210 protein-coding genes, 3 tRNA genes, 2 other RNA genes and 2 pseudogenes (1 of these 217 only partly in view) are annotated in these 216,478 nt (G+C 65.3%); 131 read left to right on the forward strand and 86 right to left on the reverse strand.

Features of this window, described 5'->3' with window-relative positions:
* Positions 1–1,110, forward strand: partial view of a long-chain fatty acid--CoA ligase gene (locus tag DDE75_RS04285; protein WP_108501147.1) — the 3' portion only. 519 nt of this gene lie to the left of the window's left edge; the window shows 1,110 of its 1,629 coding nt (coding positions 520–1,629); the start codon falls outside the window, past its left edge; it ends in the stop codon at positions 1,108–1,110.
* Here the strand turns inward: DDE75_RS04285 and DDE75_RS04290 are convergent.
* The 11 genes from DDE75_RS04290 to ectA form a co-directional block, all read right to left on the reverse strand.
* Complete coding sequence (locus tag DDE75_RS04290; protein WP_108501148.1) at positions 1,107–1,541, reverse strand: acyl-CoA thioesterase; 435 nt, start codon at positions 1,539–1,541, stop codon at positions 1,107–1,109. The genes DDE75_RS04285 and DDE75_RS04290 overlap by 4 nt on opposite strands.
* 4 nt (positions 1,542–1,545) lie before the next feature.
* A complete protein-coding gene (locus tag DDE75_RS04295; RefSeq protein WP_211659296.1) occupies positions 1,546–1,782 on the reverse strand; it encodes a ribbon-helix-helix domain-containing protein in 237 nt (78 codons plus the stop codon).
* Complete coding sequence (locus tag DDE75_RS04300) at positions 1,775–1,951, reverse strand: DUF4169 family protein (protein WP_108501149.1); 177 nt, start codon at positions 1,949–1,951, stop codon at positions 1,775–1,777. The genes DDE75_RS04295 and DDE75_RS04300 overlap by 8 nt, the downstream gene beginning before the upstream one ends.
* A 57-nt stretch (positions 1,952–2,008) precedes the next feature.
* Positions 2,009–3,403 carry a class II fumarate hydratase gene (fumC, locus tag DDE75_RS04305; RefSeq protein WP_108501150.1) on the reverse strand — a complete coding sequence of 465 codons (1,395 nt, stop codon included), beginning with the start codon at positions 3,401–3,403 and terminating at the stop codon, positions 2,009–2,011.
* Positions 3,404–3,488: 85 nt separating this feature from the next.
* On the reverse strand, positions 3,489–4,364 hold the full coding sequence (locus DDE75_RS04310; RefSeq protein ID WP_108501151.1) for a dihydrodipicolinate synthase family protein: 876 nt from the start codon (positions 4,362–4,364) through the stop codon (positions 3,489–3,491).
* Positions 4,365–4,386: 22 nt separating this feature from the next.
* Complete coding sequence (locus DDE75_RS04315; protein WP_108501152.1) at positions 4,387–4,869, reverse strand: SspB family protein; 483 nt, start codon at positions 4,867–4,869, stop codon at positions 4,387–4,389.
* 75 nt (positions 4,870–4,944) lie between these two features.
* Positions 4,945–5,300: a transfer-messenger RNA gene (ssrA, locus tag DDE75_RS04320) on the reverse strand.
* Positions 5,301–5,377: 77 nt separating this feature from the next.
* Positions 5,378–6,817, reverse strand: coding sequence for an aspartate kinase (locus tag DDE75_RS04325; RefSeq protein WP_108501153.1), 1,440 nt, complete (start codon positions 6,815–6,817; stop codon positions 5,378–5,380).
* 3 nt (positions 6,818–6,820) lie between these two features.
* A complete protein-coding gene (locus DDE75_RS04330; RefSeq protein ID WP_108501154.1) occupies positions 6,821–7,213 on the reverse strand; it encodes an ectoine synthase in 393 nt (130 codons plus the stop codon).
* A 4-nt stretch (positions 7,214–7,217) separates the two neighbouring features.
* Positions 7,218–8,513 carry a diaminobutyrate--2-oxoglutarate transaminase gene (gene ectB, locus DDE75_RS04335; RefSeq protein WP_170310920.1) on the reverse strand — a complete coding sequence of 432 codons (1,296 nt, stop codon included), beginning with the start codon at positions 8,511–8,513 and terminating at the stop codon, positions 7,218–7,220.
* A gap of 55 nt (positions 8,514–8,568) precedes the next feature.
* The gene (ectA, locus tag DDE75_RS04340; RefSeq protein WP_108501340.1) at positions 8,569–9,105 is read right to left on the reverse strand and encodes a diaminobutyrate acetyltransferase; all 537 of its coding nucleotides are present in this window, start codon (positions 9,103–9,105) and stop codon (positions 8,569–8,571) included.
* A 215-nt stretch (positions 9,106–9,320) separates the two neighbouring features.
* On the opposite strand from ectA, the gene DDE75_RS04345 reads away from it, so the two are divergent.
* A complete protein-coding gene (locus tag DDE75_RS04345) occupies positions 9,321–9,836 on the forward strand; it encodes a MarR family winged helix-turn-helix transcriptional regulator (RefSeq protein ID WP_418304171.1) in 516 nt (171 codons plus the stop codon).
* A gap of 15 nt (positions 9,837–9,851) precedes the next feature.
* On the opposite strand, the gene gndA is transcribed toward DDE75_RS04345, so the two are convergent.
* The 3 genes from gndA to DDE75_RS04360 all read right to left on the reverse strand — a co-directional run bounded on the left by gndA (position 9,852) and on the right by DDE75_RS04360 (position 12,485).
* Entirely contained in the window at positions 9,852–11,252 is a 1,401-nt protein-coding gene (gene gndA / locus DDE75_RS04350) for an NADP-dependent phosphogluconate dehydrogenase (RefSeq protein ID WP_108501342.1), read from the reverse strand.
* 39 nt (positions 11,253–11,291) lie between these two features.
* Positions 11,292–11,774 (reverse strand): PaaI family thioesterase, encoded by a 483-nt coding sequence (locus tag DDE75_RS04355; protein ID WP_245894614.1) that lies wholly within the window; start codon positions 11,772–11,774, stop codon positions 11,292–11,294.
* Positions 11,775–11,939: 165 nt separating this feature from the next.
* A complete protein-coding gene (locus DDE75_RS04360) occupies positions 11,940–12,485 on the reverse strand; it encodes a biotin transporter BioY (RefSeq protein ID WP_108501344.1) in 546 nt (181 codons plus the stop codon).
* A 248-nt stretch (positions 12,486–12,733) separates the two neighbouring features.
* Between DDE75_RS04360 and DDE75_RS04365 the strand changes: the two genes are divergently transcribed.
* The 8 genes from DDE75_RS04365 (at position 12,734) to rnd (ending at position 19,719) form a co-directional block, all read left to right on the forward strand.
* Positions 12,734–15,022, forward strand: a complete 2,289-nt coding sequence (locus DDE75_RS04365) for a putative monovalent cation/H+ antiporter subunit A (protein ID WP_108501155.1) — start codon at positions 12,734–12,736, stop codon at positions 15,020–15,022.
* 1 nt (position 15,023) lies between these two features.
* Positions 15,024–15,443, forward strand: a complete 420-nt coding sequence (locus DDE75_RS04370; RefSeq protein ID WP_108501156.1) for an MnhB domain-containing protein — start codon at positions 15,024–15,026, stop codon at positions 15,441–15,443.
* Positions 15,444–15,445: 2 nt separating this feature from the next.
* Positions 15,446–15,808 (forward strand): Na+/H+ antiporter subunit C, encoded by a 363-nt coding sequence (locus tag DDE75_RS04375; protein ID WP_108501157.1) that lies wholly within the window; start codon positions 15,446–15,448, stop codon positions 15,806–15,808.
* Positions 15,805–17,304: a Na+/H+ antiporter subunit D gene (locus DDE75_RS04380; protein WP_108501158.1), complete on the forward strand. Its 1,500-nt coding sequence runs from the start codon at positions 15,805–15,807 to the stop codon at positions 17,302–17,304. Before DDE75_RS04375 ends, DDE75_RS04380 begins: the two co-directional genes overlap by 4 nt.
* Complete coding sequence (locus tag DDE75_RS04385; RefSeq protein ID WP_108501159.1) at positions 17,301–17,777, forward strand: Na+/H+ antiporter subunit E; 477 nt, start codon at positions 17,301–17,303, stop codon at positions 17,775–17,777. Before DDE75_RS04380 ends, DDE75_RS04385 begins: the two co-directional genes overlap by 4 nt.
* A gap of 5 nt (positions 17,778–17,782) precedes the next feature.
* Positions 17,783–18,097: a cation:proton antiporter gene (locus DDE75_RS04390; protein WP_108501160.1), complete on the forward strand. Its 315-nt coding sequence runs from the start codon at positions 17,783–17,785 to the stop codon at positions 18,095–18,097.
* Positions 18,094–18,450, forward strand: coding sequence for a monovalent cation/H(+) antiporter subunit G (mnhG, locus tag DDE75_RS04395; protein ID WP_108501161.1), 357 nt, complete (start codon positions 18,094–18,096; stop codon positions 18,448–18,450). The genes DDE75_RS04390 and mnhG overlap by 4 nt, the downstream gene beginning before the upstream one ends.
* 102 nt (positions 18,451–18,552) lie before the next feature.
* Positions 18,553–19,719 (forward strand): ribonuclease D, encoded by a 1,167-nt coding sequence (rnd, locus tag DDE75_RS04400; protein WP_108501345.1) that lies wholly within the window; start codon positions 18,553–18,555, stop codon positions 19,717–19,719.
* A 6-nt stretch (positions 19,720–19,725) separates the two neighbouring features.
* Here the strand turns inward: rnd and DDE75_RS04405 are convergent, their stop codons facing one another.
* On the reverse strand, positions 19,726–20,472 hold the full coding sequence (locus tag DDE75_RS04405) for a PAS domain-containing protein (RefSeq protein ID WP_245894615.1): 747 nt from the start codon (positions 20,470–20,472) through the stop codon (positions 19,726–19,728).
* Positions 20,473–20,732: 260 nt separating this feature from the next.
* On the opposite strand from DDE75_RS04405, the gene gmk reads away from it, so the two are divergent.
* The 10 genes from gmk to DDE75_RS04455 all read left to right on the forward strand — a co-directional run bounded on the left by gmk (position 20,733) and on the right by DDE75_RS04455 (position 31,035).
* Positions 20,733–21,362 (forward strand): guanylate kinase, encoded by a 630-nt coding sequence (gmk, locus tag DDE75_RS04410; protein ID WP_162798912.1) that lies wholly within the window; start codon positions 20,733–20,735, stop codon positions 21,360–21,362.
* Positions 21,362–21,883, forward strand: coding sequence for a gamma carbonic anhydrase family protein (locus DDE75_RS04415; protein ID WP_108501163.1), 522 nt, complete (start codon positions 21,362–21,364; stop codon positions 21,881–21,883). Before gmk ends, DDE75_RS04415 begins: the two co-directional genes overlap by 1 nt.
* Positions 21,883–22,986 (forward strand): sensor histidine kinase, encoded by a 1,104-nt coding sequence (locus DDE75_RS04420; RefSeq protein WP_108501164.1) that lies wholly within the window; start codon positions 21,883–21,885, stop codon positions 22,984–22,986. Before DDE75_RS04415 ends, DDE75_RS04420 begins: the two co-directional genes overlap by 1 nt.
* A gap of 67 nt (positions 22,987–23,053) precedes the next feature.
* The gene (gene rpiA / locus DDE75_RS04425; RefSeq protein WP_108501165.1) at positions 23,054–23,809 is read left to right on the forward strand and encodes a ribose-5-phosphate isomerase RpiA; all 756 of its coding nucleotides are present in this window, start codon (positions 23,054–23,056) and stop codon (positions 23,807–23,809) included.
* 4 nt (positions 23,810–23,813) lie between these two features.
* Entirely contained in the window at positions 23,814–25,193 is a 1,380-nt protein-coding gene (gene gorA / locus DDE75_RS04430; protein WP_108501347.1) for a glutathione-disulfide reductase, read from the forward strand.
* Positions 25,194–25,301: 108 nt separating this feature from the next.
* Positions 25,302–26,492 carry an FtsH protease activity modulator HflK gene (hflK, locus tag DDE75_RS04435; protein WP_108501166.1) on the forward strand — a complete coding sequence of 397 codons (1,191 nt, stop codon included), beginning with the start codon at positions 25,302–25,304 and terminating at the stop codon, positions 26,490–26,492.
* On the forward strand, positions 26,492–27,721 hold the full coding sequence (gene hflC, locus DDE75_RS04440; RefSeq protein ID WP_108501167.1) for an SPFH domain-containing protein: 1,230 nt from the start codon (positions 26,492–26,494) through the stop codon (positions 27,719–27,721). Before hflK ends, hflC begins: the two co-directional genes overlap by 1 nt.
* Positions 27,722–28,064: 343 nt before the next feature.
* Entirely contained in the window at positions 28,065–29,480 is a 1,416-nt protein-coding gene (locus DDE75_RS04445; RefSeq protein WP_245894630.1) for a DegQ family serine endoprotease, read from the forward strand.
* Between the two features lie 100 nt (positions 29,481–29,580).
* Positions 29,581–29,904, forward strand: a complete 324-nt coding sequence (locus DDE75_RS04450; RefSeq protein WP_108501168.1) for a 2Fe-2S iron-sulfur cluster-binding protein — start codon at positions 29,581–29,583, stop codon at positions 29,902–29,904.
* 57 nt (positions 29,905–29,961) lie between these two features.
* Positions 29,962–31,035 (forward strand): bile acid:sodium symporter family protein, encoded by a 1,074-nt coding sequence (locus DDE75_RS04455; RefSeq protein ID WP_335672032.1) that lies wholly within the window; start codon positions 29,962–29,964, stop codon positions 31,033–31,035.
* 7 nt (positions 31,036–31,042) lie between these two features.
* Here DDE75_RS04455 and DDE75_RS04460 read toward each other — a convergent pair whose 3' ends face one another.
* The 7 genes from DDE75_RS04460 to DDE75_RS04490 form a co-directional block, all read right to left on the reverse strand.
* On the reverse strand, positions 31,043–31,867 hold the full coding sequence (locus DDE75_RS04460) for a RibD family protein (RefSeq protein WP_108501170.1): 825 nt from the start codon (positions 31,865–31,867) through the stop codon (positions 31,043–31,045).
* Between the two features lie 2 nt (positions 31,868–31,869).
* The gene (locus DDE75_RS04465; RefSeq protein WP_108501171.1) at positions 31,870–32,640 is read right to left on the reverse strand and encodes a class I SAM-dependent methyltransferase; all 771 of its coding nucleotides are present in this window, start codon (positions 32,638–32,640) and stop codon (positions 31,870–31,872) included.
* A 1-nt stretch (position 32,641) separates the two neighbouring features.
* Positions 32,642–33,034 (reverse strand): 6-pyruvoyl trahydropterin synthase family protein, encoded by a 393-nt coding sequence (locus DDE75_RS04470; protein ID WP_108501172.1) that lies wholly within the window; start codon positions 33,032–33,034, stop codon positions 32,642–32,644.
* 15 nt (positions 33,035–33,049) lie between these two features.
* Positions 33,050–33,997 carry a zinc-dependent alcohol dehydrogenase gene (locus DDE75_RS04475; protein ID WP_245894617.1) on the reverse strand — a complete coding sequence of 316 codons (948 nt, stop codon included), beginning with the start codon at positions 33,995–33,997 and terminating at the stop codon, positions 33,050–33,052.
* Positions 33,994–35,118, reverse strand: coding sequence for a GTP cyclohydrolase II (gene ribA, locus DDE75_RS04480; RefSeq protein ID WP_108501173.1), 1,125 nt, complete (start codon positions 35,116–35,118; stop codon positions 33,994–33,996). The genes DDE75_RS04475 and ribA overlap by 4 nt, the downstream gene beginning before the upstream one ends.
* A 109-nt stretch (positions 35,119–35,227) precedes the next feature.
* Positions 35,228–36,004, reverse strand: coding sequence for an inositol monophosphatase family protein (locus tag DDE75_RS04485; protein ID WP_245894618.1), 777 nt, complete (start codon positions 36,002–36,004; stop codon positions 35,228–35,230).
* Positions 36,005–36,057: 53 nt separating this feature from the next.
* Entirely contained in the window at positions 36,058–36,693 is a 636-nt protein-coding gene (locus DDE75_RS04490) for a GntR family transcriptional regulator (protein ID WP_108501174.1), read from the reverse strand.
* A 75-nt stretch (positions 36,694–36,768) separates the two neighbouring features.
* Here DDE75_RS04490 and ggt point away from each other — a divergent pair, with 75 nt between their 5' ends.
* The 9 genes from ggt (at position 36,769) to DDE75_RS04535 (ending at position 48,725) form a co-directional block, all read left to right on the forward strand.
* The gene (gene ggt / locus DDE75_RS04495; protein WP_211659297.1) at positions 36,769–38,361 is read left to right on the forward strand and encodes a gamma-glutamyltransferase; all 1,593 of its coding nucleotides are present in this window, start codon (positions 36,769–36,771) and stop codon (positions 38,359–38,361) included.
* Positions 38,362–38,376: 15 nt separating this feature from the next.
* Complete coding sequence (locus DDE75_RS04500) at positions 38,377–39,363, forward strand: bile acid:sodium symporter family protein (RefSeq protein ID WP_108501175.1); 987 nt, start codon at positions 38,377–38,379, stop codon at positions 39,361–39,363.
* 117 nt (positions 39,364–39,480) lie between these two features.
* Positions 39,481–39,939: a MarR family winged helix-turn-helix transcriptional regulator gene (locus DDE75_RS04505; protein WP_245894619.1), complete on the forward strand. Its 459-nt coding sequence runs from the start codon at positions 39,481–39,483 to the stop codon at positions 39,937–39,939.
* Entirely contained in the window at positions 39,936–41,582 is a 1,647-nt protein-coding gene (locus tag DDE75_RS04510; RefSeq protein ID WP_108501176.1) for an efflux MFS transporter permease, read from the forward strand. Before DDE75_RS04505 ends, DDE75_RS04510 begins: the two co-directional genes overlap by 4 nt.
* On the forward strand, positions 41,579–42,619 hold the full coding sequence (locus tag DDE75_RS04515) for an HlyD family secretion protein (RefSeq protein ID WP_108501177.1): 1,041 nt from the start codon (positions 41,579–41,581) through the stop codon (positions 42,617–42,619). Before DDE75_RS04510 ends, DDE75_RS04515 begins: the two co-directional genes overlap by 4 nt.
* Before the next feature lie 74 nt (positions 42,620–42,693).
* Positions 42,694–43,218 (forward strand): 2Fe-2S iron-sulfur cluster-binding protein, encoded by a 525-nt coding sequence (locus DDE75_RS04520; RefSeq protein ID WP_108501178.1) that lies wholly within the window; start codon positions 42,694–42,696, stop codon positions 43,216–43,218.
* Positions 43,215–44,177 carry an FAD binding domain-containing protein gene (locus tag DDE75_RS04525; RefSeq protein ID WP_108501179.1) on the forward strand — a complete coding sequence of 321 codons (963 nt, stop codon included), beginning with the start codon at positions 43,215–43,217 and terminating at the stop codon, positions 44,175–44,177. The genes DDE75_RS04520 and DDE75_RS04525 overlap by 4 nt, the downstream gene beginning before the upstream one ends.
* Positions 44,178–44,180: 3 nt before the next feature.
* Positions 44,181–46,382 carry a xanthine dehydrogenase family protein molybdopterin-binding subunit gene (locus DDE75_RS04530; protein ID WP_108501180.1) on the forward strand — a complete coding sequence of 734 codons (2,202 nt, stop codon included), beginning with the start codon at positions 44,181–44,183 and terminating at the stop codon, positions 46,380–46,382.
* Positions 46,383–46,460: 78 nt separating this feature from the next.
* Positions 46,461–48,725 carry an FdhF/YdeP family oxidoreductase gene (locus DDE75_RS04535; protein WP_108501181.1) on the forward strand — a complete coding sequence of 755 codons (2,265 nt, stop codon included), beginning with the start codon at positions 46,461–46,463 and terminating at the stop codon, positions 48,723–48,725.
* Here the strand turns inward: DDE75_RS04535 and DDE75_RS04540 are convergent.
* The 3 genes from DDE75_RS04540 to DDE75_RS04550 all read right to left on the reverse strand — a co-directional run bounded on the left by DDE75_RS04540 (position 48,722) and on the right by DDE75_RS04550 (position 50,480).
* A complete protein-coding gene (locus DDE75_RS04540; RefSeq protein WP_108501182.1) occupies positions 48,722–49,207 on the reverse strand; it encodes a MarR family winged helix-turn-helix transcriptional regulator in 486 nt (161 codons plus the stop codon). The genes DDE75_RS04535 and DDE75_RS04540 overlap by 4 nt on opposite strands.
* Before the next feature lie 71 nt (positions 49,208–49,278).
* Positions 49,279–49,851, reverse strand: coding sequence for a retropepsin-like aspartic protease family protein (locus DDE75_RS04545; protein ID WP_108501183.1), 573 nt, complete (start codon positions 49,849–49,851; stop codon positions 49,279–49,281).
* Positions 49,848–50,480 carry a MarC family protein gene (locus DDE75_RS04550; RefSeq protein ID WP_108501184.1) on the reverse strand — a complete coding sequence of 211 codons (633 nt, stop codon included), beginning with the start codon at positions 50,478–50,480 and terminating at the stop codon, positions 49,848–49,850. Before DDE75_RS04550 ends, DDE75_RS04545 begins: the two co-directional genes overlap by 4 nt.
* A 159-nt stretch (positions 50,481–50,639) precedes the next feature.
* Here DDE75_RS04550 and DDE75_RS17590 point away from each other — a divergent pair, with 159 nt between their 5' ends.
* From DDE75_RS17590 to DDE75_RS04625, 15 genes are all read left to right on the forward strand, one after another.
* Positions 50,640–50,909: a twin-arginine translocase TatA/TatE family subunit gene (locus tag DDE75_RS17590; RefSeq protein ID WP_245894620.1), complete on the forward strand. Its 270-nt coding sequence runs from the start codon at positions 50,640–50,642 to the stop codon at positions 50,907–50,909.
* A gap of 21 nt (positions 50,910–50,930) precedes the next feature.
* The gene (gene tatB / locus DDE75_RS04560; RefSeq protein WP_108501185.1) at positions 50,931–51,398 is read left to right on the forward strand and encodes a Sec-independent protein translocase protein TatB; all 468 of its coding nucleotides are present in this window, start codon (positions 50,931–50,933) and stop codon (positions 51,396–51,398) included.
* Position 51,399: 1 nt separating this feature from the next.
* On the forward strand, positions 51,400–52,275 hold the full coding sequence (tatC, locus tag DDE75_RS04565; protein ID WP_108501186.1) for a twin-arginine translocase subunit TatC: 876 nt from the start codon (positions 51,400–51,402) through the stop codon (positions 52,273–52,275).
* Entirely contained in the window at positions 52,272–53,114 is an 843-nt protein-coding gene (locus DDE75_RS04570; protein WP_108501187.1) for an ATP-binding protein, read from the forward strand. The genes tatC and DDE75_RS04570 overlap by 4 nt, the downstream gene beginning before the upstream one ends.
* Positions 53,115–53,141: 27 nt before the next feature.
* Positions 53,142–54,440 (forward strand): XRE family transcriptional regulator, encoded by a 1,299-nt coding sequence (locus tag DDE75_RS04575; protein ID WP_108501188.1) that lies wholly within the window; start codon positions 53,142–53,144, stop codon positions 54,438–54,440.
* A gap of 60 nt (positions 54,441–54,500) precedes the next feature.
* Positions 54,501–54,857, forward strand: coding sequence for a response regulator transcription factor (locus DDE75_RS04580; RefSeq protein ID WP_108501189.1), 357 nt, complete (start codon positions 54,501–54,503; stop codon positions 54,855–54,857).
* Complete coding sequence (locus DDE75_RS04585; protein ID WP_108501190.1) at positions 54,857–55,150, forward strand: hypothetical protein; 294 nt, start codon at positions 54,857–54,859, stop codon at positions 55,148–55,150. The genes DDE75_RS04580 and DDE75_RS04585 overlap by 1 nt, the downstream gene beginning before the upstream one ends.
* Positions 55,140–57,791 carry a sensor histidine kinase gene (locus tag DDE75_RS04590; protein WP_108501191.1) on the forward strand — a complete coding sequence of 884 codons (2,652 nt, stop codon included), beginning with the start codon at positions 55,140–55,142 and terminating at the stop codon, positions 57,789–57,791. Before DDE75_RS04585 ends, DDE75_RS04590 begins: the two co-directional genes overlap by 11 nt.
* 67 nt (positions 57,792–57,858) lie before the next feature.
* Complete coding sequence (locus DDE75_RS17740) at positions 57,859–58,956, forward strand: FliM/FliN family flagellar motor switch protein (RefSeq protein WP_162798895.1); 1,098 nt, start codon at positions 57,859–57,861, stop codon at positions 58,954–58,956.
* Positions 58,957–59,043: 87 nt separating this feature from the next.
* A complete protein-coding gene (infA, locus tag DDE75_RS04600; RefSeq protein WP_010397442.1) occupies positions 59,044–59,262 on the forward strand; it encodes a translation initiation factor IF-1 in 219 nt (72 codons plus the stop codon).
* A 43-nt stretch (positions 59,263–59,305) separates the two neighbouring features.
* Complete coding sequence (locus DDE75_RS04605) at positions 59,306–59,908, forward strand: Maf family protein (RefSeq protein WP_108501193.1); 603 nt, start codon at positions 59,306–59,308, stop codon at positions 59,906–59,908.
* A complete protein-coding gene (locus tag DDE75_RS04610) occupies positions 59,905–60,960 on the forward strand; it encodes a ribonuclease E/G (protein ID WP_108501194.1) in 1,056 nt (351 codons plus the stop codon). Before DDE75_RS04605 ends, DDE75_RS04610 begins: the two co-directional genes overlap by 4 nt.
* Positions 60,960–61,121, forward strand: a complete 162-nt coding sequence (locus tag DDE75_RS04615) for a DNA gyrase inhibitor YacG (RefSeq protein WP_108501195.1) — start codon at positions 60,960–60,962, stop codon at positions 61,119–61,121. Before DDE75_RS04610 ends, DDE75_RS04615 begins: the two co-directional genes overlap by 1 nt.
* Before the next feature lie 83 nt (positions 61,122–61,204).
* Positions 61,205–61,280, forward strand: a tRNA-Phe gene (locus tag DDE75_RS04620).
* Positions 61,281–61,437: 157 nt separating this feature from the next.
* Positions 61,438–63,060 (forward strand): Na/Pi cotransporter family protein, encoded by a 1,623-nt coding sequence (locus tag DDE75_RS04625; RefSeq protein ID WP_245894621.1) that lies wholly within the window; start codon positions 61,438–61,440, stop codon positions 63,058–63,060.
* A 16-nt stretch (positions 63,061–63,076) separates the two neighbouring features.
* On the opposite strand, the gene DDE75_RS04630 is transcribed toward DDE75_RS04625, so the two are convergent.
* Positions 63,077–63,679 (reverse strand): thiamine phosphate synthase, encoded by a 603-nt coding sequence (locus DDE75_RS04630; protein ID WP_108501197.1) that lies wholly within the window; start codon positions 63,677–63,679, stop codon positions 63,077–63,079.
* 69 nt (positions 63,680–63,748) lie between these two features.
* Here DDE75_RS04630 and DDE75_RS04635 point away from each other — a divergent pair, with 69 nt between their 5' ends.
* From DDE75_RS04635 to DDE75_RS04645, 3 genes are read left to right on the forward strand one after another with little or no spacing between them, the layout of a single operon-like run.
* A complete protein-coding gene (locus DDE75_RS04635) occupies positions 63,749–64,477 on the forward strand; it encodes an RNA methyltransferase (RefSeq protein ID WP_108501198.1) in 729 nt (242 codons plus the stop codon).
* Positions 64,478–64,515: 38 nt separating this feature from the next.
* Entirely contained in the window at positions 64,516–65,661 is a 1,146-nt protein-coding gene (gene ctaA / locus DDE75_RS04640) for a heme A synthase (RefSeq protein WP_108501199.1), read from the forward strand.
* Entirely contained in the window at positions 65,658–67,130 is a 1,473-nt protein-coding gene (locus tag DDE75_RS04645; protein WP_108501200.1) for a carboxypeptidase M32, read from the forward strand. The genes ctaA and DDE75_RS04645 overlap by 4 nt, the downstream gene beginning before the upstream one ends.
* Positions 67,131–67,157: 27 nt before the next feature.
* On the opposite strand, the gene preA is transcribed toward DDE75_RS04645, so the two are convergent.
* From preA to DDE75_RS04670, 5 genes are all read right to left on the reverse strand, one after another.
* On the reverse strand, positions 67,158–68,459 hold the full coding sequence (preA, locus tag DDE75_RS04650) for an NAD-dependent dihydropyrimidine dehydrogenase subunit PreA (RefSeq protein ID WP_108501201.1): 1,302 nt from the start codon (positions 68,457–68,459) through the stop codon (positions 67,158–67,160).
* Between the two features lie 37 nt (positions 68,460–68,496).
* Positions 68,497–69,852 carry an NAD(P)-dependent oxidoreductase gene (locus DDE75_RS04655; protein WP_108501202.1) on the reverse strand — a complete coding sequence of 452 codons (1,356 nt, stop codon included), beginning with the start codon at positions 69,850–69,852 and terminating at the stop codon, positions 68,497–68,499.
* A 97-nt stretch (positions 69,853–69,949) separates the two neighbouring features.
* Complete coding sequence (locus tag DDE75_RS04660; RefSeq protein ID WP_108501203.1) at positions 69,950–71,245, reverse strand: sensor histidine kinase; 1,296 nt, start codon at positions 71,243–71,245, stop codon at positions 69,950–69,952.
* Entirely contained in the window at positions 71,242–71,904 is a 663-nt protein-coding gene (locus DDE75_RS04665; protein ID WP_108501204.1) for a response regulator transcription factor, read from the reverse strand. The genes DDE75_RS04660 and DDE75_RS04665 overlap by 4 nt, the downstream gene beginning before the upstream one ends.
* Positions 71,905–71,915: 11 nt before the next feature.
* The gene (locus DDE75_RS04670) at positions 71,916–72,278 is read right to left on the reverse strand and encodes a PepSY domain-containing protein (protein WP_162798896.1); all 363 of its coding nucleotides are present in this window, start codon (positions 72,276–72,278) and stop codon (positions 71,916–71,918) included.
* 135 nt (positions 72,279–72,413) lie between these two features.
* On the opposite strand from DDE75_RS04670, the gene DDE75_RS04675 reads away from it, so the two are divergent.
* Positions 72,414–73,454, forward strand: a complete 1,041-nt coding sequence (locus DDE75_RS04675; protein ID WP_162798882.1) for a PepSY-like domain-containing protein — start codon at positions 72,414–72,416, stop codon at positions 73,452–73,454.
* A gap of 48 nt (positions 73,455–73,502) precedes the next feature.
* Here the strand turns inward: DDE75_RS04675 and DDE75_RS04680 are convergent, their stop codons facing one another.
* Positions 73,503–74,135 carry a nucleoside/nucleotide kinase family protein gene (locus DDE75_RS04680; RefSeq protein WP_108501207.1) on the reverse strand — a complete coding sequence of 211 codons (633 nt, stop codon included), beginning with the start codon at positions 74,133–74,135 and terminating at the stop codon, positions 73,503–73,505.
* Between the two features lie 147 nt (positions 74,136–74,282).
* On the opposite strand from DDE75_RS04680, the gene DDE75_RS04685 reads away from it, so the two are divergent.
* The 7 genes from DDE75_RS04685 (at position 74,283) to DDE75_RS04715 (ending at position 87,559) form a co-directional block, all read left to right on the forward strand.
* Positions 74,283–76,118, forward strand: a complete 1,836-nt coding sequence (locus DDE75_RS04685) for a sensor histidine kinase (RefSeq protein WP_108501353.1) — start codon at positions 74,283–74,285, stop codon at positions 76,116–76,118.
* Entirely contained in the window at positions 76,115–77,458 is a 1,344-nt protein-coding gene (locus tag DDE75_RS04690) for a sigma-54-dependent transcriptional regulator (RefSeq protein ID WP_108501208.1), read from the forward strand. Before DDE75_RS04685 ends, DDE75_RS04690 begins: the two co-directional genes overlap by 4 nt.
* Positions 77,459–77,645: 187 nt before the next feature.
* Positions 77,646–78,623 carry a TAXI family TRAP transporter solute-binding subunit gene (locus DDE75_RS04695; protein ID WP_108501209.1) on the forward strand — a complete coding sequence of 326 codons (978 nt, stop codon included), beginning with the start codon at positions 77,646–77,648 and terminating at the stop codon, positions 78,621–78,623.
* A 120-nt stretch (positions 78,624–78,743) separates the two neighbouring features.
* On the forward strand, positions 78,744–80,921 hold the full coding sequence (locus DDE75_RS04700; RefSeq protein WP_108501210.1) for a TRAP transporter permease: 2,178 nt from the start codon (positions 78,744–78,746) through the stop codon (positions 80,919–80,921).
* A gap of 294 nt (positions 80,922–81,215) precedes the next feature.
* A complete protein-coding gene (locus DDE75_RS04705) occupies positions 81,216–84,734 on the forward strand; it encodes a class I SAM-dependent DNA methyltransferase (protein WP_245894622.1) in 3,519 nt (1,172 codons plus the stop codon).
* A gap of 1,468 nt (positions 84,735–86,202) precedes the next feature.
* The gene (locus DDE75_RS17210; protein ID WP_162798897.1) at positions 86,203–86,376 is read left to right on the forward strand and encodes a hypothetical protein; all 174 of its coding nucleotides are present in this window, start codon (positions 86,203–86,205) and stop codon (positions 86,374–86,376) included.
* 634 nt (positions 86,377–87,010) lie between these two features.
* Complete coding sequence (locus DDE75_RS04715; RefSeq protein WP_108501355.1) at positions 87,011–87,559, forward strand: recombinase family protein; 549 nt, start codon at positions 87,011–87,013, stop codon at positions 87,557–87,559.
* 82 nt (positions 87,560–87,641) lie between these two features.
* Here DDE75_RS04715 and DDE75_RS04720 read toward each other — a convergent pair whose 3' ends face one another.
* The 3 genes from DDE75_RS04720 to DDE75_RS04730 form a co-directional block, all read right to left on the reverse strand.
* On the reverse strand, positions 87,642–88,460 hold the full coding sequence (locus DDE75_RS04720) for a site-specific integrase (RefSeq protein WP_245894623.1): 819 nt from the start codon (positions 88,458–88,460) through the stop codon (positions 87,642–87,644).
* A 231-nt stretch (positions 88,461–88,691) separates the two neighbouring features.
* Positions 88,692–89,165 carry a DUF6538 domain-containing protein gene (locus tag DDE75_RS04725; protein WP_162798898.1) on the reverse strand — a complete coding sequence of 158 codons (474 nt, stop codon included), beginning with the start codon at positions 89,163–89,165 and terminating at the stop codon, positions 88,692–88,694.
* Positions 89,166–89,244: 79 nt separating this feature from the next.
* Positions 89,245–89,319: transfer RNA gene (locus DDE75_RS04730), tRNA-Thr, on the reverse strand.
* Positions 89,320–89,457: 138 nt separating this feature from the next.
* On the opposite strand from DDE75_RS04730, the gene DDE75_RS04735 reads away from it, so the two are divergent.
* Genes DDE75_RS04735 through DDE75_RS04760 form a run of 6 tightly spaced genes read left to right on the forward strand, consistent with a single transcriptional unit; the run spans position 89,458 to position 93,684 of the window.
* Positions 89,458–89,637, forward strand: coding sequence for a hypothetical protein (locus DDE75_RS04735; RefSeq protein WP_108501214.1), 180 nt, complete (start codon positions 89,458–89,460; stop codon positions 89,635–89,637).
* The gene (gene murA / locus DDE75_RS04740) at positions 89,637–90,908 is read left to right on the forward strand and encodes a UDP-N-acetylglucosamine 1-carboxyvinyltransferase (protein ID WP_108501215.1); all 1,272 of its coding nucleotides are present in this window, start codon (positions 89,637–89,639) and stop codon (positions 90,906–90,908) included. Before DDE75_RS04735 ends, murA begins: the two co-directional genes overlap by 1 nt.
* 2 nt (positions 90,909–90,910) lie before the next feature.
* Positions 90,911–91,387 (forward strand): DUF2948 family protein, encoded by a 477-nt coding sequence (locus tag DDE75_RS04745; RefSeq protein ID WP_108501216.1) that lies wholly within the window; start codon positions 90,911–90,913, stop codon positions 91,385–91,387.
* Positions 91,388–91,428: 41 nt separating this feature from the next.
* Positions 91,429–92,742, forward strand: a complete 1,314-nt coding sequence (hisD, locus tag DDE75_RS04750; protein WP_108501217.1) for a histidinol dehydrogenase — start codon at positions 91,429–91,431, stop codon at positions 92,740–92,742.
* Positions 92,739–93,218, forward strand: coding sequence for a UPF0262 family protein (locus DDE75_RS04755; protein ID WP_108501218.1), 480 nt, complete (start codon positions 92,739–92,741; stop codon positions 93,216–93,218). The genes hisD and DDE75_RS04755 overlap by 4 nt, the downstream gene beginning before the upstream one ends.
* A gap of 4 nt (positions 93,219–93,222) precedes the next feature.
* Positions 93,223–93,684, forward strand: coding sequence for an arsenate-mycothiol transferase ArsC (locus DDE75_RS04760; protein ID WP_108501219.1), 462 nt, complete (start codon positions 93,223–93,225; stop codon positions 93,682–93,684).
* On the opposite strand, the gene DDE75_RS04765 is transcribed toward DDE75_RS04760, so the two are convergent.
* Positions 93,681–93,908 carry a DUF1127 domain-containing protein gene (locus DDE75_RS04765; RefSeq protein WP_108501220.1) on the reverse strand — a complete coding sequence of 76 codons (228 nt, stop codon included), beginning with the start codon at positions 93,906–93,908 and terminating at the stop codon, positions 93,681–93,683. The genes DDE75_RS04760 and DDE75_RS04765 overlap by 4 nt on opposite strands.
* Before the next feature lie 149 nt (positions 93,909–94,057).
* Here DDE75_RS04765 and DDE75_RS04770 point away from each other — a divergent pair, with 149 nt between their 5' ends.
* Entirely contained in the window at positions 94,058–94,921 is an 864-nt protein-coding gene (locus DDE75_RS04770; protein WP_108501221.1) for a LysR family transcriptional regulator, read from the forward strand.
* Positions 94,922–94,965: 44 nt separating this feature from the next.
* On the opposite strand, the gene edd is transcribed toward DDE75_RS04770, so the two are convergent.
* Positions 94,966–96,768, reverse strand: a complete 1,803-nt coding sequence (gene edd / locus DDE75_RS04775) for a phosphogluconate dehydratase (RefSeq protein WP_108501222.1) — start codon at positions 96,766–96,768, stop codon at positions 94,966–94,968.
* A 180-nt stretch (positions 96,769–96,948) separates the two neighbouring features.
* On the opposite strand from edd, the gene DDE75_RS04780 reads away from it, so the two are divergent.
* From DDE75_RS04780 to ftsY, 6 genes are all read left to right on the forward strand, one after another.
* Positions 96,949–98,142 carry an RSP_2647 family RNA methyltransferase gene (locus tag DDE75_RS04780; RefSeq protein WP_108501223.1) on the forward strand — a complete coding sequence of 398 codons (1,194 nt, stop codon included), beginning with the start codon at positions 96,949–96,951 and terminating at the stop codon, positions 98,140–98,142.
* The gene (locus tag DDE75_RS04785; RefSeq protein WP_108501224.1) at positions 98,142–98,681 is read left to right on the forward strand and encodes an RSP_2648 family PIN domain-containing protein; all 540 of its coding nucleotides are present in this window, start codon (positions 98,142–98,144) and stop codon (positions 98,679–98,681) included. Before DDE75_RS04780 ends, DDE75_RS04785 begins: the two co-directional genes overlap by 1 nt.
* 60 nt (positions 98,682–98,741) lie before the next feature.
* Positions 98,742–100,193: a glucose-6-phosphate dehydrogenase gene (gene zwf / locus DDE75_RS04790; protein WP_108501356.1), complete on the forward strand. Its 1,452-nt coding sequence runs from the start codon at positions 98,742–98,744 to the stop codon at positions 100,191–100,193.
* 2 nt (positions 100,194–100,195) lie between these two features.
* Positions 100,196–100,867, forward strand: coding sequence for a 6-phosphogluconolactonase (gene pgl, locus DDE75_RS04795; protein ID WP_170310925.1), 672 nt, complete (start codon positions 100,196–100,198; stop codon positions 100,865–100,867).
* A 16-nt stretch (positions 100,868–100,883) separates the two neighbouring features.
* Positions 100,884–102,494 carry a glucose-6-phosphate isomerase gene (gene pgi / locus DDE75_RS04800; protein ID WP_108501357.1) on the forward strand — a complete coding sequence of 537 codons (1,611 nt, stop codon included), beginning with the start codon at positions 100,884–100,886 and terminating at the stop codon, positions 102,492–102,494.
* Between the two features lie 80 nt (positions 102,495–102,574).
* On the forward strand, positions 102,575–103,627 hold the full coding sequence (gene ftsY / locus DDE75_RS04805) for a signal recognition particle-docking protein FtsY (protein WP_108501226.1): 1,053 nt from the start codon (positions 102,575–102,577) through the stop codon (positions 103,625–103,627).
* Here the strand turns inward: ftsY and DDE75_RS04810 are convergent.
* Complete coding sequence (locus tag DDE75_RS04810; RefSeq protein WP_108501358.1) at positions 103,624–104,604, reverse strand: GlxA family transcriptional regulator; 981 nt, start codon at positions 104,602–104,604, stop codon at positions 103,624–103,626. The two genes, ftsY and DDE75_RS04810, sit on opposite strands and share 4 nt — an antisense overlap.
* 169 nt (positions 104,605–104,773) lie before the next feature.
* Here DDE75_RS04810 and DDE75_RS04815 point away from each other — a divergent pair, with 169 nt between their 5' ends.
* A complete protein-coding gene (locus tag DDE75_RS04815; RefSeq protein ID WP_108501227.1) occupies positions 104,774–106,183 on the forward strand; it encodes a class II 3-deoxy-7-phosphoheptulonate synthase in 1,410 nt (469 codons plus the stop codon).
* A 54-nt stretch (positions 106,184–106,237) separates the two neighbouring features.
* Here DDE75_RS04815 and DDE75_RS04820 read toward each other — a convergent pair whose 3' ends face one another.
* The 7 genes from DDE75_RS04820 to DDE75_RS04850 all read right to left on the reverse strand — a co-directional run bounded on the left by DDE75_RS04820 (position 106,238) and on the right by DDE75_RS04850 (position 114,210).
* Positions 106,238–107,110: a lysophospholipid acyltransferase family protein gene (locus DDE75_RS04820; RefSeq protein ID WP_108501228.1), complete on the reverse strand. Its 873-nt coding sequence runs from the start codon at positions 107,108–107,110 to the stop codon at positions 106,238–106,240.
* Positions 107,110–108,000, reverse strand: coding sequence for a DMT family transporter (locus DDE75_RS04825; protein ID WP_108501359.1), 891 nt, complete (start codon positions 107,998–108,000; stop codon positions 107,110–107,112). Before DDE75_RS04825 ends, DDE75_RS04820 begins: the two co-directional genes overlap by 1 nt.
* Before the next feature lie 118 nt (positions 108,001–108,118).
* Complete coding sequence (gene tkt, locus DDE75_RS04830) at positions 108,119–110,140, reverse strand: transketolase (protein ID WP_108501229.1); 2,022 nt, start codon at positions 110,138–110,140, stop codon at positions 108,119–108,121.
* Positions 110,141–110,223: 83 nt separating this feature from the next.
* Positions 110,224–111,552 carry an HlyC/CorC family transporter gene (locus DDE75_RS04835; protein ID WP_108501230.1) on the reverse strand — a complete coding sequence of 443 codons (1,329 nt, stop codon included), beginning with the start codon at positions 111,550–111,552 and terminating at the stop codon, positions 110,224–110,226.
* A gap of 9 nt (positions 111,553–111,561) precedes the next feature.
* The gene (locus DDE75_RS04840; protein ID WP_108501231.1) at positions 111,562–112,533 is read right to left on the reverse strand and encodes a tyrosine recombinase; all 972 of its coding nucleotides are present in this window, start codon (positions 112,531–112,533) and stop codon (positions 111,562–111,564) included.
* A complete protein-coding gene (locus tag DDE75_RS04845; protein WP_108501232.1) occupies positions 112,530–113,975 on the reverse strand; it encodes a hypothetical protein in 1,446 nt (481 codons plus the stop codon). Before DDE75_RS04845 ends, DDE75_RS04840 begins: the two co-directional genes overlap by 4 nt.
* A gap of 52 nt (positions 113,976–114,027) precedes the next feature.
* Positions 114,028–114,210 (reverse strand): hypothetical protein, encoded by a 183-nt coding sequence (locus tag DDE75_RS04850; RefSeq protein ID WP_108501233.1) that lies wholly within the window; start codon positions 114,208–114,210, stop codon positions 114,028–114,030.
* Between the two features lie 71 nt (positions 114,211–114,281).
* On the opposite strand from DDE75_RS04850, the gene DDE75_RS04855 reads away from it, so the two are divergent.
* Positions 114,282–114,887, forward strand: coding sequence for a shikimate kinase (locus DDE75_RS04855; protein ID WP_108501234.1), 606 nt, complete (start codon positions 114,282–114,284; stop codon positions 114,885–114,887).
* Positions 114,884–115,990, forward strand: a complete 1,107-nt coding sequence (gene aroB / locus DDE75_RS04860) for a 3-dehydroquinate synthase (RefSeq protein ID WP_108501235.1) — start codon at positions 114,884–114,886, stop codon at positions 115,988–115,990. The genes DDE75_RS04855 and aroB overlap by 4 nt, the downstream gene beginning before the upstream one ends.
* Before the next feature lie 87 nt (positions 115,991–116,077).
* On the opposite strand, the gene DDE75_RS04865 is transcribed toward aroB, so the two are convergent.
* The gene (locus DDE75_RS04865; RefSeq protein WP_108501236.1) at positions 116,078–117,124 is read right to left on the reverse strand and encodes a Glu/Leu/Phe/Val dehydrogenase dimerization domain-containing protein; all 1,047 of its coding nucleotides are present in this window, start codon (positions 117,122–117,124) and stop codon (positions 116,078–116,080) included.
* Between the two features lie 221 nt (positions 117,125–117,345).
* Positions 117,346–117,852 carry a single-stranded DNA-binding protein gene (gene ssb / locus DDE75_RS04870; protein WP_108501237.1) on the reverse strand — a complete coding sequence of 169 codons (507 nt, stop codon included), beginning with the start codon at positions 117,850–117,852 and terminating at the stop codon, positions 117,346–117,348.
* 213 nt (positions 117,853–118,065) lie between these two features.
* Between ssb and DDE75_RS04875 the strand changes: the two genes are divergently transcribed.
* Positions 118,066–118,689, forward strand: coding sequence for a lytic transglycosylase domain-containing protein (locus DDE75_RS04875; RefSeq protein WP_108501238.1), 624 nt, complete (start codon positions 118,066–118,068; stop codon positions 118,687–118,689).
* Positions 118,690–118,728: 39 nt separating this feature from the next.
* Here the strand turns inward: DDE75_RS04875 and DDE75_RS04880 are convergent, their stop codons facing one another.
* The 11 genes from DDE75_RS04880 to mdh form a co-directional block, all read right to left on the reverse strand.
* Positions 118,729–119,238: a lytic transglycosylase domain-containing protein gene (locus DDE75_RS04880; protein ID WP_245894625.1), complete on the reverse strand. Its 510-nt coding sequence runs from the start codon at positions 119,236–119,238 to the stop codon at positions 118,729–118,731.
* Positions 119,231–120,625, reverse strand: a complete 1,395-nt coding sequence (gene lpdA / locus DDE75_RS04885; protein ID WP_108501360.1) for a dihydrolipoyl dehydrogenase — start codon at positions 120,623–120,625, stop codon at positions 119,231–119,233. The genes DDE75_RS04880 and lpdA overlap by 8 nt, the downstream gene beginning before the upstream one ends.
* 61 nt (positions 120,626–120,686) lie before the next feature.
* The gene (locus tag DDE75_RS04890; RefSeq protein ID WP_108501240.1) at positions 120,687–121,091 is read right to left on the reverse strand and encodes an MAPEG family protein; all 405 of its coding nucleotides are present in this window, start codon (positions 121,089–121,091) and stop codon (positions 120,687–120,689) included.
* 2 nt (positions 121,092–121,093) lie between these two features.
* Positions 121,094–121,348 (reverse strand): hypothetical protein, encoded by a 255-nt coding sequence (locus tag DDE75_RS04895; protein WP_108501241.1) that lies wholly within the window; start codon positions 121,346–121,348, stop codon positions 121,094–121,096.
* 159 nt (positions 121,349–121,507) lie between these two features.
* On the reverse strand, positions 121,508–123,028 hold the full coding sequence (gene odhB / locus DDE75_RS04900; protein ID WP_108501242.1) for a 2-oxoglutarate dehydrogenase complex dihydrolipoyllysine-residue succinyltransferase: 1,521 nt from the start codon (positions 123,026–123,028) through the stop codon (positions 121,508–121,510).
* A 4-nt stretch (positions 123,029–123,032) separates the two neighbouring features.
* Positions 123,033–125,999, reverse strand: a complete 2,967-nt coding sequence (locus tag DDE75_RS04905) for a 2-oxoglutarate dehydrogenase E1 component (RefSeq protein ID WP_108501243.1) — start codon at positions 125,997–125,999, stop codon at positions 123,033–123,035.
* A 53-nt stretch (positions 126,000–126,052) separates the two neighbouring features.
* A complete protein-coding gene (locus DDE75_RS04910; RefSeq protein ID WP_162798899.1) occupies positions 126,053–126,442 on the reverse strand; it encodes a hypothetical protein in 390 nt (129 codons plus the stop codon).
* Between the two features lie 69 nt (positions 126,443–126,511).
* Positions 126,512–127,396 (reverse strand): succinate--CoA ligase subunit alpha, encoded by an 885-nt coding sequence (sucD, locus tag DDE75_RS04915; RefSeq protein ID WP_108501361.1) that lies wholly within the window; start codon positions 127,394–127,396, stop codon positions 126,512–126,514.
* A gap of 87 nt (positions 127,397–127,483) precedes the next feature.
* On the reverse strand, positions 127,484–128,677 hold the full coding sequence (sucC, locus tag DDE75_RS04920; RefSeq protein WP_108501245.1) for an ADP-forming succinate--CoA ligase subunit beta: 1,194 nt from the start codon (positions 128,675–128,677) through the stop codon (positions 127,484–127,486).
* A gap of 193 nt (positions 128,678–128,870) precedes the next feature.
* Positions 128,871–130,025, reverse strand: coding sequence for a hypothetical protein (locus tag DDE75_RS04925; protein ID WP_162798900.1), 1,155 nt, complete (start codon positions 130,023–130,025; stop codon positions 128,871–128,873).
* A 93-nt stretch (positions 130,026–130,118) separates the two neighbouring features.
* The gene (mdh, locus tag DDE75_RS04930; RefSeq protein ID WP_108501247.1) at positions 130,119–131,081 is read right to left on the reverse strand and encodes a malate dehydrogenase; all 963 of its coding nucleotides are present in this window, start codon (positions 131,079–131,081) and stop codon (positions 130,119–130,121) included.
* Positions 131,082–131,241: 160 nt separating this feature from the next.
* Between mdh and DDE75_RS04935 the strand changes: the two genes are divergently transcribed.
* From DDE75_RS04935 to DDE75_RS04990, 12 genes are all read left to right on the forward strand, one after another.
* On the forward strand, positions 131,242–131,991 hold the full coding sequence (locus DDE75_RS04935; RefSeq protein WP_162798901.1) for a sulfite exporter TauE/SafE family protein: 750 nt from the start codon (positions 131,242–131,244) through the stop codon (positions 131,989–131,991).
* Positions 131,992–132,072: 81 nt separating this feature from the next.
* Complete coding sequence (locus DDE75_RS04940) at positions 132,073–132,924, forward strand: HpcH/HpaI aldolase/citrate lyase family protein (protein WP_108501248.1); 852 nt, start codon at positions 132,073–132,075, stop codon at positions 132,922–132,924.
* 42 nt (positions 132,925–132,966) lie between these two features.
* Positions 132,967–133,518 (forward strand): NnrU family protein, encoded by a 552-nt coding sequence (locus DDE75_RS04945; protein WP_108501249.1) that lies wholly within the window; start codon positions 132,967–132,969, stop codon positions 133,516–133,518.
* Positions 133,518–133,724: a DUF1737 domain-containing protein gene (locus DDE75_RS04950; protein ID WP_108501363.1), complete on the forward strand. Its 207-nt coding sequence runs from the start codon at positions 133,518–133,520 to the stop codon at positions 133,722–133,724. The genes DDE75_RS04945 and DDE75_RS04950 overlap by 1 nt, the downstream gene beginning before the upstream one ends.
* Complete coding sequence (locus DDE75_RS04955) at positions 133,721–134,773, forward strand: MaoC family dehydratase (RefSeq protein ID WP_108501250.1); 1,053 nt, start codon at positions 133,721–133,723, stop codon at positions 134,771–134,773. The genes DDE75_RS04950 and DDE75_RS04955 overlap by 4 nt, the downstream gene beginning before the upstream one ends.
* 209 nt (positions 134,774–134,982) lie before the next feature.
* A complete protein-coding gene (gene sdhC / locus DDE75_RS04960; RefSeq protein ID WP_108501251.1) occupies positions 134,983–135,375 on the forward strand; it encodes a succinate dehydrogenase, cytochrome b556 subunit in 393 nt (130 codons plus the stop codon).
* Positions 135,376–135,388: 13 nt separating this feature from the next.
* Positions 135,389–135,775, forward strand: coding sequence for a succinate dehydrogenase, hydrophobic membrane anchor protein (locus tag DDE75_RS04965; RefSeq protein ID WP_108501252.1), 387 nt, complete (start codon positions 135,389–135,391; stop codon positions 135,773–135,775).
* Between the two features lie 7 nt (positions 135,776–135,782).
* The gene (sdhA, locus tag DDE75_RS04970) at positions 135,783–137,585 is read left to right on the forward strand and encodes a succinate dehydrogenase flavoprotein subunit (protein ID WP_108501253.1); all 1,803 of its coding nucleotides are present in this window, start codon (positions 135,783–135,785) and stop codon (positions 137,583–137,585) included.
* Positions 137,585–137,956 (forward strand): hypothetical protein, encoded by a 372-nt coding sequence (locus DDE75_RS04975; RefSeq protein WP_108501254.1) that lies wholly within the window; start codon positions 137,585–137,587, stop codon positions 137,954–137,956. Before sdhA ends, DDE75_RS04975 begins: the two co-directional genes overlap by 1 nt.
* A gap of 4 nt (positions 137,957–137,960) precedes the next feature.
* Positions 137,961–138,284, forward strand: a complete 324-nt coding sequence (locus DDE75_RS04980; protein ID WP_245894626.1) for a hypothetical protein — start codon at positions 137,961–137,963, stop codon at positions 138,282–138,284.
* Entirely contained in the window at positions 138,284–139,123 is an 840-nt protein-coding gene (locus tag DDE75_RS04985; RefSeq protein ID WP_108501255.1) for a hypothetical protein, read from the forward strand. Before DDE75_RS04980 ends, DDE75_RS04985 begins: the two co-directional genes overlap by 1 nt.
* A gap of 12 nt (positions 139,124–139,135) precedes the next feature.
* Positions 139,136–139,915 carry a succinate dehydrogenase iron-sulfur subunit gene (locus DDE75_RS04990; protein WP_108501256.1) on the forward strand — a complete coding sequence of 260 codons (780 nt, stop codon included), beginning with the start codon at positions 139,136–139,138 and terminating at the stop codon, positions 139,913–139,915.
* A gap of 108 nt (positions 139,916–140,023) precedes the next feature.
* On the opposite strand, the gene glyS is transcribed toward DDE75_RS04990, so the two are convergent.
* The 3 genes from glyS to DDE75_RS05005 are packed head-to-tail and all read right to left on the reverse strand — an operon-like array spanning position 140,024 to position 143,533.
* Complete coding sequence (gene glyS, locus DDE75_RS04995) at positions 140,024–142,135, reverse strand: glycine--tRNA ligase subunit beta (RefSeq protein ID WP_108501257.1); 2,112 nt, start codon at positions 142,133–142,135, stop codon at positions 140,024–140,026.
* A gap of 1 nt (position 142,136) precedes the next feature.
* Positions 142,137–142,613, reverse strand: coding sequence for a DUF6446 family protein (locus DDE75_RS05000; RefSeq protein ID WP_108501258.1), 477 nt, complete (start codon positions 142,611–142,613; stop codon positions 142,137–142,139).
* Entirely contained in the window at positions 142,610–143,533 is a 924-nt protein-coding gene (locus tag DDE75_RS05005; RefSeq protein ID WP_108501259.1) for a glycine--tRNA ligase subunit alpha, read from the reverse strand. Before DDE75_RS05005 ends, DDE75_RS05000 begins: the two co-directional genes overlap by 4 nt.
* Before the next feature lie 126 nt (positions 143,534–143,659).
* Between DDE75_RS05005 and DDE75_RS05010 the strand changes: the two genes are divergently transcribed.
* A complete protein-coding gene (locus DDE75_RS05010; protein ID WP_211659298.1) occupies positions 143,660–145,009 on the forward strand; it encodes a peptidoglycan-binding protein in 1,350 nt (449 codons plus the stop codon).
* 9 nt (positions 145,010–145,018) lie between these two features.
* Here DDE75_RS05010 and DDE75_RS05015 read toward each other — a convergent pair whose 3' ends face one another.
* Positions 145,019–146,470, reverse strand: coding sequence for a TrkH family potassium uptake protein (locus tag DDE75_RS05015; RefSeq protein WP_108501260.1), 1,452 nt, complete (start codon positions 146,468–146,470; stop codon positions 145,019–145,021).
* A gap of 209 nt (positions 146,471–146,679) precedes the next feature.
* On the opposite strand from DDE75_RS05015, the gene DDE75_RS05020 reads away from it, so the two are divergent.
* Both DDE75_RS05020 and DDE75_RS05025 read left to right on the forward strand, forming a co-directional pair.
* Positions 146,680–147,801: a Ppx/GppA phosphatase family protein gene (locus DDE75_RS05020; protein ID WP_108501261.1), complete on the forward strand. Its 1,122-nt coding sequence runs from the start codon at positions 146,680–146,682 to the stop codon at positions 147,799–147,801.
* The gene (locus DDE75_RS05025; protein ID WP_108501262.1) at positions 147,801–148,562 is read left to right on the forward strand and encodes an RlmE family RNA methyltransferase; all 762 of its coding nucleotides are present in this window, start codon (positions 147,801–147,803) and stop codon (positions 148,560–148,562) included. Before DDE75_RS05020 ends, DDE75_RS05025 begins: the two co-directional genes overlap by 1 nt.
* On the opposite strand, the gene DDE75_RS05030 is transcribed toward DDE75_RS05025, so the two are convergent.
* The gene (locus DDE75_RS05030) at positions 148,529–149,524 is read right to left on the reverse strand and encodes a helix-turn-helix domain-containing protein (RefSeq protein ID WP_162798902.1); all 996 of its coding nucleotides are present in this window, start codon (positions 149,522–149,524) and stop codon (positions 148,529–148,531) included. The two genes, DDE75_RS05025 and DDE75_RS05030, sit on opposite strands and share 34 nt — an antisense overlap.
* 141 nt (positions 149,525–149,665) lie before the next feature.
* Positions 149,666–150,574, reverse strand: coding sequence for a tRNA (adenosine(37)-N6)-dimethylallyltransferase MiaA (gene miaA / locus DDE75_RS05035; RefSeq protein ID WP_108501264.1), 909 nt, complete (start codon positions 150,572–150,574; stop codon positions 149,666–149,668).
* A gap of 82 nt (positions 150,575–150,656) precedes the next feature.
* Here miaA and pyrH point away from each other — a divergent pair, with 82 nt between their 5' ends.
* The 9 genes from pyrH to DDE75_RS05080 all read left to right on the forward strand — a co-directional run bounded on the left by pyrH (position 150,657) and on the right by DDE75_RS05080 (position 160,023).
* Positions 150,657–151,382: a UMP kinase gene (gene pyrH, locus DDE75_RS05040; protein ID WP_108501265.1), complete on the forward strand. Its 726-nt coding sequence runs from the start codon at positions 150,657–150,659 to the stop codon at positions 151,380–151,382.
* A gap of 4 nt (positions 151,383–151,386) precedes the next feature.
* Positions 151,387–152,184, forward strand: a complete 798-nt coding sequence (locus DDE75_RS05045; protein ID WP_108501266.1) for an ion transporter — start codon at positions 151,387–151,389, stop codon at positions 152,182–152,184.
* 98 nt (positions 152,185–152,282) lie between these two features.
* Entirely contained in the window at positions 152,283–152,846 is a 564-nt protein-coding gene (gene frr, locus DDE75_RS05050) for a ribosome recycling factor (protein ID WP_108501267.1), read from the forward strand.
* Positions 152,847–152,851: 5 nt separating this feature from the next.
* The gene (gene uppS, locus DDE75_RS05055) at positions 152,852–153,583 is read left to right on the forward strand and encodes a polyprenyl diphosphate synthase (RefSeq protein ID WP_108501268.1); all 732 of its coding nucleotides are present in this window, start codon (positions 152,852–152,854) and stop codon (positions 153,581–153,583) included.
* On the forward strand, positions 153,580–154,416 hold the full coding sequence (locus DDE75_RS05060; RefSeq protein WP_108501269.1) for a phosphatidate cytidylyltransferase: 837 nt from the start codon (positions 153,580–153,582) through the stop codon (positions 154,414–154,416). The genes uppS and DDE75_RS05060 overlap by 4 nt, the downstream gene beginning before the upstream one ends.
* A 3-nt stretch (positions 154,417–154,419) precedes the next feature.
* Positions 154,420–155,577 carry a 1-deoxy-D-xylulose-5-phosphate reductoisomerase gene (gene dxr / locus DDE75_RS05065; protein WP_108501270.1) on the forward strand — a complete coding sequence of 386 codons (1,158 nt, stop codon included), beginning with the start codon at positions 154,420–154,422 and terminating at the stop codon, positions 155,575–155,577.
* Positions 155,574–156,905: an RIP metalloprotease RseP gene (gene rseP / locus DDE75_RS05070; RefSeq protein ID WP_108501271.1), complete on the forward strand. Its 1,332-nt coding sequence runs from the start codon at positions 155,574–155,576 to the stop codon at positions 156,903–156,905. Before dxr ends, rseP begins: the two co-directional genes overlap by 4 nt.
* Positions 156,906–157,006: 101 nt before the next feature.
* Positions 157,007–159,301: an outer membrane protein assembly factor BamA gene (bamA, locus tag DDE75_RS05075; RefSeq protein WP_108501272.1), complete on the forward strand. Its 2,295-nt coding sequence runs from the start codon at positions 157,007–157,009 to the stop codon at positions 159,299–159,301.
* Positions 159,301–160,023, forward strand: coding sequence for an OmpH/Skp family outer membrane protein (locus tag DDE75_RS05080; protein ID WP_108501273.1), 723 nt, complete (start codon positions 159,301–159,303; stop codon positions 160,021–160,023). Before bamA ends, DDE75_RS05080 begins: the two co-directional genes overlap by 1 nt.
* Here DDE75_RS05080 and DDE75_RS05085 read toward each other — a convergent pair.
* Positions 159,982–160,920, reverse strand: a complete 939-nt coding sequence (locus DDE75_RS05085) for a nucleoside hydrolase (RefSeq protein ID WP_245894627.1) — start codon at positions 160,918–160,920, stop codon at positions 159,982–159,984. The two genes, DDE75_RS05080 and DDE75_RS05085, sit on opposite strands and share 42 nt — an antisense overlap.
* Before the next feature lie 104 nt (positions 160,921–161,024).
* Positions 161,025–162,023, reverse strand: a complete 999-nt coding sequence (locus DDE75_RS05090) for a Fe(3+) ABC transporter substrate-binding protein (RefSeq protein ID WP_108501275.1) — start codon at positions 162,021–162,023, stop codon at positions 161,025–161,027.
* 145 nt (positions 162,024–162,168) lie between these two features.
* On the opposite strand from DDE75_RS05090, the gene DDE75_RS05095 reads away from it, so the two are divergent.
* The gene (locus DDE75_RS05095) at positions 162,169–163,980 is read left to right on the forward strand and encodes an ABC-F family ATP-binding cassette domain-containing protein (protein WP_108501276.1); all 1,812 of its coding nucleotides are present in this window, start codon (positions 162,169–162,171) and stop codon (positions 163,978–163,980) included.
* On the opposite strand, the gene DDE75_RS05100 is transcribed toward DDE75_RS05095, so the two are convergent.
* The gene (locus DDE75_RS05100; RefSeq protein ID WP_108501277.1) at positions 163,977–164,948 is read right to left on the reverse strand and encodes a zinc-binding metallopeptidase family protein; all 972 of its coding nucleotides are present in this window, start codon (positions 164,946–164,948) and stop codon (positions 163,977–163,979) included. The genes DDE75_RS05095 and DDE75_RS05100 overlap by 4 nt on opposite strands.
* 268 nt (positions 164,949–165,216) lie before the next feature.
* Here DDE75_RS05100 and rplU point away from each other — a divergent pair, with 268 nt between their 5' ends.
* The 4 genes from rplU (at position 165,217) to DDE75_RS05120 (ending at position 167,686) form a co-directional block, all read left to right on the forward strand.
* A complete protein-coding gene (gene rplU / locus DDE75_RS05105; protein ID WP_072297697.1) occupies positions 165,217–165,591 on the forward strand; it encodes a 50S ribosomal protein L21 in 375 nt (124 codons plus the stop codon).
* Between the two features lie 12 nt (positions 165,592–165,603).
* Positions 165,604–165,876, forward strand: a complete 273-nt coding sequence (gene rpmA / locus DDE75_RS05110) for a 50S ribosomal protein L27 (RefSeq protein WP_108501278.1) — start codon at positions 165,604–165,606, stop codon at positions 165,874–165,876.
* Between the two features lie 121 nt (positions 165,877–165,997).
* Positions 165,998–166,570 carry a GNAT family N-acetyltransferase gene (locus tag DDE75_RS05115; protein ID WP_162798904.1) on the forward strand — a complete coding sequence of 191 codons (573 nt, stop codon included), beginning with the start codon at positions 165,998–166,000 and terminating at the stop codon, positions 166,568–166,570.
* 117 nt (positions 166,571–166,687) lie between these two features.
* Positions 166,688–167,686 carry an LLM class flavin-dependent oxidoreductase gene (locus DDE75_RS05120; protein ID WP_108501366.1) on the forward strand — a complete coding sequence of 333 codons (999 nt, stop codon included), beginning with the start codon at positions 166,688–166,690 and terminating at the stop codon, positions 167,684–167,686.
* A 65-nt stretch (positions 167,687–167,751) separates the two neighbouring features.
* Here the strand turns inward: DDE75_RS05120 and DDE75_RS05125 are convergent, their stop codons facing one another.
* Both DDE75_RS05125 and DDE75_RS05130 read right to left on the reverse strand, forming a co-directional pair.
* The gene (locus tag DDE75_RS05125) at positions 167,752–168,501 is read right to left on the reverse strand and encodes a Bax inhibitor-1/YccA family protein (RefSeq protein ID WP_108501279.1); all 750 of its coding nucleotides are present in this window, start codon (positions 168,499–168,501) and stop codon (positions 167,752–167,754) included.
* A gap of 105 nt (positions 168,502–168,606) precedes the next feature.
* Positions 168,607–169,566 (reverse strand): NADPH:quinone oxidoreductase family protein, encoded by a 960-nt coding sequence (locus DDE75_RS05130; RefSeq protein ID WP_108501280.1) that lies wholly within the window; start codon positions 169,564–169,566, stop codon positions 168,607–168,609.
* Between the two features lie 188 nt (positions 169,567–169,754).
* On the opposite strand from DDE75_RS05130, the gene DDE75_RS05135 reads away from it, so the two are divergent.
* The 6 genes from DDE75_RS05135 to DDE75_RS05160 all read left to right on the forward strand — a co-directional run bounded on the left by DDE75_RS05135 (position 169,755) and on the right by DDE75_RS05160 (position 178,520).
* Positions 169,755–170,114: a helix-turn-helix domain-containing protein gene (locus DDE75_RS05135; protein WP_072297702.1), complete on the forward strand. Its 360-nt coding sequence runs from the start codon at positions 169,755–169,757 to the stop codon at positions 170,112–170,114.
* Positions 170,115–170,231: 117 nt separating this feature from the next.
* Positions 170,232–171,017: an inositol monophosphatase family protein gene (locus DDE75_RS05140; protein WP_108501281.1), complete on the forward strand. Its 786-nt coding sequence runs from the start codon at positions 170,232–170,234 to the stop codon at positions 171,015–171,017.
* 40 nt (positions 171,018–171,057) lie between these two features.
* Positions 171,058–172,461: a magnesium transporter gene (mgtE, locus tag DDE75_RS05145; protein ID WP_108501282.1), complete on the forward strand. Its 1,404-nt coding sequence runs from the start codon at positions 171,058–171,060 to the stop codon at positions 172,459–172,461.
* 23 nt (positions 172,462–172,484) lie between these two features.
* Positions 172,485–172,997, forward strand: a complete 513-nt coding sequence (locus DDE75_RS05150) for a 5-formyltetrahydrofolate cyclo-ligase (RefSeq protein ID WP_108501367.1) — start codon at positions 172,485–172,487, stop codon at positions 172,995–172,997.
* A gap of 409 nt (positions 172,998–173,406) precedes the next feature.
* Entirely contained in the window at positions 173,407–176,907 is a 3,501-nt protein-coding gene (locus tag DDE75_RS05155; protein WP_108501283.1) for a TSCPD domain-containing protein, read from the forward strand.
* 179 nt (positions 176,908–177,086) lie between these two features.
* Positions 177,087–178,520, forward strand: a complete 1,434-nt coding sequence (locus tag DDE75_RS05160; RefSeq protein WP_108501284.1) for a mannose-1-phosphate guanylyltransferase/mannose-6-phosphate isomerase — start codon at positions 177,087–177,089, stop codon at positions 178,518–178,520.
* Between the two features lie 39 nt (positions 178,521–178,559).
* Here the strand turns inward: DDE75_RS05160 and DDE75_RS05165 are convergent, their stop codons facing one another.
* Positions 178,560–179,312, reverse strand: coding sequence for a DsbA family protein (locus tag DDE75_RS05165; RefSeq protein WP_108501368.1), 753 nt, complete (start codon positions 179,310–179,312; stop codon positions 178,560–178,562).
* 172 nt (positions 179,313–179,484) lie between these two features.
* Between DDE75_RS05165 and DDE75_RS05170 the strand changes: the two genes are divergently transcribed.
* The 6 genes from DDE75_RS05170 (at position 179,485) to DDE75_RS05195 (ending at position 187,784) form a co-directional block, all read left to right on the forward strand.
* Positions 179,485–180,621, forward strand: a complete 1,137-nt coding sequence (locus tag DDE75_RS05170; protein WP_108501285.1) for a pyridoxal phosphate-dependent aminotransferase — start codon at positions 179,485–179,487, stop codon at positions 180,619–180,621.
* On the forward strand, positions 180,618–181,838 hold the full coding sequence (locus tag DDE75_RS05175; RefSeq protein WP_108501286.1) for an N-acetylmuramoyl-L-alanine amidase: 1,221 nt from the start codon (positions 180,618–180,620) through the stop codon (positions 181,836–181,838). Before DDE75_RS05170 ends, DDE75_RS05175 begins: the two co-directional genes overlap by 4 nt.
* 77 nt (positions 181,839–181,915) lie before the next feature.
* The gene (locus tag DDE75_RS05180; protein WP_108501287.1) at positions 181,916–184,459 is read left to right on the forward strand and encodes a penicillin-binding protein 1A; all 2,544 of its coding nucleotides are present in this window, start codon (positions 181,916–181,918) and stop codon (positions 184,457–184,459) included.
* Between the two features lie 82 nt (positions 184,460–184,541).
* Positions 184,542–185,669, forward strand: coding sequence for a peptide chain release factor 2 (gene prfB, locus DDE75_RS05185; protein WP_108501288.1), 1,128 nt, complete (start codon positions 184,542–184,544; stop codon positions 185,667–185,669).
* A 47-nt stretch (positions 185,670–185,716) separates the two neighbouring features.
* The gene (locus DDE75_RS05190; protein ID WP_108501369.1) at positions 185,717–186,703 is read left to right on the forward strand and encodes an aldo/keto reductase; all 987 of its coding nucleotides are present in this window, start codon (positions 185,717–185,719) and stop codon (positions 186,701–186,703) included.
* A 16-nt stretch (positions 186,704–186,719) separates the two neighbouring features.
* The gene (locus DDE75_RS05195; RefSeq protein ID WP_108501289.1) at positions 186,720–187,784 is read left to right on the forward strand and encodes a patatin-like phospholipase family protein; all 1,065 of its coding nucleotides are present in this window, start codon (positions 186,720–186,722) and stop codon (positions 187,782–187,784) included.
* Here DDE75_RS05195 and DDE75_RS05200 read toward each other — a convergent pair.
* Genes DDE75_RS05200 through DDE75_RS05210 form a run of 3 tightly spaced genes read right to left on the reverse strand, consistent with a single transcriptional unit; the run spans position 187,781 to position 189,925 of the window.
* Positions 187,781–188,695, reverse strand: a complete 915-nt coding sequence (locus DDE75_RS05200) for a pseudouridine-5'-phosphate glycosidase (RefSeq protein ID WP_108501370.1) — start codon at positions 188,693–188,695, stop codon at positions 187,781–187,783. The two genes, DDE75_RS05195 and DDE75_RS05200, sit on opposite strands and share 4 nt — an antisense overlap.
* A 5-nt stretch (positions 188,696–188,700) precedes the next feature.
* A complete protein-coding gene (locus DDE75_RS05205) occupies positions 188,701–189,585 on the reverse strand; it encodes a PfkB family carbohydrate kinase (protein WP_108501372.1) in 885 nt (294 codons plus the stop codon).
* Positions 189,566–189,925, reverse strand: coding sequence for an ArsR/SmtB family transcription factor (locus tag DDE75_RS05210; protein ID WP_108501371.1), 360 nt, complete (start codon positions 189,923–189,925; stop codon positions 189,566–189,568). The genes DDE75_RS05205 and DDE75_RS05210 overlap by 20 nt, the downstream gene beginning before the upstream one ends.
* Before the next feature lie 214 nt (positions 189,926–190,139).
* Between DDE75_RS05210 and DDE75_RS05215 the strand changes: the two genes are divergently transcribed.
* The 5 genes from DDE75_RS05215 (at position 190,140) to DDE75_RS05235 (ending at position 192,830) form a co-directional block, all read left to right on the forward strand.
* A complete protein-coding gene (locus DDE75_RS05215; RefSeq protein WP_108501290.1) occupies positions 190,140–190,487 on the forward strand; it encodes an AtpZ/AtpI family protein in 348 nt (115 codons plus the stop codon).
* Positions 190,488–190,489: 2 nt separating this feature from the next.
* Positions 190,490–191,239 (forward strand): F0F1 ATP synthase subunit A, encoded by a 750-nt coding sequence (locus DDE75_RS05220; protein WP_245894629.1) that lies wholly within the window; start codon positions 190,490–190,492, stop codon positions 191,237–191,239.
* Between the two features lie 88 nt (positions 191,240–191,327).
* Positions 191,328–191,564: a F0F1 ATP synthase subunit C gene (locus DDE75_RS05225; protein WP_042244507.1), complete on the forward strand. Its 237-nt coding sequence runs from the start codon at positions 191,328–191,330 to the stop codon at positions 191,562–191,564.
* A gap of 73 nt (positions 191,565–191,637) precedes the next feature.
* Positions 191,638–192,270, forward strand: a complete 633-nt coding sequence (locus DDE75_RS05230) for a F0F1 ATP synthase subunit B' (RefSeq protein ID WP_108501292.1) — start codon at positions 191,638–191,640, stop codon at positions 192,268–192,270.
* Positions 192,267–192,830, forward strand: a complete 564-nt coding sequence (locus DDE75_RS05235) for a F0F1 ATP synthase subunit B (RefSeq protein WP_108501293.1) — start codon at positions 192,267–192,269, stop codon at positions 192,828–192,830. The genes DDE75_RS05230 and DDE75_RS05235 overlap by 4 nt, the downstream gene beginning before the upstream one ends.
* Positions 192,831–192,962: 132 nt before the next feature.
* On the opposite strand, the gene DDE75_RS05240 is transcribed toward DDE75_RS05235, so the two are convergent.
* Positions 192,963–193,631, reverse strand: a complete 669-nt coding sequence (locus DDE75_RS05240; RefSeq protein WP_108501294.1) for a YiaD family glycine zipper/OmpA-like lipoprotein — start codon at positions 193,629–193,631, stop codon at positions 192,963–192,965.
* Between the two features lie 236 nt (positions 193,632–193,867).
* Between DDE75_RS05240 and nth the strand changes: the two genes are divergently transcribed.
* The 5 genes from nth to DDE75_RS05265 all read left to right on the forward strand — a co-directional run bounded on the left by nth (position 193,868) and on the right by DDE75_RS05265 (position 198,678).
* Positions 193,868–194,530 (forward strand): endonuclease III, encoded by a 663-nt coding sequence (gene nth / locus DDE75_RS05245; protein ID WP_108501295.1) that lies wholly within the window; start codon positions 193,868–193,870, stop codon positions 194,528–194,530.
* A complete protein-coding gene (locus tag DDE75_RS05250; RefSeq protein ID WP_108501296.1) occupies positions 194,527–195,534 on the forward strand; it encodes an adenosine kinase in 1,008 nt (335 codons plus the stop codon). Before nth ends, DDE75_RS05250 begins: the two co-directional genes overlap by 4 nt.
* A 165-nt stretch (positions 195,535–195,699) precedes the next feature.
* Positions 195,700–196,962 carry a beta-ketoacyl-ACP synthase II gene (fabF, locus tag DDE75_RS05255; protein WP_108501373.1) on the forward strand — a complete coding sequence of 421 codons (1,263 nt, stop codon included), beginning with the start codon at positions 195,700–195,702 and terminating at the stop codon, positions 196,960–196,962.
* Positions 196,962–198,143 (forward strand): endolytic transglycosylase MltG, encoded by a 1,182-nt coding sequence (mltG, locus tag DDE75_RS05260; protein WP_170310926.1) that lies wholly within the window; start codon positions 196,962–196,964, stop codon positions 198,141–198,143. Before fabF ends, mltG begins: the two co-directional genes overlap by 1 nt.
* Before the next feature lie 91 nt (positions 198,144–198,234).
* Entirely contained in the window at positions 198,235–198,678 is a 444-nt protein-coding gene (locus DDE75_RS05265) for a hypothetical protein (protein WP_108501298.1), read from the forward strand.
* Positions 198,679–198,682: 4 nt separating this feature from the next.
* On the opposite strand, the gene rnpB is transcribed toward DDE75_RS05265, so the two are convergent.
* The 5 genes from rnpB to gatC all read right to left on the reverse strand — a co-directional run bounded on the left by rnpB (position 198,683) and on the right by gatC (position 201,894).
* Positions 198,683–199,056: RNase P RNA component class A (gene rnpB, locus DDE75_RS05270), an RNA gene on the reverse strand.
* Positions 199,057–199,100: 44 nt separating this feature from the next.
* Complete coding sequence (locus tag DDE75_RS05275) at positions 199,101–199,736, reverse strand: N-acetylmuramoyl-L-alanine amidase (protein WP_108501299.1); 636 nt, start codon at positions 199,734–199,736, stop codon at positions 199,101–199,103.
* A gap of 4 nt (positions 199,737–199,740) precedes the next feature.
* Positions 199,741–200,082, reverse strand: coding sequence for a hypothetical protein (locus DDE75_RS05280; protein WP_162798905.1), 342 nt, complete (start codon positions 200,080–200,082; stop codon positions 199,741–199,743).
* Between the two features lie 43 nt (positions 200,083–200,125).
* Positions 200,126–201,610: an Asp-tRNA(Asn)/Glu-tRNA(Gln) amidotransferase subunit GatA gene (gene gatA, locus DDE75_RS05285; protein WP_108501301.1), complete on the reverse strand. Its 1,485-nt coding sequence runs from the start codon at positions 201,608–201,610 to the stop codon at positions 200,126–200,128.
* Positions 201,607–201,894 (reverse strand): Asp-tRNA(Asn)/Glu-tRNA(Gln) amidotransferase subunit GatC, encoded by a 288-nt coding sequence (gene gatC, locus DDE75_RS05290; protein ID WP_108501302.1) that lies wholly within the window; start codon positions 201,892–201,894, stop codon positions 201,607–201,609. The genes gatA and gatC overlap by 4 nt, the downstream gene beginning before the upstream one ends.
* A 302-nt stretch (positions 201,895–202,196) precedes the next feature.
* On the opposite strand from gatC, the gene DDE75_RS05295 reads away from it, so the two are divergent.
* Positions 202,197–202,271 (forward strand) — tRNA-Glu (locus DDE75_RS05295).
* A gap of 126 nt (positions 202,272–202,397) precedes the next feature.
* Here DDE75_RS05295 and eutC read toward each other — a convergent pair.
* The 3 genes from eutC to eat are packed head-to-tail and all read right to left on the reverse strand — an operon-like array spanning position 202,398 to position 205,998.
* Positions 202,398–203,180, reverse strand: a complete 783-nt coding sequence (gene eutC, locus DDE75_RS05300; protein WP_108501303.1) for an ethanolamine ammonia-lyase subunit EutC — start codon at positions 203,178–203,180, stop codon at positions 202,398–202,400.
* Positions 203,177–204,562 carry an ethanolamine ammonia-lyase subunit EutB gene (locus DDE75_RS05305; RefSeq protein WP_108501304.1) on the reverse strand — a complete coding sequence of 462 codons (1,386 nt, stop codon included), beginning with the start codon at positions 204,560–204,562 and terminating at the stop codon, positions 203,177–203,179. The genes eutC and DDE75_RS05305 overlap by 4 nt, the downstream gene beginning before the upstream one ends.
* Before the next feature lie 56 nt (positions 204,563–204,618).
* The gene (gene eat, locus DDE75_RS05310) at positions 204,619–205,998 is read right to left on the reverse strand and encodes an ethanolamine permease (protein ID WP_108501374.1); all 1,380 of its coding nucleotides are present in this window, start codon (positions 205,996–205,998) and stop codon (positions 204,619–204,621) included.
* 272 nt (positions 205,999–206,270) lie between these two features.
* On the opposite strand from eat, the gene DDE75_RS17745 reads away from it, so the two are divergent.
* Complete coding sequence (locus DDE75_RS17745) at positions 206,271–207,170, forward strand: helix-turn-helix domain-containing protein (protein WP_108501305.1); 900 nt, start codon at positions 206,271–206,273, stop codon at positions 207,168–207,170.
* On the opposite strand, the gene DDE75_RS05320 is transcribed toward DDE75_RS17745, so the two are convergent.
* The gene (locus DDE75_RS05320) at positions 207,167–207,430 is read right to left on the reverse strand and encodes a hypothetical protein (protein ID WP_162798906.1); all 264 of its coding nucleotides are present in this window, start codon (positions 207,428–207,430) and stop codon (positions 207,167–207,169) included. The genes DDE75_RS17745 and DDE75_RS05320 overlap by 4 nt on opposite strands.
* Positions 207,427–207,993, reverse strand: a complete 567-nt coding sequence (locus DDE75_RS05325; RefSeq protein WP_108501307.1) for a hypothetical protein — start codon at positions 207,991–207,993, stop codon at positions 207,427–207,429. The genes DDE75_RS05320 and DDE75_RS05325 overlap by 4 nt, the downstream gene beginning before the upstream one ends.
* A gap of 386 nt (positions 207,994–208,379) precedes the next feature.
* Between DDE75_RS05325 and DDE75_RS05330 the strand changes: the two genes are divergently transcribed.
* From DDE75_RS05330 to DDE75_RS05340, 4 genes are all read left to right on the forward strand, one after another.
* Positions 208,380–209,546, forward strand: coding sequence for a nucleotide sugar dehydrogenase (locus DDE75_RS05330; protein WP_108501308.1), 1,167 nt, complete (start codon positions 208,380–208,382; stop codon positions 209,544–209,546).
* Between the two features lie 91 nt (positions 209,547–209,637).
* Entirely contained in the window at positions 209,638–210,174 is a 537-nt protein-coding gene (locus DDE75_RS17215) for a hypothetical protein (RefSeq protein WP_162798907.1), read from the forward strand.
* An 8-nt stretch (positions 210,175–210,182) separates the two neighbouring features.
* Positions 210,183–211,163, forward strand: a complete 981-nt coding sequence (locus DDE75_RS05335; protein ID WP_162798908.1) for a glycosyltransferase family 2 protein — start codon at positions 210,183–210,185, stop codon at positions 211,161–211,163.
* Between the two features lies 1 nt (position 211,164).
* Positions 211,165–212,301, forward strand: coding sequence for a glycosyltransferase family 2 protein (locus DDE75_RS05340; RefSeq protein ID WP_108501310.1), 1,137 nt, complete (start codon positions 211,165–211,167; stop codon positions 212,299–212,301).
* Here DDE75_RS05340 and DDE75_RS05345 read toward each other — a convergent pair.
* Positions 212,298–212,702, reverse strand: a complete 405-nt coding sequence (locus DDE75_RS05345; RefSeq protein WP_162798909.1) for a CatB-related O-acetyltransferase — start codon at positions 212,700–212,702, stop codon at positions 212,298–212,300. The two genes, DDE75_RS05340 and DDE75_RS05345, sit on opposite strands and share 4 nt — an antisense overlap.
* Positions 212,703–213,088: 386 nt before the next feature.
* Positions 213,089–214,153, reverse strand: a complete 1,065-nt coding sequence (locus DDE75_RS05350) for a hypothetical protein (protein WP_162798910.1) — start codon at positions 214,151–214,153, stop codon at positions 213,089–213,091.
* Between the two features lie 584 nt (positions 214,154–214,737).
* Between DDE75_RS05350 and DDE75_RS17605 the strand changes: the two are divergent.
* Together DDE75_RS17605 and DDE75_RS05360 are read left to right on the forward strand one after the other, a co-directional pair.
* A pseudogene (locus tag DDE75_RS17605) lies at positions 214,738–215,335 on the forward strand (transposase); the annotation flags it as partial.
* A gap of 68 nt (positions 215,336–215,403) precedes the next feature.
* Positions 215,404–216,478 (forward strand): annotated as a pseudogene (locus tag DDE75_RS05360) (IS3 family transposase); the annotation flags it as partial.

Consider the following 216,478-nt stretch of genomic DNA (forward strand, 5'->3'; position numbering starts at 1 on the left):
GAAACCACCGCCTCGGGGCTGTGCTATACCTCGGGGACGACGGGCGATCCCAAGGGGACGCTTTACAGCCATCGTTCCAACATGCTGCATTCGCTGGCGACGGCGGCGGTTCTGGGCCCCGATCTGGGCATCCAGCCGCGCATCCTGCCCGTGGTGCCGCTGTTTCATGTCAACGCCTGGGGGCTGCCCTTCACCGCGCCCCTGATCGGGGCCAGCCTGATCATGCCGGGGCCGAACCTCGACGGGGCCAGCCTGTGGGACCTGTGCCAAGCCGAGGGCGTGCAAAGCGCATGGGGCGTGCCGACCATCTGGCAGGGGCTCTATGCCGAGATGAAGGCCCGCGGCGCCAAGCCCGATGCCCTGCGCCACATCGTCGTCGGCGGCAGCGCCATGCCTCGCAGCCTGACCGAGGGCTTCGAGAAGCTGGGCATCGACGTGAACCACGCCTGGGGCATGACCGAGACCTCGCCCCTTGGCAGCCAGGGGTCGCTGACGGCCCAGCAGCGCGAATTGCCCTTCGATCAGCGCATGGACCTGAAGCAGACCCAAGGCCGCCGCGTCTTCGGAGTCGAGATGAAGATCATCGGCGACGACGGCAGCCGCCAGCCCCATGACGGCAAGGCGATGGGTGAGCTTTACGTCCGCGGGAATACCGTCGCCGGCGGCTATTACAACAACCCGCAGGCGGGGGCGAAGGTCATCGACAAGGACGGTTGGTTCGGGACGGGCGACATCGCCTCGATCGCGCCGGACAGCAGGCTGACCCTGCACGACCGCGCCAAGGACCTGATCAAGTCGGGCGGCGAGTGGATCAGCTCGATCGACGTGGAAAACCTGGCGCTGGCGCATCCGGGTGTGGCCCAATGCGCAGTGATCGCCATGTCGCATCCGAAATGGGATGAACGTCCGCTGATGGTGGTGAAATGCGCGGGCGATGCGCGCCCCACGTTGGAGGAGATCTGCACCACGCTGGAACGGCATCTGGCCAAATGGCAGTTCCCCGACGACCTGGTCTATGTCGACGACATGCCGATGACCGCCACCGGCAAGATCAGCAAGCTGACCCTGCGCCAGCAGTTCAAGGACCACGTGCTGCCCGACCTGCGTTAGGGGGCGCGCATGGCCTCCAGCGCGGCGCGCTGTTCGTCCGGGATGGGGACGGGACGGCGCGTCGTGTTGTCGACGGTCACCATCACGAAGTGCGACCGCGCCGATTCCGTCGGGTCATCGGCGCGGAACATCCCCATCTCGAACCGGGTCGAGGTTCGCCCGATATGGGCCACGCGCAGCCCGATGGTCAGGCGGTCGGGATAGGCGACCTCGCGCAGGAACTGGCAGCCGTTCTCGACCACCACCATGATCGGTGCGTCCGAGGCGTGGTCCAGAAAGCCCTTGTCGATCAGCGACATGTTCATCGCCTCGTCGAACAGCTCAAGGTAGGTGGCGTTGTACATATGGCCGAACTGGTCGTTGTCGCGCCAGCGTGTCTGCATGGGCTGAAAGACGGCATAGGCGTCGCGGTGGCGGGCGGGTTCGGACATCGTGTCAATCCTTGGTCATCAGGCCGTGCAGCACGAATAGCCGCAGCGCCGTCGCCAACCCCACATCGGGCGGGCGGGCATGGTCGATATGGCCGATCAGGGCGGCGCGGGTCATGTCGCGGGCACCGGCCTCGACGGTCAGCAGCCGCCAGAACGGATCCTCCAGCGAGACCGAGGTTCGGTGCCCGTCGATCGTCACCGAGCGCTTGGCTGGCGGCGACATGGGGGGCAGGTCAATCATCGGTGCGATGCCTGTCCAGCCTGCGTGCGTCCTGTTCGGCCAAGGCCTTGCGCAGATCGGAAACAGGCTTTGCCTCGCCGTGCTTTGCGGCGCTGGCATCGGCTTCGGACCGCTTGTGGTCGCGGTCACGCTGCTTGCGGGCGGTGCGCAGGTTGATGACGCGGGCCATGGCGGTGCCTTTGTTGGAAAAGGGGCGGGACCATGATGGCCCCGCCCTGATCGGTGATCAACCCTTGGGGCTGATCATCTCCTCGGGGCGGACGACGCGGTCGAAGGTCTCGCCGTCGACGAAGCCCAGGTTGATCGCCTCTTCGCGCAGGGTGGTGCCGTTCTTATGCGCGGTCTTGGCGACCTTGGTGGCGTTGTCATAGCCGATGGTGGGGGCCAGCGCCGTGACCAGCATCAGCGATTCCTTCATCAGCTTCTCGATGCGTTCGACGTTGGCCTTCGTGCCCACGACCATGTTGTCGGTGAAGCTGCCCGCCGCATCGCCCAGAAGCTGCATCGACTGCATCAGGTTGTAGGACATCATCGGGTTGTAGACGTTCAGCTCGAAATGTCCCTGCGACCCGGCGAAACCGATGGCCGCGTCATTGCCCATGACATGGGCGCAGACCATGGTCAGCGCCTCGGCCTGGGTCGGGTTCACCTTGCCCGGCATGATCGAGGAACCGGGTTCGTTTTCCGGCAGGATCAATTCGCCCAGACCCGAACGCGGACCGGACCCCAGCAGGCGCATGTCGTTGGCGATCTTGAACAGCGATGCCGCCACCGTCTTCAGCGCGCCCGAGAACATGACCATCGCGTCATGAGCGGCCAGCGCCTCGAACTTGTTGGGGGCGGTGACGAAGGGCAGGTCGGTGATCTTGGCGATCTCGGCCGCGATGGCGGTGTCCCAGCCCTTCTTGGTGTTCAGGCCCGTGCCGACGGCGGTGCCACCCTGCGCCAGCTCATAGATGTCGGGCAGGCAGGCCTTCACCCTCTCGATCCCCTTGCGGACCTGATGGGCATAGCCGCCGAATTCCTGGCCAAGCGTCAGCGGCGTCGCATCCTGGGTGTGGGTGCGGCCGATCTTGATGATGTCCTTGAATTCGTCCGACTTGGCCTCCAGCGCGGATGCCAGCTTTTCCAGACCCGGCAGCAGCACGTCGCGCGCCATCATGCCGATGCCGACATGCATGGCCGTCGGGAAGGTGTCGTTCGACGACTGGCCCATGTTGCAGTGGTCGTTGGGGTGGACGGGCTTCTTGGAGCCCATCTCGCCGCCCATGATTTCGATCGCGCGGTTGCTGATCACCTCGTTGGCGTTCATGTTCGATTGGGTGCCCGACCCCGTCTGCCAAACGACCAGCGGGAAGTTGTCGTCGAACTTGCCCTCGAAGACCTCGGTCGCGGCCTGTTCCATCGCATCGGCCAGATCGGCGGGCAGATCGCCATTGGTGCGGTTCACGCGGGCGGCGGCCAGCTTGATGGCACCAAGCGCGCGGATGATGGCGACGGGCTGGCGTTCCCAACCGATGGGGAAGTTGATGATGGACCGCTGCGTCTGAGCGCCCCAGTATTTCGACGCATCGACGTCCAGCGGGCCAAAGCTGTCGGTTTCGGTACGGGTCTTGGTCATCGGGTCGCTCCCTTGCGGTTTTCACGCGGGTTGTAGCGGCGCAGGGCCGGATTCGCAATTGGTATGCAACGGTATGCGGGCGGCGTCAGCCCTGCAGTGCGTCGATGGCAGAACCCAAGCGTGGCATCGCATCATCGGGCAGGGGCAGCAGCGGACGCGGGGGCAGGGCCGTCGTCAGCCCCATGATACGGGCCGCTGCATGGACCACACGCAGGCTGCCATGGGCGATGAACAGATCCCAGAGCGTTTGGAACCGCGCCTGCCATTCCTGCGTCGGATTGTGATCGCCCGACATGGCCGCGCGTGTTAACGCCAGCGATTGCTCCGGCCACAAACCCGCCGCGACGCTGAACCAGGCATCCGCGCCTGCCAGCAGGGCATCCGCGCAGCCCCAGTCACCGCTGTAGCCGATGGCGAAACCCGATGGCAGCAGGCTGCGCAGCTCTGCGATGCGTCCCGTAAAATCATCATCGGCGGGCAGGGGCATCTTGACGGCGCTCACCTGCGGCAGCTGCGCCAGCCGGGCCAGCAGTTCCGGGCTGAAGGAGAAATGCGTGGTCGATGGGTTGTTGTAGATGCAGATCGGCAGATCCGAGGCCCCTGCGACGGTCCTGAAATGCTGAAAGACCTCATCCTCGGTCAAAGGGGTATAGGACATGGGCGCCAGCAGCAGCCCCGCCGCGCCCGCATCGGCGGCATGACGGGCCAGCCGCGCCGAGACGTCGCTGCGCAGCGCCCCGACGCCTACGATGACCGGCGCTTGCGCCGCGTCCAAGGCGATCTGGGTCGCCCGCATCCGTTGATCCGGCGTCAGATAGGCATAGCCCCCGGTCGAACCCAGGATCCCGATGCTGTCGACGCCGGCCTGCCCGAGGCGGTCGATCAGGCCCGCCAGTTCCGCAGCGATCGGATTGCCGTCATCATCAGTGGGGGTGATGGGGAAGGCGGACAATCCATGCATCGCAGTCGTCCCCGTCGCCAGTTTACTTGCGCCAGCGATCCAGGCTGACGACCTCTCCGCCGCCCGAAGGGGGGGTGTCGTCGCCGTCATCCTCGGCGTTGAGGTCGAAATCGGCGTCGACCTCGGCATCCTCATCCTCGTCCTCGCCGTCCTGCGTCTCGAAGCGCAGGCCGAATTCGACCGAGGGGTCGACGAAGGTGCGCAGCGCATCGAAGGGGATGTGCAGCGGTTCGGGGGAATTGCCGAAATTCAATGTGATGGTGAAATGGTCGTCCGCCACGGTCAGGTTGTCGAACCAGTTCTGCACGACGATGGTCATTTCCTCGGGATAGCGTTCGCGCAGCCAATCGGCCATCTCGACGCCATCGTCGCGAGTATCGAAGGTGATGAAGAAATGGTGTTCGCCCGGCAGGCCGTCGCGCGCGACCTTGCGCAGCACTTCGGCAATCAGCCCCTGCATCGCGCGATGCATCATTCCGCCGTAATCCAATTCAGACCGCGCCATGGTTCAACCTTTCATCTTGCGCGCCAAGCATAGGGATATGGGCGTCGAAGAAAAGGGGGGCATGTGGGGAAATGAGGTGCAGGATTCTGTTGCCAGGCTCCTGCGGGCCCCGCCTTACGCTGCTAGGCGCAAGGGCTTAGGTTTCGATCTTTCGGACTGCTTACGCAGCCAGAGCGACCGGAGCACGGTTGTCATTGGCAACTGTACGTTTTGCACCGATAACGGTAGTAGCTCACCGAGACAAAGCTTACCCCTTTAGACGTTCGTCGATCCTGTTTCGGCCCCATTCGCCCCCAATGAAGGGTTGTCTGGTGGAGCCGCCGGGTACCGCCCCCGGGTCCGATCCGCTTATTACGAGCGCGTTTATGTCCATAGTCCGAATTGCTTCGAACAGATCTGATATAGGACGGTGGTCCTGTGGCTGCAAGGGGGCAGGGGCTTCACCCGGAACAGGAAAAGGGGGCGAACCTTGCGGAACGCCCCCTTGGGGTTTCTTGGCTTATAGGCCTCAGGCGGCCTTGCTGATCAGCTGCGCCTGATCTTCGACCAAGGCGCGGTGCAGGGCCTTGATGACACCTGCCAGCGAGTCGCGTTCGACGATGAACTGCACATCGACGGGACGGGGGCCCTGCGTCGCGCCGATCGCCTCCAGATCGGCCGCAGCCAGCGCGTTCAAGCCGCGGCTGAGGACTGCCAGACCGTCCAGATCACGTCCCACGGCCGAGGCCATGGCCACCGCGCGCGAGGAGACATCGGCCGAGGGGTAACGCTCGGTCAGGTCCTTTTCAACGCGGCGCAGCACCTTGAGGCTGCTGTCGACGTAATGCGTGATCGTATTGGCGTTAGACACCTTGCTGACAATGCGCACCTTGTGACGGGTCAGCACCTCGAGGATGAAGGCGTCATAGCCCTTGGCCCCGACCATGTCCTGCTCGAACAGTTCCAGCGCCAAGACGTCCAGACCGGTGACGATCTCGACCCCCGGCTCGGAGGCGGGCTGATCGTCGATCAGGGTGCCGGGATCATGCGGTTCGAAGGCATTGGTCACGCGCAGGGGAACGCCCGATTGGCGCAGCGTCTTGGCGGCCTTGGGGTGGATCGCCTCCATTCCCAGGTTCGACAGCTGGTCGGCCACGTCGTAATTGGTGCGCCCCAGCTTGCGGACGGCATCCGCGCCGACAAGGTTCGGGTCCGCCGAGGACAGGTGGAACTCCTTGTGGATGATCGCCTCGCGTGCGCCGGTCAGGGCGGCAAGCCGCGAGAAGGTCACCTCGGAATAGCCGCGGTCGAATTCGCGCATCAGGCCTTCGCGGCACTGGGCATAGCCGGTGACGATCGGGATCTCGGAATGCGGATCGACGCCTTCCATTGCACCGGTGATGCGTTCGTCCAGGCTGACCTCGCCCTCGTCGCGCCAACCCGACAGGTCGACGAAACGCGCCTGAACACCGGCCCGCTGGATCATCAGCGTGGTGACGAAGGCGGAATGCGCCTCGCCCAGGCCCGAGAGCAATTCGCGGGTCTGCAGCATGTGTTCGGAGAGGCGGAAATGGCCATAGGAGCACAGGCGCTGCAGGTCGATCAGGCAGTTGCGGGCGCCAAGGATGCGGTCACGCACGAAGTCGTCGGCACGTTCCAGATCACCGGGATGTTCCAGGATACCGCGATGCGCCTCGATCATGGCGTCCGAGACGCGGTCCAACGCCTCGAGCCAGCCATGGTCGCCGCCGCCGTTGGCGAAGGCCGCATAGACGCCGGGCTTGCCCGACTTCTTGTGCTCCAGCAGCAGGTTGGTGATGCCGCCGAAGGCCGAGACCACGAAGATCCGACCGTATAGGTCGGTCCCCGTGCGGTCCCCGATCAGCAGGGTGTCGCGCAACTCATGGACCCGCGACATCGACGTGCCACCGATCTTTTCGACCGTGTGTGTGTTGTTCGGGTCTGCCATGACTTACGCCGTTTCTTCGGCAGGGGCATAGCTGCCGTCTTCGCGGTGAACTTCGGTCCCGGTCACGGGCGGGTTGAAGCAGCAGGCCATGACCAGCGTCTCTTCCGCGCGCAGGATGTGCTTGTCGTGAAGGTTCAGTGCATACATCACGCCGGGCGTGATCTCATGCGTTTCACCGGTACCCAGATCGGTGATCGAGCCTTTGCCCTGCATGCAGAACACGCTTTCGAAGTGATGCTTATAGTGGAACTGGTGTTCCGACCCCGCATGAAGTGTCGTGATGTGGAACGAGAACCCCATTCCGTCGTCGGCCAACAGCATGCGGACCGAGTTCCACTGGGCGTCCGAAACCGAACGGTCGGTGTCTTTGAGCTTGTTGAAATCGCGTACAATCATGATGTTACTCCGCTGCAATCTTGGTCGTGGAAAGGACGTCGCGGGCTGCATCCAGCAGGATGTCGAAGCCCTTGTTGAAAACTTCGATGGGCGTCGTCAGCGCGGCCAGTACCTTGACCACCTGATCCTCGTTCCCCGAGGTTTCGATGATCAGGCCGTTCTCAAAGGCGCGGGCGCAAATGGCGGCGGCCAGTTCGCCGGTGCCGACATCGACGCCGCGCATCAGGCCGCGGCCCTTCAGGTAGGCGCCGGGGATCATTTCGGCCAGTTCGGTCAGGCGCTTTTCGATCAGCGCGGCCTTTTCGGCCAGTTCGGCCTCGAAAGCCTTGTCGGACCAGAACTTCTCGATGGCGACGCGGGCGGTCACGAAGGCATGGGTGTTGCCCCGGAAGGTGCCGTTGTGTTCGGCAGGTCCGAAAACGTCATGTTCGGGGCGCACCAGAACCATCGCCAGCGGCAGGCCGAAGCCCGAGATCGACTTGGCCATCGGCACCAGGTCCGGCACGACGCCCATGTCCTCGAACGAGAAGAACTTGCCGCTGCGACCGCAACCGGCCTGGATGTCATCCAAGATCAGCAGCGCGCCGTGGCGCTTGGCGATATCGGCCAGCTTGCAGACGAATTCACCCGAGGCTGCGTTCAGGCCGCCCTCGCCTTGGATCGTCTCCAGCATGATCGCCGCCGGTGCGTCGATGCCGCCCGAGGCGTCCGACAGCATCTGATCCAGCAGAGCCGCGCTGTCCACGCCATCGGCGTAATCGTCATAGGGCATGCGCGTCACGCCAGTCGCATCCATGCCGGCACCGCCGCGGTGATACCCGTTGCCGGTCGCGGCCAAGGCACCCATGGTCACGCCGTGGAAGCCGTTGGTGAAGGCGATGATATTGGTGCGACCTGTCGATTTGCGGGCGATCTTCATGGCAGCCTCGACGGCATTCGCGCCGGTCGGACCCATGAACATTACGCGATGATCCATGCCACGGGGCTTCAGGATGTGTTTTTCGAAGGCACCCAGGAAGTCGGCCTTGGTGGTGGTGTGCAGGTCCAGACCATGGGCGATGCCGTCATTGGTGATGTGATCGACCAGCGCGGCCTTCATGTCCGGGTCGTTGTGGCCATAGTTCAGCGACGAACAGCCGGCCAGAAAATCGATGTATTCGGTGCCATCCTCGGCGCGCATGATCGAACCGCTGGCCGAGGTGAAGACATTCGGGATGCCCCGGCAATAGGATCGAGCCTCGCTTTCGCGGCGGGTGAAGATGGTCTTGTCGGTGTCAGTCGTCATCATGTCGTTGGGCATAGGATATCCTTTCGCATCAGGATGCGTTCTGAATTGCTTAGATAGCTGAATGAATTTAAGCGGCTTTCGCCTGCGCCGCATCCGACGGCAGGGTGATGGTCACCATATGCTCGGTCGCGTGATGGCCCGCAAAATGCCGATGGCGCATGAAGTGGGGGTCATCGCTCAGCTTGCCGCCCATGTGGCGGGCAAAGCTGCGGAACAGGCCCCAGGATGCGTCGTTGTCCAGCGTGATCGTGGTGTTGATCCGGGTCGCATCGGCGCATTCGTCGCGTCCGACCAGATGCGTCAGCATCTTGCGTCCCAGCCCCAAACCACGGGCTTCCTTGCCAACTGCGACCTGCCAGACGAACAATGCGTCCTGGTTCGGGATCATGTGACCCGAAATCCAGCCGACCACTTCACCGTCCAGCTCTGCGACGACGCAGGTGTCGCGGAAGTGTTCAGCCTGCACCAGATTGCAGTACATCGAGTTCTCGTCCAACGGCTTGCAGCTGCGCACCAGCTCCCAGATGGCGGCGCCATCGGTTGCGTCTGGCTTGCGCAGAGTCAGCTGCTGGGGGCGTTCGATGTCTTGCATGTCTTTGGGCATGTGCGGCTGGTCCTCAATTGCTTCGACCATCTAACTAGTAAACTTGCCCTATGGTTGCAAGGGAATCGCAAATATTTGGGCCTTTTCAGCTAAGTAACTTAGATTTAAAGGCTTATTCGCGCTTTTCGACACGGGTCCGTGATGAAACCCGTTCGTCAAGCAAATTATTTACCCGATGAAGCACCCGGCATTGCCTTGCCGCCCACCCGAATGGCATGATGGACACCATGACGCAGCCCGCCCCATATCCCCGCACGGATGACGCTCTGATCGCGCTGCGGCGCATCCTGAGGGCCACCGAACAATACGAACGCGAACTGGCGCAATCGGCGCGGCTGACGCCTGCCAAGCTGCGGGTGTTGCAGATCCTTGCCGCGGCCGAGGGGCAGCGTGCGACACCGACGACGCTGGCGGGCCGCATGGGGGTCAGCCAGGCGACCGTGACGGCCTTGGTCGATCAGCTGAACAAGCTGGGTCTGACGTCGCGCGAAAGATCGGTGACTGACCGGCGACAGCTGCATGTGATCCTGACCGAAGGGGGCGCGCAGGCGTTGCGCGATGCACCCGACGCGCTGCAGCAGCATTTCGTCAAGGGCTTCCAGAGCATGCAGGATTGGGAACAGTCGATGCTGGTCGCGGCGCTGGAACGCGTGGCCGCCATGCTGAACGCACAGGGCATCGATGCCTCGCCCGTACTGACCTTGGGTGAGATCAGCCGCCCGCGCGGCTGATCCCGGTATCCTCGATCAGGCGTTGCTGCCCCAGGGGCCGTGGCTGTCCTGAACTTCGTCCAGACGTTCGAACCCGTGGGCGCCGAAGAAGTCGCGCTGTGCCTGCAGCATGTTTGCCGTGCCGCGTGCCGTGCGCATCATGTCGAACCACATCAACCCCGAGGCAAGCGCCGGCAGCGCGTGACCGGCGGCAATGCCCTGCGACACGACCTGGCGCAGGGCGGGGACGCCCTTTTCGATCAGATCGGCAAAGAAGGGCGCCATGATCAGGTTGCGGTCGGGGTTTTCGCCCAAGGCTTCGGCCATGTCGTTCAGCATCGAGGACCGGATGATGCAGCCCGCGCGCCAGACCTTGGCGATCTCGGGCAGGTTCAGGGTCCAGCCGAAGCGCTCGGACGCGCCCGAGATCATCGTGAAGCCCTGCGCATAGCACATGATCTTGCCGACGATCAGCGCCTGCTCCAGCGCCTTCGGGTCCATGTCGCAAGGCTGGGGGGCGGCGCCGAAGCGATCCTGACCGGCCTTGCGTTCATCCAGACGGGCCGAGACGTTGCGCGCCATCACGGCAGCCTCGATCACGGGGATGGGGGCGGAGAGGTGCTGCGCCTCGATGGCGGTCCAGCGGCCCGTGCCTTTCTGGCCTGCACGGTCCAGGATGACATCGGGCATGGGCTTGCCGGTATGCTTGTCGGCGGCTGCCGTGACCTTGGCCGAGATCTCGATCAGATAGCTGGACAGCACGCCCTCGTTCCAGCCCGCGAAGACGTCCGAGATGGCGCCCGCATCCATGCCCATGCCGTCGCGCATCAGGCCATAGACCTCGGCGATCATTTGCATGTCGGCGTATTCGATGCCGTTGTGGACCATCTTGACGAAGTGACCGGCACCCGCGTCACCCATGCGCGCCGCGCAGGGTTCACCATCGTCCGCCTTGGCCGAGATCGCGTTCATCACCTTGGACACACGGTCCCAATCGGCCGCATCGCCGCCGCCCATGATGGCCGGACCGTGACGCGCGCCCTCTTCACCACCCGAGACGCCCATGCCCAGGAAGTGGAAGGGCAGGCCCGCGTCGCTGCGGCGGTTGGTATCGTGGAAATCGGCGTTGCCCGCATCGATCACCAGATCGTCCGCATCCAGCAGCGGGGTCAGCGCCTCGAGCTGCGCATCGACGGCGGGACCTGCGGGCACCATCAGGACGATGGCGCGGGGGGGCGTGATGGCGGCGACGAAATCGGCCAGGGTCTCGGTCGGGATGACGCTGTCGGCCAGATCGCCCGCGGTTGCGTGGAACTTGCGCGTCACCTCGGTCGTGCGGTTCCAGACGGCGATGGGAAAGCCCTTCTCGGCGATGTTCAGCGCCAGCGCCGCCCCCATGGTCCCCAATCCGATCAGCCCGATATTTGCCTGTGCCATCATTCCACCCTTTGCGGTTCACATCAGTTTTGCGGCTGTCTACGACAAGCCGGGGGTGGTGTCACGTGGGGGGCTTTCCGGAGCGCTGGCTGGCAGGCAGATCAGTGTCTGCAGTCCCGTGGCGACATGGGTCCGGTCGTCGCCCTGCTGAGCATGCACGTCCAGCTGACAGACGGTCAGCGTCCGGCCCGACCGGATCACCCGCCCCACGGCGATCAGGCATTCGCCACGGGCGGGGGCCAGCAGGTTCATCTTGAATTCCGTGGTCAGCACGCTGCTGTCGGGCGGAAATTGCGTGAAGCCGGCAAAGCCCCCGGCCGTATCCGCCAGCGCCGAGGTCGCGCCCGCATGGAAAAAGCCGTGGTGCTGGGTCAGCCGAGCGTCATAGGGCAGGCGCAGCGTCACCTCTCCGGGTCGAATGCAGGCGATTTCGACGCCCAGATGCTGCATCAGGCCCTGTGCTGCAAAGCTCTCCTCGACCCGACGGATGATGTCGCCGTGCAGCGGTTCGTCATGGGGCATGTCGGTCGCGTCCTTTTATGGGAACGGTTGCGTGACGCGGGCCATCTTGCACGTCGTGCAGTCAGGGCGATAGCGCAAAAGCCTGTGATGACGCAGGGGCAGAACGCAGGGACGGGGCCGATGGCGGCCCCGTTCGCTTTTCTTACCCGAGGACGTGTGCCGGTATCAGCCGCGCAGGCGACGACCGGCCTGCAGCAGCATGGTACCGATGACGATCTTGACCATATCGCCCAGGATGAAGGGTGCCACGCCCACCGCCAGCAGCTTGTCCGACGGCACGAAGCCCGACAGCCAGATCAGCCCCGGAACATAGATGGCGACGGTCCCGGCGATCAGCGCCACGGCCTTCATCCCAGGGCCCCGACCGCGTGCCAGAACGCCGGTCACGACCATGGCCAGCGCCATGCCGATCAGGAAGCCGGTCGTTGGCCCCGCCAGATAGGCCAGCCCCAGCCCGCGTTCCGGCGATCCGGCAAAGACCGGCAGGCCCGCGATGCCCGCCGCCATGTAGGCGCCCATGGCCGCCAGCCCCAAGCGCGGCCCAAGCCCCGCCGCGATGACCAGCACGGCCAGCGTCTGCAGGGTCATCGGAACCGGCCAGAAGGGAACCTGCACCTTGGCGCCAAGTGCGATCAGCGCCGCCGCCGCCAGGGTCAGGCCGATCTGCATGGCCGGGTTCCGGGTGTCGATAAGCGTCTTGGCGTGCTGCATGGGATATCCTTTTCCTGTCTGTCGAATCGCGATGGACGGGCCGTCGCGCTTGCGCGCCATACTGAAACCAAGCCTGCCCTGCGGCAAGACCGGCCCTGCCGACATCGGCGCATTTCATCCCCGACCCCGCCTGCCGGCATGTCATTTTCGTGACTTGTGCGACGATTAGCGCCCGCGGGCGTCTGTTTTCCCCCCGGAAAGGGTGCTAGACCCTGCGCCAAACGCATGCCGCGACAGAGGTTCGAGACATGGCTGACGACTATATCAAGGTGCCACGCTTCATGGGCGGGCCTGCCGGGTGGATATCGATCCTGTTTCCGGCGGCACTCTTCATCTATTTCGCAGGTCTGCTGCCGCAGATCGCCCAAACACCGGTCATGCGGGGCATCGACTGGGTGCCGTCGCTGGGCATCCGGCTGTCGGTGATTCTGGACGGGCTCAGCATGACCTTCGCGCTGCTGATCACCGGGATCGGGACGGCGGTGACGCTGTATTCGTCGCGCTATCTGGGCGATCACCCGCATTATCCGCGCTTCGTCAGCTATCTGCTGATCTTCATGGTGGGGATGCTGGGCCTTGTGCTGGCCGACAACCTGATCTCGGTCTTCGTCTTCTGGGAGGTCACGACGATCTCCTCCTACCTGCTGATCGGATTCAATGCCGACAAGGCGGCGTCGCGGCGTTCGGCGCTTCAGGCGCTGCTGGTCACCGGGGCAGGGGGGCTGATCCTGCTGGCGGGCATCATCGTTCTTGGCAACATCGCCGGCAGCTATGAGCTATCGGAGATCCTGCCCCAGGGCGACATGATCCGCGCCCATCCCTGGTACCTGGCGATCCTGCTGATGTTCCTGGCAGGGGCCTTCACCAAATCGGCGCAGGTGCCGTTCCATTTCTGGCTGCCCAATGCCATGGCCGCGCCGACGCCGGTTTCGGCCTATCTGCACAGCGCCACCATGGTGAAGGCGGGCGTCTTCCTGATGGCGCGGATGAACCCGGCGTTGGGCGGCACCGATGTCTGGTTCTGGGTGCTGACCATCTTTGGCGGCGTGACGGCGGTCTTCGCCTCGGTCATGGCGCTGCGCCAGACGGACATCAAGCAGGTGCTGGCCTATACCACGCTGATGGCGCTGGGCACGCTGACCATGTTCATCGGCGCGGGCACGCATTACGCCATCTCGGCGGCGATGCTGTTCCTGGTGGTGCACTCGCTCTACAAGGCGGCGCTGTTCCTGATGATCGGCATCGTGGACCATTCGACGGGCACGCGCGACGCGACGGTGCTGCGTGGCCTTGGCCGCGCCATGCCGCTGACCGCGCTTGCCGCCGCATTGGCGGCGCTGAGTATGGCGGGCATCCCGCCGCTGGTGGGCTTTGTCGGCAAGGAATACATGTACAAGGCCAGCCTGGGCCTGGATCAGGGCATGATCTGGGTGACGGCGATGACCTTCGCCGCCAGCGCGCTGATGTTCGTGGCGGGCGGGATCGTCGCGCTGAAGCCCTTCCGCGGGCAGCTGGCCGAGACGCCCCACAAGGCGCATGAAGGCCCGTGGCAGATGCTGGCGGGACCGCTGGTTCTGGGCGCGCTGTCGCTGACCTTCGGCCTGATGCCGGACCTGCTGGGCGAATATATCGTCGGTCCCGGCGCCCGCGCCGTCTATGGCCCGCATGAGGATCTGCACCTGCACCTGTGGGGCGGCTTGAACGCGGCGCTGTACCTGTCGCTGGCGACCTTCGCAGCCGGTCTGCTGCTGTATCTGGTTCACACTCGCATCCGCAGCGCCCTGACCCGCATCGAGAACCGAAACCCGATCGATTTCGACGCCGGATGGGACCGCCTGCTGGACGGCTTCAAGGCTTTTGCCGCATGGCAGACGGGGCTGATCCAGACGGGCAGCCTGCAGCGCTATATGGCGGTGATCTTCGGCGCCTTCATCGTGATGGTCGGGGGCACCTATCTGGTCAAGGGCGCCTTCAGCGGCCTGCCAGGCCTGTCGCAGGCCGAGGCGCATCCCGTGCAATGGACCGTTCTGGCGCTGATCGCGGTCGGATCCATTCTGGTGGTCTGGACGCACAGCCGGATGACCGCGGTGGCGGGCATGGGCGTGGTGGGGATCGGCGTGTCGCTGATCTTCATCATCTTCAGCGCCCCCGATGTCGCCATCACCCAGCTGCTGGTCGAGGTTCTGGTCGTCGTGCTGGTCAGCCTTGTGATGCTGCGGCTGCCCTATCTGCCGCGCCGGTCGTCCAAGAATTTCCGCACCGGACATGCGATCATCGCAGGCGGGGTGGGGGTCGTGACGACCTTCCTGATGATCTCGGTCCTGGGCAGCGATTTCGATCCGCGGCTGACCGAGTTCTTCGAAAAGGCGTCCTATCCCGATGCCCATGGCCGCAACATCGTGAACGTGATCCTGGTCGATTTCCGTGCCCTGGACACCTTCGGCGAGATCACCGTGGTCACCATGGCGGCCATCGCGGCCTATGCCCTGCTGCGCGGCGTCAAGAAGGCCGTGCCGGACGACGAGAGGGAGGCATAAGATGCAGTCGCTGATCCTGACCACCACCACGCGCCTGCTGGTCGCCCTGCTGCTTGTGTTTTCGGTCTATGCGCTGCTGCGCGGCCACAACCTGCCGGGCGGCGGCTTCATCGGCGGGCTGATCGGGGCCACGGCCTTCATTCTCTATGCCATCGCGGCCTCGGTCGAGGATGCGGCGCGTGCGCTGAAGGTCGATCCCGCCAATATCGCCATGCTTGGCGTCGGCGTCGCAGGCCTTTCCGGTCTGTCCGCGGGGCTTGCGAACCAGCCCTTCTTCACCGGCCAATGGCTGTTTCTTTTCGCCGAGGATGGCGGCAAGGGCATCCCGATCTCATCGGTGCTGTTCTTCGACATCGGCGTCTACATGGCGGTTTTCGGCGGCATCCTGACGCTTGTCTTCGCCCTTGAACGGGAGATCTGATCGTGGAGCTGCTGCTTGCAATCACCATCGGCATCGTCGTGGCCACATCCGTCTACCTGATGCTGGACCGCAACGTGCTGCGTTTCCTGTTCGGACTGGTGCTGCTGTCGAATGCGGTCAACCTGGTGATCTTCGCCGCCGGTCGGTTGACTGCCGGTGCGCCGCCGCTGATCGCGGATGGCGCCTATGCCCCCGACGGGCAGATCGCCAATGCCCTGCCGCAGGCGCTGGTGCTGACGGCCATCGTCATCGGCTTCGGCCTTCTGGCCTTCACGCTGGCGCTGGTCTATCGCACCTACAAGTCCCTCGGCACCGTCAACAGCGACGAAATGCGCCTGGCCGAGCCCGAGGATACCCATAAATGAGCTGGCTTCTTGTCTATCCGATCATCATTCCGATGATGACCGCCGTTGCCTCCTATCTGTTCCGCCGTTCGCCCGCCGGGCGCTGGATCTCGCTTGCCGGGACGGGCGCGCTGCTGCTGGCCAGCGGTCTGTTGATGGCGAACGTGTTGCAGCAGGGCGTGATCGCGGCGCAGATGTCGAATTGGGACGCGCCCTTCGGGATCACGCTGGTGGCCGATTACCTCAGCGCGGTGATGGTGGTCATCACCGCCATCACCGGTTTTGCCACCGTGGTCTATTCGCTGGCCGAGATCCCGCGCCGTCTGGAACAGCTGGGCTTTCACGCGCTGTTGCAGGTGCTGCTGGTCGGCGTCTGCGGCGCCTTCCTGACGGGCGATCTGTTCAACCTCTATGTCTGGTTCGAGGTGATGCTGATCGCCAGCTTCGGCCTGCTGGTTCTGGGCGGATCGCGCGAGCAGCTGGACGGCGGCATCAAGTATGTGACGCTGAACTTGATCTCGACCATCATGTTCCTGACCGGCATCGGCCTGCTCTACGGCATCACCGGCACGCTGAACATGGCCGACCTGCATCTGGCCGTCCGCGAGGTCGAAAACACCGGCCTGCTGACCACCATCGCCGTGATGTTCATGGTGGCCTTCGGGGTCAAGGCCGCGATGTTCCCGCTGTTTTTCTGGTTGCCCGCATCCTATCACACGCCGCCTGTCGCGGTCTCGGCGATCTTTGCGGGCCTGCTGACCAAGGTGGGCGTCTATGCGCTGATCCGCGCCTTCACGCTGATCTTCGATCAGGACATCGGTTTCACCCATACGATCCTTCTGTGGCTGTCGGTCATCACCATGGTGACGGGCGTTCTGGGCGCCGCCGCGATGAATGATTTCCGCCGCATCCTGTCGTTCCACATCATCAGCCAGATCGGCTACATGATCCTGGGGCTGGCGCTTTACACGCCGCTTGGCCTGATGGGGGCGGTCTTCTACCTGGTGCACCACATCATCGTGAAGGCGAACCTCTTCTTCGTGGCGGGTGTCGCCAAGCGCATCGCCGGCTCGACCGAGCTGTCGCGCATCGGCGGTCTTTACGCCCATGCGCCGCTGCTGGCCTTCCTGTTCCTGATCCCGGCATTCTCGCTGGCAGGCTTCCCGCCGCTCTCGGGCTTCTGGGCCAAGTTCATCGTCGTCAAGGCGGCGCTAGATCTGGATATGTGGGTGGTCGCGGGGCTGGGGCTGGCGGTCGGCCTGCTGACGATCTTCTCGATGACCAAGATCTGGGGTGCGGCCTTCTGGCCCGACCACCCCGACGGGATCAAGCCGCGGCTGTCGGATATTCCGGTGGGGCACCGGCTGGCGCTGATGTTGCCCATCGCGACGCTGGCCGCCATGACCTGCGTCATCGGCATCTTCCCCGAACCCTTCGTGCAGTTCGCGGAAACCGCTGCCGGGCAGCTGTTGAACCCGAGTGCCTATCTTGAGACCGTTCTGGGGGTGCAGCCGTGAACCTCTTTGCCATCAACATGTTCCTGGCCTTTGCATGGGTCGCCCTGACGGGCGGGGTCACGCTGTCGGGTCTGATCACCGGCTTCCTGATCGGCCTGGCCGCGATGTGGCTGGTCCGCCCGCTGTTCCCCTCGTCGCGCGGCTATTTCATGCGGCTCTATTACTGGGCGCGGTTGGTCGTGATGTTCATCTATGAGCTGGTCGTCAGCTCGTTCTCGGTCGTCAGCGACGTCTTCACGCCGGGGCAGGACAGCAAGCCCGCGCTGATCGCCATTCCGCTGAACGTGACCACGGACCTGCAGATCACCATGCTGGCGAACTTCATCTCGTTGACGCCGGGCACCCTCAGCCTGGACGTTTCGGACGACCGCAAGACGCTGTATATCCACGCGATGTTCGGCGACGACCCCGACGCGATCCGCGCACAGATCCGCGACCACTTCGAGGTCTGGGTCCGCGAGGCAACGGAGTGAGCATCATGAGCCTTCTGAACGACGCAATCCTTCTGGGCTTCGCCCTTGTCATCCTGGGCGTGACCCTGGCCGCGATCCGGCTGATCAAGGGGCCGACGCTGGCCGACCGGATCGTGGCGCTGGACCTGATGACGATCCAACTGGTGGCCTTCGGCGGTTTGGCGGCTTTGCAGGCCGACAGCGCGGCCTTCCTGGACGTGGCCGTGGTGCTGGCGCTGGTCGGCTTTCTGGCGACCGTCTGCCTTGCACGCTATCTGGAGCGGCGGATCAAGCTGAAGTCCATCGACCTGCAGAAAGCCAAGGAAAGGGAACAGGCATGATCATGGATCTGATCATCGCGGCACTGACCGTGGGCGGTGGCTTCTTCTGCCTTGGCGCGGGCCTTGGCGTCCTGCGCCTGCCGGACCTGCTGAACCGGATGCACGCCTCGACCAAGGCGGGGACGCTTGGGGTGGGGATGATCCTGCTGGCCGTGGGCCTTGCCTTCGACGAGGCGACGGTCTTTGCCCGCGCCATGGCGGCCTTCCTGTTCGTCGTCCTGACCGCCCCCGTGGCCGCGCATCTGATCGGGCGGGCGGCCTTCCGGACCGGCGTTCCCATGAAGCCCGGCACCGCCTGCGAACCCGGCGTGGCCGAGGCGTTGCGGTCGCGCCCCGCCAATACCGAGGATTAGGGTCGCGCCACGAACGGGGGTTTCCAAACCTACGGGGGGGGCGTAAATCTGGCTGAAAGGCGGACGAACCGCCGCATCTGAAAGACCCGCATGAGCCAAGACATCCCGACCATCACCCGCACCGAAGACCTTGCCCGCTTCTGCGAGGCCGCGAAATCCGCCCCCTATGTCACCGTCGACACCGAGTTCCTACGCGAGCGGACCTATTGGTCCAAGCTGTGCCTGATCCAGCTGGCGGTGCCGCCCGCCGGGGGTGCCAAGGCCGAAGGCGGCGAGGCCGTGCTGGTCGATCCGCTGGCCGACGGGCTGTCGCTGGAACCTCTTTACGACCTCTTTCGCCATACCGGCACGGTCAAGGTCTTCCATGCTGCCCGCCAGGATCTTGAGATCTTCTTCCACGACGCGCAGATCTTCCCCACGCCGCTGTTCGACACGCAGGTTGCCGCCATGGTCTGCGGTTTCGGCGAACAGGTTGGATACGAAACACTGGTCCGCAAGATCGCCAAGGCGAACCTCGACAAATCCTCGCGCTTCACCGATTGGTCTCTGCGTCCCTTGTCGGATGCGCAGAAGGCCTATGCGCTGGCCGATGTGACCCATCTGCGGGTCATCTATGAACATCTGGCCGCCGAGCTGGCCAAGACCGGCCGCGAGGCATGGGTCGCCGAGGAAGTCGCCGTCCTTGAAAATCCCGAGACCTATATCACCCGCCCCGAGGAGGCTTGGCTGAAGGTGCGCACCCGCACCAATTCGCCGCGTTTCCTTGCGATCCTGCGCGAGCTGGCCAAGTTCCGCGAGGCTTATGCCCAGGCCCGCGACATCCCGCGCAGCCGCGTCTACAAGGACGATGCGATGATCGAGGTCGCCTCGACCAAGCCGCAGTCCGAGGGTGATCTGAACAAGTCGCGGCTGCTACTGCGCGAGGCCCGCAAGGGCGACATCGCCGCCGGCATTATCGCCGCCGTCAAGGCGGGGCTGGAAACCAAGGATCTGCCGCAACCCAAGGGCGACGAACCCGGCAAGCCCGGCAATGCCGCGCTGTCGGACCTGCTGCGGGTGCTGCTGAAGGCCAAGGCCGATGCGGCGGGCGTGGCGCCCAAGCTGATCGCCTCGTCGGGCGATCTGGACGCCATCGCGACCGGCGACCGCAACCTGCCTGCGCTGAACGGATGGCGCGCGACCGTCTTTGGCAATGACGCGCTGCGGCTGGCCGCGGGCGAGATTGCGCTTTCGGCCCATAACGGCGCGGTCAAGGTCGTCACGGTCTGAAACGACCTACCCTTGGTCGCCCGAGGGCGGCCGGGGCGTGACGACCCGAAACATCGCGCGCCGTTCCTCGGGCGTGCTTTCGGCCAGTTTGGCGGGCGGGGCAGGGGTGAAATCCTGCGCCCCTTCCGCGAACCCCATGGCCGAGGGTGAGGGCGCAAGGGTCGCGCCCCCCTCGATGACGGGCATCACCTCGTCCCCGATCAGGTCGAAGCGGCGCGGGGCCACGCCTGTTTCCCCCGTGGCGATCAGGCAGCCAAGCGCCCGCGTCACATCCCCCAGGTCCGACCGCAGCGGCAGCAGCAGCATTTGCGCCTTCAACTCGGGGCGCGCGTATTCCGGCTTGGCCGCCAAGGTCAGCTGCGCGATCTGCGGCGCCTTGAAGACGCTTTCCAGGACGTCCGAAAAGCGCCCGCGCGAACTGGTGTTCAGGAAGGCGCAGATCGGCATGCCGCGCACCTCCATCCCCATCAGGTCGATCAGATGCCGACCCGCAAGGCGCAGGCGTCCCGCGCCGGGCGCGATGCGTTCCAGGATGAAGGCGTAATCCAGGGCCCGCGCGATCCCGCGCGGATCGACATCCGTGCGGGCAGGAACGGCGCGCCCCTTGCGCAGCCCGTGCCAATAGGCGCGAATGTCGCGAAGGGTGCGGTCAGGGTTGCAGCCTTCGTAGTCCTGCATCTGCAGGACACGGCCCGCATCCAGCGGCCTGATCTTGCCCGTGGGCGTCTGTTTCGTATCGTCGCGATCCGGCACCGATGACCTCTGACCAGTTTGTCGGGCATAGCCTGTGCTGCCCGATCCGCATGACATGAATACCCCCAAGGCGGCAATTCGCACAGTCCTTTCATGAACGGATGGTTAAACGTGATTGTTGCATCTGTTTCAAATGCCCCCGATTTCGCGCCGAATGCCCCATGCCCGAAGGCCGCATCATCCGGGGTTGACCGACGCCCGCGCTTTGGGCCATCCCCATGCAAAAGCGCCGGGACATGAAGGAAGGACCCAAGATGACGATGAACCGAACGGGCCTGATGATCATCCTGTCCTCGCCTTCGGGTGCGGGCAAGTCCACGCTGGCACGGCGGTTGATGGATTGGGACCCGACGCTCAGCTTTTCGGTCTCGGCGACGACCCGCCCCCCGCGCGAGGGCGAGATCGACGGCGTTCACTACCTCTTCACCGATCGCCAGCAGTTCCGGACCCTGATCGAGACCGACCAGATGCTGGAACACGCCGAGGTCTTCGGCAATTTCTATGGCAGTCCGCGCGGACCGGTGGAAAAGGCCATGAACGACGGGCGCGACACTTTGTTCGACGTCGATTGGCAGGGCGGGCAACAGATCCGCGCCTCGGCGCTTGGCGGGCATGTGGTATCGATCTTCGTGCTGCCGCCATCCCTGCCGGAACTGGAACGCCGCCTGCGCAGCCGTGGGCAGGACAGCGAAGAGGTCATCGCCGGTCGCATGCTGAAAAGCCGGGACGAGATCAGCCATTGGGCAGAATACGATTACGTCCTGGTCAACGACGATCTGGACCGGACCGAGGCCGACCTGCGTGCCATCCTGACCGCCGAACGCCTGCGCCGCGACCGGCAGGCGGGCCTTGGCGGCTTCGTCAAGAACCTGATGTCCGAGGAGGCGTGATGATCTGGACGCTGGACGGTATCGCCCCGCAGATCGCCGCCTCGGCCTGGGTGGCGCCAGACGCGCAGGTCATGGGCAATGTCGTGCTGGAGGATGAGGCCTCGGTCTGGTTCGGTGCCGTGCTGCGCGGCGACAACGAGGAAATCCGCGTCAGCGCGGGCAGCAACGTTCAGGACCTGTCGTGCCTGCACACCGATCCCGGCCATCCGCTGCGCATCGGGCGCGATTGCACCATCGGCCACCGCGCCATGCTGCATGGTTGCACCATCGGTGACGGCGCGTTGATCGGCATGGGGGCGACGGTTCTGAACGGTGCCACCATCGGCGAAGGCGCGCTGATCGGCGCCGGTGCCCTGATCGCCGAGGGCAAGGACATTCCCGCGGGCGCCCTGGTCATGGGCGCCCCGGGCAAGATGATCCGCATGCTTGACGATGACGCCATTGCCGGGCTGCGGGCGTCTGCCGCACGCTATCGTGCCAATGCGGTGCGGTTCCGCGACGGGCTGAGGGCCGCCGACTGATGGGCGCGCTGCGTCGCGTGTCGGGGTTTCTGGACGGCGTGCCGGTCCCGATGCTGGCGGTCGATCAGACGGCGCGCGTCGTCGCGGTCAACCAGCAGGCGGTGGCGATGTTCGGCAAGGATCTGGTCGGCCGCCCCTTCGTGACCGTGCTGCGCCAACCTTTCGTCGTGCAGGCGGTCGATTGGGTCCTGAACCCGGATGCCGCCACCGCGCCCGTCCCGGATCCGGCCCTGCCCACCCCGCCGGACGGAGTCGTGACCCTGCGCGCGCAATTTGCCGCCGACGGGCGCGACATCGTGGCCGAGGTGACGGTGGCGCCGCTGCCCTCGGCCCTTGGGCGCGGTGCGACGATCGCCGTCATCGACCGATCCGTCGAGGAAGAGGCCGAGCAGATGCGCCGCGATTTCGTGGCCAACGTCAGCCATGAACTGAAGACGCCTCTGACCGGCATGATCGGCTTCATCGAGACCCTGCGCGGCCCGGCCCGCGACGATGCCCGCGCCCGCGACCGCTTTTTGGACATCATGCAGCGCGAGGCGGGGCGCATGAACCGGCTGATCAGCGACCTTCTGTCGCTGAGCCGCGTGCAGGCCGAAGAAAGGCGCAGGCCCTCGGGGCAGGTCGATCTGGCATCGCTGCTGCAGGGCGTTCTGGCGATGATGACGCCCCGCGCCGAGGAAGCCGGTCTGCGGGTCGTCGCCCAGGGGCTGGACGATGCCATCCGCCTGCCGGGCGATCCCGACCAGTTGACGCAGGTCTTCCAGAACCTAATCGAGAACGCCATCAAGTACGGCGCCGCGGGCGAAGAGGTCGGCATCACCGTCAGCCGCATCGCGCATGAACCGCTGCTGCGGGGCCCGGGCTGGGCGGTCGCGATTTCCGACCAGGGCGAGGGCATCGAGGAACAGCATCTGCCGCGCCTGACGGAACGCTTCTATCGGGTGGACACGCATCGCGCGCGGGCGCAGGGCGGGACGGGGCTGGGCCTGTCGATCGTCAAGCATATCGTGAACCGCCACCGGGGTCGCCTGCGCATCGAAAGCACGCGTGGAAAGGGCAGCCGTTTCACCGTGATCCTGCCCGAAGGGCTGGCCCGCGGCTGACGGTCCCCCTCGCGCTTCGCGGCGCCATGACCTATAAGCGGGCCATATCATCCAAGAGGGAACCGTCATGTCGCAATCGTTGCAGGTCGATCCGGCCAAGCTGGCCGCCTCGAAGGCCGCCGTCGCCCTTGTGCAGGACGGGATGCGCCTTGGGCTGGGCACCGGCTCGACCGCCAGCATCATGGTGCGCGTGCTGGCCGAACGGGTCAAGGCCGAGGGGCTGACGCTGCGCTGCGCCGCCACCTCGAAGGCGACCGCCGATCTGGCCACCGAACTGGGCATCCAGATCGAAACGCTGGACCAGATCGGTTGGCTGGACATGACCATTGACGGCGCCGATGAAGTCGACCCCCATCTGCATCTGATCAAGGGCGGCGGGGCGGCGCATCTGCGCGAAAAGATCGTGGCCTATGCCAGCGACCGCATGGTCGTCATCGCCGATCCCGGCAAGGTCGTGGAAACGCTTGGCACCTTCCCCCTGCCGGTCGAGGTCCTGCAATTCGGCTTCGAGACCACACGCAAGCTGATCCGGCGCGCGCTGGAGGGTCTGGACCTTGGCGACCGCGACATCCTGCAGCGCCTGAACGGCAGCGACGCGCTGATCACGGATGAGGGCAACTATATCCTGGACCTGCATCTGCAAGAAATCCATGACGCGCCCGCGCTGGCCCGCGCGCTGGCGGCGATCCCCGGCGTGGTCGAACACGGGCTGTTCCTGGGCACCTGCGATCTGGCCATCGTCGGCCGCGCCGACGGCACGGTTGTGGAACTGGCCCGTGATGCCGATATCGATGCCGACATGCTGGCCCACGAAGGAGAATGAACGCGTGACTTTCGACTATGATCTGTTCGTCATCGGTGGCGGCTCGGGCGGTGTGCGTGCGGCGCGCATCGCGGCTGGTGAACATGGCGCAAAGGTCGGTCTGGCCGAGGAAAGCCGCCTTGGCGGCACCTGCGTCATCCGCGGCTGCGTCCCCAAGAAGCTGATGATTTTCGCATCCCAAGCCGGCAACATGCAGGTCGAGATGCAGGGCTATGGCTGGCCCGACGCCAAGACCGGCGATTTCAGCTGGGAGATCTATCGCGAAAAGCAGGACGCCGAACTGACGCGGCTGGAACTGATCTATCGCGCCGGTCTGGAACGCGCGGGCGTCGAGGTCCACGACCAGCGCGCCAAGCTGGCCGATCACCACACGGTCGAACTGGCCGACGGCACGCGCAAGACCGCCAAGCACATCCTGATCGCCACCGGAGGCCGCCCCGCCAAGATCGGCATCCCGGGCGAAGAACACGCGATGATCTCGGACGATCTGTTCCTGATGGAGAAGCTGCCCAAGCGCATCCTGCTGGTCGGCGGCGGCTTCATCGCCTGCGAATTCGCGACCATCCTGGCGGGGCTGGGCGTGGACACCGTTCAGGCCTATCGCGGCGATGCGGTCCTGCGCGGCTTCGACCGCGAGGCGCGCGATCTGGCGACGCTGCAATTGTCGCATCAAGGTATCGACCTGCGGCTTGGCATCACGCCGACGCGGCTGGACAAGGATGCGGACGGCATCACCGTCTCCTTCGACGACGACAGCACGGATCGTTTCGATGCCGTGATGTTCGCCACCGGCCGCGATCCCTACAGCTGGGGCCTGGGGCTGGAGAACACGCAGGTCAAGACGCAGCCCAATGGCGCGATCATCGTGGATGAATGGTCACAGACAAGCGTGCCCTCGGTCTTTGCGGTGGGTGATGTCACCAACCGCGTCAATCTGACGCCGGTGGCCATCCGCGAAGGTCACAGCTTTGCCGATACGGTCTTTGGCAACAACCCGCGGACCGTCGATCACAGCATTGTCGCCAGCGCCGTCTATCTGCGCCCGCACGAACTGGGCACCGTCGGCCTGACCGAGGAAGAGGCCGTGCTGCGCGGCCCCGTCGACGTCTATTCCACCGTCTTCCGCCCCATGCGGTCGATGTTTGCGGGCAGCGACGCGCGGATGATGATGAAATTGCTGGTCGATCCAGCGACGGACAAAGTGCTGGGCTGCCACATCTTCGGCCCCGAGGCCGGAGAGATGATCCAGTTGGCCGCCATCCCCATCGGCATGGGCGCGACCAAGGCGCAATTCGACGCCACCATCGCGGTCCACCCCACCGCAGCCGAGGAACTGGTGACGATGCGCCAGCCCTCGCGGCGTCACGAAGGGGTTCCGGGCTGACAGGGCGCGGCCCTAGGCCGCAGCAGCGGCGGGCCGGCGGGGTTGACATTTCCCCCGCCAGCCCCAGTTTTCAACTAACGGAATTTACAACGAAAGAAGGTCGATCGGATGGCTAATCAGGGCCCCTGGGGCGGAGGCGGCGGAGGAAACGGCGGCGATGATGGCAAGGATCGCGGCAAGCGGCCCTCCGATCGGCCATGGGGCGACAGGCAGCCCCCCAACGGGCCGCGCCGTCCCGGTCAGGGCGATCCCCAACGCCCCGAGATCGACGAGCTGATGAAGAAGGGCCAGGAACGCCTTCGCGTCCTGATGGGCGGTCGCGGAAATGGCGGCGGCACCGGCGGCGGACGTGGGCCTTCGGGTCCGAACTTCGGCCTGAACCGCAGCACGCTGGCGGTGGCGGGCCTTGCCGCCGTGGCGCTTTGGGCCTTCGCCAGCTTCTATCGCGTCCAGACGAACGAACAGAGCGTCGAGTTCCTGTTTGGTCGTTCCGTCGCCGTGGGAACCGAGGGTCTGAATTTTGCCCCCTGGCCCTTCGTCACCGCCGAGGTCGTGGCCGTCACCAACGAACGCACCACGGAAATCGGCACCGGTCGTGCCGGTCCCATGGACAGCGGTCTGATGCTGACGCGCGACCAGAACATCGTGGACATGGAATACCAGGTCGTCTGGAACATCCGCGACCCCGAGATGTATCTGTTCAACCTGGCCGATCCCGCCGACACGATCCGCGCCGTGGCCGAATCCGCCATGCGCGACATCATCGCGCGCAGCGAGCTGGCGCCGATCCTGAACCGCGACCGCGGCTCAATCGCGACCGACCTGCGCGAGGCGGTGCAGTCCACACTGGATGAATACCAGTCGGGCATCAACGTCATCCGCGTCAACCTGGACCGCGCCGACCCCCCCGAGGAGGTCATCGACGCCTTCCGCGAGGTTCAGGCGGCCCAGCAGGAACGCGACCGTCTTGAAAAAGAGGCCGACGCCTATGCCAACCGCGTTCTGGCCCAGGCCCGTGGTGACGCGGCCCAGACCTTGGAACAGGCCGAGGGTTATCGCGCCCAGGCCGTCAACAACGCTGCAGGTGAAGCCGCGCGCTTCAACTCGATCTACGAGGAATATGTGAACGCCCCCGAAGTCACCCGTCGCCGGATGTATCTGGAAACGATGGAGGAAGTTCTTGGCGGCGTGAACAAGATCATCATCGGCGAGGGTCTGAACGAGGGTTCGGGGCAGGGGGTCGTGCCCTATCTGCCGCTGGATCAGCTGCGATCCAACAACTCCGGAGGGACGAACTGATGGCATCCGCTAAGAAAGCTCTCTCGGTTTTGGCCGTTCCGGCGCTGGTCGTCGTGGCCGTGGTCGCCGCATCCTCGCTGTTCATCGTGGACGAACGTGAGAAGGCGCTTGTCCTGCGCCTTGGGCGAGTCGTCGATGTACAGGAAACCCCCGGTCTGGGGATGAAGCTGCCCTTCATCGACAACGTGGTGAAATACGACGGCCGCATCCTGGGCCTGCCGACCAGCCCGCTTGAAGTCACGCCGCTGGACGACCGCCGCCTGGTGGTCGATGCCTTCGCGCGCTGGCGCATCACCGATCCGGTCCGCTTCCGTCAGGCTGTCGGTGCCGCCGGCGTGCAGGCTGCCCAGCAACGTCTGCAGCCCATCGTGGTCGATGCCATCCGTGGCGTCCTGGGCACCGTGCCGTCGACGACGGTGCTGTCGGATGACCGCACGACGCTGATGAACCAGATCCGCGACGAGGCACGCGACAATTCGGGCGGTCTGGGGGTGGAGATCATCGACGTCCGCCTGACCCGGACCGACCTGCCCGAGCAGAACCTGAACGCCACCTATGGCCGGATGCGGGCCGAGCGTCAGCGCGAGGCCGCAGACGAGATCGCCCGTGGTGGCGAGGCTGCGCAGCGCGTCCGCGCCGCCGCCGACCGGACCGTGGTCGAGCTGACGTCCGAGGCCACCCGCCGCGCCGAGATCGTCCGAGGCGAGGCCGACGCGCAGCGCAACGCGATCTATGCCGACGCTTATGGCCGGGACCCCGAGTTCTTTGCCTTTACCCGGTCGCTGACCTCCTATCAGCGGGCGCTTGGCGGGGACAACAGCTCGATGGTGATCCAACCCGACAGCGAGTTCTTCACCTATCTGTCGAACGACGGAGGCGAGAACGCCAGCCCGGCCTCGACGCCGGTGCCGCCGGGCAACTCGGCCGAGAAGGCAGCCGCGCCGAAACCGGCAACCGATGCCGAGGACGAGGATCTTGTCACCCCCGAGGTCACTGACCGTGAAGGCAATCGCTTGGGCGAAGCTGCGGGCGTGCGCCTGACGCCCGTTCCCGAAAGCCTTGCGACCCCGCCGCAAGAGCAATCCGAGATCGTCGCCCCCGGGGCACCGATCCAGGATCAACCCTCGGATCAGGAAGCCGAGGAGACGCCCGAACAGCAGCCCGTCGAGCCTGCGCCCGAGGCGACCCCTGACGATGCCGACCCGCAAACGACGGCACCCGCGAACTGAGGCAAATCCATGACGGGCGAGGGGAAACCCTCGCCCGTTTCTGCAACAAAAATCACGATCAGTTCACAAGTCGAGAGCGTGGTTCATTTGCAACTCGCCGCCGATTTGCGTTCAACTTCTGCCGCAGCTTCGCGGTCTTGCGCTGCCCTGCTGCTTTCGAAACATGAGGACGTTCAGCATGAAATCGCTTTTCCCGCGCCATCTGATGACCGCATCGGCACTGGCCCTTGCGGTGGGCCTTGGTTACGCAGGCGCGCAGCAGACCGAACCTGCCAATGACGACGTATCCCCGCAGGTCAGCCAGCAGGCGCAGGATGCCGCCGAAAAGAACCAGCCGCTTGGCATGGATGCCACCCAGGACGATACCGCGCAGGTGATGCCCGGCAGCTTTGCCGATCTGACCGAACAGGTCTCGCCCGCCGTGGTCAACATCACCACCACCTCGGTCGTGTCGCAACCCACCGGCGGCGGCCCCGCCTTCCCCGAGGGCAGCCCGTTTTCCGACCTCTTCCGCGAATTCGGATTCCCGGGGATGCCGGGCGGGCCCGAGGGCGGACCGTCCCCGCGTGCGCCCCAACGTTCGAACGCGCTCGGGTCGGGGTTCGTCGTCTCGGCTGACGGCTATATCGTGACGAACAACCATGTCATCGACGGCGCCGACCAGATCGAGATCGAGTTCTATTCGGGTGAAACCCTGCCCGCCGAGGTCGTGGGAACCGATCCGAACACCGACGTGGCCCTGCTGAAGGTCGAAAGCGACAAGGCCATCCCCTTCGTGGGCTTCGGCAACAGCGACGAGGCCCGCGTGGGTGATTGGGTGCTGGCGCTTGGCAACCCCTTGGGACAGGGCTTCTCGGCCAGCTCGGGGATCGTCTCGGCGCGCAATCGCGAATTGTCGGGCACCTATGACGACTATCTGCAGACCGATGCCGCCATCAACCGCGGCAACTCGGGCGGGCCGCTGTTCAACCTGAAAGGTGAGGTGATCGGCGTGAACACCGCCATCCTGTCGCCCAACGGCGGCTCGATCGGCATCGGCTTTTCCATGGCATCGAACGTCGTGTCGCAGGTCGTCGACCAGCTGCGCGAATTCGGCGAGACCCGTCGCGGCTGGCTGGGCGTCATGATCCAGGACGTCACCCCCGAGATGGCCGAGGCGATGAACCTCGACGCCAAGGGCGGGGCGATGATCACCGATGTGCCGGAAGGTCCGGCGCGTGATGCCGGTCTGAAGACGGGCGATGTGATCGTGGGCTTCGACGGTCAGCCCGTCGAGGATACGCGCGGCCTGGTCCGCCGCGTGGCCGAGGCGCCCTCGGGCGATACCGTCAAGGTCGAGGTCGTGCGCGAGGGCGAGACGCAGCAGATCGACGTGACCCTTGGCCGCCGCGAGACGGCGCAGGGCGAAGGCGGCAGCCCCGCAGCCCCGGACGAGCCGACCGAGACCGACATGCTGGGCATGTCCCTGACCCCCCTGACGCCGGAAATGGCACAGGAACTGGGCGTGTCGCGTGACATGAAGGGCGTTGCCATCACCGGCGTCGATCCCGAAGGCGCGGCCGCCGACAAGGGTCTGGCACCGGGCGATGTCATCACCGACGTGAACCAACAGAAGGTCACCACCATCAAGGAGTTGCAGGACCGCGTCGCCGAGGCGCGCGATGCGGGCCGCAAATCGGTGCTGATGCTGATCCGCCGCGGGGGCGAGCCGCTGTTCGTGGCGCTGAGCCTGGACGATCTGGAACAGCCTGCCGAATGACGCCAAGGCGATGCAGCAATGGGGGCGGCCTTGCGGGGCTGCCCCTTTTCAAATCGGCGGCAAGCGACTAACTCGACCGGGAAACAAGGGAACAAGCGACATGGCGAAGATTACCTACATCGAACATAACGGCACCCGTCACGACGTCGAGGTCCGCCCCGGCATGACCGTGATGGAGGGTGCGCGCGACAATGGCGTTCCGGGCATCGATGCCGATTGCGGCGGCGCCTGCGCCTGTTCGACCTGCCACGTCTATGTCGATCCCGCATGGCTGGACAAGCTGCCCCCCCGCGACCCGATGGAGGAGGACATGCTGGATTTCGCCTATCAGCCCGATCCCGCCCGTTCGCGCCTGACCTGTCAGATCAAGGTGACCGAGGATCTGGACGGCCTGGTCGTCCAACTGCCCGAACGCCAGATCTGATCCCAAAAACGGGTTGTCTTGAAGAACCGCGCCCCGGTGACGGGGCGCGGTCTTTTCATGTCATGTGGTGCCCTCGGGGCACATTGGGCATGGAAAAACTTTCCGGTCCGGCGTGGGGCGGGCATCGCCGGTTGTGTCCGCGCCATCACCCCATTAAGCGCGGCGCCGAACGGATGGCGCAGCTTTCATGCGCAAAAGGAGGGTGAGTTGAAGGTCCTGACACGAATTTCACGGTTTGTCGGCAACACATTTGCGATCTGGGTACTATTGTTCGCGGTGCTGGGGTTCTTCATGCCCCAGACCTTCCGCCAGCTGACGCCGTGTATCGTCCCCTTGCTGGGGATCATCATGTTCGGCATGGGTCTGACCATCTCGGGCCGCGATTTCGCCGAGGTCTTCCGCCGCCCCGTCGATGTGGGCATCGGGGTCGTGTCGCAATTCCTGATCATGCCGCTGCTGGCAGTCCTGCTGACCCGGATCATCCCCATGTCCCCCGAGGTCGCCGCTGGCGTCATTCTGGTCGGCTGCTGCCCCGGCGGGACATCCTCGAACGTGATGACCTATCTGGCCAAGGGCGATACGGCGCTGTCGGTGGCCTGCACCAGCGTGACGACGTTGCTGGCGCCCATCGTGACGCCCTTCCTGATGCTGATGCTGGCCAGCGAATACCTGCCGGTCGATGCGGGGGCGATGTTCGTCTCGATCCTGAAGCTGGTACTGCTGCCCCTGGCGCTTGGGTTTTTGGCGCAGAAGCTGGTTCCCGGTCTGGTGCGGGCGGCGATCCCGGCGCTGCCGCTGGTCAGCGTGACGGGCATCGTTCTGATCGTGGCGGCGGTGGTCGGGGCCTCGAAGGGGGCCATCGCGGAATCGGGGCTGATGATCCTGGCGGTCGTGGTGCTGCACAACGGCTTGGGCTATCTGATCGGCTTTCTTGCGGCACGCGCCGCCGGTCTGACCCTTGCACGCCGCAAGGCCATCGCCATCGAGGTTGGCATGCAGAATTCCGGCCTAGCGGCGGCCTTGGCAACAGCCTATTTCTCGCCCGTCGCGGCGGTTCCGGCGGCGATCTTCAGCGTCTGGCACAATATCTCGGGCGCCATCGCGGCCAGCGTGATGGCGCGCCTGCGGTAGGACAGGCCTAGCAGGCGGCGCTGTGACCCGGTCGATGGACGGGCTCCTGCGCCGCCACGGCATGCGCCCCCAGGGCGCAGTCGAAGACGATGTCGCTGCCCAGTCCAAAGATACGGGTCCGGGGGCGATAGGCCTGCGACAGGGTCTGAACCTGCGTCTGCGTGGTCAGCCCCTGCGGGCCCGCCCCGATGATCAGCGGTGCGACCGAGACCTGCAGCAGGTCCAGCAGGCCCGCCTCCATGAAGCCGGTGATGGTCAGCCCGCCCCCTTCGATCAGCAGATGCCCCAGCCCCATGCCGCGCAAGCCGTCTAGGATCTGGCGCGGGTCGAGACGGCCCTCGTCGGCACTCAGCCGCAGCACCTCCACCCCGGAGGGGCGGGGGCGGTCGACCGCCTGGACGATGATCCGCCGCGCCCCACAATTCGTCAGCACCGGCGCATCGTCGGGCAGGCGGCCGCGCGGGTCGATGACGATACGCGCGGGGTTGTGCCCGTCACACAGACGCACCGTCAGACGCGGGTTGTCATGCAGCGCCGTGCGAACCCCGATGACCACACCGTCGACCAGCGCCCTCAGACGGTGCAGATGCGCCAGACCGTCCGGCCCCGATACGTCGCGCGCGTCACCGCTGACGGTGGCGATCCGTCCGTCCAGCGACTGCCCGACCTGAGCGATGATGATCGGTCCCAAGTCGCGTCGGGCGATGGGGCCATAGACCTGCAGGGCGTCACGCTCGGACCGGGAAAAGCTGCCACAGCAGGCGCAGGCGACACCCTTGCGGATCGCCAGAAGCCGGTCCCACACGCGGCTGGAAACGTCAATGCTGTCCATGTTCACCCCCCAAGATCCGTTTGCGGCAATGCCAGAAGGTCCTGATGTCCGGTGGTGCAGAGCCCGCCGGTGGCGATGCGCGCACGCGCCCAAGCATCGGCCTGCGCCACGCCGGTTTCAGCCGCCGCCGTGGCAATTCCTTCGACCAGCATGGCATGCATTTCAGCGTGATCCGCGTCGATCCGCCATGGGCTGTCGGCAATGGCCGTATGAAACCCGGCATGGTCGAAGGCCTGACGTGCAGCCGCCGCCGCCTCGGGGCCAAGTGCAGGGCCTAAGCCCTTGTCGCCGCGCTGGTGTTTGTTGAAGGCATCGCGGATGCCGGCGTCGTCGGGCAAGGCCGGGTCCCAATGCATGATGCCGTCATAGGACAGCGCTGCATAAAACCCGATGCCGCGCCGTGCCAGCAGAGCCGCCAGTTCCTGCACCCAACCGGCGGGCATCAGGTCCAGAAGCGCCGAGGCCGTAACCAGAGTGACACCATCCAAGGGCAGGGCAGGCAGGTCGCCAAGGTCCAGCACATGCGTCTGCGCCTCGTGAACCTGATCGCTGGCGATCTGCAGCAGGGTCGGGTCGTTGTCCACCAGATGCCACCGGGTGCCCGAGGGCAGGTGCTCCGCCATCGCCCGCAGGGTCGAGCCGGTGCCGCAACCCAGATCCATGATCACCGGCTGCGGCCCCGCCGCCTGAACGGCGCGTTGCAGCAGAGCGTCGTCGCGGGCCTGACGGTCCACGGGTTCACGAAGCGACAGCCATTCCGGTGAAAATCCCATCTCAGATGTCCTGTTCGAACCAGGCCCGCGCGACGTGGCTTTCGTGCAGCGTCACCCGCAGGCGCTTGACCGGATGCTTACCCAAGCGCCCGTTGCGCGCAGCGTCGGCAAGGCTGTCGAAGATCTGCTGGCACAGGAATTCGGTGGTGGTGAACTTGCCCTTGAAGGCCGGAACCTCGTCCAAGTTCTGATAGCGCAGGGGCGACAGCGCCTCTGACAGGGCCTGGGTGGCAAGGCCCATGTCGATGACCAGACCTTCGTCGTCCAACGTTTCGGCGAAAAAGGCGGCATCGACGGTGAAGGTCGCGCCATGCATGCCCTGCGCCGGACCGAAGGTCGGCGAGGGTAGCGAATGGGCGATCATGATGTGGTCTCGGACTTCGACGGCGAACATGCAGGCTCCTTGCGGTCAATATGCGATGCGGTGACAGAGTGTGGCGGGATCGGCCAGAATGCCGGGATAGGCCGGCGCGATCCGGTCGAAAGGCGTTTCCCCGGAGATCAGGGCGTCCAGGCGGTCGTTGGTCAGCAGGTCCAGCGCCTTGGTCAGGCGGCGGCGCAGGCTCCAACGTGGGGCGCGATCCACGGGAACCGATCCGACCTGCGAACTGACGATCCGCAGGCGGCGGCTGTGGAAGGCACCACCCAAGGGCAGGGCGACCTGCGTCGAACCGTGCCAGCTTGCCTCGGTCACGGTGGCCTGCGGGGCGGCCAGCGACAGGGCCTGCACAAGGCCCGCTTGGCTGGCGCTGGTGTGGATGACGACATCCTGTTCGCCCGTGGCATCTTCGGGGGTGACAAAGCTGGCACCCATCTGCGCGACGATATTCGCGCGGGCAGGCTGGGTATCGATCACGGTCACCTCGGCCCCCGGCAGGCGGGCGGCAAGATGCGTCACCAGCAGCCCGACCAGACCCGCGCCGATGACGGTGATACGGTCGCCCGCCCCCGCGCCACTGTCCCACAGGATGTTCAGCGCCGTCTCCATGTTGGCAGCCAGCACCGCGCGTTCGGGCGGCAGAGCCTGCGGCAGCGGGATCAGGGCATCATCGGGCAGGCGAAAGCTGTCCTGATGGGGAAACAGGGAAAAGACATGGCGACCGACATGGATGCCTTCGACGGCACGACCGACGTTGGAATAGCCGTATTTGACGGGAAAGGGAAAATTCCCCTGCTGGAACGGGGCACGCATCCGGTCGTGTTCGCTGTCGGGGATCGTGCCCGACAGCACCAGTCGTTCAGTCCCGCGACTGATGCCGGTGAAAAGCGTATCGACCCGCGACCCGTGCCCCATGTCGGCGGTGCGGATGTCGGCCTGATCCGGGCCCGTGATCCAGAGAGCGGAGGCCTCGGTCACATCATATGTCCCGACTTGCGCGCCTTGATGTCGAGATAGCGCGTATTCTCGGGGCCGCGACCGACCATCAGGGGCACCCGTTCGACGACGGTGATGCCATCGCTGGTCAGCCGGGCGATCTTGGCGGGGTTGTTGGTCATCAGCCGTACCTGGTTGATACCCATCTGCCGCAGCAGGCTGGCCCCGATGCGGAAATCGCGTTCGTCGTCGTCGAACCCCAGGTGATGGTTTGCCTCGACCGTATCCAAGCCCTGATCCTGCAGGCCATAGGCGCGCATCTTGTTGGCCAAACCGATGCCCCGGCCTTCCTGGTTCAGATAAAGCAGAACACCGCTGCCCGCTGCATTCATCGCCGCCAAGGCGGCATGCAGCTGCGGGCCGCAGTCGCATTTCAGGCTGCCCAGAACGTCGCCCGTGAAGCAGGCCGAATGAAGGCGGACAAGGACGGGCTGGTCGGGGTCGGGATTTCCGATCTGGATGGCATAGTGCTCGGCCCCGCCGTCGGGCGCGCGAAAGACCCGCAACCGTCCCGCGTTGGCCGCCGCCATCGGCACCCGTGCATCCGATACGGGCTGCATGTCGCGAGCGGCGTCCAGCTGCGCCAGGATTTCGGCGGCGGGCAAACTGTCGAAACCGTGGCGGGCGGAGGTCTTCGCGATGACGGGACCGGTGACGACCAGGGCGGCGGGGACCAGCTCGGCCCGTTTGACAAGCCGGATGGCGGCGCGATGGATGTTGTCGGCGGGCATCGCATCATCCGGCAGCGTCATCCCATCGTGGGCCTGCCGTGGGTCGGCGGCTGCCTTGATCCGCGCCAGATCGACACCCTCGGTCAGGCGGACCACGGCGACATCAACGCCCCCCGCATCGATCCCAAGCGCGGTGGCACGATGCGATGTCAGAACCAAGTGAAGATCGCCGGTCAGCGCGGCAAAGCGGGTCGGGCTCAGTGTCTCGACCGGCAGGACCATCGCGTGGTCGGCACCCTGCGACAGCATGGCGGGCAGGCCCAGCCTCAGGTCGGATACCATTCTGGCCACGCGTTCGGACAGGTCGGGGGCAAAGGGATCGGGGGTCTGCGCAGCCGTATCTGCGAATGTGAACGGAGCATAGGCGCGCATGTTCTACCGTCATCCAAGTTTCAAGGTCACGAAAACGGGAACGACCCGAGATTGCGCCCGGTTCCGAAACTTTTGCCCTATGTGGCGCATTGTCGCGATCGGTGTTCCGTCAGGCCGTTTGGCGCAACAGCTTGGCAAAGCGGTCGAAATGGGGATCGCGAGCGGTGATGACGGTTCCTGTCCGCTCGGGTGGGGCGTCCTGCGTCCATCCCTCGGTTCGGCAACCGGCGGCGCGCAGCAGGACCAGCCCGGCCGCGATGTCCCAAGGACGCAGACGTCGTTCCCAGAAACCGTCCAGCCGTCCTGCCGCGACATAGGCCAGGTCCAGCGCCGCCGCCCCCATGCGCCGGACACCGGCCGAGGTGGGCAGGACGCGGCACAGATCCTGCGCATGGTCGGGGATATGCGGCATGTCGCCAAAGGGCAGGCCGGTTCCAAACAGGCAGTTGTGGAACTCGGGCACCGGCGGCTGCGTCACGGGCTGGCCGTTCAGCAGCAAAGGCCCCCCGTCGATGGCGCTGAAGGTCTGGGACTTCAGCGGATCATGCACGACGCCCAGCACCAGCCTGCCATCCTGTTCCAGCGCGACCGAGACGGCCCAATGCTCGATCCCGCGCAGGAAATTCGTGGTGCCATCCAGCGGATCGACGATCCAGCGGCGGTTGCTGTCCAGTTGATCCGTCTCCTCGCCCAACCAGCCGTCGCCGGGCTGGATCAGCCGGTCGCGCAGCAGCGCCTCGGACCCGTGGTCGGCTTGGGACACGAAATCGCCGGGGCGCTTTTCGTCGATGATCAGGCGGGCGCGGTCGTTCCAATGCCGTATCAGCAGATCGCCTGCCTGATGGGCGGCGCTTGTGGCAAGGGTCAGGTCGGATTGCAGACTCACGGGCGGGCCTTTCGGTCGGGACAGGGGGGCAACGTCGCGCTGCCCGCAGGGTTTCAGCCGCGCGCCCGGATCATCTGCAGCACCACGGCCAGCGATGTCGCCATATGGTCGCGCATCAGGCTGGCGGCCCGGTCGCCGTCCTGCGCCGCGATGGCCTGCAGGATGGCGCGGTGTTCCTGACGCGAGCTTTGCATCCTTCGGGCACTGGCTTGGAACTGCGCGTTGCGCCACGGCATGCTGCGGCGGTTCAGATCCTCCAGCATCGCGGCCAGCACCCGGTTGCCCGCGCCAAGGCGCAGCGCATCGTGAAAGCGGGCGTTCAGCGTGGCGTAACCGGCATGATCGCCGCTGTCGCTGTCGATGATCTGGGCCAGTTCCGCGCGGGCGATGGCGGTCATGCGTTGGGCGGCCAGCCCGGCGCAAAGGGCCTCGACCTCACCCAAGGCCTCGAACAGATCGCGCAACGCCTCGGGGGTCATGCGACGGACGACGAAGGCGCGACGGGGGCCGCGTTCGACCAGACCTTCGGCGGCAAGGCGCTGCAAGGCCTCGCGCACCGGGGTTCGCGAAAGCGAGAAAAGACCCGCCAGCGCGGATTCGCCCAATGGATCGCCGGGGCGCAGCTGACCGCTGACGATCTGGGCAGAAAGCGCGGCGTGGATCTGATCGGCGGAACGTCTGGCGGTCATCAACCCATCCGGTGATTGTATTCCTGTCGGCGCCATATGTATACATATCGCAAGCGCAATGCCATGAGGTTTCAGATGAGCGGTTTCGATTTCCTGTCCGGGCGCAGGCCCTCGACCCTTGCGGGCAAGGCCATGGTGGCCACCTCGCATCCGCTGGCGACCTCGGCGGGGCTGGCGATGCTGGCACGGGGCGGAAATGCGGTCGATGCGGCGCTTGCCGCCAGCGCGGTCCAGGCCGTGGTCGATCCGCTGATGACCGGCATCGGCGGCGACTGCTTTGCACTTTACGCGCCCGCTGGCGGCAAGGTGAGGGCGCTGAACGGATCGGGCCGCGCGCCAGCCGCCGCCACCATCGAGGCGCTGAAGGCCGCCGGTCTGACCGACCACATCCCCCAGACCAGCCCCCACGCCGTGACCATCCCCGGCGCGATTGCCGCCTGGTGCCGCCTGCATGCGGACCATGGCACGCTGCCGCTGGCACAGATCTTTGCCCCCGCCATCGACCATGCGCGCAACGGCTTTCCGGTCACGCCGCGTGTGGCCCAGGACTGGGCCGAGGCCGCAGACCTGATCGCGGGCGACGAACATGCGGCGGCTGTCTTCTTGCCGGGTGGCAAGGCACCGAAGGCCGGGTCGCGCTTTGCACAGCCCCTGCTGGCCGACCGCTTGTCAGAGGTCGCGGCCCATGGCGCAGCGGCCTTCTATCAGGGTCCGACGGCGCAGAAGATGGTCGCGCATCTGCGCAGCCTTGGCGGGTTGCACAACGAGGCGGATTTTGCCGATGCCACCGACGGTGCCGATTGGGTCGATCCGATCAGCGCCAGCTATCGCGGGTTCGACATCCACGAATGCCCGCCGAACGGGCAGGGTCTGGCAGCGCTGCTGATCCTGAAGATCATCGAGGGCTTCGACATCGCCGCCATGTCGCCCGCCGACCGCATCCACCTGCAGGCCGAGGCGACCAAGCTGGCCTATCACCACCGCGACGAACTGCTGGGCGATCCCGACCATTGCGCGGGGCTGGTTGAACAGCTGCTGTCCGAACCCGCCATCGCGGCGCTGCGCGCGCGCATCGACATGAGCCGTGCCATGCCGCCCGCCCTGTGGGACGAACCGGAACACAAGGATACCATCTATCTGTGCGTGGTGGATGAACAGGGGAACGCGATCTCCTTCATCAATTCCATTTTCCACGGCTTCGGCTCGACCCGTCTGGACCCGGCGACGGGGGTGCTGTTCCAAAGTCGCGGGGCTTCCTTCCGCCTGATCCCCGGCCATCCCAATGCCATCGCACCGGGTAAACGCCCCATGCACACGATCATCCCGGGCATGGTCACCCAAGGCGACCGCGTCGTGATGCCCTTCGGCGTGATGGGCGGACAATATCAGGCGGCGGGCCATGCGGCCTTCCTGTCGGCGGTGATCGACCGCGGGCTGGGCTTGCAGCAGGCCATGGACGAACCGCGCAGCTTTGCCACCGAGGGGCGGCTGGATCTTGAACCGACGGTCCCGCAGGAGGTCCGCGACGATCTGGCGGCGCGCGGCCATGCCATCAACCTGCTGGCCACGCCGATGGGTGGGTCGCAGGCGATCCGCATCGACGCCGACAGCGGCCTGCTGGAGGGCGGCTCGGACAGCCGCAAGGACGGCATGGCGTTGGGATACTGAGGGCGGGGGGCAGATATGACACGATTTCTGAAACGTATCGGCATCGACAACTACATGCTGATGTTGCTGGGCACCGTCATGCTGGGGCTGCTGCTGCCCGCGCAGGGCGTCGCTGCCGAGGCGCTGTCCCATGTCACCTATTGGGCTGTGGCTCTGCTGTTCTTCCTCTATGGCGCCAAGCTGGACCCAAGCTCGGTCAAGGCGGGGATGCTGAACTGGCGGCTGCAGGGGCTGACCTTCATCGCGACCTATGTGATGTTCCCGCTGGTGGGGCTGCTGATGGCGGCGGTCTTCGGCGATCTGCTGGGGCCGCAGGTGACGATGGGGCTGCTGTTCCTGTCGGTGCTGCCCTCGACGGTGCAATCCTCGATCGCCTTCGTCAGCATGGCGGGTGGCAACGTGCCCGCCGCCATCTGTGCGGCGTCGCTGTCGAACCTGATCGGCGTCGTGCTGACGCCGACGCTGGTGGCGCTGGTCCTGCATGCCGGTGACGGAGGCGTCAGCCTGGATGCCGTGTTGCGGATCGGCACGCAGATCCTGCTGCCCTTCATCGCGGGACAGGTGCTGCGGCCTTGGGTCGGAGGTTTCGTCAAGTCGCGTAAGACGCTGACGCTGATCGTCGACCGGGGTGCCATCCTGCTGATCGTCTATTCCGCCTTCAGCGCGGGCACGGTGTCGGGCCTCTGGGCCTCGATCCCGCCGGCGGCGCTGGTGGCGCTGGTGGCGGTGATGCTGGTCTTTTTGGCCGTCGTCTTCGGGCTGATGGTCGGGGCGGGGCGGCTGTTCCGCATGCCCATGCAGGACCGGGCGGTGCTGTTCTTCTGCGGATCGACCAAGAGCTTGGCATCCGGGCTGCCGATCGCGGCAGCCTTGTTCCCGCCTGAAACGGTGGGGGCGACCGTGCTGCCGGTGCTGGTCTATCACATGTCGCAGCTGCTGATCTGCGCGATGATCGCCCAGCACAGCGCGCGCCGGAACCAGCAGCAGGCGCTGGTCGCCTGAGCCAGACGCAAGCCCGCCATTCGCTAATTGCATGACGTGCAATTTTCTTGGATGGCGGGTGTTGACCACACGGGGCAATCTTCTTAGCTGGCTAATGAACCAGCGACAGGAGATCCCGTGCCCCGCCCCCCGCAATCCGATTCCGTGGACGACCAGTCGCATCAGATCCTGGATGTGATCCTGCATCTGATGCGCGATCTGCGGCGCTGCTATGACCGGCGCGCGCGGGACATGGGGCTGACGCTGTCGCGTGCCAAGGCGCTGACGACGCTTGCCCGCAACGAGGGCATCACCCAGACCCGGCTGGCCGCCGACCTGGCCATCGAAGCGCCGACGCTGAAGCGTCAGATCGACGCGTTGGTGGCCGACGGCTTCATCCGCCGTGAGCCGACGCAGGACGACGCCCGCAAGAACGCCTTGTTCCTGACCGACCGGGGCCGCGATGCCGCCATCGTCGAGTTTACCATGCGCCTGCGCCGCGACCTGCTGGAGGGCATTCCCCGGCAGGATCTGGATCAGGTGATGCGCGTTCTGGACCAGATCACCTGCAACATCCACGAATTGGACCGGACATGAGCGGTCAGGCCACCCCAGCCCAGCCCGGTCCCGCCCAACCGGCACCGGCTCAGGCACAGGCGGGCCACCCGCCGCTGTCGCTGCGTTGGGCGGTGGCCTATATGCTGGCGGCCACGATCATCGCGCTGTCGCAGGGCTTGCAACAGGGTTTCGTGGTCGCGAACCTGTCGCCGCTGGCCGGTGATCTGGGGGTGACGACGGCGACCTCTGCCTGGCTCTATGTCGCCTATACCGTGCCGCGTGCCGCGCTGCCGGTGCTGCTGATCAAGGTTCGCACCCATTACGGTCTGCGCCGCTTTGCCGAACTGGGGATCGTGATCTATGTGATCATGGCCTTCGCCTCGGTCTGGATCACCGATTTCCGCTCGGCGGTGGTGGTGCAGGTGCTGTCCGGCGCGGCGGCGGCGCCGCTGTCGACGCTTGGGTTTCTCTACATGCTTGAAGGCTTGGCCCCCGAATGGAAGCTGCGCCTTGGGTTGCCGCTGGCACTGACGGTGCTGCTGGGCGGCACGACGCTGGCGCGGGTGGTCTCGCCCGCGCTGATCGGGGACGGGGGCTTTCTATGGGTCCATATGACCGGTCTGGGGCTGGCGCTGGTGTCGCTGATGCTGGTCTTCTTCCTGCCCCTGCGGCCCGTGCCACGCATGAAGGTGATGGAGGGCACCGATTTCCTCAGCTTCGGCCTGATCGCCATCGGCTTCGGCGGGCTGATCAGCGCCTTCGTCATGGGGCCGATCTATCATTGGACCGACATGCCCTGGATCGGCTGGATGCTGGCGATGGGGTTCACGGCCCTGACGCTTGGCGTCATCGTCGAGCTGAACCGCAAGACGCCACTGCTGGACATCCGCTGGCTGGCATCGCCCGCCATCCTGCACCTCACGGCGACGTTGTTCCTGTTCCGCCTGATCCTGTCCGAACAGGCGGCGGGCGCGCCCAAGATGTTCGCCATCCTGGGTGTCGCACCCGAACAGATGAGCTGGCTTTTCGCCATCATCCTGCTGGCCAGTCTGATGGGCGGCTTGGCCTGCATCGCATGGATGCGCCCGACGCGGGTGGCCTGGTTCCATCTGGTCGCGCTGCTGGTCATCGCCTTCGCGTCCTGGCTGGACAGCCAGTCCAGCACCCTGACGCGGCCGATGCAGATGATCGTGTCGCAATCGCTGGTCAGCTTTGCCAGCATGCTGTTCATCCCGCCCGCGATGATGACGGGCCTGTTGATCGCGTTGGCCAAGGGGCCGCAATACCTGCTGTCCTTCGTCATCGTCTTCATCTCGACCCAGACCCTGGGCGGGGTGCTGGGGTCGGGGCTGTTCACGACCTTCACCACGCAGCGGCAGGCGTTCCACATGCAGGGGCTGTCGGAACAGCTGACCGCCAGCGATCCGCAGACCATGCAGGCCGTCGCGGGTCGTGCCGCGGCATTGGCAGGCCAGATCACCGACAGCGGAGCGCGCACCGCGCAGGCCGCCAGCCAGATCGTGCAGGCCGCCTCGGCCGAGGCTTGGGTGCGGGCCTATGACGACGCCTATGTTCTGACCGCCTTCGTGGCACTGATCGCGGCGGCGATGCTGCTGCTGCACCTGCTGCGCGACATGATGGCCCGCGGGGCCGAGACCGAAACTTCTGGGGCAAAACCATGAAAAGAGAAAACCTTCTGCCGACTGCCATCGCCCTGGTCCTTGGGATCGCGGGTGTCCTTCTGCTGCTGTTCGCCTGGCATCTGCCGCCGTTCCAATCCTCGGTTCCCACGACGCAGAACGCCTATCTGCGCGGCAAGGTCACGACCATCGCGCCGCAGGTCTCGGGCTATGTCGCGGCGGTCGAGGTGCAGGATTTCGCCACCGTCAAGGCGGGCGACGTCATCGCACGCATCGACGACCGCATCCCCCGCCAGAAGCTGGCGCAGGCCGAGGCGCAGCTGCAGGCCGCAAATGCCGCGCTGAAGGCGGCCGAACAGAACATCGTCTCATCCGAGGCTTCGGCCCGCGCCAACCAGGCCTCGGTCGAGGCGGCTGCATCGGCGCTTGAGACCGCAAGGTCCGAGGCCGACCGTTCGGGTCGGCTTCTGGACAGGGGCGTGACCTCGCAATCCTCGACCGATCAGGCGCAACTGGCGTTGCAACAGGCCCTGGCGGCCCAGACCCAGGCCAAGGCCCAGCTGGACGTCCAGAACGAAACGATCCGTTCGGCCCGCGTGGCCCTGGACGCCCGCCGCGCCGACATCACCAGCGCCGAAGCCGCGGTCGAATTGGCCCGGATCGACCTTGAGAACACTGTGATCCACGCGCCGACGGACGGTCGCCTCGGGCAGGTCTCGGTCCGGGTCGGGCAATATGTGACGCCGGGAACGGCCTTGGTGTCGCATGTCGGGACCGACCTCTGGGTGATCGCGAACTTCCGCGAGACGAATCTGACCGGCCTGACCGTGGGTGAGCCGATCAGCTTCACCGTGGACGCGCTGCAGGGGCGCCGCTTCACCGGCAAGGTGCAGTCGTTCTCGCCGGCGACGGCATCGGAATACAGCCTTCTGTCGGGGACCAATGCGACGGGCAATTTCACCAAGATCGCGCAGCGTCTGCCCGTCCGTCTGTCCATCGATCCCGACCAGCCCGGCGCCGAGGGCATGCGCCCCGGAATGTCGGTCATCGTGCGGGCCGAGGGCGAGGGCGCATCCTGACCGCGTAACGATGGAACCCGCGGCGCGGCGCCACGTTGCCCTTGACCCAGCACAAGCGGTTCAAGGAGCCTCACATGGCGCATACGCCCGCAGCCAGGATTGCCGTCAACGGCACCTATCACGATTACAACGGCGACCCGCGCCGCAGCCTTCTGGACTTCCTGCGCCTTGAACTGGGCATGACGGGAACCAAGAAGGGCTGCGACCACGGCCAATGCGGGGCCTGCACGGTCCACGTCAACGGCCGGCGGGTGAATTCCTGCCTGTCGCTTGCCGTCATGCACGACGGCGACGAGATCACCACCATCGAAGGCATCGGCATGCCCGACAAGCTGTCGGCGCTGCAGAAGGCCTTCGTCGAACATGACGGTTACCAGTGCGGCTATTGCACGCCCGGCCAGATCTGTTCCGCCGCCGCCATGATCGAGGAGCTGAAGGCCGATTGGCCCAGTGCGCTGACGGAAGGCGTCGCCTCGAACCCTGTCCCCAGTGACGACGAACTCCGCGAACGCATGAGCGGTAATCTGTGCCGCTGCGGTGCCTACGACAACATCATCGCCGCCATCAAGGACGCGATGGGCAAAGAGGTGGCATCATGAAGGCCTTCGATTACGCCCGCGCCGCCGATCTGCCCGATGCGGTCGGAAGCGATGCCAAGCTGATCGCCGGCGGCACCAACCTGCTGGACCTGATGAAGCTGGAGGTCGAGACCCCCGACGCCTTGCTGGATATCAACCGCATCGGTCTGGACCTGATCGAACCCGAAGGTGACGGTCTGCGTGTTGGCGCGCTGGTCACCAATTCCGACTGTGCCGCCGACGCCCGCGTCCGCAAGGACTGGCCTCTGCTGTCCAAGGCCATCTTGGCCGGTGCCAGCCCGCAGCTGCGCAACAAGGCAACCACGGGTGGCAACCTGTGCCAGCGGACGCGCTGCGGCTATTTCATGGACAACCAGTCGCCTTGCAACAAGCGCGAGCCGGGGACCGGATGCGCTGCGCAGGGTGGGTTCAACCGGATTCATGCCATCCTTGGCACCTCGGATGCCTGCATTGCCACCTATCCCGGCGATATGGCCGTGGCACTCTCGGCGCTGGATGCACAGGTGGTGATTGCAGGGCGCAGCGATTCCCGCACCGTCCGTGTCCGCGATTTCCACGTGCTGCCCGGCGATGCGCCCCAGCACGAGAACGTCCTGCAACCGGGCGAAGTGATCACCGGCGTGACCCTGCCTGCGCCCGTCGAGGGCGTGCAGATCTATCGCAAGGTGCGCGACCGGGCGTCCTATGCCTTTGCGCTGATGTCGGTCGCCGCGGTGATCCGCATGGATCAAGGCCGCATCGCCCATGCGCAGCTGGCCTTCGGCAGTCTGGCCCACAAACCGTGGCACGACCCCCGCATCGAGGAACTGCTGAAGGGGGAAACGCCGACGCCCGCGCTCTTCGACAAGGCCGCCGACCTGCTGCTGGAAGATGCGAAAGGTTACGGCGCCAATGATTTCAAGATCCCTCTGGCGCGACGCACCCTTGCGGCCGTGCTGGCCGAAGCCACGGGAGTGTGACGGATGTTCGGAACCTATGACCGCCCAGACCAGCGCAACATGCTGGACCAGACCCGCCAAGGCGTGATCGGCAAGCCGCTTGACCGTCCCGAGGGCCACCTGAAGGTCGCGGGCCAGGCCACCTATGCGGCCGAGTACCAGCGCCCCAATTGTGCCGAAGGCGTGCTGGTCGGCGCGACCATCAGCCAAGGACGCGTGACGGCCATCCACCGCGACAAGGTGATGTCGATGCCGGGCGTGCTTGGCGTCTATGCCGCTGACGCCATGCTGCGCCGCGCGGCTCAGGGCATGGCCGCCGAGGCCCCCAAGCAGGACGTCCAGATCGTCGATTTCCCGATGCAGCCTGTCGCGCTGGTCGTGGCCGAGACCTTCGAACAGGCCACCGCCGCCGCCAAGGCGCTGCAGATCGACTACGAGGAAACCTCAGATGTTCCCTTCAGCCCCAAGGGGCAGGAAACCGAGCCGGGGTCCGAACCCATCGAAAGCGGCGATCTGGAAGCGACTATGGCGCAAATGGCCCATACCATCGACGTCACCTACACGACGCCCGGCCATGCCAGCGCCGCGATGGAACCTCATGCCTCGATCGCGGAATGGGACGGCGACAAGCTGACCCTCTGGGGCAGCTTCCAGATGCTGCGCTACAACGTCAAGGAACTGGCCGACAGCCTCGGCGTCGCCTCGCGCAACGTCAAGATCATGTCGCCCTATGTCGGCGGGGGGTTCGGGTCCAAGCTGGGCATCTCGCATGATGCGATCGCCGCCGCCGTGGCGGCGCGCGATCTGGGCCGTCCGGTGCGCGTTGTCCTGACCCGCCAGCAGGTCTTCGAGATCATCATGCGCCGGTCGGAAACGGAACAGCGCGTGCGTCTTGGGGCGGACGAAAAGGGCCGCCTGCAGGCCTTGGGCCACGAGGCCTGGGTTTCGAACCTGCCCGAGGAAAGCTTTGCCGAGCCGGTCGTGCAGGCGACGCAATTTCTCTATGCCGGGGAAAACCGCCGCTTGGCGGTCGAACTGGCCCGCATCTGCCGCGTGACGGCAGGTTCGGTCCGTGCCCCGGGCGAGGCTGTCGGCATGCAGGTGCTGGAAGCCGCGATGGACGAACTGGCCTGCGAAATGCAGATCGACCCGGTCAAACTGCGCAAGCGCAACATCCCCTCGACCGTGCCAGGCGACGACACGCCCTATGCCTCGCGCAAGCTGGCCGAGGCGCTGGACGAAGGTGCCAAGGCCTTCGGTTGGGACAAGCGTGCCAAGAAACCCTGCCAGCGTCGTGAAGGCGAATGGTGGATCGGTATGGGCATGGCCTCGGCTGCGCGGGTCAACATGATCATGCCGGCACAAGCGCGTGTGACGATGCGGGCCGACGGCTCGGTGCTGGTCCAAAGCGATCAGACCGATATCGGCACTGGCAGCTATGCCATCCTGGGCCAGATCGCGGCGGAAATGCTGGGCCAGCCCATCGACCGCACCACGGTCGAACTGGGCGACAGCAGCCTGCCATCAGGCGCAGGGTCGGGGGGCAGCTTCGGTGCGGCCTCGACCGGTTCGGCGGTCTTCCGGGCCTGCGAGGCGATCCGCGCCGTCTTGGCGGGACGTCTGAAATGCCGCCCCGACGATCTGCAACTGCAGGACGGTAAGGCCTGGGCCGAAGGGATCGAGCCGCGCGACGTCACCGACCTCTTGGACGGCGACATCGCCAAGATCGGTCGGATCAAGCCGGGCAAGACCTCGAACAGCCATCAGCAGGCCACCTATGGCGCCTTCTTCGTCGAGGTTGCCGTGAACGCCTTTACCGGCGAAACCCGTCTGCGCCGCATGACGGGGGCCTTCGGGATCGGTCGTGTGTTGAACGAAAAGACTGCACGGTCGCAATGTCTGGGCGGCATGGTCTGGGGCATCGGCAGCGCCCTGACCGAGGAGCTGGCCTTCGACGAACGCGACGGTCACTTGGTCAACCACGATCTGGCCGAATACCACGTCCCGGTCCACCGCGACATTCCCCCGATGGAGGTGATCTTCGTCGAGGAACGCGATCCCGTCGCCTCGCCCATCCAGGCCAAGGGCGTGGGTGAGCTGGGCATCTGCGGAGCGGCCGGTGCCATCTCAAACGCGATCTACAATGCCTGCGGGGTGCGGCTGCGCAGCTTCCCGATGACGCCGGACAAGGTGCTGGCGGAACTGCCCGACCCGTTCGCGAAGTGATCCACAGGCGGCATGGCGAAAGCCTTGCCGCCTTTTTCATGCCGATTTTCTTTCATGCGAAGACCCGAAGGACATCCCATGGCTGACGACAACCTGCCCCAGACCGCTGAATACGATGGCCCCGTCGGGGGGTGGGGATCGGCCAAGGGGATGGCCGCGGTGGGCCGGGTGGCCAAGGCCGGCCCCGGCGCGCTTGAAACGCTGGCCCATCAGAACAAGGCGGGCGGGACGATGTGCAGTTCCTGCGCTTGGGGCAAGCCAGCCCATCCCCATAGCGCCGAATTCTGCGAGAACGGTGCCAAGGCCACCCTGTGGGATCTGACCTCGGCACGCTGCGGACCGGATTTCTTTGCAACCCATCAGGTCAAGGATCTGGTGACATGGTCCGAATACGATCTGGAACGGGCAGGGCGGCTGACCCACCCTATGCGTTACGATGCAGGCCAGGATCGATACGTCGAGACCACTTGGGACGAGGCATTCCAGACTATCGGTGCCGAGTTGCGGCAGCTGGACCCGAAGAAGACGACCTTCTATGCCTCCGGCAAGGCGGGGCTCGAGGCATCCTATCTCTATGCCCTCTTCGCGCGGTCCTGGGGTCATACGAACCTGCCCGACAGTTCCAACATGTGCCACGAGACGACCTCGGTCGGATTGACGCAGATGATCGGATCGCCGGTCGGCACCTGTGTGCTGGAGGATTTCGAGCATTGCGACATGATCCTGCATGTCGGCCAGAACCCCGGCACCAACAGCCCCCGCATGCTGCACCCCCTGCAAGAGGCCGCCAAGCGCGGCTGCCATATCGTCGCCATGAACCCCCTGCGCGAAAAGGGCCTGCTTGAGTTTGCAAACCCGCAAAGCCCGCTGCAGATGACCGTGGCCGCACCGACCGAGATCGCCGACAGCTATCTGCAGGTCCGCACCGGCGGCGACATCGCCGCCCTGACCGGCATCGCCAAGCATGTGCTGAAACTGGAGGATGAACAGGGCGGCGTGCTGGACCACGATTTCCTGAACGAACATTGCCATGGGTTGCAGGAGTGGATGGATTGGGTGTCAGATACCCCTTGGGACCGGCTGGAGCAGGTCAGCGGTCTGACCCGCCAACAGATGCAGCGCACGGCGGTTTGTTATGCGCAGGCCAAGGCGGTGATCGGCGTCTATGGCATGGGGCTGACGCAGCATGTCCACGGATCGGATGCCATCGGGGCGCTGGTGAACCTGCTGCTGCTGCGCGGCAACATCGGTCGCAAGGGCGCGGGCTGTTCGCCCGTGCGCGGCCATTCCAACGTGCAGGGCCAGCGCACCGTCGGCATCAGCGAAAAGCCGAAGCTGGTCCCGAACGACAAGCTGCGCGAGCTGTTCGACATCGAGCCGCCGATGGAAGAAGGGTGGAACACCACCGCCTTCGTGCAGGCACTGCTGGATGGCGAGGCGCAGGGCTTCGTGGGTCTGGGCGGCAATCTGGCGCGTGCAGTTCCCGATCAGGACCGCGTGGTGCAGGCCTGGGGGCGGATGCCGCTGACGGTTCATGTCGCCACCCGCTTGAACCGCACCCATCTGATGCCGGGGAAATCATCTTGGATCCTGCCCTGCCTTGTCCGGGCCGAGGAGGACATCCAGAACGGCACCAACCAGCAGATCACCATCGAGGACAGCTTCAGCCATATCCATGCCTCGATCGGCAAGCGGGCCCCGGCCAGCTCGCATCTGAAGTCCGAGGTTGCCATCGTCGCGGGCCTTGCTGCGGCCACGGTGGATGCCAATCCGAAGCTGGCATGGGACGATTGGACCGCCGACTATGCCCGCATCCGCGCGTTGATCGAGGCGACCTATCCCGACCAGTTCCACGACTTCGAGAACCGCATGACGCAATCCGGCGGCTTCTATCGTGGCAATGCCGCGCGCGAACGCAATTGGCAGACCGACAGCGGGCGCGCGAATTTCACCTTCCCGCGCGATCTGGATGCCACGGGACTGGGCGATGACGACGGCGTCTTCCGCCTGATGACCCTGCGGTCGAACGACCAGTTCAACACCACCATCTATGGCATGTCCGACCGCCTGCGCGGGATCGAGGGCGACCGGATGCTGGTGATGATGTCGCCCGAAGACATGCACGACATGGGGCTGCAGGCCGAACAGCGGATCACGCTTGGTGAATCGGGTGGCGGGGCGCGTCAGGTGGCGGGACTGCGGGTCGTGCCATATGACCTGCCGCGCGGCTGCCTGGCCGGCTATTTCCCCGAGCTTAACCCCCTGGCACCGTTGGACCGCCACGACATGCTTTCGGACACCCCAGCCAGCAAGGGTATTCCCGTGCGGATCACGGCGACCTAACCCCCGTCGGGCATGGCCATGGAACGATGCAGGCCCGGACCCGCGACAACCTTGTGGCACAAGGTCAGCAGGGTCTGACGTTCGTCGGGGGTCAGGACATCGAAGATCTCGGATTGGCGCTGCAGGATCGCGGCACGGATTTCATGCGACAGGGCCACCCCTTCGGGGGTGGCATACAACTGCTTGGCGCGGCCATCCTCGACCGAGGGGCGCTGCACCAGCAATCCGCGCTTTTCCAGCAGGTTCACGGCACGGCTGATCGTGTTTTGCGGTCGTGGAAAGACCCGCATCACGTCGCGCGCCCGCAACCCCGGAAACAGCACGACCGCATGAAGCGTCGACCAGCATTGCACCGGCATGTCGTAGTGACGCTCGATATGGCGGTTGGTGACCTGGTTGTTGGCCAGCACGATATGCGTGATCGAGGTCAGATAGCTCAGTTCCGAATTCAACAGCCGCGACAGGATCGGATCGTTGTCCATGTCTCCCCCGTTTTTTCCAAGCATAGCCATCTTGGTCAGGTGCGGACAATTGAATATTTCAAGGCGCGTGCTCAGCGTTCCAAGATCAGTATGTCGCCCTGAAAGCTGATGGTGGCGAAGCGGCGAAGATAGGACATGCCCAGCAGCGAATCCTGCAACTGGCTGTCGATGACCACGGCGGGGACGTCGCGGTCCACGATCTCTCCGATGGCAAGGCGGTCTATGGTGACGGGGGCGGTCTGGACGCGACCGTTGGCGGTGACGGCCATCCCGCTGAAGCGCAGCCGGTCGGGGTCCAGCCCGATGGCCTGCGCATCGCGGCGGCTGAGCGCGATATGCGTGGCGCCCGTATCGACGATGAAGTCGATGGGCGCGTCGTTGACCACGGCCTGCAGGTGGAAATGGCCGCCACGACCGACGGGGATCTGGATGCGGGTGCCCTGTTGCATGACCTGCTGGCGGGGGGCGGTGGCATCCAGATACCAGTCGGCGCCCAAGGCGACGCCCGCGAAGATCACCACCCAAACCAGCATCTGGCGCAGGGTGCGCCCGCCCTTGCCCGACAGTTCGAACAGCATCGCACCGCCGATCACCACCAGCAGCAGCAGATAGAAGGCCAGCCGGGCGATGTCGTCATGGCTCATCCGAACAGGCCCGAGCCCTGCAGCCCGTCGATGACGAATTGCACCGAAAGCGCCGCCAGCAGCATGCCCAGCAGGCGGGTGACGACCATCGTGCCGGTGCGGCCCAACCCGCGGGCCAGAGGTGTCGCCAGCATGAACAGCACCATCGCGATGACCAGAACCGACAGCATCACCAGATGCACCATCAGCACATGGGCCACCCCTTCGCCCTGTCCCACCAGCAGGATCATCGAGGCCAGCGCCCCGGGACCCGCCAGCAGCGGCATGGCCAGCGGAAAGACGGACGGATCGTGGCCGGGGTCCATGGCGACCTCATCCTCGTCGGCCTTGCCCTCGCGGCGTTCGGTGCGGCGTTCGAACAGCATGTCAAGCGCGGTCAGGAACAGCAGCAGCCCGCCCGCGATCCGGAAGGCCGAGATCGAGATGCCGATCCCCGACAGGATCGCATCCCCCGCCAGCCCGAACAGCGTCAGCAGGATCGCGGCGATGCACAGCGCGCGAAACCCGATGCGACGGCGCTGCGCGGCATCCATGTCCAGCGTCAGCGCGATGAAGATCGGCGCCAGCCCGATGGGGTCGATGATCACGAACAGCGTGACGAAGGCGGTGATATAGGTGGCCATGTCCATGCGCCCTTATCACCTGCCGCGCGGCGGCTGCCAAGCGCCGCGATGATGCCTGCGGGGTGTGACGGTATTGCAACCTTCCCCGAAAGGGCTTTGCATTCCCGGCCCATGGGCATAAATATCGGGCGCGGGTGGCCGGACCACCCTGCATTGGAGTCTGTCATGCTGAACAACATCGGCCTTCCGGGCCTTCTTCTGATCGCGGTCGTCGTGCTGGTCCTGTTCGGACGCGGCAAGATCTCGTCCCTGATGGGCGAGGTCGGCAAGGGCATCACCTCGTTCAAGAAGGGCATCAAGGAAGGCACCGACGAAATCGAATCCGCCGCCGACGAACCGCGCAGCGAACCGCGTGCCGTGCCCGGCGAAACCGCCCGCGACGTCACGCCCCACACCACGCCCGCAGCCGGTTCGAACACCACCGACCGCAGCTAAGCCCGGAAAGGCGCGTCCCATATGTTGGACATCGGCTGGACCGAACTGCTGTTGATCGGCGTCGTCGCGCTGATCGTGGTCGGTCCCAAGGACCTGCCGCATCTGTTCCACACGCTTGGGCGGCTGACCGCCCGCGCGCGTGGCATGGCCCGGGAATTCACCTCGGCGATGGAGGATGCGGCCAAGGGGTCCGGTCTGGACGAGGCTGCGAATTCGCTGCGCGACGTCAAGAGCCTGACCTCGAAGAAATCGCTTGGGCTGGACGCGCTGGACCGCGCGACCGAGAAGTTCGAGAAATGGGACCCCAAGCGTCCCACCCCCCGGAACGACGCCCCGAAGGCGCCCGTCCCCGATCCGGCGGCCCCCGCGCCCCAGAAGGCTGCGACCCCGGATGCCGCGGTTCCGGCAGCCGCATCCGAAGCGCCCGCACCCGAGGCACCGCAGCGTCAGCTGCATGCCGTGCGCCGCTCTGACATGAAAGACGACTGAATTGGCCAGCAAGACCCAACCCGATGACAATCCGGACGACAGCTCGGCCCCGCTGATCGAGCATCTGACCGAGCTGCGCACCCGGATCATCTGGTCGATGGTCGCCTTCATCACGGCGATGGTGATCTGCTATACGGTCTGGAACCCCATCTACAACTTCCTGACGCAGCCGATCTGTCACGCGCTGGAAACGCGCAACCAGGAATGCGGTCTGATCCTGCTGAAGCTGCAGGAAGGCTTCTTCGTGGCCGTGCGGATCTCGCTTCTGGGGGGCTTCGTGCTGGCCTTCCCGATCATCGCCTACCAGATGTGGCGCTTCGTGGCGCCGGGGCTTTACCGCAATGAAAAGGCGGCCTTTCTGCCGTTCCTGGTCGCATCGCCGGTGATGTTCCTGATCGGCGCTGCCTTCGCCTATTACATCATCCTGCCGATGGCCTACGACTTCTTCCTGGGCTTCCAGCAGGGGCCGCTGAAGCTGCCCGACGACGGGGCGGGGGGCGTACCTGCGGTTCCGGCGGACAATCCGCTGGCGGCGATCGTCTTCCAAGGCTCGGTCGACGAATACCTGTCGCTGACGACCAAGTTCATCCTGGCCTTCGGGCTCAGCTTCCAGCTGCCGGTCCTGCTGACGCTGATGGGGCGTGCGGGGCTGGTTTCGGCGGCGGGTCTGGGATCGGTGCGTCGTTATGCCGTGCTGGCGATCCTGGTGCTGGCGGCGGTGGCCACGCCGCCCGACGTGATCTCTCAGGTGGTGCTGTTCACCGTAGTCTATGGCCTCTACGAGGTCTCGATCCAGCTGGTCCGCCGCATCGAGAAGAAGCGCGAGGCCGAATTGCGTGCCCAGGGCCTGTGGGTGGACGACGAGGACGAGGCATGACCCGCCAGCCCCTGGACCGGATCGCCGAGGCGCTGGAACGGCTGGCCCCGCCGCCCGTTCCCTCACCCGATTTCACCAAGGCGGATGCTTTCGTCTGGCACACCGATCCCGACCGCCTGCAGCCCGTGCCGGCGGTGGATCGCGTCGATCTGGCCCAGCTGGTCGGAATCGAGCGGTCGAAGGCCACGCTTTTGGCCAACACGCTGCAATTCGCCCGCGGATATGGCGCCAACAACGCGCTGCTGTGGGGTGCCCGCGGCATGGGCAAGTCGTCGCTGGTCAAGGCCGTCCATGCGGAATGCGTGGCGCAGGGCCTGCCGCTGTCGCTGGTCGAGATCGCGCGCGAGGATCTGGCCTCGGTCGGGCGGCTGCTGGCGATCCTGGGGCGGGCCACCGAACGCAAGTTCCTTCTGTTCGCGGACGATCTGTCGTTCAGCCATGACGATACGCAATATAAGTCGCTGAAGGCGGTGCTGGACGGGGGCATCAGCGGGCGGCCTGCGAACGTCCTGCTCTATGCGACCTCGAACAGGCGTCACCTGATGCCGCGTGACATGATCGACAACGAACGCGCCAGCGCTATCCACCCCGGCGAGGCGGTCGAGGAAAAGGTCTCCCTGTCGGATCGCTTCGGGCTGTGGCTGGGCTTCCACCCCTGCGATCAGGACGACTATCTGGCGATGATCGCAGGCTATTGCGCGGCCTATGGGCTGCGGATCGACCCGGACCAGCTGCGCGCCGAGGCGATCGAGTGGCAGGCCACGCGCGGGGCGCGGTCGGGGCGCGTCGCATGGCAGTTCTTCGTGGACCTTGCGGGTCGGCACGATGTGGCGCTGTGACGCCCGGGTCCGGCTGACGCTGCCCCTATGACCGAATGCAGCACCCCAAGCGTCCTGACGGGGACCCGCATCCGCGAACGCCGCCTGTCGCTGTCGCGCAGGCAGTCCGACATCGCCCGCGCGGTGGGGATCTCGCCCGCCTATCTGAACCTGATCGAACACAACCGCCGACCCGTCAGCCCTGAACTGGTCGCCCGCTTGGCCGAGGAACTGGACGTTCCCGCCGACGAACTGGCCGAGGGCCGCGAGGAGGTCCGCATCGCCGCCCTGCGCGAGGCGGCCGCCCATCCCGTCGCCTCCGGCCTGTCGCCGGAACTGGACCAGGTGACTGAACTGCTGGCGCGCTTTCCGGGCTGGGGGCAGGTGCTGATCGCCCATGCGCGTCGGGCAGGGGGGCTGGAACATCAGCTGGTCGATCTGTCCGACCGCATGACGCAGGACCCCTATCTGCTGACCACCCTGCACGAGGTCCTGTCCGCCGTCACCGCCGTCCGTTCGACCGCCGCGATCCTGGTCGAGGAGGGCGAGATCTCGGACGAATGGCGGCGCAGGTTCCACACCAACCTGCATCAGGACAGCCAGCGCCTGTCGATGACCGCACAGGCGCTGGTGGCCTATCTGGACAGCTTCGAGGCCGAGGGCAGCGCCGCCACCCCCCAGGAAGAGGTCGAGGCCTGGCTGGCCTCGGGGGCGTCGGATGCCGAAATCACCCGCCTGGCATCCGATGCGGCGCGTGGCATGGCCGCCGGTCTTCAAGCCGATCTGGACGCCGACCGCGCCGTCCTGCCCGATCAGGCGCTGAGCGATGCCGTCACCAACCCCGAGGCCCGCGCCGATCCCGTGCGGCTGGCCGCGCGGCTGGACATGCCGCTGGACCTGGTGATGCGCCGCCTGGCCGATCTGCGACCCGCCGGATACGAGGGCGCGGGCCTTCTGGTCTGCGACGGCTCGGGGGCATTGACGCTGCGCCGAGCGGCTTCGGGCTTTCCGCTGCCGCGACCGGGCGACAGCTGCGCGCTGCTGCCGCTCTATCAGGCGCTGGCGGTGCCGCAGATGGCGCTGGTCCGCGATGTGGTCACCCCCGACGGACGCGGTTTCCGCACTTTCAGCCATGCCACCCGCAGCCAGCCGCGCGGCATTTCGGGGCCGCTGCTGACCACGGCGCGCATGCTGTTCATGCCCATCGACGGCCCGGCGCCCGCCGACGCGCTGGCCATCGGTCCCGCCTGCCGCATCTGTTCGCGCGCTGAATGCCCGGCCCGGCGCGAGCCTTCGATCCTTGTTCCGCAACCGGCGCGGAACGGGGCCGTTTCACGCGACCTTTGACATGACCGCGTGATCCGGCCCATCATCCGTCGGCTTGGCGCAGGGGGAGGAGCGGGGCGGATGCAGGACATCCTGATGATCGAGGACGAGGTGAACATTGCCGAGGCGGTGCGCTTCATCCTGTCGCGCGAGGGATGGCAGGTGGCGCTGCACGCCGATGGCGCAGGCGCCCTCGAGGCCATCCGCCACCATCGCCCGCGCCTGCTGATCCTGGACCTGATGCTGCCCAACCGTTCGGGGACCGAGGTTCTGGCCGATCTGCGCGCCGACCCCGATGCGGAGCTGGCGGCGACCCCGGTGCTGATGCTGACCGCGCGTGGGCAAGTGGACGATGCGGCGGCGCAGGCCGATCACGTGCTGTCCAAACCCTTCGACAATGCCGATCTGCGCGCCATCGTGCGCGGGATGCTGGGCTGATGTCCGACCGGCCGCTGTTCCTGGAACGCGCCTCGTTCCGCAGGCGGCGGCTTGGGGATGCGGCACGGGTGCTGCCCGTGCTGGCGATGCTGGCGATGCTGCTGCCGGTCTGGTGGGTGCCCGCCAGCCTGTCCTATGCGGCGGGGGCGGTCTGGATCTTCGGCACATGGGCGGTGCTGATCCTTGCCGTCTGGCTGCTACACCGCGCGCTGCTGCGATCCGAGGCCGCAACCCTGCGCGCCAGCCAGGACCCCGCGCCACCCGCCAGCGGACAGGACCCCGATGCCGTTTGAGACGCTGGTCCTGGCCTGTCTGGCCTATGTGGCGCTGATGTTCGCCGTCGCCTATGCCGCCGACCGGGCGGCGGCGCGGGGGCGGGTGCGATGTCTGGATCATCCGCTGGTTTATACGCTGTCGCTGTCGGTCTATTGCTCGGCTTGGACGTTCTACGGGGCGGTCGGCTATGCCTCGCGCTCGGGGTTGGAGTTCCTGACGATCTACCTGGGGCCGACCATCGTCTTTTGCGGCGCATGGTGGGGGCTGCGCCGGCTGGTGCGGGTGGCGCGGATGCATCACGTCACCTCGGTCGCCGATCTGGTCTCGGCGCGGTTCGGCAAGTCGAACCGGCTGGCGGCGCTGGTGACGCTGATCGCGGTGATCGCGGCGACGCCCTATGTCGCGCTGCAGCTGCAATCGGTGCGCCTGTCCTTCGAGGTCTTCGCCACCGATCCGCGCGGCATGGGTGGGTCGGACGCGCTTGGCGGGACGGCGCTCTGGGTGGCGGCGGGGCTGGCGGTCTTCACCATCCTCTTCGGCACGCGCAACCTGGCCGCCGACGAACGCCACCATGGCGTCGTCACCGCCATCGCGCTGGAGGCCGTCGTCAAGCTGGCGGCCTTCATCGCGCTTGGCGTCTTCGTCATCTGGGGGTTGGCCGACGGGCCATCCGACATGCTGGACCGCATCAGCCGCGCCAGTCTGGACCCCCGCGTCGCCGAGGGCTGGCTGCTGCGCCCCGACCGCTGGACGGCGCTGATCGTGATCTCGGGCGCGGCGATCCTGACCCTGCCCCGCATGTTCCAGGTGCTGGTGGTCGAGGCCGCCGACGAGGAACGCCTGCACGTCGCAGGCTGGGCCTTCCCGGCCTATCTGTTCGCCATGTCGCTTTTCGTGCTGCCCATCGCCGTGATGGGTCGCGAGCTGATGCCCGCGGATGCCAATCCCGACCTCTACGTGCTGACGCTGCCTGCGGCGGCGGGGCAGGACATGCTGGCGCTGCTGGTCTTTCTGGGCGGTTTCTCGGCGGCGACATCCATGGTGGTCGTCTGCGCGATCGCGGTGGCGACCATGGTGTCGAACCACTGGCTGGTGCCCGCCTGGCTGGCCCTGCGCCGCATCCCGGCCAGCGAGGAGATGGACGATCTGCGCGGCTTCGTCCTGAACGCGCGGCGGTTGGCGATCCTGGCGGTCGTGGCGGCGGGCTGGGTCTATCACCAGGCCTCGGGCGGGGCGGCGGCGCTGGCGGCGATGGGGCTGGTGGCCTTCAGCGGCATGGCGCAGGTCCTGCCTGCGATGGTCGGTGGCCTGCTGTGGCGCGGGGCGAACCGCAAAGGGGCCTATGCGGGCATCGGGGCAGGGTTCGTGCTGTGGATGGGGCTGGTCTTTCTGCCCTCGGTCGGGGTGGGGGGCGATATGACGGTGCTGCCGGGGATGGACCCTTGGACGGCTGCCGTGGCGCTGTCGCTTTCGGTGAACACGCTGGCCTTCGTGGGCGTCTCGATCTTCGGCTTCCCTGATCCGGTGGAACGCTTTCAGGGCCTGTCTTTCGTCAGCGCCATCGAGCCTTTGCGCCACAGCCGCGCCCGCAGCGCCGACGACCGGGCCGAGCCGCTCTTGGCCATGGCCCGCCGCATCTGGGGGCCCGACGCCGCCCTGCGGTTCTTCCAGGCCGAGGCGCGCGCGCAGGGGAAATCCGGCTATCTGCCCGATCTGACGCCGGATTTCCTGACCGGGCTGGAACGGCGGCTGGCGGGCTCCATCGGGGCGGCGACGGCCCATGCCATGATCGACCGCGTGGCGGGGGGCGTGGCACTGACAGTCTCGGACCTGCTGCAGGTCGCCGACGAGGCGCAGCGCGCCAAGGAGGAAACGCAGCGCCTGGAAGCCGCCCGCGCCGAGCTGGCCCGCACCGCCCGCCAGCTGCATCAGGCCAACGACAAGCTGACCGCGCTGTCGGTGCAAAAGGACGCCTTCCTGGGCCAGATCAGCCATGAATTGCGCACGCCCATGACCTCGGTCCGCGCCTTTTCCGAGATCCTGATGGACGCCGATCTGCAGGATGCCGACCGCCAGCGTTTCGCGGGCATCATCCACCAGGAGGCCGGCCGTCTGACGCGGCTGCTGGATGATCTGCTGGACCTGTCGGTTCTGGAAAGCGGGCGGGCGCAGCTGACGATCTCGGTGGTGAACCTGCACGATGTGATCACGCGGGCGGTGACGGCGGCTTCGGCCACGCGGCCCGAACGCGGCTTCCTGATCGACCGCGATCTGCCGTCCGAGCATCTGGGCCTGATCACCGATGCCGACCGGCTGCTGCAGGTGCTGATCAACGTCATCAGCAATGCGCGCAAATATTGCGACGCCGATCATCCCGTCATGACCATCCGCGTCAAGCGTCCGCAGGGCGGCGGGGCAGTGATCGACGTGATCGACAATGGCAGCGGCATCGACAGCGGCCGCCAGTCCCTGATCTTCGAGAAATTCGCCCGTCTGAACGACCCCGCGCGGGCAGGCGGGGCGGGGCTGGGGCTGGCCATCTGCCGCGAGATCATGCTGAACCTGGGCGGCGACATCGCCTATCTGCCGGGGCAGGGGGGTGCTGCCTTCCGCATCGTGCTGCCGCAGCGCCCGCCGGTCGGCTCGGGGTCTGATTAACATTTTCTCAACCCTGAGGGGGCAGGTTGAGGCCACGGGGACAGCGTGATTCGGACAAGATATGACCATGGCAGATGCTGAAGATGGCGACCAGGGTGGACAGGCGGGCGGCGTCTTGCGGCGGATGCTGCGCAGTCGCAGCCAAGCGGAACCGCCCCGCGCGCCGGTGCTGCCACCCGCGCCCCCTCCGACACCCGCCAAGGCGGCAGCCACGGCCATAGGGCGCGCGGCGGAGCGCCTTTATGGATTGGGCATCGCCTCGGTCAAGGTGGCGCAGGGCGTGATGACGCTGGCCGAACTGCCCGAGGTTCTGCCGGACCTGCCGCTGGTCGTCATGCTGCAGGGACCGGGCGAAAACCTGGGCGCGATCTCGCTGTGCCCGCAGACGGTCGCCAGCCTGATCGAGATCCAGGCCCTGGGCCGCGTCACCGCCCGCCCGCTGGAACGCCGCCGCCCGACCCGCAGCGATGCCACGCTCTGCGCCGATTTCATCAACATGCTGCTGACCGAACTGGCGGCAGAGACGGAGGGGCTGGACGGGTTCCAAGGCATCGCCGGATACCGTTTTCTGACCGCGCTGGACGACCCGCGCCCCCTTGCGCTGATGCTGGAGGACAAGCCGCTGCGCAGCCTGACCTTCGATCTGCGGATCGGCGATACGGATCTGCGCGACGGTCAGGTGCTGCTTGTCCTGCCGCAGGCGCGCAAGCAGCCGGCCCCCAAGCCGCAGCCGACCCCCGCGCCGGTCGCTACCCCCGCGGCCACGGTCATCAAGCCTTCGCTTGGGGCACCCATGCAGCAGGCCCCGGTCGAGGTCGTCGGCGTCCTCTGCCGCCGCAAGGTGTCGCTGGCCGAATTGCGTGGGCTGGCACCGGGGCGCGTGCTGCAACTGCCGCGCGCCTGCCTGACCGATGCGCGGCTGGAAACGGCCGATGGCCAGATCCTTGCCGCCGGCAAATTCGGCGAGGCCGAGGGCTGTCATGCCATCCGCCTGCGGGATCGCGATGCCGCGCCCGCCGCCGAAACCTCCACCCCGGCCCGTGCCACCCCTATCCCTGATCCACCCGAGGATCTGGCCCAGCCCGACCCCTTCCGCCCCGGAACGGCCGTCGCAGCCCCCGCCGAGGGCACCGAAAACGCAACGATCCTGCGCCAAGCCCGCTGATATGACGCTTTAGCCTTGAAATCCGCGCGTTCCGGACGCATCTAACAGCGGTCCCGAATCCTGCGGGATGCCAAGTATGGAGTGACCATGGCCAAGGAAGAAATGCTCGAATTCCCCGGCGTCGTGAAAGAACTCCTGCCTAATGCGACATTCCGGGTCGAGCTTGAAAACGGCCATGAGATCATCGCACATATGGCAGGAAAGATGCGCAAGAACCGCATCCGCGTTCTGGCCGGCGACAAGGTTCAGGTTGAAATGAACACCTATGACCTGACCAAGGGGCGGATCAATTACCGCTTCAAGTAAGCTGTCCCAAGGGACGGCTGACGCCACCAACGGAGGCCGCCACATGGCCGAACTGCGCCCACCCCGGCTTGTGCTGGGATCGGCAAGCCTGCGCCGACTGGAACTGTTGGCGCAGATCGGCATCACGCCGCACGCGCTTCGCCCCGCCGACATCGATGAGACACCGCGACCGGGGGAAGCGGCGCGCGCCTATGTTCGCCGCATGGCGGTCGAGAAGGCGCAGGCCATCGCCCTTGAGTTGAACGAGGCATGCCTGACCGGCGATACGACCGTGATGGTCGGACGCCGCATTCTGGGCAAACCCGCCGACCGTGCTGAGGCCGCCGACTTCATGCGCCTGATGTCGGGGCGGCGGCATGTCGTCCTGACCTCGATGGCGCTGCGCCACGGCGACCGCCTTGCGGTGCGCCTGGTCGAGACCCGCGTCCGCATGCGCTCGCTGGATGAGGCGACGTTGCAGGCCTATTTGGACGTGGGCGACTGGCAGGGCAAGGCGGGCGCCTATGCGATCCAGGGGGCGGCTGCGGCCTTTATCCCGTGGATCCAGGGCTCGTTTTCCGCCGTCGTCGGCCTGCCATTGTCCGAAACCGCCGCCATGCTGGCCGCGATCGGCATCCATCCCCGCCTTGAAGGAGCATCCGCATGATTGGTCGCCAAGTCGTTCTGGGCCAGATCTTCGGTCAAGAGGCCGCCGCCCTGATGGTTGATGGCCAGCTGGTCGATCTGCTGGTGGCCACCGATGCCGTGGCGCCCTTGGCACCCGGCGCGATCTGCCGGGCGCAGGCCGACCGCCTGATGAAGGGGCAGGGGGGCATCTTCGTCCAGTTGCCCGACGGTCAGACCGGCTATCTGCGCGACCGCAAGGGCGTGGCCGAGGGCAAGCCGCTGCTGGTTCAGGTCGCGGGCGTGGCCGAGGATGGCAAGGCCGTTCCCGTCACCACCCGCCTGATCTTCCGCGGTCGTCATGTGCTGGTGACACCGGGCAAGCCGGGGGTCAACGTCTCGCGCCAGATCCGGATCGAGGATCGCCGCGACGAACTGCAAGCCTTGGGTCAGCAGGCCTTGGGCGACCGCAGCCATGGCCTGATCCTGCGCAGCGCCGCCGAAGCCGCCGACGATCAGGACATCACCGATGAGATCGCCGAACTGCTGGAACTGGCCGACGGCATCTGCGCCGAGACCTCCGGCAAGCCGGAACTTCTGCTGGACGCGCCGACCCCGTGGGAGCAGGCTTGGATGGATTGGGCCGAACCCGCCCCCGATGCAATCGAAGAGGGCGAGGACAGCTTCGAACGCTGCGGCGTTCTGGACGCCGTCGATGCGCTGCTGTCGGCGCGGATCGACCTGCAGGGGCAGGGCGATGCTTTCATCGAGCAGGCCCGCGCCCTGGTCGCCGTCGATGTGAACACCGGCAACGACAGCTCTGCCGCGGCAGGGCTAAAGGTCAACATCGCGCTGGCCCGTGAACTGCCCCGCCAATTGGCGCTGCGGGGTCTTGGCGGGCAGATCGTGGTCGATTTCGCCCCCATGCCCAAGCGCGACCGCGCGACGCTGGACCAGGTGCTTGGCGCCGCCTTCCGCAATGCGGGCGCCGAAACCACGCTGGTCGGCTGGACCGCGATGGGGCTTTACGAACTCAACCGCAAGCGCGACCGCGTCCCCCTGGCGCGTCTTGCCACGGCCAGCGGAGAGGCGTGATGGCCTGCCCGATCTGTTCCAAGGAGAGCGTCCCGCAATACCGCCCGTTCTGTTCAAAACGCTGCGCGGATGTGGATCTGGCCAAGTGGCTGCGGGGGTCCTATGTGATCCCCGGCACGCCCTTGGACGACGTATCGTCCGATGAAAACGGATCCGATTGAAAAAAGGTGTTTTTGGGTCTGGACAGTCCCCGCGCCCCCTCGTAAATACGCCTCACCCGACGCGGCAATCTGCGTCACAAGGGGCCCGGATAGCTCAGTTGGTAGAGCAGCGGATTGAAAATCCGCGTGTCGGCGGTTCAAATCCGTCTCCGGGCACCATTTCATCGAATACATCACTGTTGGCTGCCGATTGTGGCAATGCTGCAATCCCGTAGTGCGTTGGCATGTCATGGCTTGACCTGAACGGGCAAATTGGCAAACTTTTCCGAAGGGTCCCGGGCCTCGGACGATGGCAGCGGGACGGAAAGGATCTGCGGTGGCTTCGGTCCTGGCATTCATTCAGATCGGCGGGGCGGTGGCGCTGTTGCTGTTCGGCCTCGGGCTGGTGCGCGACGGTGCGACCAAGGCTTTCGGCTTGCGGTTGAAGACCGCGATCGGGCTGGGCACGCGCACGGGTTGGCGGGCGTTTCTGTCGGGGCTGGTCGCGACCTTGGGGCTGCAAAGCTCGACCGCGACGGCGCTGCTGACCGCATCCTTCGTCGACCGGGGCATGATCCGGGGGCGGATGGCACAGATCGTCCTGCTGGGGGCGAATGTCGGCACCGCGTTGACGGCGCTGATCGTCTCGGCGGGGATCGAGGCGATCAGCCCCTTCCTGATGCTGCTGGGCTATGCGCTGTCCAAGCGCGGCGATGCCACTTGGTCGGGTACGGGCAGGGCACTGATGGGCATCGGCCTGATGCTGGTGTCCCTGTCGCTGCTGGGCGCCGCCACGCAGCCCCTGCGCGAGGCCCCGGCGATGGCGGGTTTCATCGTGCTGCTGGATCAGGCCTGGCCGGTGGCGCTGCTGTTCGCGACGGGGCTGGCGATCATGTGTTCCTCGTCGCTGGCGGCGGTGCTGCTGGTGCTGTCGCTGGATCTGCCTCCGGGGCTGGCCGTGGTCATGGTTCTGGGCGCCAATATTGGCGGCGCGGTGCCCCCGGTGCTGGCCACGCTGCGGTCCAAGGCCGCGACGCGCCGTCTGACTATCGGCAACCTGGTCGTGCGGACGGGCGGATCGCTGCTGGCGCTGCCCTTCGCGGGGCTGGCGGGGCAGGTTCTGACGGGTATGCCCTATGCGGGACTGGCAGTCATGGCGCACCTGGGGTTCAACCTGCTGCTGGCGGTGCTGGTCTGGCCCTTGGCGCGGCCCCTGACGGTGATGCTGCGCAAGCTGTTGCCCGACCAGGAACCGCAGGGCGAGAACGCCCCGCAATGGCTGGACGAAGCCGCGTTGGAGACCCCGCAGATGGCCTTGGCCGGTGCCAGTCGCCAGGCGATGGAAATCGGCGACATGATCGACCGGATGTTGGAGCAGACCCGCCTTGCCTTCCGCAAGAGCGACGATGCGCCCCTGGAAGAGGTCGTCACGTTGGAAAAACGCGTCGATCAGCGGCAGCAGCAGGTCAAGACCTATCTGACGCGTCTTGGCCGTGGCGCGACCGAGGCCGAGCGTCGCCACACGATCAACATCCTCGATTACGTCATCAACCTTGAACATGTGGGCGACATCATCGACCGGGGGCTGGCCGTGCAGGTCCGCAAGAAGATCGGCCTGCAGCTGCGCTTTTCCGACGAGGGGTACCAGGAGCTGGACAGCATGTTCCTGCAGACCTTCGAGGTCCTGCGGTTGGCGCAGACCGTCTTCATGACGCGCGACAGCGAACTGGCCCGCCGCCTGATGGAGCTGAAGGTCGAGATCAGGAACCTGGAACGGCAATCCTCGCAGCGCCACCTGATCCGGCTGCGCGAGGGCGTTCAGGAAACGCGCGAGACCTCATCGGTGCATCTGGACATCCTGCGCGACCTGAAACGCATCAACGCGCATTTCATCTCGGTCGCGCATCCGATCCTGGACGAGGAGGGGCTGCTGTTCGAAAGCCGCCTGCGCGGGGGCTGACAGCCCCCTGCGGGTCCTAGCCCCAAAGCTGCGAAAGGGCGGTGATCGGGTCGTCCTGCGCCCAGAGTTCCGGCCCGAGGGCGATGAAATCGCTGATGGGCGAAAGCTGCGCGATCAGGTCGCGGGTGATGGCGCCTTCGGCCACGACCGGAACCTCGATCATCTCGGACCACCACTGGAACAGTTCCAGATCGACGACCTCGTTCTTGTAGAGCGCGGAATCGCCCACCGGGCCAAAGGACACGTAATCGGCCCCCAGTTCGGCGGCGGTCATGCCCTCGTGGCGCGAGGCGCCGCAGAAGGCGCCGACAATGGCATCATCGCCCAGTTCCTTGCGGGCATAGCGTATGCTGCGCGACCCGTCGTTCAGATGCACCCCGTCCAGCCCATGGCGCAGGGCCAGTTTGACGTGGTCGTCGATCACCACGGCCACGTCGCGGGCATGGGCGATCTCGCGCGCCATGTCGGCAAGGCGGCCCAGCTCGTCCTCCTCGCCGCCGCCGCGGATGCGCAGGCAGGAGGGGGCGAAGCGGTCCATCACCTCGGCCAGCATGGGACCAAGGGCATGGGCCTGCGCGCCGGCAGGGGTCATCAGGTACAATTGCGAGGCATCGGTCATGGCGTGTCTCCTTTGTGTCGCAGATAGCGCAGCTTGCCGCGCGCCGCCAGACGGACTATTTGCCAGATCATGCAAATCGAACGTCATCCTGTCATTATTCTGGTTCGCCCGCAAATGGGTGAAAATATAGGCGCCGCCGCGCGTGCCATGCTGAATTTCGGCTTCACCGAGATGCGCCTGGTCGAACCGCGCGACGGCTGGCCCAACCCCAAGGCCGTCGCGATGGCCTCGGGGGCGGCAGGGCGCGTGCTGGACCAGGCCAAGGTCTATCCAACGCTGGCGCAGGCGATGAAGGGCATCGACTATGCCTATGCCACCACCGCGCGCGGACGCGAACTGACCAAGCCTGTCCATACGCCCGCCACCGCGATGGAGCAGGCGCGCAACCACGACGGCCGCAGCGCCATCATCTTCGGCCCCGAGCGCACGGGGCTGGAGAACGACGACATCGCGCGGGCGAACGCCATCGTGACGGTGCCGGTGAACCCCGAGTTCCCCTCGCTGAACCTGGCGCAGGCGGTGCTGCTGATGGGTTACGAATACGGGCGCGACATCCTGCCGCCCGAACCGCACCCCCATCTGCGGCGCAGCGACGCACAGGACATCGCCGACCGGGTCGAGATCGAGCGCCTCGGCGACCATTATGACGAACAGCTGACCGAAGCCGGCTTCTTCTTTCCCGAAACCAAGGCCGCATCTATGCGCCTGAACATGCGCAACATGTGGTCGCGGCTGAACCTGACGCGTGGCGACGTGCGGATGCTGCACGGCGTGCTGCGCCAATTGACCCGCCGCTAGGCGGACCCTAACCTTCGCCCGACGCAAAGGAGCAAGCGATGGCCAAGCGCCCCGTCTTCGAGGAGGTCTCGGACACCTCTGCCCGCCGCCCCGTCCAGACCACCGGCATGATCGACGCCCGCCCCAAGGGCGCGCGTCGCGCGATCCGGCTATGGCTGATGGTGCTGTTCGCGATGGTCCTGTCGATGATCGCGCTTGGCGGCGCGACGCGGCTGACGGGTTCCGGCCTGTCGATCACCGAATGGGCCCCCGTCACCGGCACCCTGCCGCCCCTGAACCACGCCGACTGGCAGTCCGAGTTCGAGGCCTACAAGCAGATTCCGCAATACACCGAGGTCAACGCGGGCATGTCGCTGAGCGAGTTTCAGTACATCTATCTTTGGGAATGGTCGCACCGCCTGCTGGGCCGCCTGATCGGACTGGTCTGGGCCGTGGGCTTCCTGTTCTTCTGGGCCACGGGTCGCATCCCGACAGGCTGGAAATCGCGCCTGCTGGCGGTTGGTGCGCTTGGCGGTCTGCAGGGTGCGATCGGCTGGTGGATGGTCAGCTCGGGCCTGGTCGAGGGGATGACCCGCGTCGCCTCGTACCGTCTGGCCACCCATCTGGGCATCGCCTTCGTCATCCTCGGCCTGATCGCTTGGTATGCCCTGCAATTGTCGCGGTCCGAGGCCGAGCTGATCCGCGCCCGCCGCGCGGGCGAGCCGAAGCTGTTCGGCATGTCCACTGGCTTGCTGCACCTGACCTTCGTGCAGATCCTGATCGGGGCGCTGGTCGCGGGCATCGACGCGGGCCGCACCTATACCGGCTGGCCGACGATGGGGGGCGAATGGATCCCGTCTGCGATCTGGGACGGCACGCTGGGGTGGCGCAACTTCTTTGAAAACCCCGCGCTGGTGCAGTTCATCCACCGCATGACCGGCTATCTGGTCGCCATCTTCGCGGTGGTCGTCTGGATGCGGTCGCGCAAATCGCCGCACAAGGTCACGCGCGGCGCCTTTACCGTGATGATCGTGGCGGTGGCCGCGCAGGTGGGCTTGGGCATCATGAACGTCATCCATGCCTCGCCGCTGGATCTGGCGCTGTCGCATCAGGTCGGGGCCGTGGTGCTGTTTTCGCTGATCCTGCGGGCGCGTCACCATGCCCGCTATCCGATTGAAACATCCATCAGGGGGACCCTGCGATGAGCGCGCTTGACGATCTGCTTGCCTTCCAGCGCCAGACCGAGGCGCTGTCCTCGGTCGCCGAGAGACTGGGCTGGGACCAGGAAACCGTGATGCCCCGCGGCGCCACCGAACAGCGCGCCGAGGAGATGGGCGCAATCGAGGAGGTGCTGCACGAACGCCGCACCGATCCGCGCATCGGCGAATGGCTGGACGCCGCCGAACCCGTGACGCCCTCGGACCAGCGCGCCGTCGACCTGATCGCTCGCGATTACGCGCGCACCAACCGCACCCCGGCGCGGCTGGCATCCGAACTGGCGCGGCTGACATCGCTGGCACAAGGTATCTGGGCGGATGCGCGGGCCAAGGACGCCCCCGCCGATTTCCTGCCGACGCTGGATCAGGTCCTGATGCTGAAGCGCGAGGAAGCTGCCGCGCTGGCCGATGGCGGCGATCTCTATGATGCGCTGCTGGAGGATTACGAGCCCGGCATGACTGGCGCACGTCTGGCCAGCCTGTTCGACCAGATGCGCCCGCGTCTGGTCGCGCTGCGTGACGACGTGCTGGGGTCCGAACGCCAGCCGCAGGCTTTGTCGGGGCATTTCCCGCAGGAAACCCAGATGCGCCTGTCACGTGCCTGCGCCAGCGCCTTTGGTTACGACTGGACGCGGGGGCGGATGGATCTGGCGGTCCATCCCTTCAGCAGTGGCCGCTGGCAGGACAGCCGCATCACCACCCGCGTCGTGGAAACGGACCCGTTCAACTGCCTCTATTCGACGATCCACGAGGTCGGGCATTCCAGCTATGAACAGGGGATCGACCCCGATTACGCCTTCACGCCCCTGGGGCGCGGCGTGTCGATGGGCGTGCACGAAAGCCAGAGCCGCATCTATGAGAACCAGATGGGGCGGGGGCGTGCCTTCACCGGCTGGCTGTTCGACCGCATGTCGCATGCCTTCGACGGGCTGAACATTGCCGATGCCGACGCCTTCCACGCGACCGTCAACCGCGTCACCCCCGGTTTCATCCGCACCGAGTCGGATGAGGTCCAGTACAACCTGCACGTCATGCTGCGCTTTGATCTGGAACGCGATCTGATCTCGGGGCGGCTGGACACCGAGGATCTGGTCGAAGCGTGGAACAGCCGCTTCCTGCGCGATTTCGGCGTGGCGGTGGACCGGCCTGCTAATGGCGTCCTTCAGGATGTCCATTGGTCGGTGGGTCTGTTCGGCTATTTCCCGACCTATGCCTTGGGCAACGTCTATGCGGGCTGCCTGAACCAGGCGATGCGGGAGGATGTGCCGGATCTGGACGAAGGTCTGGCGCAAGGCGATGCCTCGCAGGGGACCGAGTGGCTGCGTGAAAACGTCCAGCGTCATGGCGGCCTGCTGCCGCCCGCGCAACTGATCGAGGAAGCCTCGCGCCAGCCGATCAGTCCCGAACCGCTGCTGTCCTATCTGGAAGACAAGTTCCAAGGCATCTACGGGTTGTGAAAAAGGGGGGCGATCTGCCCCCCTTCCTTATTCCGCGGCCCGTGCGGCCATCGGGTTGTTCGGATGCGTGGTCCAATTGGCGTATTCGCCGCGCGGGATGCCGGTGCGCTTGTCCATCTCTCCGATGTCCAGTTCGCGCATGGTGATGCAATCCTCGACGGGGCAAACGTCGACGCAGAGGTTGCAGGCGACGCATTCCTCCTCGATCACCTCGAAGACGCGGCCGGGTTTCATGGCGATGGCCTGGTGGCTGGTATCCTCGCAGGCAGCATAGCAGCGGCCGCAGCTGATGCAGGCGTCCTGATCGATGACCGCCTTGGTGACATAGTTCAGGTTCAGGTGCTGCCAGTCGGTGACATTGGGCGTCGCCCGTCCGATCAGGTCCGACATCTCCATGTCATGGCTATCCAGATAGTCGTGCAGCCCGCTGATCATCTCCTGCACGACCTTGAAGCCATAGGTCATCGCCGCCGTGCAGACCTGAACGTTGCCCGCCCCAAGCGCCATGAATTCCGCCGCATCGCGCCAGGTGGTGACGCCGCCGATGCCGCTGATGGGGATGCCGGCGGTGGCGGGGTTGCGCGCGATCTCGGCCACCATGTTCAGCGCGATGGGTTTCACCGCCGGGCCGCAATAGCCGCCATGGCTGCCCTTGCCGTCGATGGTGGGCTGGGGCGCGAACAGGTCCAGATCGACCGAGGTGATCGAGTTGATGGTGTTGATCAGGCTGACCGCATCCGCACCACCGCGCTTGGCGGCCTCGGCGGGCTTGGTCACATCGGTGATGTTGGGGGTCAGCTTGACGATGCAGGGCATGCGGCTGTGCTTTTTCACCCACCGCGTGACCATTTCGATATATTCGGGGACCTGGCCCACGGCGGCGCCCATGCCGCGTTCGGCCATGCCGTGCGGACAGCCGAAGTTCAGCTCGACCCCGTCGGCGCCGGTATCCTCGATCTTCGTCAGGATGTCGCGCCAGCTGTCCTCGTCGCAGGGCACCATCAGGCTGATGATCAGCGCGCGGTCGGGATAGTCGCGCTTGACCGACTTGATCTCGCGCAGGTTCACCTCCAGCGGGCGATCGGTGATCAGCTCGATGTTATTGATGCCCAAGACGCGGCGGTCGGCGCCGTGGATCACGCCATAGCGGGGACCGTTGACGTTGACGACGGGCGGGCCTTCCGAGCCCAAGGTTTTCCAGACGACACCGCCCCAGCCCGCCTGGAAGGCGCGGCGGACGTTGTATTCCTTGTCGGTGGGCGGGGCCGAGGCCAGCCAGAAGGGGTTCGGGGATTTGATCCCGATGAAATTACTGCGCAGATCTGCCATGTTCAGCGTCCTTTTTCATGCGCGAATGGGAAGGGCCTCAGCCCGGGATGCTGACGGGACGACCGGTCAGATGTGCGTCGATGTCCTCGGCGGCGTCGCGGCCCTGGGCCACGGCGGTCACCGTCAGATCATCACCACCCGCCGTGCAGTCGCCGCCCGCCCAGACACCCTCGATGCTGGTGCGACCGGGACCGGAGACGGCGATCTTGCCGCCCTCCAGCGCGATGGCCTCGGGCGTGCCGTCCAGCGTCTGGCCGATGGCGCGGAACACCTGATCGGCCTTCAGGCGGAAGCGGTCCTCGGTCATGGTCAGCCCGTCGGGGCTGCTGGCGGTATAGCAGAACTCGATCTCGGCCACGGCGCCGTTGCCGTGGATGGCCACGGGGGCGGCGTTGCAGATCAGGCGGACGCCCGATGCGGTGGCGTGGTCCTGTTCGTGACGGCTGGCGCCCATGCGGTCCTGACCGCGGCGATAGACGATGGTGACGTTTTCCGCCCCCAGCAGTTTCGCCTGCACGGCCGCATCGACCGCCGTCATGCCGCCGCCGATCACCACCACGTCGCGCCCGACGGGCAGGGTAACCAGATCGGTCGCCTGTCGCAGGTCGCGGATGAAGCTGACCGCGTCGGTGACATGCTGGCGATCCTCGCCCGCAGCACGCAAGGCGTTGACGCCGCCCAGGCCCATGCCCAGGAAGACCGCGTCGTAATCGGCCTGCAGGCTTTCCAGCGTGATCTGCCGGCCAAGCGCGTGGTCATTCTTGATGGTGATGCCGCCGATGCCCAGCAGCCAGTCGACCTCGGCCTGCGCAAAGCCGTCCACGGCCTTGTAGCTGGCAATGCCGTATTCGTTCAGGCCGCCGGGCTTGGGGCGTGCCTCGAAGATGGTGACGTCATGGCCCTTAGCGGCCAGACGGTGTGCGGCGGAAAGCCCCGCGGGACCGGCCCCCACCACGGCGATACGCTTGCCGGTGGCTTCGGCGCGGGTGAAGGGGTGACCTTCCTGCGCCATCAGCCCGTCGGTGGCATAGCGTTGCAGCGCGCCGATTTGGACGGGCTTGCCCTCGGCGGTTTCCCGGACGCAGGCGCCCTCGCAAAGGTTTTCCGTGGGGCAGACGCGGGCGCACATGCCGCCAAGGATATTGGCGTGAAAGATCGTCATGGCGGCGGCATCGGGCGTATCGGTCGCGATCTGCCGGATGAACAGCGGAATGTCGATACTGGTCGGGCAGGCCGTGATGCAGGGCGCGTCATGGCAGAAATAGCACCGGTCGGCGGCGACATGCGCCTCGTGCCGATCCAGAGGGGGCGCGACATCGACGAAATTCGCCGCCATCTGTTCGGGGGTCAGTCGACCCGGCACGACACCGGGCGACAGTCTTGCTTGGGACATTTTCGTCTCCTGGCTCACCTGTTGGTCGAATCAGGCTGGCACAGGTCCGATTTTTTATCAAATGGTAAAATTATGCTGCGCAGGGTTTGCGGATATTTCAGGCAGGCAGGTCCACGATGGCGGCAAGCCCGCCCAGTTCTGACCGCTCCAGCAGCAGTTCTCCCCCGTGCAGAGCCGCCAGATCCGCCACGATGGCCAACCCCAGACCGGCGCCGGACGGCCCCTGTTCGTCCAGCCGCCCTCCGCGGGCCAGGGCCTTGGGTGCCTGATCGGGGGGCAAGCCCGGGCCGTCGTCCTGCACCGCCAGACGCAGTGTCGCCCCCGTCGTCACGCTGATCCGCAGGTGGCTGCGACCCCATTTGACGGCGTTTTCGCAGAGGTTGCCGACGATCTCCTCCAGATCCTGCCGTTCGGCGGGGAAGGCGGCATCGGGCGGGCAGTCGATCTGTGCTGTCATGCCCTTGTCCTGCATCGGCCAGCGCAGCACCAGCAGAATGTCGTCGATCACCGGTGCGATGGGCGTCTGCTGGCCCAGGACACGGCCACCCTGCTGACGCGCGCGGCGCAGGTGCCAGCCGATCAGCCGGTCCATGCGGGCAATCAGCGCCTGTCCGGCATGATCCTGCGGCAGATCGTTCGACAACGCCGTCAGAGGCGTCTTCAGCGAATGGGCCAGATTGCCCAGATGCTGGCGCGACCTTGTCAGCAGGACGGCGTTCTGGTCCAGCGCACCGTTGATCTCCGCGGCCAGAGGGCGCAGCTCGGTGACGTCGGGCATGGCAAGACGCGGGCTGTCGCCCCTGCGCACGCGGGCCAGATCGACCCGCAAGCGGACCAGGCTTTTAAGCCCCGCCGTCACTTGGATGACGCTGGCCGCTGCCAACCCCAGTCCCAGCACGGCCAGCGCCACGGCCAGCGGTCGGACAATCTGGCGCAGGCTGTCGCGGATCTGATCCATCGGCGCTGTGACCGTGATGGCAACCATGGCCTCGCTGTCGGGCAGGGTCACCTCGCGGCGCAGGGTCCGCAGGCCCGCACCGTCGCTGTCGCGCCCTGCACCCCCGGTGAAATCGCCTGCCGGTCCCGACAATCGTCCGTCCAGAAGCGAGGCGGAGCGGTCGATCAGCCTGTCACCGGCATCGACCTGCCAATACCAGCCCGAAAACGGCAACAGGAAGCGCGCGTCCACGGGGGTGTCGTCCAGCGTGACCGCCCCGTCCTGCACCTGCAACTGCCCGATCAGGCTGTCGGCGATGGCGGCGGCCTCGGCGTCGAAGCGGTCGGTGACGAAATCGCGCAGCAGCGAGGATATCAGCAGGAACGCCCCCAGCAGCGCCGCGCAGAGCCAGACCGCCGCAAGAAGCAACAGCCGCCCGCGGATGCTGCGGATCACGGCGCGGTCCGCAAAACGTAACCCTCGCCGCGGCGGGTCTGGATGACGCCCTCGCCGACCTTCTTGCGCAGGCGGCCGATAACGACCTCGATGGATTTGAAATCGCGGTCGGTCTCGGCCTCGTAGAGATGCTCGGACAGCTCGGTCCTGCTGACGATGCGGTCGTGGTGGTGGATCAGATAGGTCAGGATGCGCGCCTCGAAGGCGGTCAGCTTCAAAGGCGATCCGTCATGGGTGATGACCCCCAGCTGGCTGTCCAGCTGCAGCTTGCCCGCCTGAATGACCGGACGCGCATGGCCCGCCGCGCGGCGGATCAGGGCCTGCGCGCGCAGCAGCACCTCCTCCAGCCGGAAGGGCTTGACGGCGTAATCATCTGCACCCGCGCGGAACCCCGCGACCTTGTCGGTCCAGTCGCCCCGCGCCGTCAGGATCAGCACCGGCATCGTCACGCCCTGATCGCGCCAGCGGGTCAGAACCTCGATACCCGACAGGGTCGGCAGCCCCAGATCAAGGATGGCAACGTCATAGGTTTCCGTCGCACCAAGGAATTCGCCCTGTTCGCCGTCATGGGCGATGTCGGTGACGAAGCCCGCGGCGATCATCGCCTGCGACAGCTGTTCGGCCAGCGTCGGGTCATCCTCGACGATCAAAGCGCGCATTTGGGGTATCCTTATCCTTTTCCGGCCCGACGCCTGGCCGTCAGCTGACCACGGCCCGCCACCTCGAGGAAACGTCCGTCGCGGGCATCCAGCCGAATGTCCAGCAGGTTGCGCGCTTCGGTCAGCAGGCGCACGTGATAGACCAGCTGCACGCCCATGTCCCATTCCGAGGGGGAGGGCGGCACCAGTTCGATCGCGATGGGACGCCCCGCATAGCGCGCAGTGACCCGCCGCACCACCTGCCGGGGCGGCATGGGGCGAAAATCTGCCAATTCGGGCATCGAGGCGAAGGGCGGCATGTCCTGCGCCCCGCCCGGCATCGGCAGCGTGGCCACCGGAAGGGCGGTCAGAATCAAAAGGGACAGGGCGCGCATCATGGGTGGATTATGAACGCCGAAAGCGAAATGGAAACCAAATGGCGCATTGGCGTTTCGTTCGGCCACCTTTTGATAGGTGTGATTCGTCCAAGATCGGAACAGCCGGTCTGAAGAAGACGATAGGAGACTGACATGAACCTGAGCAAACTCGCATCCTCGGCCGCATTGATCGCATTGGTTGCCGGCGCGCCCATGCTGACCATGGCCGGCAGCGCCTCGGCGCAGGAAACCGCGACCGCCAGCCAGATGCCCGACGTGCTGCAGGGTCTGGACCTGCAGGACATGGAAAGCCGCAAGGGCCGCAACGGCGAGATGCGCTATGAAGGCGAGATGGCCGATGGCACCGAGATCGAGGCGCGCTTCGACAAGGACGGCAAGCTGATGGTGATCGAGGCCGACGACGGCGTCCTTCCCGCCCCCGTGCTAGAAGCTGCCGTTCCCGCAGCCGTCCGCGATGCCGATGCCTTCGACATGCTTGCCAAGATCGAAGAGCTGCACAGCCGCGGCGAGATGCTGGGTCTGAAGGGCGAGGGCAAGGACGGCGAGGATCTGCGCCTGATGTTCGACGCCTCGGGCAAGCTGACGGGGATTGCGATGGATGACGCTGCCGTGCCGCAGGATCTGCTGAACGAACTGCTGCCGCAGACGGTTCGTGATGCCGATATCACGGGTCAGTTCGCCGTTGTCGATCATGTCATGTCGGGTCGGGGCATGATCATGATGGCCGGTCAGGACGCCGATGGACAGGATCTGCGCGCCCAGTTCGACACGGACGGCAACCTGCTGCGCTTTGGCCGCGGCGATGACGACCGCGAGGGTGGTCGCGACGGTGGCCGGATGCATGGCAAGCATGGTGATCACGGCGAACATGGCAAGCGCGGCAGGCATGGCGATCACGGCGACCGTGGTGGCAAGCATGGCGGCAAAGGTGGCGATCACGCCCGCGGTCCGCGCGACGGCGATCACGGCATGAAGGGCGGCGACCGTCCCGATGCGCCCCGGCTGGACGTCGATGCCGTGACCTCGACCCTGTCTGATGCGGGCTATACCGACCTTGGCGACATCCGCCGCGCCGGTCCGGGCGCTGCCGTGACGGCGACCAACCCGGACGGCGAAAAGGTCATGCTGCACCTGACCCCGGAAGGCGAGGTCGTGCGCGAAATCGCGCAGTGATCGCGGATTGCTGACGAAGACATGGCCGTCCCCTTGCGGGGGCGGCCTTCACGCGTTGTTCAGGACCAGATCGGCGGGGCGACTTTCGGCGCAGACGAGGCGCATGTTGGGCAGGTCGTTCGCCTCGACCTTCTGCAGGGCGACGTCAGGCGGTAGGTCCTGCCAGCGCGCCAGCAAACGGTCGCGCAGGATATCCTGCGGCACCTGCAGGAAGATCGTCAGCGTGAAATGCCGGGCCAGATCGCGCCAACCCGGTTGATCCAGCAGCAGATAGTTGCCCTCGACCACGATCAGCCGGGCGGCGGGATCGATCTCGCGCGCGGCGGCGCGGGAAATCTCCAGCGCGCGATCGAAGACCGGGACCAGCACCTTGCGACCGTCATCGGCGGCCAGCCGGTCCAGCATCACGCCAAAGCCGTCCAGATCGAAGGTATGGGGCGCCCCCTTGCGCGCCAGATCGCCCCGCGCCGACAGCAGACCATCGTCTAGGTGATAGCCGTCCATCGGCAGGATCGCCGACCGCCCCGGCGCCTGCGCCTGCAACCCTGCTGCCAGCGCATCCGAGACGTGGCTTTTCCCCGCACCCGGAGGACCCGCCAGTGCGACCAGATGGCGTTTGTCCGATTTCGCCAGATCGCTCAGGCGGTCCAGCAGGTCGGGTAGGGTCGTGGTTTGGGTCATGGTGCGGCCTTTCGTGTCGTGATCAGGTTTTCCACGCGCGGCCCCCGGTGGCAAGACGCGGGCCGAAGGCGATGGGATCCGGGGGCTTGCCCCGCCCCGCCGTGCGCTGGAAAGATGGCGCGGGCGGTTTTCGCCGGTGGGGGGATCATGCAGCAGGCCACGACACGGCTGGGCAGGCGCAGGCTTGCAGCGCTGGGACTGGCGTTGATCCTGGCATGGGCGATGCTGGTGCAGGGTGGCAGCTGGCTGGCCGGTCAGCACATCAAGGCCACCATCCCGCAGGGCGAGAATATCCTGCGGCTGGCGGTTTCAGGCCTGCGGGGCGAGCTGGCCCGCCACGAACGCCTGCCCGACCTGCTGGCACGCGCGCCCGTCCTGTCGAACGCGCTGGACCCCGACGCGGCCCCTGCGCAGATGGCTGCGGCGAACCTCTATCTTCGGCATGTGACGCGGCTGATGGGGCTGTCGGATGCCTATGTCATGGATGCCCAAGGGGTGACGGTGGCGGCCAGCAATTTCGACCGCGACTTCAGCTTCATCGATCAGAGTTTCGCCTATCGCCCCTATTTCACGCAGGCGCTGGCGGGCGGGCGGGGGCGGTTCTTCGCGCTTGGGACAACCTCGGGCAAGCGCGGCTATTACTTTGCGGCGCCCGTGCGCGACCGGGGCCGCATCTTGGGCGTGTTGGCGCTGAAGGTCGATGTCGACGCCATCGAGGACAGCTGGCGCGCCGCCGAATACGAGATGATCGTCACCGACAGCGAGGGCATCGTCTTTCTGGCCAGCCGCCGCGACTGGCAGTTCCGGTCCCTTGGACCACTGGGCGCACAGGCCCGGGCGCGCATCGCGGCCACCCGGCGCTATGACGACGAACCGCTGGACATGCTGCCGCTGCAGCGCATGGGGCAGGTGGCAGGCCACCAGATGCTGCGGTGGCAGGCGGGCGATGACCGTCGCGAGTTCGTATCGGTCTCGGAAACCATGCCCGAGGCGGGATGGCGCGTTCAGGTCCTGCTGGATACGGCCCCCGCCCGCAGGCAGGCGTTGCAGGGCACCGTCGCGGCGCTGCTGATCGTAGGTGCGGTTCTGGCGGGTCTGATGGCCTGGATGCAGCGTCGCGCACGCTTGCGCGAACGCTTGTCGATCCAGGCCGAGGCGCAGGCTCAGCTGGAGGGCCGGGTCGAGGCCCGCACCCGCGAACTGGCCCAGCTGAATGACCGCCTCAGCGCCGAGATCACCGAACGCCGCGCGACCGAGGATGAATTGCGCCGCACGCAGCGCCATCTGGTGCAATCGGCCAAACTGGCAGCCCTTGGCCAAATGTCGGCGGCCCTGTCGCATGAATTGAACCAGCCGCTTGGGGCCGTGCGCAATTTCGCGGCCAACGCCGTGACATATCTGGATCGCGACCGCCCCGATGACACCCGCGCCAATCTGGCCCGCATCCTGTCATTGACCGACCGCATGACCGAAATCGGCCGCACCCTGCGCAACTTTGCCCGCAAGCCAAACGCACAACTGCGCCCGGTGGACCTGCATGACGTCATGCGCGACGCCTTGGAGGTGATCGCATGGCGCATCGGCAAGCGGCAGGTGGCGATGAACCTGGACCTGCCGCCGCAGCCGTTGCGGGTCATGGCGGGGCCGGTGCGGTTCCAGCAGGTGATCGTGAACCTGCTGTCGAATGCGCTGGACGCGCTGGACGGGCGTGCCGATGCCCGCATCGACATCACGGCGCAGGAAACGGAAGGGCGGGTGATCCTGACCGTGCGCGACAACGGCCCCGGCGTCCCTGAAGGGCTGGACGACCGCGTCTTCGATCCGTTCTTTTCCACCAAGGGGGTCGGCAGCGGGCTTGGGTTGGGGTTGTCGATCTCGTTCAACATCATCAAGGATTTCGGGGGCGAATTGCGTCTGCGGCGTGACGGGCAGGGGGCATGCTTCGTCATCGACCTGCCACGCCTTGAAGGGGACTTGCCATGACATCGGGCCGCATCCTGCTGATCGACGACGAAGACGACATGCGCCTCTCGACCGCGCAATCGCTGGATCTGGAAGGGTTCCAGGTCGAGGATGTCGCCGATGCGCAGGCGGCGTTGGACCGCGTGGGCTTCGGCTTTGCAGGCGTGGTCATCACCGACATCCGCATGCCCGGCATGGACGGCATGACCCTGATGCGCCGCATCCGCGACATCGATGCCGATATCCCGGTCATTCTGGTAACGGGGCACGGCGACGTCCAGCTGGCGGTCCGCGCGATGCGCGAGGGCGCCTATGATTTCGTCGAGAAACCCTTCGACGGCCAGCAGCTGTCCGAGATCGCCGCCCGCGCCATGGATTACCGCCGCGTGGTGCTGGAAAACCGCGTGCTGCGGGCGGCGGCGGGGCAGGTGGATGATCTGGAAACCCGGCTGGTGGGTCGGTCCAACGTGATGATCGACCTGCGGCGACGCCTGCGCACCATCGCCCCCACCGAGGCCGACGTGCTGATCGAGGGTGAGACCGGCGTGGGAAAAGAGGTCGTCGCCCGCGCCCTGCACGACCTGTCACCCCGCGCGGGCAAGCCCTTCATTGCCATCGACTGCGCCTCGCTGCCCGCCTCGCTGATCGAGAGCGAGCTGTTCGGCCATGAGGCGGGCGCCTTTCCCGGCGCGCTGCGTCCGCGATACGGCAAGTTCGAACACGCCCGCGGCGGCACCATCCTGCTGGATGAGATAGGCTCGATGCCGCTGGACGTGCAGGGCAAGCTGCTGCGGGTGGTACAGGACCGCGTCATCTCTCCCCTTGGTGCGAACGAGGACCGGGTGCTGGACGTGCGCTTCATCGCGACGTCACGCCAGCCCTTGGAGGATGAGGTCGCGCGGGGCCGCTTTCGCGCCGACCTTCTGTATCGGCTTAACGTGGTCACGCTGAACGTCCCGCCACTGTCGGCCCGGCGCGAGGATATCCAGCTGCTGTTCATCAAGCTGGTGCAGGAGGCCGCCGCCCGCCACCGCCGACCCGCCGTGGCCGTCCCGCCGACCCTGCTGGCCGAGATCGTCGAGCGCAACTGGCCCGGCAATGTCCGCGAATTGCGCAATGCCGCCGACCGCCACGCCCTTGGCATCGCCCTGCAACCCGCCGAGGATCGCAGCCCCGACCAGATGCGGCTGGCCCACCGTGTCGCGATGTTCGAACGCGACGTGATCGTGGCGACGCTGGCGGCACATGGGGGGCGGCTGAAGCCGGTCTATGAATCACTGGGGCTGTCGCGCAAATCGCTTTACGAGAAGATGCAGAAATACCGGATCGACAAGACCCATTACGTCGACCACGAGGTTTGACTGGGGGGATATCCACCCATCGCGCGGGCGTGATGTTACCGTTTCCACCCATCGCACCGCCCGACATGTCATTTTATCCTGCGCGGGTTGCATGGCGGCATTGCGCCAAGGACATGGCCGGCCTTAGCTGGTGCCACGTCTTACAGGCCGGTCACCGGCCGTTCGCCAAGAATCTGGGAGGATTTCGATGCGTTTCCTGACAGCAGCCGCCCTTGCGGCCACCACCGCCCTGACCATGCAACCCGCCTTCGCGCAAGAGGATCGGTCCGACTGGCCCTCGAGCCTGACGGTCGGCACGGCCAGCCAGGGCGGCACCTATTTTATCTATGGCACGGGCCTGGCCGGCCTGATCACGCAGAAGCTGGGCGTCAACGCCTCGGCCGAGGTGACGGGCGGCCCGGTCCAGAACGCCACGCTGGTCGAAACCGGCGATCACCAGATCGGCCTGGTCACCATGGGCCCCGCATACGAGGCATGGTCGGGCAACAGCGAACTGGCACCGGGTGTCGAACATGCCTCGATGCGGGCGCTGTTCCCGATGTATCAGACCCCGTTCGAGGCGGTGGCGCTGAAGTCCTCGGGCGTGGCCGATGTTGCGGACATGAACGGCAAGCGCGTTTCGGTCGGTCCCGCGGGCGGTACGGCCGCGACCTATTGGCCGCGTTTCTTCGACGTGCTGGGGGTTGATGCGACCATCAGCTATTCGGGTGCGAACGACGCGACGGGCCAGGTCAAGGACGGGCTGATCGATGCCTTCGCCTTTGCCGCCGGCGTTCCGATTTCCGCCTTCGCCCAGATCGCAGCGGAAAACGAGGTCAACATCTTCGGCTTCACCGAGGAACAGCGCGGCAAGATCCTTGAGGCGATGCCCGAAGTCGCCGCCTATGAGGTCGCGGGCGGCATGTATCAGGGCTTTCCCGAAGGTCACGGTACCGTCGCGATGTGGAACTTTGCCATCACGCATGCCGACATGCCCGACAGCCTGGCCTATGAGATCACCAAGCTGGTGATGGAGGACAACGAGGCGATGATGCAGATCCATGCGACATCCGCCGAGACCCTGCCGGAAAATGCCGACAAGAACACCTTCCTGCCGTTCCACCCCGGCGCCGTGAAGTACTTCGACGAAAAGGGGATCGAGATCCCCGACGACCTGCGCGGCTGATGCCCGCCGCCCCGACGCCCGCAAGTGGCGTCGGGGCATTCCCCCGATTTCATCCTGGGATGAACGCGTCGGACTGACCACGCGGTTCGCATCCCCGGCTTGCCCCGACCGAGGTTTCCCATGTCCGCAACTGATGCCCATGCGGCACAGAACGGCCCTGTCATCGCGCAAGGCGTCGATGACGAGCCGATGGCCCCCAATCAACGCGACGCCCGCGCCCGGGCGGGCCTGATCATCGCCATCCTCTGCGCCGCCTATACCGTCTTTCACCTGACCGTCATGGTGGTCTATCCGCTCGAGACTTGGGCATACCGCATGATCCATGTTTGCGGCGGCTTGGTCATCGGGTTCCTGACCTATTCCGCCCTGACCCAGACCGACGAAACCGCCCCTGATATCAAGCGCGGCCCCGCCGAGCTTGCGCTGCTGGGCGTCGGTGCGCTTGGCATCGGCTATGGTTTCGTCATCATCGCCTATGCCTGGCTGGCGTGGTGGCTGGCCGGCGTCGCCCGCCCACCGTCCTTCGGTTTCGCGACTTACGGCCTGCCGCTGGCGATCGGCACGGTCGCGGCCATCGTCGCGGGTTGGCGCTTTTCGTCGCGCGACCGCAGCCGCATCTATGCGGGCGACCTGCTGCTGTGCGTCGCCTCGGTCGCGGTGCTGGGCTATATCCTGTTCGTCGTCGGCGCACTGAGGATGCGGGCGGGCACGGGCATGGCGCAGCCGGGCGATCTCTGGGCTGCGGTCACGGGCGTGTTGCTGATCCTGGAACTGACGCGCCGCCTGACCGGTCTGGCGCTGGTCGCCATCGTCGGCGTCTTCATCGCCTACAGCTTCCTTGGGCCGTGGCTACCCGGCTTCCTGAACCATCGCGGCTATACGGCCACGCGGTTCTTCACCTATATCTTTACCGACCAAGGCGTGCTGGGCGACCCTATCGCCGTCAGCTCGACCTATATCATCCTTTTCATCGTCTTTGCGGCCTTCCTGCAGGCGTCGAAGGTCGGTGATTACTTCGTGAACTTCGCCTTTGCCTGCGCGGGTCAGGCGCGCGGTGGTCCGGCCAAGGTCGCGGTCTTCGCATCTGGCCTGATGGGCATGATCAACGGCACCTCGGCGGGGAACGTCGTGTCGACCGGATCACTGACCATCCCGCTGATGAAGAAGGTCGGCTATTCGCCCAAATCATCCGCCGCGATCGAGGCGACGGCCTCCTCGGGCGGGCAGATCCTGCCGCCGATCATGGGCGCGGGCGCCTTCATCATGGCCGAGGTCACGGGCATCCCCTATACCGACATCGTCATCGCCGCGATCATCCCGGCGCTGCTCTATTTCGTGTCCGTCTATTTCATGGTCGATCTTCAGGCGCTGAAGCTGGACATGAAGGGCCTGCCGCGGTCCGAGCTGCCGAAATTCGGCGACCTGATCAAACAGGTCTATCTGTTCCTGCCGATCATCATCTTGATCTATACCCTCTTCGCGGGCTATTCCGTGATCCGCGCCGGTGCCATGGGCATGGCGGCCGCCGCGATGGTCAGCTGGCTGACGCCCCACAAGATGGGGCCGCGCCAGATCTTCAAGGCGCTGGATATGGGTGCCAAGATGTCGATCCAGATGGTCGCCGTCTGTGCCGCCGCAGGTGTCATCGTGGGTGTTATCGCACTGACCGGGGTGGGGGCGCGCTTTTCGGCGCTGCTGCTGACGATCGCGGACCAGAACCAACTGCTGGCGATGTTCTTTGCCATGTGCATCTCGATCATCCTGGGGATGGGCATGCCCACGACGGCGGCCTATGCGGTGGCGGCTGCGGTCGTGGCGCCGGGCCTGATCCAGCTGGGCGTTCCGGTCCTGGTCGCGCATTTCTTCGTGTTCTACTATGCCGTCATGTCGGCCATCACGCCGCCCGTCGCGCTGGCCGCCTATGCGGGTGCGGGGCTTGCGGGGTCGGACCCGATGAAGACCTCGGTCGAGGCGTTCAAGCTGGGCCTTGCCGCCTTCATCGTCCCCTTCATGTTCTTCGGCTCGCACGAGCTGCTGATGCAGGGCGAGACGCTGGACATCGTCCATGCCACCTTGACCGCGCTGCTGGGCATGTTCCTCTTGTCGGCGGGCGTCATCGGCTACTTCTTCGGCCATGCCGCCGGATGGATGCGAATCGTGCTGATCATTGCAGCCCTGTCGATGATCTCGGTCGGTTGGATCAGCGATGTGGTCGGACTGGCCGTCGCCGTCGCATTGTTCCTTTGGCAACGAAAGATGGTGACGCCACCCGCCTTGGCCAAGGGCCGCGCGGACTGAGCCAAGCGGAAACGGGTCGGGAAACCGGCCCGTTTTCACATCCGGACATGAAAAAAGCCGCGGATATCCGCAGCTTGTGTCGCATCAGTTCTTCAAGGGAAAACTGGTGCTGTGAGAGAGGATTGAACTCGGCAGTCTGTTGCAAATATCCTTTGTTTTTAGCTATTTAAGTTTGCGGTGTCAAAGGCGTGTATCCCACCAGTGTAACCCTCACTCGAACATCAGACATTACCCCAGCGCCTTCGCTATAGCTTATGATCCCATGCTCTTTTGCAGTTGGCCCCACTCATTCAAATGGGCAATGATGAGATCATTGGATTGGGGAGCATTGGGTTGTCTATCAAGGAATTTACAGAGCGCTGGAAAGCATCTGGGGGTAGTGAGCGGGCGAATTTTCAGCAGTTCGCAATTGAGTTAACCCAGCTTTTGAACGTCCCAGCGCCCAAACCGGCAACAGCAGACTCGCAGAACGACGATTACCGCTTCGAGCGGCCCGTTACATTTATTCACACTGGGGCACAGTCGCGCGGTTTCATCGACCTCTACAGGCGCGGGTGCTTTGTTATGGAGGCGAAGCAGGGCACCGGCCAATCTACCCAGACCGACGAAGACCAACTGTCCCTCATATCCGACCTGCCCAAGATACAGCGTCAGGGGCACGGAGTGAGGGGGTCAAGGCGGTGGGATGACACAATGCTGCGGGCCAAGAACCAAGCCGACGGCTATGCCCGCGCCGTTGCTCGAAGCGATGGCTGGCCCCCATTCTTGATCATTGCGGACGTAGGCCATGTGCTGGAAGTCTACGCTGATTTCAGCGGCCAAGGCCAAGGCTATACCCAGTTCCCTGACGGTGCCCGCTATCGCATAACGCTGGACGACCTGAACGACCCTAAGACAGTTGAACGCCTCAGGGCGATCTGGACCGATCCCCATTCACTGGACCCCGCCAAAATCAGTGCCGAAGTTACACGCGGTGTCGCCAACCAACTTGCAGCACTTGGCCGTTCATTTGAGGGGCAGGGGCACCGGCCAGAGGACGTGGCGCGTTTCCTGATGCGCTGTCTGTTCACGATGTTCGCAGAAGACGTGCATCTGATCCCACCGGATTCCTTCAAAGACCTGCTGATCAAGCTCCGGGGGCATCCGGAACACGCAGCACCAGCCCTGCAAAGTTTGTGGGAGACGATGAATACGGGCGGCTTCTCTCCCACCCTGACATGCGACTTGAAGCGGTTTAACGGGGGGCTATTCAAGAACGCTTCCGCATTGCCACTTTCCGAGGTCCAGCTGTCTCTGTTGATCACGGCTGCACAGCATGACTGGAAAGAGGTTGAGCCTGCGATATTCGGCACTCTGCTGGAACGCGCCCTGTCGCCCAAAGATCGGCACAAGCTGGGCGCACATTACACGCCCCGTGCTTACGTCGAACGGCTAGTTAAGCCGACCGTCATCGAACCCTTGCGGGCCGATTGGATGGCCGTTCAGGGGGCCGCTCTGACGCTGGTGAACCAAGGCAAGGACAAAGAGGCCTTGGCCGAGGTTGAGGCTTTCCACCGCCGCCTGTGCGAAATCCGTGTGCTGGACCCTGCCTGCGGGTCGGGCAACTTCCTTTACGTCGCGCTTGAACTGATGAAACGCCTGGAGGGAGAGGTCACGGCACTGATGGCCGATTTGGGGCAGGATCAGGTCGCGCTGTCACTGGCGGGCCATACGGTGGACCCCCATCAGTTCTTGGGAATCGAGTTGAACCCTTGGGCCGCTGCGGTGGCGGAACTGGTGCTGTGGATCGGATACCTGCAATGGCACTTCCGCACCCACGGCAAGGCCAGCCCCGCCGAACCCGTCTTGCGCGACTTCAAGAACATCGAAAACCGGGACGCAGTGCTGACGTGGGAGGCGATGACACCCCGGTTGGACGAAGCAGGCCAGCCCGTCACCCGCTGGGACGGCGAGACGATGATCACCAGCCACATCACCGGCCAGCCTATACCCGACCCGGATGCACGGGTGCGTGTCCCTGACTATTCAAACCCGAAATCTGCTAAGTGGCCCGAGGCTGATTTCATCGTCGGCAACCCGCCTTTCATCGGGGCCAGCCGGATGCGGGACGCACTTGGCGATGGCTATGCAGAGGCGCTGTGGAAGGCCTACCCCAAGATGCCCCATAGCGCCGACTTCGTCATGTTCTGGTGGGAAAAGGCCGCTCTTGCGACCCGCGCCTACAGGTCTGCGACCGACAAGGCGAAGGCCAAGGGCTGCCGCCGCATGGGCTTCATCACAACCAACTCTCTGCGTCAGACCTTTAACCGCCGTGTGCTGGAACCGCACCTGAACGACCGCAAGACGCCGCTGTCGCTGCTGTTCGCCGTGCCGGATCATCCGTGGGTGGATGCTGGGGATGGCGCGGCTGTGCGGATCGCAATGACGGTGGCAGGGCCGGCGAGTGAGCCGGGGCGGTTGTTGACGATCATCAATGAGACAAGAGGTGAGCAGGAAGCAGAGGGCCGCCAAGTCTCGTTTTCGATTGAGAAGGGCAAAGTGTTTGCCAATTTGCGATTGGGTGCGGATGTTGCGGGAGCGGTGCCTTTAAAAGCGAATGAAGGTCTAGCTCATATGGGCGTGAAGCTACATGGTACTGGGTTCTTAGTGTCGAACGAACAAGCCAAAACGCTTGCATTAGACGCGCCGGAGAAACTAGACGACCACCTCAAGCGCTTTTTCAACGGACGGGATTTGGCCCAAAGTTCGCGAGGGGTATTCGTAATCGACTTGTTTGGGTTAAGTTTGCAAGACGCGCAGGCCCACTTTCCACAGTTAGTCCAACACCTAATGGATCATGTGAAACCTGACCGCGCTGCAAAGGCTGGAAATTCCAAAGATGCTGCAAAGTACGCTGAAGAATGGTGGTTGTTCGGTAAGACCCGCCCGGAACTCAGGACTGCAGTTGCAAAACTTCGCAGGCATATTGGCACTACTCGAACCGCCAAGCATCGCATCTTTCAGATGCTCCCAGATGATTGCCTTACCGAAAGCGAGATCATCAATATCACAGTCGATGACCAATCAATTATGGCGACTTTGTCTTCGCGATACCACATCACATGGTCTCTTGCTGCTGGCGGAACTTTAGAAGATCGACCACGCTATAACCATTCCGTTTGTTTCTTGCCCTTCCCCTTCCCGACACCCACGGATGCCCAGACCGCCACTCTCCGCAGCCTAGGCGAACAACTCGACGCGCATCGCAAGGACCGGCTGGCGGCGCATCCCAAGCTGACCCTGACCGGCCTCTACAATTTGCTGGAAAAAGTCCGGGCCGGGACGAAGATCGAAGGGAAGGATAAGGAGGTCTATGACCAAGGCCTCGTTGGCATCCTTCGTGATCTTCACGACCGCATCGACGTAGCCGTGGCAGAGGCCTATGGCTGGCCTGCGGACCTGTCCGACGACGACATCCTTCACCGCCTTGTGGACCTGAACCGGGAACGGGCCGCTGAGGAGGCGACAGGCCTGATCCGCTGGCTGCGCCCGGACTATCAGAACCCCGATGGCAAGGCAGTCGCGACAAAGGCAGGCCAAGGCGCAATGGACCTTGGGATCGCTGCTGCGACCACTAAGACGCCGTGGCCGAAGACCTTGCCCGACCAATTGTCTGCCGTTCAGCGCAAGCTGGGTGAGCTTGGCATCGCGACCCCGGAACAGATCGCCCGCCAGTTCGCCAGAGGCCGTGCCACGACCGTGCAGCCCCTGCTTGAAAGCCTGACCGCGCTGGGACAAGCTCGCATGTTCGAAGATGGCAGGTTCGCCGCCTAGGAATGCTGGGTCAGGCGGCTGGTCAAATCCCCGCAAGGGTGGCCACCGCCTTGGCATTCCCAGTCATCATCCGTGATCGTATCTGCCTCTTGGATTCACGGGTGTTTCGCCTGCTTGAATGGTGGCTCGCATACGTCGTCTTGCGAATTAACGCCCCCCATTGCAAGGAGCCGAACACCCCAGCGTTCACCCGCCGAGGTGACAGAGGACCAAACGGGTCGCCGATGATCCTGAAGCACCATGCCTTGGCTTCCTGGCATCACGGTGGCGGGGGCCGCTGAAGGCTACTGCCTCTAGCACAATCTTCATCACTCAACTCAGCAATCCAGAAACCAACCGTTGGCCAAGTCGCCAGCGGTTTTTCATCTTTATCCCTCAAGAAAGGACGTGACCTATTCCGAAATCGTCACAATCCCCCTCCGAATGCCCAAGATGTAGCATCACTTTCATCAAGAAACGCAGCAACCAGCGTTACTGTGGGAAGGCTTGTCAGGCAGCGGCAAGTAGGAATTCTAACCGTGGCAGTCGCAAGTATGAGGCACGACAGCGAAACCGATACCATTACAATCGCGCCAAATGGCTGTGCTACGACCTGCACAGGATGGCGCCAACGGCTCAGATGCAATTTCTCGGTCAACTCATCCTAGCAGCAAGAGATTTTGATGCACATCTGAGAAATATATTCACAGCCCCAAAGCTCTTAGGGGCTAGCCGAACCTCAAGCATTGGCAAGTGTGGTTCTGCGGACAAGGATCTGGCGATCTACAATATTTCCAAACTGGCACATTCATATTGCAAAGCACGGTGGGGCTTCGATGTGAAGAGGGCCATCAAGGCCGATGTGCCACTGCCTGACAACCCTCAGCCCACATATGTTGCAGGAACTAGGATGGCGATCCCACCACCGCCCGCCATGCCTCAGGGTTGGGATTATCGTCAATTGCTTGGTGCAAAGTGGCAGGCCAACGAGACCCGATAGAGCAAAACTGCAATCCACCCTCCGCACATATATGGTAAAAGCTAAAGGGAAAGCTACAGGGGCACATTGGTTCTTACTTGAAGTGCCATAGCTTCTAACCTGCCTCCCTGCCTCCCTGCCTCCCTGCCTCCCTGCCTCCCTGCCTCCCCGTCTTACCCACCCTCCAACTTGGACCGGAACGGTGCAGGCTAATCGAGGAGATGTATGAAGCGCGAACTCTCTCCCTTCCATACATCTTGCCTCGTGTCCTCCGGACTACAAAGACCCTGAACGGGAATGGAAACCGTAGGCCTGTTGCGAAGCAGGATCAGAGCCATGCAGCACACGATCAATGTGGATCATATGCGGCCCAAGGCGATGCCTCAGATCTTCCGTAGCGGAATTAAGACCCCCCATTGCAATAGCCGAAACAAATTCCCCTCCCGTCTTGTCGATCTGCGACGCGATGGGGGTGGGGTATTCATGATAAACCTAGAAGGATAGCGACCCATGAAAATAGACGAGAACCAAGTTTGCCAAACGGCCCTTCATATTCTGAAAGAAAGACTGGATCGTCTTTCGCGCGAAAAAGTGCAGGCCGAAAAGGCTTTGCTGCGACTGCGGGGCTTGATGAAAAAGGTGAAGGAGCTGGAAGATGAAAGGAACAAAGCCATAGGCATATAGGTCCGCCGCGTTCACTAGCGGTATTACAGAGCATACAGACTGGTTTTGGGTCGCATATTTGAAAGCCCTATCGCTATAGCGGCTGGGCGCAATTTACCCCCACCACCGGTCTGCATCCGATGAATGGCCTGTAATCTCACGCAAGCTTGGGGTCTGCTTCGCTTCCTTGCTCCGCATCGCCCAGCGTCGGATGGCTGTTTTGTGGACAGGGTGGGGATGGTTGCTATCCAAGTTGCATCAATCTTTGAAACGAGAACCCAAAGGTCAAGCTGACAGCCCCCGCGCCCGATGCCGCAACGTCGTCCTCTATTCTTCGGCGATCAGGCGGAGCTCATATGATTGCCGCTATCGGGTCGGCGATACAGTTTTCTATGCGGGATGAGACAACTATAGGGCTTCGGCTATCGCTTGGGATAGCTACAGATACTGTCTGCTATTAGCACGAACACGACAAGCGGTTGCCTTACTTGACAATCAGGGGTGTGGCGATGCGTCGAAGTAATCTGGGCTGTGTCCGATAGGGGTATATTCTAAACGAACAGTTCAATCGGACGCTTTACTTGTCTCAATAGGGTTGACTTGAGGGTTTTCGGACATGATGTTTTCAAGGTCTAAACCCAAAAAGGACAGTTTGATGAAGACCTATGGCTATGCCCGCGTATCGACCACTGACCAAGATTTGACGATCCAACGTGACGCACTGATGGCAGCCGGGTGCGAGGTGATCCGCGAAGAGAAGCGCAGCGGAACCAAGATGGAAGGGCGCGACGAATTGCAAACCTTGCTGGAGTTCATGCGAGATGGCGACACACTGGTCGTCACCCGCCTTGATCGCCTTGCCCGGTCGATGGACGACCTAACCACGATCATTCGCCAGCTACAGGACAGAGGTGTCACACTTCGTGCGACCGAACAGCCTGTCGATACGGGCAGTGCCGCGGGGAAGGCATTCTTCCAGATGCTTGGGGTCTTCGCAGAGTTCGAAACCAATCTCCGAAAAGAACGGCAAATGGAAGGGATCGCCAAAGCCAAAGCAAAAGGTATCTATACCGGACGGAAGCCATCAATTGATGGGGACAAGATCAGAGCACTACAAGCAGAGGGCGTTGGACCTGCCCAGATTACCAAACGCTTGGGTATCGCGCGGTCCAGTGTTTACCGGTGCCTGTCTGGAACAGCTTGATTGCAGGCCTCCTATACACCGACCAGGAGGGCGCATTGCGCAGCCCTGCGTGTCATTGAATTTGTCTTATCGTGGTGGCGCTTCAGACCTGAATGTGCGGAAGCTTTTGGATTTCGCGCCACAACGCCCTGATTGAAGTGTCGCCATATTCGGATGACGCCCGTCCATCCTCGTAACCTTGGATTTCATCAAGATATTCAATACCGATGCCGACGTCCCGTCCCAACGTATTGAAGCGATGCCTCCATCCATGATTGGGCTGCACGTTGCCTTTGACACCTACATCATTTCTGACCCACTGGCCGACCTTCCCGCCAGCAGCTTGCGCACGTTCAACAGGATCAGCCGCTTTGCCACGATGCGGGGCGGTGGAATAGAACACAGGCCCGGGTTTCAGGGATTGGAATAGGTCGGGAAGCCCCATCTCTATCAGTTGAGGGTGTATCGGCACGACACGGTAAGAGCCGGATTTCACCGACCCAGCGTCTGGAGTGATGCGCAAACAGGGAATGCCTAACGTCACGATGAGGTCTTCTGCCCGCATCTGCATTACTTCTGTGATCCTTGCGCCTGTGAACGCGCAAATCCAAGGCCCCCAGCGAATGGCCCGCTTATTCAAATCCGAACGTCGGCCAAGGGTCGATGGATCAGCCAGCGCGGCCTTAAGAATTGCCTGCGCTTCCGCATCCGTGAAACCTTTGGACCGCGTTCTGAGGGCTTTGCTGTATGGTTCTTTCACGTCGGCAGCCGGGTTCACTGACAGCTTCTGCTTTTCCACAGCAATGCGGAAGATCACCTTGACCGCAGCAAGGTATTTCTGGCTGACAGTGCGCCCCGATAGCCCCTGTTCGTGCCTGAGATGGCTGCACCAATCTGCGATATTGATCGGCCCAACGCGCAACGCGTCGTCATGCCCAAGATATGTAATCAGCGATTCAACCTTGTGCCGGAAGTCCGATGCGGTTCGGGGTGATTTACCATCAGAAAGGTGGTCGCGCTCCCACGCCCTGAATAGATCGCTGATGCTTACAGCCGCGTTGTTGGTAGCCTCTGGACGTTCCCACTCTGGAAACCTGTTCGCGGCAGGATCAGGGCTATAGTTGCCATCTGCTCGTTTCTTTTGTTGAGCCGCTCACTGAACCGCCGTGCGGTGTATTTCACCGATCAAGCGATCATAGCTTGCAGAGTCAGCGTTCAGACCCTTTTCGGCAAGCAGACGGTCGGCTGTGCCACCATACCAATTGCGTAGAGTATCGGACGAGTAGGCGACGCGGTCATGTAATTTTTCCATCGTCATCCAGAAGGACGGCTCGCCCGGTTCATCCTCCAGCATCGCCATGTAGTCGCGGTATTCTTCGCCTGCGATAGCTACAAGCTGCTTATGGGGAATTGCCTGTGGGCCTGTGCGGGCTGCCTGCCACTGCATTCGGAGCGCCTCCAACTCAACAGGGAAGCGTTCCTTGGCAACCTTTGGGTCCTTGGTCCCAAGCGTTTTCTTGACGTGGGATTTGCCAAGCTGCGCCACCAGATCGGACGGAACTCTGGCGTTCAAATAGTAGACGCCGGTTTTCGGGTGCTTCGTGGGTCTGGGCATTCCAAGGGCCATGTTGACCACCTCTGTATACCACCGAGGGGTCATCAAGTCTCTGATTTAACACAAGTTATTCAAAATATTGGAGAATAACTGGTGCTGTGAGAGAGGATTGAACTCTCGACCTCACCCTTACCAAGGGTGTGCTCTACCACTGAGCTACCACAGCATCGTTGGAGGGGCGTTTAACCAATGCCCCAAGTGGCTGCAAGAGCATTTTCGAATTTTTTCCAGATTTTGCCGATTGCCCCCCGCTAGGCTTTGCGTTTGCTGGACTGCGACGCTGGCGGGCGCTAACAGATGAACCATGACGGATCGACGCAAAGACAAATCTGCCCCGGAAAGCCGCGATGATCGCCTGCGACAGGCGTTGCGCGCGAATCTGGCGCGCCGCAAGGCGCAGGCGAGGGCGCGTGCGGACGATTCGGAACCCGATAACAAGGCCGCCATTGAAACGGCCGACAAGACAGGCAAGGACGACAGCTGATGGATCAGATCATCGTGGAGGGCAACGGCCCGCTCAAGGGCGAAATCCCGATCGCGGGTGCCAAGAACGCCTGCCTGACGCTGATGCCCGCGACGCTGCTGACCGATCAGCCGCTGACGCTGACCAATGCGCCGCGACTGTCGGATATCCGCACCATGACCGCGCTGCTGCAAAGCCTGGGCGCCGAGGTGGCCAGCCTGCAGGACGGGCAGGTGCTGGCGCTGTCCAGCCACGACATGACCAGCCATCGCGCCGAATACGACATCGTGCGCAAGATGCGTGCCTCGATTCTGGTGCTGGGTCCGATGCTGGCGCGTGATGGCGTGGCCGAGGTGTCGCTGCCCGGTGGCTGTGCCATCGGTGCGCGGCCCGTGGACTTGCATCTGCGCGCGCTGGAGGCGTTTGGCGCGACGCTGGATCTGCGCGACGGCTATGTCCATGCCAAGGCACCGGCGGGCGGTCTGAAGGGCGCGGTCTTCGAATTCCCCATCGTCTCGGTCGGGGCGACGGAAAACGCGCTGCTGGCGGCGACCCTGGCGCGCGGCACCACGGTGCTGAAGAACGCCGCCCGCGAACCCGAGATCGTCGATCTGGCGCAATGCCTGCGTCGCATGGGCGCCCAGATCGAGGGCGAGGGCACCGGCACCATCACCATTCAGGGCGTCCAGTCCCTGCACGGCGCGACCCATCCCGTCGTCACCGACCGGATCGAGCTTGGCACCTATATGCTGGCCCCGGCGATGTGCGGCGGAGAGGTCGAACTGCTGGGCGGCCGCATCGACCTGCTGTCAGCCTTCTGCGAGAAACTGAACGAGGCCGGCGTCGATGTCGAGGAAACGCAGCGCGGATTAAAGGTCAGCCGCCGGAACGGCCGCCTGAAGGCCGTCAACGTCACGACCGAACCCTTCCCCGGTTTCCCGACCGACCTGCAGGCCCAGTTCATGGCGATGATGTGCACCGCCGAGGGCACCAGCGTGCTGGAGGAGACCATCTTCGAGAACCGCTTCATGCATGCCCCCGAACTGACCCGCATGGGCGCCCAGATCGAGGTTCACGGCGGACATGCCACCGTCACGGGCGTGGAAAAGCTGCGCGGTGCACCGGTGATGGCGACGGACCTGCGCGCCTCGGTCAGCCTGATTCTGGCGGGGATGGCGGCAGAGGGACAGACCACCGTCAGCCGCGTCTATCACCTGGATCGCGGCTATGAACACGTCGTGCGCAAGCTGCGCGGCGTCGGTGCCCATATCGAACGCGTCAAGGAGGAGTGATCATGGCCGAGGATGCCCGTTTCAGCGATGCCGACCCCCGTCCCCTGACCATCAGGGCCGAGGATGAGGTCGATCTGCGCATCCTCTCGTCGCTGGCGCAGGATGCGATCCTGCCCGCGACCCAGATCAGCCACGACCCCAAGGCACGCCGCCTGGCGCTGCTGCTGAACCGCTTCCGGTGGGAGGACGCCGATGCCGCCCGGACCGAGGGACGCGATTTCGAACGCGTCCAGTCGCTGCTGGTCGTCAACGACGTCATGCGTCTGGTCAGCGACGGCGTGGACCGCGATGCGGACACGGTCCTGTCGCTGCTGGCGCTGCGCTGGACGCCGGGCGATGACGGCACGGGCCGCCTGTCGCTGGATTTCGCAGGCGACGGCACCATCGTCGCCGAGGTCGAATGCATCAACCTGGACCTGCGGGACGTGACGCGACCCTATCGCGCCGTCTCGGGGAAGGCGCCCAGTCACCCCGAGTGACGGGCCGAAGGAAAGCCGCAAGGCTGCAAGGAACGAAGAACATGCCGGTCACGCTGAACATCACGGATGCCGATTTCGAACAGGGCTTCCAGCGAATGCTGAACGCCAAGCGAGAGGACTCGGTCGACGTCAACACCACCGTCGCCAATATCATCGCCGATGTGCGCCATCGCGGCGATGCGGCGCTTTGCGAGCTGACCGCGCGCTTCGACCGGCTGGAGCTGACGCCCGAAACCCTGCGCTTCACCGCAGCCGAGGTCGAGGAGCAGGTGGCCAAGGTCTCGCCTGAGGATCGCGCCGCGCTGGCCTTGGCCGCCGAGCGCATCCGCGCCTATCACGCCCGCCAGATGCCCGAGGACGCCAGCTGGACCGACCCCGAAGGCGCGACTCTGGGCTGGCGGTGGTCGGCGGTATCGGCGGCGGGGCTTTACGTGCCGGGCGGGCAGGCGGCCTATCCCTCCAGCGTGCTGATGAACGCGATCCCGGCGCGGGTGGCTGGGGTGGAACGTCTGGTCATCTGCGTGCCGACGCCGGACGGGGTGATCAACCCGCTGGTCCTGCTGGCGGCGCAGCTGTCCGGCGTCGACGAGATCTATCGCATTGGGGGAGCGCAGGCGGTGGCGGCGATGGCCTATGGCACCGACACGATGGCGCCCGTGGACAAGATCACCGGCCCCGGCAACGCTTTCGTCGCCGCTGCCAAGCGTCAGGTCTTTGGCCGCGTCGGCATCGACATGATCGCCGGCCCCTCGGAGGTTCTGGTCATCGCAGATGGCGAACAGAACCCCGAATGGCTGGCTTGGGACCTGCTGGCGCAGGCCGAACATGACGCCGATGCGCAATCCATCCTGATCACCACCGATCCCGCCATGGCCCGCGACGTTGCCGCCGAGGTTGAACGCATCATCCCGACGCTGGACCGCGCCGCCATCGCGGGGGCCAGCTGGCGCGATTACGGCACGCTGATCGTGGTCGAGGATCTGGATCAGGCCGCGCGCCTTTCGAACCGCATTGCCCCCGAGCACCTGGAACTTTGCGTGGTCGACCCCGAGGCGCTGGCCGCGAAATGCATCCACGCCGGTGCAATCTTCCTCGGCGCGCATACCCCCGAAGCCGTCGGCGATTACGTCAGCGGGCCGAATCACGTGCTACCCACGGCGCGTTCGGCTCGGTTCAGTTCCGGGCTGTCGGTCATGGATTTCCTGAAGCGTACCACCATGGCGCGGCTGACACCGGGGGCACTGGCCGCCATCGGCCCCGCCGCCGTGCGTCTGGCCGCATCCGAGGGCTTGCAGGCGCATGGCGCTTCGGTTCAGGCTCGGTTGGGGACGCTGAACGAAAGGCCACGCGAATGAGCCGCATCACCCGGATCGAGATCGACGACAGCGCCATTGCGCCCGCCACCCCGGAAATGGAGCAGGAGCGCCGCGTCGCGATCTTCGACCTGATCGAGGACAACAGTTTCGCGGTGCCCGGACGGGATGGCGCCGATGCGCCCGAAGGCCCCTTCGTGCTGGAACTCTGCATTCGCGAGGGCAGGCTGGTCTTCGACGTGGAAACCGAGACCGCCGAGAAGGTTGCCGAATTCCACCTGTCGCTTGGCCCCTTCCGGCAGGTGGTCAAGGATTACTTCCAGATCTGCCAAAGCTATTTCGACGCGGTGAAACGCTTGCCCCCCGCGCAGATCGAGGCGATCGACATGGCCCGGCGCGGCATCCACAACGAGGGCGCGCGCACCCTTCAGGAACGGCTGGAGGGCAAGGCCACGCTGGACATCGACACGGCCCGGCGCCTGTTCACCCTGATCTGCGCCCTGATCCCGCAAAGCTGAGATCATGGCGCAGAACACGTTTCCCTCGTCGGTTCTGTTCTGCTGCGACCATAATGCCATCCGGTCGCCCATGGCCGAGGGCATGATGAAGAAGTTCTATGGTCATGCCGCCTATGTCCAATCCGCGGGCGTCAAGAACGACATGGATGTGGACGGTTTCGCTATCGCCGTCTGCGACGAGGTGGGCATCCCGCTGGCCAATCACCGCAGCCGCAGCTTCGACGAGATGCAGGATTGGGGCGACGACCTGGGCCAGTTCGACCTGATCATCGCCCTGTCGCCCGCCAGCCAGCGCATGGCGCTGGAAATGACGCGCCACGCCCATCTGGATATCGAATACTGGCCCATCATGGACCCGACCGGCCTGGCCGAGGGGCGCGAGGCCAAGCTGGCCGCCTATCGCCAGACCCGCGACCAGATCGAGAAGCGGATGCTGGAACGTTTCGGCCCCAGGCTGACGGACTAGCGCCGCCCCTTCCATCCGGCGGGGATGTCCCATGCCGCGCGGGCCAGCTCCTGTTCTACCTGGGCACGCGTCACCCCGATATCCTGCAATTGGGCATCCGTCAGCCGCGCCAGATCGATGCGCGTGCGCCGGACGTCGAAGATAGTCAGCAACCGCTCCAGCCAGTGGGTGCGGGGGATGATGCCATGGCCGGTGACGACGCGGACGAGGGATGTGGACGACATGCTTCAACTCCGTTGATCGAATGCATCAGATTTGGTGATGGATCGGGAATTTCCGATCTTGGTTATTGATCAATAGCTGCGGTTTTCCTATTCGAGAAACGAATGGTTTTGATGGGTCCCATCACGGATCGTGAAAGGTTGGCTTGGGCATGCGAAATCTGGACATTGCGACGTTGCGCTCGCTTCAGGCGGTCGCCGAATACGGCACCGTCACGCGGGCGGCCGAATCGCTGAACATGACGCAGAGCGCGCTCTCGATGCAGATGAAGCGGCTGGAGGATCTGTTCGGGCGGCCCATGCTGACCAAGGCGGGGCGCGGTGTCGTGCTGTCGGATCTGGCGCTGGATCTGCTGGGTGAAAGCCGCAAGCTGGTGGCGCTGAACGATGCGATCCTCTCGCGCTTCACGGGCGTGCAGCCTGCGACGCGGCTGCGGGTCGGGCTGACGACCGACTGGCTGTTTACCAAGGTGGCACAGACGGTGCGGGCCTTCCGGCAGGACCAGCCGCGGGTCGAACTGGTGATGAACCACGCCCGCAGCAAGGATCTGCGGGTGCAGATGAAGCGTGGCGAACATGACGTGATCCTGACGACGGAATTCGACGCGCCACCGGGGGCGATCCATCTGGCCAAGGTCGATCTGGCCTGGTTCGGGGCCGTCGGGGGCGAGGCATGGCGCCAGCGTCCGCTGCCCGTCGCCGACAGCGCCCATTGCGCATACCACCCCGTCGGGATGGCAGCGCTGGATCAGGCGGGGATCGAGTGGTTGCAGGTTGCCAGCGATGGCGGAAGCGAGACCTGGCGCGTCTTGGCGGCGGCGGACCTGGGTGTGACGCTGCTGCCGCGCGGCATCACTCAGCCGGGACTGGAAGTGGTGGACCATGGCGGGACGCTGCCGCCGTTGCCGCCGACATGGCTGAACGTCTACGTGGCAGATGGTCCGGCCCGCCATGTCGCCGCCGATTTCGCAGGCTATCTGCGGCGCGTGGTCTGCGAGGTTGCAGCGGCAGCTTAAGGGTTATCCCCCCGCAGGCACCCTGCGGAGGGAAAGAGTGTTCATCAGACGACGACGCCTGCGCCTTCGGTTGCGGGACCGGCAACGGCGCGGAAGGCTGCGAACATCTCGCGGCCCAGGCCTTCGCTGCTGTCCGAATTGTCGAAGGCAACCGGTTCGCGGCTTTCAAAATCGGGCGCCAGGCATTCCAGCCGTCCCGATGCCGCATCCAGCCGCACCAGGTCACCATCCTGCACGCGCGCCAGCGGCCCACCCATCGCCGCCTCGGGCGAGACGTGGATGGCTGCGGGTACCTTGCCCGAGGCACCCGACATGCGCCCGTCGGTGACCAGCGCCACTTTCAGACCCCGATCCTGCAGCACCGCCAGCGTCGGCGTCAGCGAGTGCAGCTCCGGCATGCCGTTGGCGCGCGGGCCCTGGAAACGGACGATGACGATGGTGTCCTCGGTGAACTCTCCGGCGCGGAAGGCGGTCTTGACCGATTCCTGGTCGGAGAAGACGCGGGCCTTTGCCTCGATCACGTGACGCTCGGGGGCGACGGCGCTGATCTTGATGACACCGCGACCCAGGTTGCCCTCCAGCTGCTTCAACCCGCCGGTCTTGGCGAAGGGGTCCGAGGCGGAGCGCAGGATGCGGTCGTTCAGCGTGTCCTTGGCGCCGGCTTCCCAACGCACGCGGCCATCGTCCAGCTTGGGTTCGGCGGTATAGCCGTCCAGCCCCGTCCCATTGATCGTCTTGACGTCGGGATGCAGCAGGCCCGATTCCAGCAGCTGACCGATCATGTAGCCAAGACCGCCGGCTGCGTGGAAATGGTTCACGTCGGCCAGCCCGTTGGGATAGACGCGCGCCATCAGCGGCACGTTTTCCGAGAGGTCGTGGAAATCCTCGATATCCAGCAGCACGCCTGCAGCACGCGCCATGGCGGGCAGGTGCAGGACCAAGTTGGTCGAACCGCCCGTGGCCATCAGGCCCACCATGCCGTTCACGAAGGCGCGCTCGTCCAGAACCTGACCGGCGGGCAGATAATCGTTGCCAAGGTTGGTGATGGCGGCGGCGCGTTCGACGGCAGCGACGGTCAGCGCCTCGCGCAGGGGGGTGTTGGGGTTCACGAAGCTGGAACCGGGCAGGTGCAGGCCCATGAACTCCATCAGCATCTGGTTGGTGTTCGCGGTGCCATAGAAGGTGCAGGTGCCTGCGCTGTGATAGCTGGCCATCTCGGCCTTCATCAGCTCATCCCGACCGATCTCGCCGGTGGCGAATTGCTGGCGAACCTTGGATTTCTCGTCGTTGGGCAGACCCGAGGGCATGGGACCCGCCGGTACGAAGACGGCCGGGATATGACCAAAGGTCGCCGCCGCGATGATCAGGCCCGGCACGATCTTGTCGCAGACGCCCAGATACATCGCCGAATCAAAGCAGTCGTGCGACAGCGCCACGCCCGCCGCCAAGGCGATCACATCGCGCGAAAACAGCGACAGCTCCATCCCCGGGCGGCCTTGGGTCACGCCGTCGCACATCGCGGGCACGCCGCCCGCGACCTGCACCGTCGCACCCGCCGCGCGTCCCGCCTGGCGGATCCGTTCGGGGTAGTGCTCGAAGGGCTGATGCGCCGACAGCATGTCGTTATAGGCCGAGACGATGCCGATGTTCGGTTTGCGCGTCGTTGCCATGTCCTCCTTGTCGGACATGGCGGCATAAGCATGGGCCTGGTTGCCGCAGGACAGGTGGGCGCGGGCCGGACCTTCCTGGGCGGCGCGGGCGATCTTTGCCAGATAGGCCGTGCGGGATTTCAGCGAACGTTCGCGGATGCGGTCTGTCACCCGGTCGATGGTGGCGTGAAGGGTCATGGCGGGCCTCCTGTTCATTTGCGGCGACTATAATCCGTTAGCGTTAACGGTTCAACCGCTGCCTGTGCAGATCGTGCCCCCTGTGCCGCAAATTCGCGCGATTTCGCCGGATCGGCGGGCCGGGGCGGCTTGTGCGACGGGTGGTCCCGTGTCAGATCACCCGCGAAAGGATTTTTTCCAATGAATGATCTGCCCGTCCTGCGCCTGCGTCCGAAATCGAAACCCCAGGCCATCCGCCACGGTTTCCCATGGGTCTTTGCCGATGAGGCCGTGCTGGACCGCCGCACCAAGGCCCTGCCTGCGGGCGGTTTCGCCGTGCTGGAAGATGCCGAGCGTCGTCCCCTTGCGCTGGTGACGGTGAACCCCGTGTCCAAGATCATCGGGCGGGTCATGGATCTGGATGTCGATACCCAGATCGACGGGGCATGGCTGCGCGCCAAGCTGTCCCGCGCGCTGGAGATGCGCGAGCGGCTTTACGACCAGCCCTTCTATCGCCTGGTCCATGCCGAGGCCGACGGCCTGCCGGGCCTGATCATCGACCGTTTCGGCGATGCCGCCGTGATCCAGCCTAATGCCGCTTGGTCCGACAACATGGCCAATGAGATCGCCGACGCCTTGATCGAGGTCGCGGGCATCAAGACCGTCATCGCCAATGGCCAAGGCCGTGCGCGCGGTCTGGAAGGTCTGGCCGAGCGTATGGACGTGCTGCGGGGCGATGCGCCCGAGGCGCCCGTGCAGGTCTCGATGAACGGTGCGATCTATCTGGCCGACATGATGGGCGGTCAGAAGACCGGTCTGTTCTATGACCAGCGCCCGAACCACGCCTTCGCACAGCGCCTGTCCAAGGGCGCGACCGTGCTGGACGTCTTCAGCCATGTGGGCGGCTTCGGCCTTGCGGCTCTGGCAGCCGGCGCAACCCATGCGACCGCCGTCGACGGCAGCGCGCCCGCGCTGAAGCTGGCGCAGGGTGGGGCCGAGGCGATGGGTGCCGCCGACCGCTTCGAGACCATGCAGTCGGACGCTTTCAAGGCGCTGGAAACGCTGGCCGAACAGGGCCGTCAATTCGATGTCGTCATCTGCGACCCGCCCGCCTTCGCACCATCGAAATCGGCGCTGGACGCGGGCCTGCGGGCCTATGAGCGCGTGGCCAAGCTGGCCGCGCCGCTGGTCGCGCCGGGCGGTTATCTGGGCCTCTGCAGCTGCTCGCATGCCGCCGATCTGACGGCCTTCCGCAACTCCAGCGCGCGGGGCATCGGGCGCGGCGGTCGTCGCGGCGTGCTGATCCATACGGGGCAGGCCGGTCCCGACCATCCGACGCTGCCGCAGCTGGCGGAAACGGGCTACCTCAAGTCGCTGTTCTTCCGGCTGGATTGATGCGCGCCGTTTTGGACACCAATGTCCTGTTCCCCACCATCCTGCGCGAGATCCTCTGCGATCTGGCGCAGGAGGGGCGGTTCACGGCATTGTGGTCCGAACGTATCCTCGAGGAATGGCGCCGTGCCGCCCTGCGGATCGGCCCCGATGCGGGCGCCGTTGCCGGGGCCGAGATCGCCATGCTGCGTCTGCGCTTTCCGGATGCAATCCTGCCCGATGACGGGCAGGCGGTCATCGACCTGAATTTCCCCGACCCCGCCGATCGCCATGTCGCCGAGGCTGCGCTGGCAGGGCAGGCGTCGCTGATCGTCACGGCGAACCTGCGCGATTTTCCCCAAGGCCTGATGGCAGGGCTGGGCCTGCGGGCCATCCACCCCGATGCCTTCCTGCTGGACCTGTTCCGCGAAGATCCCGCATCGGTCACTCGCATCGTTCGCGCCGCCTGCGACAAGGCCGTCGCGATGGGGGGTGACATGACCCCCGTGCAGATGTTGAAACGAGGCAAGCTGCCGCGACTTGCCAAGGCAGTGGGCGGTTGAACGCCGTTGCCGTTATCGCTAACAAGAGTTATGGCGGAAGCCACCCATAAGGAGGACAGCATGGTCTCGCGTGTCATTCCGGTCGAAGACTTCGACCTCGTGATCTTTGGCGCCACGGGCGACCTGGCGCATCGCAAGATTTTGCCGGGGCTTTTCCGGCGCTTCAGGGCGGGCCAGTTCCCGGCCACCAGCCGCATCATCGGGGCTGCTCGGACCGAACAGGACGACGATGCCTTCCGCGCCGAGGCCTCAAAGGCCATCTGCGAATTCGCCAAGGTCGCACAGGACGATCCGCAGCTGACGCAGTTCCTTGAGCTGCTGGGCTATGTCCCCATCGACGCGCGCGGCGAAGGCGGCTGGAAGGAGCTGAAGTCGCGGATGCGCAAGGGTGCCGTCCATGCCTTCTATTTCTCGGTCGCGCCGGCGCTGTTCGGCGACATCGCGGAACGGCTGGCCGGTCACGGCATCGCCGATGACGACAGCCGCATCGTGGTGGAAAAACCCTTCGGCCGCGATCTGGCCTCGGCCCGGGCACTGAACGACACGTTGGCCCAGCATTTCCACGAACAGCAGATCTATCGGATCGACCATTATCTGGGCAAGGAAACCGTCCAGAACCTGATGGCCGTCCGCTTTGCAAATATCCTGTTCGAGCCGCTGTGGAACGCCCAGTTCATCGACCACGTCCAGATCACGGTCGCCGAAACCGTCGGCGTCGCCGGGCGCGGCAGCTATTACGACAAGTCCGGCGCGATCCGCGACATGGTGCAGAACCACATGATGCAACTTCTGTGCCTGATCGCGATGGAGCCGCCCTATCACTTCGACCCCGATGCCGTGCGGGACGAGAAACTGAAGGTCATCCGCGCGCTGGAGCCTGTCGAACCCGCCGATATCGTGCGCGGTCAGTATCAGGGCGAAGAGGGGGCCACCGGCTATCTGGAAGATGCCGAGGATCCGGATTCGCGCACCGAAAGCTATGTCGCGATGAAGGTGCGCATCTCGAACTGGCGCTGGCAGGGCACGCCCTTCTACCTGCGCACCGGCAAGAAGCTGCGCTCGCGCACCAGCGAAATCGCGATCACCTTCAAGGAGCCGCCGCATTCGATCTTCGACGACAGCGGCACGCCCAAGGCGAACGAGCTGGTCATCCGCCTTCAGCCGAACGAGGGCATGAACATGAAGGTGATGATCAAGGAGCCCGGTCCCGGCGGCATGCGCCTGGTCCAGGTGCCGCTGGACATGTCATTCGCCGATGCCCTGGGGCCGGAAGGCGCCGACATGCCCGACGCCTATGAACGCCTGATCATGGATGTGATCCGTGGCAACCAGACCCTGTTCATGCGTGGAGACGAGGTCGAGGCTGCCTGGGCCTGGACCGATCCGATCATCAATGCCTGGGAAGACAGCAAACGCAAGCCCGAGCCCTACGACGCCGGTTCCTCGGGCCCCGAGGAGGCGCTGCGCCTGATGCACCGCGACAACCGCCGCTGGAGGGAGATCCGCTCATGACCATGCAGTTCAAGGAATATCCCGATCGGGAAATGCTGGCCCTGTCGCTGGCCGATCAGCTGTCGTCGCAGCTGACGCAGCATTTGCGCGGGCACGATGGCGCGACGCTCTGCGTGCCGGGTGGAACCTCGCCCGCGCCGGTCTTCGAGACGCTTTCGGGCGCCGATCTCGACTGGGGCCGTGTGACCGTGGTTCTGGGCGACGAACGGTGGGTGGACGGCGATCACAAGCGGTCGAACAGCCGCCTGCTGCGCCGTCACCTGCTGAAGGACAAGGCGGCCGCGGCGGATTACATCGACCTCTATACGGGCGATGCCGCGCCCGACATGGCGACCGAGGGGCTGGCGCAGCGCCTGCAGCCGCATCTGCCGCTGACCGTGGCGCTGCTGGGCATGGGCAACGACATGCATACCGCCAGCCTCTTCCCCGGTGCCGATCACCTCGAGGCGGCGATGGCCGCCGATGCACCCCCCGTCATGGCGATCCGCGCCGATGGCGCCGAAGAGCCGCGCATCACCCTGACCCGCCCGATCCTGGCCGATGCGATTAACATCCACGTGCTGATCATGGGCCCCGAAAAGCGCGAGGCGCTGGAACGCGCGCAGAAGCTTTCGCCGATCGAGGCGCCGATCCGCGCCTTCCTCGATGCCGCCACCGTCCATTGGGCCGAATGAACTAAGGATGAGCATGATGTCCGACAACTGGACCCTTCTGAATTCCCACCGCCGGTCGCAGGGCGATCTGCGCATCGAGGCGCTGTTCGCCGAGGATACCGATCGCGCGACGGCCTTCAGCACCAGCGCCGACGGTCTGGTCTTCGACTGGTCCAAGACCAGCATCGACGCCAAGGCCCGCGACCTGCTGCTGGACCTGGCCCGCGACGCCGCCGTCGAGGACCGCCGCGAGGCGATGTTCACCGGTCAGCGCATCAACGAAACTGAAGACCGCGCCGTGCTGCATACCGCGCTGCGCAACCTCTCGGGCAGCGTGACGGTGGACGGACAGGACGTGATGCCCGCCGTGCGCGACACCCACGCCCGCATGACCGCGTTTTCGCGTGACGTCCGGTCCGGGGCCTTCACGGGGCAGGGCGGCAAGATCACCGATGTCGTCAACATCGGCATCGGCGGGTCCGACCTTGGGCCCTATATGGCAGTGCTGGCGCTGGCACCCTATCACGACGGGCCGCGCACGCATTTCGTCAGCAACGTCGATGGCGCCGATATCGCCGACACGCTGAAGGGGCTGGACCCGACGACGACGCTGGTGATCGTCGCATCCAAAACCTTCACCACCATCGAGACAATGACCAACGCCAAGACCGCCCGCGACTGGATGGCGGCATCGGTCGATGAACCGGGCGCGCAATTCGTGGCCCTGTCGACCGCCGCCGCCAAGGCCGCCGATTTCGGCATCTCGGCCGAGCGTGTCTTCGGGTTCGAGGATTGGGTCGGCGGGCGCTATTCCGTTTGGGGTCCGATCGGCCTGTCGCTGATGCTGGCGATCGGCGACGAGGGCTTCGATCAGTTCCTGGCGGGCGGCGCGGCCATGGACGCCCATTTCCGCAAGGCACCGCTGGCGGAAAACCTGCCGGTGATGCTGGCGCTGACGGGCATCTGGAACCATCAGGTCTGCGGCTATCCGACCCGCGCGGTGCTGCCCTATGACAACCGCCTGCTGCGTCTGCCCGCCTATCTGCAGCAGCTCGAGATGGAATCGAACGGCAAGCGCGTCGCCATGGACGGCAGCGATCTGGAGGTCGTTTCGGGGCCCGTGGTCTGGGGCGAACCCGGCACCAACGGCCAGCACGCCTTCTATCAGCTGATCCACCAAGGCACGACGCCGGTCCCCTGCGAGTTCATTCTGGCGGCCAAGGGCCATGAACCCGACCTTGCGCATCACCACATCCTGCTGGCCGCGAACTGCCTTGCGCAGTCCGAGGCGCTGATGCGCGGCCGCAGCCTGGACGAGGCGCGCGCCCTGATGGAAGCCAAGGGGCTGGAAGGGGCCGAATTGGAACGCCAGGCACGTCACCGCGTCTTCCCCGGCAACCGCCCCTCGACGACGCTGCTGGTCGAAAAGCTGACGCCCTATGTGCTGGGCCAGATCGTGGCGCTTTACGAACATCGCGTCTTTGTCGAAGGCGTCATTCTGGGCATCAACAGCTTCGACCAATGGGGCGTGGAACTGGGCAAGGAACTGGCGCTGAAGGTGGAACCCCTGCTGAAGGGGCAGGACGCGCCGGGGCATGATCCCTCGACGCTCAAGCTTGCCTCGCTGATCGTGGCCGCGCGCGGCTGACGGTCGGCGCAACAAGTTGACGGCTTTTCCTTTGCCGTCCGAACAGCTAGGGTCGGCCCCGCAAAAACAGGGGGCCGATCATGGCGTTTTTCTCGAAACTGCGCGAACGACTTGGCAGGTCTTCGACGAAGATCAGCTCGGATCTGGATGAGATCGTTGCCGAGGCACCGGAACCTGCGGCACCTGCCGCCGCGCCGGTCGAAAACCTGATCGACGAGGCCCCCGCGCCGACCCCTGCGCCAAGCGCCACGCCTGGTCTGGTCGGGCGTCTGTTCGGCAGGACCCCGCAGCCCGAAGAACCCCGCCGCGCGCTGGACGACGCGATGCTGGAAGACCTCGAGGATATGCTGGTGCAGGCCGATCTGGGCGTGGAAACCGCCCTTCGGGTCAGCGCCAATATCGCCGAAGGCCGCATGGGGCGTCGCGTCTCCTCGACCGAGCTGAAGGAGCTGCTGGCCACCGAGGTCGCCCGCATCCTTGCCCCCGTGGCCCGCCCCCTGCCGATCTATGCCAAGAAGCCGCAGGTCGTGCTGGTCGTGGGCGTGAATGGTGCGGGCAAGACCACCACCATCGGCAAGCTGGCCAGCCAGTTCCGGGCGGCGGGGAAATCCGTGGTCATCGCGGCGGGCGATACCTTCCGCGCGGCGGCGGTCGAACAACTGCAGGTCTGGGGCGACCGTGCGGGCGTGCCGGTCATGGTCGCGCCCCACGGCAGCGATCCCGCCAGCCTGGCCTGGGACGCGATGACCAAGGCCGAGGCCGATGGCGCAGACCTTCTGATGATCGACACCGCCGGACGCCTGCAGAACCGCCAGGACCTGATGGAGGAGCTGGCCAAGATCGTCCGCGTCATCCGCAAGAAGGACCCCGAGGCGCCGCACAACACCCTGCTGGTGCTGGACGCCACGACCGGCCAGAACGCGCTGAACCAGGTCGAGACCTTCCGCAAGCTGGCCGATGTCTCGGGGTTGGTGATGACCAAGCTGGACGGGACCGCGCGCGGTGGCGTGCTGGTGGCGCTGGCCGACCGCTTCGGCCTGCCGATCCATGCCATTGGTGTGGGCGAACAGATCGACGATCTGGATGCCTTCGACGCGCGGGACTTCGCCCGCGCGCTGGTCGGGCTGTCCTAGACCACAGGAACCGAGGATGTCCCCCGTTCGCGATAGGGCGTGCTGCCATATTGCGCGCGGTAGCATTTCGAGAAATGCGAGGGGCTGGAAAACCCCGAGGCCAGCGCGATCTCGATGATCGACATCTCGGTCTGCATCAGCAGGTTGCGGGCGCGGGCCAGTCGCGTCTCCATGTAGTATCGCTTGGGGCTGCGGTTCAGGTATCGCCGGAACAGCCGCTCCAGCTGGCGGGTGGACATGCCGGCGTCCAGCGCAAGCTGCGCGGGGCTGATCGGGTCTTCAAGGTTCGCCTCCATCCGCGCGATGACGGCGGCAAGGCGGGGATGGCGCACGCCGATGCGGGTCGGGATCGACAGGCGCTGGCGGTCCTGTTCGGTGCGGATGGCGGTGTGCAGCATCTGGTCGGCCACGTCGGCGGCAAGGGCATCGCCATGCGCCTCGGCGATCAGATGCAGGATCAGATCGATGGAACTGGTCCCGCCCGCCGCTGTCAGCCGGTTGCCGTCATGCACGAAGACGGAGCGGAACAGATCGACCTCGGGGAAGGCCTCGGCAAAACCGTCGTGGTTTTCCCAGTGGATCGTGGCCTTGCGCCCGTCCAGCAGACCCGCCTCGGCCAGGATCCATGCGCCCGTGCAGACCGCCCCCATGGAAGCACCCCCACGCGCCTGCCTGCGCAGCCATGCCAGAACGGGGCGCGTGGCTTCGCGTGCGATCTCGGTGCCGCCGCAGACGATCACGACCTCGTCCCGGCCCGGCGGCGGGGCATCGCCCTCCAGCCCCCCGTCCAGCACGACCCGCGCGCCGTTGGAACAGACCGACATGTCGCCCCGCGCCCCCACCAGCCGCCAGTCGTAGAGCGTCGCCCCTGCGGCGCGGTTCGCCAGCCGCAGCGGCTCGATCGCGGCGGTAAAGGGCAGCATGGTGAAACGGTCCAGCAGCAGGAAGGTGAAGCGGCGCGGTTTGTCGGTTGCCATGGGCTTGTCTTCGCAAGGGATTTCGCCGCTCACCCAAACAGGGATTAGCCGCCACGGCAAGCGTTCGTGCGCCATCCCCCGAAAGGCTGATGAAGCGGACGGCAGGGTCTTTCCCTGACCGGTCATTGCGACTATACAAATCCGACCATTTTTCCAAGGAGCGCAGGACATGACGCAGGATATCCGCAAGACCGCCGCCACCCAAAGCTGGGACAAGGCCGGCTGGCGTGCCTATCCGCGCGTCCAGATGCCGGATTATCTTGATCCCGCCGCATTGGAGGCGGTCGAATCGCAACTGCGCCGCTATCCCCCGCTGGTCTTCGCCGGCGAGGCGCGCCGCCTGAAATCACAGTTGGCCGATGTGGCCGCAGGGCGCGGCTTCCTGCTGCAGGGCGGCGATTGCGCCGAAAGCTTCGGCGAATTCAGCGCCGACAACCTGCGCGACACCTTCAAGGTGATCCTGCAGATGGCCGTCGTTCTGACTTGGGGCGCGCAAATGCCCGTGGTCAAGGTCGGTCGCATGGCGGGCCAGTTCGCCAAGCCGCGCAGCGCCCCGACCGAGACCATCGGCGGGACCGAGTTGCCCAGCTATCGCGGCGACATCATCAACGGCTTCGACTTCACCGCCGAGGCCCGCATCCCCGATCCGCAGCGCATGCTGTCGGCCTATACCCAAGCCGCGGCCTCGCTGAACCTGCTTCGGGCCTTCTCGACCGGCGGCTTCGCGGACATGCACCGCGTCCAGAGCTGGATCGCCGATTTCGTCGGTGGCCCCGAAGCTGCCAAATACCGCGAGATCGCGGGCCGCATCAGCGATGCGATGGCCTTCATGCAGGCGGCGGGCGTGAATTCGGACACGGCGCATCAGCTGTCCAAGGTCGATTTCTACACCAGCCACGAGGCCCTGCTTCTGGAATACGAAGAGGCGCTGGCACGGGTCGATTCGACCTCGGGTCTGCCGGTGGCGGGTTCGGGTCACATGATCTGGATCGGCGACCGCACCCGTCAGCCCGACGGGGCGCATGTCGAATTCTGCCGCGGCGTGCAGAACCCGATCGGCCTGAAATGCGGTCCCTCGACCACCGCCGAGGACCTGAAGGTGCTGATGGCCAAGCTGAACCCCGAAAACGAGGCGGGCCGCCTGACCCTGATCGCGCGCTTCGGCGCCGGCAAGGTCGGCGATCACCTGCCGCGCCTGGTCCAGGCCGTTCAGGAAGAGGGCGCGAATGTCGTCTGGTCCTGCGACCCGATGCACGGCAACGTCATCAAGTCCTCGACCGGCTACAAGACCCGCGCCTTCGATTCGATCCTGCGCGAGGTCCGCGAATTCTTCGCCATCCACAAGGCCGAGGGCACGATCCCCGGCGGCGTGCATTTCGAGATGACCGGCAAGGATGTGACCGAATGCACCGGCGGCGTTCGCGCCGTCACCGATGAGGACCTGTCGGATCGCTATCACACCGCTTGCGATCCGCGCCTGAACGCCAGCCAGTCGCTGGAACTGGCCTTCCTGGTGGCCGAGGAACTGCGCGCGCGCCGCGAAGGCGCCGCCGCCGATCTGGCCGCCAAGGCGGTCTGATCACCGGACGGGATGAACGAAAAGGCCCGGGGGAAACCCCGGGCCTTTGTCGTGTCAGCGCTTCCAGCGGCGGTGGATCCAGAACCACTGGTCCATGTGCTGCCGGACAAGCTGTTCCAGATCGTCGTTCAGCGCCTGCATCATCCGGCGTGGTTCGTCATGTTCGATGGGCGCGCCGACATGAACACTAAAGCTGAGGCCATCAGGCTGCCGGATCGCGGCAATGGGGACCAGCAGGGCCTCGTATCGTTTGGCCAGTTCCGCAGGCGTCAGCACCGTGCGCGAGGGCAGATCAAAGAACCGCAGCTCGGCCCCGTCATGGGCGAATTGGTCGAAGCCAAGCGCCAGCCAGCCGCCGCCCCGCAGGAACCGCAGCATCGCGGCCAGCCCGGAGCGGCCCCGCGGAAAAACCGGCTCGGCGATGGCGGTGATGGCTGGGACGTAATGGCGGTTGAAGGCCTCGTTGTTCATGGGGCGATAAAGCGCGCCGACCGGCCAGCCGCGTCCCGACAGTGCCGCCCGCATCGCGTCGTAATTCCCGAAATGCGCGCAACCCAGAATGACGGGCCGCCCGGTTTCGAAGGCGTTCTCCAGATCGGAAAGGCCGGGCCCTTCAAGCGGATCGGCCTGATGGATGCGGGCGGTAAACTGATCGCCGGAGTAGATCTCGGCCAGCGAACGACCGGCATTGTCGGGAACGCGGCGGACCAGATCCTCGACCTCGGCATCGGACAGGTCGGGGCGGGCAAGGCGCAGGTTGTCGCGGATGCGCCGCCGCCAGCCCGCCACGGGTGCGATCAGATGCGAAAACACCCAGCCAATCGTGGGGATGCGACGCTCATAGGGCAGCAGGCGGGCCAGCCCCATAATGGCCAGAAAGGCCGCGTTTCCGATGCGATCCACCAGCGCGGGTTTGTCGTCCGGCATCACGCCTCCTTTGTGATACGGGCCTCGCGGGACCAGACATAAAGACCGGCCGTCACGATAATCGCCGCCCCCGCGATGGTCCAGCCGTCGGGCAACTGACCGAAGAACAACCAGCCCCAGACCCCTGCCCAGATCAGACCGGTATAGCCGAAGGGCGCCAGAACCCCCGCCTCAGCAGCGCTGAAGGCGCGGACCAGCAGGTACTGGCTGGCGGTGCCGAAGATGCCCAGCAGGACGAATGCCCAGATGTCGCCCGCGGCGATCGGCTGCCAGAAGAAGGGCACGATCAGGCTGGTGATGGTGGTGCCCACCACTGCCGACCACATGACCGAGGTCGCCACCGAATCCGCCCGCACGATCCGCGTCAGAAGCGCCCCGGCCGCGAATGTGCAGGCCCCCGCCAAGGGCAACAGGGCCGCTGGCTGAAAGACGCCAAGCCCGGGCCGAATGATGATCAGCGCACCGATCAGGGCCACCACGATCCCGGCGACGCGCCTCGGGCCGATGGATTCGCCCAGAAACAGGGCCGCCCCAAGCGTGATAAGAACAGGGTTCAGATCCATGATCGCCGTCGCCTCGGCCAATCCGATGTATTGCAGTGACGTAAAGAACAGCCCGACCGAGCCCAACTGCATCAGCGCCCGCCCCAACTGCATGGCAGGCTGCCGCGTGCGCATCAAAGGCACCATGCGATGCCGGAAGATCGCCGCGAAGATCAGCAGGTTGCCGACAAAGCGCATCCAGATGACCTGGGCGGGATGATAGCTTTGGGTCAGATGCTTGGCCGTCGCATCCATCAGCGTGAAGCCTAGGATGGCCGCCAGCAGCAGGGCGATGCCCCGCGCGTGGTCGGATCGCGGTTGCCGCAACCCGTCCCTTTCGCGTCCCATCAGCGCTGATGCGCGCGCAAGCACCCGCATCAGCGTGAAAGATCACGGGTATCCGGACAAGCCGGAAGCGCAGGCTTCTCGGTTGTCCAAATACCCCCGCCGGAGGCGGAAAGTCGCGTCACAGCATGCCTTTGACGCGCTCGACGACGTTTTCGGCGGTGATGCCGAAATGCTTGTAAAGCTCGGGCGCGGGGCCCGACGCGCCGAAACCTTCCATGCCGACGAAGGCCGATTTGGCCTCCTGACCCCGCTCGCCCAGCAGCAGCCAGTCCCAGGGCTGGCGAACGGCGGCCTCGATGGCCACGCGGACGGTCTGCGCGGGCAGCACTTCCTCGCGATAGGCTGCGGGCTGGTCGCGAAACAACTCCATCGAGGGAACCGAAACGACGCGGGTCGGGATGCCTGCATCCTCCAGCGCCTCGCGGGCTGCAACGGCGATCTCGACCTCGGAGCCCGAGGCCATCAGCACGGCCTTGGGCGCACCGCCGACGGCCTCGCGCAGGACATAGGCGCCCTTGGCGGACAGGTTCTCGCCGCCGTCCTGACGCAGGGTCGGCAGGTTCTGACGCGACAGCGCCATGACCGAGGGCGTGCTGTCCTGCGACAGGGCGATCTCCCAGGCCTCGGCGGTCTCGATCTGGTCGCAGGGACGCAGGACCAGCGTGTTCGGTGTCGCGCGGCAGATGGCCAGATGTTCGACCGGCTGGTGGGTCGGGCCGTCCTCGCCCAGACCGATGCTGTCATGGGTCATGACATAGACGACCGGCACACCCATCAGCGCCGACAGACGCATCGCGCCGCGGGCATAGTCGGTGAAGGTCATGAAGGTGCCGCCATAGGGGCGGAAGCCGCCGTGCAGACAGATGCCGTTCATCGCGGCGGCCATGCCGTGTTCGCGGATGCCGTAATGCAGGTAGCGGCCCATGCGGTCATCGGCGCTGAAGACGCCCTGATCGCTGGTCTTGGTGTTGTTCGAGCCGGTCAGATCGGCCGAGCCGCCGAAGTTTTCCGGCATGCCCGCGTTCAGCACGCCCAGCACGTTCTCGCTGGACTTGCGGGTCGCCAGCTTGGGCTTTTCCTCGAGCGTCTTCGCCTTGAAGTCGGCGATGATCTTTTCCAGCGACGGGTTGGTGTCGGTCCCGATGCGACGGGCGAATTCCTCGCGGTGGTCGGCGGACAGCGCATCGACGCGGTCGTTCCAGGCCTTGCGTTCCTCGGCACCGCGCTGACCGATCTTGCGCCATTCGGTCATGATCGCATCGGGGATCTGGAAGGGCTCGGCGTCCCAGCCATAGGCGGCACGGGTCGCGGTGATCTCATCCTTGCCCAGGGGCGAGCCGTGGGCCTTGTTGGTGTCGGCCTTGTTGGGCGCGCCGAAGCCGATGATGGTCTTGCAGTCGATCAGGACCGGGCGACCGTCGTCCTTGGCGGCCTCGGTCAGGGCGCGGTCGATGTCGGCGGCGTCATGGCCGTCGCAAGACAGGACGCGCCATCCGGCGGCGGCAAAGCGGGCGTGCTGATCGGTCGAATCCGACAGGCTGACACGACCGTCGATGGTGATGTCGTTGTTGTCCCACATGACGATCAGGCGGCCCAGCTTCTGGTGACCGGCCAAGGCGATGGCCTCTTGGCTGATGCCTTCCATCAGGCAGCCGTCGCCCGCGATGACCCAGGTGCGGTGATCACACAGCGAGGACCCGTATTCGGCGCGCATCGCTTCTTCGGCGATGGCGAAGCCGACGGCGGTGGCGATGCCCTGACCCAGGGGGCCGGTCGTCGTCTCGACGCCTTCGACATGGCCGTATTCGGGGTGGCCTGCGGTGATCGAGCCCATCTGGCGGAAGTTGCGGACCTGATCCAGCGTCATCTGTTCGTAGCCGGTCAGATGCAGCAGCGAATAGATCAGCATCGAGCCGTGGCCCGCCGACAGAATGAAGCGGTCGCGGTCGAACCAATGCGGCGCCGAGGCGTCGAACTTCAGATGGTTCCTGAACAGGACCGTGGCAACATCGGCCATGCCCATGGGCATGCCGGGATGGCCGGAATTTGCGGCCTCGACCGCGTCCATGGACAGGACGCGGATCGCGCTGGCCAGGTTCCAGTGGTCGGGGTTGGCGGTGCGGCGTTCGGCAATGTCCATGACGATCCCTTGCGGCTGAAATTGATGGGCTTGTGTTAGGGGTGAAGTCGCGCGGTTGCAAGCCGCGCGGCCTGCGGCGCGACCTAAGTTTCGGCCCCGCGAGGGCCGACCAATGGTCGTATGCGCAACCGGGTGATACGATTTTCACGTCGGGTGACGACCTCGAAACGGTATCCGTGGAACGAGAAGACCTGTCCCTGTTCGGGAATCGACTGCGCCATGTGGATGACAAGGCCCGCGATGGTGTTTGCTTCCTCGTCCGGCAGGTTCCAGTCCAGCTGACGGTTCAGGTCGCGGATGGTCATCCCGCCCTCGACCAGGTAATCGCCCTGCGCGTTGGGTTTCAGGGTCTGATCCGCCTCGGTGTCGTGCTCGTCGGCGATCTCTCCGACGATTTCCTCTAGGATGTCCTCGAGTGTGATCAACCCGCGCAGGGACCCGTATTCGTCCACGACCAAGGCGAAATGGGTCCGGCGCTTCAGGAATTCGCGCATCTGTTCGTCCAGCGCGCTGGTTTCCGGCACGAAATAGGGCGACATGACGACCGACATGATGTCGAAACGCGCGGCCGCGGTCGGATCGCCCGCCTCGCGCACGGCGCGGTTCACGGCGCGCAGCAGGTCCTTGGCATGGACGACGCCCACGACATTCTCGCGTTCGTCGCGATAGACGGGCAGGCGGGTGTGCGGGCTGGCCAGGATGGTGTCCAGGATCTTTTCGGGCGGCAGATCGGCGTCGATCATCTGGATCTCGCTTCGATGCAGCATGATCTCCTCGACGGTGCGGTTGCCCAGGTCCAGCGCGCCCAGCAGGCGATCGCGGTCCTCCTTGTGGACCGCCCCCTGCGCGTGGCCGATGGACAGGGCGCCCGCGATCTCCTCCTCGATCGAGAACATATGCGAGCTGGGATCGGTCTTCAGGCCGAAGATGCTCAGCATGCCGCGCACGATCAGACGCACCACGGTGACGACGGGCGACAGGATCACGGTGATCAACCGGATGGGCCGCGCGACAAGGCTTGCGACTTTCTCAGGGGCCGAGATGGCATAGGTCTTGGGCATCACCTCGGAGAAGATCAGCACCAGAACGGTCATCACGATGGTGGCGATGGCGACGCCGCTGCCGCCCAGGATGCGGGTGAAGAGCGCGGTCGCAAGGCTGGCCGACAGGATGTTGACGACGTTGTTGCCCAGCAGGATGGCGCCGATCAGGCGTTCGCTGTCCGATGACACCGCGATGGCGGCCTGCGCACCGGTGTCGCCCTTGTCCGCGCGGGACCGCAGCTTGGCCCGGCTTGCCGCCGTCAGCGCGGTTTCCGAGCCCGAGAAGAAGGCCGACATCGCCAGAAGCACGATGATGGCGGCGGCGGTCAGCCACAGGGCGGCGTCGAAGGTACTTGAAGGATCGTCCATGGGTCCAGATCAGGTTGAGGGATCGCCGGTCTTGCGGCTTTCGTTGGCAACTTGCGCCAGCGGGTGATGGTTCAGAACAAGATCGCGCATTCGCGCGTCCAGCACATGGGTATAGATCTCGGTCGTGCCAAGATCGGCATGGCCCAGCAGCATCTGGATGCTGCGCAGATCGGCGCCGCCTTCCAGCAGATGGGTCGCGAAGGCATGGCGGATGACATGCGGCGTGACGCGGGCGGGGGGTATGCCCGCTTCGATCGCCATGTTGGCCAGCAGGCGCGACAGGCTCTGGCGGGGCATGTGACCCTCGGCGCCGATGGCGGGGAACAGCCAGCGGGCACCCGGCCCCTGCAGCATGCGGTGAAGGGCGCTGCCGTGCGGGGCGGCATCGCGCAGGGTGATCCATTCGCGCAGCGCCGCGCGGGCGGGGGTGCTGAGCGGCACCATCCGGTCCTTGCCGCCCTTGCCCTTGACGACCAGCACCGCCGGATCGCCGCGACAGCCCGCCACCGGAAGGGACACCAGTTCGGTGGCCCGCAGGCCGGTCGCATAGAGCAATTCGATCAGGCAGAGGTTGCGGGCGCGGTCGGTCTCCGTGCGCCCGATGCGGCCTGCGGCCTCCAGCAGCGCCTCGACCTCGGCGCGGTCCAGCGTCTTGGGCAGGCGCTTGGCGCGACCCGGGCCGGAAATGCGCAGCGCCGGATCATCGGTGCGCCAGCCTTCTTCCAGCGCGAAGCGGGTGAACTGGCGGATGGCCGACAGGCGGCGGGCGCGGGTGGCGCGAGACAACCCCTGGGCATCGCAATGGGTCAGGTAATCCTCGACCTGCTCGCGGGTCAGATTGGCCAGCGACAACCGCTGGTTGGCCAGCCAGTCCGACAGGTCGCGCAGGTCGCGTCCATAGGCCAGCAGGGTGTTGCGCGCGGCCCCGGCCTCGGCCGCCTGCGCGTCCAGAAAGTCGGAAATGGCGCGATGATCGCTCATCCCGCCTCCCCCGAGAATTCGGGCAGAAGCGCGATCTGCGCCGCCGCCAGATCGGCGTCCTGCGTCAGCCCAAGCGCGCGCATCATGACAACACCCCGCGCGGCGCGGGCCAGATCGCCCTCCAGTGCCGCGTCGATGTCGGTCATTGCGGTCATCAGCGCCTCGCCCTTGGCGGTGGCGGGCGCATCTGGGACGGGCAGGGCCTCCAACGGTTCGACGCCTTCGGGCAGCGGTCGCAGCCCCTGCCACGCCTGCAGCAGGGCGGTGATGCGGGCGGTTTCTTCGTCCTTGCTCTCGGGCAGATCCTGCGCGACCATGCCGGCCAGCAGGTCGGCCATGTCGGCGCGGCGAAATTCGTCGAAGGCGCGGGGCAGGGCCTGGCGCAGATCGCCGCTGGCCAGCGCGGCCTCCAGCGTGCGCATCACGCCCGCGCGTTCCCAGACCCCTCCCGAAGCCGCGGGCCGCTGTTCGGAATAGATGCTGCGCAGCTGTTGATGCGAAAGCGCACCGGCGCGGACCAAACGTTCGGCGGCCTCGACACGCGCCTTGAAGCCGCTGCTCAGCCGCAGGTCCGATTGCGCGAAGGCCACGGGCAGGGGCGTCGTGGGCAGGGGCTGGCCGATCGCCTCGTGGATGCGAAACTCGATCGGGGTCATCCGGTCGGTCGGGGCCAGCAGCTGTTCGCTGTCCACGAAGGCATCATCCAGGAAATGCGTCAGCAGGACCGCGCGGCGTTCGTCGATCAGGCCAAGCGCCTCGGCGCCATGCAGGCTGACGGCGGCCGCAGCCCAATCGCCGGTCTGCGCCAGACAGAAGATCCGCGCCGTGAAGCTGGGCGCGATGCCGGGGGTGTTGTCCATGATGGCGCAAGCACCCGATTCGTCACCTTCCAGCAGGGCGATGTCGAACATCCGGCGAAAGATCTCGGGCTCGCCCGGACCGGCGGCGGCCAGAAGGCCTTGCGCCGGTTGCAGCGCACCCATGTCCAGAAGCCGGTCCACTCGCGCCAGGAACAGCTGCCCACGGGTGCTGCGCGCGCCTGGCGTGGCCTGATCGGGCGTCCATTCGGGCGGGGTCAGCTGAGCGGTCAGGATGCGCCGCATCAGGCCCTGCATGGCGGGCAGGCGGGCGGGGGTGGTCAGCACCTGCTGGGCCAAGGCGGCAGGATCGCTGCCCTGCCACAGATCGGGGGGCAGGCCCGCGCGGCGCGCGCTCTGGGTGCCGGTATGGTCGGGGTTCGTCTGGTCCAGCCGCGTGACCTGCACGGGACCGACCGCGCCGCTTTCGGCGACCGCACGCTTGCTTGGCTGACCCTTGCGGTCCGGGCGCCTGCTGCCGTCCCCCGGCCGCCAGGCCGAACTTTCGCGCTGCGGTCCGCGCACGCTGCCCGAAAGCCAGTCGCTGGCCGAGAGCGGCTGCTGCGCCGCCAGCGGCTGCGCCATCAGGCAGCCGGTCAAGAGCAACGCCAGAAGGTGGCGCGGGGCAGGGCCGGGGTCACTCACCGGCAGGGTCGGCGGCAGAATCGGCGGCAGGCTCGGCCGTGTCGTCCTGCGCGCCCAGTTGCAGCTGGGTGCGGGTCTCGGTCCGGTTGGGGTCCATGTTCCCCAGGTAGGCATAACCCGCAAGGCCGATCAGCCCCGCCAGAATCAGCACCACCAGTATCTTGATCTTCCGCATCGAATTCGCCTTTGCTCGACCGTGTCTTATTTGGCTCGGGCCGGTTCTACGCCGGCTTGTCCCGAATATATATGGCAATTTCCGAAAGATCACGTCATTCAGTCACCCGATTGACGGGGGCTTTGATGACCAAGCGGATTGCGCGCCATATCGTGCTGATCGGAATGATGGGGGCCGGAAAGACGGCCGTGGGGACCGAACTGGCCCGACGATTGCGCGTGCCCTTCACCGATTCCGACGCCGAGATCGAATCCGCCGCGGCCATGTCCATCAGCGAGATCTTCGCCCGCGACGGCGAAAGCTTCTTCCGCGACCGCGAAAGCCAGGTTCTGACGCGGCTGCTGGCGGGGCCTCCGGGCGTCATCTCGACCGGAGGGGGCGCATGGCTTCGGCCCGCAAACCGGACGGCGATCGCGGCGCGCGGCATCTCGGTCTGGCTGAACTGTCCGCCTGAACTGCTGTGGCACCGCGTGCGCCAGCGCAGCACGAGGCCGTTGCTGAAGACCGCCGACCCCAAGGGCACGCTGCTGGCGTTGCTGGCCGAACGGGCCCCCCTCTATGCCCAGGCCGAGGTCGAGTTCATGTCCCAGCCCGGCGACAGCATCGAGACCTCGACCGACCGGCTGATCGCGCAGCTGCGCGCCACCGACCCCACCCTGATCGAGGATACGCCATGACCCAGCCCGTCACCGTCCATGTCCCCCTTGGCGATCGCGCCTATGACGTGCGCATCGGCACCGGGCTGATCGGCCGCGCAGGGGCCGAGATTGCGCCCCTGCTGGCCCGACCCCGCGTGGTCATCGTCACCGACGAAAACGTCGCGGCGCTGCATCTGGAACCGCTGAAGGCCGCGCTGAAGGGAGAGGGCATCGCCCATGAGGCGCTGGTCCTGCCTGCGGGCGAGGCGACGAAAAGCTGGCCGCATCTGACCCGCTGCGTCGAATGGCTGCTGGAACAGAAGGTCGAGCGTCGCGATGTCGTGCTGGCCCTGGGTGGCGGTGTCATCGGCGATCTGGTGGGTTTTGCGGCGGCCATCCTGCGCCGCGGCGTGCGCTTCGTGCAGCTTCCGACCACGCTTCTGGCGCAGGTCGACAGCAGCGTGGGCGGCAAGACCGGCATCAACAGCGCCCAAGGCAAGAACCTGATCGGCGCCTTCCACCAGCCCTCGCTGGTGCTGGCCGATATTTCCGTGCTGGAGACGCTGAGGGATCGCGACTTCCTGGCGGGCTATGGCGAGGTGGTGAAATACGGGCTGCTTGGCGATGCGAGTTTCTTCGGCTGGCTGGAGACCAATGCGACCGCATTGCGCGACGACCCCGAACTGCGCCAGCATGCGGTGGCCCATTCGGTCGCCATGAAGGCGGGCATCGTGACCCGCGACGAGACCGAGCAAGGCGAGCGTGCGCTGCTGAACCTTGGCCATACCTTCGGGCATGCGCTGGAACAGGCCACAGGCTATTCCGACCGCCTGCTGCACGGCGAGGGCGTGGCGATCGGCTGCGCGCTGGCCTTCGATCTGTCGGCGCGGATGGGCCTGTGCAGCCAGGAGGACCCGAGCCGTGTGTTGGAACACCTGCGCGCGATGGGCATGCCCGCGCGGCTGTCGGATATTCCGGGCAATCTGCCGGATGATGCGGCCCTGATCGACCTGATGGGGCAGGACAAGAAGGTCGTGGACGGCCAGCTGCGCTTCGTCTTGGCACGTGGCATCGGCGACGCCTTCGTCAGCGATGCGGTGCAGGCCGGCCCATTGGCGCAGGTCCTGAAGGACGCCCGCTGATCTGAACAGGCAAGCGCCGCCGTCCCCCATTGAGGGGAACGGCGGCGCTGGACGGCCTTGCCGTCCGGTTCCGCCACCGAGGTCGGCTCAGGCGGCCTTGCGGCCGGTCAGCATCTCGTGGACCATATGGTCGGCGATCTGCGGGATCAGACGATCCTCGGCCCGGGCGCGCGTCAGCATCTGGTCGACCCGACCCGCGATGGCGATCAGGCGTTCGAGGCGCCAGGCGTCGGGCTTGCCGTGGATCTCGCTTGCGACGCTGATGATGCCACCGGCGTTCACCACGTAATCGGGCAGATAGGTGATCTGGCGGTCGGCCAGGATCTGGGCCACGGTATCATCGGCAAGCTGGTTGTTGGCGGCGCCGCAGATCAGACGCGCCTGCAGTTGCGCGACGCTTTCCGGGGTCAGTACGCCACCCAGGGCGCAGGGGGCGAAGATGTCCATCGGTTGCTCGAAGACCTGATCGGTGGCACAGACGGTCGCGCCAAGACGTGTCTGCGCGTCCTCCAGCGTTGCCTGGTTGATATCGCTGACGATCAGACGCGCCCCCGCGGCATGCAGCTTTTCGGCCAGCGACATGCCGACGTGGCCAAGCCCCTGGACCAGCACGCGGCGGTCGGTCAGATCCTCGGTTCCGAAGACATGGCTTGCCCCGACCTTAAGACAGCGGAAGACGCCTTCGGCGGTCCAGGGCGAGGGGTCGCCCGATGCGCCCGACAGGCCCACCGCGTAAGGCGTCTGGCTGGCCGCATGCGCCATGTCCTCGGGCGAGATGCCCACATCCTCGGCGGTGTAATACCGACCGGCCAGCGTATCGACGGCGCGACCGAAGGCCTGCATCAGATCAGGCGTCTTGTCGCGGCGCGCATCGCCGATGATGACCGACTTGCCGCCGCCCAGGCCCAGATCGGCCATGGCGTTCTTGTAGGTCATGCCACGGGCCAGCCGCGTCACGTCGTGGATGGCCTCTGCATCATCGGCATAGGGCCACATCCGGCAGCCGCCTGCCGCAGGGCCCAGAACCGTCGAATGCACGCAGATCAGCGCCCGCAGCCCAACGTCGGGATCCTCGGCCAGAACCAGCTGTTCGAAGCCTTCGGGGGCGGTCATTTCCGTCAGTGTCAGTGCCATCGGCTGTGCCTTCTCAGGGTGAATCTGCGTGAAGATTGGCGATCAGAAAGCGCCTTCCGTGACGCGATGCAAGCGCAGGATCATTTGCAAAGACATTGCCCCTGTCGCGCAACTGTCATGCGTCGGACCCCGGCGGGCGGCAATATTTCGATGCGCCCCAATGACGAAGGGCGACCCCGAGGGCCGCCCTTGCCGAAATCGAATCGCCGTGGTGGCGGTGATCAGAACGGGATCTCGTCGTCGTAATCGGGGCGACCGCCGCCCTGCGATCCGCCGCCCTGCGACCCGCCCGAAGGACCCGAGCCATAGCTGTCATAGCCGCCTTGGTCCCGACCGCCGCCCATGCTGCCGCCACCCATGCCGCCGCCGCCTTCACCGCGGCCATCCAGCATCTGCAGCGTGCCGTTGAAGCCGCGCAGCACGATCTCGGTGCTGTACTTGTCGGCGCCCGACTGGTCCTGCCATTTGCGGGTTTCCAGCTGGCCTTCGATATAGACCTTGCTGCCCTTCTTCAGGAAACGCTCGACCACGTTCACCAAGCCCTCGGACATGATCGAGACGGTATGCCACTCGGTCCGCTCGCGGCGTTCGCCGGTGTTGCGGTCCTTCCACTGCTCGGAGGTGGCGATGCGCAGATTGGCGACCTTGCCGCCGTTCTGGAAGCTGCGGATTTCCGGGTCGCGGCCCAGATTGCCGATCAGGATGACCTTGTTGACGCTGCCTGCCATGACGGAATTCCTTGGTGATGTCTCTATGGGTTCAAAGGGGTCTATCGCAGGGCGGCCATCGCCTGCAAGCGGTTCGCCCGCACGCACCGGGGCGGGATGCTGCCGAAGGCCGTGCGCGGATCGGGCAAGCATGGTGGCACCTGCCGGATTTTCGTGTATGATCATCGCCAAAACCGGCAATCGTCAAAGCCGACACCAACGAGGGGCCGATACATGCGGATCAGACATTCTGTGACGGCGGCACTTTGCGTGGCACTGATCAGTGCCACCGCGGTGCCCGCCATGGCCGAGGGGCTGCGCCTGTCGGGCAGTTCCTCCAAATCCCGCGCTGATCAATTCGCCCGACAGACCCGCCTGATGGATTCGCGGTTGTCGACGCAATACCAACGCTCGGCCAGACTGCAGCCCGGTGGCGCCGCGCGCAACGCGTTGGTCCCCGAGGAACCCGTCCGCATCCCGCGCTATACCGGCCGCCGGACGGCCTATCTGCCCCATGCCCGCGCGGCGGCCCAGAAGAACGGCATCCCCGAGGATCTGTTCCTGCGGCTGGTCCAGCAGGAATCGGGCTGGAACCCCAATGCCAAGTCCCATAAGGGCGCGATGGGCCTGGCGCAGCTGATGCCGGGAACGGCGGCCAAGCTGGGCGTGAACCCTGCCGATCCGGTCCAGAACCTGAACGGCGGTGCGCGCTATCTGCGGATGATGTATAATCAGTTCGGCAATTGGAACCTGGCGCTGGCGGCCTATAACGCCGGGCCGGGGGCGGTGCAGAAATACGGCGGCATCCCGCCCTATCGCGAAACCCGCAATTACGTGCGGATCATCGCGGGCGGCTGATCGCCGAATTGAAAGGGCCCCGATGGGGCCCTTGTTCCTTCAGCTGCGAAGACCGGTCCGTTTTAGCAGACCCTTGCGCTCGGCTTCATAGTAGTAGCCGCGCGAATACCAGCCGACGGCCGCATCCGGATCGCCGTCCGCGACCATCCACGCACCACGCAGGTATTTCACGCCGTAACGCAGGTTGGTATCGGCATCCAGAAGCCCCGCGTCGGGACCACGATAGCCCATCGTCCGCGCCGTCTGCGGCGCGATCTGCATCAAGCCGTAATAGGGACCGTTGCGGGCGTCCGGGCGATGCTGCGATTCCCGCAGGACCACCCGTTGCACCAGCGCCGAAGGCACGCCGTAATGGCGCGCCCAGAAGTTGATGCGCTGGCGCAGATAGGGCGTTTCGTTCGGATAAAGCCCGTTCTGGCGCAGACCGGCGGGCGGTTTGGCGCCGCCGCCCCCGCAGGCGCCAAGCGCCAGCAGCGAAAGGACGGCAAGACGCCGCCCCATCACAGGTGAGGATTTCCCCACGTTTTGCGCCGCAGGGGCGTCAGACATGGATTGCGCCGCCGCCACAGGCCAGCGCTGCTTCGCGCACCGCTTCCGAGACGGTCGGGTGGGCATGGCAGGTCAGGGCCAGATCCTCGGCCGAGGCACCGAATTCCATCGCCACGCAGACCTCGTGGATCAGATCGCCCGCCGAGGGGCCGATGATGTGGCAGCCCAGGATGCGGTCGGTCTCGGCGTCCGCGATCAGCTTGACGAAGCCGTCGGCCTGCATCATCGCCTTGGCACGGGCGTTGCCCATGAAGGGGAACTTGCCGACCTTGACCTTGCGCCCGCCTTCCTTGGCGGCTTCCTCGGTCAGGCCGACGCTGGCGACCTCGGGGGTGGTATAGATGACACCGGGGATCACGTCGTAGTTCACGTGGCCATGCTTGCCGGCGATCACCTCGGCGACGGCCATGCCCTCATCCTCGGCCTTATGGGCCAGCATGAGGCCGGGGACCGCGTCGCCGATGGCATAGATGCCCTTGACGTTGGTGGCCCAGTGGTCGTTGATGGCGACCTGACCGCGGTCGGTCATCTTGACACCAAGCGCGTCCAGACCCAGACCGTCGACCGTCGGGCGGCGACCGGTGGCGACCAGCACGCAATCGGCCTCGATCACCTGCTCGCTGTCGTCCTTCTTCAGGGCATAGGTCACCTTGGCCTTGCCGCCCGCCACCTCGGCGCCCTTGACGGCGGCGCCCATCACGAACTTCAGGCCCTGCTTGGTCAGCATCTTCTGGAACTGCTTCTGAACCTCGGCATCCATGCCGGGGGTGATCACGTCCAGATATTCGACGACGGTCACATCCGCCCCAAGGCGCGAGTAGACCGAGCCGAGTTCTAGCCCGATGACGCCCGCACCAATGACGACCATCGATTTCGGGATGTTGGGCAGGGTCAGCGCGCCGGTGCTGTCGACGATGACGCCGCCCGCATTGTCGACCGTGACGCCCTTCAGTTCCGAGGGGACCGAGCCGGTGGCGATGACGATGTTCTTCGCCTCGTGCACGGTGTCGCCGACCTTGACCTTGCCAGGGGCCTCGATCTGCGCCCAGCCCTTGATCCAGTCGATCTTGTTCTTCTTGAACAGGAATTCGATGCCCTTGGTGTTGCCGTTGACGGTTTCCTGCTTGTAGCCCTGCATCGTCGTCCAATCGACGTCGACCTTGGCGTTCATCAGGCCCATCTTGGCGAAATTCTCGTGGCTTTCGTGCAGCATGTGGCTGGCGTGCAGCAGCGCTTTGGACGGAATGCAGCCGACGTTCAGGCAGGTGCCGCCCAGGGTCTCGCGGCCCTCGACGCAGGCGACCTTCAGGCCCAGCTGTGCGGCCCGGATGGCGCAGACATAGCCGCCGGGGCCGGCACCGATCACGATCAGATCATACATAGGAATTCCTTTCATTCGGACCGCAGGACGGGGGCTTTTCGCCACCCCGAACCCCTGCGGGATATTTCTAGACGGTGGACGACACAAGGCCCGCGATGATCATCAGAACCGTCGCCGCAAAGCCGATCATCCAGATGATCGAACGGCCCGGCACCCAGCCCAGCACATAGGCCGGGACATAGAGGATACGGGCCAGCAGATAGATCCAGGCGCAAAGCGCGGTGAACCAGGATGCGGCACCGCCCATGGTCACCACCACCACCGCGAGGGTGAACATGATCAGCCCTTCGAAATGGTTGTTGAAGGCCCGCTGCAGGCGTCCGGCGGTTCCCTGCAGCTGGGTCGACATGTTGTCGCGCGGGCTCATGGCGGCCTTCGATCCGATCTGGCGCTGCGCCATGACGGAATAGGTCGCGAACTGGACCGTCTGCAAAAGACCGGCCAAGGCCAGAACGGTGATTTCGGCGGGCATGGTCAGACGGTCTCCAGGAAGTGGGGGGCGGATGCAGTCACGCCGGCCTGAGTCTCGAAGACCTTGGCCGCACCGGACAGGTATTCACGGGCGGATTTGGCGTCGCTGACCTGGAACAGCGCCCAGGAATGGCCGTCATCCTCTCGCCAAAGCTGCAACAGCGACAGGCCGTTGCGGCCCCTATCCTCTGCATCGGCATCGAAGGCGGTGCGGAAGGCGGTGGCGTCCTGATGGGTATAGCGAACGATCAGCTGCATGATCCATGCTCCGGTTTGAGGGGGCACATCCCGCCGCGATGTGCGGAAAACAGAACAGGCGGATGACAGGAACGCAGGTTCATGGGGCAGGGGTCCGCTGGCTGACGTCCCGTTGGATAGGCAACGGGGGCCATGTCGCCACGGCCCCCGAAGATCGGATTACAGATCCATCAGCAGGCGGCGCGGATCTTCCAGGGCTTCCTTGACGCGGACCAGGAAGGTCACGGCGCCCTTGCCGTCCACGACGCGGTGATCGTAGGACAGTGCCAGATACATCATCGGGCGGATGACGATTTCACCGCCGACGACCATCGGACGTTCCTGAATCTTGTGCATGCCCAGGATACCCGACTGCGGGGGGTTCAGAATGGGCGAGGACATTAGCGAACCATAGACGCCACCGTTCGAGATGGTGAAGGTGCCGCCCTGCATCTCGGCCATGGACAGCTTGCCGTCACGACCTTTCAGGCCAAGCGCGCCGATTTCCTTCTCGATCTCGGCAAAGCTCTTCTGGTCGGCGTCGCGGACGACGGGGACGACCAGGCCGGTCGGCGTGCCGACAGCGACGCCCATGTGGACGAAGTTCTTGTAGACGATGTCGGTGCCGTCGATCTCGGCATTGACCTCGGGGACTTCCTTCAGGGCATGGCAGCAGGCCTTCACGAAGAAGGACATGAAGCCCAGCTTGACCTTGTGCTTCTTCTCGAAGGCGTCCTTGTATTCGTTGCGCAGCTGCATGATGCCGGACATGTCGGCTTCGTTGTAGGTGGTCAGCATCGCGGCGGTGTTCTGCGCGTCCTTCAGACGGCGGGCGATGGTCTGGCGCAGGCGGGTCATCTTGACGCGCTCTTCGCGGTCGGCATCGCTGGCCGAACGGGGGGCGGCGGGTGCCTTGGCGGCAGGCGCGGGGGCGGCGGATGCCTTGGCCACGTCTTCCTTCATCACGCGACCGTCGCGGCCCGAACCCTGAACCTGGTCACGGCTGACGCCCTTTTCTGCCATGGCCTTCTTGGCCGAGGGTGCATCCTCGACATCCGAACGCAGGCGCGTTTCCTCGGGGCCGGCGTTCTTCAGCACGGTTTCCTGCGCGGTGGCGGGGGCGCTGGCCGTGCCTTCGGCCCCTTCGGTGATCAGGGCCAGCTTGGCCTTGGCATCGACCGTCGTGCCTTCCTCGGCCAGGATCTCGGCCAGGACGCCCGCAGCCAGTGCGGGAACCTCGACCGAGACCTTGTCGGTCTCCAGCTCGCACAGCATCTCGTCCATCTCGACGCGGTCGCCGGGCTTCTTGAACCAGGTGGCGACGGTGGCTTCGGTCACGCTTTCGCCCAGGGACGGAACCATCACGTCCACGGATTTGCCGGTCATCTTGTCTTGTCCTTCGGATTTTTCAGCGGGTTCGGCCTCATCGGCCTTGGGCTTGGCAGGTGCGGCGGCAGCAGTCCCCGCCTCGTCGATCTGGGCCAGAAGCGCGTCGGGGCCGACGGTCTCGCCCTCGGCTGCCACGATCTCGGCCAGGGTGCCGGCTGCGGGGCTGGGCACCTCGACTGTGACCTTGTCGGTCTCCAGCTCGCAGAGCATCTCGTCCATCTCGACGCGGTCGCCGGGCTTCTTGAACCAGGTGGCGATGGTGGCCTCGGTGACGGATTCGCCCAGTGCGGGCACGCGGACTTCGGTTGTCATCGGATCATCCTTCAAGGTTCAGTGCTTCGGCGACCAGCGCCTCTTGTTCAGCTTTATGGCGCGAGGCGAGGCCCGTCGCGACCGAGGCGGCGGCATTGCGGCCGGCATAGCGGGCGCGCGAATGTTTGGCGCCAAGGCGCTCCAGCACCCACTCCAGGTAAGGCTCGACGAAGGTCCAGCCGCCCTGGTTCTTGGGCTCTTCCTGGCACCAGATGACCTCGGCCTGCTTGAAGCGGCCCAGCTCCTTGATCATCGCCTGCGCGGGGAAGGGATAGAACTGTTCCAGGCGCAGCAGGTAGACGTCGGTGATCCCGGCCTCGTCGCGCTGCTTCAGCAGGTCATAATAGACCTTGCCCGAACAGACGACGACGCGCTTGATCTTGTCGTCGGACACCAGCTTGGTCGGGGACAGCCCGCGCTGCGCATCGTCCCACAGCACGCGGTGGAAGGTCGAACCGGTCTGGAAATCCTCGGCCTTGCTGACGGCCAGCGGGTGGCGCAGCAGCGATTTGGGCGTCATCAGCACCAGCGGCTTGCGGAAGCCCCGGTGGATCTGGCGGCGCAGGATGTGGAAATAGTTCGCGGGCGTCGTGCAGTTCGCCACGATCCAGTTGTCCTCGGCGCAACCCTGCAGGAAGCGTTCCAGGCGGGCCGAGCTGTGTTCCGGACCTTGGCCCTCGAAGCCGTGGGGCAGCAGCATGACCAGACCGGACATGCGCAGCCACTTCTTCTCGCCCGAACTGATGAACTGGTCGAACATGATCTGCGCACCGTTGGCGAAATCGCCGAACTGCGCTTCCCACATCACCAAGCTGTTCGGTTCGGCCAGCGAATAGCCGTATTCGAAGCCCAGCACCGCATATTCGGACAGCATCGAGTCGATGACCTCGTAGCGGGCCTGATCCTCGGTGATGTTGTTCAGCGGATAGTAACGTTGTTCGGTCTTCTGGTCGATGAAGGCCGAATGGCGGTGGCTGAAGGTACCGCGGGTGCTGTCCTGACCGGCCAGGCGAACACCGTGGCCTTCCGTGACCAGCGACCCGAAGGCCAGCGCCTCAGCGGTGGACCAGTCGAAGCCTTCGCCGGTTTCCAGCATCTGCTTCTTGCCTTCCAGCAGACGGCCCACGGTCTTGTGCAGGTTCATGCCTTCGGGAACCGTGGTCAGCGCGCGGCCGACCTGGGTCATCACCTCGGGCGAGATGCCGGTCTCACCCGCCACATATTCCGCACCTTCGCGCGACAGGCCGGTCCACTTGCCGTCCAGCCAGTCGGCCTTGTTGGGCTTGTAGTTCTTGCCGATCTCGAACTCTTCATTCAGATGGGCCTGGAAGGCGGACTTCATGTCCTCGATCTCGCCCTCGGGGATCAGCCCGTCGGCAACCAGTCGTTCGGTGTAAAGCTGCAGCGTGGTCTTGTGACCCTTGATGCTGTGATACATCGCCGGGTTGGTGAACATCGGCTCATCGCCTTCGTTGTGACCGAAGCGGCGATAGCAGAAGATGTCCAGAACGACGTCCTTGCGGAACTTCTGACGGAATTCGGTCGCAACCTTGGCGGCATGGACCACGGCCTCGGGGTCGTCGCCGTTCACGTGGAAGATCGGCGCCTCGACCATCAGCGCGATGTCGGTCGGATAGGGCGAGGTGCGGCTGAAATGCGGCGCGGTGGTGAAGCCGATCTGGTTGTTCACCACGATATGCATGGTGCCTCCGGTGCGGTGACCACGGATGCCCGACAGCTGCAGGCATTCGGCTACGACGCCCTGACCGGCAAATGCCGCATCGCCGTGCAGCAGGATCGGCAGGACCGAGGTGCGATCCTTGCGGTCGCCCATCTGGTCGGTCTTGGCGCGTGCCTTGCCCAGGACGACCGGGTTCACGGCTTCCAGGTGGCTGGGGTTGGCGGTCAGCGACAGGTGCACGCTGTTGCCGTCGAATTCACGGTCGCTGGATGCGCCGAGGTGGTATTTCACGTCGCCCGAACCGTCCACATCCTCGGGCTTGAAGCTGCCGCCTTGGAATTCGTGGAAGATGGCGCGATAGGGCTTGGACAGGACGTTGGCCAGAACCGACAGGCGGCCGCGGTGGGGCATGCCGATGACGATATCCTTGACGCCCAGGGCGCCGCCGCGCTTGATGATCTGCTCCATCGCGGGGATCAGGGCTTCGCCGCCGTCAAGGCCGAAGCGCTTGGTGCCCATGTATTTGACGTGCAGGAACTTCTCGAAGCCCTCGGCCTCGACCAGCTTGTTCAGGATGGCGCGGCGGCCTTCGCGGGTGAAGGCGATCTCCTTGCCGTAACCCTCGATCCGCTCCTTCAGCCAGGCGGCTTCCTCGGGGTTCGAGATGTGCATGTATTGCAGCGCGAAGGTGCCGCAATAGGTGCGCGTCATCAGGTCCGCGATCTGGCGGATCGAGGCGACCTCGAGGCCTAGCACGTTGTCGATGAAGATCGGGCGATCCATGTCCTCGGGGCCGAAGCCATAGGTCGAGGGCTTCAGCTCGCCCAGGTCGGGCACGTCACGCAGGCCAAGCGGGTCCAGCTTGGCGTGCAGATGGCCCCGGATGCGGAAGGCACGGATCAGCATCAGCGCGCGGATGCTGTCCAGCACGGCCTGACGCATCTGGTCGGTCGTCAGCTTGACGCCCTTCTCCTCGGCCTTGGCGGCAATCTTCTTGATGGCGGCATCGGCATCGCTTTTCGATGCGCCGGGCCATTCGCCGGTCAGGGCCGCGGTGGTGTCGTCCTGGGGCAGGGGCGGCCAGTCGGCGCGCTTCCAGCTGGCACCTTCGGCCTCGCGGACGGCATCGGCCTCGGCGTCGCCCAGTTCGCGGAAGAATGCATCCCACGCCTGATCGACCGCAGCCGGGTCCTTGGCCCACTGGCCGTAAAGATGTTCCACATAGGCCGCGTTATGGCCCTGCAGAAACGAGGAGTCGTGAAAATCGGAGTTTTTCGGCTGGTCGGTCATGCTGGTCCCCGTTCAGGGCAAGAAGAAGGAAATGGCGGTGTCAGGCAGGATTGTCAGGCACAGTGGATATCGAAGATTCGGGCGCCGGGATCGGCGAATGGATCGATGCGGGGCTGGTGGACAATGCGCAGCGGCGCCCGTCGTTCCAATCCGCACAGCGCCACCGCGGCCTGGCTTTCGGCATTCGGAGGTGCGGCCGAGGGCTGATAGATCACCCGCCAGCCGAAATCCCTGCGGGCCACCGTCCTGACCGAGGCGGGCGGAAGACCGCTTACCTGATGCAGGTTGGTCCGGGCAGGAATGCCGCCGGGCAGGATGTCCCCGGTCATGCGATCACCGCAGGCAGCAAGGGTCAGAAGGGCGATCAGCGACATGGGAACGCCGCGACCCGACGCCATGGGCATCAGGTTCGGCTGCGGCTCGGGGGCGCGCTCTCCGGTCACTGTCACGGTCCTTTCCCTTCGTGCCATCCGCCCCCCATACTTATGCCCGGGGGGCGGACAGTCAAATCATCAGGCCTTGATCGCCTTCAGAACGGCCTCGCCGAGGCCTGCGGGGCTGTCGGCAACCACGATCCCGGCCTTCTTCATGGCCTCGATCTTGGATTCCGCGTCGCCCTTGCCGCCCGAGACGATCGCGCCGGCATGGCCCATGCGACGGCCCGGAGGTGCGGTACGGCCCGCGATGAAGCCGGCAGTCGGCTTCCACTTGCCCTTGCGCTTCTGCTCGGCCAGGAATTCGGCGGCCTCTTCTTCGGCGGAACCGCCGATTTCGCCGATCATGATGATGGATTCGGTTTCATCATCGTCCAGGAACATCTGCAGCACGTCGATATGCTCCATGCCCTTGATCGGGTCGCCGCCGATTCCGACAGCCGAGGACTGGCCCAGACCCACGTCGGACGTCTGCTTGACGGCTTCATAGGTCAGGGTGCCCGAACGCGACACGACGCCGACCGAACCGCGACGGAAGATGCTGCCCGGCATGATGCCGATCTTGCATTCGTCCGGCGTCATGATGCCCGGGCAGTTCGGGCCGATCAGGCGCGACTTGCTGTTCATCAGGGCGCGCTTGACGCGCATCATGTCCAGAACCGGGATGCCTTCGGTGATCGCGACGATCAGCGGGATTTCCGCGTCGATGGCTTCCAGGATCGAATCCGCCGCGAACGGGGGCGGGACATAGATCACCGACGCATTGGCGCCCGTCTTCGCCACGGCCTCGTGGACCGAGTTGAAGACCGGCATGCCCAGGTGATCCTGGCCACCCTTGCCGGGCGTCACGCCGCCGACCATCTGCGTGCCATAGGCGATCGCCTGTTCGGTGTGGAAGGTGCCCTGGGATCCGGTGATCCCCTGGCAGATGACTTTGGTATTCTTGTCAACGAGAACGGCCATCATGGCCTCCTTGCGTAGGGGTGCGGCTTGGCGCACCGATGTTTCCGGCAAGCCGCGCCGTGATGGGCGCGGCCAAGAGGATCAGGCTCAGCCCTTGACCGCTTTCACGATCTTTTCGGCCGCATCCGACAAGTCGTCGGCCGCGATCACGTTCAGACCGCTGCCCGCGATGATCTCTTTGCCCAGTTCGACGTTCGTGCCTTCCAGACGGACGACCAGCGGGACCTGCAGGCCGACTTCCTTCACGGCGGCGATGATGCCCTCCGCGATGATGTCGCAGCGCATGATGCCGCCGAAGATGTTGACCAGGATGCCTTTGACGTTCTGGTCGCTGGTGATGATCTTGAAGGCCTCGGTGACCTTTTCCTTGGTGGCGCCGCCGCCGACATCCAGGAAGTTGGCAGGCTCGGCGCCCTTCAGCTTGATGATGTCCATGGTGGCCATGGCCAGGCCCGCGCCGTTCACCATGCAGCCGATCTCGCCGTCCAGCGCGATGTAGTTCAGGTCGAACTTCGAGGCTGCCAGTTCCTTGGCGTCTTCCTCGGTCTCGTCGCGCAGGGCCATGATGTCGGACTGGCGATAGAGCGCGTTGTTGTCGAAGCCCATCTTGGCGTCCAGGCACTTGATGTTGCCTTCGGGCGTCACGATCAGCGGGTTGATCTCCAGCATCTCCATGTCCTTGTCGATGAACAGGCGATACAGGTTCTTGACCAGGGCCACGCATTGCTTGACCTGCTGGCCTTCAAGGCCCAGGGCAAAGGCGACGCGGCGGCCGTGGAAGTCCGACAGGCCCGAGGCGGGATCGACGCTGAAGCTGACGATCTTCTCGGGGGTGTTGGCGGCGACTTCCTCGATGTCCATGCCACCCTCGGTGGAGGCCACGAAGGACACGCGGCTGGTCTGGCGGTCGACCAGCAGGGCCAGGTACAGCTCGCGGGCGATGTCCGAACCGTCCTCGATATAGATGCGGTTGACCTGCTTGCCGGCAGGGCCGGTCTGATGCGTGATCAGCGTGCGGCCCAGCATCTGGCGGGTCAGTTCCTCGGCTTCCTCGACCGATTTGGCCAGGCGGACGCCGCCCTTCTCACCGGCTTCGGCTTCGGCGAAATGGCCCTTGCCGCGACCACCTGCGTGGATCTGCGCCTTCACGACCCAAAGCGGGCCGTCCATCTCGCCCGCGGCGGATTTGGCTTCGTCGGCCTTGGTCACGATGCGACCTTCGCTGACGGGCGCGCCGTATTGACGCAGCAGCGCCTTGGCCTGGTATTCGTGGATGTTCATCTCGACCCCCTCATTCGGTTCGACAGATTTGGCGGTGTTGTGGCATACCTTGGGGCACCACTAAAACGATTTTCCCGTAAAATTCCAAAAAGCGGCGGGTTCCTGCTTGATGTGATCACATGAATTCTACGTGTGATCACAAAGCGCCACCCGTGCCGGTCGGCAGTTCGATTCGGATGCCGGCAGGACCGGTTCAGTTCAGCAGCAGCATGTAGAGACCGGCCCGCCCGCCGAACATCGACAGGAACCCGTCCCAATTGTCGCCGCCCACGGTCAGTCCAGGGCGGGCATAGGGCAGGGCGGCCGTTCCCTGCACCCAAGCGGTCACATCGACAGGCTGCGGGTCCTGCAGCCATTGGTTCAGATCGATCCCGAAGCCCGGGGCGAAGCGCCAGAAGGGGATCAGCATCTTGCCTTGCAGGGCCTGATCGACCTCTTCCAGCAGAGCCATCCACTGGGGTCCGGTCCCCTGCGGCAGATCGAAGCCCAGGGCTGACTTCTGGGTATCGTTCGGGATCCATTCGCGGTCGTCGTCATCCTCTTGCGCGACCAGCGTCCAGAAGTCGCGGTTGGCGGCGATCATCTGGCGCAGGTGGTCGCGGGCCTGCCGCGTCAGGGTGGGGTCGGGCTGGTGCCGCAGGGTCTGCAGGACCACGGCAACGCGGTCTATGATCGGCCCGAAGGCCTGGGCCTGCATCTGCATGTTGGGCGCCCGCGCCATCTGTCCCGGCGGTTCTGCGAATTGGCGCGTCAGCTCCTGCTGCAGGGCGATGTGATCGGCCAGCGCCGGCGTCGGGTCGAAGGCCAGCGTCAGCGAGGCGACGGTCTGGATCAGATGGGTATAGGCCCGCAACCATTCGACATCGGCGCGGTCGAAGCGGATGACACGCGGCCCCTCGGGCCGGGGCAGGCCCGCCAGGTCCGCCAGCGCCTCGGAGGGGGCGCGGCTGCCGTCGCCGTCGATGTCCAGCCAGAGGTCGTCCAGATCCAGCACCAGCGCCGCATCGTCCGTCGGCATCTGGTCGCGGGTTGCCTGCATCGCATCCGACAGATCGGTCATCAGCGTTGCGATGACATCGGCGGTCATCGGCTGCGGGTCGGGATTGGCAGGCAGGGGCGCGCCCAGCAGGGGCAGGGGCACCAGCGGGTCCGTCGCCCCGATCCGCCAGCGGGTCTGGAACGCCGTCTGCGCGGTGTGAAGGAAAGTCACGGCGGACAGCGCCATGTCTCGGTCGGGGGAGGCGGGCTGCTCGACCAGCGTCTGCGCGGTCGCGGTGATCCCGTCCCGTGCGATCATCCCCGAGGTGGTGGTGTCATCGGCAAGCGCGGGGCTTGCGATCAGTGTCATTGCAGCAAGCAGGCGGCGCATCGGGGATGTCCTGACATGGAAACGGCGCGCCAAACATGGCGCGCCGTTCCGCAAGCTGCAAGCGTCAGGCGATCACGCCAGCGAGGCGTCGATCCCCTTGCAGGCCTCGACCAGACCCTTCACGGCGTCGACCGACTTGGTGAACATGGCCTGTTCGTCCTTGTCCATGTCGATCTCGATCACGCGCTCGATGCCTTTGGCGCCGATGACGGTCGGAACGCCGACATACATGCCGTCAAGGCCGTAGGCGCCCGAGACATGGGCCGCGCAGGGCAGGACGCGCTTCTGGTCCTTCAGATAGGCCTCGGCCATCTCGATGGCACTGGTGGCGGGCGCATAGAAGGCGCTGCCGGTCTTCAGCATGCCGACGATCTCGGCGCCGCCATCACGGGTGCGCTGAACGATGGCGTCCAGCTTGTCCTGCGTGGTCCAGCCCATCTTGACCAGATCCGGCAGCGGGATGCCTGCAACGGTCGAATAGCGGGTCAGCGGGACCATGGTGTCGCCGTGGCCGCCCAGAACGAAGGCGGTGACGTCCTTCATGGACACGTCGAATTCCAGCGACAGGAAGTGGCGGAAGCGGGCCGAGTCCAGCACGCCGGCCATGCCGCAGACCTTGTTGTGGGGCAGGCCGCTGAATTCGCGCAGCGCCCAGACCATCGCGTCCAGCGGGTTGGTGATGCAGATGACGAAGGCGTCGGGGGCATGCTTGGCAATGCCCTCGCCCACGGCCTTCATGACCTTGAGGTTGATGCCCAAGAGGTCGTCGCGGCTCATGCCCGGCTTGCGGGGAACGCCTGCGGTGACGATGCAGACGTCGGCGCCCGCGATGTCGGCATAGTCGTTGGTGCCCTTCATGCGGGCGTCGAAACCCTCGGACGGACCGGATTGGGCGATGTCCAGGGCCTTGCCCTGCGGCGTGCCTTCCGAGATGTCGAACATGATGACATCACCAAGTTCCTTCATCGCGGCCAGATGGGCCAGCGTGCCGCCGATCTGCCCCGCACCGATCAGTGCGATTTTGGGTCGGGCCATGGGTAACCTCCGAATACATTATGGAATGTTGCGTGGTGGTTAAGCCGTCGCGCAATGAATCGCAAGTGTGACCTGCTGCGCTGCGGCGTTGATTGGGCTAACACTTGCCATCGGAGGCGCGCCGCGCCAAGCCTTGCACATCATGCAAGGGGGGCGTGGAATGCTGGATCTGACGGTGACGGGCTGGATTCTGGCCGTGGTGGCGGCGACGGCGGTGGGACTGTCCAAGGGTGGGCTGGCGATGGTGGGAATCATCTCGGTCCCCCTGATGTCGTTGGTCATGTCGCCGGTGCAGGCGGCGGGGCTGCTGCTACCGGTCTATGTCGTCTCGGACATCGGCGGGCTGATCGCCTTCCGGCGCAACTTCGACCGCGGCGTGTTGGTCCGGTCCCTGCCCGGGGCACTGCTGGGCATCGGCATCGGTTGGGCCACGGCGTCCATCGTGCCTGTCCGTGGGGTGACGCTGATCGTGGGCGTCATCGGCCTGGGTTTCGCGCTGAACGCGCTGATCCGGCCGCAGCTGGACAAGGCCCCGCGCCGCCCCACCTATGCCGCAGGCAGCTTTTGGGGTGGGCTTGCGGGCTATACCAGTTTCGTCAGCCACGCGGGTGCGCCGCTGTGGCAGGTCTATGCCCAGCCCTTGCGCCTGTCGCCGCTGGTCTATGCGGGCACGACGACCTGGTTCTTTGCCATCGGCAATTGGGTCAAGCTGATCCCCTATGCGCTTCTGGGCCAGCTGTCGGCGGCCAATCTGGCGACGGCTGCGGCGCTGGTGCCCGTGTCGCTGGTGGCGGTCTGGGCAGGGCTGCGGCTGGTGCGGATCATCCCGCCGCTGCTGTTCTATCGGCTGATCACATGGGGGCTGCTGATCGTCTCGGTCAGGCTGATCTGGCAGGCGCTGGCGGGCTGATGCCGCAGTGCAGCGCATTTATGCTTGCCATTTGTGGCGCCACGTTGCAGCGTGGCGCAACAATGTTACCCAGAGGATGCCATGGCCCGCCCTTACCGCTCTGTCCTGTATATCCCCGCCGCCAACGCCCGCGCGATGGAGAAGGCCCGCGCCTTGCCCGCCGATGCCATCATCTTCGACCTCGAGGATGCGGTCGCCCCCGACCAGAAGGCCGCCGCCCGCGACGCGCTGAAGCAGGCGCTGGCGCAGGACTATGGCCCGCGTGCGCGCATCCTGCGGATCAACGAGCTGGCGACCGAATGGGGCAGGGATGACGCGCTGGCCTGCGGGGGCGATCTGGCGGGCATGGTCGATGCGGTGCTGATCCCCAAGGTGGACGGCCCCGCCGATCTGGATGCCGTGGCCGATCTGATCCCCGACACCCCCCTCTGGGCGATGATGGAGACGCCCCTGGGCATGCTGAACGCCGCCGCCATCGCGGCCCATCCGCGGCTGCAGGGCATGGTGATGGGCACCAACGATCTGGCCAAGGATCTGGGGACCCGCTTTCGCGCCGACCGCCTGCCGATGATGGCGGGGCTGGGGCTGTGCCTGCTGGCGGCCAAGGCGCATGGGGTGGTCATCGTCGATGGCGTCTTCAATGCCTTCAAGGACGATGACGGGCTGCGCGCCGAATGCGATCAGGGCCGCGACATGGGCTTTGACGGCAAGACCCTGATCCACCCCGCCCAGTTGGTCATCGCGAACGAGGCCTTCGCCCCGACGGATGCGGAGATCGACCTTGCCCGCCGCCAGATCGAGGCCTTCGATCAGGCCACTGCCCAAGGCAAGGGCGTCGCCGTCGTCGACGGCAAGATCGTCGAGAACCTGCATGTCGCCACGGCGCGCGACACATTGGATCGGGCGGATGCGATTGCGGCCATGGCGCAATAGGCGCAAGGTGCGGCCAAACGCATTCCAGCAAGAGGAAGCCAGATGCTGATCCTGATCCTTGGTGTCGCCCTGTGGTGGGCCGCCCATCTGTACAAACGCGCCGCACCCGCGCAACGCGCCGCCATGGGCGGCAAGGGCCGCCAGGTGGTCACGGGGCTGCTGGTCCTTTCGGTGATCCTGATGATCGTCGGCTATCGCATGGCGGATGGCGCCTTCTTCTGGGGCCGGACGGCACCCATGACGGGCATCAACAACCTGCTGATGCTGGTCTCGATCTACCTGTTCGCGGCCAGTGGCATGAAGACACGCGTGACTGCCTATACCCGCCACCCGATGCTCTGGGGCTTTGCGCTCTGGGCCGTCGCGCATCTGCTGGTGAACGGTGATACGCCCTCGTTCATCCTGTTCGGCGGGCTGCTGGTCTGGGCCTTCGTCGAGATGCAGGTCATCAACCGCGTCTCGGATTGGGTTCGGCCCACCGGTCCCTTCCCCATGAAGAAAGAGCTGATGGCACTGGCTGGCGCGGTCATCGTGCTGCTGGTTCTTGGCGCGATCCACGGCCTTGTCGGCCCCAACCCCTTCGGAGGTGCATGATGCCCACCATCTATCGTTTCATCACCGAGGATGACACCGTGCAATTCTGCCACCGTGTCTCCGAGGCGCTCTCCAAGGGCTGGACGCTGCAGGGCGATCCTTCCATGGCCTTCGATGCCGCGCGGGGCGTCATGCGCTGCGGGCAGGCCGTCACCAAGGTGGTCGATGCCGAATACCATCCCGATATGAAGCTGGGGCAGCAATGACCAAGACCAATCCGGGCCGCTTCTTCGAGGATTACACCTTGGGGCAGGTCATCCGCCACGCCGTTCCCCGCACCCTGGCCGAAGGGGAAAGGGCGTTCTATCACGCGCTTTATCCCATGCGGCATGCACTTCATTCCTCGGATGAATTTGCGATCGCGGCGGGGCTGGATGGCAGCCCGCTGGATGATCTGCTGACCTTCCATACGGTCTTTGGCAAGACGGTCCCCGACATCAGCCTGAACGCGGTGGCGAACCTCGGCTATGCCGACGGGCGCTGGCTGCAACCGGTCTGGCCGGGCGATACGCTGCGGGCGGAAAGCCAGGTGATCGGGCTGAAGCAGAATTCGAACGGGCAATCGGGCGTGGTCTGGGTGCGGACGCGCGGGTTGAACCAGGTGGATGAGCCGGTGCTGGAATTTGTCCGTTGGGTCATGGTGCGCAAGCGCAATCCCGGCAGCCCCGCGCCGGAAACCGTCGTCCCCGATCTGCCCGACGCCGTGGATGCCGCCGATCTGGCCATCCCCGAGGCGCTGGACTTCAGCGACTATGACTTCAGCCTTGCGGGCGAGCCGCATTGCTGGGGCGATTACGCCATCGGCGAACGCATCGACCACGTCGATGGCGTCACCGTCGAGGAGGCCGAGCATATGTTGGCCACGCGCCTCTGGCAGAACACCGCCAAGGTGCATTTCGACGCCACCAACCGCGATGATGGCCGCCGCCTGATCTATGGCGGGCATGTCATCAGCATGGCGCGGGCGCTGTCCTTCAACGGTTTGGCCAATGCGCAGATGATCGTGGCGCTGAACGGCGGCGCCCATGCCAACCCCTGTTTTGCGGGCGACACCATCCGCGCCTGGTCCGAGGTGCTGGACAAGGCCGAGACCGGGACCCCCGGCGTCGGTGCCATCCGCCTGCGCCTGGTCGCCACCAAGGGCGACAGCGCGCAGTTCACCCTGCGTGGCGCGGACGGTAAATACGCCCCCGAGGTGCTGCTGGATCTGGATTACTGGGCGCTGATGCCCATGAACGGCGATTCAGTTCACTAGGACCTGCAGCCATGTGATCACACGCGTTGCCCGTGTGATCACAAAGGCGGAAATCCGCGGCATTTCACCGCGCGGGGTGGTATCTCTCCGTGACAGGTGACAGTATCACGATCAATAAAGACGCCAATCGCCAGCCCGCGCGGCCAGCCCACGTCAGTCATCGGGCACCTGCGACGGGACATGCCAGAACCGACATAGGAGGGCCGACCATGGCCGACGTGAACCGGGGTAACCGGCCGCTTTCCCCCCACCTTCAGGTCTATCGTCTGCCGTTGCCGGCAATCACGTCCATCATGACGCGCATCACCGGCCACGCGCTGGTCGCGGGCATCCTGCTGCTGGTCTGGTGGCTGGTCGCCGCCGTCAGCAGCCCCGGCGCCTTCGCCGCCGCCGACTGGCTGGTGCGGTCCTGGCTCGGCTTCCTGATCCTGACGGCCTCGGCATGGGCGCTGTGGTTCCACGCACTGTCGGGTATCCGCCACCTGTTCTACGATCAGGGCCTGGGCCTGGAAATCGAGGAGGCCAAGAAGGCTTCCTGGGCAATCATCATCGGTTCGGTCGCGTTGACGCTGCTTAGCCTGATCATCTTCTTCATCAGCTGAGGCGAGGGACATCATGCGCTATATCACCCCACGCAAGGCCGCCGCAGGTCTGGGCTCGGCCCGCTCGGGCACCGCACATCACTGGCAGATGACCGTCAGCAGCTATGCGCTGGTCATCCTGACGCCGCTGTTCATGATCGCCGTCGGCGGCGCCATCGGCCTGCCGCAGGACGCGGTCGCGGCACACTTCGGCCGCCCGTTCCCCGGCATCATCACCGCGCTGTTCATCGTCGTGGGCATGATCCACTTCATCAAGGGCACGCGGATCATGATCGACGACTACGTTTATGGCTCGGCCAACAAGCTGGCGATCATCGCTTCGAACATCTTCGGGTGGGGCGTCATCGCCGCCGCGATCTTTGCGCTGGCAAAGATGGCCTTCACCACCCCCGCGATCTGAGGACGACATGGCTGCATACGAAATCCAAACGCATGAATATGACGTCGTCGTGGTGGGCGCCGGTGGCGCAGGGCTGCGCGCGACGCTTGGCATGGCCGAACAGGGCCTGCGCACGGCCTGCGTGACCAAGGTCTTCCCGACCCGTTCGCATACCGTCGCCGCACAGGGCGGCATTGCCGCCTCGCTGTCCAACATGGGCCCCGACAACTGGCAGTGGCACATGTACGACACCGTCAAGGGGTCGGACTGGCTGGGCGATACCGACGCCATGGAATACCTGGCGCGCGAGGCCCCCAAGGCCGTCTACGAGCTGGAACATTACGGCGTTCCCTTCAGCCGCACCGAGGATGGCCGCATCTATCAGCGCCCCTTCGGCGGTCACACCACCGAATTCGGCGAAGGCCCCCCGGTGCAGCGCACCTGCGCCGCCGCCGACCGCACGGGCCACGCCATCCTGCACACGCTCTATGGCCAGTCGCTGAAGCATAACGCGGAATTCTTCATCGAGTATTTCGCGCTGGACCTGATCATCACCGATGGCCGCTGCACCGGTGTCGTCTGCTGGAAGCTGGACGACGGCACCATGCATGTCTTCAACGCCAAGATGGTGGTGCTGGCGACGGGCGGCTATGGCCGCGCCTATTTCAGCGCGACCAGCGCCCATACCTGCACCGGCGACGGCGGCGGCATGGTTGCCCGCGCGGGCCTGCCCCTGCAGGACATGGAGTTCGTGCAGTTCCACCCGACCGGCATCTATGGTTCGGGCTGCCTGATCACCGAAGGCGCGCGGGGCGAGGGCGGTTACCTGACCAACTCGGAAGGCGAGCGGTTCATGGAACGCTATGCGCCGACCTACAAGGATCTGGCCAGCCGCGACGTCGTCAGCCGCTGCATGACCATGGAGATCCGTGAAGGCCGCGGCGTCGGCGGCGAACAGGACCACATCTTCCTGAACCTGATGCACCTGCCGCCCGAAAGCCTGGCCGAGCGTCTGCCAGGCATCAGTGAATCGGCCAAGATCTTTGCCGGTGTCGATGTCACCAAGCAGCCGATCCCGGTGATCCCGACCGTGCATTACAACATGGGCGGCATTCCGACGAACTATTGGGGCGAGGTGCTTGCACCCACGGAAGAAAACCCCGACGCGACCTTCCCCGGCCTGATGGCCGTGGGCGAGGCAGGCTGCGCATCGGTCCATGGCGCGAACCGCCTCGGCTCGAACAGCCTGATTGACTTGGTGGTCTTCGGTCGTGCCGCAGCCATCCGCGCGGGCGACGTGATCGACCGCGAAGGTCCGATCCCTTCGACCGACCAGTCGCAGGTGGACAAGGCCCTGGCCCGCTTCGATGCGCTGCGTTACGCGGACGGCTCGATCTCGACTGCGGAACTGCGCGACCAGATGCAGCGCACCATGCAGGCCGATGCCGCCGTCTTCCGCACCGACAAGACCCTGGCCGAAGGCGTCGAGAAGATGGAGGCCATCGCCGCCAAGATGGACGACATCAAGGTCACGGATCGCGGTCTGATCTGGAACACCGACCTGATGGAAACGCTGGAGCTGACGAACCTGATGCCCAACGCGCTTGCGACCATCGTCGCGGCCGAGGCACGCAAGGAAAGCCGCGGCGCCCATGCCCACGAAGACTACCCCGAGCGGGATGACGCCACCTGGCGCAAGCATTCGCTTGCACGCATCGACGGGAACAAGGTTAAACTGGACTATCGTCCCGTCCATCTTGATCCGCTGACGACCACGGAAGAGGGCGGCATCGACATGAACAAGATCGCTCCGAAGAAAAGGGTTTACTGATGCGTTTCAATCTTATCGCGGCCATCGGCCTTTCCGCCGTCACGCTGGCCGGTTGCGTGGCTCCGGTTCCCGTCGCGGGTCCGGCCGTTCCCTCGGCCCCCACCGCCACGCCGGCCACGCCGACGGTACTGGACGCGGCCTCGCGCCAGGTCGCCCGCAATGTCGTCAACTCCGAGATGCAGAAGCGTCTGCCGGGCGTCAACGTCGCGCCCTATACCGATTGCGTGGTGAACAACGCCACCACCGCCGAGATGATCGACATCGCGCAGATGTCGCGCGCCGGTGCCAGCGGAACGGCCGACAGCGTCGCCTCGATCGTCTCGCGTCCTGCCACGACGCAATGCATCGCGGCCGCGGCACGCACGGCCTGATGGCATGAGCATGCAGGCAACCCCCTGGGCCGTGGTTCCGCTGCTGGCGGTGCTTTCGGCCTGTGGTCCGATCCGGGTGGATCAGGCCGAGAGGGTTTGCCTGCGCGACGCCGATCTGGCCCGCGCGCCACGCACCGACGTGACGGTGGGCATCGGCACGGGTTCGGGCGGAACACAGGGTTTCGGCCGGATCGGCATGCAGATCAGCGGCGATTACTTGGCGGGGCGCGATCCGGCGCAGGTCTTCGATCGCTGCGTGATGCGCCGCTCGGGCCAGATGCCGCAGCGCGCTCTGGCCGATCAACCCGGTTGGCGGGGGCGTATCTGATGTCGCGGGACGGGGCAGGGCGCAGGCTGGTGCTGCATCTTGGCGTGCAGAAGACCGGCACGACATCGTTGCAGCGGTTCCTGAAGCTGAACGCGGACACCTTGTCCGACCTGCTGGTGATCCGCACCCCCGAGGAAGGCACTCCGATGCGCCCCTTGGGTCGCGCCGCCATCGCCGCCAGCCTGGGCGACAGCCACGATCTGCGAAAGGCGCTGAAGGTCGCTTTCGAGGATGTGCTGGACGGCCTGCCGGATGGTCCGCAGACGGTGCTGATCAGTCACGAAAATCTTGCCGGGGCGATGCCGGGCAACGGTGGCGAGACGCGGCTCTACCCGGCCCTGCCGCAGATGCTGCAGCAGTTGGACAAAGTCGCGCGGGCGCGCGGTTTTGATGCGCATTTCGTCTTCTATACCCGCCGGATGCAGGCGTGGAAGTCCTCGGTCTGGGCGCAGGCCGTCCGCACCGACGGCTATGCCGGCACGCGGGCCGAGTTCATGGCCCAGGTCGAGGGCCTGCCGGGCTGGGGCGATCTGGAACGGCGGCTGGCCAAGCAGCTGGGCGCCGACCGCGTGACCCGGCTTGCGCTGGAGGCCGAGACCGATCCCGACCGGCCCGGGCTGCAATTGCTGGCCCTTGCCGGCATTCCCGCGGATCGTGCCGCAGCCCTGGCACCGCTGCAATCGCGCGGGATGGAGCGTCTGAACGACGGCTCGACCGAATTTCTTCGCCGGCTCAACGGGCTGGCGCTCAACCCCCATGCGCGGGGCCGGATCGTCGATCTGGTGACGCGTTCGCAACACCTGTTCACGGCTGACATGCCGTCCGAAGGCACTCTCTGAAAGGAGCACCCAATGGTCCAGTTCACGCTACCCAAGAACAGCCAGATCCGCGTTGGCAAGACCTGGCCCAAGCCCGAGGGCGCGACCAACGTCAAGAAGTTCAAGATCTATCGGTGGGACCCCGAGACCGGCGAGAACCCGCGTCTGGACACCTATTTCGTCGATCTGGACAAATGCGGCCCGATGATGCTGGACGCGCTGATCAAGATCAAGAACGAGATCGACCCGACGCTGTCCTTCCGCCGGTCCTGCCGTGAAGGCATCTGCGGGTCCTGCGCCATGGTCATCGACGGCGGCAACCACCTGGCCTGCATTTTCGGCATCGATGAGGTCGCGGGCGATGTGGCCATCTATCCGCTGCCGCATATGCCGGTGGTCAAGGACTTGATCCCCGACCTGACGCATTTCTATGCCCAGCATGCCTCGGTGAACCCCTATCTGCAAACCAAGTCGCCGACGCCCGGCAAGGAGTGGAAGCAATCCATCGAGGATCGCAAGAAGCTGGACGGGCTGTACGAGTGCATTCTGTGTGCGTCCTGCTCGACGGCCTGCCCGTCCTATTGGTGGAACGGCGACCGCTATCTTGGACCGGCAGCCCTGCTGCATGCCTATCGTTGGATCATCGACAGCCGCGACGAGGCCACGGGCGAGCGTCTGGACGAGCTGGAAGATCCCTTCAAGCTGTATCGCTGCCACACGATCATGAACTGCACCAACACCTGCCCCAAGGGTCTGAACCCTGCGAAGGCCATTGCCTCGATCAAGCACATGATGGTTGAACGTTCGGCCTGATGGTGACGACCGGGGGCTGTCTGCCCCCGGACCCCCGAGGGTATTTGCACAACAGAGAAGGGCCAGAGGATTTCGCCTCTGGCCCTTTGCTTTTGGTGCGGGTGGGGATCAGCCTTCGATCTTGGTGAAATCCGCGATCTGGCGGCCTGCTTCGCGGATACGCGACAGCAGGTTGAGGCGGTTGCGGCGGATGACCTGGCTGTCGGTGTTGACCTGCACGGCCTCGAAGAATGCGTCGATGGGGGCACGGAGGGCCGCGATGGCGGTCATGGCGGCGGGGAAGTCTTCGTTCTTCATTGCCGTTTTGATGGCCGGTTCGGCCCTGTCGAGGGCCGTGAAGAGGGCGCGTTCCTGATCGGTTTCGGCGAACTTCGGGTCGGCGCCGAAGCTGTACTCGACGCCGTCCTTTTCCTCGGCCTGGGTCAGGATGTTGCTGGCGCGTTTCAGGCCCTGGGTCAGGTTCTGGCCGTCCGCCGTTGTCAGCATGGCGTTCAGTGCCGTGGCACGGTCGACCACCTGCACCAGATCGTCATTGCCGTCCTGCGCCAGCACCGCGTCGATAATGTCGTGGCGGATGCCCTTGTCGCGGAGATAGACCTTGAGGCGGTCGTGGAGGAAGGAAATCAGGTCGGGAAGATATTGAACTGGCGTCGGGCCTGAAACTCCACCTTCATTCTCGGCATGGAGCAGATCGGATTTGTTGACGATGTTTGTGAGTACATCGGACAGAGGGATGGGAAGTTTGTTCGTCACGATCAAGCGGATCACCCCCAATGCCGCACGGCGCAACGCAAAGGGGTCTTTCGAACCGGTAGGCTTCTCGTCAATTGCCCAGAACCCCGTCAGCGTGTCCAGCTTGTCGGCCAGCGCGACGGCGACCGAGACGGGGGCGGTGGGCACTGCGTCCGAAGGGCCGAGGGGCGAGTAGTGGTCGCGGGCGGCATCTGCGATGGCGTCCGGCTCTCCGGCTTCCAGCGCGTAGTAGCGGCCCATGGTGCCTTGCAGTTCGGGGAATTCGCCAACCATCGCAGAACGCAGGTCCAGCTTGGCCAGACGCGCGGCGCGTTCGGCCTGATCGGGGTCCGCGCCGACGAGGTGCGCGATCTCGCGGGCCAAGGCTGCGATGCGGGCGATGCGGTCGGATTGCGAGCCGAGCTTGTTGTGGAAGGTGACGGAATTCAGGCCCTCGGCCCATGCCTGCATGCCCGATCTCGCCTCGCGAAGGTCGTTTTCCCAGAAGAAGGCGGCGTCGGACAGGCGGGCGGCCAAGACGCGCTGGTTGCCTGCCAGGATGGTCGCGCCATCGTCGGGGGTCTCGATGTTGGCGACGGTGATGAAGCCCTCGATCCGGCCGGTCTTGGGGTTCAGGGTCGAGAAGAACTTCTGGTGTTCCTTCATCGAGGTCTGAAGGACCTCGGGGGGGAGGTCGAGGAAGCGGTCCTCGATCACGCCCATCAGGGCCACGGGCCATTCGACAAGGCCCGCCACCTCGGAGAGGAGCGCCTCGTCGGGGACGACCTGCCAGCCGCGGGCGAAGGCCAGGTTCTCGGACTGCTGGCGGATCTCGGATTCGCGTTCCTCGGCGTCCAGCATGACGCGCGCGCGGCGGAGTTTCGCGGCGTAATCGTCGAAGCCGGTGACGGTGAAGGCATCGGGGGCCATGAAGCGGTGGCCGCGGGTGGTGTTGCCTGCAGTGATGCCGTCGACGGTCAGATCGACGGTGGTAGCGCCAGCTTCATCGGACAGGATGCACAGGATCGAATGCAGCGGGCGCACCCAACGCATGGACCCCGCGCCCCAACGCATGGATTTCGGCCAGGGGAAGTTGCGGATCGCATCCTCCAGCACCTCGGCCACGATATCGGCGGCGGGACGGCCTTCGTGGGTGATGGTGGCGAACCAGACCTGGCCTTTCTTGTCGTCGCGGGCCTCCAGCTGGTCGCGGGTCAGGCCGGTCGAGCGCAGGAAGCCTTCGAGCGCCTTTTCGGGGGCGTCGGTGCGGGGGCCCTTGCGTTCCTCACGCGTGGTGGGGCTGTGGTCGGTCAGCCCTTCCACGGTCAGCGTCAAGCGGCGCGGGGTGCTGAAGGCACCGGCGCTGGCATAGGTCAGTCCGGCCTGAACCAGACCGTCCGTCACCAGACGTTTCAGATCCGCACGGGCACGCGCCTGCATGCGGGCGGGAATTTCTTCCGAGAAAAGCTCGATCAGCAGGTCTGCCATGTCAGTCCATCACTCCGCGTTCCGGGGTCTTGTCGTTGTATTGGTGCCAGCCGAAGACACGGCCGTCGGGATAGACGGCCAGCACGCGGTCCACGTCGGGCCGGATCTCGGCCATGGACAGGACGGCGCGGGCGGCACCGGATTCCAGATCTGCGCCGATTTGCTGGGCGTCGAAACAGTCGAACCAGCGGGGCGCGATCAGGGGCGTGGGATCGTCGAAGGGCAGGGCATCGGCGGGGACGTCATCCGCCACCGCGCAGGCCCGCCAGCGCAGGGGCGAGCTGTCGGCGTCGATGCCTTTGAAATCGGTCAGGGTCAGGTCGCGTGTTCCCGCAGGGGTGGTCACGGCGATGCGGGCATCGTGACCGTCAGCGTCGATGCGGTCGTAATAGCCGTATTCCTGCGCATACCACATGCCTGCGCCCGCCGCGATGGCGGCCAGCGTGATCGATGCGGCTGCGACCTTGCCCCAGTTCATGCGGTGGCACCGCCCGCATCCGTGGTCAGGAAAAGGTCGGCGCAACCCTTGGCCAGCGCCCGCACGCGGCCGATATAGGCCTGACGTTCGGTCACGCTGATGACGCCGCGGGCATCCAGCAGGTTGAACAGATGGCTGGCCTTGATCGCCTGGTCATAGGCGGGATGCGCCATCGGGATGCGGCGACCGGCGCTGTCGGTTTCGGCAGCTTCCAGGATGCGGGCACATTCGGCCTCGGCGTCCTTGAAGTGCTGGAACAGCATCTCGGTGTCGGCCTGATCGAAGTTCCAGCGGGAATATTCCTGCTCGGTCTGGCGAAAGACGTCGCCATAGGTCAGGGGCGTGGGGCTGTCAGGGTCGTTGAAGGGCATGTCCATGACATGTTCGACGCCGAGCACATACATGGCCAGACGCTCCAGGCCATAGGTAAGCTCTCCGCTGACGGGTTTGCAGTCGTGACCGCCGACCTGCTGGAAATAGGTGAACTGGCTGACCTCCATCCCGTCGCACCAGACCTCCCATCCAAGGCCCCATGCGCCGAGGGTGGGGGATTCCCAGTCATCCTCGACGAAGCGGACGTCATGGACCATCGGGTCCAGGCCGATCGCGCGCAGGCTGCCCAGATAGAGGTCCTGCAGGTCGGGTGGGCTGGGTTTGATGATGACCTGATACTGGTAGTAATGCTGCAAGCGGTTGGGGTTTTCGCCATAGCGCCCGTCGGTCGGGCGGCGTGAGGGCTGGACATAGGCCGCGGCCCAGGATTTGCCGCCAAGAGCGCGCAGCGTGGTCGCGGGGTGGAAGGTGCCCGCGCCGACCTCCATGTCGTAGGGCTGCAGGATCGCGCAGCCCTTGGTCGCCCAATAGGTCTGCAGGCGCAGGATGATCTCCTGGAAGCTGCGGGGTCGGTTGGGGCTGGTCATCGGGCCATCCTTTTGCGTAGATCGGGCGAGGCTTTCGCGTCTTCTAGGCGCGGGAAGGAACAGGGTCAATAAAGGCCCGCAGGCGGGACGACCCCCGCGACGGCAAAGACATTCAAGGAGGCTGCGATGCGGCAGTTGGCGGTAATGGTTCTGGCGGCGGCGCTGCCCGGCGCGGCGATGGCGCAGGATGCGCTGATCCGGCTGGAAGCGAAGCGCGCGCCCGAGCTTGCGGCGACGACGGCGGCGGGCTGGGCGGAACGCTTCGACGACGTGGTGACGCTGCCCCTGAAGGGCGGCTGGACGGGGATCGCGCTTGGGCCGATGGACCGCGAGGCGGCCTTGGCGCGGCTGGCGGATCTGAAGGCCAAGGGCGTCGTTCCGGGCGATGCCTTCGTCACCGAAGCGGCACCTGGAACCGAACTGACCCGCCTTGGCGAGGCCCCCAAGGCCGATCAGCCGGTGGCAGAGCCCGAAGTTGCCGAAACGCCCGCGGAACCGGCGCCGCAAGGCAGCTATCTGCAGTTGGAGTCCTTCCAGGACCGCGCCGAGGCCGATGAGGCGCTGGCACGCAACCGCAAGGAATTTCCCGGTGCGGGCCTCTGGCAGCTGCCGAACGGCTGGTTCACCGTCGCCCTTGGCCCCGTGCAGGATGACGTCGCCCGAGACTGGCTGCCGGTGCTGAAATCCGGCAAGCTGATCCCGCGCGACGCGCTGGTGACGCAGGCCGCCGACCTGGGGCAGGCGCTGGACGAGGGCGAGGCACCGCAGCTTGGCGCCTCGGGCGACCCCGAGCCGATGCCTCCGCTGGACCAGGTGCAGCGCGCGCTGCGATGGGCGGGGCATTACGACGGCCGGATCGACGGGCGCGACGGTCCCAAGACCCAAGCCGCCATCCAGGCCGAGATCCTATCCGCCCGCGCCTCGACCGATCCGGGGACGGCCATGCGCCTTCTGGCGGAACGCCGTGCCGAATGGCGCGAGGCGATGGGGCTGGAACAGCTGGACGATCAGGCGACGGGCCTGTCGGTGACGGCGCCGATGGGGGCGCTGCAATTCGACCGCGCGGAACGGGCGCTGTCGATCTATGGGCCCAAGGACGGCTCGGGGGCGGCGATGATCCTCTTCAGCCAGCCCGGCGGACAGCAGGAGCTGCTGGACCTTGCAGGGCTGGTGACGGCGCTTGGCTGGGTGCCTCAGCCCGAACGCGACGTGCAGCGCGGCCATGTCACGCTGCGCGGGGAAAACGACGACCACATCGGCGCGGCGGAAGGCTGGGTCCGCGATGGTCGGGCCGAGGGTTTCGTGCTGATCTGGCCCACCGCCGACCAGCAGGATCAGGCCCGCATCCTGGCCGAGATCAGCGACAGCCTGACCCGCAAGGCCCCCGGCCAGAACGAGGACATGGCCCCCGCGGCCCTGCCGGGCGAACCCGCCACGGGCCCCGAAGCCAAGGAACCCGAAACCACGGCCCCCTGAACGGGGGCCTCAGGGCCGCCAGAACCTGGGCATCAGCAGGACCAGCACCGAGACCAGCTCCAGCCGGCCCAGATACATGCCCAGGATCATCAGCCATTTGGCGGCGGCGGGGAAATCGACGATGGACCCGTTCGACGACACCTCGGGGCCCCAGAGTGGGCCGATGTTTGCGATGGCCGTCCATGCGGCGGTCAGGGCGGTGCGCGGATGCAGCCCCGTCAGCGCCAGCCCCACGATCAGCAGGCCGAAGGTCAGCATGAACAGCGTGAAGAAGGCCATGACCGAATCGATGATGCCCTTGTCCAGCGGCTGGCCCTCGTAGCGCAGCGGATAGACGCGATGGGGCGAATGCATCCGGCGGATCTGGGCGCGCACGGCCTCGAGCAGCACCAGGTAGCGGAAGATCTTGACCGAACAGCCCGTCGATCCCGTGCAGCCGCCGATCAGCCCCGCGATGATCAGCAGCGTCAGCGGCAGATGCCCCCAGGCCGACATGTCGGTCGAGGCGAAACCCGTCCCTGAAAAGACCGAGATGGTGTTGAAGACGGTCTCGCGCAGCATCTCGGGCAGGTCGCTGTCCTGATGCATGAAGGTCAGGCGATAGATCATGATGATCGCGCAGACATAGCAGATCCAGCGCAGATAGGTCCGCACCTGCCGGTCCTGCCACAGCGGGACGTAGTTCCCGCGCATCGCCTGCACCAGCCGGATGAAGGGGACCGACGCCATGACCATGAAGACCGAGGCCGCCCATTCCGGCCCCCCCAGATAGGTCCCCATGCTGGCGTCGTAGTTGGAAAAGCCGCCCGTCGAACAGGTCGTCAGCGCATGGATCACCGCGTCGAAACCGGTCATGCCCAGCAGCATGAAGGTGATCGCGGATGCCCCCGTCATCAGAAGGTAGACCATGGTCATCTCGGTCGCGATCTCTCCGGCGCGGGGCAGAACCTTGCCGAGGGTGTCGAACCCCTCGGACCGGAAGAACTGCATGCCGCCGACCTTCATGACCGGCAGGAAGACCATGGCGACCACGACGATCCCCAAGCCGCCGATCCATTGCAGCAGCGCGCGCCACAGATGCGTGCCCTCGGGCAGGCCGTCCAGCTTGGGAAACGCGGTGGTGCCGGTGGTGGTGACGCCCGACATCGCCTCGAAATAGGCGTCGACGATGCTGGCGTGCGGCGCGCCCAGGATGAAGGGCAGGGCGCCGAAGACCGGCAGCGTTACCCAGATCCCCGAGGTCAGCAGGAACGCCTGCTGGATCTTCAGCGTCTTCTGTTCGCCGCGCGTGGCCACCACCGTCAGCAGCCCGCAGACCGTGGTGATGATGGCGCATTCCAGGAAGACCAGCCAATGCGGATCGCCGTTCCACAGATCGATCAGCATGGGTGCAAGCATGAACCCGCCCAATGCGAAGACGATCTTGCCAATCGGATGGGCTACGGGGCGCAGGTCGATCATCGGACCTGATTGACGAAGCCCCCGCCGGTCGTCAAGCGCCCTGCGACATGGCGCCGCCATTTGCCGCCCCCTGATGCAGGCACGACCCGTCTGTCGGCGGGCCTGCGACTGACCCTGCGGCAACCAATTCAAGCAAGCGGGCCGCTGGCTCTTGATTGGGCCACCCCGGCACGTTACCTTTTGATTAACTTGTCATCGGAGGGCGTAACATGACGCCCAAGCGTCCTGCGGGTGCAGACGCGTTCCCGAGAAAAACGGTAGAGCCGTCAGGCACCCTGAAATCCGAGGAGGGGGCGCTCTATGCAGCCCTCGACCTTGGCACAAATTCGTGCCGGATGCTGATTGCCCGTCCGACGGGCAGTCAGTTCCAGGTCATCGACAGCTTCTCCAAGCCCGTGCAGCTTGGTCATGGGCTGGAAGCTTCGGGACGGCTGTCCCGCAGTTCGATGGCGCGCACCGTCCATGCGCTGCAGGTCTGCAAGCGCAAATTGGATCAGCACAAGGTGCAGAACATGCGCCTTGTGGCCACGGAAGCATGCCGTCGTGCGCGGAACAGCCGCGACTTCATGCGGTCCATTCGGCGTGAAACCGGCCTGCCGGTCGAGGTGATCGGCGCCGAAGAAGAGGCGCGTCTGGCCGTGATCAGCTGCGCACCGCTGGTCAGCCACAAGACCGAGACGCTGATGGTCGTCGATATCGGCGGCGGATCGACCGAGCTGGTCTGGATCGACCTGGAGGACGTCGAACCCAAGGAACGCCCCCGCGCGATCATGCGGCTGTCGGAAGGCTTCGGCAATCCGCAGCCCGGCGGCGCGCGTGTCGTCGACTGGATCAGCGTGCCCCTGGGCGTGGCGACCCTGCGCGATCAGTTCGTGGATGTTCAGGACGATCAGGGCCGCTTCGCCCTGATGTCGTGGTTCTTTGAGGAAGCACTGGCGAACTTCAGCCCCTATGCCGACGGATCGCCCGACGAGGGGTTCCAGATCATCGGCACATCGGGGACGGTGACGACGGTGGCGGCCAGCTTCCTGAACCTGCGCCGCTATGACCGAACCAAGGTGGACGGGCTGGAGATGACCAGCGACCAGATCGACCGCGTGATCCATTCCTATCTGCAGCTTGGTCCCGACGGGCGGCGGTCCGACCCGCGCATCGGGCGCGAACGTCAGGCGCTGATCATGTCGGGGGCGGCGATCCTGCAGACGTTGATGCGCGTCTGGCCGACGAATAAGCTGTCGGTTGCCGATCGCGGCCTGCGAGAGGGGTTGCTTTATGCCCAGATGGTGCGCGATGGGGTGCTGACGCCTGACGGACTGAACGGAGTGGCCTAATGACAAAACAACCTATCAGCCGGTCGGGCAAGACAAGCGGCCGCGGCCAGCGCGACCTGAAGGTCCGCGTGAAGACCGCCAAGGGCCGCAAGATGTCCAGCAAGCTGTGGCTGGAACGGCAGTTGAACGACCCCTATGTCGTGCGCGCCCGTCGCGAAGGCTATCGCGGGCGGGCGGCCTACAAGATTCTGGAACTGGACGACAAGTATCGCTTCCTGGTGCCCGGCGCGCGGGTGGTGGACCTTGGCTGCGCCCCCGGCGGCTGGTGCCAAGTCGCCGTCGCCCGCGTGAACGCCTTGGGCGAGAAGTCGGGAAAATCCGTGGGCCGTGTGCTGGGTCTGGACCTGCAGGAGGTCGATCCCATCGCGGGCGCCGAGATCCATCAGCTGGATTTCCTGTCCGAGGGCGCCGACGATCTGGTCAAGGGCTGGCTGGGCGGACCTGCCGATGTGGTGATGTCGGACATGGCGGCCTCGGCCTCGGGTCACAAGGGGACCGACCACATCCGAATCGTCGCCTTGGTCGAGGCTGCGGCCCAGTTGGCCTTCGACGTGCTGGAGCCGGGTGGCACCTTCGTCGCCAAGGTTCTGGCCGGTGGTGCGGAAAACGACATGCAGACCATGCTGAAGAAGAACTTCACCAAGGTCGTGAACGTCAAGCCGCCTGCAAGCCGCAGTGATTCGTCCGAGAAGTTCGTCGTGGCGACCTGCTTCCACGGTCGCGGCATTCAGGCCGAGGCGGGCGAGGCCGACGACAGCTGACGCATCTGGATGCGGAAGGTCTCGGGCGTGCGGCCCGTGGCCGCGACGAAGGCGCGGGTCATATGCGTCTGGCTGGCATAGCCCAGATCCAGAGCGATCCGCCCGACGGGGCGGTTGGTGTGGTGCAGCAACTCGGCCGCGCGCTCCAGCCGCAATTCATGCAGAAGCTCGACGGCACGACGGCCCTTGGCCTCGATGCAGGCGCGATCCAGCTGGGTCAGCGTCGCATCCAGTTGCTGGGCCATGTCGGCCAGCGTCTGCCATGATCCCAACTGCTGGTCGGCCAGCGTCAGGAAGCGGTCGACAAGCGGGCGGTCGGCGGCAGGGGTCGTCCTTGCAGCATGGGGCTGGCGTTCAGGGTCCAGCCGCGACAGGCGCAACGACAACAGGTTCAGGTGGCAGGTCAGGGCCTTGCGGTCCGGATTGTTCGTCGCCTCGCGCACCAGTTCCTGCAGGTTCACCAGCAGGGCGGCGCCCGATTGCCCGATGCTGCCCGCCGTCATCTGCGTCGGCAGGGCGGGATCGACCTCGGGCGTCAGCTCGGGCGAGATGGTCAGGACGTGACCCTCGGCGCCTTCTTGCGGGATGGCGGCGAAGGCCGTTCCCGCCGGGATGTAGCGCACGTCGCCCGATTGCAGCAGCAGCGACTGACGCGGCAGATCCAGGCGCATGGCACCACCCGTCACCCAGATCAGCGTGTGATCGGGACGGGTGCGCGGGCGGATGGGATGGCCTTGGCTGCCCCATGTGAAGCCGCCCAAGGGGAACAGGCGCAAGCTGGCCTTGCGCGGGGCATGGCGGCGCGAGGCTGGGCCAATGCGCACGTTCAGCGCGTCGGGAACGACGATCCTGCCCGTGGGCGCGGACTGTCGCAGCCAGGGGCGATGGCGGATGGGGGCGGTGCCAGCCTCGGGGACGGTGGCGGCGGTAACGTCGATGCCCTTCGCCGATCCACGGCCCACGGGCCGGAGGTTCGTTTGTGAAAACGGGAATCCTCCCGTCCAGCCCGTGCGTTCCCAAAGTGACATCGTCGGCATCCCTGGATTCAGGATAAGCGGATTATCGCCTATCTGAAGCAGAACTCAACAACCGTGCTTCCGGTTTCACCTGATGTCGAGCGGATGCATCCCTTCGTGGCTTGCGTGCCACATCTGCCAGTCCTTCATGCGGTTCCTGAACCAGATGCGTTGGGACTTGGCATATTGACGCGTGGCGATGATCGCCAGTTCCGTCGCCTGCGCCATATCGAGCCCGCCCAGAAGATGGGCCACCAGATCGGGGGCGCCGATGGCCTTGGCCCATTGTCGGGCAGGGTCCCAATGGGGCAGCATGGCGCGGACCTCGTCCAGCGCGCCCTGATCCAGCATGATGCGGAAACGGGCCGCAATACGATCGGCCAGCCAGTCGCGGTCCGAGGTGACGACGATGCGCTGGCAGTCTTGCGGCGCGATCAGGGGCGGGGGCGTATCGGCCTGCCATGCGGCGATGCCGCGCCCGGTGGCCTGCAGAACCTCCCACGCGCGCTGGACGCGGACGGGGTTCTTCAGGTCGATCTGGGCGCGCGTCGTTGCATCCAGATCGGCGATCATGCCCGCCAGCCCGCCGGGTTGCAGCAGGCGTGCGTCGGCCTCGGCGCGGATGGCATGGGGGGTGGCGGGGATGTCGGCCAGCCCGCGTGTCAGCGCCGACAGGTACAGCCCCGTGCCGCCCACGATGATCAGCCGCCGGCCCAGCAGATCGCCGACCTGCCGCAGCCAGTCGCCCACCGAATAGGTCTGGTCCGGCCCCACATGCCCGTAAAGCGCATGGGGCGCGGCCTGTTCGTCATCCGCCGAAGGCCGCGCCGTCAGCACCCGCCAGCAGGACCAGACCTGCAGCGCATCGGCGTTCACGATCAGCCCGCCCTGTGCCTGCGCGACCGCCATCGCCAGTGCCGATTTGCCACTGGCGGTCGGTCCTGCGATCAGCAGGTGGCGCGAGCCGTCGATCTGTGTCAGGTCAAGTTTCAGCATTGGCTATCCGGACAGTTGATCCTGCGGGTCTTTTGCGACATTTAACGGCGCGATGAAAGCGACCCGGCGACAGGAGCCCCAGATGACCACCGAGACACCGAAGCAATATGGCCGCGTGATGCTGAAGATCTCGGGCGAGGCCCTGATGGGCGATCAGGGCTATGGCCTGAACCCGCCCACCGTCGCGCGCATCGCCAATGAGGTCGCAACCGTCCAGGCCATGGGCGTCGAGGTCTGCATGGTAATCGGCGGCGGCAACATCTTCCGCGGGTTGCAGGGCAGCGCGCAGGGGATGGAGCGCACCACCGCCGACTACATGGGGATGCTGGCCACCGTGATGAACGCGCTGGCAATGCAGGCCGCGCTGGAAGCGCACGGGCTGCATTGCCGCGTGATCAGCGCCATCCGCATGGATGAGGTCTGCGAGCCCTACATCCGCCGCCGTGCCATCCGCCACCTGGAAAAGAAGCGGATCGTGATCTTCGCCGCCGGAACCGGCAACCCTTATTTCACCACCGATACCGCAGCCACCCTGCGCGCCAGCGAGATGAACTGCGAGGCGATCTTCAAGGGCACCAAGGTCGATGGCGTCTATGACAAGGACCCGGTCAAGTTCCCCGACGCCAAGCGCTATGGCGAGGTCAGCTATGACGAGGTCTTGCAGAAGCATCTGGGCGTGATGGATGCATCCGCCATCGCGCTGGCCCGCGACAACCGCCTGCCGATCATCGTCTTCTCGCTGGATCAGCTGGGGGGCTTCCGCACGATCCTGGAGGGCCGCGGCACCTATACCCGCGTCCACAACTGACATCATGAGCCTGCGCGCGCGGGTCGACCGCATCGTCCATGGCCCCTCGGGCCAGGCCTTCATCATGGGCGTCATCCTGTTCAACGCCGTCATCCTGGGGCTGGAAACCTCGGGGACGGTGATGGCACGGGTGGGCCCGCTGATCCTGATCCTGGACGGGCTGTGCCTTGCCATCTTCGTGGCCGAGATCGCGGCCAAGCTGTTCGCACGCCGCCTGGCGTTCTTCCGCGACGGCTGGAACATCTTCGATCTGGTGGTGGTGGGCATCGCGCTGATGCCCGCGACGCAGGGGCTGTCGGTGCTGCGCGCGCTGCGCATCCTGCGGCTTCTGCGCATCGTCTCGGTCACGCCGCGCCTTCGTCGCGTGGTCGAGGGCTTCCTGTCGGCGCTGCCCGGCATGGCCAGCGTCTTTCTGCTGATGGGGATCATCTTCTACATCTTCGCGGTGATGGCGACCAAGCTGTTCTCGGCCGCCTTCCCCGACTGGTTCGGCGACCTGGGCAATTCGGCCTATTCGCTGTTCCAGATCATGACGCTGGAAAGCTGGTCGATGGGCATCGTCCGCCCGGTGATGGAGGTCTTCCCGCAGGCCTGGCTGTTCTTCGTGCCCTTCATCCTGGTCACCACCTTCGCGGTGATGAACCTTGTCGTCGGCCTCATCGTGAATTCGATGCAGGAGGCCCACCAGGAGGAGGAGACCGCCGCCACCGAGGCCTATCGCGACCAGGTGCTGGAGCGTCTGACCGCCATCGAGGCGATGCTGGCGCGACAGCGTGACCATGACGACAGGCCGCCCGGCTGACACCCGCCGCGCACTGCCGCAAGGTTGGGCAAAGGCTTTGCCAACCCCCGGCAATGCAGTTACAAGCAAACGAAATCCAAACGTAGAGGCAGTCCCACATGGCCGAGGACATCGAAATCGATATTGACGATCTGGAACGCCGGATGAAGGGCGCGATGGAAAGCCTGCGCAGCGAATTCGCCAGCCTGCGCACGGGGCGGGCATCCGCCTCGATGATCGATCCGGTTCAGGTCGAGGCCTATGGCCAGATGACCCCGATCAACCAGCTTGGCACCGTGAACGTCCCCGAGCCCCGCATGGTCACCATCAATGTCTGGGACAAGGGCATGGTCGGCAAGGTGGAAAAGGCGCTGCGCGAAAGCGGCCTTGGCATCAATCCGCAGCTGAACGGCACCATCATCATGCTGCCGATCCCCGAGCTGAACGAGGAGCGCCGCCGCGAGCTGACCAAGGTCGCCGCCCAATACGCCGAAAGCGCCCGCGTTTCCATGCGCAACGTGCGCCGCGACGGCATGGACAAGGTCAAGAAGGGCAAGTCGAACGGCATGCCCGAGGATGACCAGAAGTTCTGGGAAACCGAGATCCAGGCATTGACCGACCGGATGATCGCATCCGTGGACGAAGCGCTCGAGGCCAAGCAGGCCGAGATCATGCAGGTTTGAGCCGAATGGCAGCGGCAAGGGAGGCAGCAGTGGCATCGGGTGACGGGGCGCGGCCCCGGCACGTCGCCATCATCATGGATGGCAACGGGCGTTGGGCCACGGAACGGGGCTGGCCACGCCTGGTCGGCCATCGTCGTGGGGCCGAACGCGTCAAGCAGATCGTGCGGGCCTGTCCCGACCTGGGCGTGGACTGGCTGACGATCTATGCCTTCTCGACCGAGAACTGGAAGCGTTCGACCGAAGAGGTGCTGGGTCTGATGAAGATCTTCCGCCGCTATATCGAACGCGAGGCCGTCGGCATGTCCGCCGAAGGGGTGCGCATGCGCTTCATCGGCGGGCGCGAGCGGCTGGACCCCAAGCTGCAGGCCCTGATGGCCGCCATCGAGGCCCGCACGGCCGGCAACACGCGGCTGAACCTGACGGTGGCGATCAACTATGGCGGGCGGGACGAGATCCTGCGCGCCTCGACCCGTCTTGCGGAAAAGATCGCGGCGGGCGAGGTCGCGCAGCCCTCGGAAAGCGATCTGGCCGCCTGCATGGATACCGCCGACCAACCTGACCCGGATCTGGTCATCCGCACATCGGGTGAAACCCGCACCTCGAACTTCCTGCCGTGGCAGGCGGCTTACGCGGAATATGAATTCACGCCGACGCTCTGGCCGGATTTCACCCCCGATCACCTGTCGACCATCCTTGATCGCTTCGGCATGCGCGACCGGCGTTTCGGGGGCGTATGATCAGGACAAGGCCCATCGTCGCGGCGGGCCGTTGGGGCGATCTGTCCCGACGCGTCGCCTCGACCCTGGTGCTGCTGGCGATCGGCGTGCTGCTGGCCGTGGCGCAGGGGCTATGGCTGCGGCTTGGCATGGCCGTGATCTCGGCCATCACCTTCTGGGAACTTGCAGCGATGACGGGCTGGAAATATCCGGCCCGCCACGTCACCCTGTTCGGCCGCAGCCGGCCCGTGGCGCTGGCCGCCATCGCAGGTGTGTCGCAATCGGTCGCGCTGACATCCTTCGGGTCGTGGTCCTGGCTTGCGCTGCTGGTACCGATCCTGCTGGGCCTGCCGGGGGCCGCCAAGCGTGACCGCGGCACCTATGCGATCTTCGGCATTGCCATCATGCTGGTCGCCTATGAACTGGTGATGTTCCGCGAAAGCTTCGGCCTGAACTTCGTGCTGTGGCTGATGGGGGTGATCATCATCTCGGACACGGCGGGGTATTTTTTCGGCCGCATCATCGGCGGCCCCAAGTTCTGGCCCGCGCTCAGCCCCAAGAAGACCTGGTCCGGCACCATCGCCGGCTGGATCGGCGCCTGCCTTCTGGGCGTCATCCTGTGGGCGACGGGGCAGGGGAACGCCACGCTGATCTGGATCTCTCCGCTGGTCTGCTTTGCGGGGCAGATGGGCGATATCGCCGAAAGCTGGCTGAAGCGGCGCGCGGGCGTCAAGGACAGCAGCAACCTGATCCCGGGGCACGGCGGCTTCATGGATCGTTTTGACGCAGTGACGGGGGCCGTTCTGGCGACCATGCTGATCGGGTTCCTGACAAGCCTGCCCGTGGTGAACTGACCGATGCGACGCATTTCAATCTTCGGTGCGACCGGCTCGGTCGGTGCGAATGGCGTCGATCTGATCCGCCGGGGCGGCGGGGCGGATGCTTATGACGTCGTGGCGCTGACCGGCGGACGCAACATTGCGCGGCTGGCGCAGATGGCCCGCGACCTGCGCGCCAAGGTTGCCGTGACCGCCCATCCCGATCTGCTGGAAGACCTGCGCGCGGCCCTTGCAGGCAGCGATGTCCGCGCCGCCGCGGGCGAAGCTGCCTTGACCGAGGCTGCTGCCATGCCCGCCGATTGGGTGCTGTCGGCCATCGTGGGTTCCGCCGGGCTTGCCCCGGGTCTGACAGCGCTGGCGCAGGGCGGCGTGCTGGCGCTGGCCAACAAGGAATCGCTGGTCTGCGCGGGCGATCTGCTGCGCCGCACGGGGCGGGACAGCGGTGCCACCATCCTGCCGGTCGACAGCGAACATTCCGCCCTGTTCCAAGCGCTTGGCGGTGAAAGCCTCGACAGCGTCAAGGATGTGACCATCACCGCCTCGGGTGGGGCTTTCCGCGACTGGCCGCTGGAACGGCTGGCGGCGGCGACGGTGGCCGAGGCCTCTACCCATCCGAACTGGGCGATGGGCCAACGCATTACCATCGACAGCGCATCCATGTTCAACAAGGCGATGGAGGTGATCGAGGCCAAGGAGTTCTTCGGCCTCGCCCCCGACCAGATCAACGTGCTGGTCCATCCCGAATCCATTATCCACGCCATCGTCAACCATATCGACGGCGGCAGCATCGCCCATCTGGGCGCGCCCGACATGCGCCACGCCATCGGTTACGCGCTGCATTGGCCCGAACGCCGCGCGCTTCCGGTGCCGCCGCTGGATCTGGCCCGCGCAGGCAGCCTGACCTTCCGCGCCCCCGACGAGATCCGCTGGCCCGCCCTGCGCCTGGCACGGGAGGTGATGGCCGCGGGCGGAGCCGCAGGCGCGGTCTTCAACGCCGCCAAGGAACAGGCGCTGGACGATTTCATCGCGGGCCGCATCCGTTTCACCGACATGGCCCCCCGGGTCGAAGCCACGCTCGAGAGCCTCTCGGCCGAAGCGGGCTTTGGCGATGATCCCGACACCTTGCAGGCGGTCCTTGAATGGGACGCGCTTGCGCGACAGAAGGCCGCCGCATGACCGATCTGATCCTTGGCGCAGGCAGCACCCTGTGGACGCTGGCATCCTTCGTGGTGGCGCTGGCCGTCATCGTGACGGTGCATGAATACGGCCATTACATCGTGGGCCGCTGGTCCGGCATAAGGGCCGAGGTGTTCTCGGTCGGCTTCGGCCCGCGTCTGGCATCGCGCGTGGATAAGCGCGGGACCGTCTGGCAGATCGCGGCGCTGCCCTTGGGCGGCTATGTCCGCTTCCTCGGCGACGAGAATGCCGCCAGCGCGGGGCCGGGGCGAACGGTCGATCCGGCGCTGCGGCGTCAGACGTTGCAGGGCGCGCCGCTGTGGGGGCGCTTTGCCACGCTGCTGGCGGGGCCGGTCTTCAACTTCATCCTGTCGATCCTGATCTTCGGCGGCTTCGCGCTGTTCCAGGGTCTGCCCTCGCCCGATCTGCGGGTGGGTCAGGTCTCCGAGGCGCCGCCCGCCATCACCAATCAGCTGCTGCCGGGCGACAAACTGCTGGCCGTGGGGGACATCGCGCTGGAGAACTGGGGCGATGTCGGCCGCGCCGCGCAGGACCTGCCCATCGCTGCCCAGCAGGATTGGCGCGTGGAACGTGACGGCCAGCAGATGACCGTCGCGGGCCCCGATCCGATGCCTGCGCAGGTTTCGGGCGTGGCGCCGGGCAGTGCGGCGGCCGATGCCGGTCTGCGGGCCGGTGACGTGGTGACGGCCATCGACGGCCAGCCCATCACACGCTTCACCCAGATGCGCGAGGCGGTCGAGGCTGCGGAGGGCGATCCGCTGGTGCTGGATGTCTGGCGCGCAGGCAGCGATCCCATCCAGGTCACGCTGCGCCCCAAGCTGTCGGACCTGCCCGCCGAGGCCGGTGGATATGAACAGCGCTGGCTGATCGGCGTGACCGGCGGCAACAGCTTCTTTACCCCCGAAATGCGCCGCGCCGGCCCGATCGAGGCGATCGGCCTTGGCGTCGCCCAGACCTGGGGGATCATCGTGTCGTCGCTGACGGGGATGTGGGCGATGATCTCGGGTCAGATTGGCAGCTGCAATCTGGGCGGCGCGATCAGCATCGCCGAAAGCACGGGGCAGGCGGCCAGCGCGGGGGGCGCGAACTTCCTGTGGTGGATCGCGGTGCTGTCGGCGGCCATCGGGTTCCTGAACCTGCTGCCCATCCCGGTTCTGGATGGCGGGCACCTGGTTTTCTATGTCTACGAGGCGATCAGCGGCCGTCCGCCCTCGGACCGGGCGCTGAACCTTCTGACGACGGTCGGCATGGCGCTGGTGCTGGGACTGATGATTTTCGGCCTGACGAACGATCTTTTCTGCCCCTGACCCGCGATGCGCTTTTGACAGCCCCCTGTCGAAAGGGCTACACGATAGGGCAAAACGACAAGCCCGCGACGGGCGCGTGAAGGCTGAAAAGAGGGGCTTCGATGACACGGAAACTGGGCAAGGGCGCGGTGGCGCTGATGACGGCCTTGGCGATCACGGTGCCTGCGGGTCTGATGCCGGCGCCCGCCATGGCGCTTGTGTTCAACGACATCACCATCCAGGGCAACAACCAGGTCGAAACCGCGACCATCCTGTCCTTCCTGAACCTGCCCCAGGGGCGCGACGTCTCGCCCGGTCAGGTGAACGATGCCCTTCAGCGCCTGCAGGGTTCGGGCCTGTTCGAGACCGTCGAACTGACCCCCCAAGGCAACCGCCTTGTCGTGACCGTCAGCGAATATCCCACGATCAACCGCATCTCGTTCGAGGGCAACCGCAAGCTGAAGGACGACCGCCTGGCCGAGATCGTGGGAAGCCAGTCGCGCCGCGTCTATCAGCCCAGCCAGGCCATCCAGGATGCGCAGACCATCGCCCAGATCTATGCGACCGAAGGCCGTCTGGCCGCCCGCGTCGATCCCCGCATCATCCGCCGCAGCGGCAACCGCGTCGATCTGGTCTTCGAGATCAAGGAAGGCGACGTCACCGAGATCGAGCGCATCAGCTTTACCGGCAACCGCGCCTTTTCCGACCGTCGTCTGCGCAACGTGCTGCAGACCAAGCAGGCGGGCATCCTGCGCACCTTCATCCGCCGCGACACCTTCGCGCCCGAACGCATCCCGCTGGATCAGCAGTTGCTGACCGACTATTACCGGTCGCGCGGCTATGCCGACTTCAAGGTGCAGGCCGTCGCGCCTGAAATCGCGCGCGAACGCGATGCCTTCTTCATCACCTTCAACATCAGTGAAGGCCCGCGTTATCGCTTTGGGCAGGTCAATACCGTATCCGAGATCCCGGGCGTGGATGCGGCGGCCTTTGCCGAACAGAACCGGGTCGAGCGGGGGGCGGTCTACAACCCCTCGGTCATCGACACGACCATCCGCCGGATGGAGACCATCGCCATCCAGCAGGGCCTGAACTTCGTCAACATCGAGCCGCGCATCACGCGCAACCCCTCGAACCAGACGCTGGACCTGACGTTCGCGCTGACCCGTGGCGAGCGTATCTTCGTCGAGCGCATCGACATCGAGGGCAACACGACCACGCTGGACGAGGTGATCCGCCGCCAGTTCAACACTGTCGAGGGCGACCCCTTCAACCCGCGCGAGATCCGCAATTCCGCCGAACGCGTCCGTGCGCTTGGCTATTTCGCCGATGCACAGGTGGAAACGCGTCAGGGCAGCGGTCCCGATCAGGTCATCGTCGGCGTCGCGGTCGAGGAACAGCCGACCGGCTCGCTGTCCTTCGGGGCCTCCTATGGCGTGAACTCGGGTGTCGGCCTGAATGCCTCGATCACCGAGGACAACTTCCTTGGCCGCGGTCAGCAGGTCGGCTTGCAGATCTCGACCGCCAGCGGGGACCGCGCGGCGGGGATCACCTTCGCCGAGCCCTTCTTCCTTGGCCGCGACCTGCGGTTCGGCTTCAGCGCCAATTACAATGAAACGGACAGCCTGAATTCCGATTACGACACCCGCTCGATCCAGATCCAGCCGTCGATCGAATTCCCCATCTCGGCCAATGGCCGGATCGAGCTGCGCTACAAGATCGCCAAGGACACGCTGCGCGACGTGACCGAGGACAGCTCGATCCTGCTGCAGAACGAGGAAGGCTCGCGCGTGACCTCGGCGCTTGGCTATACCTATTCCTGGGACTCGCGCCGCACGGGTCTGGACCCGCTGACGGCCTATCGCTTCCGCTTCTCGCAGGATTTCGCGGGCGCGGGCGGCGATACCAAGACGGTGACGACGACGGCCTTGGCTGGTGTCGAAAGCACCGCCTGGCGAGAGGAAGTGACCCTGCGCGGCGAGATCGAAGCGGGCGCCATCTATACCTATGGCGATTATTCGACCTGGATCCTGGACCGCTTCCGCACCGGCAACCGCATCCGCGGCTTCGAGAGCAACGGCTATGGCCCGCGCGACCTGGGGGCGGAAAACCAGGATGCCATCGGCGGCAACTACTATTGGGCGGCCCGCGCCGAGGCGCAGTTCCCCGTCGGCCTGCCCGAGGAATACGGCATCACCGGCGGTCTGTTCGCCGATGTCGGCTCGCTTTGGGGCCTGGACAACACCGCGGGGAATTCCGAGGTCGATGACGACATGTATGTCCGCGCTGCCGTGGGTGCCTCGATCTTCTGGACCACGCCCATCGGCCCGCTGCGCTTCAACTTCTCGAAGGCGGTGCAGCAGGAAGATTACGACGAGGAACAGAACTTCGACCTGACCATCCAGACCCGGTTCTGATGCGCCGGATGATGGCGGAATGGCGCAATTTGGGGGCCGTCGGGGTGATCCTGGCCGCCCTTTCCTCGGGTCCGGTTCTGGCGCAGGACCCCGAGGTGACGCCACAGATGCCCGGATCGGACCTCGCGCAACCGACAGCGCCCCTTCCCAGCAGCACGATCAGCACGCAGGGGATGCCCGAACAGGCGGTCAATGCGCCGATCCTGACGCTGGATCAGGACGTGCTCTATCTGTCGTCGGATTGGGGCAAGCGCGCGCAGGCCCAGCTGGAGGCCGAGGGCGACGTGATCTCGACCGAGAACGAGCGTCTGACCAAGCTGCTGTCGTCCGAGGAGACGCAGCTGACCGAACAGCGCGGCACCCTGCCGCCCGCCGAATTCCGCAAGCTGGCCGAAAGCTTCGATCTGCGCGCCACCGAGGTGCGGCGCGAACGCGCGCAGGCCGTGCAGCAGCTGAATGCCTGGGCCGAGGCCGACCGCAGCGCCTTTTTCCGCGCGGCCCTGCCGGTCATGGGTCAGATCATGCAGGAACACGGCGCGGTGGCGGTGTTGGACCGGCGCACGCTGTTCGTATCGCTGGATGCCATCGACGTTACGCAGGATCTGATCACGCTGCTGAACGATGAGCTGGGCGACGGCGAAGGTGCCGTGCCCCTGCCGCAGGAGGCAGAGGCCGAAGGCTCAGGGCAGGCGGGCGATCCGCTCGGCCAGCAAGGCGAATAGACCGTCGCGGTCGACCTCGCGCAGGAACAGCGCATTGGGTTCGCGGTCGGTCACGCGCCACCAGTCGGCCACGGTCATGCCGGTGGTATAGCGGCCCTCGGTCTCGATCTGGACGTTGATGTGGCGGCCCTTGAACAGATCGGGGCGCAGCAGCCAGGCGATGGTGCAGGGGTCGTGCAGGGGCGCGCCGAGGCTGCCGTATTTCTCCTTGTCGAAACGCTCGAAGAAATCGGTCCAGCCCGCGACGGCAGGGCCGCAGCGACCGGGCAGGGCAGCCATGGCATCGACCCAATCACGCGACGTCAGCGCCGAATGGGTCACATCCAGTGGCAGGACGACCAGCCGGACGCCCGCGTCAAAGACCTCGGCCGCGGCTTCGGGATCGACATAGATGTTGAATTCGGCGGCGGGGGTGATGTTGCCCACCTCGAAATAGGCCCCGCCCATCAGGACGATCTGCTGCACGCGACCGATGATGTCGGGGGCGCGGCGGAAGGCCTCGGCGATATTGGTCAGGGGGCCGATGGGAACCAGCGTGACGCTGCCTGCGGGTTCGTCGCGCAGGGTGCGGATGATGAAGTCCACGGCATGCATGTCCTGCAGGGGCATGGTCGGGTCGGGCAGGGCGATGCCGTCGAGGCCGGTCTTGCCATGCACATGCTCGGCGGTGACCAGATCGCGCGACAGCGGCCGGTCGCAGCCTGCAAAGACGGGAATGTCGGTGCGACCCACCAGTTCGACGATCTTGCGCGCATTCACCTGTGTCAGATCCAGCGGCACGTTGCCCGCCACGGCGGTGATGCCCAGCACCTGCAGCTCGGGTGATGCCAGCGCCAGCAGGATGGCCACGGCGTCGTCCTGGCCGGGGTCCGTGTCGATGATGATCTTCTGCGCCAATCCATCCTCCTGATCTGCGTGATGTGCGGATGATTGCGCCAGCATGACGAAAGGCGCAAGCGATATGCCTGCGCCTTTCGGGGGTTACGTCACGGTGTTGCCGATCAGCCGTCCAGGTTGACCTGCTCGATCAGGTCCAGCGCCTTGGGGCGCAGGTCCGAGATCTCGGACAGGGGCAGATCGTCGGGCGTAAATTCGCCCCAGCTTGCGACCAGTTCCGATTTGTCGACGCCTTCCTTGACGGGGAATTCGTTGTTCGTCTCGGCATAGATGTGCTGGGCCTCGTCGCTGACCAGAAACTCCATCAGCTTCAGCGCCGCGTCGCGGTTCGGGGCGGCCTTGGTCATCGCCACGCCGGACACGTTCACATGGGTGCCGCCATCCTCGAAGGTCGGGAAGACGATGCGGACGGATTCCGCCCATTCCTTCTGTTCGTCATCCTTCAGCATCGCACCCATGTAATAGGTGTTGCCCAGGCTGATGTCGCATTCGCCGGCCCAGATGGATTTCACCTGATCGCGGTCGCCGCCCTCGGGGCGCTTGGCCAGGTTGTCCTTGATGCCCTGCAGCCAAGCCAGGGTCTCTTCCTCGCCGTGATGGGCCAGGAAGGCGGCGGTCAGCGCGACGTTGTAGTCGTTGGTGAAGCTGCGGGTGCAGATGCGGCCCTTCCACTTGGGATCGGCCAGGTCCTCGTAGGTCGTGACATCACCATCGGTCACGCGGTCCTTGCTGGCATAGACGATGCGGGCGCGGGTCGTCAGGGCGAACCACTGGTTGTCCTTGTCGCGCAGATCGGCGGGGATGACGTCCAGCATCTCGTCCTCGACGGCCTGGGTGACGCCGGCTTCCTTGACCTCGCCCAAGCGGGCGACATCGACGGTCAGGACCAGGTCGGCGGGCGAACGGTCGCCTTCGGCCTGCAGGCGTTCCACCATGCCCTTGTCGACGAAGGCGGTGTTGACGGCGATGCCGGTTTCCTTGGTGAAGGCATCGAACAGCGGCTGGATCAGCTCGGGCTGGCGATGCGAATAGACGTTCACTTCTTCGGCCAGTGCAGGCATGGCGGTGGCGCCAAGCAGCGAGGCGAGGATCAGGTGACGCATGATAGCTCCTGTCGTGATGTTGTGGACCCGCGATAGAATGGCTTAGAAAAGCTGTCAAGAATTTGCGGTGCGTCATCCCGTCTTTAGTGGCGTCGCCCGCACGGGGTCCATTGACCGCGCAGGGGCGTCGCGCTAGGGCGCAGGGATGGCAAGAGCACCCCTTCTCCAACTATCCGACATCTCGCTGACCTATGGCGGCGATCCCGTATTCGAGGGCCTGTCCCTGAACGTCCAGCCCGGCGACCGCGTCGCGCTGGTCGGCCGCAACGGGTCGGGCAAATCGACCCTGATGAAGGTCATGGCAGGCTTCGTCGAGGCCGACCGCGGCGACGTGGTCCTCTCGGCCGGCGTCTCGACCGGCTACATGGAACAGGACCCCGACCTTTCGGGCTTCGCGACCCTTGGCGATTTCGCCCGCGACGGGCTGGACGACAGCGAAGGCTATCTGGTCGACATGGCCGCCGAGGGGCTGAAATTCGACCCCGACCGCCCCGTCGACACCGCATCGGGCGGCGAACGCCGTCGCGCGGCGCTGGCGCGTCTGCTGGCGCGTGCGCCCGAACTGATGCTGCTGGACGAACCGACCAACCACCTGGACATCCAGGCCATCGGCTGGCTGGAGGAACATCTGTTCCAGACCCGCGCGGCCTTCGTGCTGATCAGCCACGACCGCGCCTTTTTGCGCCGCCTGACCAAGGCCACGCTGTGGATCGACCGCGGTCAGGTCCGCCGCCAGGAACGCGGCTTCGAGGGGTTCGAGGATTGGCGCGAAGCCACTTGGGCCGCCGAAGACGACGCCCGCCACAAGCTGGACCGCAAGATCAAGGCCGAGGCCCGTTGGGCCGTCGAGGGCATCAGCGCGCGGCGCAAGCGCAACCAGGGCCGCGTCCGCGCGCTGGCCGATCTGCGCGCCGAACGCAGCAGCCAGATCCGCCGTCAGGGCACCGCCGCCATGGCGCTGGAATCCGGCCCGACCAGCGGCAAGAAGGTGATCGAGGTGCAGGGCATCTCGAAGGCTTTCGGCGACCGGGTGATCCTGCGCCCCTTCGACCTGCGCATACAGCGCGGCGACCGCATCGCCTTTGTCGGCCCGAACGGCGCGGGCAAGACCACGCTGATCAAAATGCTGACCGGAGAGGTCGCCCCCGACGAAGGCACCGTCACCCTTGGCACCAATCTTGAGATCGCGGTCTTCGATCAGGCCCGTGCGGCGCTGAACCCCAACCAGACGCTGTGGGAATCCCTCACCGGCGACCCGGACATGAGCGTGTCGGGACGCGCCGATCAGGTCATGGTGCGGGGCGTGCCGAAGCACGTCGTGGCCTATCTGAAGGATTTCCTGTTCGACGACGCGCAGGCCCGTGCGCCCGTGCGCAGCCTGTCGGGCGGTGAAAAGGCGCGGCTGCTGCTGGCCAAGCTGATGGCCAAGCCCTCGAACCTGCTGGTCATGGACGAACCGACCAACGATCTGGACGTGGAAACGCTGGACCTGCTGCAGGATCTGCTGGGCGAATACGACGGCACCGTGCTGCTGGTCAGCCACGACCGCGACTTCATCGACCGCGTCGCCGACACCACGGTCGCGATGGAAGGCGACGGCCGCGCCACCGTCTATGCCGGCGGCTGGAGCGATTACCAGAACCAGCGCCAGCAGCCCGAACCCGCAGCGCCCGCACCCGCCCCGCGTCAAGCGCAGCCCGTGGCCGCCCCGGCAGCCGAGAAGCCGCGCGAAGGGCTGACCTTCACCGAGAAGCACCGGCTGGAGGAACTGCCCGCGGTGATCGAACGCCTTGAGGCCGAGATCGCCAAGCTGACCGAGTTCATGTCCGACCCCGAGCTGTTCACCAAGGCGCCCGCCAAGTTCGAAAAGGCCAGCCTTGCCCTCAGCGAACGGCAGGCCGCCCTTGCCGACGCCGAGGAAGAATGGCTGGTGCTGGAGGAGAAGGCCGCGGGTTAGACCCCGCGGTCCAGGTGATCGCGCAGCCATTCATGCGCGAAGGCGATCTTGGTGCGGACCGGTCCGGTCAGCACGAAGGGATAGAGGTCGGGGTTGTCCAGCGCGCGGTTGATGTCGTTGACCGCGATGGCGATTTCGGTCGCCACCGACAGCAGCCGCTGCGTGTCGGTTTCCTGATAGGGGCTGAAGCCTTCGGGGACGCTGGACATCGACAGTCCGGCGCTGACGAAACTGTCGGCGAAATCCACCATGTGCAGCAGGTGGGCGACGGTTTCGGCCCAGTCCTCGTGGGGGTGGGCCGTCGCATAGCCGGTAATGAAATCGCGACCGGGATCGCGGGGTTCGGCATAGTGCCGCTTCAGCGCCTGCCCGTAATCCTGCCGTTCGTCGCCGAACAGGTCGCGGAAGGCCGGTTGGAAATCGGGGCTGCGGGCCAGCCGGTCGAAAAGGAAATGCGCGATCTCGTGCCGGAAATGCCCCACCATCGACCGGTACTGTTCTCCCAGGTCCAGCTGGCGCTTCAGGCGGATCAGCTCATCGGCCTCGGTGACGTTGATGGTGATCTCGCCTGCCGCGTGGCCCATGATGATCTGCTGGGCGCGACCGCCGGTGTTTTCCGACAGCATCTGGAACTGCGGGCGGCGACCGGCATCATTGTCGTTGAACCAGTCCCATTGCGCCAAGTTCGCCAGCACCCATCGCTTGCCGCGTTCCGTCGCCGACAACAGGTTCAGGTTGTCGCCCACATGCAGCACCGGCACGACATGCGACATCGCGCAGGACGCGCAGCGCGTGCCTTCCGCGGTCGTGGACCAGTTGCAGGCGATTGTCTGGCGGTTGCTGCAGGGGATCGCATCGACCACCATCGCACGGGAACGGGGATCGTAATGCAGCTGTTCCCCGCAGATGCAGGTCAGGTTGTGGAAATAGGCGCGGGTCCCGCAGGCGGGACAGGTGAAGCGTTGCATCGGGGTTCCGGTCGGTTCGTGGCATGGCACAAGCGCGACGGCCGCCCCAAGGTTCCTGCCATCGGCATAAGGTCGGTTCTTTTCGCAAGGGTTGACTTTGCGGGCGCGATGGGCCAATTGGCACGCACCGGCCGGGCATCTGCCCTTGGCCGGTTGATTGTTTTCAATGACACCCTTCGTTGGGTGCGCTGTCCGACGGTGGGGAAACCCATGAACTTCGGCCCAAGGGTCGGGACCACAGGATGCGGTTGATAAAGGATAAGAAGCGATGTTCGCGGTTCTGAAAACTGGCGGCAAGCAGTACAAGGTGCAGGCGGGTGACGTCCTGCGCGTTGAAAAGCTGAATGCCGCAGCTGGCGACAAGGTCCAGTTCAATGACATTCTGATGGTCGGCTCGACCCTGGGTGCGCCCATGATCGAAGGCGCCTGCGTCCAGGCCGAAGTGATCGACCAGATCAAGGCCGACAAAGTCATCACCTTCGTCAAGCGTCGCCGCAAGCACAGCTCGCAGCGGACCCGTGGCCATCGCCAGCAGCTGACCCTGCTGCGCGTGACCGACGTGCTTGAAAAAGGCGCGGACAAAACCGGCGTCAAGGCAGCCATTGGTGCACGCACCAAGGTTGCAGACGCAGCTGAAGCCTAAGGAGAACCACCCATGGCACATAAGAAAGCAGGCGGTTCGTCGCGCAACGGTCGCGATTCCGCCGGTCGCCGTCTTGGCGTCAAACTGTTCGGTGGCCAGGCAGCCATCGCGGGCAACATCATCGCACGTCAGCGCGGCACCACCTGGTGGCCGGGCACGAACGTCGGCATGGGCAAGGATCACACCCTGTTCGCGCTGACCGATGGTCACGTCAGCTTCAAGAAGGGCCTGAAAGGGCGCACCTTCATTTCGATCGTCCCCGCGACGGTCGAAGCTGCCGAGTAACCCGAGCGTAACATTTCGATGTTAAAAGGGGGGATCGGCGCAAGCCGGTCCCCCCAGCTGTTTCATCATTTTCGATTTCCAGCCAGTTTCCGGGGGAGGGAACATGGTCATGTCTGCACCGATGAGAGAGGGCACCCGTCTGGATGACCTCAAGGCGAATGATCCGGCGCAATTGAGCCAGCCGATCATTCCAACCGCGCGCTTCACCCTGCGCCCCTTGCGTCCGTCGGATGCGGGCCTGATCGCGCATTATACCGCCGACAAGCGCGTGGCCCAAGGCACCCGCGCCATTCCGCATCCGCTGCCGCATGGCGCCTCGGAAAGCTTCGTCGCGCGCGCATTGGCCGCCGACCGGACCGAGGATGTCTGGGCCATCGACGGGTCGCAGAACAAGCTGTCCGAACTGCTGGGCGTCGTGTCCTTGACCCGGATGGAGGGCGATCAGTCCGAGCTGGGCTTCTGGATCGGTGCGGGCTTCTGGAACACCGGCTTCGCGACCGAGGCCGTCGCGGCGCTGGTCGCGGCCAATCCGCATGGCGCGCGGACCCTGTTCGCCGAGGCGTTTCAGGACAATGCCGGCTCGGCCCGGGTGCTGACCAATTGCGGCTTCGTCTATCTGGGCGATGCGGAAAGCTGGTCGGTGGCACGCGATGCGCGGGTGCCGACCTGGACCTATCTGCGCAAGATGGCCTGACCGGGTTCAGGGGGCGTTCGCGTCCCCTGTTCAGACGCCATGCGGCAGTTGCATATCGTGCATTCGGGGCATTGCAAAAGCCGGGCGCGCGATTAAATCCTGCACATGACACAGCACATCCCATATTCGCTTCTGGACCTGTCGCCTGTCCCCGAGGGCAGCACCGCGCAGGATGCCATTCGCAACACCATCGACCTTGCGCAGCACGCCGAGGAATGGGGTTATCGCCGGTTCTGGCTGGCCGAACATCACAACATGCCGGGCATCGCCAGCGCCGCGACCGCCGTCCTGATCGGGCTGGTGGCGCAGGCGACCAGCCGTATCCGGGTCGGCGCGGGTGGCATCATGCTGCCGAACCACGCCCCCCTGACCGTGGCCGAGGCTTTCGGCACGCTGGCCACCGCCTTTCCGGACCGCATCGACCTTGGCCTTGGCCGCGCGCCCGGGGGCGATGGTGCCGTCATCCGCGCCCTGCGCCGCGACCCCATGGCCGACAGCTTCCCGCAGGATGTCGTCGAGCTGCTGGAATATTTCGGCGACGAACGCCCCGATGCTGCCGTCCGTGCGATCCCCGGCGAGGGCACGCATGTGCCCGTCTGGATCCTGGGCAGCAGCACCTTTGGCGCGCAACTGGCCGCGCATCTGGGCCTGCCCTATGCCTTCGCCAGCCACTTCGCCCCCGACGATATGGAGCGCGCGCTGGCCATCTATCGCGAACGGTTCCGCCCCTCGCCCTGGGGCCAGAAGCCCTATGTCGTGATGGCCGCGAATGTCTTTGCCGCCGACGATCCCGGCGAGGCCGCCTATTTGCGGACCACCATGCAGCTGGCCTTCGCCCGCCTGCGGACGGGCCAGCCCGGCAAGCTGCCGCGGCCCGTGCGTGACATCGATGCGGAAATCGGTGCCTCGGTCCGGCAGGGGGTCGATAGGGCCCTGCGGATCAGCGCCGTCGGCGGGCGCGAACAGGTGCGCGACCAGATGGCCGCCCTGCTGCAACAGCATCGCCCCGACGAGGTGATCCTGACCGGCCAGATCCACGACCACAAGGCTCGCCTGCGCAGCTTCGAGATCGCCGCCGAGGTAATGTCCGACCTGCCGATGGCCAACGCCGCCTGAGGCACATGAAAAAGGCCCCGCCGGATGACCGGCGGGGCCTTCTTGTGTCAGGACATGACCTGCGATTATTCGCGGTTGCCCATGAACTGCAGCAGGAACATGAACAGGTTCAGGAAGTCCAGATACAGCTGCAACGCGCCCATGATGGCCGACTTGCCGATGAAATCCGCATCCGAACCCGCCATCTGCAGGTAGGTGTTCTTGATGTTCTGCGTGTCATAGGCCGTCAGACCCGCAAAGATCAGCACGCCAAGGCCCGAGATCGCGAACTGCATGGCTGAAGACTGCAGGAAGATGTTCACGATCGAGGCGACGATCAGGCCGATCACGCCCATGATCAGGAAGCTGCCCCAGCCCGAGATGTCCTTCTTGGTGGTATAGCCCCAAAGCGACAGGCCCGCGAAGGCGATGGCCGTCACCAGAAAGGTTTGCACGATCGAGAACGGGGTATAGACCAAGAAGATCGAACTGATCGAGACGCCCATCAGGGCTGCGAAAGCATAGAACAGGCCAGTGGCCGCGCCGACCGACAGGCGGTTCAGGGCCGCGCCGAAGGCAAAGACCATCAGCAGCGGCGCGAACATGATCACCCACTTCAGCGGCGAGGTATAGATCGCCGCGCCAAGACCAGTCAGCTGGCCATCGGCCGTGACGGCGGCCGTCGAGATGCCGAAGGCGGCGACGGCGGTAACACCCATACCGACCGCCATCAGCCCATAAACCTTGTTCATGTAGGCCCGCAGGCCTTCATCGACCGCCGCGTGGCTGCGGGTGCCGACACCCTGCGCGGTGCGATAAGTGTTGAAATCTGCCATCGAACTCTCCTCTGTGAGGCAATCGGGGACATGCCCCTTCGTGACCCTGAATATCGGATGTCCGGCGTTTCATTTCAATGCCGGTGATGCGACGGATGGCCGCAATTACAGGGTTATGATGACCTTTCCGACGGCCCGCCTATCCCGCAGCAGATCATAGCCTTCCTGAATGCGATCAAGGGGCAGGACCTTGCCCATGACGGGGGTCAGCTTGCCTTCCTCGAACAGTCCGAAAAGCGCCTGCATGCTGTCGCGCAGCGCGTCGGGATCGTGCTTGCGATACCCGCCCCAGTAGAAACCGTGGATGGCGATGTTTTTGACCAAGGCATGGTTCAGAGGCAGGGCGGGAGGCTTGCCGCCCGCGAAACCGATGATCAGATGGCGGCCTCCGGGGCGCAGGGCGCGGAAGGCGGCGGCACCGGGTGCGTCGCCCACGGGGTCATAGATGACATCGGCACCCCCCATCTCGCGCAGCGCCTGCCGCAGGTCGGGACACTCGGCGCTGTCGATCACCTGATGGGCGCCCGCCTCGCGGACGGTCTGCAGCCGCTCGGCCCCGCGGGCCACGCCGATGACATGCGCGCCAAGTGCGGCGCCGATCTCGACGGCGGTCAGGCCGACCCCTCCGGCGGCGCCCAGCACCACCAGGGTCTGGCCTTGGCGCAGGGAACCGGGACCGGTGAGGGCCAGATGACTTGTCCCATAAGCCACCTGGAAGCCGGCCGCCTGTTCGAAGCTCATGCTGTCGGGAATGGGCTGCAGATTGGCGGGATCGGTCGCGATGATCTGCGCCATCGTGCCGGGGCAGGACACGACGACCCTTGTTCCCGCCACCAGATCGCAATCCGCCGGGGCCTCGATCACGGTTCCCGCGCCTTCCAGTCCGGGGGTGAATGGCGGGTCCTGAGGTTCCTGATAGCTGCCTTGCGCCTTCAGCAAATCCGCGAAATTCAAGGCCGAGGCGCCCATCCTGACCAGGACCTGCCCCGGACCTGCGACGGGGGGCGGGACAGAGGTGACGACGGGCCCCTGACCAAGGGCGAGAATCTGGGCTTGGCGAATCATGTTTCCTCCCGGGAAGACGCGTGCAGGACGGTGTTGACGCTCACGTTAGCCCAACCATTCGGTCCGGCACGCCCGGAAGGCTGTCACAGACCTGTCTTTTTGGTCAAGATCGGGCCTGTTAACCAAGATGACACTGTAGAATTGTGCCTTCTCGTCGTACCACCGCTACAGATTGAGTGAGGTTAACGATGAAGCATAGTGTTGATGTTCATGTTGGTAAGCGTATCCGTCATCGTCGCTGGATGATCGGAATGACTCAGCAGCAACTGGCCGACAAGGTCGGTATCAAGTTCCAGCAGATCCAGAAGTATGAAACCGGGATGAACCGCGTTTCCGCCTCGCGTCTGTGGGATATCGCCCATGCGGTGGATGTTCCGGTCAGCTTCTTCTTCGAAGGGCTGCACGAAGGGGCCATGTCGCAGATCGTCGAAGGCGACATGTTCGCCGACAAGGAAGCCCTGCAACTGGTGCGTGCATACTATGCCATGCCGGAAGCGCAGCGTCGGCAGATCTTCGAACTGGCCCGCGTCCTGTCGGACGCCGCCTGACCGGTCACGAAACTGTCGTTCCGCGGCGGATGCGCGCGGGCCGGCATCCCCCGTTCGCGTCTGGCCCCTGCGCCGCATTCGGGTTACACCTGCGTCAATTGGCGACAGGGGACCATCATGCAGGACGCATCGCAGATCATTCGAACCGCGCATGACATGGCAGACGCCGCCCGCAAGGCGATCCTGCCGCTGTTTCGCAGCGACGATCTGGTCGCAGACAACAAGCGTCCTGCCGATTTCGACCCCGTGACTCAGGCCGACCGCGACGCCGAACAGGCGATGCGCGCGGTTCTGGCCAGCAACCGCCCCGATGACGCCATCCTGGGCGAGGAATTCGGCCACAGCGCCGGGTCCAGCGGTCTGACCTGGATCCTGGACCCCATCGACGGCACGCGCGCCTTCATCAGTGGCGCGACCAGCTGGGGGGTGCTGATCGGGGTGTCGGACGGGAAAGACGTGATCTATGGCCTGATCGACCAGCCCTATACCGGCGAAAGGTTCGAGGGCGGGTTGGGCCGCGCCCAGCTGACCGGCCCCCATGGCAGCCGCCCTTTGAAGGTGCGCCGCGACGTTGCGCTGGATCGCGCGACCCTGATGACGACCTTCCCCGAGGTCGGCACCCCGTCCGAAGCGCAGGCCTTTCGTCGCGTGGCCGACCAAGTGCGGCTGACGCGCTATGGGCTGGACTGCTATGCCTATGCGCTGCTGGCGCTTGGTCAGATCGATCTGGTGATTGAGGCCGGGCTGCAATCCTATGACATCGCGGGACCGCTTGCCGTCGTTCAGGCGGCGGGTGGCATCGTGACCGACTGGCAGGGCGGTCCTGCGGCGCAGGGCGGGCAGGTCATCGCCGCCGCCAGCCCCGAACTGCACGCAGCCGCACTGGCGCTGTTGGCGGGTTGAACCACCGCCACCCAGCACGACATCCGAAGGAAGGGGCAGCATGACCGACCACGACCGCCTGCAGATCGATCAGACCCCGACCCCGGAACAGGGCGACGGGGATTACGTCACCAGCCCGGAATTCCTAGACCGCCTGGACGACATCCTGGACCAGGGCGATCAGCCGGGTCTGAACGCGCTGCTGGAAAAGCTGCATGGCGCCGATATCGCCGATATCATCGAGCAGCTCTCGCCCGGTCGTCGTCGCCTGTTCCTGGAACTCTACGGCGCCGAGATCGACGGCGAGATCCTGTCCGAGATCGACGAATCCATCCGCGAAGAGGTGCTGGAGCTGCTGCCCCGCCACGTCCTGGCCGATGCCGTGCGAGAGATGGACAGCGACGACGTCGTCGACCTAGTCGAGGATCTGGACGACACCGACCGCGACGAGATCCTGTCGGCGCTAGACGACAGCGACCAGGCCGCCGTGCGCCAATCGCTGGCCTATCCGGAATATTCCGCCGGCCGCCTGATGCAGTCCGAGGTCGTCACCGCCCCCGAGCATTGGACCGTGGGCGATGCCATCGACTACATGCGCCGTGAGGAATGGCTGCCCGAGCAGTTCTATCACATCATCCTGGTCGATCCGCGCCGCCACCCCATCGGCTATGTCACGCTTGGCCGCCTTCTGGCATCGCGCCGCGATGCCGTGCTGCGCGACATGGCCGAGGACAGCTTCCGCACCATCAGCGCCTATGCCGAGGAAGCCGATGTCGCCTATATCTTCAACCAGTATCACCTGATCTCCGCCCCCGTGGTGGACAGCGACGACCGGCTGGTCGGCGTCATCACCATTGATGACGCCATGGCCGTCCTTGACGAGGAACACGAAGAGGACATCCTGCGCCTTGCCGGTGTGGGCGACGAATCCAGCATCTCGGACAGCGTGGTGCAGACGGTGCGCCAGCGTGTGCCCTGGCTGGCAACCAACATCCCGACCGCCCTGGCCGCCGCCGCCGTCATCGCCCTGTTCGAGGGGGCGATTTCCCAGCTGGTGGCGCTGGCGGTGCTGATGCCCATCGTCGCCTCGATGGGCGGCAATGCGGGCACGCAGACGCTGACCGTCGCGGTGCGCGGCCTGGCGACGCGCGACCTGTCGTCCTCGAACGCGCTGCGGGTGGTGCGGCGTGAGATGACGGTGGGCCTGATCAACGGGCTGGTCTTCGGCGCGATCATGGCGGTCATCACCTTCCTGTGGTTCCAGGACGCCTGGCTGGCGGCGGTGATCGGCATGGCCATGGTCATCAACTTGATGGTGGCGGCCTTGGCGGGGATCTTGGTGCCGCTGGCGCTGAACAAGCTGGGGGCGGACCCGGCGCTGGCCTCGGGGACCTTCGTGACGATGATGACAGATGTGATCGGCTTCATGGCTTTCCTAGGGCTGGCCTCGGCGGTGCTGCTGTGAGCGACAAGGCGGTTCTGCGGCGCATGGCCCTGAAGGCGCGCGGGCAGGGGGGCGATCAGGCGGCGCTGGATCGCCACCTGATCACGGCGCTGGCCCCCCATGGCGGGGCAGTGCTGGCCGGATATTGGCCGATGCGGGACGAGGTCGACCCCCGCGCCGCCATGGCCGCCCATGACGGCCCTTTGTGCCTGCCCGTGGTGACAGGCAAGGACCGACCGCTGGTCTTTCGCGCATGGCAGGGGCAGCCGTTGCAGGTGGGGCCTTTCGGCACCTCGCATCCCGCGCCGGACGCGCCGGAACTGACCCCGCAAGTGCTGATCGTGCCGCTGGCGGGCTTCGACAGGCAGGGCAACAGGCTTGGCTATGGCGGAGGCTTCTATGACCGGACCCTGCAGGCCTTGCGCGAATCGGGGCCGGTGACGGCCATCGGCATTGCCTTTGCCTGCCAGGAACTGCCCGCCATTCCGGCCGAGGATTACGACCAGCCGCTTGATCTGATCGTCACGGACCGTGAAACCCTGACCATACCTCACTGAAATCGGCGTCGCGTGGCATTTGGGTATCGGCTGTTGGCAAGCTGGGGATGACCGTTGGTCAATCCTGTGGATATCCTTGGGACAGCCGCCCGCAAGCGTCTGAACCGGCTGCGGTTTTTGGCATCTGTTCCTGATGGCGGTGTCAAACCGCGGCGATCCTGTGCACGAATCCGCGCGAGGTGCCCCATACGACCTGTCAACGCACAAACCCATGGTTTTGTGGAAATAAATTCGTTGAACCCATTGGTGGGCGGCGGCAACCTGACGCGATATGCCGCAGCGGCAGAGGGTATGCGCAAGGGGCGCACGTCCAGCAAACCGGGGGCGACCGGCAGTGCGCGCCTTCGGTGCGTGAATGGTCGTCACGCGTCGCGCGGTCCGAGGGCAGGCAAATACAGGACGCGCTGACATGCAGATCGAAGGTCGTTTCCACCAATCCCCCGATGGGGCCTATGGCGATATTGCCTTCGTGACCCGCATGGTGGCCCCCGCCTCCGAGGATCTTGAGCACCCCGGCGATCCCGTCACGGTGCCCGCCGCCTTCAGCCAGATCGCGACCGAGGTCATGGCGCAGTCCTATTGCCACAAGGCAGGCGTTCCCGCGATCGTCAGGCCCGTCCCCGAAGAGGGCGTGCCCGACTTCCTCTGGCGGCACGAGGCCGATCTGGCCGCCCTGCAGGACCTGCCCGCCAATCAGCGTTTCGGCGCGGAAACCGATGCACGGCAGGTCTTCGACCGCATCGCGGGGGCCTGGGCCTATTGGGGGTGGAAGGGCGGCTATTTCGACACCCCGGATCAGGCCCGCGTCTACAGCGACGAGATGCGCGCAATGCTGGCCCGCCAGATGGCGGCACCCTCGCTGGAACAATGGCAGACGACGGGGCTGCACTGGGCCTATGGCATCGCCAGCGGACCGCAGGGGTTCCGGGTCGATCCGGCCACGGGCGCGCCCGTCCGCGCCGAGGCCTGTCATCCCCGTCCGCATGGCTGCTTCATCCAGTCGGTCAGCGACGACCTGCTGGAAGACGGCGGCATCATGGACCTGTGGCAGCGTGAGGCGCGGCTGTTCAAGCAGCCCAGCGGCAGCGGCACGAACTTCAGCGATCTGCGCGGCGCGGAGGAGGCCCTGTCGCGGGGCGGCTCCTCCAGCGGGCTGATGGATTTCCTGCGCGTCGGCGACCGTGCGGCAGGGGCGATCAAGCCCGGCGGCCACAAGCGGCGCAGCGCCAGGATGGCCATCTGCGATATCGACCACCCCGAGGTCGGCGATTTCATCGACTGGAAGCTGGAGGAGGAGAACAAGCTTTCCAGCATGATCGCGGGGGCGCATCTGCACCAGCGCCACCTGAACGCGATTCTTGCGGCTGCCGCCGAGGGGGGCGCCGATCCGGCGGGCAATCCCGCGCTGACGCAGGCCATGCGCGATGCGCGCGATGCGATGATCCCCGAGGGCATGATCCTGCGCGTGCTGCAATATGGTCAGCAGGGCTTCACCAGCATCCAGTTCCCCGGGTTCGACACGGATTGGGACGGGGCGGGCTATGCCAGCATCTCGGGTCAGAACAGCGACAATGCGGTCCGCGTCAGCGACGCCTTCCTGCGGGCTGTTCAGCAAGGCGCCCCTTGGGCGCTGCTGCGCCGGACCGATGGTGGCATCGCGCAGACCGTCGATGCCGCAGAGCTTTGGGCACAGATCGGCAATGCCGCTTGGGCCAGCGCCGACCCTTCGGTGCAATTCGACGATACGATCAACGCGTGGCACAGCTGTCCGCAGGATGGCCCGATCCGGGGCAGCAGTGCGGCGGGCGAATACCTGTTCCTTGACGACACGGCCTGCATCACCGCCACGCTGAACCTGCCGACCTTCCTGAAGGACGGCGCCTTCGATGCCGAGGGCTTCGCCCATGCCACTCGCCTGATGACCCTGACGTCCGAGATCTCGGTCGCGATGGCGCAACTCCCCACGGCCCGCATCGCGCAGCGCAGCTTCGAGTTCCGCCCCATGGGGTTGGGTTATTCGGGCCTTGGCAGTCTGCTGATGCGGATGGGGCTGGGCTATGACAGCGATCAGGGGCGCGCGGTCGGTGCGGCGATCACGGCGCTGATGACCGGCACCGCCTATGCCACCAGCGCGCAGATGGCGGCACGGGTGGGGGCCTTCGCGGGCCATGCGCGCAATGCGGACGACATGCTGCGGGTCATCGCCAACCACCGCGCCGCGGCGTATGGCTCAGGCGATTGCGCCGGGCTGAACCAGCCGCCGGTGCCGCTGAACGCCGATGCCTGCCCCGATCAGGTACTGGTCGCGCAGGCCCGGCAAGCGTGGGACATGGCGCTTGATCTTGGTCGGACGCATGGGTTCCGCAATGCGCAGGCCAGCCTGCTGGCCCGCCCGGATGACGTCATGCTGGCCCTTGATTGCGACACCCATGGGCTGGACCCCGATCATGCGCAGGTCAAGTTCGCGGTTCAGAACAGGCAGATGCCCGAGAAGGTCATCAACCCCGCGATCCCGCAGGGTCTGGCGGCGCTTGGCTATGACGACGATCAGATCGCCCGCATCGCGGCCCATGCCACGGGTCATGGCACCTTGGTCGGCTGCCCCACCATCGGTCATCAGGCGCTGGCCGCCAAGGGCTTCGGCCCCGTACAACTGGAAAGGATCGAGGCTGCGCTGGCGGGCGCCTTCGATATCCGCTTCGTCTTCAACCAGTGGACCTTGGGGCGGGACTTCTGCCGCGGAACCTTGGGCATAGGGGCCGAACTGCTGGCCGATCCGGGCTTCGACCTGCTGGCGCATCTGGGCTTCTCGCAGGCGCAGATCGAGGCGGCGAACGATCATGTCTGTGGCACCATGACGATCGAGGGCGCCCCTGATCTGCGCCCGCAGGATCTGGCCGTCTTCGATTGCGCCAGCCCCTGCGGCACGCGCCAACTGTCGGTGGACAGCCAGTTGCGGATGATGGCGGCGGTGCAGGACTTCCTGTCGGGCGGGATCGCCAAGGTGCTGCAGCTGCCGAACGCGGCCAGCATTGCCGACACGCTGGCCATCCATGACGTGGCCTGGGCACAGGGGCTGAAGTGCAGCGCCATCCACCGCGACGGTTCGCGGCTGTCCCAACCCATGGCCCAATCGCTGTTCGGCGAGGACGCGGATCTGCAAGCCGTCATCGACGCCCAGCCCCGCCAGCGCGCCAGCATCATGGCCGAACGCATCGTCGAGCGGATCATCGTCAAGGAAATCCGCTCTCAGCGCGAGAAGCTGCCTTTGCGCCGCAAGGGCTATACCCAGAAGGCCAGCGTCGGCGGTCACAAGGTCTATCTGCGGACCGGCGAATATGACGACGGCAATCTGGGCGAGATCTTCATCGACATGCACAAGGAAGGCGCGGGCTTTCGTGCGATGATGAACAATTTCGCCATCGCGGTGTCCGTGGGCCTTCAATACGGCGTGCCGCTGGAGGAATTCGTCGACGCCTTCACCTTCACCCGCTTCGAACCGGCGGGGGCGGTTCAGGGCAACGACAGCATCAAGAATGCGACCTCGATCCTGGATTACGTCTTCCGCGAACTGGCCGTCAGCTATCTGGACCGCACCGATCTGGCCCATGTCAAACCCACAGGCGCCAGCTTCGACGACCTGGGCGAGGGCGAGCGCGAGGGCGAGGCGCCCAAGGCCGATCCCGCCATGCAGCCGCTGACCATGCTGCGCCAGATCAGCAGCGCGGGTTATCTGCGCAAGCGCGTGCCGCAGGAGTTGATGGTCCTTCAGGGCGGTGCCGCCACGCAGGGTCAGACCGCCCTGCAGGTCGCGCTGCGGTATTGCGCCGCCTGCGGTCACGACAGCATCCGGCAAGAGGGCACGTCCTGCCGCTGCGGCACATGCGGATGGACAGGCGGCACATCCTGAAGTCTGGGCCATCCCTGACGGATTTTCTTTTGTCCGCAACGACATGGCGCTAGGCTGGGGCAGCGGGACGCGGGGCCGACTTGACGCGCATATGCGGTTCATCGTTCATTGCGCGGGTATCGTCGGCCCCCGCGGCCCGGCGCAATGACAATGGGGCGCTTGGCGCCAGGGGGTTCGTGATGGTCAAGATTACACCTGTTCTGATGGCTGGGGGTTCGGGGACTCGGCTTTGGCCGGTCTCGCGGAAAAGCTTTCCCAAGCAGTTCGCCCCGCTGATCGGGGATGAGACGCTGTTCCAAGCCAGTGCGCGCCGCCTCTCGGGGCCGGATTTCAACGATCCGGTAGTGATGACCAACAGCGACTTCCGCTTCATCGTGGCCGAGCAGCTGGAACAGGCCGCCATTCAGCCCGGCCGGATCATGATCGAACCGGCGGGCCGCAACACCGCGCCCGCCATCCTGGCCGCCGCGATGATGGTCGCGGCCGATGACCCCGACGGCCTGGTGTTGGTCGCGCCCTCGGATCACGTTATTCCCGACGCCGAAGCCTTCGTCGCTGCCGTCCGCGACGGGACCGAGGCCGCGCAGCAGGGCCGCATCGTCACCTTCGGCATCACCCCCGACCGCCCCGAGACCGGCTATGGCTATCTCGAGCTGGCCTCGAACGGGGCGGGGCCGCAGCCGCTGGCGCGCTTCGTCGAAAAGCCCGATGCCGAACGCGCCGCGCAGATGGTCGAGGCCGGGAACTACCTGTGGAACGCGGGCATCTTCCTGTTCAGCGCCGGCGCGATGATCCAGGCTTTCCGCGACCATGCTGCCGATTACATCGAACCCGTGCAGGCGGCGCTGGATCAGGCGCAGATGGATCTGGGCTTCCTGCGGCTGGCCAAGGTGCCCTGGCAGGGGCTGCGCGACGAATCCATCGACTATGCGGTGATGGAAAAAGCCGACAACCTCAGCGTCGTGCGCTTTTCGGAACGCTGGTCGGACCTTGGGGGCTGGGACGCCGTCTGGCGCGAGGCTCTGGGCCATGCGCCCTCGGATCTGGGCGTGGTCACGGACCGCAACTCGACCGCGATCGATTGCCGCGACGTGCTGCTGCGGTCCGACAGCGACGATCTGGAGGTCGTGGGCATCGGCCTGTCGGACGTGATGGTGGTGGCGACATCGGATGCGGTGCTGGTGGCCGACAAGTCGCGGGCGCAGGACGTGCGCCTGGCCGTGACCGCGCTGAAGGAAAAGGGCGCCAAGCAGGCGCAGACCTTCCCCCGCGATCACCGCCCCTGGGGCTGGTTCGAGACGCTGGCCCTTGCCGACCGCTTCCAGGTCAAGCGCATCGTGGTGAAACCCGGCGCGGCGCTGTCGCTGCAAAGCCATGTCCATCGGTCCGAACACTGGATCGTGGTGTCGGGCACGGCAAAGGTCACGGTGGATGAGAACGTCACGCTGGTGACGGAAAACCAGTCGATCTACGTCCCCCTTGGTGCCGTCCACCGGATGGAGAACCCCGGCAAGGTGCCCATGGTCCTGATCGAGGTCCAGACCGGCAGCTATCTGGGCGAGGACGACATTATCCGCTACGAGGACGTCTATTCCCGCAGCAGCGCAGACTGACGGGCGCCCGCCCCGCCGCCATGGCGGGGCGGGGCCGTCTTACATCGCCTCGCGCACCTCTTCGATGGCGCTGGCAACGCCTGCGCGGGGAACGCCGCGCAGCATCTGCTGGCCGATGATGAAGGTTGGCGTGCCTTGGATGGCCATCGTCTCGCCCAACTCGCGGTTCTTGACCAGCACCTGCGTCACCTCGTCCGAGGTCATCTGCGCGATGACCTTGTCGGCATCCACCTCGATCTGATCGGCCAGCTTGCGCAGGGCGTCTTCATTGGCTGGACTGCGCAGGGTGATCAGCGCGTCATGGGCGGCCTTGTAGGCCTCGTCGCCCGCGATCTGCTTGACGGCGATGGCAAAGCGGCTGGAGGCCTCGCTGTCCTGCCCGAGGATCGGAAATTCCTTGATGATCAGGCGGATATTGCCGTCATCCTCGACGGCATCGACGACCTCCTGGTTGAACTGGCGGCAGACGCCGCAGCGGTAGTCCATGAATTCGACCATGGTCAGATCGCCATCGGGATTGCCGCCGACCCAGCTGTGGCCATCATCGAAGATAGCATCGTGGTTTTCGGCCACCAGATCGACGTCGTTCTTGGCGGCCTGTTCGGCCTGACGGCTTTCCAGCTCGTTGATCGATTCGATCAGGACCTGCGGGTTGGCCATCAGGTATTCGCGGACCGCCGCGCCGAAATCGGCCTTTTCGGCATCGGTCATCGCCCCGATGTCGAAGGCCATGGCGGGGGCGGTCAGGACAGGTGTCGCGCCAAGAAGAAGCGCGGCGATCAGGCGTTTCATGGTGGGAACCCTTCGGTTTGTCTTTGCGGCAGCTTGGACTGCGTGCCCGGCGATGGCAAGAATGCCTGCGAACAAGGCTGCGTGACGGTCGCAGGCGCGCGCAAAAGGCTGGATGGTCGGGTCGGCCCGCGCTATCACCGGGCCGCAGAACAAGAAGAACAGGGGCAGCAGCATGCGACATTCCACCCGCGGACAGGTCGACCCCTTCATCGTCATGGACGTGATGGAGGCCGCCCAACGCGCCGAGGCACAGGGTCGCCACATCATCCACATGGAGGTCGGCCAGCCCGGCACCCCCGCCCCCGAAGGCGCGCGCCGTGCCTTGGCAGGCGCGCTGGATCAGCCGCTTGGATACACCTCGGCGCTTGGGCTGCCGACGCTGCGTCAGGGGATCGCGGACCTGTACCGGCGCTGGTACGGGGTCGATCTGGACCCCGGCCGCGTCGTCGTCACCTCGGGCAGCAGCGGGGCGTTCCTGCTGGCGTTTTCGGCGCTCTTCGATGCGGGCGACAAGGTGGCGATGGGGTTCCCCGGCTACCCCAGCTATCGCCAGATCCTGAAGGCGATGTCGCTGGAACCCGTGGGCATCCAGACCCGCCCCGAGGACCGCTATCAGCCGCGCCCGACCGACATTCCGGACGGCGTGCAAGGGCTGATCCTGGCGTCGCCCGGCAATCCGTCGGGCACGGTGCTGAACGTGCCGGAACTGCGCGCCCTGACAGATGCGGCGCAGGCGAAGGGCGTGGCCGTCATCTCGGACGAGATCTATCACGGGCTGTCCTATGGCGACCGCTGCCATTCCGCGCTTGAGGTGACGGATGAGGTTTTCGTCGTAAACTCTTTCAGCAAATACTTTTCCATGACCGGATGGCGGATCGGCTGGATGGTGGTGCCGCCCGAACAGGTCCGCACCGTGGAACGCTTGGCGCAGAACATGTTCATCTGTCCGCCCCATGCCAGCCAGATCGCCGCACTGGCCGCGCTGGACTGCGCGGATGAGGCCGAGGCCAACTTGGCCGTCTATGCCGAGAACCGCCGCCTGATGCTTCAGGAACTTCCCAAGGCGGGCTTCGACCGCATCGCGCCGCCCGAGGGCGCCTTCTATATCTATGCCGATGTGTCGCATCTGACCGATGACTCGGTGGCGCTGGCCGCCGAGATCCTGGAACATGCGGGCGTCGCCGTCACGCCGGGGCTGGACTTCGACCCTGTGCGCGGGGGGCAGACCTTGCGCTTTTCCTATGCCCGGGCGACCGCCGACATCGCCGAGGGCCTGCGCCGCCTGACCGAGTACATGGCCCGCCGATGATCCTGCGCGCGGCCCTTCTGTTCCTGATGCTGGCCATCGCGCCGCCCGCGCTGGCGCAGGGTCCGGCGCGCATCGATCTGGGCGCGTCTTCGGTGACGCAGCGCGATGCGGGGTGGTGGCAGCGCCTTTTCGGGCCGCGTGCGCTGGACCTGTCGCTGGCGATCGATCAGGCGGTGCCCTATCGCGTGTTCCTGGTCGGCGATCCGGCGCGGCTGGTGATCGACCTGAAGGGTGCCAATATGGTCGGGCAGGATTTCTCGGCCATCTTCGGAGGTGAGCTGCTGCCAGCCATCCGCAGCGGCAGCTTTCGCCGCGGCTGGTCGCGGATCGTGATGGAGCTGCCCGGCCCCTTCCGCGTGGCCAGCGCGGGGATGGACACGCGCGGTGCGCAGGCGCGGCTGAACGTCGCGCTCTGGCCGGTTTCGCCCGACGACTTCAGTCCGCGTCCCTCGGCGGCGGCGGCGCTGCGCAACCTGCCCGATCCGGCTGAACTCTCGGACACCCCCATCCGGGGCGAGGGGCTGGTCGTCACGCTGGATCCCGGCCACGGCGGTTTCGATCCGGGCGCGCAGGCCGGTGCCACCACCGAGGCCGAACTGGTCCTGACCTTCGCGCAGGAGCTGCGCGATGCGCTGACCGAAAAGGGCGTCACGGTCAACATGACCCGCGACAAGGACGTCTTCGTTCCGTTGGAGGATCGGATGACGGCGGCGCGGCAGGCGGGGTCGCATCTGATGATCTCGCTGCATGCCGATGCGCTGCCCAAGGGGCAGGCGGCAGGCGCCACCGTCTATGTCTGGAGCAAATCGGCCGATGAACGCGCCTCCCGCCAGCTGGTCGCGCGCCACGAACGCAAGGACCTGCTGCTGGGGATGGACCTGTCGGGCCAGGACGACGCGCTGGCCCATGCGCTGATCGATTTCGCCCGCACCGACACCCAGCCCCGGTCCGAGGCCTATGCCCGCCAGCTGATCTCGCGCATGGCGCTGATGGGGATCGGGCTGCACGGGCGTCCCGTGCAGGGGGCGGCCTTCTCGGTCCTGAAGTCGCCCGACATCACCTCGGTCCTGCTGGAGCTGGGCTTCATCACCGACAATGACGACCTGTCGAAGATGTCCGATCCGCTATGGCGCGCGCGCATGGTCCGCGCCGTGACCGAGGCGACCCTTGGCTGGTGGCACGACGAGGCCGCGCGCGGTTCCCTGCTGCGCCGGTGACACACCCAGTGTTGCTTTGACCGTGGGGGCCTCTGCCGCTATAGACTGGCCTTGGGATTTCCAGAAGGCGACATGACGTGCTGCGAGCCATACTTTCATTCATCGGAGCGATCTTTTCATGGTTCGTGACCGCCAGCTTCTTCATCGCCCTGACGCTTGGCGGGATCTTCTGGGTCTATTCCCGCGATCTGCCCAGCCATGAGACGCTGGCCCAATATTCGCCCAAGACGATCAGCCGCATCTACTCCGCCGAAGGCCAGCTGATCGACGAATTCGCGGATGAACGCCGCATCTTCGTACCCATCGACGAGGTGCCCGATCTGGTCAAGCAGGCCTTCGTCAGCGCCGAGGACAAGAATTTCTATTCCCACCCTGGCTATGACCTGCGCGGCATCCTGGGGGCGGCCTATCAGGCGGCGGCCAGCGGCGGATCGCAGGTGCGCGGCGCGTCCACCATCACCCAGCAGGTGATGAAGAACTTCCTGCTGTCCAGCGACCGCAGCGTCGAACGCAAGGTCAAGGAACTGATCCTGGCATCGCGGCTGGAACAGACGCTCTCCAAGGACCAGATCCTGGATCTGTACCTGAACGAGATCTTTCTGGGCCAGAACAGCTTCGGCGTCGCCGCCGCCGCCCAGACCTATTTCAACAAGTCGCTGACCGAACTGGCCCCGCATGAGGCCGCGATGCTGGCCTCTATGCCGCAGGCGCCGGGCCGCTATCACCCCGTGCGCGCCAAGGAGCGTGTCACCGAACGTCGCAACTATGTCCTGCGCGAGATGTGGCAGAACGGCTATATCGACGAGGCCACCTATGAGGCCGAGGCCAAGCTGCCGCTGCGCTCGGTCCAGAACGGCGACTTCAAGTCATTCCAGAACCAGCTGCCGAACCGTGACTACTTCACCGATGAGATCCGCCGCCAGCTGAGCCGCGAATTCGGTCAGGACGAATTCTTCGGCGGCGGAATGACCATCCGCGCCACCGTCGATCCCGACCTGCAATCCGAAGCCGCCACCGCCCTCCAAGAGGCACTGGAGCAATACGACCGCGGTCGTGGCGTCTGGCGCGGCACCGGCGAGGTCCTGCCCCCCGAGGCACTGACCGACCAGGTCGCATGGCGCGGTGCCCTGTGGGACCTGCGCCTGCCGCGCGACATCCCCGGCTGGCACCCCGCCGTCGTGCTGGAAATGGGCGCCAGCGACGCCCGCATCGGCATCGAGGGCATCGAGGAGGACGCCGACGGCCATTGGATCCCCGCCAAGGACGTCCAATGGGCCCGCAAGCGCAATGCCGACGGCAGCCTCGGCCCCCGTGCGCAGGTGGCCGACGACCTGCTGGACGTGGGCGACGTGGTTCTGGTGCGCGCCATGACCAGCGACAGCGACGGCAGCTTCATCCGCTGGACTTTGCGGCAGGTGCCGCAGGTGCAGGGCGGCTTCATGGCGATGGACGTTAACACCGGGCGCGTGCTGGCGATGCAGGGCGGGTTTTCGTACCAAAGCTCGGTCTTCAACCGGGCCACGCAGGCGCAGCGCCAGCCGGGGTCGTCCTTCAAGCCCTTCGTCTATGCTGCGGCGCTGGACAACAACTATACCCCCGCGACCATCGTGGTCGACGAACCGATCCGCGTGAACACGCCGCAGGGCCTGTGGGAACCCAAGAACAGCTCGGGGCAGCACTACGGGCCGACGCCCTTGCGCACCGGCATCGAACAGTCGCGCAACCTGATGACCATCCGCATTGCCGACGATATCGGCATGGATCAGGTCGCCCGCTATGCCGAGGATTTCGGCGTCTATGACAAGCTGCGCCCCTTCCTGGCCAACGCCCTTGGTGCGCAGGAAACGACGCTTTTCAAGATGGTCGCCGCCTATGCCATGTTCGCCAATGGCGGCGAACGGGTCGAACCCACGCTGGTCGACCGCGTGCAGGACCGCCGCGGGCGCACCGTCTATCGCCATGATCAGCGGGTCTGCGAAACCTGCGGCATGCAGCCCTTGCCCGTGGGTCAGGGCCCGGTCATCGACAGCAACCGCGAACGGGTCATGGATGCCGTCACCGCCTATCAGCTGACCTCGATGATGGAGGGGGTGGTCAAGCGCGGATCGGGCAAGGGCGTCAACCTGCCTGTGCCCATCGCGGGCAAGACCGGCACTACGAACGACGCCAAGGACGTGTGGTTCATCGGCTATTCCAGCAATATCGTTGCGGGATGCTATATCGGTTTCGACCAGCCACGCTCGCTTGGCAACAGCGCCTATGGCGGGACGCTTTGCGTGCCGGTGTTCAACGCCTTCATGCGCGACGCGGTGCGCAAGCTTGGCGGCACGGAATTCAAGGTTCCGCCGGGTGGCTATTGGGTCAAGATCGACCGCGTGACCGGTCAGCGCCTGCCCGACGATGCTTCGGGTCCCAATGTCATCTCGGAATACTTCCGCGACGGCACCGATCCCGATTGGCTGACGCCCTATGTCGTCTCGGGCTTCGGTGACAACAACGTCATCCTGCCGTGGGAGGCGGGGGCCGCGGCCGCCACCTCGATCACCACCTCGACCGGGCAGAAGCGGGTGATCCCCAAGCGGGCCGATTTCGGGTCGATGTCCTCGGGCGGTCTTTACTGATCGCGGCGGCGGGTGGTCTTGCCCAAGGCCGCCTGCCGCGTTATCACCCCGGACCTGACGCCAGACCGAAGGGAGCCCGCACATGCGCGCCGAAACGCAGTCCACCATCGAGGCCATCCGTCGTTCGCTGACCCTGTTGGGCCAGCGCCTTGACTGGCAGACCGCGCCCCATCGCCTGGAAGAGATGAACGCCATGATCGAGGATGGCGATCTGTGGTCCGACCCCGCCCGCGCACAGAAGCTGATGCGCGACCGCCAGTCGCTGTCCGATGCCATCGACACCTATCGCCGGATCGAGGGCGATCTTGCGGCCAATGCCGAGATGGTCGAATTGGCCGAGATGGAGGGCGACCCCGATCTGGTCGCCGAATCCGAGGCGAACCTGAAGGCACTGGCGAAACTCGCCGCCCAGAAGGAGCTTGAGGCCCTGCTGAACGGCGAGGCTGACGCCAACGACACCTTCCTTGAAGTCAACGCAGGCGCAGGCGGCACCGAAAGCTGCGATTGGGCCTCGATGCTGGCGCGCATGTATGTGCGTTGGGCCGAGAAGAAGGGCTATGAGGTCGAGCTTCTGTCCGAGACCTCGGGCGATGAGGCGGGCATCCGCAGTGCCGCCTACAAGATCACCGGCCACAACGCCTATGGCTGGCTGAAATCGGAATCGGGCGTTCACCGCCTGGTCCGCATCAGCCCCTATGACAGCGCCGCGCGTCGTCACACCAGCTTCAGTTCGGTCTGGGTCTATCCGGTCGTCGACGACAACATCGAGATCGAGGTCGCAGACCGCGACATCCGCATCGACACCTATCGGTCCTCGGGCGCGGGCGGCCAGCACGTCAACACCACCGACTCGGCGGTGCGGATCACGCACATCCCGACCGGCATCGTGGTGACCAGCTCGGAAAAGTCGCAGCACCAGAACCGCGCCAACGCCATGGCCGCGCTGAAGTCGCGCCTGTACCAGATGGAGCTGGACCGCAGGAATTCCGAGATCAACGCCCAGCACGCCGCCAAGGGCGATGCGGGCTGGGGCAACCAGATCCGGTCCTATGTCCTGCACCCCTACCAGATGGTGAAGGACCTGCGCACCGGAGAGGAGACCAGCGACACCCAAGGCACGCTGGACGGCGATCTGGACCGCTTCATGGCCGCCACGCTGGCCCTAGACGTGGCCGGGAAATCCCGCGCCGAGGCGCAGGGCGAGGATTGATCCAACAGGGCACCCCGGCGGGTGCCCTTTTCATTTCGGGGGTGCGCATGATCCAAAAGCGGCAATTGGGGCAGGGCGGCCCGATGGTGGGTGCGGTCGCGCTTGGCACGATGAACTTTCTTGGCACCTATGGTCCCGCCGACCCCAATGCCAGCCTGCGCTGCATGGCCGAATGCGTGGACATGGGCATCGACCATATCGACACCTCGGACGTCTATGGCGCGGGCGGGGCCGAAGAGCTGCTGGCGCGTTTCCTGAAGACCCATGGCGACCGCGTGACGCTGGCCACCAAGGGCGGCATCACACGACAGCCGGACCACCCTTTCGACAACAGCGACGCCTATCTGACCCGCGCGCTGGAAGCGTCCCTGAAGCGGATGCAGGTCGAGCGTGTCGATCTGTATTACGTTCACCGCCGTCAGGCCGACCACCCGATCGAGGAAACGATGCAGACCCTGCTGCGCCTGCGGGATCAGGGCAAGATCGGCGCCATCGGCCTGTCCGAGGTTGCGCCATCCACGCTGGAACGCGCGGCGGCGGTGGGACCGGTGGCGGCGGTGCAGTCTGAATATTCGCTCTGGACGCGTCAGCCGGAACTGGGGCTGGTCGATGCCTGCGCGCGCCACGGTGCGGCCATGGTGGCGTTTTCGCCCATGGGCCGCGGTGCATTCGCCGACATGCCGCCCGATCCTGCGGCTTTCGCGCCCGGCGATCTGCGTGCGACCATGCCGCGTTTCCAGCCCGAAAACTGGGCGCGGAACCTGATCCGCCTGCGGGCCTTCGGTGATCTGGCCCGTGACATGGGCGAAAGCTCCGCCAGCCTTGCCATCGCATGGGTGCTGTCGCGCGCGCCCCATGTCATCGCGCTGCCCGGGTCGCGCGACATCGCGCATTGGCGGCAACTGGCGCGCGGGGCGCAGCTGGACCTGACCGAAGAACAGTTGACGCGCATCGACGGCCTGTTGCCTGCTGGCTGGGCGCATGGGCCGCGCTATGGTGGCGCGATGGCCGTCGGGCCGGAAAGCTATTGCTGAGGATGGGATCATGGCCATGGACGACAAGCATCTGAACCTGGCGCTTCAGGGCGGGGGCGCACATGGCGCCTTTACCTGGGGCGTGCTGGACCGGCTGCTGGACGAACCATGGCTGCAGATCGCGGCGGTCAGCGGGGCCTCGGCCGGGGCGCTGAACGGGGCGGCGCTGAAGGCGGGGCTGGCGGCGCACCGTGGCCGCGCGGGCCGTGAGGCGGCGCGGTGCAATCTGGACGCCCTCTGGTCCGAGGTCGGCACCATGAGCGACAACCGCGTCATCCGCTGGATGCAATCGCTGATGCCCATGCCGCGTGGAATGCAGCGCTGGACGCAGATGGTCTCGCCCGCCGCATGGCTGGACAATCTGACGCGCATCTTCAGCCCCTATGATTACGGCCCGCTTTACGTCAATCCGCTTGGGGGGCTGCTGCGGGGGTTGCCTCATCCTGATTTCACCGGTCAAGCGGGACCGGCGCTTTTCGTCGCCGCGACCAACGTGCGCACGGGGCGGGTCCGCGTCTTCACCGGCGCGGATGCCACGCCCGAGGCGGTCATGGCCTCTGCCTGCCTGCCGACGCTGTTCCAGGCGGTCGAGCTGACCGACCCTGTGACCGGGTTGACCGAGGCCTATTGGGACGGAGGCTATTCGGCCAATCCGGCGCTGTTCCCGCTTTATGCGACCCGCTTTCCCCGCGACGTGATGATCGTGGCGCTGAACCCGCTGATGCGCGACGTCCTTCCCCGCACTCCGGTCGAGATCGCCGACCGCGTGAACGAGATCAGCTTCAATTCATCGCTGATGGGGCAGCTGCGCGCCGTGAACTTCGTCAAGCGGCTGATCGAGGAGGGTCGCGTCGAACCCGACAGGATGAAGAACGTGCTGGTCCACCTGATCGATGATGATGCGCTGATGGTGGATTTGACGGCCCGGACCAAGCTGATGCCGGGTCCGGGAATGCTGGCCACAATGAAGACGGCGGGGCAGGCGGCGGCGGATCGTTTCTTGACCGATCACGCCGACAAGCTGAATGTCAGCGACAGTTTCGATCTGTCGCAGTTCTTCCCGCCGACCCCCTTCGATTAGGCCATGGCCTTCGCGATGGCCGCGGCCAACCGCGCGTTGTTCAGCACCAGTTCGATGTTCGAGGCCAGCGAGCGGCCCTCGGTCAGTTCGAAGATGCGCTGCAGCAGGAAGGGCGTGACCTGCTTGGCAGCGATCTTCTGCGCCTCGGCCTCGGACAGGGCCTGCTCGATCACCGGCATGATGACGTCGCGGGTGATCTCATGCTCGGCCGGGATGGGGTTGCAGACCAGCTGGCCGCCCTTGACGCCCAAGCGGGCGCGCATCGCGGCGGCGGCGGCGATCTCGGTCGCACTGTCCATCCGCAGCGGCGCCTTGATTCCCGAGGCGCGCGACCAGAAGGCCGGCAATTCGTCCTGGCCATAGGCGATGACCGGCACGCCAAGCGTTTCCAGCACTTCCCAGGTCTTGGGCAGGTCCAGGATGGCCTTGGCACCGGCGGCGACGACCGTCACGGCCGTCTGACCCAGTTCCTGCAGGTCGGCCGAGATGTCGAAGCTGAGTTCCGCCCCGCGATGCACGCCGCCGATCCCGCCGGTGGCAAAGACCTTGATGCCCGCCAGTTCGGCGCAGATCATCGTGGCGGCGACGGTGGTTGCGCCCGTGCGGCCATTGGCCAGGCAGACCGCCAGATCGGCGCGGCTCAGCTTCATGGCCTGATCCGAGGGCGTCTGCGCAAGCGCGGTCAGCGCCTCGGTCGTCAGGCCGATGTGGATCTGCCCGCCCATGACGGCGATGGTGGCGGGGGTGGCACCGCCTTCGCGGATGGTATCCTCGACCTTTTGGGCCATTTCCAGGTTCTGCGGCCAGGGCATGCCATGGGTGATGATGGTCGATTCCAGCGCGACGACGGGGCGTCCGGCTTTCAGCGCCTCGGCCACTTCGGGGGCGAAGGTCATGGGGGCATCGGTCATGGTGGTCACGGAACGTCCTTTCCAGAGACATGCGCGGCAGCGGCCTCGACCGCCTGCCGTAAAGCCGCATCGCGCGGCTGGTTCTTCAGTTCGGCCGCCAGATGGGCGGCAAGGAAACAGTCGCCCGCGCCGGTGACGCGGGCCACGGTGACGCGCGGCGGGGTCACGACCAGCGTCGGGCCGTTCGCCAAGGCATCCGCCGCGCTGTGCGGGCCGTCGGTGACCAGCACGCGGGCCGCGCCACGGGCCACCACGGCCTGCGCGGCGGTGGCGGCATCGGGGCAGGCGCGTCCGGCCAGGATCTCGGCCTCGAGCCGGTTCAGATAGAAGCAGCCGCGGCGGGCGGCGATCAGCGGCTCAAGCCGTTCGGCCTTCCCGGGACTGGCGGGCACGACGCGCAGATCGGCACCGGCCAGTCGCGGGTCGCGCGACATGGTGGCCAGCAGCTCCTCGGTCAGGTTGCCGTCCAGGACGACGGGGCCGGTCCAATTGGCCAGCGTGTCGGCCAAGGGCGCAAGGATGGTGTCGCCCGCGGCCTCCAGGCTGTGGGCGTCGGCGATGGCGGCGATCAGGCCCTCGCTGTCCTCGATGCCCATATAGCAGTCGGTCGGCAGGCCGGTATCGCGGGTCAGCCAATCGGTGCGCACGCCAAGACGGGCGGCCTCGGCGGTCAGCGCCTCGCCCTCGGGGTCGCGGCCCACGGCGGACAGCACGGCGGGCGTCAGCCCCCAACGCGCCAGCGCCACAGCCACGTTCAGCGCAACGCCGCCGGGGATGTGGCTGATGCGGCCGGGAACATCCGCGCCTTGGGCCATGCGGCGCGGTGCGCGTCCGATCACGTCCCACAGCATCGCGCCGATGCACAGGATATCAGGGTGCTTGTCGGTCATCATCATCCCTCAGCTCGGTTTCCAGGAACCGTTCGAAATCATCCAGGTCGATCGGGTCGAACTGCCCGAAGCCCTGCATCCAGACCGAGGCGCCGCGCATCCCGTCGGGGTCCAGCTTGCACCATGTGATCCTGCCGCGCCGCTCTTGCCGGATCAGACCGGCGGCTGCAAGCACCGCCAGATGTTTCGAGATCGACGCAAGGCTGGTGTCGAATGGCGCGGCCACATCGCTGACCGCCATGTCGTCTTCCAGCAGCATCGACAGGACGCGGCGCCGCGTCGGGTCGGCCAGCGCGGCGAAGATCAGGTCCAGCCGGTCGGTCTGGGGCAGGTGGGTCATGGGATCGCCTGTCATACTGGGACGCGGCCCGAGCGGTGATGCTCAACCGGGCGGTTGAATAATGTCGGGGCGGCGGCGGGATTGCAACCCGTGCGGATGAATCCTGTCACTAGGATAATAACGCGATTTCAATGGCTTGAAATAATCTTGCGCGCGCTTGACTTGGGCGGCCCTTGCCCCTAGACAACGCCCAACGAACACGAGGGCGTGAAAGATGGCCAGCGGGCCCCAAGGCGACAGGGACAGGGCGGCGGATGCCGAACGTCTGGCCGCATTGGAAGCCAAGCTTGCCGCAAAGGCGCCCAAGCCGTCGGGTCCGAACCCGATGGGGAAATACGAACAGGCCAATCTGGCCTGGCGGATGGTGATCGAATTCGTGACCGGCCTGGGGCTGGGTTTCGCGGTCGGTTACGGGCTGGACTATCTGTTGGGCACCAAGCCCTTCCTGATGGTCCTTTTCATATTCTTCGGTCTTGCGGCCGGCGTCAAATCCATGATGCGCACCGCGGCCGAGCTTGACAGGAAATCCGGCGACCAGCCGGGCAGTGACGAGAGGGATTGATCGTGGCGACGGAAGCGACTGGCGGCGGCCTTGAATTCCACCCTATGGACCAGTTCATCGTCAAGCCGCTGTTCGGTGCTGGCGAGGTTCACTGGTACACCCCGACCAACGTGACGCTGTGGCTGGCGCTGACCGCGCTTGCCGCCATCGCGCTGCTGGTTCTGGGCACCCGTGGCCGTGCCATCGTGCCGAACCGCGCGCAGTCGATGGCCGAGATGGCTTACGGCCTGGTCTACAAGATGATCGAGGACATCTCGGGCAAGGACGGTCTGCGTTACTTCCCCTATGTCCTGACGCTGTTCATGTTCGTGGTCTTTGCCAACCTGCTGGGCCTGCTGCCGATGGCCTTCACGGTCACCTCGCATATCGCCGTCACCGGCGTGCTGGCGATGGCGGTGTTCCTGGGCGTGACGGCAATCGGCTTCATCAAGAACGGCACGCATTTCCTTGACCTGTTCTGGGTCCGCTCGGCTCCGCTGGCCGTGCGTCCGATCCTGGCCGTCATCGAGGTGATCAGCTACTTCGTGCGTCCGCTGTCGCTGTCCATTCGTCTGGCCGGCAACATGATCGCCGGTCACGCCGTCATCAAGGTTTTCGCAGGGTTCGCAGCCATCGCCGCTGTCGCCCCCGTCGCAATCATCGCGGTCGTCGGGATGTATGCCTTCGAGGTGCTTGTCGCCTTCGTGCAGGCCTATGTCTTCACCATCCTGACCTGCGTGTACCTCAAGGATGCGCTGCACCCGTCGCACTGAGGTGACGGGCTGCGGCCCCCGGGCGGTGTCATTCCGAGACCGCTTCAACAAGTTTAAAGCCAAACTTCCAACCGCAAGGAGAAATACCATGGAAGGCAATATCGGAGAACTGGGCCAGTACATCGGCGTCGGCCTGACCGCATTCGGCATGGGCATGGCTGCTCTGGGTGTGGGCAATGTTGCCGGCAACTTCCTGGCAGGCGCCCTGCGCAACCCGTCGGCAGCAGCCGGCCAGACCGCCACGCTGTTCATCGGTATGGCATTCGCCGAAGCACTGGGGATCTTCTCGTTCCTCGTCGCGCTTCTGCTGATGTTCGCGGTCTGATCCATCGCCATCCTTGCGGCGGGGTGGGGGCAACCCCCACCCCTTCGTGATATTCAAGGCCATGGGGTAGGATATGTTCAGCCTGTTGCAAGAGGCCGCCCACACCGCGGTCGAAACCACTGAGGGCGTCGTCGTTCACGACGAAGCAGCCCACGGCGCCGATGCCGCGACCCACGGGGTCGATGCAGCGGGCCATGCCGCCGAAGCCGCGGGCCTTCCGCAGCTGGATATCGCCACCTTCGGCAACCAGATCTTCTGGCTGGTCGTCACGCTGGTGGTTCTCTATCTGGTGCTGTCGCGGATCGCCTTGCCGCGCATCGCGTCGGTCCTGTCGGATCGTCAGGGTGCCGTGACCGGCGATCTGATGGCCGCAGAAGAATTCAAGCAGAAGGCCAAGGAGGCCGAGGCAGCTTACGACAAGGCCTTGGCCGACGCGCGCAGCGAAGCCCAGGCCATCGTCGCGCAGAACCGCGCCGAGATCCAGGCCGAGCTGGACGCAGCCATCGCCAAGGCCGACGCCGAGATCTCGGCCCGCACCGCGGAGTCCGAGGCGCGCATCCGCGAGATCCGTGCATCGGCCGACGAAAGCGCCCGCGAAGTTGCTCGCGACGTCACCGCGCAGCTGGTCGCCAGCTTCGGTGGTAATGCCGATGACGCCGCAGTCTCGGCTGCCGTCGAGGACCGCATGAAAGGGGCCGTGCAATGACCCGTTTGTTCGCAATCGCCGCTGCTGCCGCACTGGCGGCCGGTCCTGCCGCTGCGGCGACCGGTCCGTTCTTCTCGCTGCGCAACACGAACTTCATCGTCCTGATCGCGTTCATCGTGTTCATCGGCGTGCTGGTCTATTTCAAGGTCCCCGCTCTGCTGGGCGGCCTGCTGGACAAGCGTGCCGACGGCATCCGCAACGATCTGGACGAGGCACGTCGCTTGCGCGAGGAAGCGCAGGAGATCTATGCCAGCTATGAGCGTCGCCAGCGCGAAGTGAAGACGCAGGCCGATCAGATCGTGGCCAACGCCAAGCGCGAGGCCGAGGCACAGGCTGCCAAGGCCAAGGAAGATCTGGCCACCTCGATCGAGCGTCGCCTTCAGGGTGCGCAGGATCAGATCACCAGCGCCGAAAACGATGCGGTTCGCGCCGTGCGTGACCGCGCCGTGCAAACCGCCGTCGCCGCCGCCTCCGAGATCCTGATGCGTCAGGTGAACGCGGGCCAGCGCTCGGCCGGGATCGACGATGCCATCGAAGACGTGGCACGCCGCCTGAACTGATCCGCAACCACGGATCGCCTTTCAAAGCCCCCGATGCCCAAGGCACCGGGGGCTTTTTCCTGTCCGGGCCTCCGGCATGGAAAAAGGCCGGGCGCAATGGCCCGGCCTTCTTCACGTCGGTGGTTTGCCAGATTACTGGGTCGGACGAATGATGATCTCGACCCGGCGGTTCTGGGCGCGGCCCGAGGGGGTGTCGTTCGAGGCGACCGGCTGCGTCATGCCGCGGCCCGTGGCGGCAAGGCGGCTCTGCGAGACACCGGCGGCTGCCAGGATGCCCGCGACCGATTGCGCGCGGCGCTGCGACAGATCCTGGTTGTAGGCTGCGGCACCGGTGTTGTCGGTATGGCCGATGACCTCGACGCGGCTGTTGGGATATTGGTTCAGGTTGCGCGCGACGGCATAGAGGTCGCTTTGGGCGGGACCCGAAACGGCGGCGCTGTCGGTGGCGAACAGGATGCCCTCGGGCAGGACGACCTGTAGGTACGAGCCGTGGTTGACGATCTGGACGTTCGGGTTCGAGATCGAGGATTTCAGCGCCGCGGCCTGACGGTCAAGAATGTTGCCGGCCAAGGCGCCCGCTGCCGCACCGATGATGGCACCGCGTGCAGCATCGCGGCCCTGGTTGTTGCTGTCGTCGTCGCGGGTCGCGCCATAGATGGCGCCCACTGCGGCACCGGCCAAGGCGCCCTGCTTGGTGCGGGTGTTGTCGCCGCCGGTGGTGCCCATCATGCCGGTATCGGCGCAGGCCCCAAGGACCAGCAGGCTGGAGGCGGCAAGGAGGGACGTTGTGCGGAGTTTCATCGGGCTCCCTTTCCTCTGACTGCGCGACCATGCGAGGGACGCCGGCGCGCGGATGTTCTGATGGCGTTCCCGATTCCGGGATACGCAGCTAACGCGTGGCACGCTGTCGCAGTTCCGGCGCGAAAGAAAGTCAATGTTTCGTTGAATGCCCTGAAATGGTGTCACATTCAGGACAGCGGGGCATAGGATATGTCCTGCGCTTGCATTGCCGGGGCGGGGCGGTCAAAAGCATCTGCATGGCCAATCCCAAGAAACCCCCTGCCGCATTGCCCTTCGCCGATCAGGTCGCGATCTTCGAGCGGCTCCAGGCCGCCGATCCGACGCCTGAAACCGAGCTGGACTATGTAAACCCCTTCACGCTGGTCGTGGCGGTCGCGCTTTCGGCGCAGGCGACCGATGTGGGGGTGAACAAGGCCACGCGCGGGCTGTTCGCGGTGGCCGACACGCCCGAAAAGATGCTGGCCCTGGGGCTGGAGGGCGTGACCGAGCATATCAAGACCATCGGCTTGTTCCGGCAGAAGGCCAAGAACGTGATGGCGCTGTCGCAGATCCTGGTCGATCAGTATGACAGCCAGGTTCCCGACAGCCGCGCCGCCCTGATGAGCCTGCCGGGCGTGGGCCGCAAGACCGCGAATGTGGTGCTGTCCTGCGCCTTCGGCCATCCCGCGCAGGCGGTCGATACGCATATCTTCCGCGTCGGCAACCGCACCCGCATCGCCCCCGGCCGGGACGTCGACGAGGTCGAGCGCGCCATCGAGGACCATGTCCCCGCCCGTTTCCAGGTCCATGCGCATCACTGGCTGATCCTGCATGGCCGCTATATCTGTCAGGCCCGACGGCCCCGCTGCGCGATCTGTCCGATCGCCGACCTGTGCCCCTATGAGGAGAAGACCCAATGACCACCCCCTATGTGATCGGGATCGGCAATGCCGTGATGGATGTGATCGCCCCCGTTGCCGAGGATCGCCTGGCGGCGCTTGGCATCCAGAAGGGCATCATGCAGCTGGTCGATCTGGACCGCTCGAACGAGCTGATGGCCGCCGAGGGTCAGTTGGGCAGCGGCGCTCGGGCGCGGCTGATCCCGGGCGGATCGGTGGCGAACACGCTGGCGGGGATCGGCAAGCTGGGCCTCAAGACCGCCTTCATCGGGCGGGTCGCCGAGGACGCGCTTGGGTTGTCCTATGCCGAGCAGACCGAGGCTGCGGGCACGGTCTTTGTCAACCCGCCGGTGGGGGGCGATCAGCTGCCGACCTCGCGCAGCATGATCATGGTGACGCCGGATGGCGAGCGCTCGATGAACACCTATCTGGGGATTTCCGCCGAGCTGGGCCCCGAGGATGTGAACCCTTCGGTCTTTCAGGGCGCGGGTTGGCTGTTCCTTGAGGGGTATCTGTTCGACAAGCCGAAAGGGAAGGACGCCTTCCTGAAGGCCGCGAAGGCCTGCCACGATGCGGGCGGGCAGGCGGGGATCGCGCTGTCGGACCCCTTCTGCGTCGACCGCCACCGCGAGGATTTCCGCAAACTGGTCGCCGGTCCGATGGATTACGTCATCGGCAACATCCACGAGTGGACCTCGCTCTACCAGGTCGAGGATCTGGAGGAGGCGCTGCGCCTTGCCGCCGCCGATTGCGGGACGGTGATCTGCACCTGCTCGGGCGAGGATGCCATCCTGATCCGCAACGGCGAGCGTGTGACGGCCCCCGTCCACAAGGTCGTGCCGGTCGATGCGACGGGGGCGGGCGACCAGTTTGCCGCAGGTCTGATCTATGGTCTGGCGATGGGGCATCCGCTGGCGGTCGCGGGCCGCATGGGCTGCATCGCCGCCGCCGAGGTTATCGCCCATGTCGGCGCACGCCCCGAGCGTGACGTGATGGCCGAGTTCCGGGCCGAGGGGCTGATCTGAGTTTGCGTCCCGCGACGGGCGGGGGGCCGGCCCCCCGGACCCCCCGCTGTCCCGCCCCGTCGCTGCCGTCCTGTCGCTGCCGTCGATCTCGGCTTCGTGACGTTGCGCGGCTGGCGCGGCGCGTGTATCAGGTTGGAAATTTGCGAAGAGCTGAAGGAAATGCCGATGCGCAGGGTTGTTGTCACCGGATTGGGAATGGTCACGCCGCTGGCCTCGGGCGTGGAAGCGACCTGGGAACGGATACTGGCCGGAAAATCGGGCGCGGGACCGATCACGCGCTTTGACGCCAAGGATGTGGTGACGAAATACGCCTGCGAGATCCCCTTCGGCGACGGCACGGACGGCACCTTCAACCCCGACGACTGGATGGCCCCTAAGGATCGTCGCAAGGTCGACGACTTCATCCTCTACGGCGTGGCGGCGGCCCATCAGGCCGTGACGGATGCCGGCTGGATGCCCGAGGGTGAGGAAGACCGCCTGCGCACCGGCGTGATGCTGGGTTCGGGCATCGGCGGGCTGACCTCGATCGCGGAAACGGCGGTGCTGATCAAGGAGCGCGGGCCCAAGCGCGTGTCGCCCTTCTTCATCCCGGGCGCGCTGATCAACCTGATCTCGGGTCAGGTGTCGATCCGCTATGGCTTCAAGGGGCCGAACCACGCGGTGGTGACGGCCTGTTCGACAGGTGCCCATGCCATCGGCGATGCGGCCCGCATGATCATGCTGGGCGATGCCGACGTGATGGTCGCGGGCGGTGCGGAAAGCCCCATCAGCGAGATCGGCATCGCGGGCTTCAACGCCTGCAAGGCGCTCTCCACCCAGCATGAGGACGATCCCACCAAGGCCAGCCGCCCCTATGACGCCGACCGTGACGGTTTCGTCATGGGCGAGGGCGCGGGCGTCGTCGTGCTGGAGGAATACGAGCACGCCAAGGCGCGCGGCGCCAAGATCTATGCCGAGGTGCTGGGCTATGGCCTCTCGGGCGATGCCTATCACATCACCGCCCCGTCGGAAGATGGCGATGGCGGTTTCCGCGCCATGCAGGCGGCGCTGCGTTCGGCCAAGGTCGATCCCTCGCAGATCGATTACATCAACGCCCATGGCACCAGCACCATGGCCGACACCATCGAGTTGGGTGCGGTCGAGCGCCTGCTGGGGGATCATGCCTCGAACGCGGTGATGTCCTCGACCAAATCCAGCATCGGCCACCTGCTGGGGGCCGCCGGTGCGGTCGAGGCGATCTTCTGCATTCTGGCGATCCGTGACCAGATCTGCCCGCCGACGATCAACCTGGACAACCCCGCCGTCACGCCCAAGCTGGACCTGGCCGCCAATGCCGCCGTCCGCCGCAAGGTCGACGTCGTCCTGTCCAACAGCTTCGGCTTCGGCGGCACCAACGCCAGCCTGGTCATGGGGAAGGTCGCCGAATGATCTGGCGCAACATCGCCTCGAATTTTCTGACGCTGGCGATCGTGCTGCTGGCGGCCTTGGCCGGGCTGATCGCCTGGGGCAAGTCGGAGTTCAGCGGTCCCGGACCAAGCGATGTTGCGCAATGCGTGCAGATCGCGCCCGGTGCCAGCCTGAACGCGGTCAGCAACCGGCTGGCCGAGCAGGGCGCGATCTCGAACGCCTATATCTTTCGCGCGGGCGCCGATTACCTTGGCAAGTCGCGCGATCTGAAGTTCGGCAGTTTTCTGATGCAGCCCAATGCCAGCATGGAACAGATCGTCGATACGGTGACGGCGGGCGGCCCCTCGACCTGCGGGACCGAGGTTCTGGTCCGCGTCGGCGTGCGCGAGAACACCGTGCTGCTGCGCGACATGAACCCCGAAACCGGCGCCTATGAGGAGATGGCCCGCTATGTCCCCGGCGCCGAGGAGCGTCCGCAGCCCATCGCCGACGCCGAGGAACTGGCCGACGTCCGCCTGTCGCTGGTCATGGCCGAGGGCGTGACAAGCTGGCAGGTCGTGCAGGCGCTGAACGCGGCCAGCTTCCTGACCGGCGATATCGCCGAGACGCCGGCCGAGGGCAGCCTGGCCCCCGACACCTACCTGCTGAAGAAGGGCGCCGACCGCAACGCGATCCTGGCCGATATGGCCAAGCGTCAGGCCGATATCCTGGCCGCCGAATGGGAGGCGCGCCCCTTCGGTCTGCCCTATGACACCCCCGAGGAGGCGCTGATCATGGCCTCGATCGTGGAAAAGGAAACCGGCGTGGCGGGTGAACGTCCACAGGTGGCCAGCGTCTTCGTGAACCGCCTGCGTCAGGGCATGCGCCTGCAGACGGACCCGACGGTGATCTATGGCGTGACGAACGGGCAGGGCATCCTGGACCGCGGGTTGCGTCGGTCGGAACTGAACGCCGAAACGCCCTACAACACCTATCGCATCGACGGGCTGCCGCCGACGCCCATCGCCAACCCCGGGCGCGCGGCGATCAATGCGGCGCTGAACCCCGACGAGACGGATTACATCTATTTCGTCGCGGATGGTTCGGGCGGGCACCAGTTCTCGCGCACGCTGGACGAACACAATGCCGCCGTCGCCCGCTGGCGCGAGATCGAACGCTCGCGCGGGTTGCCGACCGACAGTCCGGTGCAGACCGACCAGTAAGCGCCATCGGCATTTGACAAAAACGGCCCCCGGACGCAGGCTTGCGTTCGGGGGCCTTTTTCATTGGCCCGACGCTGATGGAGGAACACGCATGAAACTGTCCGACATGTTTTCCAGCCTTGCCGAGAACGCCCGCATGTTCGAGGAACGCTCGGCCAACTGGCAATCGGAAATGACCGCCCGCAACGACGAGATGATGGCCGGCATCAGGAAATGGCAGGAATCGGCGGCCGAGCGTCAGGAACAGATGCAGCGCCAGATGAAGGAATACTTCGACCAGGCCGGCGATCAGGCCCGCGCCCAGTGGGAGAACATGCAGAAGTCCTGGGAGGATCAGTTCGCCGCCATGAAGGCCCGCGGCGAGGAGATGCGTGAATCCGCCAGCAAGATGAAGGGCGGAGATTTCGCCGCTTGGTCCGAGGCCTATGCAGCGCAGATGGTCAGCTTTGCCCAGAAGATGCAGGACGAGGCGACCAATGCCATCGCCAAGGCCACCGAGGCCCGCGCCGAGACCGACAAGACGAAGAAGACCTGAAGAAACGCGCGGAGGGCCTGTAAGCCGGATTTTGTCCACCGCTTGCGCGGCTGGATGACCATTCCTCTGGTCCGTCCGTTACCGGACGGATCTAGCTGCCTACCCGGATCTGCTGGGGCAAGGTGGCCCTGCGGCTTGCGCCGCGCGCGATCCCTATTCGGCATTGCTCCTGGTGGGGCTTGCCATGCGGGCGCTGTTACCAGCCCCCCGGTGAGCTCTTACCTCACCGTTTCACCCTTACCGGTCCGAAGACAGGCGGTCTGTTCTCTGTGGCGCTTTCCCTGGGGTTGCCCCCGCCGGGCGTTACCCGGCACCATCACCTCATGGAGTCCGGACTTTCCTCGACGGGCGAACCGCCGCGGTCATCCAGCCCTCCGCGCGCGGTCGGTATGGCGGGGATATAATGCGGCGTCAATGATGGATTAGACCGGCAGCAGGCTGGCGGCGATGCGGCGGTCCTCATCGCTTTCGGGACCATGCGCCCAAGGGCGGAATCGCAGGCGAAAGGCGGCCAGCCGCTTGGCGGGATCCACATCGGGATAGCCGATACGGGTCAGACATTCGTGCAGGGGCAGGGCAGGCCCGCGCCGGTCCGAGGGCCAGATCGCCAGCCCCTGTCGCGCCAGGCGTTCCCAATCGAAGCGCGGGCCGGGATCGACCTTGCGGCCGGGGGCCATGTCGGAATGGGCGATGACACCCTCGGGGCCGATCTGCCAGCGGCTCATGATGCGGCCCAGCAGGTTTTCCAACGTATCCATCTGTCGCGCGGCAAAGGGGCGGTCGCCGGGGTTGGCGATCTCGATGCCGATGCTGCGGGAATTGACGTCGGGCTGGCCCTGCCAGCTGCCGTCGCCTGCGTGCCAGGCGCGGCGATCTTCGGCCACCAGCATGTCGGCGAAGCCATTCTCGTGGATCAGCCAATGGGCGCTGACCTCGGCCAAGGGGTCCGACAGGCGGGCGCGGGCCGAGGCTGCATCCGCCATGCCAGTGTAATGCAGGACGATCAGCCGGGGCCGTTGGCCGCGGCGGTCGCCGTGGTTCGGGCTGGGACCGTCCATGGGATCAGGGCATCATGTCCGGCGACACGATCGGGATCGGCGCGTCAGGGTCGCGCACGGTCGTCCTGACCACCACCGCCTTGACCTTGCCATCCGCCGCGGGCTGGGTCGCGGGCAGTCCCATGGTCGCGGGAACCGGCACCGGATCCTGCCCCGCGATCTTGGCGGGCGAAGGGCTGTAGAACGGACGCGCGACCGGGATCGTCATCGCGGGCGCGGTGCCTGCGACCAGCGCCGCCTCGCGCGCGGTGCGATACTTGCCGTATGCGTTGTCCTCGAACCGATAGTTCGGGTTCCAGCCCCGGTGTTCCCCACAGCCGGCGACGGCCAGCACAGATAAGATCAACCAGCCGCGCATCATGCCTCCGATACCAGGTTCCAGACGGACGTTACCACCAGCGATCCGGCTTGGCCACAAATCCTGCGGCCTTCTCCAGCACCAGTGCCTGGTTCAGCAGATCGGCCTCGCCGAAGGGGCGACCGAACATCTGCAGGCCAAGCGGCAGGCCCTTGCCGTCGCGCCCGACCGGAACCGAGATGCCCGGCAGACCGGCAAGGTTCAGCGTCACGGTGAAGACGTCGTTCAGATACATCTGCACCGGATCGCCCTTGTCCACCGACCCGAGCGGGAAGGCCGAGGACGGCGTCGCGGGCGCCAGAATTGCGTCGATACCCTCGGCGAACACATTGTCGAAGTCGCGCTTGATCAACGCGCGGACCTTGCGGGCGCGGTTGTAATAGGCGTCATAGAAGCCCGCCGACAGCACATAGGTGCCGATCATGATGCGGCGCTGTACCTCGGGGCCGAAACCTTCGGCGCGGGTCTTGGCATAGAGATCGTCGATCCCGTCGCCTGCACCCAGCTTGGCGCGGTGGCCGTAACGCACCCCGTCATAGCGCGCCAGGTTCGAGGATGCCTCGGCCGGGGCGATGACGTAATAGGCGGGCAGGGCGTATTTCGTATGCGGCAGGCTGATGTCAACGATTTCCGCGCCGGCATCGCGCAGCATTTCCGCACCCTGTTTCCACAGCGCGTCGATTTCGGCAGGCATGCCCTCCATCCGGTATTCGCGGGGGATGCCGATGCGCTTGCCGCGGATGTCGCCGGTCAGAGCAGCCTCGAAATCCGGCACCGGAATGTCGGCGCAAGTCGAATCCTGCGGATCGGCGGATGCCATGGCGCCCAGCATGATCGCGGCGTCGCGGACCGATTTCGTCATCGGACCCGCCTGATCAAGGCTGGAGGCATAGGCGATCACGCCCCAACGGCTGACGCGGCCATAGGTCGGCTTCAGACCCACCGTGCCGGTGAAGGCCGCGGGCTGGCGGATGGATCCGCCCGTGTCGGTGCCCGTCGCGCCAAGGCACAGATCCGCCGCAACAGCTGCCGCCGACCCGCCCGAGGAACCGCCCGGCGTCAGCTGCGTGCCGTCGGCCAGTCGCCAAGGGTTCACCGCCGGGCCATAGCTGCTGGATTCATTGGTCGAACCCATCGCGAATTCATCCTGGTTCAGCTTGCCCAGCATCACCGCGCCCGCGTTCCACAGGTTCTGCGTCACGGTGGATTCGTATTCGGGAACAAAGCCCTTCAGGATGTTGCTGGCCGCCTGTCCCGGCACGCCCTTGACGCAGAAGACGTCCTTGATGCCAAGGGGGATGCCGGTCAGGGCCGTCGCATCGCCCGCCTTCAGGCGCGTGTCCGCCGCGCGGGCCATGTCGCGCGCCATCTCGGGGGTCTTGTGGACGAAGGCGTTCAGCGCGCCCGCGCCCTCGATGGCGGTCAGGCAGGCGTCGGTCAGCTCGACCGAGGTGACATCGCCCTTGGCCAGCGCGTCGCGGGCCTCGGCGATGGAGAGTTTGTTCAGATCGGTCATTCCACCACCTTCGGGACGGCAAAGAAGCCTTCGCGCGCGTCGGGCGCATTCGACAGGATGCGTTCGGGCATGCCGCCCGTGGTCACGACATCCTCGCGCCGCTTCAGGCGCATGGGCGTGACGCCCGTCATCGGTTCGATGCCTTCGACATCGACCTCGTTCAGCTGTTCCATGAAGTGCAGGATGCCGCTCAGCTCGCGCGCCAGCGCCGGCAGTTGGGCGTCATCGACCGCGATGCGCGCCAGATGGGCGACCTTGCGGGCCTCGTCCTCGGTGATCGACATGACGTCTCCTTTCGTTGGGCGCGGGTCTACAACCCCGCGCGAAAGGCCGCAAGCTGCCGCTTGGGGATAAGGGCTGCATTCGTCCCCGGTCGGGATGCGTGATTCTGGTCGGGAATCACGGCGCGGGCCGGTGCGCCCGGAAGGGGCCGCGCCGTTACGCCTTATTATCGCAGGATTTATTGGGGTTTTTCGGTTTTTCGAAGTTTTTTCGTCGAAAGGTGTTTTTTGTGCTTGCGCCCCCCGAACGCTTTGCCTAAACACCGCTTCAACGCAGCCAAGCAAGACTGGCAGCGACACAGAGTGGCCCGTTCGTCTATCGGTTAGGACGCCAGGTTTTCAACCTGGAAAGAGGGGTTCGATTCCCCTACGGGCTGCCACTTACTTCTGAAAAAGAAAACGACAGCGCAGATCGAAGACGATCCTGCGCCTTAATGCGTTTGCACTGGCACGATGTCCCGCGGGCTTGTCGCCAAGCCCGCAGAGTCCGCTTCGGGCGGTGGTACCTATTCGATCAGGAAGTTCCGCCGTGGCTCGATGGCCGCCAGGGGTTCGGCCTCATCTTTCAGGTGGATGCCGGTCAGCCCCAATTTGCGGGCCTGGGTGATCAGGAAGATCAGCTTCTGCGCCGCCTCGGGATAGGACAGCCCCGCCGCCCTGACGTTCGAGATGCAGTTGCGCGCCTCATCCGTGCGGCCCGGCTTCGGGTCGTGGGTCAGATAGAGGCCCATGCTGTCGGGCGAACTGAGGCCCGGCCTTTCCCCGATCAGAACCAGCACCATCCGCGCCCTTAGGCTGGCGCCGATTTCGTCGCCGATGGCGACGCGCGCCTGCGTGGCGATCGTCGGGGGGCCAAGCGTCAGCCCCATCTGCCGCAGCATCGGCACGACCAGCGACAGGAAAGACGCGGCATTCGACTGGATCGCCAAGGCCGACAACCCGTCCGCGATGACGATGGCAAGGTCGCAGCCGCCTTCGGGGGCGGCGATCGCATCGCGCGACGCCCTGTCCAGCTGCCGTCCCAGGTCGGGACGCTGCAGATACATCGCCCTGTCGGTCGCGGCGCTTGCGACGGTCTGCATCGGCAGTTCCAGCCCCGCCAGATCGGCCTGAAGGGCGGGCAGGTCCAGCCCCAGATGCACCGCCTTGCGGGCGCGGGCATGGGCCAGCTGGAATTCCAGATGCGGTGCGGTGGGCAGGCTGCTGCCGGCGCGACCAAGCGCGATGCGGGCGGGCGTCAGGCCGCGCAGGGCGGTCCATGGCGTTGGTGTCACGTCGGACCTGGTCATGCGGCACCCGTGATCGCCTGGCGGAACATCGACGGCAATTCGTCTGCCATGCGGCCCTGCGCGTCGAAGATGCCGTGCTGTTGCAACCATGCTTCGAATTCGGGGGCAGGGCGCAGGCCCAGCACCTTGCGGGCGTAGAGTGCGTCGTGAAACGAGGTCGTCTGATAGTTCAGCATCACGTCGTCGGACCCCGGAATGCCCATGATGAAGGTGATGCCCGCAACACCCAGAAGGGTCAGCAGGTTGTCCATGTCGTCCTGATCGGCCTCGGCGTGGTTGGTATAGCAGATGTCGCAGCCCATCGGCAGGCCCAGCAGCTTGCCGCAGAAATGATCCTCGAGCCCCGCGCGGATGATCTGGCGCCCGTCATAGAGGTATTCCGGCCCGATGAAGCCCACGACGCTGTTGACCAGCAAGGGCTTGCAGGTGCGGGCCACGGCATAGGCGCGGGCCTCGAGCGTCTGTTGATCGACGCCGTGATGGGCATTGGCCGACAGGGCCGATCCTTGGCCGGTTTCCAGATACATCACGTTGTCGCCTAGGGTGCCGCGCCCTTGGGACAGGGCGGCGGCGCGACCCTCGGCCAGCAGGGCCAGGTCGATGCCGAAGCTGCTGTTGGCGGCCTGCGTGCCTGCGACGGATTGGAAGACGATGTCGACGGGGACGTCGCGGCGGATCAGCTCGATCGAATTTGTCACATGGGTCAGCACGCAGGATTGCGTGGGGATGTCATAGCGCGCGATCACCTCGTCCAGCATGTGCAGCAGGCGGGTGGCGGCGGGCAGGGAATCCGAGGCCGGGTTGATGCCGATGATCGCATCGCCATTGCCGAACATCAGCCCGTCAAGAATGGATGCCGCGATCCCCGCCGGATCATCCGTGGGGTGGTTGGGTTGCAGCCGCGTCGACAGCCTCCCCGGCAGTCCAAGCGTATTGCGGAAACGCGTCGTGACGCGGACCTTGCGCGCGATCAGGATCAGGTCCTGGTTGCGGCAGATCTTGCTGGTGGCGGCGACCATCTCGGGTGTCAGGCCGGGGGCCAAGGCCTCCAGCGCCGCGCCATCGGTGGCATCCGACAACAGCCAGTCGCGAAATCCGCCAACGGTCAGATGGGCCACGGGCGCAAAGGCGCGGGCGTCATGGGTGTCGATGATCAGGCGGGTGACCTCGTCATCCTCATAGGGGACGACGGCGTCGTGCAGGAAGGCCGCCAGCGGCAGATCGGCCAGCGCCAGTTGGGCGGCGGCGCGCTCCTCGGCGTCGATGGCGGCGATGCCCGCCAAGTGATCGCCAGAGCGTTCGGGCGTGGCCTTGGCCATCAGCTGGGCCAACGTGTCGAAGCGCCATGTCTGGCCGCCGATGGTATGTGAATAGCTTGGCATCCTGCCCCCCTTGGTCCTGCGGATGGTCGGGGCGATGGCCGCACCGACCTGTCGTCTCAGCCGACCTGCGGCATGGCGGCGGCGCTGCGCTGGCTGCGCGTCATGCGGAAGTAGACGTATCCCAGCAGCATGATCGCCACGAAAATCACCGCAACCGTGAAGTTGTAATAGGTCATGGCGATCAGGCAGATCACCGCCGCGCCCATCGCGAAGGCCGGAAAGACCGGATAGAAGGGCGTGACATAGCTGCGCGGCATGTCGGGCTGCGTGCGACGCAGTCGGAACAGGCTGGCCATGCTGAGGATATACATCACGATCGCCCCGAAGACCGCCATGGTCACGATATTCGCCGTCAGGGGCTGGCCGCCGATGATGATGAAGCTGTCGCTGAAGATGGCGATGATGCCCACGACGCCGCCTGCCAGAATCGCCCGGTGGGGCGTCTTGAAGCGCGGATGGATGGCGGCAAGTGCGGGCGGCAGGTATCCGGCGCGGGCAAGGGCGAAGATCTGGCGCGAATAGCCCAGGATGATGCCGTGGAAGGACGCCACCAGCCCGAACAGCCCCAGCCAGACCAGCATGTGCAGCCAGCCGCTGCTGTCGCCCACGATATAGCGCATGGCCTGCGGCAGCGGGTCGTTGATGTTGGCCAGCTGCGTCCAGTCGCCCGCGCCGCCTGCAAAGACCATCACGCCCATGGCCAGCGCCACCAGCGTCAGGATCCCCGCGATATAGGCGCGCGGGATCGAGCGTTTGGGGTCCTTGGCCTCTTCGGCGGCCATGGCGACGCCCTCGATGGCAAGGAAGAACCAGATGGCAAAGGGAATGGCCGCGAACATTCCGGGAATGGCCGCCCAGCCAAAGCTGTCCATCCCCGACCAGCCACCGGTGGTGAAGTTCGACATTTCGAATCCCGGTGCCACGACGCCCATGAAGACCAGCAGTTCGAAGATGGCGATCAGGGTCACGACCAGCTCGAAGGTGGCGGCAAAGGCGACGCCCACGATGTTCAGCGCCATGAAGACGACATAGGCACCCACCGCGGCCACCTTGGGATCAAGGCCCGGGAACTGGATGTTCAGATATGCGCCGATGGCCAGCGCGATGGCCGGGGGCGCGAAGACGAATTCGATCAGCGTCGCCATCCCGGCGAAATAGGCGCCGGTCTCGCCCAGGCCCGCGCGGGCATAGGCGAAAGGGCCGCCCGCATGGGGGATGGCGCTGGTCAGCTCGGTGAAGCTGAAGATGAAGGTGGTGTACATCATCGCCACGAAGAGTGCGGTGATGATGAAGCCCAACGTGCCGGCCGACCCCCAGCCATAGCTCCACCCGAAATATTCGCCCGAGATGACCAGCCCGACGGCGATCCCCCAAAGCTGCACGGTCGAGAGGGTCTTGGCCAGCTGCGGCTGACCTTCGCCTTGTGTCTGCGTCATCTGCGTTTCCCTTCCTGTCAGGATTGCGCCTTTGGCGTCATCTTCTGTGGTGTGCCCCATGGCTGGCGCGAATCGCGGGCGGGCCGCTATCCGATTTCGGCAATGCCGACATTGGTGGGGGTTTGCGCCCGCCGTGGATGCAGGCATGGTTGCGGCAACTGCCTTTAATATAGGCAGCCGTCGCCAAGGGTCGTTGATGGGTCCGCGCCGGATGTTGCGCGGCGGGGGTCCCGGGCGGCATGTGGCGCAAGTTGTCATGACAGGATCAGCCGATGCATGTGGAACAGCCCCCCGTTCGCCTGCGGCACACCACCACCGTCGAGGAGCAGTCGACCCTGCTGGCCGGCTGGAACCAGCGCTATGCCCAGCTGTCGCGCGGCGCCTTCACCGGCATGCTGTCCGAGGCGCGGCTGCCCGACGCCTATCTGTTCCGCGAGGTGACCAGTCGCAGCCTGTTGCAGGGCGGCATCGTCGGCGCGGATGTGCTGGCCGTGGGTATTCCCGTGGCCATCAAGGGTCCGGCGCGCTTCTGCGGATCACCCTGCGGCGGGCATCAGTTGCACGTGTTTTCCGGGGATGAGGGGTTTCAGTTCCACACGCCCTCGGATCTCGACATCATGGGGATCGTCATTCCCCGCGCGGCGCTCTATGCGCATCTGGATGCCCCCGAGGTGCAGGCTCTCGCATCCCGCCTGCAGCGCGCGCATCTTCTGGACCTGCCGCCCGCGCTGTTCGTCCGGCTGGGGCGGGTGATGCGCGACCTTATGGAAGGCATGGCCGAGGTCAATGACATCATGCCCCTTCTGGCCGAGGCGCTGGCCACCCCCGCGCCGGTCGCTGTGACGCCTCGCGCGGCCGATCTGGTGGACGACCTGCAACGCCTTGCCACCGATCCCGACCGCGACCAGCCGCCCAGCATCCATGACGCCTGCGAAACCTTGGGCGTCAGCCGCCGCACCCTGCAATACGCGCTGCAGAAGCAGGTCGGGCTGGGGCCGTCGGACTATATGCGCGCCCTGCGGCTGAATGCGGCCCGCGCAAGCCTCCTGGACGGCGACACGGTCACCGAAGCCGCGACAAAGGCCGGCTTCTGGCACTTCGGCCGGTTTTCCCAAGACTATCGCAAGCTGTTCGGAGAGCTGCCCTCAGCCACCCTGCAGCGGGCGCGCTAGGTCCGCGCGGTCATGGCCATCTGCGCCTGTTCGACCAGATTGCGAAAACGGCGACGGTCCTCGAACTGCTGCAGCTTCTGAAAATCGGGCAGGGCCAGATCGGCGCGATCTTGCCGCATCAGCGCCCGACCACGTTCCAGCAGCATCTCGGGTTGATCGCCATGACATTCGATCAAGGCGTTCAGACCGGTGGTATATCCGGGTTGCAGCAGCCGCGCCCGCGGAAACCTGCGGCGCTGAAGGCAATGCAACTGGATCATGCCACGGCATGCGCGCGCCCGGCGCAGGATCGACCATGCGGCCTGCATGTCGCGCCGGATGAAGAATGCGGAGGTAAATTCCGATACAGCCCGGCCTTCCAGACATCCACCATCGGCCTGTGGTCCGATAAGGGGACCGGCCATCTGACATAGGTCCGACCCGCCGCATCCGGCAACTGCAGGTAATTGACGTCATCGCGACGGAAGGGATCGTAGGCGACATAGGTGCGCGTCCGCGGATCGGTGTAGGGCTCAAGCCCATGGATCTGGCGGGCCAGATGCGCGACGGTCTGAAAGCGCAGTTCCCATGAAGCATGCTGCTCATCGACAATGATCGGCGGGGCGACCGCAAGCACCGTCGACACCGGCAGGGACCGGGCTGCCAGCAAGGCACCGGCACTGCCCATCGAACGGCCGAAAAGCATGATGTCCTGACCCTGCGTCAGATGTTCTGTCGCCGCGCGAAGGGCCTGCGGCATCTCGGGGGTTTGCCACCAGTGGTTCTGCCGGGCGATGAAGCCGACAAACCCCATGCCTGTGGCTGCGGCCAGACCCCGATCCATCGTACCGCGCTTGTATCAGCCCAAGAAGGTGATCAGCGTTCTTGGCCGGTTGGATGAGTCGCAGACCACGCGAAGATGATCGCATCGAACAGAACGGGCAGATCGCGATTTCTTCGGCCGCCCATGCGTCCGGTTCCATGCCGAGGGTCTTACCCACAGAACGTCGATGGCTTGTCCGGGCGACTTTTGAAAACAATTCAGGCTGTGCGCAGGCTTCGGACCGGCCTTTGGGCTGGAATGCTGACGCCGGATCGGGCATTCGCCGCCTTGGTGGGGACGCTGGCGGGCCAAGCTGCAACGCTTTGCCGGAAATATGGCGGGGGTCTCTGGATGATCGCAGCGAACTCTGCAATGTGTCGCGCGTGTTTGTGGAAGGATGAGTAACCATGAAGATTGCGGTTGCGGGGCTTGGCTATGTCGGCCTGTCGAACGCCATTTTGCTGGCGCGTCAGCACGACGTCACTGCCGTCGATGTCGTGCAGGACAAGATCAAGATGGTCTTGGCCGGCATTTCGCCCATCGTGGATGAGGAATGCGAACGTTTCCTGGCGGAAGGCAACCTGTCGCTGAAGGCGACGCTGGACCCGGTCGAGGCCTATGCGGATGCAGAATTCGTCATCATCGCGACCCCCACGAACTACGATCCCGAAACCAACGCCTTCAATACCGAAAGCATCGAGGCGGTCGTGGCCCAGGTTACCCGCATCAACCCCGAAGCGATCATGGTGATCAAGTCGACCATCCCCGTCGGCTATACCGCCGGGCTGATCGCCCGGACAGGGTGCGACAAGATCATGTTCTCGCCCGAGTTCCTGCGCGAAGGCCAGGCGCTGCATGACAACCTGCACCCCTCGCGGATCGTCGTGGGCGAGCGCTCGGAGCGGGCAGGGCGTTTCGCGCAGCTGCTCAAGGACGCCGCCATCAAAGAGGACGTCGAGATCCTTCTGACCGATTCCGACGAGGCCGAGGCGATCAAGCTGTTCGCGAACACTTTCCTTGCCATGCGCGTGGCCTATTTCAACGAATTGGACAGCTATGCCCTCAGCCATGGGCTGGATGCGCGCCAGATCATCGAGGGCGTCAGCCTGGATCCGCGCATCGGCGGGCATTACAACAACCCCTCGTTCGGTTATGGCGGCTATTGCCTGCCCAAGGACAGCAAGCAGCTGCTGGCAAACTATCAGAACGTGCCGCAGAACCTGATCCGTGCCATCGTCGAGGCGAACCAGACCCGCAAGGACTTTCTGGCCAGCCGCATCATCGCCATGAACCCGCGGCGCGTGGGGATCTATCGCCTGGTCATGAAGGCGGGGTCGGACAACTTCCGCGACAGCTCGGTCCAGGACCTGATGAAGCGGGTCCGGGGCGAGGGCATCGAGGTCATCATCTATGAACCGACGATGGCAGAGGACAGCTTCATCAACTCGCCCAATGAACGCGATCTGGCCCGCTTCAAGGAAATCTGCGACGTCATCGTGGCCAACCGCGTCACCGACGAGATCGCCGACATTCCCGACAAGATCTTCACCCGCGATCTTTTCCGCAACAACTGAGCGTCCCACGAAGGCCCGTGACTTGCCTATGGCAGTCACGGGCCTTCGCCGCTAAGCTGCACAGAAATCCGGCATTTTTGGGCGATAACGCATGCACGACAATCTTCTCATCGGGCCTGATGCTCATGGCCGCTTCAACCTTCAGATGCTGCGCGCCTTTCAGGGCAAGGGTGCGGTCCAGCGTGGCAAGCACAAGGTCAGCGACGGGGTCTATCTGTCCTGCGACCCCGATGCGGCCATCGGGGGGCGGTATGAGTCAGGCGCCGACAACATGCTGCAGCTTCGCATGCAAGCGTCGGGGAATCCGCGTTGGCAGGCGCTGCATATCGAGCTGGGCGACCTGCGGTTGGGTCAAGCAGCGGTCTTCGGCATCGTGGCGCGCAGCCTGGCTCCGGCCTCGATCACCACGCGGGTCTGCCTGCGGTCCGGCAACGGCGATCATTTCGTCGACAGCTTCTTTCCCAAGACCATGGTGTCCTTTGCTCAGCCCAGCACACATCTGGACGTCATGGACCTTTCCAGCAATCCCGACCTTCCCAAGCAGGCGGAATGGCGCGACCTGATCCTGTTCTTCCGGTCGGGCGATGTCAGCCTGAACCTGCTGGATCTGCGCCTGTTCGCGGTGTGACCCCGTCCATGCCCCAGGGTCAGCTGGCCATCGTCATCCCGGTCTGGAACCTTCCCGACGATCTGACCGCCCTTCTGCGACAGATCGTGCAGATGCGCATCTTTTCGCAGGTCGTCATTGCCGATGACGCATCGGAACCCGATCTTTCGCCGCAGGCCCTGGGGCTGACGCAGATGCTGGCGTCGCTGGATGTCATCTATCTCAGGTCGCCTTCCCAGCAGGGGGCGGGGCATGCGCGCAACATGGGGCTGCAGGCCGTCACCGCGGCGAACGTGCTGTTCTTCGATGCCGACGATCGCCTGTGCGAGGATCTGCCGCTGATCTGGCAGCAGCACCTGCAGGCCGGCTGCCCCGATTTCACGATCTTCCGCCACAGCGATACCCGCGTCGAGGCAGCAGAGGGCCGCCAAGGCACCTTCCCGACCGAAGAGGCGATGTGGAACCGCGCCCTAGGCAACCGCACCACGCATATGCTGTCGGCCCAGGAGCGGGCCGATCTGGTCCTGATCAGCAACTATCCCTGGAACAAGATCTATCGCACCGATTTCCTGCGCGATCATGACATCACCTGTTCCGAAACGCCGGTTCACAACGATATCCGGCTGCATTGGCTCAGCTTCCTGAAGGCGCGCGACATCCAGGCCTCGGCGCTGATCGGCGCCCAGCACGTCATCGGCGAACGCGGTCATCACCTGACCGCACGCAAGGGCGCGGACCGGTTGTGCCTTGCCGGTATCCTGCAAGACCTGACGCATCAGATCCGGGCGGCTCACGGCAATGCAGTGATGGTGCAGCGCTTCATCCAGTTCGTCGACAGCATCTTCCGCTGGAACCTGGCGCAGGTCGAACAGGATCTGGTGCCGGACTTCCGCCGCCTGGCGGTGGACAGCTATCTGGCCTTCACCCCGGCCGAGTTCCGGCTGTTCGCCGCAGCCCAGCCCGACCGTGCCGCCGAGATCGTCCAGTTCCTGCTGTCCGAAGGGGCCTGACATGACCATCAGCTTCATCATCACCACCTACAACATCCGCGACTATGTCGGGACCTGCCTTGACTCGGTCGCCCGCGTCGCGCGCGGCGGAGATGAGGTGATCGTGGTCGACGACGGCTCGGACGACGGCACGGTCGAGGCGATCCGCAGCTTTGCCGAACAGACCGGGTTTCCTGCCGATGTGTCGTTCCGTCCCGTCTACCTGGGCACGAACACCATGGGCGGTGTCGGGATCGGTGCCAATATCGGCATGGCCGAGGCGACGCGCGACACGATCTTCTTCGTGGATGGCGACGACTGGATCCAGCCCGAGGGGTTTCAGCGTGCCCGCGCGCATTGGGCGATGCATCCGACCGACATCCTGTTCACGAACTATCTCGAATACGACCAGCAGGGCGATGCGACCCGCCACCCCGCCGATGCACAGCGTTGGGCGCCGCTGACGAACGGGCTGCCTTTGGACGAAAGCCGCCGCCTTGGGTTGGAGCTGATCGCCGTCCCCTGGCGCAAGTTCTATCGCCGCGATTTCCTGCTGCGGAACGACCTGCGCTTTCCCGAAGGTGATTTCTTCTTCGAGGACAATCCCTTCCATTGGGCCGTCTGCCTGGCCGCGGGCAGCATCGGCTTCGTCAATGCCGTCACCTGCTTTCATCGGATCAACCGTCCCGGGCAGACCATGGCCTCGACCGGGATCGAGCTGACGGCTTTCTTCACCCATTTCGACACGATTTTGAACGGCCTGTCCCGCAAGGATCGGGATGGCATCCTGGGGGCTTGCCGCTGGTTGCTGAACAACATGATGTGGCACATTGGACGCTTAGCTCCAGGGGCGCGGTATCGTTATGGTAAGGCCGCAGCGGGTACACTTCAGCGAATTCCCGACGACATCTGGTTGCAGCTGGCCGCGCAGAACGAAGATAAGCAGATCTGGCCCGTAGCAGAAAGACTGCGCCGAGGCGATATCGACGGCCAAGTGCTTCAATGGCAGAACCAGTCGTTGGAGCGCGCGGTCAACGGTCTGGACCAGCGCTTGCGCGCGTTGGAGGCGGCATCTGCGCAAAGCCGTTCCGTCCTCCGGGGGATGCGTGCGGTAGATAGCTTCGCCAGCATCCAAAAATTGCGTGGCGAATTTAACTAGTTCTTCACGACGATCTCGCCGTCCTGCAATGTCAACAGCGGCGGATTGAAGGAGGGGGCAAGCCCTTTTGCACGTAGTTCGCCCAGTGAACTGCAGAACGCGGGTATATCGAACATTGGCAGATCGCGAATCGCTTGGGGTTCAACGTTCCACCACTCAGATTTCAACAACAGTTGCACGGTGTCTTCATCGAAGCGAGGGCGGATTGGCTTGGCGGGGTTGCCGCCCATGATGGTATAGGCGGGCACGTCTTTGACGACGACGCTGCCTGCCGCGATCACGGACCCCGTCCCGATCCTGATGCCCCCTTTGAGCACGCAATACCCCCCGATCCAGACATCATGGCCGATATCCACATAGCCAAGGTCACGGCTGAATTTCGGTTGCTCAAGCTGGTTCACCACTTCCGGCATATGCTTTGTATGATAGCGCCCGTAGAAGAAGGGATTGGTGGAAACTGCCGCGATAGGATGATTGCCAGAAACGATATTTACGCCTCTTGCAATGCTGCAGTATCGACCAACTCGCATTCTGACTGTATCGCGCGAAGCAAGCGACACTTAGCTGAATGCCCCAAGCGACATCAGGCAACCCTGAGGATGTCTGGAATAGGGTTCAAGCTGCAGGTGGTTTGGGGTGATCACTTCGTGCCCGGCGTGGAACTTGCGCCGAATAGGCCCATCGAAAGGCTCTATCCGATGTTCGTTCAGAAGATTGGCACTGCGCTGCGAGAGTTTCATGAACTTCTTGGCCTGTATACTTTCGTTTCAGCTTTTCAGACAAACTACTATGCCTGTTCAGCCTTGCGTTGCATGATAGACTTCATCTTTTGTGCGAACGCCATGGACATTTCACCCCGAGTGACGATGCGTTCTGCTAGCTTCAACTGCCAAGTAGGAACGATCAGCTGATCTTTCTGGTCCCTCGACTTCTCATACCCGTTTGGTGTCCGGAATAGATGGTCATTGGGCTCGCTGCTATGACGTTGAAAATATCGTCGGTCACGTTCCGCGGAATCCTGGATCTGGTCGAACAGATCTCCATGAACATGGATCAACTTGGAGAACAGCCCATCCTGATTGGGAAACAGGGCCGCGATGATCCCGCGTCTCGCCTTGGTCTTTTGGAAGCCGTGGGTTCTTCGCGCATGATGAAGCAAATGCAGTGCGGTTTCCGAGTAGCGTTCGTTGGCAGCAACCTCGGGGTTGCCACGCGTGATCCCCAGACGCCGGCACAGGACGTCCAGAATATCCGCTCCGTCCCAATCCGCACGCTCGATCGAAAGCATGTCGAAGGGGTTGAACGGCGCATGAAAGCGAAGCCGTTCGACAAAGGCGGAATAGCTGAAGAAATCGAAGCCATGCCGCATTCGGAAGTTCATCGCAAAAGCCTGAATGTCGTTGGCCCGAGATTTCATGAAAGCTTCGCCTGGCGTGCGGAACATGCCGCCTTTCAGGAACTGAGCGTATACCGATTCGACGAATGGAAAGGGATTTCTGAACAGGATCATGATACGCACATTCTCGACCCCGAAGCGTACGTTCAATGCGTCAACTATGTGGCCGGTGATTTCGCAATCCCACAAAGAATTCACAAACTCCTCAGATGAGATGAGGATTCGGTCGCAATCGGCAGCCGCAGCCTCCCGGGCGATTTTTTCGATAGCGGTGGGGATTTCGACCGGCTGAAGATTGTGAAGCGGGCGGTGGCTGAAATAGCCGGTATCTTCGCGGCAGGTCATCGGATAGCACAGCCCCTCAGAGCGATGGAGCCCATCATTGCGGTGCAGAAAGGATTGCAGGGCAGTGGATGCACATTTGGGCATCCCGACGTGCAGATAAACAGTGGTCATTCAACTTCTCTTGCTTGGACTGCGGGTGTATGTGTCCGCAGTTCGGTCATGCCCTTGCCGACAGGCAGCATCGAGTCCCCATAGTCGCCGTCCTACGATGCTGGCGGATCGTATCTACCCTTTCTTTATGAAGGATATAGGCGCTGGTCTCAATGTTCCGGCTTGCCATTTCGCCGTAATCGTGTGGTGCAGTTTAAACCGACATGGCAACGGGATCCGTGACAAGTGATAGGCTAGGCCGTGCCGGTTGGCAGATATCGCCGACGAAATGGCGGCCCTACGCCGATCTACGTTTTGGGCGCCTCCCATTCTGTAGGGAGGAATGGGAGGGTGGGGGCACTTGCCGCCGACGCACGGATGCTCTCCAAAAGTGAAAACATCTTGGTCGTGGTCCTTTTCGCACATGAGTGCTTCTGTGCGCCATCAATTTGAGTGACCTGCCAGCAGGCGACGTTTTCATCGGGATCCATGGTGTCACCGACGCGCTTTACATCCACGAGGCCTGCTCTGCCCCCTTAGAACTGGACCGTTGCAAGCTGGAGTTTTCGGTCACTCTTTCTTGGTTGGGAGGGGAGTGGAAACGCATGAAAGCATCGAAGTCCACGGACGCGCAAAAGGCGTTCATCTTGCGGCAAGGTGAAGGCGGGATGCCGGTTGCCGAGATCTGCCGAAAGGCTGGGATCAGTCAGGCGACCTATTTCAACTGGAAGAAAAGATATGGCGGGCTGCTGCCCGACGAGATGCGCCGACTGAAGCTGCTTGAGGACGAGAATTCGCGGCTAAAGAAGAACGTTGCGGATTTGACGCTGGACCGCGAAATGGCGAGCGTGTGAACGCCATCGGTCCGAGTGAGCACGCGAACGGACGTCATCCGGCGAAAGCTCTGAAGCCGGAACGGTCGCGTAAACTTGTCTGTGGTATGTGCGCAGATTGGGCGGTCTCGATCCGCAGGGGTAGCCATGGGTGCGCCATTGGTCCGAGCAGCCATGACGACGGTGCCCTGCGATTGGACTGCTTCAGCTACCAATACCAGTCCCGCCGCACGGATCCGGCAGCGTGTGACAGGCGCGGATCAAAGATATCTGTGAAACGCGTGTTCGATACGGATATCGAAGCGTGCATATTGTCCTTGATCGCGAGAGCTGGCGCCACAGTATCGAGAAAACCTACAGTGTTTACAGGGTGACCTGCGCGCCGGAACGTCCCTCGGTTTAATGTGGAGTTTGCTCCACGACGAAGGAGCAGACGACATGAGGGAAAGCCGCTTCACCGAGGCGCAGATCATTGGGATGATCAAGGAGCTGGAAGCCGGAATGGCGACGGCGGAGGTCTGTCGCCGTCATGGGCTCAGCGCGGCGACGTTCTACAAGCTCAGGGCCAAGTATGGCGGCATGGACGTGTCCGATGCCCAGAGGCTGAGGGCGCTGGAGGACGAGAACGGCAAGCTGAAACGGCTTCTGGCTGACGCGATGCTCGACAACATCGTGCTCAAGGATCTTCTGGGATCGAAGCCATGGGACGCCACTGGTCCAAGGACCATGACTGAGGCCTGACGACACCGAACGCGCGGCGGGACGCAGTGCTCAAGGCGATGCGGGATCACGTCATCTCGCAACGCCGGGCCTGTGTCTTGGTCGGTGTCGATCCGAAGACGGTGCGGCGCGAGCACGCGCCCGACAACCCAGAGATCCGCAAGGCAATGCAGGAGATCGCGGCAGTGCGTCGCCGGTTCGGCTATCGGCGGATCGGACTGCTGCTGGAACGCAGGGGCATGCTGATGAACTCGAGGAAGCTGTATCGGCTCTATCGCAAGGAAGGGTTGTCGGTCCGACGCAGGCGGGGCCGCAAACGGGCCCGTGGCACACGCACGCCGATGCCCCTGGCCCTGATGCCGAACCAGCGCTGGTCGCTGGATTTCGTGGCGGACACGTTCGGGGCGTCGCGCAAGTTCCGGATCCTTGCGGTGATCGACGATTGCTGCCGCGAGAACCTGTGTCTGGTCGCCGACACCAGCCTCTCGGGCGCAAGGGTTGCGCGCGAGCTGGATGCGCTGGTCAGGGTCTACGGCAAGCCTGACTGTATCGTCAGTGATAATGGGACGGAGTTCACCAGTAGGGCCATTCTGATATGGGCCGAGCAGAACGACGTCGCCTGGCACTACATCGATCCCGGCAAACCGCAGCATCGAGCCATGTGTCCGCCACTGGTCCAAGGACCATGGCGAGGGCCTTCATCGAGTCGTTCAACGAGAGCCTGCGTGACGAACTGCTGAACGAGGAGATCTTCGACACCCTGGATGACGCCCGCCGGAAGATCGCCCTCTGG

This window comes from Paracoccus indicus (assembly GCF_003056335.1).
Taxonomy (GTDB): domain Bacteria; phylum Pseudomonadota; class Alphaproteobacteria; order Rhodobacterales; family Rhodobacteraceae; genus Paracoccus; species Paracoccus indicus.

What these genes read in the sequence shown, in the direction of transcription:
- DDE75_RS04290 (WP_108501148.1), bottom strand. Translation starts at nt 1,541, where the DNA reads ATGTCCGAACCCGCCCGCCACCGCGACGCCTATGCCGTCTTTCAGCCC.
- DDE75_RS04295 (WP_211659296.1), bottom strand. Translation starts at nt 1,782, where the DNA reads ATGATTGACCTGCCCCCCATGTCGCCGCCAGCCAAGCGCTCGGTGACG.
- DDE75_RS04300 (WP_108501149.1), bottom strand. Translation starts at nt 1,951, where the DNA reads ATGGCCCGCGTCATCAACCTGCGCACCGCCCGCAAGCAGCGTGACCGC.
- fumC (WP_108501150.1), bottom strand. Translation starts at nt 3,403, where the DNA reads ATGACCAAGACCCGTACCGAAACCGACAGCTTTGGCCCGCTGGACGTC.
- DDE75_RS04310 (WP_108501151.1), bottom strand. Translation starts at nt 4,364, where the DNA reads ATGCATGGATTGTCCGCCTTCCCCATCACCCCCACTGATGATGACGGC.
- DDE75_RS04315 (WP_108501152.1), bottom strand. Translation starts at nt 4,869, where the DNA reads ATGGCGCGGTCTGAATTGGATTACGGCGGAATGATGCATCGCGCGATG.
- DDE75_RS04325 (WP_108501153.1), bottom strand. Translation starts at nt 6,817, where the DNA reads ATGGCAGACCCGAACAACACACACACGGTCGAAAAGATCGGTGGCACG.
- DDE75_RS04330 (WP_108501154.1), bottom strand. Translation starts at nt 7,213, where the DNA reads ATGATTGTACGCGATTTCAACAAGCTCAAAGACACCGACCGTTCGGTT.
- ectB (WP_170310920.1), bottom strand. Translation starts at nt 8,513, where the DNA reads ATGCCCAACGACATGATGACGACTGACACCGACAAGACCATCTTCACC.
- ectA (WP_108501340.1), bottom strand. Translation starts at nt 9,105, where the DNA reads ATGCCCAAAGACATGCAAGACATCGAACGCCCCCAGCAGCTGACTCTG.
- DDE75_RS04345 (WP_418304171.1), top strand. Translation starts at nt 9,321, where the DNA reads ATGATGGACACCATGACGCAGCCCGCCCCATATCCCCGCACGGATGAC.
- gndA (WP_108501342.1), bottom strand. Translation starts at nt 11,252, where the DNA reads ATGGCACAGGCAAATATCGGGCTGATCGGATTGGGGACCATGGGGGCG.
- DDE75_RS04355 (WP_245894614.1), bottom strand. Translation starts at nt 11,774, where the DNA reads ATGCCCCATGACGAACCGCTGCACGGCGACATCATCCGTCGGGTCGAG.
- DDE75_RS04360 (WP_108501344.1), bottom strand. Translation starts at nt 12,485, where the DNA reads ATGCAGCACGCCAAGACGCTTATCGACACCCGGAACCCGGCCATGCAG.
- DDE75_RS04365 (WP_108501155.1), top strand. Translation starts at nt 12,734, where the DNA reads ATGGCTGACGACTATATCAAGGTGCCACGCTTCATGGGCGGGCCTGCC.
- DDE75_RS04370 (WP_108501156.1), top strand. Translation starts at nt 15,024, where the DNA reads ATGCAGTCGCTGATCCTGACCACCACCACGCGCCTGCTGGTCGCCCTG.
- DDE75_RS04380 (WP_108501158.1), top strand. Translation starts at nt 15,805, where the DNA reads ATGAGCTGGCTTCTTGTCTATCCGATCATCATTCCGATGATGACCGCC.
- DDE75_RS04390 (WP_108501160.1), top strand. Translation starts at nt 17,783, where the DNA reads ATGAGCCTTCTGAACGACGCAATCCTTCTGGGCTTCGCCCTTGTCATC.
- mnhG (WP_108501161.1), top strand. Translation starts at nt 18,094, where the DNA reads ATGATCATGGATCTGATCATCGCGGCACTGACCGTGGGCGGTGGCTTC.
- gmk (WP_162798912.1), top strand. Translation starts at nt 20,733, where the DNA reads ATGAACCGAACGGGCCTGATGATCATCCTGTCCTCGCCTTCGGGTGCG.
- DDE75_RS04415 (WP_108501163.1), top strand. Translation starts at nt 21,362, where the DNA reads ATGATCTGGACGCTGGACGGTATCGCCCCGCAGATCGCCGCCTCGGCC.
- DDE75_RS04420 (WP_108501164.1), top strand. Translation starts at nt 21,883, where the DNA reads ATGGGCGCGCTGCGTCGCGTGTCGGGGTTTCTGGACGGCGTGCCGGTC.
- rpiA (WP_108501165.1), top strand. Translation starts at nt 23,054, where the DNA reads ATGTCGCAATCGTTGCAGGTCGATCCGGCCAAGCTGGCCGCCTCGAAG.
- hflK (WP_108501166.1), top strand. Translation starts at nt 25,302, where the DNA reads ATGGCTAATCAGGGCCCCTGGGGCGGAGGCGGCGGAGGAAACGGCGGC.
- hflC (WP_108501167.1), top strand. Translation starts at nt 26,492, where the DNA reads ATGGCATCCGCTAAGAAAGCTCTCTCGGTTTTGGCCGTTCCGGCGCTG.
- DDE75_RS04445 (WP_245894630.1), top strand. Translation starts at nt 28,065, where the DNA reads ATGGATGCCACCCAGGACGATACCGCGCAGGTGATGCCCGGCAGCTTT.
- DDE75_RS04450 (WP_108501168.1), top strand. Translation starts at nt 29,581, where the DNA reads ATGGCGAAGATTACCTACATCGAACATAACGGCACCCGTCACGACGTC.
- DDE75_RS04455 (WP_335672032.1), top strand. Translation starts at nt 29,962, where the DNA reads ATGTCATGTGGTGCCCTCGGGGCACATTGGGCATGGAAAAACTTTCCG.
- DDE75_RS04460 (WP_108501170.1), bottom strand. Translation starts at nt 31,867, where the DNA reads ATGGACAGCATTGACGTTTCCAGCCGCGTGTGGGACCGGCTTCTGGCG.
- DDE75_RS04465 (WP_108501171.1), bottom strand. Translation starts at nt 32,640, where the DNA reads ATGGGATTTTCACCGGAATGGCTGTCGCTTCGTGAACCCGTGGACCGT.
- DDE75_RS04470 (WP_108501172.1), bottom strand. Translation starts at nt 33,034, where the DNA reads ATGTTCGCCGTCGAAGTCCGAGACCACATCATGATCGCCCATTCGCTA.
- ribA (WP_108501173.1), bottom strand. Translation starts at nt 35,118, where the DNA reads ATGCGCGCCTATGCTCCGTTCACATTCGCAGATACGGCTGCGCAGACC.
- DDE75_RS04490 (WP_108501174.1), bottom strand. Translation starts at nt 36,693, where the DNA reads ATGACCGCCAGACGTTCCGCCGATCAGATCCACGCCGCGCTTTCTGCC.
- ggt (WP_211659297.1), top strand. Translation starts at nt 36,769, where the DNA reads ATGAGCGGTTTCGATTTCCTGTCCGGGCGCAGGCCCTCGACCCTTGCG.
- DDE75_RS04500 (WP_108501175.1), top strand. Translation starts at nt 38,377, where the DNA reads ATGACACGATTTCTGAAACGTATCGGCATCGACAACTACATGCTGATG.
- DDE75_RS04510 (WP_108501176.1), top strand. Translation starts at nt 39,936, where the DNA reads ATGAGCGGTCAGGCCACCCCAGCCCAGCCCGGTCCCGCCCAACCGGCA.
- DDE75_RS04515 (WP_108501177.1), top strand. Translation starts at nt 41,579, where the DNA reads ATGAAAAGAGAAAACCTTCTGCCGACTGCCATCGCCCTGGTCCTTGGG.
- DDE75_RS04520 (WP_108501178.1), top strand. Translation starts at nt 42,694, where the DNA reads ATGGCGCATACGCCCGCAGCCAGGATTGCCGTCAACGGCACCTATCAC.
- DDE75_RS04525 (WP_108501179.1), top strand. Translation starts at nt 43,215, where the DNA reads ATGAAGGCCTTCGATTACGCCCGCGCCGCCGATCTGCCCGATGCGGTC.
- DDE75_RS04530 (WP_108501180.1), top strand. Translation starts at nt 44,181, where the DNA reads ATGTTCGGAACCTATGACCGCCCAGACCAGCGCAACATGCTGGACCAG.
- DDE75_RS04535 (WP_108501181.1), top strand. Translation starts at nt 46,461, where the DNA reads ATGGCTGACGACAACCTGCCCCAGACCGCTGAATACGATGGCCCCGTC.
- DDE75_RS04540 (WP_108501182.1), bottom strand. Translation starts at nt 49,207, where the DNA reads ATGGACAACGATCCGATCCTGTCGCGGCTGTTGAATTCGGAACTGAGC.
- DDE75_RS04545 (WP_108501183.1), bottom strand. Translation starts at nt 49,851, where the DNA reads ATGAGCCATGACGACATCGCCCGGCTGGCCTTCTATCTGCTGCTGCTG.
- DDE75_RS04550 (WP_108501184.1), bottom strand. Translation starts at nt 50,480, where the DNA reads ATGGACATGGCCACCTATATCACCGCCTTCGTCACGCTGTTCGTGATC.
- DDE75_RS17590 (WP_245894620.1), top strand. Translation starts at nt 50,640, where the DNA reads ATGCTGAACAACATCGGCCTTCCGGGCCTTCTTCTGATCGCGGTCGTC.
- tatB (WP_108501185.1), top strand. Translation starts at nt 50,931, where the DNA reads ATGTTGGACATCGGCTGGACCGAACTGCTGTTGATCGGCGTCGTCGCG.
- DDE75_RS04570 (WP_108501187.1), top strand. Translation starts at nt 52,272, where the DNA reads ATGACCCGCCAGCCCCTGGACCGGATCGCCGAGGCGCTGGAACGGCTG.
- DDE75_RS04575 (WP_108501188.1), top strand. Translation starts at nt 53,142, where the DNA reads ATGACCGAATGCAGCACCCCAAGCGTCCTGACGGGGACCCGCATCCGC.
- DDE75_RS04580 (WP_108501189.1), top strand. Translation starts at nt 54,501, where the DNA reads ATGCAGGACATCCTGATGATCGAGGACGAGGTGAACATTGCCGAGGCG.
- DDE75_RS04585 (WP_108501190.1), top strand. Translation starts at nt 54,857, where the DNA reads ATGTCCGACCGGCCGCTGTTCCTGGAACGCGCCTCGTTCCGCAGGCGG.
- DDE75_RS04590 (WP_108501191.1), top strand. Translation starts at nt 55,140, where the DNA reads ATGCCGTTTGAGACGCTGGTCCTGGCCTGTCTGGCCTATGTGGCGCTG.
- DDE75_RS17740 (WP_162798895.1), top strand. Translation starts at nt 57,859, where the DNA reads ATGGCAGATGCTGAAGATGGCGACCAGGGTGGACAGGCGGGCGGCGTC.
- infA (WP_010397442.1), top strand. Translation starts at nt 59,044, where the DNA reads ATGGCCAAGGAAGAAATGCTCGAATTCCCCGGCGTCGTGAAAGAACTC.
- DDE75_RS04605 (WP_108501193.1), top strand. Translation starts at nt 59,306, where the DNA reads ATGGCCGAACTGCGCCCACCCCGGCTTGTGCTGGGATCGGCAAGCCTG.
- DDE75_RS04610 (WP_108501194.1), top strand. Translation starts at nt 59,905, where the DNA reads ATGATTGGTCGCCAAGTCGTTCTGGGCCAGATCTTCGGTCAAGAGGCC.
- DDE75_RS04615 (WP_108501195.1), top strand. Translation starts at nt 60,960, where the DNA reads ATGGCCTGCCCGATCTGTTCCAAGGAGAGCGTCCCGCAATACCGCCCG.
- DDE75_RS04630 (WP_108501197.1), bottom strand. Translation starts at nt 63,679, where the DNA reads ATGACCGATGCCTCGCAATTGTACCTGATGACCCCTGCCGGCGCGCAG.
- DDE75_RS04635 (WP_108501198.1), top strand. Translation starts at nt 63,749, where the DNA reads ATGCAAATCGAACGTCATCCTGTCATTATTCTGGTTCGCCCGCAAATG.
- ctaA (WP_108501199.1), top strand. Translation starts at nt 64,516, where the DNA reads ATGGCCAAGCGCCCCGTCTTCGAGGAGGTCTCGGACACCTCTGCCCGC.
- DDE75_RS04645 (WP_108501200.1), top strand. Translation starts at nt 65,658, where the DNA reads ATGAGCGCGCTTGACGATCTGCTTGCCTTCCAGCGCCAGACCGAGGCG.
- preA (WP_108501201.1), bottom strand. Translation starts at nt 68,459, where the DNA reads ATGGCAGATCTGCGCAGTAATTTCATCGGGATCAAATCCCCGAACCCC.
- DDE75_RS04655 (WP_108501202.1), bottom strand. Translation starts at nt 69,852, where the DNA reads ATGTCCCAAGCAAGACTGTCGCCCGGTGTCGTGCCGGGTCGACTGACC.
- DDE75_RS04665 (WP_108501204.1), bottom strand. Translation starts at nt 71,904, where the DNA reads ATGCGCGCTTTGATCGTCGAGGATGACCCGACGCTGGCCGAACAGCTG.
- DDE75_RS04670 (WP_162798896.1), bottom strand. Translation starts at nt 72,278, where the DNA reads ATGCGCGCCCTGTCCCTTTTGATTCTGACCGCCCTTCCGGTGGCCACG.
- DDE75_RS04675 (WP_162798882.1), top strand. Translation starts at nt 72,414, where the DNA reads ATGAACCTGAGCAAACTCGCATCCTCGGCCGCATTGATCGCATTGGTT.
- DDE75_RS04680 (WP_108501207.1), bottom strand. Translation starts at nt 74,135, where the DNA reads ATGACCCAAACCACGACCCTACCCGACCTGCTGGACCGCCTGAGCGAT.
- DDE75_RS04685 (WP_108501353.1), top strand. Translation starts at nt 74,283, where the DNA reads ATGCAGCAGGCCACGACACGGCTGGGCAGGCGCAGGCTTGCAGCGCTG.
- DDE75_RS04690 (WP_108501208.1), top strand. Translation starts at nt 76,115, where the DNA reads ATGACATCGGGCCGCATCCTGCTGATCGACGACGAAGACGACATGCGC.
- DDE75_RS04695 (WP_108501209.1), top strand. Translation starts at nt 77,646, where the DNA reads ATGCGTTTCCTGACAGCAGCCGCCCTTGCGGCCACCACCGCCCTGACC.
- DDE75_RS04700 (WP_108501210.1), top strand. Translation starts at nt 78,744, where the DNA reads ATGTCCGCAACTGATGCCCATGCGGCACAGAACGGCCCTGTCATCGCG.
- DDE75_RS04705 (WP_245894622.1), top strand. Translation starts at nt 81,216, where the DNA reads ATGGGCAATGATGAGATCATTGGATTGGGGAGCATTGGGTTGTCTATC.
- DDE75_RS17210 (WP_162798897.1), top strand. Translation starts at nt 86,203, where the DNA reads ATGAAAATAGACGAGAACCAAGTTTGCCAAACGGCCCTTCATATTCTG.
- DDE75_RS04715 (WP_108501355.1), top strand. Translation starts at nt 87,011, where the DNA reads ATGAAGACCTATGGCTATGCCCGCGTATCGACCACTGACCAAGATTTG.
- DDE75_RS04725 (WP_162798898.1), bottom strand. Translation starts at nt 89,165, where the DNA reads ATGGCCCTTGGAATGCCCAGACCCACGAAGCACCCGAAAACCGGCGTC.
- DDE75_RS04735 (WP_108501214.1), top strand. Translation starts at nt 89,458, where the DNA reads ATGACGGATCGACGCAAAGACAAATCTGCCCCGGAAAGCCGCGATGAT.
- murA (WP_108501215.1), top strand. Translation starts at nt 89,637, where the DNA reads ATGGATCAGATCATCGTGGAGGGCAACGGCCCGCTCAAGGGCGAAATC.
- DDE75_RS04745 (WP_108501216.1), top strand. Translation starts at nt 90,911, where the DNA reads ATGGCCGAGGATGCCCGTTTCAGCGATGCCGACCCCCGTCCCCTGACC.
- hisD (WP_108501217.1), top strand. Translation starts at nt 91,429, where the DNA reads ATGCCGGTCACGCTGAACATCACGGATGCCGATTTCGAACAGGGCTTC.
- DDE75_RS04755 (WP_108501218.1), top strand. Translation starts at nt 92,739, where the DNA reads ATGAGCCGCATCACCCGGATCGAGATCGACGACAGCGCCATTGCGCCC.
- DDE75_RS04760 (WP_108501219.1), top strand. Translation starts at nt 93,223, where the DNA reads ATGGCGCAGAACACGTTTCCCTCGTCGGTTCTGTTCTGCTGCGACCAT.
- DDE75_RS04765 (WP_108501220.1), bottom strand. Translation starts at nt 93,908, where the DNA reads ATGTCGTCCACATCCCTCGTCCGCGTCGTCACCGGCCATGGCATCATC.
- DDE75_RS04770 (WP_108501221.1), top strand. Translation starts at nt 94,058, where the DNA reads ATGCGAAATCTGGACATTGCGACGTTGCGCTCGCTTCAGGCGGTCGCC.
- edd (WP_108501222.1), bottom strand. Translation starts at nt 96,768, where the DNA reads ATGACCCTTCACGCCACCATCGACCGGGTGACAGACCGCATCCGCGAA.
- DDE75_RS04780 (WP_108501223.1), top strand. Translation starts at nt 96,949, where the DNA reads ATGAATGATCTGCCCGTCCTGCGCCTGCGTCCGAAATCGAAACCCCAG.
- DDE75_RS04785 (WP_108501224.1), top strand. Translation starts at nt 98,142, where the DNA reads ATGCGCGCCGTTTTGGACACCAATGTCCTGTTCCCCACCATCCTGCGC.
- zwf (WP_108501356.1), top strand. Translation starts at nt 98,742, where the DNA reads ATGGTCTCGCGTGTCATTCCGGTCGAAGACTTCGACCTCGTGATCTTT.
- pgl (WP_170310925.1), top strand. Translation starts at nt 100,196, where the DNA reads ATGCAGTTCAAGGAATATCCCGATCGGGAAATGCTGGCCCTGTCGCTG.
- pgi (WP_108501357.1), top strand. Translation starts at nt 100,884, where the DNA reads ATGTCCGACAACTGGACCCTTCTGAATTCCCACCGCCGGTCGCAGGGC.
- ftsY (WP_108501226.1), top strand. Translation starts at nt 102,575, where the DNA reads ATGGCGTTTTTCTCGAAACTGCGCGAACGACTTGGCAGGTCTTCGACG.
- DDE75_RS04810 (WP_108501358.1), bottom strand. Translation starts at nt 104,604, where the DNA reads ATGGCAACCGACAAACCGCGCCGCTTCACCTTCCTGCTGCTGGACCGT.
- DDE75_RS04815 (WP_108501227.1), top strand. Translation starts at nt 104,774, where the DNA reads ATGACGCAGGATATCCGCAAGACCGCCGCCACCCAAAGCTGGGACAAG.
- DDE75_RS04820 (WP_108501228.1), bottom strand. Translation starts at nt 107,110, where the DNA reads ATGCCGGACGACAAACCCGCGCTGGTGGATCGCATCGGAAACGCGGCC.
- DDE75_RS04825 (WP_108501359.1), bottom strand. Translation starts at nt 108,000, where the DNA reads ATGGGACGCGAAAGGGACGGGTTGCGGCAACCGCGATCCGACCACGCG.
- tkt (WP_108501229.1), bottom strand. Translation starts at nt 110,140, where the DNA reads ATGGACATTGCCGAACGCCGCACCGCCAACCCCGACCACTGGAACCTG.
- DDE75_RS04835 (WP_108501230.1), bottom strand. Translation starts at nt 111,552, where the DNA reads ATGGACGATCCTTCAAGTACCTTCGACGCCGCCCTGTGGCTGACCGCC.
- DDE75_RS04840 (WP_108501231.1), bottom strand. Translation starts at nt 112,533, where the DNA reads ATGAGCGATCATCGCGCCATTTCCGACTTTCTGGACGCGCAGGCGGCC.
- DDE75_RS04845 (WP_108501232.1), bottom strand. Translation starts at nt 113,975, where the DNA reads ATGGCGCAGCCGCTGGCGGCGCAGCAGCCGCTCTCGGCCAGCGACTGG.
- DDE75_RS04850 (WP_108501233.1), bottom strand. Translation starts at nt 114,210, where the DNA reads ATGCGGAAGATCAAGATACTGGTGGTGCTGATTCTGGCGGGGCTGATC.
- DDE75_RS04855 (WP_108501234.1), top strand. Translation starts at nt 114,282, where the DNA reads ATGGCAATTTCCGAAAGATCACGTCATTCAGTCACCCGATTGACGGGG.
- aroB (WP_108501235.1), top strand. Translation starts at nt 114,884, where the DNA reads ATGACCCAGCCCGTCACCGTCCATGTCCCCCTTGGCGATCGCGCCTAT.
- DDE75_RS04865 (WP_108501236.1), bottom strand. Translation starts at nt 117,124, where the DNA reads ATGGCACTGACACTGACGGAAATGACCGCCCCCGAAGGCTTCGAACAG.
- ssb (WP_108501237.1), bottom strand. Translation starts at nt 117,852, where the DNA reads ATGGCAGGCAGCGTCAACAAGGTCATCCTGATCGGCAATCTGGGCCGC.
- DDE75_RS04875 (WP_108501238.1), top strand. Translation starts at nt 118,066, where the DNA reads ATGCGGATCAGACATTCTGTGACGGCGGCACTTTGCGTGGCACTGATC.
- DDE75_RS04880 (WP_245894625.1), bottom strand. Translation starts at nt 119,238, where the DNA reads ATGTCTGACGCCCCTGCGGCGCAAAACGTGGGGAAATCCTCACCTGTG.
- DDE75_RS04890 (WP_108501240.1), bottom strand. Translation starts at nt 121,091, where the DNA reads ATGCCCGCCGAAATCACCGTTCTGGCCTTGGCCGGTCTTTTGCAGACG.
- DDE75_RS04895 (WP_108501241.1), bottom strand. Translation starts at nt 121,348, where the DNA reads ATGCAGCTGATCGTTCGCTATACCCATCAGGACGCCACCGCCTTCCGC.
- odhB (WP_108501242.1), bottom strand. Translation starts at nt 123,028, where the DNA reads ATGACAACCGAAGTCCGCGTGCCCGCACTGGGCGAATCCGTCACCGAG.
- DDE75_RS04905 (WP_108501243.1), bottom strand. Translation starts at nt 125,999, where the DNA reads ATGACCGACCAGCCGAAAAACTCCGATTTTCACGACTCCTCGTTTCTG.
- sucD (WP_108501361.1), bottom strand. Translation starts at nt 127,396, where the DNA reads ATGGCCGTTCTCGTTGACAAGAATACCAAAGTCATCTGCCAGGGGATC.
- sucC (WP_108501245.1), bottom strand. Translation starts at nt 128,677, where the DNA reads ATGAACATCCACGAATACCAGGCCAAGGCGCTGCTGCGTCAATACGGC.
- DDE75_RS04925 (WP_162798900.1), bottom strand. Translation starts at nt 130,025, where the DNA reads ATGACACTGATCGCAAGCCCCGCGCTTGCCGATGACACCACCACCTCG.
- mdh (WP_108501247.1), bottom strand. Translation starts at nt 131,081, where the DNA reads ATGGCCCGACCCAAAATCGCACTGATCGGTGCGGGGCAGATCGGCGGC.
- DDE75_RS04935 (WP_162798901.1), top strand. Translation starts at nt 131,242, where the DNA reads ATGCTGGATCTGACGGTGACGGGCTGGATTCTGGCCGTGGTGGCGGCG.
- DDE75_RS04940 (WP_108501248.1), top strand. Translation starts at nt 132,073, where the DNA reads ATGGCCCGCCCTTACCGCTCTGTCCTGTATATCCCCGCCGCCAACGCC.
- DDE75_RS04945 (WP_108501249.1), top strand. Translation starts at nt 132,967, where the DNA reads ATGCTGATCCTGATCCTTGGTGTCGCCCTGTGGTGGGCCGCCCATCTG.
- DDE75_RS04950 (WP_108501363.1), top strand. Translation starts at nt 133,518, where the DNA reads ATGCCCACCATCTATCGTTTCATCACCGAGGATGACACCGTGCAATTC.
- DDE75_RS04955 (WP_108501250.1), top strand. Translation starts at nt 133,721, where the DNA reads ATGACCAAGACCAATCCGGGCCGCTTCTTCGAGGATTACACCTTGGGG.
- sdhC (WP_108501251.1), top strand. Translation starts at nt 134,983, where the DNA reads ATGGCCGACGTGAACCGGGGTAACCGGCCGCTTTCCCCCCACCTTCAG.
- DDE75_RS04965 (WP_108501252.1), top strand. Translation starts at nt 135,389, where the DNA reads ATGCGCTATATCACCCCACGCAAGGCCGCCGCAGGTCTGGGCTCGGCC.
- sdhA (WP_108501253.1), top strand. Translation starts at nt 135,783, where the DNA reads ATGGCTGCATACGAAATCCAAACGCATGAATATGACGTCGTCGTGGTG.
- DDE75_RS04975 (WP_108501254.1), top strand. Translation starts at nt 137,585, where the DNA reads ATGCGTTTCAATCTTATCGCGGCCATCGGCCTTTCCGCCGTCACGCTG.
- DDE75_RS04980 (WP_245894626.1), top strand. Translation starts at nt 137,961, where the DNA reads ATGAGCATGCAGGCAACCCCCTGGGCCGTGGTTCCGCTGCTGGCGGTG.
- DDE75_RS04985 (WP_108501255.1), top strand. Translation starts at nt 138,284, where the DNA reads ATGTCGCGGGACGGGGCAGGGCGCAGGCTGGTGCTGCATCTTGGCGTG.
- DDE75_RS04990 (WP_108501256.1), top strand. Translation starts at nt 139,136, where the DNA reads ATGGTCCAGTTCACGCTACCCAAGAACAGCCAGATCCGCGTTGGCAAG.
- glyS (WP_108501257.1), bottom strand. Translation starts at nt 142,135, where the DNA reads ATGGCAGACCTGCTGATCGAGCTTTTCTCGGAAGAAATTCCCGCCCGC.
- DDE75_RS05000 (WP_108501258.1), bottom strand. Translation starts at nt 142,613, where the DNA reads ATGAACTGGGGCAAGGTCGCAGCCGCATCGATCACGCTGGCCGCCATC.
- DDE75_RS05005 (WP_108501259.1), bottom strand. Translation starts at nt 143,533, where the DNA reads ATGACCAGCCCCAACCGACCCCGCAGCTTCCAGGAGATCATCCTGCGC.
- DDE75_RS05010 (WP_211659298.1), top strand. Translation starts at nt 143,660, where the DNA reads ATGCGGCAGTTGGCGGTAATGGTTCTGGCGGCGGCGCTGCCCGGCGCG.
- DDE75_RS05015 (WP_108501260.1), bottom strand. Translation starts at nt 146,470, where the DNA reads ATGATCGACCTGCGCCCCGTAGCCCATCCGATTGGCAAGATCGTCTTC.
- DDE75_RS05020 (WP_108501261.1), top strand. Translation starts at nt 146,680, where the DNA reads ATGACGCCCAAGCGTCCTGCGGGTGCAGACGCGTTCCCGAGAAAAACG.
- DDE75_RS05025 (WP_108501262.1), top strand. Translation starts at nt 147,801, where the DNA reads ATGACAAAACAACCTATCAGCCGGTCGGGCAAGACAAGCGGCCGCGGC.
- miaA (WP_108501264.1), bottom strand. Translation starts at nt 150,574, where the DNA reads ATGCTGAAACTTGACCTGACACAGATCGACGGCTCGCGCCACCTGCTG.
- pyrH (WP_108501265.1), top strand. Translation starts at nt 150,657, where the DNA reads ATGACCACCGAGACACCGAAGCAATATGGCCGCGTGATGCTGAAGATC.
- DDE75_RS05045 (WP_108501266.1), top strand. Translation starts at nt 151,387, where the DNA reads ATGAGCCTGCGCGCGCGGGTCGACCGCATCGTCCATGGCCCCTCGGGC.
- frr (WP_108501267.1), top strand. Translation starts at nt 152,283, where the DNA reads ATGGCCGAGGACATCGAAATCGATATTGACGATCTGGAACGCCGGATG.
- uppS (WP_108501268.1), top strand. Translation starts at nt 152,852, where the DNA reads ATGGCAGCGGCAAGGGAGGCAGCAGTGGCATCGGGTGACGGGGCGCGG.
- DDE75_RS05060 (WP_108501269.1), top strand. Translation starts at nt 153,580, where the DNA reads ATGATCAGGACAAGGCCCATCGTCGCGGCGGGCCGTTGGGGCGATCTG.
- dxr (WP_108501270.1), top strand. Translation starts at nt 154,420, where the DNA reads ATGCGACGCATTTCAATCTTCGGTGCGACCGGCTCGGTCGGTGCGAAT.
- rseP (WP_108501271.1), top strand. Translation starts at nt 155,574, where the DNA reads ATGACCGATCTGATCCTTGGCGCAGGCAGCACCCTGTGGACGCTGGCA.
- bamA (WP_108501272.1), top strand. Translation starts at nt 157,007, where the DNA reads ATGACACGGAAACTGGGCAAGGGCGCGGTGGCGCTGATGACGGCCTTG.
- DDE75_RS05080 (WP_108501273.1), top strand. Translation starts at nt 159,301, where the DNA reads ATGCGCCGGATGATGGCGGAATGGCGCAATTTGGGGGCCGTCGGGGTG.
- DDE75_RS05090 (WP_108501275.1), bottom strand. Translation starts at nt 162,023, where the DNA reads ATGCGTCACCTGATCCTCGCCTCGCTGCTTGGCGCCACCGCCATGCCT.
- DDE75_RS05095 (WP_108501276.1), top strand. Translation starts at nt 162,169, where the DNA reads ATGGCAAGAGCACCCCTTCTCCAACTATCCGACATCTCGCTGACCTAT.
- DDE75_RS05100 (WP_108501277.1), bottom strand. Translation starts at nt 164,948, where the DNA reads ATGCAACGCTTCACCTGTCCCGCCTGCGGGACCCGCGCCTATTTCCAC.
- rplU (WP_072297697.1), top strand. Translation starts at nt 165,217, where the DNA reads ATGTTCGCGGTTCTGAAAACTGGCGGCAAGCAGTACAAGGTGCAGGCG.
- rpmA (WP_108501278.1), top strand. Translation starts at nt 165,604, where the DNA reads ATGGCACATAAGAAAGCAGGCGGTTCGTCGCGCAACGGTCGCGATTCC.
- DDE75_RS05115 (WP_162798904.1), top strand. Translation starts at nt 165,998, where the DNA reads ATGAGAGAGGGCACCCGTCTGGATGACCTCAAGGCGAATGATCCGGCG.
- DDE75_RS05125 (WP_108501279.1), bottom strand. Translation starts at nt 168,501, where the DNA reads ATGGCAGATTTCAACACTTATCGCACCGCGCAGGGTGTCGGCACCCGC.
- DDE75_RS05130 (WP_108501280.1), bottom strand. Translation starts at nt 169,566, where the DNA reads ATGATTCGCCAAGCCCAGATTCTCGCCCTTGGTCAGGGGCCCGTCGTC.
- DDE75_RS05135 (WP_072297702.1), top strand. Translation starts at nt 169,755, where the DNA reads ATGAAGCATAGTGTTGATGTTCATGTTGGTAAGCGTATCCGTCATCGT.
- DDE75_RS05140 (WP_108501281.1), top strand. Translation starts at nt 170,232, where the DNA reads ATGCAGGACGCATCGCAGATCATTCGAACCGCGCATGACATGGCAGAC.
- mgtE (WP_108501282.1), top strand. Translation starts at nt 171,058, where the DNA reads ATGACCGACCACGACCGCCTGCAGATCGATCAGACCCCGACCCCGGAA.
- DDE75_RS05150 (WP_108501367.1), top strand. Translation starts at nt 172,485, where the DNA reads ATGGCCCTGAAGGCGCGCGGGCAGGGGGGCGATCAGGCGGCGCTGGAT.
- DDE75_RS05155 (WP_108501283.1), top strand. Translation starts at nt 173,407, where the DNA reads ATGCAGATCGAAGGTCGTTTCCACCAATCCCCCGATGGGGCCTATGGC.
- DDE75_RS05160 (WP_108501284.1), top strand. Translation starts at nt 177,087, where the DNA reads ATGGTCAAGATTACACCTGTTCTGATGGCTGGGGGTTCGGGGACTCGG.
- DDE75_RS05165 (WP_108501368.1), bottom strand. Translation starts at nt 179,312, where the DNA reads ATGAAACGCCTGATCGCCGCGCTTCTTCTTGGCGCGACACCTGTCCTG.
- DDE75_RS05170 (WP_108501285.1), top strand. Translation starts at nt 179,485, where the DNA reads ATGCGACATTCCACCCGCGGACAGGTCGACCCCTTCATCGTCATGGAC.
- DDE75_RS05175 (WP_108501286.1), top strand. Translation starts at nt 180,618, where the DNA reads ATGATCCTGCGCGCGGCCCTTCTGTTCCTGATGCTGGCCATCGCGCCG.
- prfB (WP_108501288.1), top strand. Translation starts at nt 184,542, where the DNA reads ATGCGCGCCGAAACGCAGTCCACCATCGAGGCCATCCGTCGTTCGCTG.
- DDE75_RS05190 (WP_108501369.1), top strand. Translation starts at nt 185,717, where the DNA reads ATGATCCAAAAGCGGCAATTGGGGCAGGGCGGCCCGATGGTGGGTGCG.
- DDE75_RS05195 (WP_108501289.1), top strand. Translation starts at nt 186,720, where the DNA reads ATGGACGACAAGCATCTGAACCTGGCGCTTCAGGGCGGGGGCGCACAT.
- DDE75_RS05200 (WP_108501370.1), bottom strand. Translation starts at nt 188,695, where the DNA reads ATGACCGATGCCCCCATGACCTTCGCCCCCGAAGTGGCCGAGGCGCTG.
- DDE75_RS05205 (WP_108501372.1), bottom strand. Translation starts at nt 189,585, where the DNA reads ATGACCGACAAGCACCCTGATATCCTGTGCATCGGCGCGATGCTGTGG.
- DDE75_RS05210 (WP_108501371.1), bottom strand. Translation starts at nt 189,925, where the DNA reads ATGACCCACCTGCCCCAGACCGACCGGCTGGACCTGATCTTCGCCGCG.
- DDE75_RS05215 (WP_108501290.1), top strand. Translation starts at nt 190,140, where the DNA reads ATGGCCAGCGGGCCCCAAGGCGACAGGGACAGGGCGGCGGATGCCGAA.
- DDE75_RS05225 (WP_042244507.1), top strand. Translation starts at nt 191,328, where the DNA reads ATGGAAGGCAATATCGGAGAACTGGGCCAGTACATCGGCGTCGGCCTG.
- DDE75_RS05230 (WP_108501292.1), top strand. Translation starts at nt 191,638, where the DNA reads ATGTTCAGCCTGTTGCAAGAGGCCGCCCACACCGCGGTCGAAACCACT.
- DDE75_RS05235 (WP_108501293.1), top strand. Translation starts at nt 192,267, where the DNA reads ATGACCCGTTTGTTCGCAATCGCCGCTGCTGCCGCACTGGCGGCCGGT.
- DDE75_RS05240 (WP_108501294.1), bottom strand. Translation starts at nt 193,631, where the DNA reads ATGAAACTCCGCACAACGTCCCTCCTTGCCGCCTCCAGCCTGCTGGTC.
- nth (WP_108501295.1), top strand. Translation starts at nt 193,868, where the DNA reads ATGGCCAATCCCAAGAAACCCCCTGCCGCATTGCCCTTCGCCGATCAG.
- DDE75_RS05250 (WP_108501296.1), top strand. Translation starts at nt 194,527, where the DNA reads ATGACCACCCCCTATGTGATCGGGATCGGCAATGCCGTGATGGATGTG.
- fabF (WP_108501373.1), top strand. Translation starts at nt 195,700, where the DNA reads ATGCGCAGGGTTGTTGTCACCGGATTGGGAATGGTCACGCCGCTGGCC.
- DDE75_RS05265 (WP_108501298.1), top strand. Translation starts at nt 198,235, where the DNA reads ATGAAACTGTCCGACATGTTTTCCAGCCTTGCCGAGAACGCCCGCATG.
- DDE75_RS05275 (WP_108501299.1), bottom strand. Translation starts at nt 199,736, where the DNA reads ATGGACGGTCCCAGCCCGAACCACGGCGACCGCCGCGGCCAACGGCCC.
- gatA (WP_108501301.1), bottom strand. Translation starts at nt 201,610, where the DNA reads ATGACCGATCTGAACAAACTCTCCATCGCCGAGGCCCGCGACGCGCTG.
- gatC (WP_108501302.1), bottom strand. Translation starts at nt 201,894, where the DNA reads ATGTCGATCACCGAGGACGAGGCCCGCAAGGTCGCCCATCTGGCGCGC.
- eutC (WP_108501303.1), bottom strand. Translation starts at nt 203,180, where the DNA reads ATGACCAGGTCCGACGTGACACCAACGCCATGGACCGCCCTGCGCGGC.
- DDE75_RS05305 (WP_108501304.1), bottom strand. Translation starts at nt 204,562, where the DNA reads ATGCCAAGCTATTCACATACCATCGGCGGCCAGACATGGCGCTTCGAC.
- eat (WP_108501374.1), bottom strand. Translation starts at nt 205,998, where the DNA reads ATGACGCAGACACAAGGCGAAGGTCAGCCGCAGCTGGCCAAGACCCTC.
- DDE75_RS17745 (WP_108501305.1), top strand. Translation starts at nt 206,271, where the DNA reads ATGCATGTGGAACAGCCCCCCGTTCGCCTGCGGCACACCACCACCGTC.
- DDE75_RS05320 (WP_162798906.1), bottom strand. Translation starts at nt 207,430, where the DNA reads ATGATCCAGTTGCATTGCCTTCAGCGCCGCAGGTTTCCGCGGGCGCGG.
- DDE75_RS05325 (WP_108501307.1), bottom strand. Translation starts at nt 207,993, where the DNA reads ATGGATCGGGGTCTGGCCGCAGCCACAGGCATGGGGTTTGTCGGCTTC.
- DDE75_RS05330 (WP_108501308.1), top strand. Translation starts at nt 208,380, where the DNA reads ATGAAGATTGCGGTTGCGGGGCTTGGCTATGTCGGCCTGTCGAACGCC.
- DDE75_RS17215 (WP_162798907.1), top strand. Translation starts at nt 209,638, where the DNA reads ATGCACGACAATCTTCTCATCGGGCCTGATGCTCATGGCCGCTTCAAC.
- DDE75_RS05335 (WP_162798908.1), top strand. Translation starts at nt 210,183, where the DNA reads ATGCCCCAGGGTCAGCTGGCCATCGTCATCCCGGTCTGGAACCTTCCC.
- DDE75_RS05340 (WP_108501310.1), top strand. Translation starts at nt 211,165, where the DNA reads ATGACCATCAGCTTCATCATCACCACCTACAACATCCGCGACTATGTC.
- DDE75_RS05350 (WP_162798910.1), bottom strand. Translation starts at nt 214,153, where the DNA reads ATGACCACTGTTTATCTGCACGTCGGGATGCCCAAATGTGCATCCACT.